The following is a 230686-nucleotide window of genomic DNA, read 5'->3' on the forward strand; positions in this document are numbered from 1 at the left end:
GTCCTTTCTCCTTCGAACCAATGGGCTGGACGGCGCGGGGCAACGCGCCCCGACCGGTTGCGGGAACAGACGTCAGGCCGGCTCATTGGCTTTCTGCCTGTTTGAGTTCCAGCACTTCTTTAGGCGTGACCATGTCGCCCTTGTTGTTGCCCCAGGCGTTGCGTTCATAGGTCACGACCGCCGCGATATCGACTTCCGACAACTGTTTGCCGAACGCCGCCATGGAGGTGCCGGGCTTGCCATGGAAGACGATGTTCAAGTGATCCTTGATTGGCCCGGTGGCGATTTTCGAGCCCTTGAGCGCCGGGAACATCGGCGGCAAGCCCTGGCCTTCGGCCTGGTGACATGCCACGCATGTGGTGTGGTAGACCTTGTCGCCACGCTCGACGAGTTCTTCGCGCGTCCACTCCTTGCTGGTCAACTCTTTAAGCTGCGCGGCTTCGGCCTTGCGTTCGCCCAGCCATTTCTCGTAGTCGGGTTTGCTCTTGACCTCTACCACGATCGGCATGAAGCCATGGTCCTTGCCACACAACTCGGCGCATTGGCCGCGATAGATGCCGGGCTTGTCGACGCGGGTCCAGGCTTCGTTGACGAACCCTGGAATAGCGTCGCGCTTGACCGCGAAGGCCGGCACCCACCAGGAGTGGATCACGTCGGCGGAGGTCACCAGAAAGCGCACCTTGGCATCGACCGGCAGCACCAGCGGCTTGTCGACTTCCAGCAGGTAGTGCTCGCCCTTGGTGCTCTGGTTGTTGATCTGTTCGGCGGGGGTCGCCAGGTTGCTGAAGAACTCGACGTCCTGGCCCAGGTATTTGTAGTGCCACTTCCATTGATAGCCGGTGACCTGGATGTCGATCTCCGACTCGCTGGAGTCGTACATCTTGATCAGCGTGGCTGTGGCAGGGATCGCCATCAGCACCAGGATCAGGAAGGGCACGATGGTCCAGAGGATTTCGACGCGGGTGTTTTCGTGGAAGTGCGCGGCATTCTGGCCGGTTGAGCGGCGGTGCATCATCATCGACCAGAACATGGCGCCGAAGACGATGATGCCGATGACCACACAGATCCAGAAAATGGTCATGTGAAGGTCGAACACTGCATTGCTGATCTGTGTCGCTCCAGGCGCCATATTCACAGTCCAGGCCGCTTGCGCCTGACTGAAAATCGACCACAACAGGAGGCCCATCCATACGTGTGGATGTCGCGTCATTGCGGGTTCCCCTTATCGTTCTTGTTATCCCGTAGGCGTAACGCCTGCGGCAAGGGATCGGCTTTTCAGACTGCTTAATTGACTCGCCGCGCCTTGCTGCACATGCAATCGGGTGTCATCAGCTAACTCCATTCCAACCCGAGTATAGACAGCACCTGCAACCTCGCAACGCGACGGCGTAAATCGTTTGAAACAGCCGGGGCTTGCGCTAGAGCCCATGAATGGAGAAGGATGCGTACTGAGTGATGGCAAACCGATATAACGGCGACGTATCAGGGAAGGGGCGGTTATGAAAAATAGGTCTTAGGAGTCAATGCGCGCCAGCTAAGTTATGTCATTCCTATTTCATTGCCTGTTGTTTTCCTGGAGTTGTCATGAACACCGCCGCATTGCGCGAGCAGATCCAAAAAGCCCTGCAACATGAGGCCGAGACCGGCCTGTTGAGCCGTCAGTTGACGGCGCAGTTACCAACGCTGCACCCCGCCATTCAGTTGCCGGATGCGAACGCCAATGACGTCCTGGCGAGATTTGTCGCCGCCTACATCAACGAAGTGCCTGACCTGCTGGATGCAGCCAATGTCGTTGCCAGGGAGGCGGGTATCGAGTCGCAAATCAAACCCGTACTGAAAATTGCCGAGCAGTACTTTCTCCAGCCACCGACCATCACGGCCGGGCATGTCGGGCTCAACAGCCTGCTCGACGAAGCCTATCTGGCGCACCGGTTCGTCGAAGAGGTGAACGACCTCTACATCAAGCATTTCGGCCAGCCGCTGATTCCGTTGGACATGACGGTCGCCAACCTGATCGCCCACCAATTGATCGGTGAGGCGTTTGCCAACCAGCTCGATGAAGTGGTGCATCACACGTTCGATGAGTTGCTCAACGACGAGACGTTTGCGTTGGAGTCGGTGGAAGCCTATCGCGAGAAGCTCAGCAGCCCGGAGACCGGCGCGGCCTGGAAGCGCTGGCCGTGCATGTCCCGTCGCTTGGGCGTGGGCCTGGAGCTGGATCAGCCGGCGGCTTGATCTATCGGGGACGCATAACTCCCCTGTCGGAGCGAGCTTGCTCGCGATTGCATTGGGTCAGCCACAGTGTAGTGGACTGACACGCCGCCATCGCGAGCAAGCTCGCTCCCACATTGAGTTTGTGGTCTTCAAGAATTATCTGCCCTACACCCAGCTCCTTTGGGAGTGAGCTGTCAGGCAGAGGCTGCGCCAACCCCCACCGTCGTGCGCAACCGCCCTTCCAACCGGCGCTTGAGCCCGCGGGATTCAATCAGCAGCTTCGAACCCTTGCTGGCGTTCGCCCGGCCCCATTCTTCGAGCAACTCCAGGCACGAGTGATCGATGTAGCTCAGATTATTGAGCGGCACATGCACCGTCGCGCCTTCGGGAATGGTACCCAGTACCTGGGTCAAGGCCGGAACCTTGAGGAAGGTTGCCGCACCCACCAATCGCAGTTCCATCTCGCCTTCCTGTGGCAGGTCGATCAGGCTGATTTTCAGGCGCGAAGCTTTCCAGGCCAGCTTCACCAGGGTCAGGCCGAAACCGACCAGTACACCGGTCAACAGGTCGGTGAAGATGATCGCCAGTGCCGTCGCGGCATAGGTGAACATGGGCATCCGCCCATAACGACCGAGGCTGCGGAACGCCTTGATGTCCACCAGCTTGAAACCGGTATAGACCAGCACACCCGCCAGGCTCGCCACCGGAATGCTTTGCAGCACGCTCGACAGCAACAGCACGAACAGCAGCAACCACAAGCCGTGGAAGATCGTCGACATCCGCGTGGTCGCGCCGGCCTGGACATTGGCCGAGCTGCGCACGATCACGCCGGTCATGGGCAAGGCGCCGAGCAGGCCGCAGAGCATGTTGCCGATACCTTGCGCCGACAATTCCCGGTCGAAATCCGCCCGTTCGCCGCTGTGCATGCGGTCCACGGCGGCCGCCGACAGCAGGGTTTCGGCGCTGGCGATGAAGGCGACCGCGAAGGCCGCGATCAGCAGCGTTGGATCGGCCAGGTTCAGCAGATCCGCCGGGCGCAGCCAGTCGATGGCTTCGGCCATGTTTTCCGGGACTTCTACGCGCTTGACCTGCAACGCCAGCAGCAGGCTCGCGACGGTTGCCAGGCCGACGCCCAGCAGCGCGCCAGGAATGAAGCGCAGGCTATGGGGCCGGAACTTTTCCCATAGCCACATCACCGCGATCGTCGAAAGGCCCAGCAAGCCGGCCTGCCAGCCGAACGACGGCAAGGCCTGGGCGACTGCCGCAGGGAATGCCGCCAGGTTGTCCAGGCCGGAAGGCTTGGGCGCTGCGTCGAGCATCACATGGACCTGGGACAACACGATCAGCACGCCGATACCGGCGAGCATGCCGTACACCACCGCAGGCGCGGTGACCCGGAACCAGCACCCGAGGCGAAAGCGTCCGGCCAACAGTTGCAGAAGGCCGGCCAACAACAGGATCGGCCCGAGCATGGCCACGCCATGCTGGCGCACCAGTTCGAAAACCAACACCGCCAACCCGGCGGCCGGACCGCTGACTTGCAGCTTGGAGCCCGCCAGAAAACCCACCACCAAACCACCGATGATCCCGGTAATCAGGCCCTTGGCCGGTGGCAGGCCTGATGCGATGGCAATGCCCATGCACAATGGCAGCGCCACGAGGAATACAACCACCGAAGCCAACAGCTCCCGTGGCAGAACAGCTTTTAATTGAGCAGCACGCATGGCGACTCTCCCGAAGTTTCTTCAGGCATGGCGAGGCCCTACCGCCTCAATAGCGGTAAGGCTGAACCATACAAGGATGATTAGGAGTGGTTTTAGAAGCGCGCTTTGGGCGTCGCCACCGGTATCGGATGGCTGCCATCGAGCGGCAGGAAACAGCCCCGGTCCGCGTCAAAGGCTTTGATCTCGCTGGTCTCGATGTTGTACACCCAGCCATGGATGAACAACTGGCCGCTGGCCATGCGAGAAGCCACCGAGGGGTGCGTTCGCAAATGCTGCAACTGCGCGATCACGTTCTCTTCGGTGAGGACAGGCATGGTCTGCTTCTCGTCACCGCACGGGCAGTTGTCATGGACCATGGTCTTGGCGACTTCGGCGTGGCGCAGCCAGGCCTTGACCGTCGGCATTTTTTCCAAGGTATCGGGGTTGAGCACGGCACGCATGGCGCCGCAATCGGAGTGGCCGCAGACGATGATGTGCTGCACGCCGAGGGCGAGCACGGCGTATTCGATGGCGGTGGAAACACCGCCGTTCATCTGGCCGTAAGGCGGAACGACGTTGCCGACGTTACGGGTCACGAACAGGTCGCCAGGAGAGCTATGGGTGATCAACTCGGGCACGATGCGCGAATCGGCGCAGGTGATGAACATCGCCCGGGGCTTCTGGGCGGTGGCGAGTTTCTTGAAGAGCTCTTCCTGCTGGGGAAAGATCTCGTGATGGAAATGCAAAAAGCCGTCAACAATGTGCTGCAGCGCTGCATCGGCGGTTTCCGCCTGGGGTTGGGCTGAAGCCGACGCAGCCAACGGCTGTTTATCCTTGTCACTCATGATTCATCCTCTTTGAGACGCCAGTGGCTGGTTAAAAAACATCCAGGTCGAAAGGCTCGACCCGTCAGTCACTCGATGAACAAGGTAGCGGCCGAAACTTAACTCAAACTGAATGGAAGGCTCTAAAACGCATATTACGAGGCGTAAACAAAGCGCCAGGGATGTTTGCGCCGCGCCATCTCCAAAGATCAATTTAAAGCGAACTGTATTTAAATCAATGACATCTGTCGCCCCGGCGGACAGAAGGCATCGCAATCAAGATCGTAACCGTCGCGTCGATCCATTCCCAATCGCTTAATCGTTTTAGCGAAACGCTGCGCCAGCAGATCGGCAAACGGGCCTTCGCCGCGCATCCGTACGCCAAACCGGCTGTCGTACAGCTCACCGCCGCGACTCTGGCGCACCAGGCTCAACACATGGGCGGCGCGCTGCGGGTAGTGCGCCTGCAACCACTCCTCGAACAGCGGCGCCACTTCCAGTGGCAGGCGCAACATGACATAGGCGGCGGTCTGCGCGCCGGCGGCATGGGCTTCGGCCAGCAGGCTTTCGATCTCGCTGTCGTTGATCATCGGAATCATTGGCGCACACAGCACCCCCACCTTGATACCCGCCTCGCGCATGACCCTTATGGCCCGAAGCCGTGCGCTGGGCGCGGCCGCGCGGGGTTCGAGAATGCGCTTGAGCTCATCGTCCAGCGTGGTGAGGCTGATCATCACGTGTACGAGGCGTTGCCGGGCCAGTTCGGTCAACAGGTCCAGGTCCCGCAGGATCAACGAGCCTTTGGTGACGATGGTCACCGGGTGCCGATGACGCAGCAACACCTCGAGAATCCGCCGGGTAATGCGTTGCTCGCGTTCGATCGGCTGGTAGGGGTCGGTGTTGGAACCCAGGGCGATCGGCGCGCACTGGTAGCCGCGCCGGGCCAATTGTTGCTCCAGCACGTCGGCGGCGTTGGTCTTGGCGATCAGCTTCGTTTCGAAATCGAGCCCGGGCGACATGTCCCAGTAGGCATGGCTGGGCCTGGCATAACAATAGATGCAACCGTGTTCGCAGCCTCGGTAGGGGTTGATCGAGCGATCGAAAGGGATGTCGGTGGAAGTGTTGCGGGTGATGATGGTCTTGGCGGTTTCGATGCGTACTTCGGTGCCCTGGGTCGGCGGTACTTCCTGGTACCAGCCATCATCCTCGGCCACCGAACGGCTTGGGGCGAAACGGTTATGCGGATTGGTGGCGGTGCCGCGGCCACGGGGCGGAAGAGGGACGGACATGGGCAATACTCCGAAAGCTGTATGTGCATACAGTATTCGTTGATTGCCATTGCGGCCAGTGCCATTGGGCGGGTTCTATGGATAAGCGAGTCGCCTCAGCGCAACCCATAGTCCAGCACAATCCCCACGAAAATCGCCAACCCGGCCCAATGGTTGTGCAAGAACGCCTTAAAGCAGCGCATCCGATCCTTGCTGCGGGTGTACCAGAACTCCCAGGCGAAACACGCGGCAGCGGCCACCAATCCCAGGTGAAACCAGCCACCGAGCTTGAATGTCGACCCGGCCAGCAACAGGCAAGCCAGGGCCAGGCCTTGCAGCGTGAGGATGATCACCCGGTCGGCATCGCCGAACAGGATCGCCGTGGATTTCACGCCAATTTTCAAATCATCGTCCCGGTCGGTCATGGCGTAATAGGTGTCGTAGCCCACCGTCCACAGCAGGTTAGCGATGTACAGCAACCAGGCGGCCGCCGGCAAATGGCCGGTTTCGGCGGTGAAGGCCATCGGCATGCCCCACGAAAACGCCGCGCCCAGCACCACTTGGGGGTAATAGGTATAGCGCTTCATGAACGGGTAGCTGAAGGCCAAAGCCAACCCGCCCAAGGACAACAGAATCGTCGGCGCATTGGTGCACAGCACCAGCAGGAAGCTCACGCTCATCAGCACCGCGAAGAACACCAGCGCTTCCCTGGAGCTGATCTTGCCGCTCACCAATGGACGCTGTTCGGTGCGCTTGACGTGGCCGTCCACCTTGCGGTCGGCCCAGTCGTTGATCACGCAGCCGCCGGCACGGGTCAGTACCACGCCGAGAATAAAAATCACGATGTTGGCCAGGGATGGCGAACCCTCACCGGCGATCCACAGCGCCCACAACGTCGGCCACAGCAGCAGATAAATACCGATGGGCTTGTCCATGCGCGTCAGTTGCACGAAGTCCCAGGCCCGCGGATTGAGGCGGTTCAAGGATTTGAGCAGTTGCACGTACATCAGCAATTCTCCGAATAGGCGCGAGCGACTGTCCACATGCTCGGCAGAAACACCTCCGCCACCAGTACGCTCAACGTGCCGCGATCAAAACGTGAACGACGGCCCCACAACGCGGTGACGCGGACCTCTGCCGGCAACCATTCGCTCGGGTAGTGGCAGACCTCGATCGCCCGACGCTGGAACGCCTGGTCACAAAACAGCAGCTCGCCCAACGAGCGGCTGCCCAGTTCGTCCATCCGCAAGCCGTCGCCCTGCAACGCGCTGCGCGCCGCCACGCTGCGGGCAAACACCCAAGGCTGGCCGTGGCCGCGCAGGTACACCTCGCGCACCCAGCCCTCGCTGCCCTCGGCCAGGTCCAGCGCGGCACACTCATCGGCGCGCAACGGCTGCCAGCCTTCGAACAGCGGCGTCACGCTGAAGTGATCGTCCGACAGGCCGGTCAGGCGCCGGGTCAGGGAGCCTTGGTCAAACAGCCAGTCCATGACGCACGCATCCGGGCGGGGCGACAGCAGGTGTTGGGGCAGCCATTGGAGTGTAGGAAATATCGAATTTGTAGGCGGCACAGGGGTCTTGAATGGCAGCAAATGAGGCCGCGAGCTTACCATGCCGGTCGGCGATTTTGGCCGAGCCAACCCGCCGTCGCGCCGATGCCGCTTGCATCTGTCGCGACCGATCAGTACAAAACGGCCCTGAGCCGGAAAATACCGGCCAAGCCTGACATCTTGAGGAAGTATTGGAATGAAGAAGTGGCAATGTATTGTCTGTGGCCTGATCTACAACGAAGCTGACGGTTGGCCTGACGATGGCATCGCGCCCGGCACTCGCTGGGAAGACGTACCGCAAGACTGGCTGTGCCCGGACTGCGGCGTCGGCAAAATGGATTTCGAAATGATCGAAATCAACTGATCGTTTCACCAAACGGAGAGCAACATGAGCGCACCTGTCGTCATCGTCGGCACTGGCCTGGCCGGTTACAACCTGGCCCGGGAATTTCGCAAGCTCGACAGCGAAACCCCGTTGCTGCTGATAACCGCGGACGACGGCCGCTCCTACTCCAAGCCGATGCTCTCCACGGGCTTCGGCAAGAACAAAGACGCCGATGGCCTGAGCATGGCCGAGCCAGGCGCGATGGCCGAGCAACTGAATGCCGAGGTACGCACCCACACGCGCATCAGCGGCATCGACCCGGGCCACAAGCGCCTGTGGATCGGCGAAGAAGCAGTGAGCTATCGCGACTTGGTGCTGGCCTGGGGCGCTGAAACCGTGCGCGTGCCGGTGCAAGGCGACGCGGCGGACCTGATCTTCCCCATCAACGACCTGGAAGACTACGCCCGCTTTCGCGCCGCCGCCGCTGGCAAGCGCCGGGTGCTGCTGCTAGGCGCCGGCCTGATCGGCTGCGAATTTGCCAACGACCTGATCCTGGGTGGCTATGAAGTAGAACTGGTCGCCCCATGCGAGCAAGTCATGCCGACGCTGCTGCACCCGGCGGCCGCCGCAGCGGTACAGGCCGGGTTGGAAAGCCTTGGCGCGCGGTTCCACCTCGGCCCGGTGCTCAATCGCCTGCAACGGGTGGCCGACGGTTTGGAAGCGCACCTATCGGACGGCCAAGTGATCGCCTGCGACCTGGTGGTCTCGGCCATCGGTCTGCGCCCGCGCATCGACCTGGCGGCCGCCGCCGGCCTGGTGGTCAATCGCGGCGTCGTGGTGGATCGTCATCTGAAGACTTCCCACGCCAATATCTACGCCTTGGGCGACTGCGCCGAAGTCGATGGCTTGAACCTGCTCTACGTGATGCCGCTGATGAGTTGCGCGCGCGCCCTGGCCCAAACCCTGGCCGGCAACCCCACCGCCGTAGGCTACGGCGCCATGCCGATCACGGTGAAAACCCCGGTGTGCCCATTGGTGGTTTCGCCACCACCACGGGGTAGCGAAGGCGTGTGGAGCGTCGAAGGGCAAGGCGCCGACATCAAGGCCCTGTGCCGCGACGCCCAAGGCAATCTGCTGGGCTACGCCCTGACCGGTGCGGCGGTGATGGAAAAACTGGCGTTGAACAAGCAGCTTCCAGCCCTGCTGGCGTAAATACTGGCCGTTCTGTCACAAATAACCTGCTTTTGAGGGCACAAACCCCCGCCGGCCACTGGCGCCGGTTGCGGCCCCGTGCCATCCTCACTCCCGTCTGCCGCAGAGTAGAGCCTGCGGCGCCTTAGGGGGTGTTCCGAAGAGAACAGCCCGGACATAACAACAAAAAAACCGTCAAAGGGGCTTCATTCATGCGTAAACCAGAACTCGCTGCCGCCATCGCGGAAAAAGCAGACCTCACCAAAGAACAAGCCAACCGCGTCCTCAACGCCGTCCTCGAAGAAATTACCGGCGCCCTGCACCGCAAGGACAGCGTCACTCTGGTCGGCTTCGGCACCTTCCTGCAGCGCCACCGCGGCGCCCGCACCGGCAAGAACCCACAAACCGGCGAGCCAGTGAAGATCAAGGCCAGCAACACCGTTGCGTTCAAGCCGGGCAAGTCTTTGAAGGACAGCGTTAACCCGTAATCGCGGCGAGTACCTCTGACGAGGGAAGGAAGCGGCAACAAAAAAGGCATACCGATGGTGATCGGTATGCCTTTTTTTTGTGGCTGGTGGATTGAAATCGTTCGTTAAGCCAACCCATGAATCCGTGGCGAGGGAGCTTGCTCCCGCTCGGCTGCGAAGCAGTCGTCGCTTTTGGAGCTGCCTCACGCTGGAGCGCAGCCCGGCCCAGCGGGAGCAAGCACCCTAGCCACAGCGATTGTGGTTTGGCGGCTATCGGGGATCGACGTTATCCAATGCACGGTTAGCCAGCAACGAACTCAGCTCGATCAATTGCTGGATGCCCAATAGGACATGGCGGTTGGACCCTTCCATATCGAAAGCCAGTTCATTGACCATCGCATCAGCTGAAGCGAGGGTTTCGCTGAGGTTGACCAGCAGGCATTCGTTGTCGATATCTTTTACGACGGTGAATAACTGGCCGGGTTGGATGGTTTCTTTAGGTCTTGGTGATTTGGGCTTTAGATGAAAATCCAATGCTCGCTTAGCGGCGTCGTCGAGTTTTTTGGCGTTAAGGCCGTCCAGATAAGGAGAGTTGGGATCTGCTTCTGGAGGGTTTGGAGTGATTTTGAACATAAGCTGGAATCCTTGAGTTAGGCCGCGACCTTTCCCTACTAAAAGAAGGGTGGCGGCTGTGCGCAGGTTAGTAGACCGGGGATTCCAGCATTGCCGGCGCGCCGAAGCGCCCTGCGCACAGTCACCATCAAGGACAGGAATTGAGATACCTGCTTGTTGAGGACTCATGCATCTTGCGGAAAAACCTCGGGCTACTAAACCCGACCACTGATGGGCAGTGGCAGGGAAAAGATAGAGCTCGGGAGCAAGGCGCACAAGCCGGCGAATTCTGGCGTAGTTGTAGGCAAAGGCGCAAGGCTGCGTAGCCGGATTGAGGCTCGTAGGTCTGCGATTAAACCTAGTGGCACTCCGTCGGGATTTGGCTAGGAAATCTGCTTCCGGGTGTCGACGATTGGATCAATTTTGAAACAAGTTAAGCCCCATTCGACCTATCAAAAATAAAAGTAGTACAAGAAAAAACTTTCTTATGAAACCACTCCCGTAGCGTAGCGCTAAAAAAACTCCAGTGAGCGATCCAGCGATATTGCACAGAGCAATAACGCCACCCACGGCCCACAAAACATTTCCAGACGGAACAAAAAATACTAGCGCTGCGGTAAAAGTAACCAAGTTGACCAGCTTTGCAGATGCAGATGCATTTAAAAAATCGAAGCCGAAATATTTAACAAATATGAAAAGCAATAGACTTCCGCTTCCAGGGCCAAAGACGCCGTCATAAAATCCGACCAAACCCCCGAACAACACTCCTAATAGAATCTCCCTGGTTCTGCAGTGTTTTCCGGTGTTTACTAGGCCGAGATTTTTTTCTTTGAAAATATATGCAGTCATCGCTATTAGAATAAAAAAAACAACAAACTCCATTATTTTCTTAGGTACTACAGATACCGAAGCCGCCCCTAAAAAGGCACATATAAATGCCGAGGCCATCGTCGGAAGCATGAGCCTCCATATAATTTTTATTCTTTTCAAATAGCTAAATACTGAGGAAAGGTTGCCCGCCAAAACCGCTACTTTATTAGTCCCGAAAATTGTGGCTAGACTTTGCTGAGGTAAAGCATGTAAAAGCGCGGGAAGCTGTACGAGGCCGCCACCACCCACTGCCGCATCTATCAACCCTCCGCAGAAAGCGAAAAAGCCCAGCACTATCAAAGCGAATTCATAATCCATTCGTACTACCCTTTCGGAGCTTCCTTTCATAAAACATCGTATTTGTTCGCTTAGTTTAAATGCCGGGGTGCATTTATAATTCGCCGATTAGCATGATGCTGGGCATAAGAAACCAATCGGCGCGCTCCTGGTTGGGGCATGTTTTTGTGTGGTCGAATATTATGTTCGGTGCTAAATCTTATAATTTGCAACTGAGGGGTTTACGGGGCTGAGGTTAAAGCGCGATGCATAGCTTCAAAAGATCGTCCTACTCGTTCGTTGTAATTGAGCATAATACCTTTCAATCGCCCAATTTTAAAATTTAGGCCTACTGTGCGTCCATACGACTGCGCAGCGGCCAAGGCATGCAAACCATGCTTATTCTCCACGTCGCCAGAATGTCCCATTATGTACGCTTTTGCGTTACGAAAATCCTTAGCGTTAGTGCTCAGCGAAGGATCAATGCTGAATAGCTTGTCCTCTATTTTCTGAGCAATGTAGTTATACTCCTGCCCATTCCAAAGTTCTGATGCGATGGATACCATCATTGCATCCATAATGGATTCTTCATGTTCGACTGAATTCAGCGCCGATTTGTGTTCGGCCACTCCAGTTGCATATAGAAACTTCGAAAAATCGTTACACTCTTCAACTTTATATTGGTTTTCAACCCATGTTTTTGCGCCAAAGGCTTTGGCCATGTAATCATACATACCATCATGTCCCTGATGGCCGAGCCCAAAATCATCTTTAGCGACTTCATGCATATGTGCCAAGACGTTGTGATAACCAGCTTGTTTCTCGATAGGAACCGATATCGCATCTGCTGATAATCGCATGATAATTTTGCCTGATACTAAGCTGGTGGTTCTGTGAGTTTCGTTCCACCCGTTAAAAAATTTCATAACTGAGGAATCGGCTGTGGTTTTGCATAGGAAAGCGTTAAAGGCATTTTCCGTATGGAATTGAGCTTCCTTTGTAATGGGGTGGAAAAGTACTTCAAGCATCGCGCCCTGCAGATCCGCTATGTCCGTAATCTGCGCCAGTATAGGTTCCCTTCTATGATCATCACATATAGCTCGTCCAGGTATTTTCAGGTTTTTTACATGCTTTGGCAGCGCCTCAATAAATATCTCACCAAAATCTCGCATGTACTTATGCTTATTTGCCTCAAAACGAATTTGCGATAATGCTGAGCTCATGGCAGTGTTTTTCTCCTTGAAAATTTACTAAATGATTCCTGATCTAAGCGTCCTGTATAAACCAGAATGTAAACATTAAACGACTTGCTCGTTCCCAACAACTGACTTATAGTGATTCTCTATTTCACTTTTAATGAGCATTAGCATGGAGCTTTCGCAGCTAATTATGTTCAAGGCTGTCGCCGATCAAGGTAGTATTATTCGCGCCTCCGAAGTGCTGCACTGTGTTCCGTCAAACATCACAAACCGAATAAAGCTTTTAGAAAAGGAGCTTGGGGTCTCGTTATTCATAAGGAAAGGTAGAGGACTAATCATTAGCCCTTCAGGGCGTTTATTTCTTGGCTATACTAATAAAATATTGTCGTTGTGTCAGGAAGCCCAGAGGGCTCTAAGCGCTGACTCAGAACCAACCGGAAGTTTAAAAATTGGTGCTATAGAGTCGTCCGCTACAGGTAGGCTTCCAAAATTGTTATCAAAATATCACTACACCTATCCTTCTGTGCAGATGCAATTTAGCACGGGGGAGTGGCCCAAACTATTAGATGATGTGGTTAATCATAAGCTGGATGGCGCAGTCATTGCTGTTACTCACCAGCATCCCGAGATTGATAGTATCGAAATTTATAAAGAGGAGCTTGTATTGATAGCTTCTCCAGCGACGGGGTTAATACATGAGCCAGCAAATTTGAACGGAATCAATATGTTTATGTGGCCAGAGGGGTGCCCTTATAGAAAGGCTTTGATAACGTGGTTGAATGCTCATGGTGTGTCTAGCTCCATAACCAGTATAGCCAGTTATGGAACCATTCTTGGTTGCGTGAGTTCGGGGGCTGGTGTTTCCTTAGTTTCGAGGGGGGTATTCGAGCAATTTAATCAGATCGGGAATATTCGAGGCTACGTTTTTGACGATTTACCCTCTGTACCTAATTTTTTTATTTGGAATAAGAATCTTGGGTTCCATAGTGCTAAGGACGCATTCGCGGCTTTATTAAGCGAAGAGCTGGGAGATTTATAGCTATTAACCAAAATTAATGGTCCGTTCGTTCGCAGTCAGGTTGGGGTGACGCCAGAGCCTTGAGCGCGTTTCGCGCTCTAGAGTCAACAACTGCCGAGTTTTTCCACGTCGCTAAAACGCCACTTAATACCGCCCTCACGCTTGAACAGCGCCCCAAATGATAAATGCCAAAGGGGACAGATTTATTTCTCCACATCCATTACACGCTGATAAGCCAGCGCACCCGGAACCCTTTCGACATGGCCGTGCTGCTCACCTTCAGAGTGTTGACTTCAGAGCGTTGCTGGTCGGCATTACGCACAACGCTGGCCTTTGATCCAGCGCGGCGAAACCTCAGCGCCGCGCAGTTGCGTGAGGTTTGGGCCGGTGGTTCGTTTTGGTGGTAGAGGGGCTGGTTGGTATTCCCGGGGAAGATGTATTGGCTGTTGGGCCGCGATCGCGAGCAGGCTCGCTTCCACCGGGGGGGCTTGGCTGGGTTGAGGTTTTGGGCGTGCTTGCGATCAGGGCGTGTTCGTTTGCCGTCAATTGGTTGAGGCCAGCGCCTTCAGCGCTGCCTTGCGCTCTACGGTTGGCAAGCGGCCGAGTTTTTCCACCGCGCTGTAAAACGCCAGCCAATCCTCGCCCTCACGCTTGAATAACGCCCCGAACGCCGGCACCCATTGGTCGTACAGGCCGAACGGCAATATTCGGGCGTTGTTCAGGGGCGCGTAGATCCAGGCGTCGTAGCGTTTGTCGCCGGCCCATTGGCTGTCGCGTAGGTGCGCGTAGTCGGCGCGCAGGCGTTCGAATTCCTCGGCTTTGCGTTGGCGCATCTGCTCGGTCGGTAGGGGTTGAGCGTAGAGGGTTTCCAGCCGTTGGCGGGTGTCGAGGATCAACTGGATGAACTGGTCGCGCTGGCGCAATCGGTTGCCGTTGTCCGGCGCCAGGCCGCGATGGGCGCGCCATTGGCGGGTGCCTTCCTGCTCGACGAAGGTGGCGAATGATTCGTTGAATTCCGTGTCGTCCTTCACGTAGACGCGTTGGTGCGCCAGTTCATGAAAGATCAGCGTCGCCAGGCGTTCGTCGCCCCAATGCAGCATCGAACTGAGGATCGGGTCGTCGAACCAGCCCAGCGTCGAGTAGGCCTCTACGCCGGCAATCGACACATCCATGCCTCGCAAACGCTGCAAAGCGGCCTCACCCCGGGCGGCGCCCTGGCTGTAATAGCCCCGATACGCCACGCAACCGGCGATGGGAAAACAGTGGGTGAGCGGGGCCAGGGAAAACTCCGGGGTGGCGAAGACGTTCCAGACGACAAAGGGGCGGCCGATGTCCGCGTACAGGCGATAGCTCTGGTTGTCGGGCAGGTGCAGGTGTGTGCTGGCGAATGCGCGGGCCTCACGGGCCTGAGCCAGATGGGTGCGCAATCCGGAATCACGGGTGGGGTCGGCAATGACCCGGTCGATGGGCTCGCGTGCTTGCAGCAGTCGCCATTGTCCGCTGGCGAGCTGGCCGTAATAACCGACGCTTGTACAACCGTTGAGTAACAAAAGCAGGAAGGCCGGAAACAAAATCCTGAAAACACGGTCGAGTAACCGATGGCGTGAACGCTGCCTGATCAATTTTGGAATCACCCTGGGAAGTCTGCCTCAAGACTATCTCGCCTGCCCGGAGCTTCGCTATGCGCGTGTTGATGCTGACAAGTGGCCTGTTGCTGCTGACCGGCTGTGCCGGTTTGCCCGATCCAGATCCCTCCCAGGCGTGGATTGACCTAGGTAACCATCGGGACACGGCGTTGCAAGCGTTGGAAGTCGATGACAAGGCATCCATCGACCGGCGTTATTTCGAGGTTCAACCGGGTAGCCATGAGCTGACGGTGCGTTATCAATTTGCCGTGGAGCCGGGCAACATCGGGCCAGATGCCGAGCCGCTGTGGCGCGATTGCCGGTTGAACGTAAAATTCAAGGATTTCAACGCGGGCCAGCGCTATCAGTTGCAAGCCGGCAGTATCGGGTTCCGGCCGTGGGCCAAGCTTTACGACCAACAGCGCAACGTGGTGGGCCAAGGCACGCCGGCAGGCTGCCAGCAAAGCTGATTGGCGCTATGCTCGGGGCCTGACTTCAGGAAATCATCATGCGCCTACCCACGTTGTTTTTGGCTCTTGCGACATTGAGCGGATGCGCGACGAGCCCATTGCCCGAGATGGACCCGAACATGGCCTGGGTCGACTTCGCCACCCCTATGCCGGGCGGCAAGCTGCTGATGGCTGAAAGCCTGGACGGCCAGCGGCTGCGGGACGGACGCTTTTTTCAGGTTTCACCCGGTAGCCACGAACTCAAGGTGCGCTTCGACTTCGAGGTGTTCGGCGCGGGCGGTGGGCTGGGCATGATGAACGACCCGAAGGAACGGCTGTGCTATCTGATCGTGCGCTACGACCATTTCGAGGCCGGCCAGCGTTATCGCCTGGAGGCTCGTAATCTGGCGTACTCCCCCAGTGCCCGGCTCTATAACGCCAAGCGTGAAATCGTTGCCGAGGATCGAAAGGCCAATTGTTTGATGTAGCGCTGCCTAGCGGTCGTTCTTCTGGTAGATGATTTTCTTGGTGCCGTTATCGCAACTGCCCACCACCATGTTCTGGTCGTGGACTTCGTCGTTGGTGACGATTTCCAAGGTGTATGAGGACACGTTTGCGGCCTGGATCTTGGCTTCGATCTCTGCTTTCAATTCTTCGCAGGGCTTGGGTGCCGCGAGGGCCGATGTGGTCAGTGCGCAACCGATGACTGCCAAGGCCAAACGTTTCATGCTCGAACTCCTCAATACAGCGCGCACGCCTGTGCGCTGAAACTGCAGACCTGCATTCGACCACAGTTGCCTTCGGGTAAATAGCGGGTAAACCATAGAAGACCGCGGCCTCGGGAGACCGCGACCTTCTCGGTTCGTCAATTCACCAGGGTCGCGTCCAGGGTGATGTCGGCGTTGAGCACCTTGGAAACCGGGCAACCTTCCTTGGCCTTGTTGCTCAGCTCTTCAAATTGCTGTTGGCTGGCGCCGGGAATCTTGGCTTTGAGAATCAGCTTGATCGCGGTGATCGCAAAGCCGCCGTCGACCTGGTCCAGGGTCACTTCGGCGTTGGTGTCGATGCTGTCGGCCTTGAGCCCAGCGTCGCCAAGGATCATCGAAAACGCCATGGAGAAGCAGCCCGCGTGGGCCGCGCCGATCAGTTCTTCAGGGTTGGTGCCCTTGCCGCCTTCAAAACGTGCCTTGAAACCATAGGGCGCTTCGCGCAACACGCCGGTTTCCGTGGAGATGGAGCCTATGCCAGTCTTCAGGTCACCTTCCCAGTGAGCCGATGCTTTCTTGACGATAGCCATGTGTGCCTCCTCATGATTCGGCGCGAGGGTTCGCGCCTGGGTATTTTTCAGTGCCAGGATTGTGAGGATAGACCGGCCGATAAAGTTCACCCGGTCGATTAGTCGACTAATTTAGTAGGAAAATTCTTCGCTACTATTGAAACTCGGGTATATGCCCACATTCATAGGACACACCTAGAGAAACGGCAGGCTTTCGCCTACAGAAAAGCTCGTACGCCGTTGGAGATGCCGGCCCATGAAACAGCTGTCCGAAGTTAAATTTTCAACCCTCGACCTTGTGCCCGTCCGCGCTGACGGCAATGCAGCCCAGTCCCTGCGCAATTCGCTGGATTTGGCGCAGCACGTGGAAAAGTTTGGCTACACCCGTTTCTGGGTGGCGGAACACCACAACATGGACGGCATCGCCAGCTCCGCGACGGCGGTGCTGCTGGGCTACCTGGCGGGGGGGACGTCGACCATCCGCGTCGGCTCGGGCGGGGTGATGCTGCCCAACCACGCACCGTTGGTGATCGCCGAACAGTTCGGCACCTTGGAAAGTCTGTTTCCGGGCCGGATCGACCTTGGGTTGGGACGCGCCCCCGGTTCCGACCAGATGACCGCGCGTGCACTACGCCGCGAACGCTCCGGCAGTGCTGATGATTTCCCTGATGACGTGGCCGAACTGATGCGCTATCTCGGCCCGCGTACCCCTGACCAACGCATCATCGCCATGCCCGGCACGGGAACGAATGTACCGGTGTGGCTGTTGGGTTCTAGCCTGTTCAGTGCGCAGTTGGCCGGGGAGCGCGGTTTGCCCTACGCGTTCGCCTCCCATTTCGCACCGCGGTTCATGCACGAGGCGATTCGTGTTTATCGCAATCACTTCCAACCGTCGGCCGTACTCGACAAGCCGTACGTGATGCTCGGGGTGCCTTTGGTGGCGGCTGACACGGACGAGCAGGCCGATTACCTGGCGACGTCGGTGTACCAGCGGATCCTGGCATTGATGCGCGGCCAGAGCCTGGTGCAGCGCCCGCCGGTGGAAACCATGAATGGTCTATGGCTGCCCCATGAGAAGGAAGCGGTGGGGGATTTCCTTGGCCTGGCCATGATTGGCGGTCCTCAGAAGATCCGCGCCAGGTTGGAGGTGTTGATCGAACAGACTCAGGCCGATGAGCTGATCTTCACCAGCGACCTCTATGAGCACGCCGACCGCCTGCACTCGTATGAACTGCTGGCACAGGTCATGAAAGGCTGAGTCGCGGCCAATAAAAAGCCGACGCGATGCGTCGGCTTTGATCTGAGCGCGTTATCAGCCGCGTATGTAGACGATTTCTTTCGAACCGCCCTCACAGGTGCCGACGACTTTTCCGTCACCCGCTGCACCTTTATCGACGATCTCCAGCGAATAACCCGACACGCCTTTGGTATCGAGCTTCGCTGCGATTTCGCTTTTCAACTCCTCGCATGGCTTGCCGGCCGCAAACGCAGTACCCGCAAGGCTCAGCAAACCCAGGGCCACCATCAACTTCTTCATCGCTCGCACTCCTCGGTCGGATCAGATAGGGAGGTTTCGTAAGACGTGATGCGCCCAATAGCGCATCGCCATTCCCTATGGCACTCCGCCAGCGTGCAAGTTCAAAGAACTCAGCTGTTGGCGATCCGGAACCCAACCTTGATGGTCACCTGGAAGTGCGCGGCCCGGCCATTTTCGATGTGGCCCCGGGTTTCCGTGACTTCGAACCATTCCAAGTGCTTGAGGCTCTTGCTGGCCTCGGCCAGGGCATTGTTGATGGCGTCTTCAATGCTGGTGGGAGACGAACCGACCAGCTCGACTTTTTTGTACGTGTGGTGATCACTCATAACGTTCTCCTTGGTTGTCTTAAACAGCCTAGCAGCGATTTTTCGCCTTACATGTGGCGCCGTTTACGCTTGGAAAGTTCAGATTTAGTGCACTTTCCCAAACGGTCGCAGTCCCAATCCACACACGCTACTCAACCACTGCAGGAGAGAGCCACCATGGCCAGCACTTCGTTACGCAAAGCCTCGTTGCAAAGCATGGAAGCGGAGATCGAGAGTCTGCTCAAGTCGTTGGAAAGCCTGAAGGACGACGCGTCGGACGAGTCGCGTAGGACGCTCAAGTCGCTTAAGGCAAATGCCGAAAGCGCACTGAAACATTCTCGGCATCTGCTCAGCGATGCGTATGAAGAGGTGAAGGTGAAAACCCGCGAAACCGGGATCGCCACGCGCGACTACGCTCAGGAACATCCATGGACCACCGCTGGCGTTGCCGTTGGCGCACTGGGTCTGTTGGCCGCTTACTTGTTGTGCAAGCGCGGTAACTAGTTCGATGGGTTCAGCTCATGCCTGAGCCACTGCGCCAATTGCCGGGCGCGCCCGTCTGCGGCGCGCTTGGGCAACCATAGCGCCAGTCGTGCGGGAGTTTCACCGAACCCCCATGGCGCGACCAGGCGACCAGCCCGCAGGTCCTCGGTCACCAGGGGCTCGGGGGCGATCGCCACGCCAAGCCCGGCCACGGCCGCCTCCAGCAAATAATACAAATGTTCGAAACCTTGCCCTAACTTCAATGCCTGGGGTTCCAGGGCATTTTGCCGTGCCCAAGTGGGCCAGGCCTGGGGGCGTGAGGTGGTGTGCAACAGCGGTTCGCTCAGCAGCGCAGTGGCGGATGCATTGCGCAAGCGGGCAAAGCCCGCGTAATGCGGGCTCATCACCGGCCCGATCCGCTCGCTGGCCAGTTCATACACCTGCATGTCTGCCGGCCAGGGTGGTTCGGCGAATACCAGTAGGGCGTCCAGCCCTGGGCGCCTCGGGTCGAGGTCGCCCTCACCTGCGGACAGGTGCAGGCGCAAATCAGGCAGATCGGCATTGAGCCTGCCCAGGCGGGGGATGAACCAACGCGCCAACAAGCTTCCCGAGCAGCCCAACACGAACGGGGCGTCCGCTGTGCTTTGGGTCAGCTCGGCGCAAACGGTGCGCAGGCGCTCGAACGCATCGGCGCTGGCGTCACGCAGGCGCAGTCCCGCATCTGTGAGTTTCAAGCCTCGCCCATCCTTGACGAACAGGCTGATCCCCAAGTGCTCTTCCAGCACTTTGAGTTGTCGACTAACCGCGCCGTGGGTGACGTGCAGCTGTTCCGCCGCCTGGCTTACGCTGTTCAGGCGGGCAGTGGCCTCGAAGGCACGCAGGGCGTTGAGCGGTGGCAGATCATGGCTCATGGTATTTGTGAGTTTTTCTGACAGGTTGTGGCGATCTTATCGGTTTTCAGAGCGATATGTCAGGGGTAGAGTGGGCTCATTGTTTTTCTACGCATTCGCCTGGAGCGCCCGATGACCCAGCCTACGACCCCTTTCAACCTGCGCAGCGGTCCCGATGCCAACGGCCTGTTTGGCGCGTTCGGCGGCCGTTATGTCGCGGAAACGCTGATGCCGCTGATCCTTGATCTGGCCCGTGAATACGAAACGGCAAAGGAAGATCCTGCGTTCATCGAGGAATTGGCCTACTTCCAACGGGACTATGTGGGTCGTCCAAGCCCGCTGTATTTCGCCGAGCGCCTGACGGAGTTCTGCGGCGGCGCGAAGATCTACCTCAAGCGTGAAGAACTGAATCACACGGGCGCGCACAAGATCAACAACTGCATCGGCCAGATCCTGCTGGCGCGGCGCATGGGCAAGAAACGCATTATCGCCGAGACCGGCGCCGGCATGCATGGGGTGGCCACTGCCACCGTGGCCGCTCGTTTTGGCCTGGACTGCGTAATCTATATGGGCACCACCGACATCGAGCGCCAGCAGGCTAACGTGTTTCGGATGAAGCTGCTTGGCGCCGAAGTCATCCCCGTGATCGCCGGTACCGGCACACTCAAGGATGCGATGAACGAGGCGCTGCGTGACTGGGTGACCAACGTCGACAGCACGTTTTACTTGATCGGCACTGTAGCCGGCCCGCACCCCTATCCAGAGATGGTCCGCGACTTCCAAGCCGTGATCGGCAAGGAAACCCGTGACCAGCTGCAAGCCCAGGAGGGTCGTCTGCCGGACAGCCTGGTGGCGTGCATCGGCGGTGGCTCCAATGCCATGGGCCTGTTCCACCCATTCCTCGATGACAAGAGCGTTGAAATCATTGGAGTCGAAGCGGCGGGCTACGGCATCGAGACCGGCAAGCATGCGGCGAGCCTGAACGGTGGGGTTCCAGGCGTGCTGCACGGTAATCGTACCTTCCTGTTGCAGGATGAGGACGGCCAGATCATCGACGCGCATTCGATCTCTGCTGGCCTCGACTACCCCGGCATTGGCCCTGAACACGCCTGGTTGCATGACATTGGCCGCGTCCAATACACCTCCGTCACCGATGCCGAAGCTTTGGAAGCGTTCCATAAATGCTGCCGCCTGGAAGGGATTATTCCTGCCTTGGAGAGTGCCCATGCCTTGGCTGAAGTGTTCAAGCGCGCGCCAAACCTGCCCAAGGATCACCTGATGGTGGTCAACCTGTCCGGCCGTGGCGATAAAGACATGCAAACCGTGATGCACCACATGGAACAGTCCCAGCAGGAGAAACACTGATGAGCCGCCTGCAAACCCGTTTTGCCGAACTCAAACAACAGAACCGTGCCGCCCTGGTGACGTTTGTCACGGCTGGCGATCCGGGCTACGACACGTCGCTGGCGATCCTCAAGGGCCTGCCTGCCGCCGGCGCCGATGTTATTGAGTTGGGCATGCCGTTCACCGATCCGATGGCCGACGGCCCGGCAATCCAATTGGCGAACATTCGTGCCTTGGGCGCCCAGCAGAACCTGGCGAAAACCCTGCAGATGGTTCGGGAGTTCCGCAAGGACAATACCGAGACGCCGCTGGTGCTGATGGGGTACTTCAACCCCATCCATCGTTATGGCGTGCAGCGTTTCATCGGCGAAGCGCTGGATAGCGGTGTCGATGGCCTGATCGTCGTGGACATGCCACCCGAGCACAACAGCGAACTGTGCGAGCCGGCCCAGGCTGCCGGCCTGGATTTCATCCGTCTGACGACGCCAACCACCGATGATGTGCGTTTGCCGACCGTGCTCAACGGCAGCTCGGGGTTCGTTTATTACGTGTCGGTCGCGGGTGTGACCGGTGCCGGTGCCGCGACGCTGGAGCATGTAGAAGAAGCGGTGGCGCGTCTGCGTCGGCATACCGATCTGCCGATCAGCATTGGCTTCGGTATTCGCACCCCGGAACAGGCGGCAGCCATCGCCCGGTTGGCCGACGGCGTAGTGGTCGGCTCCGCGCTGATCGACCATATCGCCAGCGCCGATACGTCGGAACAGGCGATTGATGGTGTGTTGAGCTTGTGCGCGGCCTTGGCTGATGGTGTACGTAAGGCGCGTCTTGGCTGATTTGGCTCGCGCCAATGAAAAAGGGGTTCGGAACTGGGTTCCGAACCCCTTTTTGTTATCGCTTCAAGGCTTGGCAGTCACGGCAACTCCAACCCACCTGCGGCTTTGTGCAGCTTGCGCAGATGTTCGCCGATCTCCTTCACATTGGCCTCGCTCGCGGCGATTTCAGCAGCGCGGCTCGGTTCAAGCAATGCCCTGACTTCCTTATCCAGGTCGCCGGTCAGCGTTTGAAGCTGTTTCTGGCGCAGGCTGCTTTCCGATTCCAATCGCTGCCATTCGCTGGGTTGTGGCAATCCGTAGCCGCTGCTGCCCAGCAGTTCGGCCGGACGGCTCAGGAAGCCGCTATTGGCGAGAATCTGTTGCAACGTCGCGTTGGCTCTCTCCATGCCACCGTTTTGAAGCTCACGCGCGCCAAGGTAGCGCTGTTTGACTTCATCCTGGGCGAGCAGCAATTGCCGACGGAAACTGGCCTGTTCCAGCAATAGCAATGCCGCGCTGGTGCGCAGGTCGGCCTGTTCAAACCAAACGCGGCGTTCTGCAGCGTCCAGCGCGAGCCAGTCTTCGACGGTTTGTTGCCGTATCGGCAGGCGTTTTTTCAGAACGTCGAACATGGCTTGGTAGCGTTCGCGGAATGAGTCGAAGCGGTAACCCAGGCGCAAGGCTTCCTTGGGATCATCCAGCACACTGGTGTCGGCCAAGCCACGGCCCTTGAGCACTTCCAGCAGACCGTTGGGCATGATGCTGTCCAGGCCTTTGAGCTGTTCGTTATTACTGCCGCTGCGCAGCAGCTTCAAGCTTTCTACCGCGCAATTATTGGAGAGGAAGTAATAGTTGCCGTCATAGCTCCAATGCATTTCGGCGGCGTGTTCGACCGTTTCTTCGATTTCGGTGCGCGACAGCTTGAGGGGCACCGACGCCAGGCTGCGCAGTTCGGTCTTGGTGTACTCGTCGATGACCTGGGCCAACGGCAGTACGAACAGACGCGACGGGTATTTGCCTACCAGGCCGTCCCAACTCGACAGCTGAACGTCGCCTACGAAGGCGCGGTACGAAAGCACCAGGTGTTGGTCCAGATCCAATCGGCAATCTGGCCCACGTGGACGGCCCGGTGCGCATATCACCAGGCGGAGCATGCTATGGCCCCAACGGCTGACCCAGTTCTGGTTGGCTTCAGCCAACAGGTAGTCGATGGCATAGACGCGTTCCGGATCGACCTTGCCCAGTGGTGTCTTGGCAAAATCATTGCCGGCATTGAGAAAGGCGAACGACGTGGAGCAGGTGTCCTTGGCGGCGGGCGCCCAGCCAAAGTGCTCACGGTAATAGCGATACAGCGCGGGACGTCGGCAGGCGTAGCTTGGATCGAGGAGGAAATACTCCATATTGACCGCGACGAACTCCTTGGGACTGCTCGTCTCATAGAGGTCCGGGCTGCGGGCAACCTGACGGTTGTGCTGCTCGCGTTCGCCGCGACGGCCCACATACTGCGGCCAGCCGGCGAGATCCAGCAGGCGAGGATCATCGCTGAGCGTGAAGCGCCGGTCGTTCTGGCCTCTGCACTCATCCGTCATGCCGATCAGCCCGGCGCTGCTGTTACGCCGAGTACAGCGTTGGATCAGCACACGTTCGGCATTTGGCCAAAGGCGCGAGCGGTCATAGATATGAGTCAGTTCGTGCAGCACGGTAGCGAGCATTTCGCGCCGCACGGTGCCGTGGGGGCGCAAGGTCTTTTGCTTGGCGGCGCTGCCATCGGTGAGGCTGTCCAGCAGGTTCCGGTTCAAGTCCAACTGCGACACCAATGAAGCCTGGCCGTAGGCGTTTGCGGGCATCCGATCGGTCCAGCCGACATCGATGCGCCGGTCCAGTCGCTCGATGAAGCGTGGCGGCAATGCCTGCATGGCTTCATCGAGCAGTGCCTGGCTGGCCTGTTGTTGTGCCGGGCTCAAGCCATCGCTATTGAGATGTAACTGGAGACCGGCCTGGGCTGTGCCGCTCAGAAGCAGCACAACCCCGGCAGTCAGCCAGGCGGCCAGCCGCCTCACAATGCGAGGATAGCTTCGGCGAGAACCTGGTCGCTGGCGTCGCGGGCTTCCGGTACGCGGGTACGCAATGTCTGGAAAGCCGCTTCGAGATGAGCGCCACGAATCTCGCCGTTGCTGGCGACGAAGCTGGCAGCGTCATCGTGAGCTTCGCGGACAATCTTTGAGTCACGAATGGATGTGGTGGTGTCAGAGGTGAAATCAATCGAACGCTGGGAGGCGCGAACGATGATGTTACTGGTGGCTACCAGGGTATGTGCCTGGGCCACATCGGCCAACACCAGCAGGCCAAGGGCGGCAGCAATCAGCGGGCTACGCATGGAACGACTCCGGAGAATTAAAGATAGTTATTGGACGAGAATTGCCTGTGCCAGTTCAAGGTCGCTGGCGTGAAGTTTCGGCTGGTTCCGGCGCAGGTAGTCCAGGGCCGACTCCAATTGCGGACCTCGGAATTGTCCTTCGCTGGCAATGAACGCGGCGGCGTCATCACGAGCGGCGACGACTCGTTTATTGTCGAAGGGTGCGGAGGTCACCAGGCTCGTGGCGTAGCCACTGGCGACCACTTGTTGAGTGGACACATCGAAGGCATGGGCCGGGACAGACCAGCAAAAAACTGTGAATAAACAGGCGCTGTAAAGTTTTGAGTAAAAACGCATGGGACTCGACGGTTGTTGGCGAGCTTGAAGGCTAGCGCAAACCTGCGGGCCAGGGCCAGCGCGGAAACATCGGAGCACCCTTGGGTGCCCAATGTTTCATGTTGCATCAGATTACCAGGATGGCCTGTGCAAGCTGCGCATCGGTGGCGTTGAGCTGCGGTGCCTGCTGGCGGATGTAATCCAATGCACTCTCCAGTTTCACACCGCGGATAGCGCCTTCGCTGGCCACGAAGCTGGCGGCGTCGTCACGTGCGGCTTGAACGATTTTATTGTCACGCAGTGATGAGGTTGCATCGGAGGTTACGTCGGACGTGGCCTTGAGGGCGCCGACAATGGAGTCGGTGGTGACGATGAAGCTGCTGGCGTTGGACTGGGCAGCTACGGCCAACAGCGCTACTGCGCTGAGCAGGCGAAGACGGGACATGATGGAGCTCCTTGTATATGAGGTGATACCGGTGCCTGTAGCTGGAAGGGGAGACACATGCTCGACTCGCTTCGCCACGGTTGCATCAATATTAGGACAGATCGCGTTTGCTTACAGCTTTGCAATGGTCCTTGGCTCGACCCAAGGCAAGATAATCGCCATCCAACCAACTGTACTGGTGCATGAATAGCTTTGGTATAACTGTTCTGTTTCCCGATCTCAGACCGGTTCAGGCTCGAAAACGAAAGACCCGTCGCGGTTTCCCACGACGGGTCTTGTTTATTCAATTCGGTGCTGGCGATGGACCCGATGGGTCAGGGCCAGCGACGCTGAATTAGCGCCAGAACGGCTTGCTCAGCTCTTCGTAGCGCTGTGCTTCGCTGATACCGGCATCTGCCAGCAGGCGCGAATCCAGACGGGCCAATTGATGGCGGCTGGCAATGCGGCGCTGCCACAGCATCAGGTTAGCGATAACGCGAAGAGGCATGGAAGCCTGGTTTTGTTCAGCTTTGTCTTCGAAAAACAGCTCGGAACTGAGTGTACGTTCCATGGTTGACATCCTTCCGCTTGTGGCGGGATTAGGTAGTGGTTTAACTGGTGCCCATGATCCTCCCGTTTGGCCAGTCCCTGTAGATACAGTTCATCTGTATTGTAAGAGACCAGTTAACTGTTAAAGCGCGGTGTACTGGTCAATCTTGAGGCAACTGTATCTATCGGCACTAAATTGGTGCGTTATTCAGTGTCTGGCTGTGTTTTGTGGGATATGACTGTAAGAAATCACCGGTACAGAAGTACAGTTTCTGCAAAGAACCTGCCGAGCCCTTTGGATTTATAAAACTGTTTTAGCCCTAACGGTGATCCAGCTGTATCAAACCGCAAGCATGCGTCCGGTTGCTTCCAGGTTCATGTGCCAGCTGAGTGCGTCCCGCAAAATATGCGGCGTATGTCCGCCCAAAGCGCTTGCCGCCTGGAAGTACTCGTTCAATGCCTGGCGATAGGATGGATGCACGCAGTTTTCGATGATCGCCCGCGCCCGTTCGCGTGGCGCCAAGCCCCGCAAGTCAGCCAGTCCAATCTCGGTCACCAGGATGTCGACATCATGCTCGGTATGGTCCACATGGCTGACCATCGGAACGACGCTGGAAATGGCGCCGCCCTTGGCAATGGATTTGGTCACGAAAATAGCCAAGTGTGCGTTCCTGGCAAAATCCCCCGAACCCCCAATGCCATTCATCATTCGCGTGCCGCATACGTGAGTCGAGTTGACGTTGCCATACAGGTCGAATTCCAGCGCCGTGTTGATGCCGATGATGCCCAGGCGTCGCACTACCTCCGGATGGTTGGAGATCTCCTGCGGGCGCAGCACCAGTTTGTCCTTGTATTTCGCCAGATTCCCAAAGACATCCGTGTTGCGCCGAGCGGACAACGTAATGGAGCTGCCAGAGGCGAAACTCAGCTTGCCGGCGTCGATGAGGTCGAATGTGGAGTCCTGCAATACCTCGGAATACATGGTCAGTTCTTCAAACGGAGAGTCGATCAATCCGCACATCACTGCGTTGGCAATGCTGCCGATGCCGGCCTGCAGAGGGCCAAGCTTGTTGGTCATGCGCCCGGCCGCGACTTCTTGCTTGAAAAAGCTGATCAGATGGTCGGCGATGGCCTGGGTGTCGTCGTCCGGCGGCAAGACCGTCGAAGGGGAATCTGATTGTTGGGAGATGACAATGGCGGCGATTTTGTCCGGTGGGATCGGGATGGCGGTGCTGCCGATACGGTCGTCAACCTTCACCAGGGGGATCGGCAGGCGAGTTGGACGATAGCTGGGGATGTAAATGTCGTGCAGGCCTTCCAAATCTGGATTATGGGCCAGGTTGATCTCGACGATCACTTGCTTGGCGAAGATCGCAAAGCTGGCGGAGTTACCTACCGACGTGGTCGGCACGATATGACCTTGCTCGGTGATCGCCACCGCTTCGATCACGGCAATATCTGGCAACGTGAGCTGGGCGTTACGCATCTGTTCGACGGTTTCCGAAAGATGCTGGTCGATGAACATCACCTCGCCTGCGTTGATGGCCTTGCGTAGGGTGCTGTCCACCTGGAAGGGCATGCGTCGTGCCAGTACGCCAGCTTCGGTGAGCTGCTAATCCAGATCGTTGCCCAGGCTTGCTCCGGTCATCAGGCTGATTTTCAACGGCGTGACCTTGGCGCGTTCGGCCAGTGCGTGCGGCACGGCCTTCGCTTCTCCGGCGCGGGTAAAGCCGCTCATGCCGACGGTCATTCCGTCTTCAACGAGCAAGGCTGCCTCGGCAGCGCTCATCACTTTATTCAACAACGAAGGCAGGCGGATGCGATCACGGTACATGAATGGTTTCTCGGGCTGGAAGCTGGATGCGCAGTCTAGAGAATTCGCGCCGAGCCCGACCCGCTACAAAAGTCGCATTTGAGGCCTCTATTACGGGCGTTTCAGGCAAAACATCATTACCGGATCGGTAACGCTTTGCCTTGATACAAATCAAAACGCCCCGACAAGTCGGGGCGTTTTGATAAACAGCTGACGCTTATTCCACTGCTTTGACCATGTCTTCGATGACCTTCTTGGCGTCGCCGAACACCATCATGGTCTTGTCGAGATAGAACAGCTCGTTGTCCAGGCCGGCATAACCGCTGGCCATCGAGCGCTTGTTGACGATGATGGTCTTGGCCTTGAACGCCTCAAGAATCGGCATGCCGGCAATCGGCGACTTCGGATCGTTCTTCGCCGCCGGGTTGACCACGTCGTTGGCGCCCAGCACCAACACCACGTCGGCCTGGCCGAACTCGGAGTTGATGTCTTCCATCTCGAATACCTGGTCGTAAGGCACTTCGGCCTCGGCCAGCAGGACGTTCATGTGGCCGGGCATACGACCGGCAACCGGGTGGATTGCGTATTTCACCGTCACGCCGTGGTGGGTCAGCTTCTCGGTCAGTTCTTTCAACGCGTGCTGCGCCCGGGCGACCGCCAAGCCGTAGCCTGGAACGATGATCACCGTATCGGCGTTGGTCAGCAGGAAAGTCGCGTCGTCAGCCGAGCCGGATTTCACTGGGCGGGCTTCTTTGGAGCCTGCCGGGCCAGCAGCATCTGCGGCGTTGCCGAAACCGCCGAGCAGTACGTTGAAGAACGAGCGGTTCATCGCCTTGCACATGATGTACGAGAGGATCGCGCCGCTCGAACCCACCAACGAGCCTGCAATAATCAGCATCGAGTTGTTCAGCGAGAAGCCGATGCCTGCTGCGGCCCAACCGGAATAGCTGTTGAGCATCGAGACCACCACCGGCATGTCCGCACCGCCGATCGGGATGATGATCAGCACGCCCAGGACAAACGCCAGGGCCAGCATCAAGGCGAATGCGCCGAGGTTGCCGGTGAACATGAAAGCCAGGCCCAGGCCCAGTGTGGCGAGGCCCAGGATCAGGTTGAGCTTGTGCTGACCGCCAAACTGCACCGGAGCGCCTTGGAACAGGCGGAACTTGTACTTGCCCGACAGCTTGCCGAAGGCGATCACCGAACCGGAGAACGTGATTGCGCCGATTGCCGCGCCAAGGAACAGCTCCAGACGGTTACCCGCCGGAATCGAATCCCCCAATTGCTTGACGATGCCCAGCGATTGCGGCTCGACGACAGCGGCGATGGCAATGAACACCGCCGCTAGGCCGATCATGCTGTGCATGAACGCCACCAGCTCCGGCATCTTGGTCATCTCGACACGCTTGGCCATGATCGAACCGGCGGTGCCGCCGATCAACAAGCCAACGATGACATAACCAATGCCGGCGGTCGCCAGCTCGGCTCCCAGTTTGTAGATAAGTCCGACGGTAGTAAGCACCGCCAATGCCATGCCGAGCATGCCGAACAGGTTGCCGCGACGGGAGGTGGTAGGGTGCGACAGGCCTTTGAGGGCTTGGATGAAGCAGATGGACGCAATCAGGTAGAGCGTCGTTACCAGGTTCATGCTCATTACTTGGGCGCCTCTTCTTTTACGGCTTTCGGGGCTTTTTTCTTGAACATCTCGAGCATGCGGCGCGTCACCAGGAAGCCACCGAACACGTTCACCGCAGCCAGGGCCACGGCGAGAGTACCCATGGTCTTGCCCAGAGGCGTTACGGTCAGGGCGGCGGCGAGCATCGCGCCGACGATCACGATGGCCGAAATGGCGTTGGTCACCGCCATCAGCGGCGTATGCAGCGCAGGCGTTACGTTCCAGACCACGTGGTAACCGACATAAATGGCCAGCACAAAGATGATCAGGTTGTAGATACCGGGGGAGATAAGCTCTTCCATTGTCTGAATCCCTGCTTAGGCGTTTTTGCGGATGACTTGGCCGTCGCGGCACATCAGGCACGCTGCGACGATGTCGTCTTCCAGGTTCACGTCGAACTGGCCTTCCTTGGTGAAGACCAGCTTCAGGAAGTCCAGCAGGTTACGGGCGTACAGCGCCGAGGCATCGGCCGCGACTTCGCCAGCCAGGTTGGTCGGGCCGACGATGGTGACGCCGTTCTCGACAACCACCTGGTCGGCCACGGTCAGCGGGCAATTGCCGCCCTGGGCTGCCGCGAGGTCGATGACCACCGAGCCGGGTTTCATTTGCGCGACGGTTTCGGCGCTTAGCAGCGTCGGTGCCTTGCGGCCCGGAATCAGTGCCGTGGTAATGACAATGTCAGCTTGTTTGGCGCGCTCGTGCACAGCCTGGGCCTGACGCTGCATCCAGCTGGCAGGCATGGGCCGGGCGTAACCTCCAACGCCGACGGCGCATTCACGCTCTTCGTCGGTTTCGTAAGGCACGTCGACGAACTTGGCGCCGAGGGATTCGATTTGTTCCTTTACCGCGGGCCGCACATCCGAAGCCTCGATCACAGCACCCAGGCGCTTGGCCGTGGCAATTGCCTGTAGCCCCGCCACACCGGCGCCAAGGATCAATACTCGCGCCGCTTTCACGGTGCCCGCCGCTGTCATCAGCATCGGCATGAAGCGTGGATAATGATGGGCGGCCAGCAGCACGGCCTTATACCCGGCAATGTTCGCTTGAGACGACAACACATCCAGGCTTTGGGCCCGGGACGTGCGTGGGGCGGCCTCAAGGGCGAATGCGGTAATGCCGCGCTCGGCCAGCTTGGTAATGGTCTCGTTATTGAACGGATTGAGCATGCCCACCAGAACGCTGCCGCTCTTGATCAGCCCCAGTTCGCTATCGCTGGGGGCGACCACCTTGAGGATCAGTTCGGCCCCGAACGCATCGCTGGCGCTGCCAATAGTTGCGCCCGCCGCTTCGTAAGCACTGTCGACCACGCTGGCCTTGATACCGGCGCCGCTTTGAACAGTAACCTTATGGCCTTGGCCGATGAGCTTCTTGATGGTTTCCGGGGTAGCAGCAACCCGTGTTTCACCCGTTTGGGTTTCGAGGGGAACACCAATGTGCACGTCAAATCTCCTGCGTGATCTTATTGAGTAAACCCAGGTACTTCGGATGGTGCGGCTGGGGCGGCCGATCAGCACGACCTCGCCTCTTCAGGCGGGGCGCGGCATTTTGCAGGCGAAAATTCTGCCCTTCAAGGGATTATGACGTGTGACGAAAAATTAACTACAAGTCACCCTGTGACCAAGTGTCGCAACCATCAGGTTCAATTGCCCGTGAAGCCTTGTTCTTAAAGGGATAGCCGGACAATCGTCTTACTTTTTACATTGCCAAGGTGAATACGTAGGCATGCGTTGGAAATGTGGCTCAAAGCCACGTATTTAGCCGGTTGTGGAACGATTGTACTTCGTCCATAACAGTTTGGTTTTATGCGACATAAACTTATATCTGTAGCGATCCTAATAAACTGACTACGTAGTCAACATCGCAATTTTGCATTGCTATTCAAGGAGATAGCCCTTGGCTTGGTTTACCAGCCAGTCGCGAAACGCCTGAAGCGAAGCAGATTTCACCTTTCGTTCGGGAATCATCAGGTAATACGCCTTGATGCTCGACAATGCATTGCGATTGGCGATTACCAAACGACCCTCCGCCAGTTCGCGCTGGATCAGAAAAGGCGGGATCAACGCGATTCCCATGTCATGCATGGCTGCTTGGGCCAACATCGAGAATAGTTCATAACGCGGGCCTGTCAGGTCCCGTGCAATGTTCAGCTCCTGCGAGCTGAACCATTGGCGCCATGCATAGGGGCGGGTGGTCTGCTGAAGCAGTGGCAATTGAGCAATAGCCTCCGGTGTCAGCGCCTTTCGGTTTCCCAGTAATGCCGGGCTGCATACCGGCATCGGGTTTTCGCCCATCAACTTGTGGGATTCGGTACCGGACCAATCGGCATCGCCGAAATAGATGGCGGCATCAAAATCGGTGTCGGCAAAGAGGAAAGGGCGTGTTCGGTTGGTCAGGTTGACCGTAACTTCGGGGTGCTGTTTTTGAAAATCCTTCAGCCGTGGCAACAACCATTGCGTACCGAATGTTGGCACTACCGCCAGCTCGATGACGTTCGCGCCGGTATGGCCCATGACTGACAGAGTGTCACGCTCGACCGCGTCCAGCTGCATGGCAATCCGACGACTGTAGGAAAGCCCTGCTTCGGTCAACTTTACGCCGCGCCTTGAACGTCGAAAGAGTTCCACGCTCAGAAACTCTTCCAGGCTGGCAACCTGTCGGCATATCGCGCCCTGTGTGAGCGAAAGCTCTTGCGCGGCCTTGGTAAAGCTTTCATGGCGGGCCGCGGCCTCGAAGCTGACCAGGGCGGCGGTGCTGGGAATCTTGCGGCGCATGTACGGAGATCTCACTCGTGAAGGGCGTAAACGGCCTTTTCGCCTTTTACGGAGTGAGAAATTAGCACAACAGCATGCGGAATCCTCGTTTGCTCTCGTAGGAAACCGCGCCTAGGATCAATCCACAAATTTTCATCTCATTGGCGAGGTTTCTCATGGCCGGTAAAGCGAGCTTCAACTGGATCGACCCACTGTTGTTGGATCAGCAGCTCACAGAAGAAGAGCGAATGATTCGTGACACCGCCGAACAATTTGCCCAGCAGAAGCTCGCGCCTCGAGTGCTGGAAGCGTTCCGTCATGAAAAGACCGACCCGGCGATTTTTCGTGAAATGGGCGAAGTGGGCCTGCTGGGGGCGACCATTCCCGAGCAATACGGTGGCAGCGGATTGAACTATGTCAGCTATGGCCTTATTGCCAGGGAAGTGGAGCGCGTCGATTCCGGCTATCGCTCGATGATGAGCGTGCAATCCTCGCTGGTCATGGTGCCCATCAATGAATTCGGGACCGAGGCGCAAAAACAGAAATATTTACCGAAGCTAGCTTCGGGCGAATGGATCGGCTGTTTCGGCCTGACTGAGCCAAACCACGGTTCCGACCCGGGCGCGATGATTACTCGCGCGCGGAAAGTGGAAGGCGGCTACAGCTTGACGGGTAGCAAGATGTGGATCACCAACAGCCCGATCGCTGACGTGTTTGTCGTCTGGGGCAAAGACGACGCTGGCGATATCCGCGGCTTCGTCCTGGAAAAAGGCTGGAAAGGCCTGAGTGCGCCGGCTATTCACGGCAAGGTCGGGCTGCGCGCGTCGATTACTGGCGAAATCGTCATGGACAATGTATTCGTTCCGGAGGAGAACATCTTTCCAGACGTCCGAGGCCTGAAGGGGCCGTTTACTTGCCTGAACTCGGCACGCTATGGCATCTCCTGGGGGGCGTTGGGGGCCGCTGAGTTTTGCTGGCACACCGCCCGCCAGTACACGCTTGATCGGCAACAGTTCGGACGCCCGTTGGCGGCAAATCAGTTGATCCAGAAGAAGCTGGCCGACATGCAGACGGAAATCACCCTCGCGCTGCAAGGCTGCTTGCGTTTGGGGCGCATGAAAGACGAGGGCTCGGCTGCGGTGGAGATTACCTCGATCATGAAGCGTAATTCTTGCGGTAAATCTCTGGATATCGCGCGCATGGCCCGTGACATGTTGGGCGGCAACGGTATATCCGACGAATTCGGCATTGCTCGTCACCTAGTGAACCTGGAAGTGGTGAATACCTACGAAGGCACCCATGATGTCCATGCGCTGATCCTGGGGCGCGCGCAAACCGGTATTCAGGCGTTCTATTAATAGGAGACCGGCGATGGGCGCGCTTTCGCATCTGAGGGTATTGGATTTATCAAGGGTCCTGGCCGGGCCTTGGGCTGGGCAGATCCTGGCGGACCTGGGCGCGGATGTCATCAAGGTCGAGCGCCCTGGCAATGGCGATGATACGCGTGCGTGGGGCCCGCCCTTCCTTAAGGACGCTTACGGCGAGAACACGACCGAGGCGGCTTATTACCTAGCGGCCAATCGCAACAAGCAATCGGTCACGATCGATTTTACTCGCCCCGAGGGCCAGAAGCTGATCCTAGAGCTAGCGGCGAAGTCCGACATTCTGATCGAAAACTTCAAGGTGGGTGGACTCGCTGCCTATGGCCTGGATTACGACTCGATAAAGGCTATCAATCCGCAGTTGATCTATTGTTCGATCACCGGTTTTGGCCAGACGGGGCCATATGCCAAGCGCGCCGGGTATGACTTCATGATCCAAGGGCTGGGAGGCTTGATGAGCCTTACCGGTCGACCGGAAGGGGAAGAGGGAGCTGGGCCGGTGAAAGTCGGTGTTGCATTGACGGATATTCTGACCGGCTTGTATTCGACCGCTGCCATCCTGGCGGCGTTGGCTCATCGCGACCATGCCGGCGGTGGGCAGCATATCGATATGGCTTTGCTGGATGTTCAGGTGGCATGCCTGGCCAACCAGGCAATGAATTACCTGACCACAGGCAGTGCGCCGAAGCGGTTGGGAAATGCGCATCCCAATATCGTGCCTTACCAAGATTTTCCCACAGCTGATGGTGACTTCATCCTTACGGTGGGTAACGACGGTCAATTTCGAAAATTCGCCGAGGTCGCCGGCCAACCGCAGTGGGCCGATGATCCCCGGTTCGCGACGAACAAGATGCGAGTGGCGAACCGGGCGGCACTGATCCCGTTGATTCGCCAGGCGACGGTATTCAAGACGACTTCCGAGTGGGTGGTTCAGTTGGAGCAAGCCGGAGTGCCGTGTGGCCCTATCAACGATTTGGCCCAGGTGTTTGCCGATCCTCAGGTGCAGGCTCGCGGGTTGGCGATCGAGTTGCCCCACCTGTTGGCCGGTACAGTGCCGCAAGTAGCCAGTCCTATTCGCTTGTCCGATACGCCGATTGAATATAGAAACGCGCCTCCCTTATTAGGCGAACATACGATGGAGGTGTTGCAGCGGGTACTGGGGCTGGATATTGCAGCGATAGCGACCTTGCGGGACTCCGGCGTCCTGTAGCCTCCCTTCTATATAGAAGGGCGCTTGCGGTCATTTGGGTATCTGATTGATAGAAAACAAAATAAAGGGTTGACGGCAAATTCTGGATGTCTATAATTCGCCCCACTTCCGGCGCAGTCGAAACGGAAAACTCCTTGAGTTTCAATGAGTTAACCAAGTTTCGGTAAGTGCTTCGCTTCAGTTCATCGAAGCACGGAAGGAGTGGGTAGGCCGGTTTGTTGGGCGCTATCGACGGTTCGATCTTCTCGGTCGAAAGCGGTAAAAAAGAGGTGTTGACAGCAGCGAGTAACGCTGTAGAATTCGCCTCCCGCTAACGAGAGATCGAAAGCGCAAGTGGTTGAAGTTGTTAAGGATTTCCAAGCGAAACTTTGAAAACTTCTTAAAATAACCGCTTGACAGATACACGGGGCGCTGTAGAATGCGCGCCTCGGTTGAGACGAAAGGCTCAACCCACCGCTCTTTAACAACTGAATCAAGCAATTCGTGTGGGTGCTTGTGGAGTCAGACTGCTAGTCAACAGATTATCAGCATCACAAGTTACTCCGCGAGAAATCAAAGATGTAACCAACGATTGCTGAGCCAAGTTTAGGGTTTTCTCAAAACCCAAAGATGTTTGAACTGAAGAGTTTGATCATGGCTCAGATTGAACGCTGGCGGCAGGCCTAACACATGCAAGTCGAGCGGCAGCACGGGTACTTGTACCTGGTGGCGAGCGGCGGACGGGTGAGTAATGCCTAGGAATCTGCCTGGTAGTGGGGGATAACGCTCGGAAACGGACGCTAATACCGCATACGTCCTACGGGAGAAAGCAGGGGACCTTCGGGCCTTGCGCTATCAGATGAGCCTAGGTCGGATTAGCTAGTTGGTGAGGTAATGGCTCACCAAGGCGACGATCCGTAACTGGTCTGAGAGGATGATCAGTCACACTGGAACTGAGACACGGTCCAGACTCCTACGGGAGGCAGCAGTGGGGAATATTGGACAATGGGCGAAAGCCTGATCCAGCCATGCCGCGTGTGTGAAGAAGGTCTTCGGATTGTAAAGCACTTTAAGTTGGGAGGAAGGGCATTAACCTAATACGTTAGTGTTTTGACGTTACCGACAGAATAAGCACCGGCTAACTCTGTGCCAGCAGCCGCGGTAATACAGAGGGTGCAAGCGTTAATCGGAATTACTGGGCGTAAAGCGCGCGTAGGTGGTTCGTTAAGTTGGATGTGAAATCCCCGGGCTCAACCTGGGAACTGCATTCAAAACTGTCGAGCTAGAGTATGGTAGAGGGTGGTGGAATTTCCTGTGTAGCGGTGAAATGCGTAGATATAGGAAGGAACACCAGTGGCGAAGGCGACCACCTGGACTGATACTGACACTGAGGTGCGAAAGCGTGGGGAGCAAACAGGATTAGATACCCTGGTAGTCCACGCCGTAAACGATGTCAACTAGCCGTTGGGAGCCTTGAGCTCTTAGTGGCGCAGCTAACGCATTAAGTTGACCGCCTGGGGAGTACGGCCGCAAGGTTAAAACTCAAATGAATTGACGGGGGCCCGCACAAGCGGTGGAGCATGTGGTTTAATTCGAAGCAACGCGAAGAACCTTACCAGGCCTTGACATCCAATGAACTTTCCAGAGATGGATTGGTGCCTTCGGGAGCATTGAGACAGGTGCTGCATGGCTGTCGTCAGCTCGTGTCGTGAGATGTTGGGTTAAGTCCCGTAACGAGCGCAACCCTTGTCCTTAGTTACCAGCACGTTATGGTGGGCACTCTAAGGAGACTGCCGGTGACAAACCGGAGGAAGGTGGGGATGACGTCAAGTCATCATGGCCCTTACGGCCTGGGCTACACACGTGCTACAATGGTCGGTACAGAGGGTTGCCAAGCCGCGAGGTGGAGCTAATCCCACAAAACCGATCGTAGTCCGGATCGCAGTCTGCAACTCGACTGCGTGAAGTCGGAATCGCTAGTAATCGCGAATCAGAATGTCGCGGTGAATACGTTCCCGGGCCTTGTACACACCGCCCGTCACACCATGGGAGTGGGTTGCACCAGAAGTAGCTAGTCTAACCTTCGGGGGGACGGTTACCACGGTGTGATTCATGACTGGGGTGAAGTCGTAACAAGGTAGCCGTAGGGGAACCTGCGGCTGGATCACCTCCTTAATCGACGACAGCAGCGGCTCCATGAGCTCCCACACGAATTGCTTGATTCATTGAAGAAGACGATAGAAGCAGCTTTAAGCTCCAAGCTGATAGCTCACAGCTAACAGTTACAAGCTCGAAATTGGGTCTGTAGCTCAGTTGGTTAGAGCGCACCCCTGATAAGGGTGAGGTCGGCAGTTCGAATCTGCCCAGACCCACCAATTTTGTTATGGGGCCATAGCTCAGCTGGGAGAGCGCCTGCCTTGCACGCAGGAGGTCAGCGGTTCGATCCCGCTTGGCTCCACCATAAACTGCTTCTGAAAGCTTAGAAATGAGCATTCCATCCGCGGGATGATGAATGTTGATTTCTAGTCTTTTGATTAGATCGTTCTTTAAAAATTTGGGTATGTGATAGAAAGATAGACTGAACGTTACTTTCACTGGTAACGGATCAGGCTAAGGTAAAATTTGTGAGTGGCTCTTAGAGCCAGATCGAATTTTCGGCGAATGTCGTCTTCACAGTATAACCAGATTGCTTGGGGTTATATGGTCAAGTGAAGAAGCGCATACGGTGGATGCCTTGGCAGTCAGAGGCGATGAAAGACGTGGTAGCCTGCGAAAAGCTTCGGGGAGTCGGCAAACAGACTGTGATCCGGAGATGTCTGAATGGGGGAACCCAGCCATCATAAGATGGTTATCTTGTACTGAATACATAGGTGCAAGAAGCGAACCAGGGGAACTGAAACATCTAAGTACCCTGAGGAAAAGAAATCAACCGAGATTCCCTTAGTAGTGGCGAGCGAACGGGGACTAGCCCTTAAGCTTCTTTGATTTTAGCGGAACGCTCTGGAAAGTGCGGCCATAGTGGGTGATAGCCCTGTACGCGAAAGGATCTTAGAAGTGAAATCGAGTAGGACGGAGCACGAGAAACTTTGTCTGAATATGGGGGGACCATCCTCCAAGGCTAAATACTACTGACTGACCGATAGTGAACTAGTACCGTGAGGGAAAGGCGAAAAGAACCCCGGAGAGGGGAGTGAAATAGATCCTGAAACCGTATGCGTACAAGCAGTGGGAGCCCACTTTGTTGGGTGACTGCGTACCTTTTGTATAATGGGTCAGCGACTTATTTTCAGTGGCGAGCTTAACCGAATAGGGGAGGCGTAGCGAAAGCGAGTCTTAATAGGGCGTCTAGTCGCTGGGAATAGACCCGAAACCGGGCGATCTATCCATGGGCAGGTTGAAGGTTAGGTAACACTGACTGGAGGACCGAACCGACTACCGTTGAAAAGTTAGCGGATGACCTGTGGATCGGAGTGAAAGGCTAATCAAGCTCGGAGATAGCTGGTTCTCCTCGAAAGCTATTTAGGTAGCGCCTCATGTATCACTGTAGGGGGTAGAGCACTGTTTCGGCTAGGGGGTCATCCCGACTTACCAAACCGATGCAAACTCCGAATACCTACAAGTGCCGAGCATGGGAGACACACGGCGGGTGCTAACGTCCGTCGTGAAAAGGGAAACAACCCAGACCGTCAGCTAAGGTCCCAAAGTTATGGTTAAGTGGGAAACGATGTGGGAAGGCTTAGACAGCTAGGAGGTTGGCTTAGAAGCAGCCACCCTTTAAAGAAAGCGTAATAGCTCACTAGTCGAGTCGGCCTGCGCGGAAGATGTAACGGGGCTCAAACCATACACCGAAGCTACGGGTATCACGTAAGTGATGCGGTAGAGGAGCGTTCTGTAAGCCTGTGAAGGTGAGTTGAGAAGCTTGCTGGAGGTATCAGAAGTGCGAATGCTGACATGAGTAACGACAATGGGTGTGAAAAACACCCACGCCGAAAGACCAAGGTTTCCTGCGCAACGTTAATCGACGCAGGGTTAGTCGGTCCCTAAGGCGAGGCTGAAAAGCGTAGTCGATGGAAAACAGGTTAATATTCCTGTACTTCTGGTTATTGCGATGGAGGGACGGAGAAGGCTAGGCCAGCTTGGCGTTGGTTGTCCAAGTTTAAGGTGGTAGGCTGAGATCTTAGGTAAATCCGGGATCTTAAGGCCGAGAGCTGATGACGAGTTACCCTTTGGGTGACGAAGTGGTTGATGCCATGCTTCCAAGAAAAGCTTCTAAGCTTCAGGTAACCAGGAACCGTACCCCAAACCGACACAGGTGGTTGGGTAGAGAATACCAAGGCGCTTGAGAGAACTCGGGTGAAGGAACTAGGCAAAATGGCACCGTAACTTCGGGAGAAGGTGCGCCGGTGAGGGTGAAGCACTTGCTGCGTAAGCCCACGCCGGTCGAAGATACCAGGCCGCTGCGACTGTTTATTAAAAACACAGCACTCTGCAAACACGAAAGTGGACGTATAGGGTGTGACGCCTGCCCGGTGCCGGAAGGTTAATTGATGGGGTTAGCTAACGCGAAGCTCTTGATCGAAGCCCCGGTAAACGGCGGCCGTAACTATAACGGTCCTAAGGTAGCGAAATTCCTTGTCGGGTAAGTTCCGACCTGCACGAATGGCGTAACGATGGCGGCGCTGTCTCCACCCGAGACTCAGTGAAATTGAAATCGCTGTGAAGATGCAGTGTATCCGCGGCTAGACGGAAAGACCCCGTGAACCTTTACTATAGCTTTGCACTGGACTTTGAATTTGCTTGTGTAGGATAGGTGGGAGGCTTTGAAGCGTGGACGCCAGTCTGCGTGGAGCCATCCTTGAAATACCACCCTGGCAACTTTGAGGTTCTAACTCAGGTCCGTTATCCGGATCGAGGACAGTGTATGGTGGGTAGTTTGACTGGGGCGGTCTCCTCCTAAAGAGTAACGGAGGAGTACGAAGGTGCGCTCAGACCGGTCGGAAATCGGTCGTAGAGTATAAAGGCAAAAGCGCGCTTGACTGCGAGACAGACACGTCGAGCAGGTACGAAAGTAGGTCTTAGTGATCCGGTGGTTCTGTATGGAAGGGCCATCGCTCAACGGATAAAAGGTACTCCGGGGATAACAGGCTGATACCGCCCAAGAGTTCATATCGACGGCGGTGTTTGGCACCTCGATGTCGGCTCATCACATCCTGGGGCTGAAGCCGGTCCCAAGGGTATGGCTGTTCGCCATTTAAAGTGGTACGCGAGCTGGGTTTAGAACGTCGTGAGACAGTTCGGTCCCTATCTGCCGTGGACGTTTGAGATTTGAGAGGGGCTGCTCCTAGTACGAGAGGACCGGAGTGGACGAACCTCTGGTGTTCCGGTTGTCACGCCAGTGGCATTGCCGGGTAGCTATGTTCGGAAAAGATAACCGCTGAAAGCATCTAAGCGGGAAACTTGCCTCAAGATGAGATCTCACTGGAGCCTTGAGCTCCCTGAAGGGCCGTCGAAGACTACGACGTTGATAGGCAGGGTGTGTAAGCGCTGTGAGGCGTTGAGCTAACCTGTACTAATTGCCCGTGAGGCTTGACCATATAACACCCAAGCAATTTGTAGACTCGAAAGAGGCCAGATTGCGGTGTTGTGAAGACGAAACGAACCGAAAGTTCGAGATACTCACAAGCAACACGCTATCACATACCCATTTGCTGGAACGTGACCGTAAGGCACGCGCTGGCTACCGAATTTCTTGACGACCATAGAGCATTGGAACCACCTGATCCCATCCCGAACTCAGAAGTGAAACGATGCATCGCCGATGGTAGTGTGGGGTTTCCCCATGTGAGAGTAGGTCATCGTCAAGATTAAATTCCGAAACCCCTATCTGCTGATGCAGGTAGGGGTTTTGTTTTAGTAGAAGTCTTCGATTTTAACCGACACGTTGTTCCTGAACGGGTTGGTCACAGAATTTCTTGACGACCATAGAGCATTGGAACCACCTGATCCCATCCCGAACTCAGCAGTGAAACGATGCATCGCCGATGGTAGTGTGGGGTTTCCCCATGTGAGAGTAGGTCATCGTCAAGATTGAATTCCCAAAACCCCTGTCTGCACCGTAGACGGGGGTTTTGTCGTTTCAGAGCCGGTAATCGGATCATCTCCCTAATTGCTGTCGCGCCCCGGCAAACCCCCAGTCCATTGCTATGCTTGGGTTGTTGGGCGTTTGCAACGAGAGCCCGCGATGTGACTGGTCATGGGGATTCGAATAATGAAAAACCCTTATGCTCCCGGCTTCTGGTGCGCTATTGCGGCGTTGGTACTGCTTTCGGCCACCTATTTCTATGGCGTCATGCTGACTCATCAGCTCGATAAAGCGCTGATTTTCCTTGATAGCGCGTCCGCGCTGATCGGTGTCATATCCATCGCAGTTGTCGCCTGGGCCTCGATGCAAGGCCAGCGCATCAAGAAAAAACAGCTCGAGCAAGGCAAGACCCTGGTGTTGATATGGGACACCAAGGTCGCGCTGCGTCGGGTCGAGACGGTGTTTGATCGCTATTTCTGGGGCAGCTATTGGCAGCCAGGTCGCACGTTCCAAGAGGTCATGGGAGAGCTCACGGGTACACCGTTGGAAAAAAGTCTCGAAGCCTTGAAAATCCAATGCGCGGCCTTGGACGAGCAGGTCGCGCAAGATGATTGGCACTGGCTCAACAACGCTCGTGAACTGTGCGATGTCGCCAATGCCATGGCTAGGGAACGTTACCAGTTGGATTTCTGTGATGGGCGTGCCGACTCGTCGAGTACGGCGGTGATCAATCGTGATTTCGAGGTACTGGTATACACCTGGACGGCACGGCTCAAGACATTTGATCACCAACTGGACGAGATCGAAGTCCAATATTCGTAGACCATTTCTCAAGAACACGCTTTTTCCCCTTTAAACATTGGGCTTGCTGGCGTGCCTGGTGCTAATCTCCTCCACCACTTTTGCCGCGTCGAGCCACAGCCCTTTGCGGGTCAAGGAAGACGGCGACTTTTTCAACCATGGAATACGATCGGGTCTCTCATGAATAAATCAGCAAGCGTACTTCTCGGAATCGTTGTGGTTATCGGCGCTATCAGTGCGGGCGGCGCCTGGTATACCGGGACGAAGCTTGAAGGAGTTTTGAATACAGCCATTGCCGACAGCAACAAGCAATTGCAAACGGCTTTGGCCGGGTCCAACGGTACCGCTTCGATCGAGCTGGTTTCCTTGGATCGTGGAACATTCAGCAGCACTGCGCATTACCGCCTCAAAGGTGAAGGCGAAATGTTTGGTGGCGAATCCGTTGAATTGCTGTTCGTTGATAACATCGAACACGGCCCGCTACCGGTTTCCCGGCTGATGACGCTCAAATGGTTGCCGGTCATGGCTACCAGCCACACCGAACTTGAGCGGACTCCGCTGACCGAAAAATGGTTTGTTGCCGCCAAGGATAAATCGCCGCTCAAAGGCGTTTTCAACCTCGGCTACGATCAGTCCACAAACGGTACATTCGAACTGCTCCCGCTGGATACCAAGCTGGACGAACAATCCCAGCTCATCTTTTCCGGCCTGAAAATCGACGTGGCAGCCAGCGCCCAAGCAGAGAAGATCAAGGCCGACGGTTATATGGACAGTTTCAAACTGAGCACCGTCGCCGAAGATCAAACACCGGTGCAAATCGAGCTTAGCGGTCTGACATTGGCCAGCAACCTGACCAAGAGCACCTACGGCTACTACATGGGTGATAACACCCTGCTGCTGAGTAACAGCAAGACCAGTTTCGGCGAACAGAAATCAGTGCTGGGCCTGAAGAATTTCGAAATGAAGAACAACAGCTCCGAAAAGGGTACCAGCGCTTCGGGGCGTGCCGACTACAAGATCGGTGAGTTGTCTTTCAACGATAAGGTCATTGGTTCGGCGCAGATGGCGGTAAGCCTGAAGAACCTGGATATTCCCGCAACCATGTCGCTGATGCAGGTCTACCAAGCCAAACTGCAGCCATACGAAAAAGCTGCTGCCGAGGCCGCTGAAGCGGGCGAGCCAGCGCCAGAGCTGAATTTGACCGAGGCCGAAGAGGCGCAGGTCAAGGCCGATCTGGAGAAACTCCTGGCGGGCGCCCCACAAGTGGCCCTGGAGAACCTCTCGTTTAATACGGCTAACGGTGAAAGCCGCGCGAGCCTGGTCGTAGACCTGGCCAAGCCACAATCGATGGATCTGCCGCCGGATGAACTAGGCCGTCAATTGCTCGCCCTGCTGGATTTCAAAGTGAAGGTGTCCAAGCCGATGCTTGTGGACCTGCTGACCGTGCAGGCGCAGATGGAAGGCCAGACAGACGCCAAACTGATCGCCGACCAGGCCACTGCCACCAGCGATATGTTCAGCGCCATGGCTGTGGGTACGGAGCTGGCGAAGCTGGAAGGCAACGACGTGGTCACCAACTTGCACTACGCCAACAATCAAGTGGATTTCAACGGACAGAAAATGACCGTTGAACAATTCTCGGCATTTGTGATGAGTAAGTTGGGCGGCGGCGTCGCCGTTCAGTAATACCCCTAAAAGCTCCCCTCCAAAAAACCGGCCCGTGCCCTGCGCACGAGCCGGTTTTTTTTTCTCTTTGAAAACTTCGGCGCTGAAATCTGCATGGATTCTGAAGAATTATGGCGTTCCGAAAAATCACCCTTCGCGCGATGCCAGACTTAGCCCGTTAGAGCTTGGCTGGGTTCCTTTGACCCGGCCTCCTGTTTGATGGGCAAGGGGGCACTGCGACCCGGCTGGCCATGTAAGGATGCTGACGAATGCCGCGTACTGTGGGTCCCTTTATTCGATTCGGTTTGCGCCCGTTGTTTCGCGTCGCGCTGTGCAGCCAGTTGTGCTTGCCGCTGGCGGCGTTTGCCGATGCCGCCTATGACCAAATGGTGCTTGATGCCCGTTCGGGCGATTACACGCCCGCACTGGCCGTGTTGCGCCAAGTTCCGGCGGGGCAGGCCAGTACCGCGCAAATCAGCGATCACTTGCAGATCGCCAGCTGGGCTGGTCTCGATGCCGAGGTGGTGAAGGTCTACGAAACCCAAGGCCGTTACCGCGAGTTACCGGTCCAGGCGCTGACCGCAGCGGCCCGCTCCTATCGCAACCTCCAGCGTTGGGATCCGGCGATTGAGCTGTATCGTCGAGCCCTGGCCATCGAACCACGAAATGCGGACCTGCAACTGGGCCTGGCCCTGACCCAGGCCGACGCCGGCAAACCCGACGAAGCCGTCAGCCGTGCCAAGGTCCTGGTTGCCGCCAAGCCCGAAGATCCGATGCGCCGGTTGGCGTTGGGCTATGCACTGACGCGCGCTGACAATCCCCACGAAGCCCTGTTCCAATACGATCAAGCCTTCATCCGTGCCGGTAGCAACAAGCCTGAAGTCGCGCGCGAATACATTCATGCGCTGCAGCGTGCCAGGTTGCCTGAACCGGCGTTGCGCCTGGCCCGTCTTCAGCCTGGGCTGATCGACCGCGGCGTGCAGCGCCGGCTTGAAGGCGATGTGGCGGCTGAACGGGTGCGTCTGGCGGATATGGCCAGCCGCAGCGAAAAGGAGCGCTTTGTCATCGCTGACCGCGCGTTGGCCGATTACGACAAACTGCTCGCCACCTGGACGCCAGTGGCCGAGGCCCATGAGGACGTGCTGCGGTGGCGAATCGACCGCATGGGAGCCCTCAACGCCCGCGCTCGCCGGGCAGAGGTGATCGCCGAATACCAGAAGCTGGTCGCTGAAGGTATCAGCATTCCGACTTATGCCTTGCGCTGGGTGGCCTCTTCTTATCTTGAGCAACGTGAGCCGGAAATAGCCGTCGAGCTGTACCGCCGTGTACTGACCGCGCCGGATGCCGACCCTGCGGACCGTTTCGAAGACAGCACCGCGCTCTACTACGCCTTGCTGGAAAGCGAAAAGTCCGAAGAGGCCCGCGCGCTGGCCGAAGATCTGGCTAAATCACAGCCGTCTCGGGTGGAGCTCAAGGGATTGCCAATCGGTAACCCCAACGACGAGTGGATGGATGCGCAGATGCTTGCCGCTCAAGCAGGCACTTATGGCGCTGACCTGCCCTCCGCCGAAACGCGTCTGGAAAGTCTCATCTACCAAGCCCCTGGCCACATCGGCCTGCGCCTGGCCCAGGCCGACCTGTATCAAGCCCGTGACTGGCCGCGGCGTTCAGAAAGCCTGCTCAAGGAAATCGAGACCACGACACCGCGCAATCGCGACCTGGAAGTCGCCCAGGCTCGCGCGGCGATGGACCTGCAGGAATGGCGGCAGATGGACGCGCTTACCGACGACGTGGTCGCCCGTTATCCGGAGAATGCCCACGTCAAACGCCTGCAACGTCAGCGTGAAGTTCATGACATGGCTGAATTGCGCATCGAAGCCTACACCGGCAAAAGCTACGGCGGTGGCAACGGCGATGCCGGCGCGGTGACCGGTAGCCGGGACTTTGGTATCGAAACGTTGCTCTACAGCCCGCCCATTGACGAAGACTGGCGGCTATTCGGCGGTGCCGGCTACGCCACTGGCGACTTTGAGGAAGGCACCGGCCATCATCGCTGGCAGCGCTTGGGCGTGGAGCGGCGTACCCGCGACATGACTCTGGAAGCGGAAGTCTCCAACCACTCGTACGGCTCCGGCGACAAGCAAGGCGCGCGCGTGGCCGTGGCCCGGGACATCAACGATCACTGGCAGTACGGCGGCAGCCTGGATTACCTCTCGGCCGAGACACCGTTGCGAGCTCTCAACAGCGGTATTCGCGCCAATGGCGGGAGCGGTTTCGTCCGCTGGCGCGCCAATGAAAGCCGCGAATGGCGGCTGGCTGTGAGCCCGTCCCATTTCAGCGACGGCAACAATCGCCTGGAGACCCTGCTGACCGGCCGCGAGGGCATCTACAGCGCTCCACGCCTGCAGGTGGAGCTGGGACTGGAAGTGGGTGCCAGCCGCAACAGCGGTTCCGAAGAAGTGCCGTACTTCAATCCGAAGTCGGACTTCAGCGTCATGCCGACCGTGAGCGCCAATCACGTGCTGTACCGCCGTTACGAAACCACTTGGAGCCAGCAATTCCAAGTCGGCGCCGGCACCTACAGCCAGCGCGACTACAACACCGGTGCCATGGGGTTGCTCGGCTACGGCCAACGCTTGCTCTGGAACGATGTGCTCGAAGCCGGGGCCGCGCTGAGCTGGCTCAACCGCCCTTACGACGGCGATCGTGAAAGCGATCTGCGCCTGCTTGTCGATCTCACCTACCGCTTCTAGAAGAGTTTGAAAATGCCCGTCATTTCGCGATTCATCCTTCTGCTGGGAGTCTTGCTGATCAGCGCTTGTGCCCAGCAAGCCCCGGCGTTCGCGCCACCTTCGCAACGGCCGGTCGCGGCGAACGATGCCCCGTGGCCGAAAAACCATGTGCTGGGTATTGCCTACCATGATGTCGAAGACCGCGACCCCGACCAGGGCCTGGTAGCCGTGCGCACTGAGCGCCTGATTGAACAGCTGGCCTGGCTGCGTGAAAACAATTACCAGGCGGTCACGGTCGACCAGATCATCGCTGCCCGCAACGGCGGACCGCAACTGCCGCCGCGTGCGGTGTTGCTGAGTTTCGACGATGGCTACTCAAGCTTCTATACGCGCGTCATGCCGATCTTGCGAGCCTACAACTGGCCGGCAATCCTGGCCCCGGTCGGCAGTTGGGTCGACACGCCGATGAACCAGAATGTGGATTTCGCCGGTGTGCCGCGCAAGCGTTCCGAGTTCCTCACGTGGGAGCAGATTCGCGAGATTTCGAAATCGGGCCTGGTGGAAATCGCGGCCCACACCGACGCCAACCACAAAGGCGTGCTCGCCAATCCCCAAGGAAACCAACAGCCGGCGGCAACTACCCGGCTCTATGATGCCGTGACCGGTCGCTATGAGAGCGAGGCCGATTTCCAGGCGCGTATGCGCAAAGACGTGGCGGCTATTTCAGACAAGATCCGCAAGGTGGTCGGCTACAGCCCGCGTGTCTGGGTGTGGCCTTACGGCGAGGCCGACGGCACCGCATTGCAAGTGATCGGCAGCCAGGGTTACCAGATGGCCCTGACCCTGGAAGATGGCCTCGACAGCCTCGATAACCTGATGAGTGGACCGCGCTTCCTGGTCGCATCCGATCCGGATGGTGCTCACTTCGCCGAAAGTATCGCGTCAGTGCAGACGATCGACCCGATGCGGGTGGTCCACGTCGACCTGGATTACGTCTACGATTCTGACCCCGTGCAGCAGGAGGCCAACGTCGGCAAACTGGTCCAGCGCATCTATGACCTGGGCGCCAACACGGTGTTCTTGCAAGCGTTCGCCGATCCAAAAGGCGATGGTCTGGTCCACTCGCTGTACTTTCCTAACCGCCACCTGCCGGTGCGCGCCGATCTGTTCGACCGCGTTGCATGGCAATTGCGCACCCGGGCCAACGTCAAGGTCTATGCGTGGATGCCGGTACTCAGTTTTGCCCTGGATTCGAAGTTGCCGCGCGTGCAGCGCTGGGATCCGGAGACCGGCAAGACGGGCGTCGCCCCAGACCAATATGTACGCCTGTCGCCGTTCGACCCGAACGTGCGAAAGATCATCGGCGAGATCTACGAGGACATGGCGCGGATGAGCTCGGTGGACGGCGTTCTTTATCATGACGATGCCGTGTTCTCCGACTTCGAGGACGCCGGCCCCGCCGCGATGAAAGTGTACGCCGCCCATGGCTTGCCGCAATCGATCGCTGCCCTGCGCGATGACCCTGCCGCCATGCAGCGTTGGACTCGCTTCAAGAGCCGCTACCTGATCGACTTCACCGCCGAGCTCACCGCCAAGGTCCGGGCGATACGTGGCCCGCAGGTGCGCACGGCGCGCAACATCTTTGCCGAACCGATGCTCAACCCGGAAAGCGAAGCCTGGTTCGCCCAGAACCTTGACGATTTCCTCGCCGCCTACGACTGGACGGCGCCGATGGCCATGCCCCTGATGGAAAAACAGACCCGCGAACAGTCGGGGCCCTGGCTGGAGCGATTGGTGGAAACCATCAAGGCTCGCCCCGGTGCACTCAAGCGCACGGTGTTCGAACTGCAAGCCCGTGATTGGCACAGCAAGCCAGTGGCAGACATCGAGGGCGAACAACTGGCCGACTGGATGGGGCGCCTCAAGCGCCAGGGCGTGACCAGTTTCGGCTACTACCCGGACAATTTCATCGAAGACCAGCCCGCCGTGAAAGCCGTGCGGCCGGCGCTCTCCAACAAGTGGAATCCTTGACATGCTTGACAGACTGCTCGCCGTCCTGGTGCTGGCGATCGTCCTTGGGGTGCCCCTGGGCCTGATCTTCCTGGTTACCGGGCAATTCCTGATGGACTTCGTGTTCTTCTACCCGCTGTTCATGTCCGGCCTATGGATCGCTGGAGGCCTGTATTTCTGGCTGCACTGGGAGCGTCACTGGCCGTGGAAGGACGACACGTTGCCGCCGCCCCTGGCCGGCGAGCCGCTGATCAGCATCCTGGTCCCGTGCTTCAACGAAGGCGACAACGTTGCCGACACGATTCACGCAGCGCTGGGCCAGCATTATCCGAACATTGAAGTCATCGCCATCAACGACGGCTCCAAGGACAACACCGCCGAGGTGCTCGATCGACTGGCCGTCGAAGACCCGCGCTTGCGCGTGCTGCACCTGGCGGAAAACCAGGGCAAGGCCGTGGCCCTGCGTATGGGCGCCATCGCCGCACGCAGTGAATACCTGGTGTGTATCGACGGCGACGCGCTGTTGGCGCCCAACACCTGCGCCTACTTGGTAGCGCCGATGCTTGACAACGCCCGCCTTGGCGCGGTGACCGGCAACCCGCGCATCCGCACCCGTTCGACGTTGGTGGGCCGGGTCCAGGTCGGCGAGTTTTCCTCGATCATCGGTTTGATCAAGCGCACCCAGCGGGTTTTCGGGCGGATCTTTACCGTGTCCGGCGTAATCGTCGCGTTCCGTCGCACGGCCCTGCACCGGGTCGGCTACTGGAGCCCGGACATGATCACCGAGGACATCGACATCAGCTGGAAGCTGCAACTGGACCACTGGAGCATTTTCTACGAGCCACGCGCCCTGTGCTGGATCCTCATGCCCGAAACCTTGCGGGGCCTGTGGCGGCAGCGGCTGCGTTGGGCCCAGGGTGGCGCCGAGGTGCTGTTCAAGAACATCCGCGGCATCTGGCAATACCGTCACCGCTACCTGTGGCCGCTGCTGTTCGAATACTGCCTGTCCACCGGTTGGGCGTTCACCTTCCTGCTGTCAGTGATCTTCTGGGGAGCCGGTAAATTCGTCGAGATGCCAGCCGCCATCGCCGTGGACCACTTGATGCCGCCGGCTTTCACCGGCCTGTTGCTGGCGGTGGTGTGCCTGATGCAATTCGCGGTGAGCATTCTGATCGACCGTCGCTACGAAAAGGGCCTGTGGCACATCATGTTCTGGGTGGTCTGGTACCCCCTGGTGTTCTGGCTGATCAGTTTGTTCACCACGCTGGTGAGTTTCCCCAAGGTGCTGTTCGGACAGCATCAGAAACGCGCGCGCTGGATCAGCCCGGATCGCGGGATCAAACCGTTCGATGACGAAGAAGAGGAAGTGATCCGATGAAAATTATCAGGACCCGCCAGCGGCCTTTTCTGGTGATCATCGACGTGCTCTTTACGGTACTGGCGTGGGTTGGACTGTTGTACCTGCTGGTGAACGGTCTGTGGCCGCTGTTTGACAGCCACGCGGGCCCGCGTCTGGGCGGTTCATTGTTCGACACCCTGGGGACGTTGCAGATCTACGGCTGGATCGCGTTGGTCAACGCAATCATCCTGATCAGCTGGGCGCGCTATCAACAGCGCAAGAGCCGTAGCTTCGCCCAGCGTAGGCTGCCAAGGCCCGCAGTGGACGACCAGGGGCTGAGTGCCAGTTTCAAATTGACTGGCGAACGTCTGGAAACGCTGCGCCAGCCAGGTTCGAAGATCATCCATAACAATCAGGACGGCGATATCAGCCACGTCGTGCCGCATTTCCACTTGTTGGGCCCGGACTTGCAACCGCCGCCCCTGGCGCCGCTGGAGCGACCGCAGATCATTCATCTGCCGGCGGATCATTCGGCGTAAGCGCAGCGGTGCTGCTTCATTGTGGGAGCAAGCTCGCTCCCACAGGCTTTGTGGCGTCTGCAAAGACAAGCTACATCGAAAAATCCCGGACCAGCCGCCAAGCTTCATCCACAGGCAGCGGTTGTTTCATGCGCTGGGCCAGTGCCGCCATCGCCCGGCCTTCATCGCAGGCCACGACCGCCACGACCAGGCCGTCCTTGCCGAGCAGCGCGATAAAGGGCGGATGCTCGGGCGTGCCCTTGAATTGCACTTCGTCCCATTCCTCGGCATGGCCCAGATAGTCGTAGCGTTTGCCGAAGTGATAGGTCCAGAAGAACGGCACGTCCAGGTAATGTTCTTCACCACCGAGCATGTTCGTCGCGGCGATGCGGGCCTGTTGCTGGGCCAGCCGCCAATGTTCGATGCGCTGGGGCTGGCCGTTGAGGGGGAAGGTCGCGATATCACCCACGGCCCAGACGCCGTCGGCCACGCGCATGCCGTCGTCGACAATCAACGATTGGTCTTTCTCCCGTGGCAGGTTGGCGAACGGCTCCGTGGCCGGGCGCACGCCGACGCCGACGATGACCAGGTCCGCCTCAAAGCGTTGGCCGTTATCCAGCACCACGGTGTGTACTTTGCCCGTACCCTCGATCCGCGCTGCTTCGCCGTCGGTGTGATACACCACGCCATTGGCCCGGTGCCGAGCCAGGATCGCCTTGCCGATACTGTCGCCGAACTGCGCCGCGAACGGCACTGGGTGACGAGCCAGGACGGTGACGCTGAGTTCGCGTTTGCGCAGGGAGGAGGCGACCTCCATCGCAATGAAACTGTCGCCGATGATCACGGCTCGTTGCCCCGGCTGCGCATGTTCGAGAATCCGCCGTGTATCGGCCAAGGAGCGCAGCATCAGGACTTGCGGCAAGTCGATACCGGGCAGATCCAGCGTCTTGGGTTCGCCGCCAGTGGCAATCAACAGGGCGTCGTAACCCAGTGATTGACCGTCGGCGAGGCGGATCCGACGCGCATTGACATCAAGGCCGGTCACTTGGCCGTGGCGCCGTTCGATGCGTTGTTGGCTGAAATAAGTTTCATCGCGCAGAGGCGGAGTTTCGTCCGCAGCCATGTCGCCAGCCAGTACATATTTGCTTAACACCGTCCGGTCGTAGCCGGCCTCGGCCTCGCGGTCGATCAGCTGGATCCGGCCGCCGAAACCCTTCTCGCGCAACGCCGCCGCGCATGCCGTGCCCGCCGCGCCGGCGCCGACGATGACAAACGTGCGCGGGTCATCGGCGGGGGGGACTTTTTCGGCCGGCAGTGGTTGGTCATCGACCCAGACTTCTTCGCCTCGCACCTCGACGTGGTAACGCTCCAGGCTGTCGAGGGCCGGCGGCTCGCACAGGGCGCCGTCTTCAGCGCGAAACGCCGCTTTGTGCCAGGGGCAGATCAGCCTTCCGTGGCATACGGCGCCCTTGGCCAAAGGCGCCCCGGCGTGCGGGCACTTGCCTTGGAACGCCCGCACTTGCCCTCCAGCCCGTAACAGCAGGATGGGCGCGTCGTTGAGGGTCACTTCGAGGCCGCGATCTTCTCGCACATCAGCGAGGCGGGCGACTTGATGCATGGGCATGGTCGTTCTCCGGCAGGCGTTTCCCGTTGGAGTCGAGGGATTGGAACGAGGTTCAGCGTAATTGTCACTGCAACCGGGGCGGCGCTGCGGCTATAGTTCGCAGGCCGTCGTTGGCCTGAACCGCATTCAAGGTGCCCGGTATGACCCGATTGACTTCCTTTTCCTCCTGGCTCGCGGCCGTCACCCTCGTGCTGTGCGCACAGGGAGTCCAGGCCGAAGAGCGTTTTACCCTGAGCATTCCCGGCGTGTCGGACGACCGCCTCTTCACCGCAGCGGCCGCCAGCGACGCCAACCAATGTGGCGGCAAGAATATTTCCCCGGCCCTGAGCTGGAATGCCGGCCCGCCTGGCACCCTCAGCTACGCCATCGTCATGCTCGACCCCGACGGCCAGCGTGGACAAGGCGTAGATCATTGGGTCCATTATGGAATCAAGGCCAGCACCCGACAGATTCCGACAGGCGCGGGCACCAAATCCACGCTTGAGGGCATGAGCGGCATCAACAGCAAAAACACCCACGGCTACATCGGACCGTGCCCGCCCGTGGGTGACAGCGCCCACCATTACCTGATCCAGATTTTCGCCCTGGACCTGCCGCCCGACGCCCTGCCTGCCGGCCTCACACGGGCCCAATTGATGGAAAAACTCAAGGGTCACGTCCTGCGCAACAGCAGCGTGGTGCGCCGCTATCACCGTTGACCGGGCCTCGGCTCCGGGCGAGCAAGCATGCACCCGCGGGGTTGCCCGGCAGCCCCAATCGTCACGTAAGTTGGCATCGTGCGCTAAAAACGAGCACTATCGAGCCCCTGTTCATTCATGCGGAGGATGGCGATGACGCAGAAAACCGACGGCATCGCCCGCCTCAAGAATTGCCCCACCAAGGGCGACGAAATACGCCGGGCCATCGCCCAGAGCCGCAAGGATTTCTTGCCAGCTGACGAGGCCGCGGACGCCGAGCCAGGCCAATCGTCGGTGCAGCCCGCGGACAAGGGGCCCGCTGCCTGAACCGTCGCCTTCTTCCAATTCTTTTTCAAACTTGCCTATGACTGCCACCACTCATTTGCCAGACGCCCGGTTCAACCGATCCGACTACAGGACCCTGGGCCTCGCCGCCCTTGGCGGTGCGCTGGAAATCTACGATTTCATCATTTTTGTCTTCTTCGCCCTGACCCTCAGCCAGCTGTTTTTCCCACCGGAAATGCCCGAGTGGCTGCGCTTGCTGCAAAGCTTCGGAATTTTCGCCACCGGCTATCTGGCACGGCCCTTGGGCGGGATTCTCATGGCGCACTTTGCCGATCGCCTGGGGCGCAAGCGGGTGTTCAGCCTGAGCATTGTCATGATGGCATTGCCCTGCCTGCTCATCGGCGTGATGCCGACGTACGCGCAAATCGGTTATTTCGCCCCGTTGCTGTTGCTGGCGCTGCGTATCCTGCAAGGCGCGGCGGTCGGCGGGGAAGTGCCCAGCGCCTGGGTCTTCGTCGCTGAACATGCGCCACTGAAACATCGAGGTTATGCCTTGGGCTTTCTCCAGGCGGGCCTGACCTTCGGCTATCTGCTTGGCGCCCTGACCGCCACGGCGCTGGCGCGGATTTATACCCCGGCGGAAATCCTTGACTACGCGTGGCGCCTGCCATTCCTGCTGGGCGGGGTATTCGGTGTGATTGGCGTCTGGCTGCGCCGCTGGCTGAGCGAAACGCCGATCTTCATGGCGCTGCAAGCCAATCGCGAAGGCGCGGCGGAATTGCCGCTGCGCACGGTCCTGCGCGACCATCGCCACGCCTTGCTGCCCGCCGCGATTCTCACCTGCGTGCTGACCTCTGCTGTGGTGGTATTTGTGGTCATCACCCCGACCGTGATGCAGAAGAGCTTCGGCCTGACCCCTGGCCACACTTTCGCCCTGAGCAGCCTCGGCATCGTTTTCCTGAACATCGGCTGCGTCCTGGCCGGCCTCATCGTCGACCGCATCGGCGCCTGGCGCACGGTGATGCTGTATAGCCTGCTGCTGCCCGTGGGCATCGCCGTGCTCTTCGCCAGCCTGATCAGCGGCAGCGCGTGGCTGGGCCTGGCCTACGCTATCGCCGGCTTGGGTTGCGGTGTAGTCGGCGCGGTGCCTTCGGTGATGGTGAGCCTGTTTCCGGCAAAAATCCGTGTATCTGGCATCTCGTTTACCTACAACATCGCCTACGCGCTGTGGGCGAGCATCACGCCGTTGGTGCTGATTGCTTTGGTGCCGTGGAGTCCTTGGGTGTGCGTGGGGTACTGCGTAGTGATGGGCGCGCTGGGCGTCGGCGCGGCGGCTTATTTTCCGAAACGGCACACGAAGTCTGTCCAGCCCTCGCTGGTGTGCGAATCGTGAGTTAGCGGACAGTGTGCCGACTCAACGGTGCTCGCTTAAACCATTGCGATGGCACGGATCTGCGCCGAGTAACGTCGGTGGTGGACTGAAGGAAACCGTCGTGGCGGTAACCTGAGGGAAAATCGCAAAGGCATCAGGGGCTAAGGAGGGGCTGCGAGCAGTCAGGAAATTATTTCCAAGCGATTAACCCGAACCACGCAGGCCTTACGTCTGACCTTGTGAACGAATCATCCATCCACGAGGTTCAGCCCATGTCCCGCCCACTGTCTTTTATGCGTCCTGCCGCCCAGGGTTTTGCTGTCACCATGCTGGTGACGTTGGCCGGTTGTGGGTTGTCTTCGTCTCACGAAGCGGCCAAGTCAGCCGAGCCGGTGGCCGTGGCGCCCAGTGTTGTACCGCAAGGCGAGATCGCCGAAGTGCGCCAGTCGACGGCCAAGCGCATGCTCATGAAACCGGCACCAATGCCTGCCCCAAGCGTGGCGAACGATGCCGTCGCCGCGGGTTACCGCGCCGAGTCGCGCGAGCAGTACGAAAAGCTGCCGGACAATCCCATCCATAGCGTTGCCGAAACGCCGGTCTCGACCTTCAGCGTGGATGTCGATACCGGCAGCTATGCCAATGTGCGACGTCTGCTCAACCAAGGCAGCCTGCCGCCCGAGGGCGCCGTGCGCTTGGAGGAGATGGTCAACTACTTCTCTTACCATTACGCCTTGCCCACCGATGGTTCGCCGTTTGGCGTGACTACCGAAGTCGCGCCGTCGCCATGGAATCCTCATACCCGTCTGTTGCGCATCGGCATCAAGGCGTCCGACCGCGCCGTGGCGGAGCTGGCCCCGGCCAATCTGGTGTTCCTGGTGGACGTGTCCGGTTCCATGGACCGTCGTGAAGGGCTGCCGCTGGTCAAAAGCACGTTGAAACTGCTGGTGGATCAATTGCGCGATCAGGACCGCGTATCGCTGGTGGTTTATGCCGGCGAATCCCGCGTGGTGCTCAAGCCCACTCCGGGCAGCGACAAAGTGAAGATCCGCAACGCCATCGATCAGCTGAACGCTGGCGGTTCAACCGCGGGGGCCTCGGGCATCGAACTGGCCTATCAAATGGCCCGGGAAAGCTTCATCGACAAGGGCATCAACCGCATCCTGCTGGCCACCGACGGTGACTTCAACGTCGGCATCAGTGATTTCGACAGCCTCAAGCAGATGGCGGTGGATCAGCGTAAAAGTGGCGTATCCCTGACAACGCTAGGCTTTGGTGTGGATAACTACAACGAACACCTGATGGAGCAATTGGCTGACGCCGGCGATGGTAACTACGCCTATATCGACAACTTGCTCGAAGCCCGCAAGGTCCTGGTGGATCAGCTCAGTTCGACGCTTGCGGTAGTGGCGCGGGACGTGAAGTTGCAGGTGGAGTTCAACCCGGCCCAGGTCAGCGAATATCGCTTGCTGGGTTATGAAAACCGCGCATTGAAACGTGAGGATTTCAACAATGACAAAGTCGACGCGGGCGAGATTGGCGCAGGGCACACGGTGACGGCGTTGTACGAAATTGTTCCGAAGGGGGAGAAGGGCTGGCTGGAGCCGCTGCGTTATGGCAACGCATCGAAGTCGGATGGCAAGGCCGGCGAACTGGCCATGTTACGTGTACGCTACAAACCGGCCGAGGGCGGCAACAGTCGCTTGATCGAGCATCCAATCGCCAGCGCGCAAAGCGAAAAACAACCCAGCGATGACCTGCGCTTCGCGGCGTCCGTGGCGGCCTTCGCCCAGCAACTCAAGGGCGATGGACGCTACACAGGCGCGATGAGCCTGAAGGACACCGCACAACTGGCGCGGTCGGCCCGTGGCGATGACCCGTTCGGGTTGCGCGCCGAGTTTGTGCAGTTGGTGGAGCTTGCGCAGAGCCTTGAACCTGCGGCCAGGCGCTGATCCCGAGCGCAACGGGGATCAAAAATGTGTGGGAGCGAGCTTGCTCCCACAGGGTTCCCTTGTTGTCTGCCAGGACTGTGTTGCAATGACCAGAAAGGAGTTCGTCACCGACATGCCCGCTGCGCTTGATTCACCCAGCGACGAATCGCTGCTGGCCCGCTACCGAGATGGCGACGGGGCTTGTTTCGAAGCCCTGTATGCCCGCCATCGCCAAGGGCTTTATCGGTTCCTCGTGTCCTTGAGCAACAAGGCCGAACTGGCCGAGGAAATCTTCCAGGACACCTGGCTCAGCCTGATTCGCAGCACGACCCAGCCACAAGGACGGGCGAGTTTTCGTACATGGCTGTTCCAGATTGCCCGCAACCGCTTGATTGACCACTGGCGCAAGCATGGCGTCCACAACCCGTTGCACGACAGTTATGACGAGCAACTGCATGTCCAGCCCGACGACACCGGCGGCCCCGAGCAACAACTGAGCCTGAGTCGCGACCAGGCGCGTCTCGACGCCGCGTTGCAGGCCTTGCCCGAGGATCAGCGGGAAATCTTCCTGCTGCGTCTGCATGGCGACCTGGAACTGCCGCAGATCGCCGCACTGACCGGCGCCCCACTGGAAACGGTGAAAAGCCGCTTGCGTTACGCCCAACAGAAATTGCACCGGCTGTTGGCCGAGGAGGTACCCGCATGATCGACCCCAAACACGCTCCGGATGCAGACGACAAAATATTGATCGAGCATTTGCGTCAGCACGCCAGCGGCGAACCGCCGGCCTCGCTAGACGCCTTTATCCTGGCCACCGCCCGACGCGAAGCTCCGGCGCCCGTGCCAAGCCTGTGGCAGCGCTGGTTGCAAGCTTGTCAGCGGCCACGTTGGCAGATGGCATTCGCCACGGTCGCCGGTGTGGCGCTGATGATCGGCCTGGCGCTGCGCTCACCCCTGCCTCACGATGAGTTGGCCGCACCCGCGTCGATCGAGTTTTCTGCCGACCAGCAAAAGTCAGCCGTCGCCGCCGCAGCACCGCCGGCCATGCCCGCCCCGGCCCCGATCGCCCGCATGGCGCCCCAGGGCGAGCTGGCCCGAGCCCCGGCCAGCCCTGTGCAATTGTTGGCGGAAAAGCCAGCGACGAAAATGAGCAAATCCGCACCCGCGGCACTGCCATCGCTGGAGCAGGGCTTGATGGAAATCCTGCAATTGCGGCAGGCAGGAGATAGCAAGGCCGCTGATGAAAAACTGCTGGCGCTGCACAAACGTTTTCCCAAGGAGGACTTGCCGGCGCGGTTGGAGGCTTTGCGTGAGCGTTGAGAAGATGCCAGCCCCCTCGCCACGGGCAGCAAAAACAAAAAACCCGCACGGGGCGGGTTTTTTGAAGCTCGTAGACTGTCCGGGACAGGTCTAGCTTTTGGTATGGCGCACCAGGCGGGATTCGAACCCACGACCCCTGCCTTCGGAGGGCAGTACTCTATCCAGCTGAGCTACTGGTGCAACGCGGGCGCCATGATACTCATAAGCATGGCGGGCGTCCATGCTGCTGATTTGCCGTTTGTTTCTGCCTCGCTCGGCGGCTGTTGGCTACGCTGATCAGAAAAAACAGGCAAATGCGGCTTTTTCGTTCTTTTTTTCGAACAGCCTATTGTCCTGCAACCCCATCGGCCCTAGGATTCGTTTGAGATTTCAAACGCTCTTGTCTGGGTGCTGAACCGCACGTCTATGCTTATGTGCGTTATTTCTGTGCTTCAGCCCGGTGGATGATTTCCCTGACGGCAGCCCCTAAGGCGCCTTTCTACAAATCTAATTCGCTCCGCGCGCGCGCGGTGCTGTTAAGGAAAGCCGACATGCAGCTTAAAGACACCCAGTTGTTCCGCCAGCAAGCCTTTATCGATGGCGCTTGGGTCGATGCGGACAATGGTCAGACGATCAAGGTCACCAACCCGGCTACGGGCGAAGTGCTGGGCACTGTGCCAAAGATGGGCGCTGCCGAAACCCGTCGTGCGATCGAAGCCGCCGACAAGGCGCTGCCGGCCTGGCGTGCGTTGACCGCCAAGGAGCGCGCCAACAAGCTGCGTCGCTGGTACGAATTGCTGATTGAAAACCAGGACGATCTCGGTCGCCTGATGACCCTTGAACAGGGTAAGCCGCTGGCCGAAGCCAAGGGCGAAATCGCTTACGCCGCCTCCTTTATCGAATGGTTCGCCGAAGAAGCCAAGCGCATCTACGGTGACGTGATTCCCGGCCACCAGCCCGACAAACGCCTGATCGTGATCAAGCAGCCGATCGGCGTGACCGCTGCCATTACTCCATGGAACTTCCCGGCTGCGATGATCACCCGCAAGGCCGGCCCGGCCCTGGCCGCCGGTTGCACCATGGTCATCAAGCCCGCTTCGCAAACCCCTTTCTCGGCCCTGGCCCTGGTTGAACTGGCGCACCGTGCCGGCATTCCGCAAGGCGTGCTGAGCGTGGTTACCGGCAGCGCAGGCGATATCGGCGGCGAGCTGACCAGCAACCCAATCGTGCGCAAGCTGTCTTTCACTGGCTCGACCGAGATCGGCCGCCAGTTGATGGCCGAATGTGCCAAGGACATCAAGAAGGTTTCCCTGGAACTGGGCGGCAACGCGCCATTCATCGTGTTTGACGACGCGGACCTGGATAAGGCTGTCGAGGGCGCGATCATTTCCAAATACCGTAACAACGGCCAGACCTGCGTCTGCGCCAACCGCCTGTACATCCAGGATTCGGTGTACGACGCGTTTGCCGAGAAACTCAAGGCAGCGGTTGCCAAGCTCAAGATCGGCAATGGCCTGGAAGACGGCACCACCACCGGCCCGTTGATCGACGAGAAAGCGGTCGCCAAGGTTCAGGAGCACATCGCCGATGCCGTTGGCAAAGGCGCGACCGTGCTGGCGGGCGGCAAGCAGATGGAAGGCAACTTCTTCGAGCCGACCATCCTGACCAACGTGCCGAAAACCGCCGCCGTGGCGAAGGAAGAAACCTTCGGCCCGCTGGCGCCGCTGTTCCGCTTCAAAGACGAAGCCGAAGTGATCGCGATGTCCAACGACACCGAGTTCGGCCTGGCCTCGTACTTCTATGCCCGCGATCTGGGCCGTGTGTTCCGTGTGGCCGAAGCCCTGGAATACGGAATGGTCGGCGTCAACACCGGGTTGATCTCCAATGAAGTCGCGCCGTTCGGCGGCATCAAAGCTTCGGGCCTGGGCCGTGAAGGCTCCAAGTACGGCATCGAGGACTACCTGGAAATCAAATACCTCTGCCTGGGTATCTGATCCCGCTTCAAGCGCGAAGGGCACGAGAGCGCTGCCCCTTTGCGCGTTTCACCCGTTCTGTTTCTTGTGGCCGGAACGCTGCGGCAGTCGATCATCGCATGCTGCCGCAGTTGTCTCCCCGCCATGTATTCCTTGAGACACGCCGCCCTGAGCTGCGAATGAGGACTGTAAATGAGCAAGACTAACGCTGACTTGATGGCCCGCCGTACCGCCGCTGTTCCCCGTGGCGTCGGCCAGATCCACCCGATCTTCGCCGAATCGGCAAAGAACGCTACCGTAACGGACGTTGAAGGTCGCGAATTCATCGACTTCGCCGGCGGCATCGCCGTGCTGAACACCGGCCACGTGCATCCGAAAATCATCGCCGCCGTGACCGAGCAGCTGAACAAGCTGACCCACACCTGTTTCCAGGTCCTGGCCTACGAGCCGTACGTGGAACTGTGCGAAAAAATCAACGCCAAGGTTCCTGGTGACTTCGCAAAGAAAACCTTGCTGGTCACCACTGGTTCCGAAGCGGTGGAAAATGCCGTGAAAATCGCCCGCGCCGCCACTGGCCGTGCCGGTGTGATCGCGTTCACCGGCGCTTACCACGGTCGTACCATGATGACCCTGGGCCTGACCGGTAAAGTCGTACCGTACTCGGCCGGCATGGGCCTGATGCCCGGCGGTATCTTCCGCGCGCTTTACCCGAACGAATTGCATGGTGTGAGCATCGACGACTCCATCGCCAGCATCGAGCGCATCTTCAAGAACGATGCCGAGCCACGCGACATTGCCGCCATCATCATCGAGCCGGTTCAGGGCGAGGGTGGTTTCTATGTGGCGCCGAAAGCGTTCATGAAGCGCCTGCGCGCCTTGTGCGACCAACACGGCATCCTGCTGATCGCTGACGAAGTGCAGACCGGTGCCGGCCGTACCGGAACTTTCTTCGCCATGGAGCAGATGGGCGTTGCCGCCGACCTGACTACCTTCGCCAAGTCCATCGCCGGCGGCTTCCCGTTGGCCGGTGTCTGTGGCAAGGCCGAATACATGGATGCCATTGCACCGGGCGGCCTGGGCGGCACCTACGCGGGTAGCCCGATTGCCTGTGCCGCCGCGCTGGCGGTGATGGAGGTGTTCGAAGAAGAACATCTGCTGGATCGCTGCAAGGCCGTTGGCGAGCGCTTGGTGACCGGCCTCAAGGCCATCCAGAAGAAATACCCGGTCATTGGCGAAGTGCGTGCCCTGGGCGCGATGATTGCCGTGGAGCTGTTCGAAAATGGCGACACCCACAAGCCGAACGCTGCGGCAGTGGCCCAGGTTGTGGCCAAGGCCCGGGACAAGGGCCTGATTCTGCTGTCCTGCGGCACCTACGGCAACGTCCTGCGGGTGCTGGTACCGCTGACCTCGCCGGACGAGCAGTTGGACAAAGGCCTGGCGATCATCGAAGAATGCTTCTCCGAGCTCTGATTTTTACGAGCTCTGATTTTCAAGAGCGCTGAGCTGTGCGCTGATCCACAAAAAACCCGCTTCGGCGGGTTTTTTCATACCCCGAGGAAGGGGGCTGGTGTTGTTGAGCTGTCTGGAACGGCCGCGATTGTCTAAGGTGCATGTATTGCAAGGGAGTGATACGGCATGACGGCTGTGGATTTACCCGCTGGACCGCGCGTATTGATTGCCGAGGCCGATCCAGCGTCTAGAGAATTGCTGGAGCAAGCGGTGTCAGAGGTGCGTTGCGACGCCCGGGTGCAGACCTGTGGCGAAGGAAAGCAGGCGCTGGAGCTGCTGGCCCAAGACCCATACGACTTGGTCATCGCCGACTGGGAACTGCCGGGCGTCGATGGCTTGAGCATCTTGCGCGGTTTGCGTCAGCAGCGCCGCTCCCCCGTGTTGCCATTCATCCTGGTGAGCCAGCGCAACGACAGCGCCAGCGTGCGGGAGGTATTGCCGCTGGCGCCGGCGGCGTACCTGACCAAACCCTTGAACCGGGAAAACCTGACCCAGCGCCTGCAAGGGCTGCTCTTGAGTGGTGAAGACACCTCCAATGCCGCGCCCATCCCAGGACCAGCGCTGACATTGGCGACTTTCCTGGAGCGTCGACGGGATCTGGCCGAAGGCGCGCCGTTGATGACCGATGTGCAAGTGGCGATCAAGCGTAGCCTCAATCCCGGTGGGCTGGATCTGAAACTGCTGGAAGATGAGATCCGCACCGACCCGCAGATCACCGCAGTGCTGATCGCCGCGGCCAACAGTGCTGCCCAGCACCAGGGCGGCGGCCCCGTACAGACCGTAGCCCAGGCGTTGCACCAGCTCGGTACCGGGCAAAGCATGAATCTGATTCTCGGCCTGACGCTCAAGCGCTGTGCCCGGCTGAGTGTCCCTTGCCTGGCGGACTATGCCGAACGGTATTGGGAATTGTCGCTGCACACCGCCGAGTACGCCCGGACCATGGCCCGCCTGCTCGACTTGGATCAGGAGCGCTGCTATTGCGCCGGCCTGTTGCATCGCTTGGGCGACTTGGCGCTGTTGCGCTGTCTGGAAGAGTGGAAGCAAGCCGGTGGTGAGCTGGATGAGCCCGAGGAGGTCGGGGATTCGCTCGAAGCGTTCGGCGCTGGCTTCGGCTCGGCACTGCGCGCCCGCTGGCGGCTGCCGCTGGAGCTGCGGGAATTGATCGCAGCGGTCTATGGCTTGGGTGGCGGGGTCTATTCCCGCGAGGCGCTGGTGATGAACATGGCCGCGCAACTGGCCCATCTGCCATCCCAGCAAGGCCTGGAAGAACTGGCTCGGGGCCGCACGGCGCGATTGTTGAAGATCGGGCTGCCGGAATTGATGCGGCTGCGCCGTCAGTAAAACCAGTGCTTAACCCTGTGGGAGCGAGGGGTGAAGTCTGATCAAACTGCGATGATGCGGTTCTTCCCCTGACGCTTGGCCTCGTACATGGCCGCGTCGGCGCGGGAGAACAGGCTGTCGAGGGTCTGGTCTTCGGCGGTGATACCGGTCAGGCCCTGGCTGACGGTGATGCCGAAGTTTTGCTCGCCACAGCGGAACGCCAGGCGTTGAATTTCCCGTTGCAGGCGTTCAGCGACCTGCAGCGCCATGTCCGGTGGGCAGCCTGGAAACACAGCGGCGAACTCTTCACCGCCGATCCGCCCGAACAAGTCACCGCGCCTGAGCACGCTGCGTCCGCTCTCTGCGATCTTCTGCAATACCGTATCGCCTTCTTGATGGCCGTAGGTATCGTTGATCAACTTGAAATCATCGATGTCGAGCAGCAGGAACGCCATGGGGGTGCCTTGCAACCGTGCCTGCTCAAATTCACGATGGGCGCATTCGAAGAAGTGGCGGCGGTTGCTGCTCTGGGTCAGTACGTCGGTGGTCGCCAGGCGCTGAAGTTCGCTTTCGAGCAGCTTTTTCTCGGTGATGTCTTCGGCAATGCCGACGACGATCACCGGTTGGCCCGGATCAGCCTGACGGTTGATGAAGCATTTGTCGCTGAGCCAACGAATCTGGCCATCGGCGGCGATGATCCGGTACTCGCGATCTTCGACGGCGCCTTTGACCAGCACTTCCGCCAGGCTGCGCTCGGCGTAGTCCAGGTCGTCCGGGTAGATGGCGTCGCGCCATTCGTTGTAGTCGGCCAGCACCAGGCCCGCAGGCCGGCCGAAAATCCGCTCGTAAGCCGGGCTGACGTACAGTACTTGCCGGGTTTCCCAATTGAATGCCCACAGCACCGCGTTGACGCTGACCAACAGCGAACTGAACAGCTGCTCCCGCTCGCTCAGGCGCGCAACTTCGCCCTGGGCGTGCATCAGCGCCATGAGTGTCTGGGCCGCTTCGGGCCAATGCGGCTGGGATGAATCCTGTAGGTTCTTATCGACCATCGGCACAAATCTCAAGGAACGTGCATTGCTATGGATTTGCACGCGCTCACTCCAAAGCCCGCCAGGATGGCGAAGTGCTCTTGAGATATGGGATTGCTGGCGAAGTTCCTTTTCAGGCGACGAAGGGCGGGGGGATGACGGCTCCCAACCTGTGGCGAGGGGATTTATCCCCGTTGGGCTGCGCAGCAGCCCTGAGACCAGTTGCCTCGGTGTGTCAGAAATAACTACATCGCTGTCTTGGGGCTGCTGCGCAACCCAGCGGGGATGAATCCCCTCGCCACAACAACCTCCCCGCCGCGCACATCGGTGTCAGGCCGTGGCAGGGCGCAGCGAATAGGTCTTGAGCTGGTCGGCGAAGTCGCGCAGGGACTGGATGCCACTGGCTTCCGCTTCGTGGACCCATTCCTTGATGGCGGCGAGCATGTCGTGGCCGTTGCTGCTGGTCTTGACCCAGATCTGCTGCAAGGCCAGGCGTTTTTCGTAGATCACCTTCAGCGCCTGGCTATGCTCCAGCATGTTCTGGATACGCACATGGTGGCGGTCATCCAACAGGCTGGTTTCCCGGGACAGCAGGCGTTTGGCCCGATGGAACTGATGGCGGACCGAGTGATCGACCTTTTCCAGTTCCTGCTTGACCAGCGGCGCGATGACCAGCCGGCGATACTGGGCCATGATCTGGAAACGGTTGTTGAGGATCGCCATGGCGGTGTCCATGTCCAGATGGCCCTTGCCTTCGACCCGGTGGGCAATCGGCGCGACCCGCTGAACCTTCGCCAGGCGCAGGAAGCTGAAGACCTTGATCCAGGCCCAGCCCAGGTCGAATTCCCATTTGCGCACCGACAGCTTGGCCGAGTTGGGGTAGGTGTGGTGGTTGTTGTGCAGTTCTTCGCCGCCGATGAGGATGCCCCATGGCACCAGGTTGGTCGCCGCGTCGCGGCACTCGAAGTTGCGATAGCCCACGGCATGGCCCAGGCCATTGACCACGCCAGCGGCCCAGACAGGAATCCACATCATCTGGATGGCCCAGATGGTGATGCCGATGGTGCCGAAAAGCAGCAGGTCGATGACGCCCATGATCGCTACGCCCAACAACGGGAAACGGCTATAGAGGTTGCGTTCGATCCAGTCGTCGGGGCAATTCTTGCCGTAGATGCGCAGGGTTTCCAGGTTTTGCGCCTCGGCGCGGTACAGCTCGGCGCCTTTGCGCAGCACCGTGGACAAGCCTTTGACGACCGGGCTGTGAGGGTCATCCTCGGTTTCGCATTTGGCGTGGTGCTTGCGGTGGATGGCCGTCCACTCGCGGGTGTTCTGCGCCGTGGTCAGCCACAGCCAGAAGCGGAAGAAATGTTTGAGACCGGCGTTCAGTTCCAGGGAACGGTGAGCCGAATAACGGTGCAGGTAGACCGTGACGCTGATGATCGTCACGTGGGTCATCAGCAGGGTGACTGCCACCAGCGACCAGGGCGACAAGCCAAGAAAACCTTCGTACCACATAGGCTGTAGGGCCCTCGATAAAAATAGAAACTGCCGTTGCATTATCACCAGCCCGAGGGAGAAAACCAGTCGGCCTTTCAGATAAGAGTGGCAGGATGTTTCTTACTTTATAATCCCCGCAAATTACAGGGACATGGACGGCCGCATGACCAACTCTCAACGCACCGCCATGCGCGGGGCATTGATTTACCTTCTGCTATCCGTTGCCTGGCTGCAGCTGGTTGGTTATTTACTGAGCAGTTTCTTCGATGATTCCGCCGACCGGCTTCGCTGGCAACTGATCAACGGTTATGCCTGGGCGCTGGTCAGCGCCGTGCTGATTTTCATGGCTCGGGTGCGCATCGCGCGTGGTTTGCTCAGGGGCGAGGGCACTGTCGATCGTGAGCGATTGCGCCAGGCCGCCGCTGTCTTCGATTGCACCCGCGAAGGGGTCCTGGTCACGGACCGTCAAGGCCTGATCGTGCATGTCAATCCAGCGTTCATGGCGATCACCGGTTACGCCCGCGACGAGGTGCTGGGCCGTCAACCCAACCTGTTCAAGTCCGGCCGGCATGGCCCGGCGTTCTACCGGGAAATGTTCGCTTCGCTGTCCAGCCGTGGCGAATGGAGCGGCGAAATCTGGAACCGCCGCAAAAGCGGAGAGATTTATCCGCAATGGCAGACCATCCGTGCCGTTGTCGATGACGAGGGCGAAGTCAGTCAATACGTGGCGGTGTTTTCCGACATCAGTGCAATCAAGGATTCGGAGCATGAGCTGGCGCACCTGGCCCATCACGACCCGCTGACCGGCCTGCCCAATCGCCTGCTTTTTTGCGACCGCACCGAGCAAACCGTGGCTTCGGCGCAGCTTCACAAGCGTGGGTGCGCGCTGCTGCTGTTGGATCTCGACCACTTCAAGAACATCAACGATAGCCTCGGCCATGCCGTGGGAGATGAATTACTCAAAAGCGTGGCCCAGCGCTTTCTCGGGTTGTTCGCGCCGGGCATCACCCTGGCCCGGCTAGGCGGCGATGAGTTCGCGGTGGTGGTGGAAAATTGTTCTCAGCCAGGGCAGGCGGCGGCCTTGGCCAGGCGCATCCTTGATGTATTGAAAGAGCCTTTGCAGCTCGGCGGACAGTCGCTGTTTATCAACGCCAGCATCGGTATCAGCCTGTTTCCCGGCGACGCTCTCAGCGCCGAGCAATTGCTGCGCAACGCCGATTCGGCACTGTTCAAGGCCAAGAGCAGTGGGCGCGATGGGTATGCCTTGTATACCGAAGAACTCACCACCCATGCCCAACAGCGGGTGGAGATCGGGTTCGAGCTGCGACGCGCGCTACAGCAAGACGAACTGCGTGTGCATTACCAACCGGTACACGACCTGGCGACCAGCCGTCTGGTCGGGGTCGAGGCCTTGGTACGCTGGGAGCATCCCACGCGTGGGCTGGTGTCGCCGGCCGAGTTCATTCCCATCGCCGAGCGTACGGGGCTGATCGCCCAGATCGATGCCTGGGTCATGAAGCAGGCCTGTCGCCAGATGGGAGAGTGGCAGCAGGCCGGGGTGGTGCTGTCGTTCGTGGCGGTCAATGTCTCCAGCCGCCTGTTCGCACGTCGCGAATTGTATGAGCAAGTCGCCCGCGTGCTGCACGAGACTGGCCTTGACCCGGCCCTGCTCGAATTGGAAGTCACCGAAAGCGCAGTCATGGAAGACCCGGAAGTCGCGCTGGAACAAATGCACCGTTTGCGCGAATTGGGCGTGCGCCTGGCCATCGATGACTTCGGCACGGGTTATTCATCGCTGCTGCGGCTCAAGCGTTTGCCGGTGCAGAAACTGAAGATCGACCAGGGGTTTGTCGCCGGGTTGCCCTGGGATGAAGATGACGCGGCGATCGTTCGCGTGATCATCGCCCTGGCTCACAGCATGGGCATGCAGGTGCATGCCGAGGGCATTGAACAACAGGAGCAAGCGGCGTTTCTGCTGGGCCAGGCGTGTGAGCTGGGGCAGGGATATTGGTTTGGCCGGCCGGTGGCTGCGTCGCAGTTGGATTGGGATCGGGCGCCGGTGATTGCCTGATCACCAGTGGCAGTGATGTTGACTGATACGCCGCCATCGCGAGCAGGCTCGCTCCCACATTGGATTGGCTTTGACCTTGAGATTCGTTTCGACACAGCACTCCAGTGGGAGCGAGCTTGCTCCGGGCGGCGATCCGACGATGGCGTCGGCTCAGCTTGCCTCGATGTCGGTCTATCCCTCAGCGGGCGCCGCCGCCTCCTTCGTCTCCAAATGATAAATCTCCGAGGGTTTGGCAGGGAAAAGACCCACGATCAGATCCATCGTAGGACGCCAAATTAGATTTGGTATTTTGGTTATATAAAAATTCTTAAATAGTCTTTTTAAGAATATCCCGCTTTATCTAGTATTGCTCCCACGCCGCAAGCAGTGCCGCCCACTGCCAGGCATTCATACAAGGAGCAGCAGCATGAGCGCATCCCTACGTAGCGTTGACGGCCAGGACGAAGCAACCATCTTGCGCGAGATCCAGAGCGCATTGCGTGACCTGCGCTTTGGCGCGGTGGAAATCACGGTGCACAACGCGCAGGTGGTCCAGATCGAGCGCAAGGAAAAATTCCGCCTGCAGCAACCGAGTCAGAAACCGAGTTAAAGGATCGCCGCCTACGGCAGCTCCGACCGGGGGGCTGTGGCGTGGGCGCTGTCGCAGGCGGCTGATCCTTGCTGCAAGCCATCCGATTCCAGAAGCCATAAAAACCAGAATTCCAGGAGCTTTCACCATGTCGTCGATTCGCCGTTATGCCTTGGCCGCCCTGGCCAGCGCTGTTTTTGCAGGTTCCGCGGTTGCCAAGGATTACGAGCTGCTCAACGTGTCCTACGACCCGACCCGCGAGTTGTATCAAGAGTACAACGCCGAATTCGCCAGTTTCTGGAAGAAAGCGCATCCGGATGACACGGTGAAGATCCAACAGTCCCACGGCGGCTCGGGCAAGCAAGGCCGGGCGGTGATCGATGGTCTGCGCGCCGACGTGGTGACCCTGGCCCTGGCCGGCGACATCGACGAAATCGCCAAGCTGGGCAAATCCCTGCCAGCGGACTGGCAAACACGCCTGCCAGATGCCAGCACGCCTTACACTTCGACCATCGTCTTCTTGGTGCGCAAGGGCAACCCCAAGGGCATCAAGGATTGGGGCGACCTGATCAAGGATGACGTGTCGGTCATCACACCGAACCCGAAAACCTCCGGCGGCGCTCGCTGGAACTTCCTCGCCGCTTGGGCCTATGGCTTGAAAGCCAACGGTGGCGACGAGGCCAAGGCCAAGGAATATGTGCAAGCGCTGTTCAAGCACGTGCCGATCCTGGACACCGGCGCCCGCGGTTCGACTATCACGTTCGTCAACAACGGCCAGGGCGATGTGTTGCTGGCTTGGGAAAACGAAGCCTTCCTGGCGCTGAAAGAAGACGGTGGCGCCGACAAGTTCGATATCGTCGTGCCGTCGCTGTCGATCCTCGCCGAACCGCCGGTGGCGGTTGTGGACAAGAATGCCGAGAAAAAAGGTAATGCCGAGATCGCCCAGGCGTACCTCAAGCACCTGTACAGCCCGGCCGGCCAGGAAATTGCCGCGAAGAACTACTATCGCCCGCGTGACAAGGACGTGGCCGCCAAGTATTCCCGCCAGTTCCCGAAGGTGGAGCTGGTGACCATCGATAAGGACTTCGGCGGCTGGAAAACTGCCCAGCCGAAATTCTTCAACGATGGCGGTGTGTTCGACCAGATCTATCAGGCGCAGTAAGCTGCAATAGAGCGTATTTCATGTGGGAGCGAGCTTGCTCGCGAAGGCGGTCGTACAGTCAATATCAATGTTGCCTGATACACCGCTTTCGCGAGCAAGCTCGCTCCCACAGGCTCCGCACCCTGTGAGTCTCAACCAAGGACCTTTATGTCGCGTCGCATATCCCCCGTCATACCCGGCTTCGGGCTGACGCTGGGCTACACCCTGGTGTACCTCAGTCTGATTGTGCTCATACCCCTGGCGGCGATGTTCGTGCATGCCGCCCAACTCACCTGGGATCAGTTCTGGGCGATTATCTCGGCGCCGCGGGTGCTGGCTGCCTTGAAGCTCAGCTTCGGCACCGCGCTGTGTGCCGCGATCATCAACGGCGTGATCGGCACGCTGCTGGCTTGGGTGCTGGTGCGCTACACCTTCCCCGGCCGCAAGGTCATCGATGCGATGATCGACCTGCCCTTCGCCCTGCCCACCGCCGTGGCCGGTATCGCGCTGACGGCGTTGTATGCGCCGACCGGCCTGGTTGGCCAGTTCGCCACCGACCTGGGTTTCAAGATCGCCTACACCCCGCTGGGCATTACCCTGGCGCTGACCTTCGTGACGCTGCCGTTCGTAGTGCGCACGGTGCAACCGGTGCTGGCCGACATTCCTCGTGAGGTCGAAGAGGCCGCTGCTTGCCTAGGGGCGAAACCCTGGCAGGTGTTCCGACACATCCTGATGCCCGCGCTGTTGCCGGCCTGGTTGACCGGGTTCGCCCTGGCTTTCGCCCGTGGCGTGGGCGAGTACGGCTCGGTGATTTTCATCGCCGGCAACATGCCGATGAAAACCGAGATCCTGCCGCTGCTGATCATGGTCAAGCTCGACCAATACGACTACACCGGCGCCACTTCCATCGGCGTGCTGATGCTGGTGGTTTCCTTCGTCCTGTTGCTGCTGATCAACTTGCTGCAGCGGCGCATCGAAACCCCATAAGGAGGCGCGAATCATGTCCCAATCGTCTATTTCCGCCGCTTCCACCAACGCCGCCCGTCGCGGCAGCGCGACGTCGCGGCGCGTGCTGATTGGCCTCGGCTGGCTGATCTTTGCGCTGTTTCTGCTGCTGCCGTTGTTCGTCGTCGTGTCCCAGGGCTTGAAGTCCGGCCTTGGGACGTTCTTCGCGGCAATCTTTGAGCCTGACGCCTTATCGGCGCTCAAACTCACGGTGTTCGCGGTGTTGATTTCGGTGCCGCTGAACCTGGTGTTCGGCGTGAGCGCCGCGTGGTGCGTGAGTAAATATTCATTCCGCGGCAAGAGCATGCTGGTGACGCTGATCGACCTGCCGTTCTCGGTGTCGCCAGTGATCGCGGGCCTGGTCTACGTGCTCATGTTCGGCGCCCAGGGGCTTTTCGGGCCGTGGCTGTCGGATCACGACATCCAGATCGTGTTTGCGCTGCCGGGCATCGTCCTGGCGACGATCTTCGTCACGGTGCCGTTCGTGGCCCGTGAGCTGATCCCGCTGATGCAGGAACAAGGCACCCAGGAAGAAGAGGCCGCGCGCCTGCTCGGCGCCAATGGCTGGCAGATGTTCTGGCATGTCACCGTGCCGAACATCAAGTGGGGCCTGATCTATGGCGTGGTGCTGTGTACCGCCCGGGCCATGGGCGAGTTCGGCGCGGTGTCGGTGGTGTCCGGGCACATTCGGGGGGTGACCAACACCCTGCCGCTGCACGTCGAGATCCTCTACAACGAATACAACCACGTGGCCGCGTTCGCCGTGGCGAGCCTGTTGCTGATCCTGGCGCTCTTCATCCTGCTGCTCAAGCAGTGGAGCGAAAACCGAATCAACCGCCTGCGCGCCAGCGCCGCGGAGGAATAAGTCATGTCGATCGAAGTCCGTAACGTCAGCAAGAATTTCAACGCCTTCCGGGCCCTGGACGACATCAGCCTGGACATCCAGAGCGGTGAGCTGGTGGCGCTGCTCGGGCCATCGGGTTGCGGCAAGACCACCTTGCTGCGGATCATTGCCGGCCTCGAGACGCCGGACCAGGGCAACATCGTCTTCCATGGCGAGGACGTGTCCGGCCACGATGTGCGCGATCGTAACGTCGGGTTCGTGTTCCAGCACTACGCCTTGTTCCGCCACATGACCGTGTTCGATAACGTCGCGTTCGGCCTGCGCATGAAGCCCAAGGGCCAGCGCCCGAGCGAAAGCCAGATCGCGACCAAGGTCCACGAATTGCTGAACATGGTGCAACTGGACTGGCTCGCCGACCGCTACCCCGAGCAGCTGTCCGGCGGCCAGCGCCAGCGTATCGCGTTGGCCCGCGCCCTGGCGGTGGAGCCCAAGGTATTGCTGCTGGACGAACCATTTGGCGCCCTCGACGCCAAGGTCCGCAAGGAACTGCGCCGCTGGCTGGCGCGGCTGCACGAGGACATCAACCTGACGTCGGTGTTCGTCACCCACGACCAGGAAGAAGCCATGGAAGTCGCCGATCGGATCGTGGTGATGAACAAGGGCGTGATCGAGCAGATCGGCTCGCCGGGCGACGTTTACGAAAACCCGGCCAGCGACTTCGTGTATCACTTCCTCGGGGATTCGAACCGCCTGCACTTGGGTGAGGACCGGCATGTGCTGTTCCGTCCTCACGAAGTCTCGCTGTCGCGCTCGGAACTGGAGGACCACCACGCCGCCGAGGTGCGCGACATTCGTCCACTGGGCGCCACCACGCGGGTGACCCTGAAAGTGGAAGGCCAGAGCGAGCTGATCGAGGCCGAAGTGGTGAAGGACCACGACAGCCTGGTGGGGTTGTCGAAGGGCGAAACGTTGTTCTTCAAGCCGAAGGTCTGGCAGAAAGTCTCCAACCTTTAAGATCAAAAACATCGCGAGCAAGCTCGCTCCCACAGGGATTTGTGTATGGCGCAGATCCAGTGTGGGAGCGAGCCTGCTCGCGATGGCGTACCCGCCTACGCCCCGATCCGAATCTGAATAACCCCGCTAGGCCTTGCTTCGATTGGTTCTACTTTTAACCTTCCCCTGACCCAAACCCTACCTAGACTCTGACATGCCAGGAGGCAAGTGAGAGTCCATGACGGACCGGTGTTGTTGTCTCCTGGCGCCCTGATGCCAAGGAGAAAAAGCATGAGAATGGAAGTCAGTCGGCACGGCCCTTTCGGTTGTGCCTTGTTAAGCGTTCTGTTGAGTCCTTCTGCCAGCGCCGCCCCCACGTTGTCTCCCCAGATACCTTTCGATGTCACGGTCACCGAACCGGTTTCACTCTCCAGCCTGCAAGCCAATTTCGATGATTTGTCATGGCAGACCTTCATCGCTCTGAATTGGCCGGCCCTGGACAATGGCAACCCCAATACCGGCGTCACCATCGGAAAACAAGACGGGGCAACGGTTTGGGAAAGTTGGAAAGAGAGCTACCAGATTTTTCGTGCGAAAGGGCAGGCACCACTGCCTTGGAATGCGCCGGCGACCCTGCCTGAAGCGTGTAAGTCACTCAAGTCCGGCCGCCTGTTACAACAAATGGGTAAGGTGCCCGACGTGCTGGATGAATTTATCCAGCCCTTCGAGAGCGGTCCGCTGGTGGATCAGAACGGCGTGTATACGCGCAATGAAATCGTGGTCAACCAATCGATGTTCGACGGGATCGTAAACAACGGCCTGTACAGCATCGAAGGCCAGCAGCAGTTCTTCGCCGCGAACCCGAACAACACCGTGGCATTCAGCTGTGGTTCTACCAAGAGCCAGGAAGTCGGCGCGGTGATGGTGAAGGCGTCGTGGAAAGTGCTCGGTCCCAGCGACAAACGACAGGATTTCCATACGGTCGATGCCCTGGTCTACACGCCGGGCAACAGCGACCCGGGTAAAGGGCCGATCGTGGAGGAATCGTGCGTGTCCGAGCCGGTCGGGTTGGTGGGGTTGCACATGGTCCACAAAACCGCCAATGCGGCCCAATGGGTCTGGTCGACTTTCGAGCACGTAAAAAACGTTCCTGAAAAAACCACGCCCGTCGGACAGCGCACGGGCCCTTATCTGTTCTATAACGCCGATAGCCAGAGCGCCATCAATCAGCCTCCGCCACGGCCGTGGAACCCGGCGGTCAAGGCGACGCCTTCGCAAATCGTGCGGGAAGTGCCACTGACCGAGGCGACGAAGACGCTCAACGCCTCCTATCAAGCGCTGTTGCGTACGGCCAATCCACAAAGTGTCTGGGCGAACTATCAGCTGATCAGCACCCAGTGGCCTTCAGACCCGCCGAAGGATTGCCAGGTATCGGCCGCCAACCCGCTGGGTAGCCCAGCGCCGTCGTTCCTGGCCAACGCCACGCTGGAAACCTATATCCAGGGCACCGTTCCCCAGGCGTCCTCCAGCTGCATGGCGTGTCACGGCAATGCGGCGACCCATGTCACCGAATCGCCGCGCACCAGTTTTGCGGACTTCACCTATTTGCTCGAACGCGCACAGTCCACCAGTGGGCAAGGAGCCAAGCAATGAGTACCAATCTGGACAATTTCGTAGGCCTGTCGTCGGCCCTGATCGGCATTTCGGCCGATCGTCTGGCGCCGCAGATCGACCCGGTCGGTCTGCCGCCGATCTTTCTCGATTACGTGACTGCGCGCATTTCTTCTGACGTGCTCAACGCGTTGCTGACTCAGTACGCCACCCTGGCGGCCGACCATGTACCGCCCGACCAGATTGCCGAGCAAATACTGAAATTCAATATGCAGCCGACGATACCTGACACCGTGCTGGCGGCGCGCTCGATCATGAAGCTGTGGTTGCTAGGCGTCTGGTATCAGCCGTTCGATAGGCTGCCTTTCAAGAAGGACGATTCGGCGGTGGTATCCGACCAGGCCTACATCCACAGCTGGGCCTGGAAGATTGCCCAGGCCCACCCGATGGGCTACAGCGAATCGTTTTTTGGCTACTGGAACAGCACGCCCCCAAGCCTTGAGGATTTGACCGGCGTGCCCGCCAACGGACAGCAAGGAGCGTCGTCATGAGTACTGAACAAGCAGAAGTGGTGATCGTTGGCGCAGGTCTGGCCGGCAGCATTATTGCCTATCAGTTGGGCATGGCGGGTATTGAGGTATTGGTACTTGAATCGGGGCCAGAGATACCGGTCAATCGCGCTCAGTATCTGGAGCGTTTCTATACCGCGACGCTGAAGACCCCAGAGTCACCCTACCCCCCGAGCACAACGCTGGACCCACACCTCACCGGGCCGGCCAAGCTGAACGCTCCGCGAGCAACCATTGCCGACCTGCTCAATGACAACTGGAACAAACCGGCGGTCAGCTACCTGGTACAAAAAGGCCCGCTGCCCTTCACAAGTACTTATGAACGGGTAGGTGGCGGCACGACATGGCATTGGGTGGGCACCTGTCTGCGCATGGTGCCGAACGATTTTCGTCTGAGGTCGAAATATGGCGTCGGGGTGGACTGGCCGATTGGCTATGACGATCTGCAAAGCGCCTACTGCCGGGCGGAAGCGGAAATCGGGGTGTCTGCCAACGTTGCCGACCAAGCCTATCTGGGCATGACCTTTCCTGAAGGTTATGCGTTCCCGATGCACAGCATTCCGTTATCCCTGGTCGATGGCAGCTTTGTCGCCGCCGTCACGGGGCAGACGTTCGATAATTTGCCGCTGGTGGTCAGCCCGACGCCGGCCGGGCGCAACTCTCAGCCTTATGCCGGGCGCCGGGTATGCGCCGGTAACACCAACTGCACGCCGATCTGTCCGATCCAGGCCAAGTACGACGCCACCGTGACCATGAACAAGGCCTTGGCCACTGGCAAGGTCCGAGTGCTTTATCGGACCGTGGCCAGCAAGGTAACCGTTGGTGATGATCACAACGTAAGCGGCGTCGAGTTCATGCAGTATCAGTTGGAAGACGGTCCCAAGACCGGAACCGGCGTGGCCGTTGCAAAGCGCTATGTGATCGCCGCCCATGCGATCGAAACACCGAAACTGTTGCTCAACTCCAAGACTGACGTTTGGTCCAATGGTGTCGCCAACAGCAGCGGGCAAGTAGGTCGCAGCCTGGCTGACCATCCCATTTATCTGGCCTGGGGGCTCATGCCCGAGGGCAAGGCGATCTTTCCTTATCGGGGACCGTTGTCGACGGCAGGCATCGAAAGCCTGCGCGACGGCGCCTTTCGCAGCGACCGCGCGGCGTGGCGCATCGAAATTGGTAACGAAGGGTGGAACTGGCCGGCCGGTGATCCCTACACAACGGTCGCCGACTTTATCGACGGGACGAATGTAGGGAAGACCAACCCGAGCAACAAACTGCTATCGGGAACGGCGCTGGTGCGCAAGCTCAACGACGTCTTCACCCGCCAGTTCCGGGTTGGCTTTTTGGTGGAGCAGGTGGAGAAAGATCCCGATCACTCCGAGAGTTATATCCAGCCCTCGACGGATAACCTCACGGATGGGCTCGGCATTGTTCGGCCGGAAATCCATTACGACCTCTCCGACTACACCAGGAAAGGTTTCCAGCAGGCGAAAATATTGGCGACGCACATCATTGAGGACCTGCTCGGTGGTACGGAACTGACGGACATCATCGGGCCTGGATGTTTCACTTACGATGGCGTGCCCTACAGCTTCCAGGGCGCCGGTCATTTGATGGGCACCTATCGCATGGGCGATGACCCCGCCAAGTCGGTCGTCGATAAACACCAGCGCAGTTGGGACCACAAGAACCTGTTCCTGGTGGGCGATGGCGTCTTCCCAAGTACCGGTACCTCGAACCCGAGTCTGACAATCGCCGCGCTGTCGTTCCAGGCCGGGGATACACTGGCCAATGACCTGCGGGCGGTGACGATGCAGGTTCAATCCAACAAGGCCTGGCAGGGCACCGGTGTGCAGCTCAACGCCCAGGTTCCGCGTGTGGTTCGCTATGTCAGCGGCCAGTGGTGCGCCAGCAAAGAGGGTGGGATGGTGGATGGAAACGGTGGCTCGCGGCACATCACCTATTCCAGCTATACGTTGCCCGGCGCGGCTGAAGGTGCGTTGATCGGCCGGGTGGGCGACGGCGGGACGCCGTTTCTGATTGGTGATCGGGCGCAGCTACCCGTGAATCAACAGGGGGAGCTGCAACTGTGCATCAACGATGACTTGACGAGACAGCATGGCGCCGGCCTGACCGACAATGTTGGCGCGCTGACGATTCGGGTCGAGTTCGGTTCGCTGTAACTTGAGCGGTGAAACCTAGTTCCTGTGGGAGCGAGCTCGCTCCCACAGTGACGGGTATTTCACACCGTCGAACGTTGGTTGCGCAGGGCCACCGGACCTGCGCGCTCCTCGATGGCCTGTTTCAGATCGTTTCTGAGTCCCAGCAAAAAACCCGCCTCGACCACCACAAACAACGGCCCGACGATCAACCCGGTCAGGTCATCGACGAACGCCGGTTTGCGCCCTTCGTAGTAATGACCGACGAACTGAATCACCCAGCCCACCACGAACATGCCCAGGCCGCTGCCTAGCCACACCGTTGTGCTTTGCGCGGCGAGTACCTGGCCCAGCCAGATGGCTAGGCCCAGCAGCACCGTCATCAACACACCCAGGCGCAACTCCAGGCGCAGATAGAACCAGGCACTCGCCATCGCCACCAGCAGCGCCGGGGAAACCAGGACCGCGCCAACCGGCCATCCGGGCCGGGACAACAGCACCGCGACGGCGATGAAGATCAGCGGAATCCCGATGAAATGACTGACGATGTTACGCGGGTCGCGGTGGTAGGCCGCGTATTGACTGAGGTGATCGACGAGGCTTTTCATTGTTGTTCCTCCTGAGGTGATGCCTGCATGATGAACAGGTTTCACCAGGCGCTCTGTCAGCTAGCCGACACTTGTCCCGGAGTTTGCATGAATACCCATCCCTGGCACTCGCATTTGATGGTCGGTCACTGGTACAGCCATCTGCCTGCTGAGTTACAGCATAGCCTGCTGGACATGTCGCGAGTGCGTCGCCTGGCGCCCGGCCAGCGGCTGTTCCAGCGCGGCGATGCACCGTGCGGCCTGTACGCGGTGCTCGAAGGCGCGGTGCGTATCGGCGCGGTCAGCGAGCAGGGCAAGGAAGCGCTGCTGAGCGTGGTGGAGGCGCCGCATTGGTTCGGTGAAATCTGCCTGTTCGATGGACAACCGCGGACCCATGATGCGGTGGGCGTCGGCCAATGCACATTGCTGCATTTGCCACAGGCTGCGCTGTTGGCTTTTCTTGAAGCACAACCCGTTTATTGGCGTCATCTTGCCTTGTTGATGAGCCACAAACTGCGCCTGACCTTCATCAACCTTGAACACCTGAGCCTGATGCCCGCCCCGGCCCGCGTGGCCCACCGCTTGCTGATGATCGCCGAAGGCTACGGCGAAATCGAACCGGCGCGCCGGGTCTTGCCACTGCCCCAGGAGCAACTGGCGATGATGCTTTCCCTGTCGCGCCAGACCACCAACCAGATCCTCAAGGATTTGCAGGGGCAGGGCATTGTTCACCTCAGTTATGGTGAGATCGAAATCCTCGACATCGAACGGTTGCGAGCCCTGACCACAATCTGAAACCGACCTGGACCCTGTGGGAGCGAGCTTGCTCGCGCAGACGTCAGGTCAGTCGACATCGATAGTGACTGATACACCGCCATCGCGAGCAAGCTCGCTCCCACAGGGGCTTGGTGTTGTCGCAGCTATTGCGGTCACACCGCTTCCCATGTGTGAGCGAGCTTGCTCGCGATAGGGCTCGCCCCGGCGCTGAAAATGTTCAGCGCAACCCATCCCGAAACTGGCCCGGCGTCATGCCTGTCCAGCGCTTGAACGCGCGGCTGAAGCTGCTGGTGTCGGCGAAACCCAGCAGATAGCTGACCTCGCTCAGCGAGCACTGCGGATCGCGCAGATGCAGCAGCGCCAGATTCTCCCGGCATTCATTGAGCAGCGCATCGAAGCGGCAGCCTTCGTCGGCCAGGTGTCGCTGCAGGCTGCGCAGGCTCAGATGCATGGTTTGGGCGATGCGTTCGGCGCTGGGTTCGCCTTCGGGCAACTGGGCTTCGATGGCGGCGCGGACCTTGCGTTCCCAAGTCAGCGGCTGAAGCTGGGCGAGGGTGCGCTTGAGCACGGTTTCGTTGTGTTCGGCCAGCTCCGGGTTCGCGTCGTCCAGGTGGCTGTCGAAATCCAGGAGGTTGAATTCCAGGCAATCCTGGCCGGCGTCGAAATGCACCGGTGCGCGAAAAACCTTGTGCCATGGGCTCGGGTCCAGCGGTTCCGGGCGGCGCAGGTAGACGGCCAGCGGTGCGTAGTCGCGACCCAGCCGGTTGCGGCAGGTGCGCACGTAGATCGCGGCAACCGCGTCGATGGCCTCGAAGGCGGGAGCGGGGCGTCCCGCCGGTACATCGAGGCTGAAGCGATAACGGTCATCGCCGCGGCTCAGCTGCAAGGTCAGCGCATCGCTGACCACCGGGTGATACCGCACGATGCGCTCGAACACTTCACGCAAGCTGCCGCTGGCTACCAGGGCGTAGCCCAGTGCATGGAACGTGGTGGGGCTGACGAAGCGCGACACCCGCAAGCCGATCGCCGGATCGCCGCTGGCCTGCACCGCCAGCGTCCACAGGCGCGTGGTGGCCGAGAGCGGGTAGCGGGCGTTCGGGTCGTCCATCAACACGGGGTCCAGGCCCGCCTTCACGCACAGGGCTTGGCTGTCCAGGCCCAGTGCATCGAGCTGTTTGCGCAGGGCGCGGGTCCAGCTGGCGAGGGAAGTGGGTTCGGTCATGACAATTGGCGCTTGCGGTCAACAGGTTGGCGTTTACGGCTACCACCCGATGGGACGACGCCCGGCAGGATGAGCACATCGTTAACAGAGGATGTAAGCCATGCACGGCACTTGCGCAAGCCCCGAGCGATTGAATGCACAACAGCGAGCCGCCCACATTCGCCAGGTTGTCCTGGCCCGAGGTGAGGAATTGCGTCGGCGCTACCCGATCCTGCAGCACCAGGACGCGCTGGGCGCAGGCATCCTGGCGTTCGCCCTGGCCGGGATGATCGGCTCGGCGCTGCTCTACATCAACGGTCACCTGGCCGGTTGGGCTTGCCTGCTGCTCAACGCGTTTTTCGCCTCGCTGACCCACGAGTTGGAACATGACCTGATCCACAGCATGTACTTCCGCAAGCAACGCGTTCCCCATAACGTGATGATGGGTCTGGTGTGGCTGGCGCGGCCCAGCACCATCAACCCATGGATCCGCCGTCATCTGCACCTCAACCATCACAAAGTATCCGGCAGCGAAGCGGACCTGGAAGAGCGGGCGATTACCAACGGTGAGCCGTGGGGATTGGCGCGTTTGCTGATGGTGGGTGACAACGTGATGTCGGCGTTCATCCGCCTCCTGCGAGCCAAGACCTGGGCGCACAAGCGCAGCATCCTCAAGCGTACGCTGAAGGTGTACTTCCCACTGGCACTGCTGCATTGGGGCGCCTGGTACGTGTTCCTTGGTTTTCATGGGGCCAACGCTGTGGCCGGACTACTGGGCGCTTCCATCGACTGGTCGGCCAATACCCTGGCGACGATGCACATCATCGACATCGCCGCCGTGGTGATCATCGGCCCGAATGTGCTGCGCACCTTTTGCCTGCACTTCATCAGTTCGAACATGCATTACTACGGCGACATCGAGCCGGGCAATGTCATCCAGCAGACCCAAGTGTTGAACCCCTGGTGGCTGTGGCCGTTGCAGGCGTTCTGCTTCAACTTCGGCAGCAGCCATGGCATTCATCATTTCGTGGTGAAGGAGCCGTTCTACATCCGGCAGATGACGGTGCCGGTGGCTCATGAGGTGATGCGGGAGATGGGCGTGCGGTTCAACGATTTCGGCACGTTCGGGCGGGCGAATCGGTTTGCCGGTGAGGAAGGCGTTGTGAGGGAAGAGGCGAAGGCCGTTCAGGCCTGATCGCTCCTTTCATGAGCGACGATAAACCCGTGGCGAGGGAGCTTGCTCCCGCTGGGCTGCGTAGCAGCCCCCAAAAACCAGGGCCGCTACGCGACCCAGCGCGAGCTTGCTCCCTCGCCACGGGGAATGAGTCAAAACAGGGAAAAAGTCAGAACTGATAACTCACAGTAGCCGCCACATTGCGCTCTTCGCCCATGTAGCAGAAGTTCAGGCTGGCGCACGAGGCGACGTAGGTTTCGTTGGTCAGGTTGTTCGCGTTCAGGCGCACGTCCACGCCCTTCAAGCCGACCTTGCCCAGGTCATACCCCACCGACGCATCGAACAACGTGTAGGACGGCACCTTCATGGTGTTCTCCGCATCGACCCAACTGTAGCCGACATAACGCACGCCGCCGCCCAGTCGCAAGCCATCGAGCGTGCCGCTGTCGAACTTGTAGTCCGCCCACACCGAGGCCATGTGGCGCGGGGCCTGGGTCGGTGAGTTGCCTTTGTTTTCGATGATGTTGGTCGGGGTGCTCAGAGTGCTGACCATCGACTTCGAATATTCGATGTCGGTGAAGGTGTAGCTGCCCAGCACTTTGAACTGCTCGGTCAACTGTACGTGCGCTTCCAGTTCCAGCCCTTGGGAACGAACGGCGCCGACGGCGCGATAGAAATTTTCCTGGGGCAGCTTGGTCGCGAGGTTTTCCTGATCGATGCGGAACAGCGAGGCGGTGTACAAATCATCGGTGCCTGGCGGTTGGTACTTCAAGCCCAGTTCCCACTGCTTGCCGTCGGTGGGCGCCAGTGGATTGCCAGCGCTGTCGGCGTAGGAGTTGGGGTTGAACGACTCCGAGTAGCTGATGTACGGGGCCAGGCCGTTGTCGAACAGGTACAGCGCTCCGACGCGGCCGGTGAGCTTGGTGCGCTTGTCATTGATCTCGGTGCCTTCAGGGCGACCAGCTTCGGCGATGCGGTTTTCATCCGAAGTTTCGACCCAGTCCTGGCGCAGGCCCAGGGAGAAGCGCCACTTGTCCATTTCGATCAGGTCTTGCAGATAGACACCGGTCTGCTCCAGGCGTCGCACGTAGCTGGTCGCGCTGACGTTGGTGATCGCCGAGTTTCCGTAGACCGGGTCGAAGGCGTTGATCGGGGCGAGGCTGCCGCTGGTCCAGTCGACCACGGTCTTGCGCCGCTGGTAGTCCGCGCCCATCAGCACGGTGTGCTTGGTCGCGCCGGTGAAAAATTCGGCCTGCAGCATGTTATCGACGATGAACGAATGCAGCTTTTCATCGGCGCCGGTGTAGTAACGGTTCAACTCGTTGCTGGTGGGGCTGGTCCAGCCGAAGGCATAGACCTGATTGTTGGTGACGTCGGAGTCCAGGTAGCGGAAGTTTTGCCGGGCGGTGAAGACATCGTTGAAACGGTGTTCGAATTGATAACCGAACGACTGCTGATCACGTTCGTAAACGTCGACGCCGGGCTCGCCTTCGAAGAAATTTTCCGAGATCCGCCGACCGTTGCGCGGGTGCAGTGCGCCGTCGGCCGGTACGCCGCCATGGTAGCCGCCGTCGGGTTCGTGCTGCAGGTAGGCTTGCAGGGTCAGCGAGGTGTCCTCGGTGAAGTCGATGCTGACGGTGGGCGCCAGGGTGAAGCGCTTTTCTTTGTTGTGATCGAACTGGGTATCGGAGGTGTCCGCCAGGCCGATCAGGCGATAGGCGATGCGTTTTTCATCGTCCACCGGCCCGCTGAAGTCGAAGCCCACGCCGCGCTGGCCCTGGGTGCCGACGGTGGCCTGGACCTGGTGGTAGGCCTCATAAAGCGGTTTTTTGCTGGTGAGCGCCACCAGGCCGCCCGGAGAACTGCGGCCATACAGCACCGACGACGGGCCCTTGAGGATGTCGACGCGCTCGAGAAAGTACGGGTCGACCTGCATGGAACTGTAGGTGCCGCTGTCGCCCATGGACTTGAGGCCGTCGAGGTAGATGTTATCCACCGAGCCGTCGTTGAAGCCGCGCATGGCCACGTAATCGTAGCGATGGGTCGCACCGTAGGGGTTGGTCAGCACGCCGGGGGTGTAGCGCATCGCCTGGGATACGGTCTGCGCGCCCTGGTCGTCCATTTGCTCGCGCGTCACCACCGATACGCTTTGTGAAGTCTCTCGCAGGGCGGTACTGGTCTTGGTCGCGACTTGGCTGTGGGTGGCGTTGTAGCCCGCCATGCTGCCCAAGGCGTTACCCAGGGCGAAGCCCTTGACGTCAGTGGTCGGCAGTGCCAGTGCACTGTCCCCGGCCTGGGCCTGCAATACGTAGCCGCTGCCTTCCTGGCCGACCGCAATCAGCCCCGAACCGCTGAGCAACTGGTCCAAGGCCTGGTCCGCCGAGTAGTCACCTTTGAGCCCAGGCGACTGGCGGCCAGCGGTTTGCTCGGGGGTGCTCGCCAGGGTAATCCCGGCCTGGCGCGCGAACTGATTCAGCACCTCGTTCAACGGGCCTGCCGCGATGTTGTAGCTCTGACGGCTGGCCGTGACGCCGTCCTGCGCGGCGACAGCGAGCATCGGCACGGCGCTGACGCCCAGTGCGGTGCTCAGCAGTGCGGCGTGGACGGTTTGGCGCAAAGGGCTGGTTTGCGAGGAACAGCCGAAGGAGGTCTTGAGGGTTACGCGCTCAGTCATTTTGGGTTTCCGTTGGAGTCGCTGAAGGCAGATAAGCGTTGCTTACTGTCCTAGCCGGACGCCTACGCAAAACCCGCCAAAAAAATCAGGCCGCACGTTCCACCGTGACCCACCAGCGGGTTCGATAATGCAGCTGCACGGGCAGCGTGCGGGGGAGCACGGCCAGCATTTTGTCGATGTCATCCAGGCGGAAGACTCCGGACAAGCGCAGGTCCGCGGCCGAGGCGGCGCATCTCAGACAGCCCCGGCGGTAGCGGCCGACCTCGTTGAGGAAGTCTTCCAGGCGCATGTTGCGCGTCACGATCAAGCCGTCCGCCCAGGCGCCGGCGTCCATGTCCAGGGGCGGCGCCAGGGTCGCTGTCGATGAACTGACGAGGTAGCTTTGCCCTGCCTCCACGTGGATCGGCGCGCCCTCGCTGTTGCGATGTGAGCGAATGGCGACCCGGCCGCTGGTGACGCTCAGACGCGTGCAGCCGCTGTCCTGGCGCACGACGAAGCGCCCTTCCAGTCCTTCGAACAGACCCTCTCGGCTTTTCACCAGCAGCGGGCGTCCTGGGTCTCGGCCACAGGTGACCATGATTTCGCCGCGGGTCAACGTGATCAGACGCTGGCTGGCGGTATAGTCGAGGTCGGCGGCGCTGCGGGTGTTGAGTTCAAGTCGTGTACCGTCCGGCAATTGGAAACCGCGTCGTTCGCCCGTGGCAGTGGCGAAGTCGGCACGCCACGGCTGCCAGCCTAGGTCCTTGCCCAGCCATGCGGCGGCGCCCACCACGGCGACGCCGGACAACAATTTCAGGGCCTGGCGTCGACCGAGGCGCTGGGCGCTGGCCTCCAGGGTGTCGAGGGCAATATGAGCACTGGGCACGGCGCGCAGGTTGGAGGTGAGTTCGCTGTGCAGCGATTGCACCCGTTGCCAAGCCAATTCGTGATCGTGATGGGCGATGCGCCAGGCGTCGCACTGTTGGCGAAGGATCGGATTGGCGGCATGGTTGCGCAGGCGCAGCAGCCAATGGATCGCTTGCTTGACCACCAGTTGCGAAGGACCTCGACCGCGCGAGGGCGGGTCGATCGGCTCAATCTTCATAGCGCAGCACGTAGCAGTGGTACAGCGCATCGGCGACGTACCGCTCCACCGACCGAAGCGAGATGCCCATTTGCTCGGCGATCTGCTTGTGGGTCATGCCGTCACACTGTGCAAGCAGGAACGCCCTGCGTACTTTCGGCTTGAGGCCGTCGAGCATGCGGGAAATGCCCTCCAGCAGTTCGAGGATCAGGGCTTGGGCTTCGGCACTTGGGATCTGGGCCTGCGGCAGATGCGCGATGGTTTCGAGGTAGGCGCGTTCTATTTCTTCCCGGCGCCAGTGATCGATCACCAAGCCCTGCGCGATGGTGCGCAGGAAGGCGCGCGGTGCCGTGAGTTCCAGGCGTTCGGTGCGTTGCAGCAGGCGCACGAAGGTGTCCTGGGCCAGGTCAGCCGCATCGGCGGCGTTGCCCAGTCGGTGGCGCAGCCATGTGTGGAGCCAGCCGTGATGGCTGCAATAAAGCGCCTGTACTGCTAACTGGGGGGAGGACATGAGCGCAATAGCCTGATATCACAAATGATAATAGGTCGCATTGTCATAAGCGTTCATCAAATTTGCAACCACCGTTCGACGCAGGCTGTGTGATGTTGGCAATCATCTCGTCGGACAATTGAACAAGGGCCTAATCTTTTCCACGGGTTGGCCGACAGAAGGGTATGCGTGCACCAAAATGGAGCGGATCCAATCTCCAGCTCTTGCGGCTACATGGAACTGCCAACCGGAATGCACCCCCATCCCCTGCATAAGAAGTCCCTCCATGAATCTTAAGTTCAGCCACAAAATCCTCTTGGCCGCCTCTGGTGTGGTGGTGTTGGCTTTTGCCCTGTTCACGCTCTACAACGATTACCTGCAACGCAATACCATCGGTCGCAGCCTGGAATCCTCCATCGAGCAATCCGGTGACCTGACGGCCAGCAGCATCCAGAACTGGATGAGCGGGCGGGTGCTGGTGTTGGAAAACCTGGCTCAGAACATCGCACACCAAGGGGCGAGCGCCGATTTGCCTGGGCTCGTGGACCAGCCGGCGTTGACCTCGAACTTCCAGTTCACCTACGTGGGCCAGAACACCGGCGTGTTCACTCAACGACCTGACGCGAAGATGCCCGACGGTTACGACCCGCGTCAGCGCCCTTGGTACAAACAGGCCGTGGCCGCCGATAAAACCATGCTGACCCCACCCTACGCGGCGGCAGTGGGCGGCCTGGTGGTGACCATTGCCCTGCCGGTCAAGCACAACGGTGAATTGTTGGGCGTGGTGGGTGGTGACCTGAGCCTGGAAACCCTCGTGAAAATCATCAACTCCGTGGACTTTGGCGGGATCGGTCATGCGTTTTTGGTCAGTGGCGACGGCCAGGTCATCGTCAGCCCGGACAAAGACCATGTAATGAAAAACCTCAAGGACATCTACCCCGGCACCCCTGTGCGTATCGGCAAGGGCATCCAGGAAGTTGAGCTGAACGGGGAGGACCGCATCCTTTCGTTCACCCCGGTGGCAGGTTTGCCGGGCGCCGAGTGGTATATCGGCCTGTCGATCGACAAGGCCAAGGCCTACGCACCGCTGAGCCATTTCCGTACGTCTGCGTTGATTGCGATGTTCATTGCAGTGGCTGCGATTGCGTTGCTGCTGAGTCTGCTCATCCAGGTGTTGATGCGCCCGCTCACCACCATGGGCCGCGCCATGCAGGACATCGCCCAGGGTGAAGGCGACCTGACCCGGCGCCTCGTGGTGCAGGGCAAGGACGAATTCGCGGTATTGGGAGGGTCGTTCAACCAGTTCGTGGAACGTATCCACGCGTCGATCGCCGAAGTGTCTTCCGCCACGCGTCAGGTGCATGACCTGTCGCAACGGGTGATGACATCTTCCAACGCCTCCCTGGTTGGATCGGATGAGCAGAGCGCGCGCACCAATAGCGTGGCCGCCGCGATCAATCAGTTGGGCGCCGCGACCCAGGAAATCGCCCGTAACGCCGCCGATGCCTCGCAACACGCCAGTGGCGCCAGCGAGCAAGCGGACGATGGTCGTCAGGTGGTGGAAAAAACCATCCAGGCCATGACCGAGCTGTCACAGAAAATCAGCCTGTCGTGCACCCAGATCGAAACCCTGAACGCCAGCACCGACAACATCGGGCACATCCTGGACGTGATCAAGGGCATCTCCCAGCAAACCAACTTGCTAGCCTTGAACGCCGCCATCGAAGCGGCCCGTGCCGGTGAAGCCGGACGTGGTTTTGCGGTGGTGGCCGATGAAGTGCGCAACCTGGCGCACCGCACCCAGGAGTCGGCTGAAGAGATTCACAAGATGATCACCTCGCTGCAAGTCGGCTCCCGTGAAGCGGTGACCACGATGAACGCGAGCCAGGCTTCCAGCGAGGAGAGCGTGGAAGTGGCGAACCAGGCCGGCTTGCGCTTGGTCAGCGTGACCCAGCGCATCGGCGAAATCGACGGCATGAACCAATCCGTGGCCGCCGCGACCGAGCAACAGACAGCCGTGGTGGAGACCCTCAACATGGACGTCACGCACATCAATACGTTGAACCAGCAAAGCGTCGCCAACCTCAACGAAACCCTGAAGGATTGCGATGCCTTGTCGCAGCAGGCCAATCGATTGAAGCAACTGGTGGACAGCTTCAAGATCTGACGGACCCGATCCCCCGTGGCGAGGGAGCTTGCTCCCGCTGGCCTGCGCAGCAGGCCCCTGCAAGCCTGCAGGCGGACCGCGTTGGCTGGCTTTACGCCTGCTGCGCAGCCGAGCGGGAGCAAGCTCCCTCGCCACGGGTGTGGGTTGTCTGGGCTGATGCCATCGCGAGCAGGCTCGCTCCCACAGGGTTTTTTGGTCAGGCGAACATCTTCACCACATTTCCCATCGCCTCATCGGCGAACCCTTGCAGGAAATCCCTGAACCCTTCCCGTGTGTGCACCTCGGTGTGGTCGGCGATGATGGTCCAGGTGGCGCGGCAGCGGCTGTCTCCCAGGGGCTCGACGCGCATCGCCGCCCAGAGGTTGTCGATGCCGAGGGTGTTGTAGATCAGCGTCCAGGTCATGTGCATGGCCTGGTCATCGCGGCTGTTGAGTTGCTCCACCACCAGGTTTTGTCCGTCGCGGAAGAATTTCTTGCGCAGCGAACGCACGCCGTCGCCAGTCATTTCGATGTATTCAAGGGCTGGAATAAAGCGGTTGAACCCGCCGAAGTCGCCCACCACTTCCCAGACGCGCGCGGCGTCGGCGGGCACTTGCACCGAGGTTTCGACATGGCAGGCTTGAGGGTTCTTGATCAGGGTGTCGGGTTGAAAAGCACTCATGGTCTTGCTCCTTGCGTGGTGTTGGGTTGCTTCAGATGAAATCGATGGCCTTGAGGTAATCAGCACCGCGGCGCAGCAGGGCCGGGGACTTTTCCGGGTAACGGGTGCCCATCTGCCTCACGCCGGACCGGGCGTTGTCATGGCGGATCAGGGAGATGTCGCCGATGTCCTCTTCGAAGCCGTTGAGGTAGAAACCCAGCACGCCGAACAGCGCGTTGTCGGTATCGACCCGCGCCAGCTGCTGTTGCCAGTCCGCGACACTGACCAGCGCGAATTCCCGGCCACTGTCGCGGAACGACGCCACATAGGCGTCCCAGCTCAAGGGTTCGGGGTTGTGCAGGTTGAACACGGCCTGGTTGGGTTGGTAACGGCTGGCGTGGAAGGCGATGAAACGGGCCAGGAAGTCCACCGGCATCAGGTCGAAATTGAGCGACAGATCCGGCACCTGGCCGAGCTGGATCGATCCCTTGAGCATCAGCATCAAGCGGTTCTTGTGGGGCTGGCAGACCCCGGTCTGGCTGTTGAAGCTGATGTTGCCGGGACGGAACAGATTGACCCGGACGCCAAGGTCCCGGGCCCGTTGCAGAATCCGCTCGCCGACCCATTTGGACAGGTTGTAGCCATTCTTGATGTAGATCGGCGGTGTCCTTGCTGCTGGCTGCTCCAGCACCTGCCCATTAGCGTCCAGGGTGCTGGAGGCCGACAGCGTCGAGACGAAGTTGAAGATTTTCTTGCTGCGCCCTTCGCACAGCCGCAGGCATTCGAAGATGGGCTCGACGTTGTCCCGCGCCAGGGACTCGTAGTCGAGCACGTGATTGACATGGGCGGCGTTGTGCACCAACGCGCCGAACGTGCTGTCGATCCGCTGGTAGGTGTCGTCCGGCAAGCCCAGTTGTGGCTGGGTGATGTCGGCGGCGTAGACGCTGACACGGCTCAGGTCCAGATGCTCCAGGCGATTTTCCCGCAGGGCCTGGGCGAACCGCTGGGCCGCGCTTTGCCCGCCGGATTCACGCACCAGGCACGCCACTTCCGTGGCCCCCCACGCCAGCAACGCTTCGACGATATGCACGCCGAGAAAACTGTTGGCGCCGGTCACGACCACTTTATGCACATCACCGCTCTGGCTGATGGGCAGTGGAGCGAGGTTGAGTTCGGCTTCGGCGTCGATGAAAGCCTGGGGGCTCAGCGAGGGTGCATCGCTCTGGTCGGGGGCATCGAGCAACTTCGCCAAGGTGATCAGCGTCGGTGCTTCAATGAAGCGGTTGATCGACAGGCTGCGACCGAACGTCTGCCTGAGACTCAACAGCAGCTGCGAAAGCAGGATCGAATGCCCGCCAAGGTTGAAAAAACTCTCGTCGGTGGCGATGTCCTCGGCTGGCAACTGCAGCAGCTCGGCCCATAGCTGTCGGAGCTGGGTTTGCAATGCATTTTGTGGCTGGCGCCCTTGAGCTCCTGCCTGGACCGATCCCGCCGACGCCAGCAATGCCCGGCGATCGACCTTGCCGTTGCTGGTGTAAGGCAGGCTGGGCAGCTCTACATAGGCCGCCGGGTGCATGTAGCTCGGCAGCGAATCCTGCACATGCTGGCGCAAGGCGTTGAGGGCCGCGCCGGGTCGATCGTCCACGGGGTTCGCCAGGAACGCCAGGATCCGCCGGCGCTCGTCGACCCCCACCGCCACCTGGCGAAACACTTGGCTGTCGCGCAGGCAATGCTCGATCTCCTCGGGCTCGACCCGAAAGCCGCGGATCTTGACCTGGTTGTCGCGGCGGCCGCACAGCTCGATCCCGTCGTCGGTCCACTGGCCGATATCCCCCGTGCGATAGACCCGCAGCGCTTGCTCGTTGGGCAGCGTCAGGTCGAGATAACGGCTGCTGGTCAGCACTGGATCGTTCAGGTACCCCAGGCCGACTCCAGGCCCTGCGATGTACAGCTCGCCGGGTGTGCCCTGGGGCACCGGTTGCAAATGTTCGTCGAGGATGAGCACGCGGGCATTGCCGATGGGTATACCGAGGTTGCGGTTGTTATCGCCCACGGCGAATTGCCGCGTGGTGGCCAATACCGTGGTTTCCGTCGGGCCGTAGATATTGTGAAACCGGCACTGCGGCGCCAGTCGCTCGATCACGTACGGCTCGCAGACGTCCCCGCCAGTGATCAGGTGCACCAGCCCCAATGACGCCTCCAGCGGCATGACGCTCAACAGCGCGGGCGGCAGGAAGGCATGGCTGACGCGCTGTTCACGCATCAACGACTCCAGTCGCTGCGGGTCGCGGCGCTGATCCTCGCTGGGCACCACCAGCACTCCGCCTTGGATGAAGGTCGGCAAGATGTCCAGCAACGATGCGTCGAAGTTGATGGTGGAAAACTGCAACGCTCGGCTGTCGCGCCGCAGCTCGACATGATCTGCGTACCAGGCGCAGAAATGGCTGAGGTTGCGGTGGCTGAGCAGGACCCCCTTGGGCTGGCCGGTGGTGCCGGAGGTGTAGATCGCCACGGCTGGTTCGTCGGCATTCACCACGCGGCGAATCGTCGAGGCCGGGAAGCCAGGCTTGGACGAAGATAGCCGATGGACATTCAGCATCGGCGTCGGGCTATCGCCCAGGTCGCTGTCGCCATCGTGCAACAAGAGATCGGCCTTGGCGTTGTCGAGGATGAACCGCCGGCGTTGCGCCGGGTGTTGCGGGTCCAGCGGCAGGTACACCGCCCCGCACCCCAGCACCGCAAGAATTGCAGCATACAGCTGCGCGGATTTGGGCAGGCACACGGCGATCACCCGTGGATGATCGGTTGCTCTTCCCAGGCTTGCCGTTATGGCCTCCTGCAACCGCAACACCCAATTGCGCAAGGTCCTGTAGTCGATGAGCTGACCCTCGACCCACAGGGCAGGCTGCGATGCGTCGTCGAGCATGCGCTGCTCGATGCTGTGCATGACAGGCATTTTTGCAGCCGCCAGCAGCCAAGGTACGGCGGGCCGGTTAAGGCAGTGTTTGAAGGCCAGCGGCTCCAACGCATCGAGCCCGTGCTCGGGTTGGTCGATGGGCTCGTGCGGGGCCGTCGGCCACTGATCGAAACCGTGCTCATCGCGTGACAGATGACTGACCAGCCGTGCGCCGTGCTCGACGATTGCCGTTATTGCCTGCTGGCGCAGCGACTGGCCGTTGCCGTCGCTCGGCGTGGTGATCACTTCGTGGACCAGCAGTCGCTGCGCTGCGTCACGGAAAAACACCACCGGCCGCGGCAATGCCTGGCCGGGCGCTTCCTGGAATGCCACGCGCAGCCGGAGCTCAACACCAGCCTCGATGGTCCCTGGCGCCGTACCATCGTCGATCAACAGGTCGATCGCGCGGTCGCCGGCCGGTGATTGTGGACCCACGACGGCGTGGCCGTGTCGTTCAAGTTCCCGGGCCAGTTCGGCCAGGGCCTGGCTGTGGCCAGACATTGCGATTTCGAGGCGTCTCATCGGAAGGTCCTCATGGGGTCAGGTAGTCGGCCAGGGCATCGCGCACGCAGGCTGACGCCAGCATCGAGCTGCCGCGGAAGAACCGCGTGATGTTGCCCACCAACGGGTGAAAACGGTTGATGGGATAAGCCAGCGCCCGGGCGTCTTCGCGCAGCGACTGGCGTGCCGATTCGTCGATCGGCAAGTGGTTGATCAGCTCGAAATCGAACGCCTGCTGCAGGTCGCTCGCCAGGTAATCGGCGATGAAACCGGGCATCAGCCGCGCAATCATCTCGCGGTCCTCTTCGGGCGCGGCGCGCCAGTAAATCTGTACCAGCCGCGTCCAGAAACCGGAGTGGCGTCCCTCATCCTGCAGGTGATCGGCCATGAGCCCCTTGATCGAGGCCTTGACCGAGTCGTCCCGGGCAAAGGCTGCCACTTCGTTGGTCACGGTGTTTTCGGCGATGGCGATGCAGACCAACTCCACGGCGCTGAGCAGATGCTCCGGTGTTCGCGCCAGCGTGGCCGGAATGGCACGGCTGAGCTCGATCTGCTGGGGCAACGGGATCGGTGCGATGCCGGTCATGTCGATGGTTTGCTGCATGAAGTCCATCGCCACCAGCGCGTGGTAGTCCTCGTCCACCACCACGGTCATCGCGTCATAGCGACAGGCGAACGGAAACTCGATGCCAAAGCGGTTCTTGGCGATGCGCCGGGCGGTGTGATCCACCAGCTCGGTCTCGAAAATCACCACGTCGTTGATGAACTTGTAGAGACTCTGCACCAGGACAAAATCACGCAATTGCGGGCAATGGGTCAGGAAGGTCTGGCTGTGCACCATGGGTTGGCGGCTCATGGGAAAGATCAGCTTGTCGTCATCCTCGACCCGGCGCCGTGGCCGGGTACGGATCGTCGCCCGGCTTTCCCAGGCGTCGGCGAATGATTGGTATTGAATGGCGTTCATGGCGTCACCTGCGCAACCGGCTGGGTCATGCTCAGGCGCAGGCCATCCCACAAGGCTGTGCGGCTGTGGACGGCAGCGAGGGCAGCGGCGAGGACCTCGCGCTCGCGCTGCGGGTCGCCATCGATCAGCCGCGCCAGCAATTTTTCCGCCGCCGGGCCGTGGTCTTCGGAGTCCACCTCGATATGGCGTTGCAGGTAATAACGAAACGTCGGTGCCTGATCCAGGCCGATACCCCAGGCGTCCAGCATCCGCTGGAACATCTGCGGGATGACGCTTTCGCGCCCATGCACGAACGCGGCGGCCACGCTGTGGGCCGGGGCGTGCAGGGCGGTGTGCAGGGTCTGGCGCACGAAGCGCGCGGCGGCCGGTTCTACCTCGACGCTGTCCAGCGCGGTTTCGGGGCTGACGCCTTCTTGCTGCAGGGCGATGAATTGTTCAATCGCCTGGGTGTCCGCGCCTACCTCGCGCATGGCGTCCAGATACAGTTCGAAATGGCTGCAATAACCGGCACCAGGACGGTCGTCGGATTCTTCTCCCAGAACGATTTCGTTGATCAGACGCGCGGCATGGGGGTCGGCGGGTGGCAGCCACGGCAGTTGGATGCAGGTCAGTTCCCTTTGCAGCCGCTTGGTCAGGGACATGAAGTCCCACACGGCGAAAACGTGGCTTTCCATAAAACGGCGCAACAGGTCGATTGATGTTATTTCGGAAAAAACCGGGTGTTCACCAAGTTCGTGTTTTTTCAGAGATAGTTGTTCTTTGGTTGGCTGCATTGGAACGTCCTCATCAATATTGTTTGTCCGGAAAGTTGCTCGCCTGTTTTTGTCGGGGCGAGCGAGTGCGCGAACCGGAATCCATGTTCACTTGGAACTTTTAACTGATACCTGCTTGTGGCTGTGTGGCTTGCTACAGGCGCATCTCATGGTGCCTGTGGGCGTCGAAAGCAACTCGACGAGTAAAAAATTAGTACAAGTTTCAAACGCTTCGCAAGTTATTTTTTTAATATTTAAAGTGGCGTTTTTATTGGGCGCGAAGAGGGTGGTTAAAACTTTGTTTATAAGTTTTATTGGCGCGAAGTTGCTCCTTCCGATTTATAGCGATCAGAATCGAATGGTTCGAGTGAATGCCTCACTCGGAGCACTTCAGGGACAAAGGAAAGTAAGAAGTTGATGTTTTATGGGCGGGAACCCGGTCGGACCTCCAGGTCATCCCCGCCAGTTGGGCGGCGCTCCTTGCGTGATGGCTTCGATTCGCCTGGCTATTGCCGGACGCTGACTTCTTCAGGTCTGTTTTCGAACCGATAAACGCAAGAGTGAGCCCAAATCGACGGCAGTTCCATTGAACTGATGCAGCGACGCATCGCGGCCACGGTCAAGCCGCGCTCTGCTGGCAATCTCGGGTGTAGGAAGGATGTGTAAGAAAGTGCTACGCCGGCCAGGTGGCCGGCGCTGGGGATGGGGCTGCGGTCCGGCTATTGCTTCAGGTACAGGCGCATGGTGGCCGAGGCTTTCTCGAGGTGCTCTTCAAGCAGATGAACCGCTTGGTCGATGTCTTTGGCTACCGCCGCGGCGAGTATCGCGCGATGGTCACACTGGGTGAGCTCACCCAAACCCATGGTCGAAAGGTGAAAGCGCAGGAAACGTTCTTCTTCATTGAGCTCATGTTCGATCAGGTCCAACAGCTTGGCGTTGGGCGCCTTATGGTAAAGCGACATGTGGAATAGACGGTTGAGCTTGGCGATCTGCGCATAATCAACTTGGCCTTCCAATTGCTCGATGTATTCGGCGGCCATGGCCAGGTCATTGTCGTCTAGCAGGGGAATGGACAAGCGCAGGGCGAAGGCTTCGAGGACCGACCGCAAGGCGTAGGTTTCGACTGCATTGCTGGTAATCAGCGGGGCTACCACCGCGCCCTTGTGCTGGACCACGTTGAGCAATGACTGCGCTTCGAGCTGGCGCAACGCTTCGCGTACCGGCATGCGGCTGACACCGAACAGGTCTGCCAATTCCTGCTGGCGCAACGCTGTGCCGCTTGGCAGTCGCCCGTCGAGAATGGCTTCGCGCAAAGCGCTTTCAATGATTGCGCGGGCCTGGGCAGCGGGGATGGGCCCGTTGACCTGAATAGTGCTGAGTGGTTTGGGCTTCTGTGTCACGACAACACCTGACTGTAGTCACAATGATTGGATCCAAGGCAACATTAGTTACAGAATGCCAAGCCGTCAAAATCTCGCGGCCTCGGTTCCTGAACTAAAGTTTAGACTGCTTGCGGTGATTGCAACCTGCCATTGTTTTTTGCCGGTCCAGGCTGCACCATCCAACGAATTTTTCCAACGGCCCTTTTCGGACGTATTTCCCTTGGCTGCACCTTCCCCGGTCCTCAGGTCCTTGCGCTGGCTGTGTTCGGCATTTTTGCTGGCAGGCCTGATGCTGGGCGGCCTGCGAGCCGACTGGGACTTTGCGCAGATAAGCCGGCGGGCGCAAGCGTTATATGGACCGCTGGGCGACGGGCAGCAGCGGATCGACGCGTGGCAGCAGTTGCTGGCAACCCAGAAGCAGATTCCTGAGCTTGCACAGCTCAAGGTGGTGAACCTGTTCTTCAACAAACAGGTGCGCTACGTGGAAGACCTCGATTTGTGGCATGAGACCGATTATTGGGAAACCCCGATCCAGGCCCTGTGGAAGGGCGCGGGCGATTGCGAGGACTACGCCATCGCCAAGTATTTCAGCCTGCGCCATCTAGGGGTTTCCAGTGACAAGCTGCGCATCACCTACGTCAAGGCGTTGCGGCAGAACCGCGCGCACATGGTGCTGACGTATTACGCCACCCCCGATGCCATGCCGCTGGTACTCGATAGCCTGATCGACGGCATCCAGCCGGCCAGCCAGCGAACCGACTTGCTGCCGGTCTACTCTTTCAATGCCGAAGGGCTGTGGCTGTCAGGCAAGGGCAACAAGAAAGTGGGCGACACCAAGCGCCTGTCCCGGTGGCAGGATGTGTTGAAGAAAATGCAGGCCGAAGGTTTCCCGGTCGAGACGACTAACTAGGAGCACGCGCTCAGATGTCTTTGTTCAAACAGCTGTTGATCGCTATCTGTCTGTTCCTGGTGGTTGCCTTCAGCGGCAGCTTCATGGTCAGCCTGGAGAGTTCGCGGACCCAGTACGTCAATCAGCTGCGTTCCCATGCCCAGGACGCGGCCACGGCGCTGGCGCTGTCGTTGACGCCGAACATCGACGACCCGGCGATGGTCGAGCTGATGGTCAGTTCGATCTTCGACAGCGGCTACTACGCCAGCATCCGCGTGGTCGACGTGACAAACGACAAGACCCTGGCCGAGCGCACCGGCACCCCGGATGCCGGCAATGTACCGCAGTGGTTTATCAAGCTCATCGGCCTTGAGCCGGCCGGCGGCGATGCGATTGTCAGCCGCGGTTGGGAACAGGCGGCGCGGGTCGAAGTGGTCAGCCACCCGATGTTCGCCCTCGCCAAGCTGTGGCAGAGCGCGCTGGGCAGTCTGGGCTGGTTGTTGCTGTGCGGCGCCGTGAGCGCGGTGCTGGGAGCCTTGCTGCTGCGTCGCCAGCTCAAGCCGCTGGACTACATGGTTCACCAGTCCCACGCCATCGCCCGACGTGAGTTTTTGAGCCTGCCGGAGCTGCCGCGCACACCTGAATTGCGGCGTGTGGTCCAGGCGATGAACCAGATGGTCGAGAAGCTCAAGGCGCTGTTCCAGGAACAGGCCGAGCGCAGTGAAAAACTGCGGGTGGAGTCCTATCAGGACAACCTCACGGGGCTGGCCAATCGACGGTATTTCGAGATGCAGTTGCATGCGCGGGTGAGCAACCCGGAACAGGCCAGTTCCGGTTATCTGTTGTTGTTGCGGGTCAAGGACCTCGCCGGTCTGAACCAGCGGCTGGGCGGGCAGCGCACCGATCAGTTGCTCAAAGCCGTGGGCGAGCAGTTGTCGCGTGAGTGCGCTCGCTACCCGGAAACCCATAATCTGGTGACGCGGATACGCGGTGGGGAGTTCGCGGTGCTGGCACCCGGGCTGGTGCGCGAGGAGGCGCTGCAGCTGGCGCAGAATCTGGAAGGCGCGCTGGCGAGTTTGCACGCCACCGGCGCGACCGACGTGGCATCGGTGGCGTCCATCGGGCTCGCTCCGTTCGTTCATGGCGACTCGCCGCAGGCAGTGCTCCAGCTTGGCGACCAGGCACTGGCCCAGGCCGAAAGCCAGGGCGAACCCGGCTGGGCCTGCCTGGAGCATAGCGCGTCCGCCAGCGTGGGCGATGATCACCACGCCTGGCACCAACTGCTCGATCAGGCCTTGGGCAATCAACGCTTCGAACTGTACTTCCAGCCGGTGGTAGCGGCTCAGGACACCCAGGTCGTGCTGCACTACAAAGTGCTGTCGCGGCTGCTTGACGACCAAGGCCAGACCATCCCCGCCGGACGCTTCCTGCCTTGGCTGGAGCGCTTCGGCTGGACCGCGCGCCTGGACCGCTTGATGCTCGAACAGGTGCTCAAGCAGATGGCCGGGCACGAACAATCCCTGGCGCTCAACCTGTCTTCCGCGACCCTGGCCGATCCTCAGGCGTTGAACAAGGTCTTTGAAATCCTGCGGGCTCACTCCAGCCTTGGGCCGCGCCTGACCTTGGAGATTGGTGAAGAGCAACTGCCCGAGCAAGCGGTGTTGGAGCAGTTGACCCGGCAGTTGCGCGAGCTTGGTTTTTCCTTGAGCCTGCAGCGCTTTGGTGGGCGGTTCAGCATGATTGGCAACCTGTCGCGGCTGGGGTTGGCCTATCTGAAGATTGACGGTAGCTACATTCGTGCGATCGACCAGGAAAGTGACAAGCGTTTGTTCATCGAGGCCATCCAGCGTGCTGCTCACAGTATCGACCTGCCGTTGATTGCTGAGCGGGTGGAGACGGAAGGGGAGTTGGCGGTGATTCGTGAGATGGGGTTGTTTGGGGTTCAGGGGCAGTTGGTGGGTGAGCCTAAGCGTTGGGGGTGAGGATTGCTTGGTGAGGCGGGATATGCCCTTGTGAATGCGTACATATCCATTTCTTCGGTAACGGCTACTTAGGGTTCCGCCCTTACGGCGGCTTACTTTTTTTCAGACGCCAAAAAAAGTAAGCAAAAAAGGCTTGGCCCCACCACTCGGTGCCTCGCCTAGGCTCGGCATGCCCTCACTCCGGCATTGCTCCGTGGGCCCGCCGCGAAGGGCCATCCATGGCCCAACGCGGCTATCCCGGCATCCATGCCGGGATACCCACTACGCAATGCCTGCGTTCGGCCATCGTGGTTAACGGGGCCTGGCAGATCAAAAGCAAAAGCAAAAGCAAAGCAAAGCAAAGCAAAGCAAAGCAAAGCAAAGCAAAGCAAAGCAAAGCAAAGCGAAAGCGAGGCGGCGGTATGGCCGACCTGGGTCTCCTGGTCGTACTCCAATTGTGGGAGCGAGCCTGCTCGCGAAGGCGGAGGGTCAGTTTCCGCTGATGTTGAATGTGCTGGCGTCATCGCGAGCAAGCTCGCTCCCACAGGTTTTTGGGTTGTGTGTAAGGTTGTGAACACCTGCAAACCCATGTGGGAACGAGCCTGATCGCGATAGCGGAGGTTCATCTAAATAAGTGCCGAGATGCTCCTGCTCCTGCTCCTGCTCCTGCTCCTGCTCCTGCTTTGGATCTTGATCTTGATCTTGATCTTGATCTGGAAGGCCCCGTTAACCACGATGGCCGAACGCAGGCCTTGCGCAGTGGGTACCTCGGCATGGATGCCGAGGTAGCCGCGCTGGGCCATGGATGGCCCTTCGCGGCGGCCCACGGAGCAATGCCGGAGTGAGGGCACACCGAGCCTAGGCGAGGTGCCGAGTGGTGGGGCGGAGCGTTTTTGGTTACTTTTTTGGCGTCTGAAAAAAGTAACCCGCTGTAAGAGCGGAACCGCCAGCAGCCGTTACCGCAGCAACGGATATGCCCCCTCAATTAACGTCCTAGGAGATTTCCTTCGAGTTGAAGCGAACTCGGTGAATTTGTCCGGCGGCTGTCTCGTGGCTAGTCTGAGTTTGTCATCGAAAAAACGGTGACACTGGCGGCAAGCCGGTTAAAAGACGACGCGCAAGCGCTTTATGGCGGTTGTGGGTCGCGCCGGAGGAGCGGGCGATGGATCGGCTGAAGTGCAAGAGCCAGCCTGACAGCCTCGTAATAAACCGAAGACCGCTATCGCGAGCAGGCTCGCTCCCACACTGGATCTGTGTCGAGCCGGAATATAAAGGGTCAACACTGATCTACCGTGGGAGCGAGCCTGCTCGCGATAGCGTCAGCCCAGACACCAAAAAATTCGTGGCGAGGGAGCTTGCTCCCGCTCGGCTGCGCAGCAGTCGTAAAACCTGCCAACACGGTTTCGCATATAGACGGGCTGGGGCATGCTTCGCAGGCCAGCGGGAGCAAGCGCCCTCGCCACAGGTTCGGTGTGCTGCAGGCAATGGCGCCAGCCTTGGTGGCAGGCTAGATCAACCCCTTCTCATCGTCATCGATCAACCGACTCAACCCACCCAGCGCTTCACGGGCCTGGTTGCGGTCCATCAGCTTGGCCTGGGCAGCTGGTGGCAGGTCGGTGACGCGGATGACGCCTTTGCTGGTCAGCACCTGGATCAAGTCATCGAGTACCCGGATCATCTCCAGGTCGCTTTGCTTGAGTTGCTTGAGGCTGTTTTCTACCGCCTGGTTGGCGAACCAGTCCTGGATCTCATGGTTGTCGGCCGGCAAGGTCTCGGTGGCCTCGGCGTAAGCGGTGGCTTCCACGCGCACCAGCAGGCCTTGTGCATCGCGTTGCACATAAAACATCGGGCATCCCTCATGTATGAAGCGGCGTCATGCTGGGCAGCATAGGCCAACTGGGGGGAGTATGAACACTTATCCCATGGCGAGGGAGCCAGCTCCCTCGCCACAGGATGTGTGTCAGCCTCAGCTGTTGTTGTGATCGATCTTGATGGTCGGATCACTGCCGGCGATCAGCGAGTTCAGGTTGATGTTCGACCAGTTGTTGCCTTCCAGCTTGATCGTCACGTCTGGCGTCGCCGCCGCACCGTTGGCCGCGTTGAACTGGCCGGTGGTGCTGACTTGCAAGGAGGACACGCCATCGACCGTGCTGATTTTCAGGAAGTGGTCGATGGTGCTGCCGGTTTCGCCCTGCAACAGGTCCCGCAGGTCGATCCGGTCACCGTCGCCGGCCTTGAAGTCCTTGATCACGTCATTGCCGGTGTCGCCGGCTTTCCAGACAAACGTGTCGCCGCCCAGGCCACCGATCAGGGTGTCGTTGCCCGTGCCGCCAATCAGGGTATCGGCACCGCTGCCGCCGAGCAGGATGTCATTGCCCTTACCACCGTCCAGCAAGTCCTTGCCGCCCTGACCGAAGATGATGTCGTTGCCGGCACCGCCCAGCAGGGTGTCGTTGCCGTCATGTGCGCCGGACACATCGAACGCGGTGTAGTGTTCGGTGATGTACTGGTGCACGTTGCTGGTGGTGACCTTGCTGACGTCCGCGCCGCTTTGTTGGGCGACAAACGATTGGATGGCCTGGTAACCCTCGCCGGCGATGCCGTTGAAACTCACCAGGTCGCCGAACAGGATGTCGTTGCCGTCCGCGCCGTTGACCGTATCGGCTCCCGGCATCGTCGCTTCGGTGTGGCCGATGATCGAGTTGGCCAGGTCCTTGGGGTCGATGTTGGTTTGCGGCTTGCCGTCCGAGTCGTAGGGCTTGAGGTCGTTCAGCGTCACGCTGTTGTTCAGGCCGATGGCTTCAACGTTGCTCAAGCCTTTGAGCAGGGTGAAGCTGGCCGTTGAGCTGACTGCTGCCGAGGCGTCGCCCCACCAGCCGCCGTCCAGTTTGGAGAACTCGAACGTGCCGTTGCCCTCGGCATGCACCGTGCCGACGTAGTCTTCATTCCAATTCTTGCCGTTCTTGATCGACAGGAACATGTCCCCATTTTCGTCGATGATGAATTTGTGTGTGCTGTCGATCGTCTGGGTGTAGTACTTGCCAACGGTGTAGTTGGCCGCGCTCAGGACGTCGTCGAGCTTGACGGTGCCGTACAACACTGGGTTCGTCTCTTCGCCGGACTGGTAGCGCGTTGGCTCACCGTCGGTGATGAAGTACGTCAGGTTCTTCGCACCGGTATTACTCAGGGCTTGGGTGCTGTTGAAGAAGTTTGCGGTGGTCTTGAACACATCTTCATAGTTGGTATTGCCGCCGGACACCATCGAGTCGAGTACGCTCTTGAGCAGTGTCAGCGCGTTCGGGTCGTTGAGGTTGACCGCAACGTTTTTGTTGACCTGATTATCGAAGTCCGCCAGGAAAATATTTACCGTCCCGGAGTTGCTGCCCATGCTCTGCTTGAGCGTGTTGAACACCTGGGTCAGCGAGTTCTTCGCGGCGGTAACGGAAGACGAGCTCATGCTGCCGGAGCTGTCGACCATGAACGCGATGTTGTAGTTGACGCCCGGCACCACGGTCAGGCCGCCGATGTCGGCGACCACGATGTCGTTGCCGTCGGTGCCGGTGACGTTGTCACTGCCGGAAGTGGCTGTCGCAGCGTTGTAGACCGCCGGATGCACCGTCACCGGGATTTGTGCCGTGGTCGTCGCCGACCCGCCGAGGGTTTCGGTGGAGGTCGACGTCACTGTCAGGTTGATCTGGCCGTTGAAATAGGTCGGCGGCGTCAGGTTGAGGCTGCCAAGGTTCCAGCCGGTAACCGAGGCTTCGCCGTTGGCTCCCACGGTTGCGGTGTGACCCGCGCCGTCACTCAGGACGCTGCCTTCAGGCATGCCGCCGATCTTCACGCTCAAGCTTTCGGAACCGTCGGTGTCGGTCAGGGCGGTGGTGATCTTCGACAGGTTCACGCTGCCGCCTTCGGCGCCTTCGTTGAGCTTGAAGCCGTCGTAGTAGCCTTCGCCATTGGTGCCGTGCAGGTCGGAAACGGACACGCCAGCGTTCGTCAGGTCGGCGACGCCGGTATAGAGCGGTATGCCGGCGCTGCTCAGGTCCACGGGCGTGCTGCCGTTGACCGACAGGTTCACGTCATAGCTGCCCGGGCCGGTCTGGTTGTGGTGGTAGATGTCCAGGGTGTAGTAGCCGCTGGTGGTCGGGGTGAACGAACCATTGAGCTTGCCACCGGCGCCCCAGGTAATGCCCGCCACGTCCTTGCCACCAATGGTCACCAGCAGGCTGTCATCGCCGGTGCCGCTGAAGGTATAGATCTTGCCGGCTTCCAGGAAAATCAGCCCCGAGGTCTTCGACGCGGTGCCCGGATTGACGTTGCCGTCGTTCTGCACGTTGCTCACGTTGGTGCTGCTGTTCGGCGTGCCGGCGGCATCGATCACTGACTTGAGCGTGCCCGACGGCGCGCCGTTGCCATCGGTGCCCAGGCCCGACAGCCCGGTCCAGACTTCCTTGATCAGGCCGGTGGAGGTCACGTTGTTGCCGGCTACGTTGAGGGTCGGCGCGTCGGCGGTTGGCGTGATGTCGATCTTCACGGTGCCGGTGTTGCCCAGGGCCTGGCCGTCGGTTGGCTGGAATTTGATCTGCGCGTAGTCAGCCTGCTTGTTGCCCACGCCGCTGCCGCCATAACCATTGGCACCGGATTCGTTGGCATCCGGGGTGAAGCGCAACTTGCCGGCGTCGATGTCGGCCTTGGTGAAGGTCTGGTTGTTGGCAACGTTCTTCCAGGTCGCGCCATCTAGGTACTGCAACTTGCCATCGCCTGGCAACCCGGTGATTTTCACGCCCTGGCTGGCGGCGGAGCTGTCCACGTCGCTGACGCCGAAGGTCGACCAGCCGAGGACCAGCGAAGTGTCCTCGGTACCGGTCACCGAACCACCGGCGGCCACCGGTGCATCGTTGACGCCGACCACGTTTACCGTGGTAGTGGCGGTGTTGGAGTAGCTTGCGCCGTCGGTCACCGTCACGGTGATGACGCGCGGTACGCTGCTCGGGTCTTCGCTGTTGTTGATGAAGCTGATGTTCTTGATCTGCTGCATATAATCGGCCAGCGTCGCATTGCCCGTCAGCGTCAGGACGACCTTGCCGTCGGTGCTGTTGGCGTTGATGCTGATGCCGTTGACGCTATTGCCCAGGTTCAGATGATCGCCAGGCTGACGGTTGGTCAGCACAATGGTGGCGCCGGTCAGCATGGTGCTGTCCGGATCGGTGATCTTCAGGTCGGTATCGCCAATCGACACGCCTGGGCCGGTGGTGCCTTCGGTGAAGGTCACCTGGTAATCGGCACCGGTCTTGCCACTGGAGTTGTTGGCATCCAGGTCGAGCACCGGCGCCGCATCGTTGTCGATGATCGAGGTGCTGACACTGCCGTTGGTCCCGCTGACCGCCAGATGCTCGAAGTTACCGCCGGTGGCGGAGTCGATCTTGACCACGAAGTTTTCCGTGCCTTCGGTGATCTTGTCGTCCAGGGTTGCCACGTTGAAGTTGGCGCTGGTGGCATTGGCCGGGATCTTCACGGTGTAAACGCCCGTGAAGTCCGAGCCGTCGGCGGCAGTGCCGCTGTAGACGATCTTCACCGTCACCTCGGTTTGCGCCGGGTTCGTCAGGCTGACGGTATAGGTAGCCGCCTGGCCTTCGGTGACCGATGAGCTGCCGGTGATGCTGACAGTGGTGTTGTCGACGGTGTCGCCTACAGCAGTCGATGCGCCAGTCTTATCAACGACGATGGCTTCCAGATTGCCACCGGATGCAGATTTGATCGACTCGGTAATGGACGGCGCACCGGTATAGACATCGTTACCGACCGCGACATTGAGCACGCCAGAGCTTGCGCCGGCTGCGATGGTGATTGTCTTACCGCTTTCGAGCGTGACCGTTACAGGACCATTTTGCGCGGTAACGGGCTTGCCATCGGCACCGGTCAGGGTAGCGGTGTAAGTGATCGTGCCGTTTTCGTTCACGGTTGGGTTAGCGGTCAGCGTCACGGTGGTGGTGTCGTTGACGTCGCTGACCACGGTGCTGACTGGCGTGGTGTTAGGCGCAATGGCTTCCAGGTTGCCGCCGGATGCCGAGGCAATCGATTCAGTAACCGTCGTTGGGCCTTGGTAGACGTCGTTGCCCACTGCCACATCCAACACACCCGAGCTTGCGCCGGCTGCGATGGTGATGGTTTTACCACTGTCCAAGGTCACGGTAACCGGACCATTTTGCGCAGTGACCGGCTTGCCATCGGCACCCGTCAGCGTGGCGGTATAAGTGATCGTGCCGTTTTCGTTCACGGTCGGGTTAGCGGTCAACGTCACAGCGGTCGTGTCGTTGACGTCGCTGACGATAGTGCTGACCGGAGCGGTGTTAGGTGCGATGGCTTCCAGGTTGCCGCCGGATGCCGAGGCAATCGATTCAGTAACCGTCGTTGGACCTTGGTAGACGTCGTTGCCCACTGCCACATCCAATACGCCCGAGCTTGCGCCCGCTGCGATGGTGATCATCTTACCGCTTTCGAGCGTGACCGTTACAGGACCGTTCTGGGCAGTGACGGGTTTGCCATCGGCACCCGTCAGCGTGGCGGTATAAGTGATCGTGCCGTTTTCGTTCACGGTCGGATTCGCGGTCAGCGTCACGGTGGTCGTGTCGTTGACGTCGCTGACCACAGTGCTGACTGGCGTGGTGTTCGGTGCGATGGCTTCGAGGTTGCCGCCGGATGCCGAGGCAATCGATTCAGTAACCGTCGTAGGGCCTTGATAAACGTCGTTGCCGACCGCCACATCCAACACACCCGAGCTTGCACCGGCTGCGATGGTGATGGTCTTGCCGCTTTCGAGCGTGACCGTTACAGGACCATTTTGCGCGGTAACGGGCTTGCCATCGGCACCGGTCAAGGTCGCGGTGTAGGTGATCGTGCCGTTTTCGTTCACGGTTGGGTTGGCGGTCAGCGTCACGGTAGTGGTGTCGTTGACATCGCTGACGATAGTGCTGACCGGAGCGGTGTTCGGTGCGATGGCTTCGAGGTTGCCACCGGATGCCGAGGCAATCGATTCGGTAACCGTCGTTGGACCTTGGTAGACGTCGTTGCCAACCGCTACATCCAACACACCCGAGCTTGCACCGGCTGCGATGGTGATGGTTTTACCACTGTCCAAGGTCACGGTAACCGGACCATTCTGCGCAGTGACCGGCTTTCCATCGGCACCGGTCAGGGTAGCGGTGTAGGTGATCGTGCCGTTTTCGTTCACGGTCGGGTTAGCGGTCAGCGTCACGGTGGTCGTGTCGTTAACGTCGCTGACCACGGTGCTGACTGGCGTCGTGTTCGGCGCGATGGCTTCGAGGTTGCCACCTGTTGCATCTTTGATCGACTCGGTGACAGTGGTAGGGCCCTGGTACACGTCGTTGCCGACCGCTACATCCAATACGCCCGAGCTTGCGCCCGCTGCGATGGTGATCGTCTTACCGCTTTCGAGCGTGACCGTTACAGGACCATTTTGCGCGGTAACGGGCTTGCCATCGGCACCCGTCAGCGTGGCGGTATAAGTGATCGTGCCGTTTTCGTTCACGGTCGGATTCGCGGTCAGCGTCACGGTAGTGGTGTCGTTGACATCGCTGACCACAGTGCTCACTGGCGTCGTGTTAGGCGCGATGGCTTCGAGGTTGCCACCGGTTGCATCTTTGATCGACTCGGTGACAGTGGTAGGGCCTTGGTAGACGTCGTTGCTAACCGCTACATCCAACACACCCGAGCTTGCACCGGCTGCGATGGTGATGGTTTTACCGCTGTCCAAGGTCACGGTAACTGGACCATTCTGGGCAGTGACCGGTTTGCCATCGGCACCGGTCAGCGTGGCGGTGTAAGTGATCGTGCCGTTTTCGTTCACGGTCGGATTCGCGGTCAGCGTCACGGTGGTCGTGTCGTTGACGTCGCTGACCACAGTGCTGACTGGCGTGGTGTTCGGTGCGATGGCTTCGAGGTTGCCGCCGGATGCCGAGGCAATCGATTCAGTAACCGTCGTAGGGCCTTGGTAGACGTCGTTGCCTACCGCCACATCCAACACACCCGAGCTTGCACCGGCTGCGATGGTGATGGTTTTACCACTGTCCAAGGTCACGGTAACTGGACCATTCTGGGCAGTGACCGGTTTGCCATCGGCACCGGTCAGCGTGGCGGTGTAAGTGATCGTGCCGTTTTCGTTCACGGTCGGATTTGCGGTCAGCGTCACAGTGGTCGTGTCGTTAACGTCGCTGACCACAGTGCTGACTGGCGTAGTGTTAGGTGCGATGGCTTCCAGGTTGCCGCCGGATGCGTCTTTGATCGACTCGGTGACGGTGGTTGGACCTTGGTAGACGTCGTTGCCGACCGCTACATCCAACACACCCGAGCTTGCGCCGGCTGCGATGGTGATTGTCTTACCACTGTCCAAGGTCACGGTAACCGGACCATTTTGCGCAGTGACCGGCTTGCCATCGGCACCGGTCAGGGTGGCGGTGTAAGTGATCGTGCCGTTTTCATTCACGGTCGGGTTAGCGGTCAGCGTCACGGTGGTCGTGTCGTTAACGTCGCTGACCACGGTGCTGACTGGCGTCGTGTTCGGCGCGATGGCTTCGAGGTTGCCGCCGGATGCGTCTTTGATCGACTCGGTGACGGTGGTTGGACCTTGGTAGACGTCGTTGCCGACCGCCACATCCAACACGCCTGAGCTTGCACCGGCTGCGATGGTGATGGTCTTGCCGCTTTCGAGCGTGACCGTTACAGGACCATTTTGCGCGGTAACGGGCTTGCCATCGGCACCGGTCAGGGTAGCGGTGTAGGTGATCGTGCCGTTTTCGTTCACGGTCGGGTTAGCGGTCAGCGTCACGGTGGTCGTGTCGTTAACGTCGCTGACCACGGTGCTCACTGGAGTCGTGTTCGGCGCGATGGCTTCGAGATTGCCGCCGGATGCGTCTTTGATCGACTCGGTGACAGTGGTAGGGCCTTGGTACACGTCGTTGCCGACCGCTACATCCAACACACCCGAGCTCGCGCCGGCTGCGATGGTGATGGTCTTACCGCTGTCCAGGGTCACGGTAACCGGACCATTTTGCGCGGTAACGGGCTTGCCATCGGCACCGGTCAAGGTGGCGGTATAAGTGATCGTGCCGTTTTCGTTCACGGTCGGATTCGCGGTCAGCGTCACGGTGGTCGTGTCGTTGACGTCGCTGACGATAGTGCTGACCGGAGCGGTGTTCGGCGCGATGGCTTCGAGGTTGCCACCGGATGCCGAGGCAATCGATTCAGTAACCGTCGTAGGGCCTTGGTACACGTCGTTGCCAACCGCTACATCCAACACACCCGAGCTTGCGCCCGCTGCGATGGTGATGGTTTTACCGCTTTCCAGCGTCACGGTAACCGGACCGTTCTGAGCAGTGACGGGTTTGCCATCGGCACCCGTCAGCGTGGCGGTGTAAGTGATCGTGCCGTTTTCGTTCACGGTCGGATTCGCGGTCAGCGTCACGGTGGTCGTGTCGTTGACGTCGCTGACCACAGTGCTGACTGGCGTGGTGTTCGGTGCGATGGCTTCGAGGTTGCCACCGGATGCGTCTTTGATCGACTCGGTGACGGTGGTTGGACCTTGGTACACGTCGTTGCCGACCGCTACATCCAACACACCCGAGCTTGCGCCCGCTGCGATGGTGATGGTCTTACCGCTGTCCAAGGTCACGGTGACCGGACCGTTCTGCGCAGTGACCGGTTTGCCATCGGCACCGGTCAGGGTGGCGGTGTAGGTGATCGTGCCGTTTTCGTTCACGGTCGGGTTAGCCGTCAGCGTCACGGTAGTCGTGTCGTTGACGTCGCTGACCACAGTGCTGACTGGCGTCGTGTTAGGCGCGATGGCTTCGAGGTTGCCGCCGGATGCCGAGGCAATCGATTCAGTAACCGTCGTTGGACCTTGGTAGACGTCGTTGCCCACTGCCACATCCAACACACCCGAGCTTGCGCCCGCTGCGATGGTGATCGTCTTACCGCTTTCGAGCGTGACCGTTACAGGACCGTTCTGCGCAGTGACTGGCTTGCCATCGGCGCCGGTAAGGGTGGCGGTGTAGGTGATCGTGCCGTTTTCGTTCACGGTCGGGTTAGCGGTCAGCGTCACGGTGGTGGTGTCGTTGACATCGCTGACCACAGTGCTGACTGGCGTGGTGTTCGGTGCGATAGCTTCGAGGTTGCCACCGGATGCGTCTTTGATCGACTCGGTGACGGTGGTTGGACCTTGGTACACGTCGTTGCCGACCGCTACATCCAACACACCCGAGCTTGCGCCCGCTGCGATGGTGATGGTCTTACCGCTGTCCAAGGTCACGGTGACCGGACCGTTCTGCGCAGTGACCGGTTTGCCATCGGCACCGGTCAGGGTGGCGGTGTAGGTGATCGTGCCGTTTTCGTTCACGGTCGGGTTAGCCGTCAGCGTCACAGTGGTTGTGTCGTTGACATCGCTGACCACGGTGCTCACTGGCGTCGTGTTAGGCGCGATGGCTTCGAGGTTGCCGCCGGATGCGTCTTTGATCGACTCGGTGACGGTGGTTGGGCCTTGGTAGACGTCGTTGCCGACCGCCACGTCCAACACGCCCGAACTTGCACCGGCTGCGATGGTAATCGTCTTGCCGCTTTCGAGCGTGACCGTTACAGGACCATTCTGGGCAGTGACGGGCTTGCCATCGGCACCGGTTAGGGTGGCGGTGTAAGTGATCGTGCCGTTTTCGTTCACGGTTGGGTTCGCGGTCAACGTCACGGTCGTCGTGTCGTTAACATCGCTGACCACAGTACTGACTGGCGTGGTGTTCGGTGCGATGGCTTCGAGGTTGCCGCCGGATGCCGAGGCAATCGATTCAGTAACCGTCGTAGGGCCTTGATAAACGTCGTTGCCGACCGCCACATCCAACACACCCGAGCTTGCACCGGCTGCGATGGTGATGGTTTTACCGCTTTCCAGCGTCACGGTAACCGGACCGTTCTGAGCAGTGACGGGTTTGCCATCGGCACCCGTCAGCGTGGCGGTATAAGTGATCGTGCCGTTTTCGTTCACGGTTGGGTTAGCGGTCAGCGTCACAGTGGTGGTGTCGTTGACGTCGCTGACCACGGTGCTGACTGGCGTGGTGTTAGGCGCAATGGCTTCCAGGTTGCCGCCGGATGCCGAGGCAATCGATTCAGTAACCGTCGTAGGGCCTTGGTAGACGTCGTTGCCGACCGCTACATCCAAGACACCCGAGCTCGCTCCGGCTGCGATAGTGATGGTTTTACCACTGTCCAAGGTCACGGTAACCGGACCATTTTGCGCAGTGACCGGCTTGCCATCGGCACCCGTCAGCGTGGCGGTGTAGGTGATCGTGCCGTTTTCATTCACGGTTGGGTTGGCGGTCAGCGTCACGGTGGTCGTGTCGTTAACGTCGCTGACGATAGTGCTGACCGGAGCGGTGTTCGGCGCGATGGCTTCGAGGTTGCCGCCGGATGCCGAGGCAATCGATTCAGTAACCGTCGTTGGGCCTTGGTAGACGTCGTTGCCCACTGCCACATCCAATACGCCCGAGCTTGCGCCCGCTGCGATGGTGATCGTCTTACCGCTTTCGAGCGTGACCGTTACAGGACCATTTTGCGCGGTAACGGGCTTGCCATCGGCACCGGTCAGGGTCGCGGTATAAGTGATCGTGCCGTTTTCATTCACGGTCGGGTTAGCGGTCAGCGTCACGGTGGTCGTGTCGTTAACGTCGCTGACCACGGTGCTCACTGGAGTCGTGTTCGGCGCGATGGCTTCGAGATTGCCGCCGGATGCGTCTTTGATCGACTCGGTGACAGTGGTAGGGCCTTGGTACACGTCGTTGCCGACCGCTACATCCAACACACCCGAGCTCGCGCCGGCTGCGATGGTGATGGTCTTGCCGCTGTCCAAGGTCACGGTGACCGGACCGTTCTGCGCAGTGACGGGCTTGCCATCGGCGCCCGTCAAGGTGGCGGTGTAGGTGATCGTGCCGTTTTCATTCACGGTTGGGTTAGCGGTCAGCGTCACGGTAGTGGTGTCGTTGACATCGCTGACCACGGTGCTGACTGGCGTCGTGTTAGGCGCGATGGCTTCCAGGTTGCCGCCGGATGCGTCTTTGATCGACTCGGTGACGGTGGTTGGGCCTTGGTAGACGTCGTTGCCCACTGCCACATCCAACACACCCGAGCTCGCGCCGGCTGCAATAGTGATGGTTTTACCACTGTCCAAGGTCACGGTAACCGGACCATTCTGGGCAGTGATCGGCTTTCCATCGGCACCCGTCAAGGTAGCGGTGTAAGTGATCGTGCCGTTTTCATTCACGGTTGGGTTGGCGGTCAGCGTCACGGTGGTGGTGTCAAGCGAATCAGTGATCGTCGTGACCGCAGGCGCCGTATTCGGAACCAGGTTCTCGAAGTTACCCCCAGTTGCGCCAGTAATGGTGGTGCTGACAGTACTGCCATTGTTGTAGACATCGTTCGGCGGGGTATCGACAGCGACGGTGCCGGTGGTCTGGCCGGCGGCAATGGTGATGACCGAGCCGTTGCTCAAGGTCACGGTCACTGGCGTCTGGGCCGGATTGGTCAGCGTGGCGGTGTAAGTGATCTGACCGCCTTCGGTAACGGTGTCGCCTGCGCTCAGGGTGACGGTGGTGGTGTCGACGGTGTCGGTGATCTGGGTAACGGCGGGCGTGGTGGGTACGGTCACGGCGATGCCGCTGCCGCCGGTGGTGCCGGTGACAGTCACGCTGATCTGGCTTGGGTCGTTATAGACCGTGTCGTTCGGCGCGAGCGGCACATTGACGCTGCCGGTCAGTTGTCCGGCTGGAATGACGATGACTGCACCGTTGGACAAGGTCACGGTCAGGTTGGTCAGCGGCGCCTGGGTGACGGTCGCGGTGTAGACCAGCACGCCGCCGGCCTCGGTCAGGGTCGGCGTGGCGCTCAGCGTCATGGTCGCATTGAGCACGGCGTTGGCGGTCGTATCGGCAGTGGTGTCACCACCCAGGATGTTGTCATCGGTGGCGGCAGCCGCGGCGAGTCCTTCCGTGGGAAAACCGATTGTCGGATCGACGCTGCCAGCCGTGGCATCCAGTACGACGAAGCTGTGGCCACCACCGGCCGCACCGCCCGTGCCAGCAGCGGTTGGGCCGGCAGCGGTGGCTTCCAGGGCGGTCGTCGGGTCGACGCCCGCGGCGATGGCTTGTTGCAGTTCGTCTACCGAGGGCGCGGCTTGGGCGGCGGCCTGTTCCAGATCAGTGGAGGAGTCCGCAGCATTGGCGCTCCATTGGGTGTCCCGGCCCAGGTCCAGCGAGCGGCCATCGGCCAGCTCCAATGTGACGGCACCGGCAGGGCCGGTGTCCAACTGGTCGCCCACGTTAAGGCGGTCGCCTTCAATGAGTACGCGCCGAATACCCTCGGGGGATACGGCGAAAACCTGACCAACAATGCTTTTGACGACGGCAATAACACTGCTCATTGAAGACTCTCCGGGTACCACGTTCAGTAGACTTCCATGGACCCGACAGCCTCGTTGGCCGTAGCGGTCTGGACGTACATGCTCACTAAGGGATAATGTTTTGACGCTTTAAATTTGACGGTTTATTGGCGGCAACTGCGGAAGGTTTTTGTTGCTGCCAAACTATTGACCTTCTGCCGGCCATCCTAAACAATCGCTTCTGTAATGTCACATTGATATTTAAGCGGCGACCTGTTCTTTCAGTGCGTGTTCCAACCCCTGTTTTGAACTTTCCGACATACGGTCATTCCGGTTGCCATCATCCGATGCAGCGCCACGTTTCGCTGTGATTCAAGACAAGCGTTTTCGGGATTTAACCAACCATGCGTTCGCATCTGCTCAAGGCTTTACCTTTCGCCCTCGCCGCCAGTTTCGTACAAGCACAAACCTTGCCGCAGGCCATGCAACAAGCATTGGATGTTCATCCGGAAATCCAGGCGGGCGTGAACAGTCGCCTGGCGGCGGATTATCAGCTCAAGGCTGCCAAGGGCGGCTACCTGCCTAGAGTGGACCTCGCAGCCGGGTACGGCCGTGAAGGCACCGACAGCGTGACCACCCGTTCGGGCACCAATAATCATTGGGAAACCTTGAACCGCAGTGAGTCGAGCCTGCGCCTGTCGCAAATGGTTTTTGACGGTTTTGCGACGTCCAGCGAAGTGGGGCGTCAACAAGCCAACGTCAATGCCCGTGCCTATTCCTTGCTCGACGCCTCTGAGCGCACTGGCTTGACCGTGGCCCAGGTGTACCTGGACGTGCTGACCCGTCGCGAATTCGTGCGCCTGGCCGAGGAAAACCTCAAAAGCCACGAACGCATCTTCGATCAGATCAAGCTGCGCACCTCCCGTGGCGTAGGCAGCGGCGCCGACCTGGACCAGGCCGAAGCGCGCATGGCCCAGGCCCGCAATAACCTCATCACCGAACAGACCAATCTGGCCGACGCCGAGACCAATTACCTCAGCGCCGTCGGCCAACTGCCGGATCAATTGGAGCGTCCCGCCGACTTTATGGCGCTGCTGCCGGCCAACCTCACCGAAGCCCGCGCCCAGATGCTAGACAACAGCCCGGTGCTGCGTTCGGCCGAAGCGGATATCGCCGCTGCCGAGCAGCAGTACGCGGCCGCCAAGTCGAGCTTCTATCCGCGCTTCGACGCAGAGCTGGGTCGCACCGCCGACAATGACCTGGACGGCCAGAACGGCCACAACAATGAATGGCAAGCCATGCTGCGCATGCGCTTCAACCTGTACGCCGGTGGCAGTAACAAGGCCGACCTGGAATCCAAGTCCTACCTGTCCAACCAGGCGCTGGATATCCGCAACAACGCGCTGCGCCAGTTGAACGAAGAATTGGGCCTGGCCTGGAACGCGTTGAACAACGCCAACGCCCAAGTGCCGATCGCCCAGCAATACGTCGACCGCAGCGCCAACGTGCGCACGGCCTATCAGAAGCAGTTCAGCCTCGGCGAGCGTACCTTGCTCGACTTGCTCGACAGCGAAAACGAGTTGTTTAGCGCTTCCCGTCGCCTGGCGGAAATCAAGAACGTGCAGCTGTTCACCCAGTACCGGATCAAGGCAACCATGGGCCAGTTGCTGAAAAGCCAGGGTGTGGTCGCGCCGTTGGCATCGGTTGTGCAGAACGACGTGAAACCCAAGGTCCAGTTACCTGGGATGAATTGAGTCCTCCCACCCGTTTTTATCAGTCAGAGTGCCGAGCGTGGAATCAGAAGTCAGTCCAGTCGAACTAGTTCATGACCCGCGCACGCTGCACGACGACCCATTGTTGGATGGTTTGCTGGCGCTTTGCATGCTGCATCAGAAGCCTGCCAGCGCGGCGATGCTCACCACCGGCCTGCCGTTGCCCAAGCAACGGCTGAGCGTCGAATTATTGTCGCGTGCGGCGGCCCGTGCCGGTCTGCAAGGCCGGGTGCTGCAGCGCAAGCTTGAACAAATCCCCGCCATTGCAATGCCCGCCCTGTTGCTGCTTAAGGAAGGCCGCAGCGCCGTGCTGCTGGGCTGGGCCGGGGACGGCCAGGCGCGCTTGCTGCTCAGCGAAAGCGAAGGCGGCGAAGTCACGGTGAGCCATGAGCTGCTTGCCGACGACTACAGCGGCAAAGTTTTTTTCGCCCAACCGCAGCATAAATTTGACGTCAACCACGGCACGCTCATTCCCCGCGCGCGATCCTGGTTTCGCGACACGCTCAAGCGTTCCCGCTGGCTGTACGCCGACGCCATCGCCGCCAGCCTGTTGATCAACATCATCGCCATGGCCGCTCCGCTGTTCGTGATGAACGTCTACGATCGCGTGGTGCCGAACCAGGCCGAGTCGACGCTGTGGGTACTCGCCGTCGGGATCACCGGCGCCTATGTGTTCGACCTGATCCTGAAAATGCTGCGCAGCTTGTGCCTGGATTTGGCGGGCAAGAAAACCGACTTGATCATTTCGGCGACGCTGTTCGAGCGCATCGTCGGCATGGCCATGAAATACCGCCCTGCGCGGGTGGGCAGCTTTGCCCAGAATATTCATGAGTTCCAGAGCCTGCGGGATTTCCTTGCCTCGCTGACCCTCACCAGCCTGATCGACCTGCCGTTCACCCTGCTGATCTTCATGGTCATCGCGATCCTCGGTGGGCATCTGGTGTGGATTCCGGTGCTGGCGTTCCCGATTGCCTTGCTGATCGGTTATGCGTTGCAAAAGCCTCTGGTCGCGACCATGGAGCGCACCATGGCCTTGGGCGCCGAGCGTCAATCCAGCCTGATCGAAACCCTCGCCGGCCTGGATGCGGTGAAGGTCAACAACGCCGAGAGTGAGCGGCAATATCAGTGGGAACAAACCATCGGCACCCTGGGCCGTCTCGAACTGCGGGTGAAAATGCTGTCCGGCCTGGCGATGAACATCACCTTGCTGATCCAGCAACTGGCCGGGGTGATCATGATCGTCTTCGGTGTCTACCAGATCATCGCCGGCAACCTGAGCATGGGCGGGTTGATAGCTTGCTACATGCTCAGCGGTCGTGCCCTGAGCCCATTGGCGTCGCTGTCGGGCTTGTTGACCCGTTACCAGCAGGCGCGGGTGACCATGACGTCTGTCGATCAAATGATGGAGCTGCCCCAGGAACGCAATTTCGAAGAGCGTCCGCTTAGCCGCAAGGTCTTGCAGGGTGCAGTTGAATGCCGGCAGTTGAATTTCACCTACCCGAACCAGCAGAACCCCGCGTTGAAGAACATCAACCTGGTGATCAAACCGGGCGAAAAGATCGGCATCATCGGCCGCAGTGGCTCGGGCAAAAGCTCGCTCGCCAAGTTGCTGGTGGGTCTGTACCAGCCTGACGACGGCGCGTTGCTGGTGGACGGCGTGGACATTCGCCAGATCGACGTCAGCGAGCTGCGTTACAACATTGGCTATGTGCCCCAGGACATCCAGTTGTTGGCCGGCACCCTGCGCGACAACCTGACCTCCGGCGCCCGTTACGTCGAAGACGAATTGGTGCTCCAGGCTGCGGAACTGGCAGGCGTACACGAGTTCGCACGCCTGCATCCGCAAGGCTACGAGCTGCAAGTGGGCGAGCGGGGGCAGAACCTGTCCGGCGGCCAGCGCCAGAACGTCGCCCTGGCTCGCGCGTTGCTACTCAATCCGCCCATCCTGTTGCTGGACGAACCTACCAGCGCCATGGACAACACCGGCGAAGAACGCTTGAAGCAGCGCTTGGCCGCCGTGGTGGAAAACAAGACGGTGCTGTTGGTGACGCACCGGGCGTCGTTGCTGTCGCTGGTGGATCGCCTGTTGGTGGTCGACCGAGGGCAGATCCTCGCCGACGGTCCCAAGGCCGCCGTGATGGAAGCGTTGAAAAAGGGGCAGATCAGTGTTGCTTAAATCAGGTTTGAAGGGCGCTGTGGGCCGCTATTTCAAGGGTTCCGACTCGCTGCATGGCCAACCGCTGCCCGAGGTCAACAAGGCACTGATCGAGGACGCCCCGCGAGTGGTGCGCCTGACGATCTGGGGCATCATCGGCTTCTTTGTGTTCTTGGTGCTGTGGGCCAACTTCGCTGAGATCGACGAAGTGACCAAGGGCGACGGCAAGGCAATCCCATCGTCCAAGATCCAGAAGATCCAGAACCTGGAAGGTGGCATCGTCGCTGAGCTGTTCATCAAGGAAGGGCAGATCGTCGAGGCTGGCGCGCCGCTGATTCGCCTGGACGACACGCGGTTTGTCTCCAATGTCGGGGAAACCGAGGCCGATCGCCTGTCGATGCTGCTGCGGGTCGAGCGCCTGAGCGCCGAGGTTGAAGATAGACCGCTGAATTTTCCGGCCGATGTGCTCGAGGCCGTACCGGGCCAGGCCGCCAGCGAAGAGTCGTTGTACATCAGCCGTCGCCAGCAACTGCACGATGAGATCGGTGGCTTGCAGGAGCAGTTGATCCAGCGCCAGCAGGAGCTGCGCGAGTTCGTGTCCAAGCAGGCGCAGTACCGCTCCGGCCTGGCGCTGCAACGCCAGGAAATCAACATGTCCGAGCCGCTGGTGGCCCAAGGCGCGGTGTCGCCGGTGGAGGTGCTGCGGCTCAAGCGCGCCGAAGTCGAGACCCGCGGGCAACTGGACGCCACGACGCTGGCGATTCCTCGCGCCGAGTCGGCCATCAAGGAAGTGCAGCGCAAGATCGACGAGACCCGCGGTAAATTCCGCAGCGAAGCCTTGACCCAACTCAACGAAGCGCGCACCGACCTGAACAAGGCCCAGGCCACCGGCAAGGCCCTGGAAGACCGCGTGAGCCGGACTCTGGTGACGTCGCCGGTGCGCGGCATCGTCAACAAAATGCTGGTGAACACCATCGGTGGCGTGATCCAGCCGGGTAGCGACCTGGTGGAGATCGTGCCGCTGGACGACACCATCCTGGTGGAGGCGAAAATCCGTCCCCAGGACATCGCCTTCCTGCACCCCGGCCAGGACGCCACGGTGAAATTCACGGCTTACGACTACACCATCTATGGCGGGCTGAAAGCCAAGCTGGAACAGATCGGCGCCGACACCATCACCGATGAAGACAAGAAAAGCACTTACTACATCATCAAGCTGCGCACCGAGCGTAGCCACCTGGGCACGCCTGAAAAGCCGTTGCTGATCATCCCGGGGATGGTGGCGTCAGTGGACATCATCACCGGCAAGAAAACCGTGCTCAGCTACCTGCTCAAGCCGATCGTCAAAGCCCGGGCCGAGGCTTTGCACGAGCGGTAAATTAATCGAGCTGTGACTCGGTGCTTTTGTGGCGAGGGAGCTTGCTCCCGCTGGGTCGCGCAGCGGCCCCATGAAAAGCGACGAGCGCCGCGCACTCAAGCGGGAGCAAGCTCCCTCGCCAAGGGCGTCGTTTCCAGACCGTCGGTTCGGCCATATGATTATGCGTTTTTAATATTTAAACTAACGCTCTTATATCTTTAGAGTCATCCCCCTGCGTACCTGCCGACCAATCGGCGCGCCGCACGACACAAACCAACACGGTAACGCCGTGAGTTTTGATCGATTGCGCGCCATTGAAGCGCGCCGTGCGTGGGAGTGATGTATGTCAGCCGTCTCTTTTTCTCCAGATTCAAATGCCGCGAACATCGCGCCGCAGTCGTTCGAGATCCGTCCATTCCCCGATGCCGTAGGCGCCGAGATTATCGGCCTGGACCTGTCCCGGCCCATCGACGACCAGGATTTCTCTCGCATCCACCGCGCCCACCTCGACTATCACGTGGTGGTGTTCCGCGACCAACGCATCACCCCCGAACAGCACATCGCCTTCAGCCGTCGTTTTGGCGTGCTGCAGATCCATGTGCTCAAGCAGTTCCTGCTGGCCGGGCATCCGGAAATCCTCATCGTTTCCAACATCATCGAAAACGGCCAATCCGTCGGCCTTGGGGACGCCGGCAAGTTCTGGCATTCGGACCTTTCCTATAAGCAATTGCCCAGCCTCGGCTCGATGCTCCATGCCCAGGAGCTGCCGAGCGAAGGCGGCGATACGCTATTCGCTGACATGCACAAGGCCTGGGACGGTTTGCCCGAAACGCTGCGGAAGGCGGTCGAGGGCCGTTCGGCGGCGCATTCCTACACGGCGCGCTACAGCGAGACCAAATTCGAAGGCAACTGGCGCCCGACGTTGACGCCAGAGCAACTGGCCCAGGTGGCCGAAGTGGTGCATCCAATCGTCCGCACCCACCCGGAAACCGGGCGTAAAGCGTTGTTCGTCAGCGAGGGCTTCACCACCCGCATCGTTGGTTTTCCAGAGGATGAAAGCACCGCAATCCTGACGCAGCTGTATGCCCACAGCGTGCTGCCCCAGAACATCTATCGCCATCAATGGCAGCCCCACGACCTGGTGTTCTGGGACAACCGCTCGCTGATCCACTTGGCAGCCGGTTGCCCGAGCCATCTGCGTCGCAAGCTGTACCGCACCACCATCCAGGGCGACGCCCCTTTCTGATCGGCTGCGCAGCGCGCAAATTGCCCGGAGAATCACCATGTCCAAACGCCTTGTTTTTGCACCGTTGGCCGCAGCTATCGGCCTGGGGCTCAGCCTGCTCGCCGGCAGCCTGATCGCGCCGGCCAGCGCCCACGCCGAAGGCGAGATTCGCATCGCCGAGCAGTTCGGCATCGTTTACTTGTTGTTGAACGTGGTTCGCGACCAGCAACTGATCGAGAAACACGGTAAGGAGGAGGGCATCGATATCAAGGTCGACTGGACCCAACTATCGGGCGGTGCGGCGGTCAACGATGCGTTGTTGTCGGGCTCCATCGACATTGCCGGGGCCGGTGTCGGGCCGTTGTTGACGGTCTGGGACCGCACCCGTGGCAAGCAGAACGTCAAGGCCGTGGCATCCTTGGGCAATTTCCCCTATTACCTGCTGAGCAACAACCCGACCGTCAAGACCATCGCTGACTTCACCGAGAAGGACCGCATCGCGGTGCCGGCGGTGGGCGTGTCGGTGCAATCGCGGTTCTTGCAACTGGCCGCCGCCAAGCAGTGGGGCGACAAGGATTTCAATCGTCTCGACAAGTACACCCTGGCCGTCCCGCACCCGGACGCCACGGCCGCGCTGATTGCCGGCGGCACCGAGTTGACCGGGCACTTTTCCAACCCGCCGTTCCAGGATCAGGCCCTGCAAAACCCCAACGTCCACGTCGTACTCAATTCCTATGACGTGCTCGGGCCGAACTCGCCCACCGTACTGTTCGCCACCGAAAAATTCCGTGATGAAAACCCGAAGACGTACAAGGCGTTCATCGAGGCCCTGACCGAGGCCGCCGAGTTTGCCCAGAATGACAAAGGCGCGGCGGCGGACACTTACCTGCGGGTGACAAAGGCCAAGATTGACCGCGCGACCTTGCTCAAGATCATCGAAAACCCCCAGATCGAATTCACCGTCACGCCGAAGAACACTTACCCATTGGCTGAGTTCCTCTACCACGTCGGTGCGATCAAGAACAAACCGGCCTCCTGGGAAGATTATTTCTTCCAGGACGCAAAACCGTTACAGGGGAGCTGATCGTCATGAACGCGCCATTGCAAGGCCACGCGGCCAGCAACGCCACCCGCACCGACACCGCGTTGCTGGCGGTGGACAACGTCAGCCTGGAATACCGCACCCCGCAGCGTGTGGTGCGGGCTACCCATCAAGTCAGTTTCGAAGTCGATCCGGCGGACCGTTTTGTACTGCTCGGCCCGTCCGGGTGCGGCAAGTCCACGCTGCTCAAGGCCATCGGCGGTTTCATCGCGCCGAGTGAAGGCGAGATCCGATTGCAAGGCCAAACCGTCAACGCGCCGGGTCCGGACCGGATCGTCGTGTTCCAGGAGTTCGACCAACTGCCGCCCTGGAAAAGTGTCAAGCAGAACGTGATGTTCGCGCTGCTGGCTTCGGGCACGCTCAAGCGTCGCGAAGCCGAAGAGCGGGCGCTGCACTATCTCGACAAAGTGGGGCTGGCGGCGTTTGCCGATGCCTACCCCCACACCTTGTCGGGGGGCATGAAGGCCCGTGTCGCGATTGCCCGGGCGCTGGCGATGCAGCCGAAAATCCTGTTGATGGACGAGCCCTTCGCCGCACTCGATGCCCTGACCCGGCGCAAAATGCAGGAAGAATTGTTGCTGCTCTGGGAGGAGGTGCGTTTCACCCTGCTGTTCGTCACTCACTCCATCGAGGAGGCGCTGGTGGTGGGCAATCGTATTCTGCTGTTGTCGCCGCACCCGGGACGGGTCCGGGCGGAAATCCACAGCCATCAATACGATCTGCACAGCCTTGGCGGCGTGGGTTTCCAGCACACGGCACGGCGGATTCATTCGTTGCTGTTCGAGCAAGGCCAGTCGCCGGACGTCGAGCGTGAGCTGGGGTTTGCCGATATCCGTATCGCGTATTGAGGAAAGGGTTTGATGAGCCAGTTATTGCCAGTGCGCGAAGAATACGAAGTCGATCTGCAACCGCTGACCCACGTGCCGCTGGAGCGGGAGTTGCCCTTGGGCCAGCGCCTGTGGCAACAGGGTTGGCTGCGCAAAAGCCTGATCCTGATAGCGCTGGCGGTGCTGTGGGAGGGCGTGGCGCGTTACCAGAACAACGATTTGCTGCTGCCGAGCTTCCTGCAAACCGCCAACGCGTTGTACGACGGTTTGCTCAGCGGCGAGCTGCTGGGCAAGGTGTGGATTTCCCTGGTGGTGCTGCTCAAGGGGTATTTGCTGGGCATCGTCCTGGCGTTTGGCCTGACCACCCTGGCGGTGTCGACGCAGTTGGGCCGCGACCTGCTTAGCACGTTGACGTCGATGTTCAATCCACTGCCAGCTATCGCCCTGTTGCCGCTGGCGCTGTTGTGGTTCGGCCTGGGACAGAACAGCCTGATTTTCGTGCTGGTGCATTCAGTGCTGTGGGCGCTGGCGTTGAATATGTATGCGGGGTTTCTGGGCGTGTCCGAAACGCTGCGCATGGCCGGGCGCAACTATGGGCTCAAGGGCCTGCGCTTTGTGCTGTTCATCCTCATCCCGGCCGCGTTGCCGTCGATCCTCGCCGGACTGAAGATCGGCTGGGCCTTCGCCTGGCGCACCCTTATCGCTGCCGAACTGGTGTTCGGCGCCACTAGCGGCAAGGGCGGTTTGGGCTGGTACATCTTCCAGAACCGCAACGAGCTGTACACCGACAAGGTGTTTGCCGGTTTGGCGGTGGTGATCCTGATCGGGCTGCTCGTCGAGAACCTGGTGTTCGACAGTCTGGAGCGGGTGACGGTGAAGCGTTGGGGGATGCAGCGTTGAACCGTTCTGAAGTCATACTCCGAACCCGTGGCGACGGAGCTCGCTCCCGCTCGGCTGCGCAGCAGTCGCAAAACCGGGCCATGCGGTTTGCCTGAAGGAATGTTGGGGGCCTGCTTCGCAGGCCAGCGGGAGCAAGCTCCCTCGCCAGGGGTTTGGGGTTGTCTGGGCTGACGTCATCGCGAGCAGGCTCGCTCCCACAGTTGATCGGGTGTTGTTCTCGATATGGGGTTCGCCACAAAACCCCTGTGGAAAGGGTGCTGGTTCGGTGACCGACGACTGTCGCAGCCGTTCTTCGGCGATGCCGTGGAAGAAGCCCTGCGCTTGCCCTTCAACCTGGTGTTCCGCCGCCAGACACCCTTGGACGTCCTGGGCCAATGGCAGCGACAGAGCCCCGGCCTGGCGCCCAGCGCATTCATCTTCCATGCCTCCCGATGCGGCTCGACACTGATCAGCCAGATGCTCGCCCAACTGGATGACCACATCGTCATCTCGGAGCCGCCGCCCCTGGATGCGCTGCTGCGCAGTGATTTGCCGCCTGCCGGACGGCGCGTGGCGCTCAAGGGCTTGGTGTCGGCCTATGGGCAGCGCCGTCGAGGTGGGGAGCAACGGCTGGTGATCAAGCTCGACGCCTGGAACATCGGCGAATTGGCGCTGTTGCGCGAATGTTTTCCCGATACGCCTCGGCTGTTCCTGTACCGCGATCCGCTGGAAATTGCCGTCTCCCATCTGCGCCGCCCTGGCATGCACATGGTGCCGGGGTTGATCGGGGCGAGCGTGCTCGACGATGAATTACCCTTCGTCAGCCAGGAAGATTTCATCTCGCGTCGGGTGGGCCGTTTGTTGGCGACAGGTCTGGAGCACTGCCAGGCGTTTGCCGCAATGGCGGTGGACTACACCGAACTGCCCGAGGCGATGACGGGAAGGCTGGCGGCGTTTTTCGGGCTTGATGATGAGCAACGCAGGCGAGTGTTCGCAAAAGTGGGGCAGCATGCCAAGCAGCCGGCGCAGGCGTTCACTGGCGACAGCGAGGACAAGCGCCGGGAGGCTTCGGCGCTGTTGCATGAGCGGGTCAGGTGTTACGCGCAGGCACCCTATGAAGCGTTGAGATCGTTGTAGTCCAGGCGATCCCGCTTCTGCGGTGAAGGTGCTTGCCACAAAGGGTTCAGCGTTCGCTTCAAAGGACTAGACTGCGAGAGTCCCCCAGCCGATCCTTTCATGCTCAGGAGTTTCGCATGGAAACCCCGATCCATAACCTTCCCGCGCTGTTCAAACAACTCGGCCTGCCCGACGACGCCGTCAGCATTGATCAATTCATCGCCAGCCACTCGCCGCTCAAGCCCGAATTGCATCTTGCCGACGCATTCTTCTGGAACGAGAGCCAGCGGCAATTGCTGCGTGATGAAATTCTCGAAGATGCCGATTGGGCGGTGGTGGTGGATCAGCTCGACGTGCTGCTGCGCAAGGGCCGAAGTGGTTGAGGCTTATGCTGCAATACTTGTGCTAGCGAGCTATCAATCAGTGCCGATGCCAGACACAACAGATCGCGAGCAAGCGCGCTTCCCCATGGGCTGATCACTTATTCTATTTAAGCCTTAATAAATAGCTTCTTATTCCTTAAGCAATGCAGCTCTCCTCCTTATACTCGTCCGCAAACAGATACGCGGGAGAGCCCCATGCGCAACGAATCGATTCGCTACCTGATCGTGCCGGGCTGGCAAGGATCGCCAGACAATCATTGGCAAACCCACTGGCAGGCCAGCCTGCCCAATAGCACCCGGGTCGAACAGGCTGACTGGTTGACGCCACGCCGAGAAGATTGGGTCGCCGCGCTGGCAGAAGCCATCGCCGCTGACAGCACGCCGGTGATTCTCATCGCGCACAGCCTGGGTTGCATCACGGTTGCCCATTGGGCTGCTACAGCTCCGGTGCAGCTGTTACGACAGGTGCGCGCCGCGTTGCTCGTGGCACCGGCGGATGTGGAGCGGCCGGCCTGCGCCCCGGCGTTGCGCAATTTCGCGCCGATCCCGACGAACCTGCTGCCATTCCCCAGCCAAGTGGTCAGTTCCGACAACGACGCGGCAGTCAGTGCCCCGCGCGCGCTGGAGCTTGCACGCAACTGGGGGGCCGAGGCCGGGATTCTGGCGGGGGCCGGGCATATCAACGTGAAGTCCGGACATCAGCGTTGGGAGCAGGGTTTCGCTTATCTCTACCGCCTGCAAACGCGCATGGAGCATCACGCCCTGCGTCGTGCCTGAATTTTTAGTGCCCTCCGTCTCCCGGCGGTTTGGGCGGGAGCCTGCCATGACCTTGCACGAAACCTTTGGCCAGCCATTGCTGACCTTTCCCGACTCGGAAAAAAGCCCGCTGAGCATCCGCGCCAAGGCGCTGGTTTTCGTCGACCCACGTTCGCGGCAGTTACGCCAGGAGCTGGAGCGATTGGCACCGCGCTCGGTCTCGGTGTTGATCCGCGGCGAAACCGGCACCGGCAAGGAGCTGTTGGCCAGGCACATCCATCGCGAAAGCAATCGGGGCGGGTTGTTTGTCTCAGTCAATTGCGGCGCCATCAGCCCTACTTACGCCGATGCCGAGTTGTTTGGCTACGCCGCTGGCAGCCATAGCGGTTCAGCCAGCAGCCGGGCGGGGTGGTTCGGCTCGGCCAACGGCGGCACGCTTTACCTGGACGAGATTGGCGACTTGCCGTTGCCGATCCAGATCAAATTGCTGGCGGCCCTGGAGAACCATGAGGTCACGCGCGTTGGCGCTCACCAGCCCAGTCCGGTGGACGTACGCCTGGTCGCGGCCACCAGTATCGATCTGGCGCAAGCGGTGTCGGCTGGAAAATTCCATGATCGGCTCTACCACTACCTTTGCGAGGGTCAGCTTGAGCTGCCGGCCTTGCGCGAAAGAGTGGGCGACATCCTGTCCCTGGCCGAATACTTCTTGGGCATCTACAGCCAGCGGCTTGGTTTGACGGTGCCGCTGATCAGTGAAGCGGCGCAGCATGCCCTTGAGGGGCACAGCTGGCCGGGTAATACCCGTGAGTTGGAAAACGTCATTCACTTTGCATTGCTGGTGAGCACGGGGGACGAGATTTTGCCGGAGCATTTGAACCTGCCGTCCCGGCCAACGGCCCTGGGACTGATCGACCGCCAGGCGGCGCAGGTTATCGCCCAGGGCTCGGAAACCGAACGCCTGGCCCTCAAAGCGTTGCTCGTTCAATTGAGCCAAACGCTCTAGACCGGACCCGTTCAACGGCGGCGAAGGTGCTCGCTCCCTCGTCACAAAAATCTGCGGTTTTCCTTTATGAGTAAAATGAATATGAACTTGAATAAAAGATATTGTTAAGGCATAAAAATTATCGGTATCTTGCGCATCACGCCAGCGATAGCACTTCGCTGGCACTTTACTTATGGCCGTCGTCCATGACGCCTGTGATTTTCGATAAGGACACCGCATGAAAAAGGTTCTGTTGTTCACCGCATTGGCGGCAGCCCTCACCTCGGGCCTGGTCCAGGCCGCAGAGAAGCTGGTCGTCGCAGCCACCCCGGTACCCCACGCCGAAATCCTTGAGCTGATCAAGCCAGCCCTCGCCAAAGAAGGCGTGGACCTGGTGATCAAGGTTTTTACCGACTACGTTCAACCCAACGTACAGGTTGACCAAAAGCGCCTGGACGCCAACTACTTCCAGACCCTGCCGTACCTCAAGAGCTTCAACGAAGGCAAAGGCACTGATCTGGTAACCGTAATCGGCGTGCACGTCGAACCGTTTGGCGGCTACTCGAAAAAGGTCAAGAGCCTGGCTGAGCTGAAGGACGGCGCAACCATCGCCATCCCTAACGAAGGCAGCAACAGCGGCCGGGCCCTGATCCTGCTGCAGAAGGCTGGCCTGATCAAACTCAAGGATCCGAAAAACGCCTTGGCGACGCCGAAAGACATCGCCGAGAACCCGAAGAACTTCAAGTTCAAGGAATTGGAATCGGCCATGTTGCCGCGCGTGCTGGATCAGGTTGACCTGGACATGATCAACACCAACTACGCCTTGGAAGCAGGCCTGAACCCGGCCAAGGACGCCTTGGTGATCGAAGGTTCGGATTCGCCTTACGTGAACTTCCTGGTCGCCCGTCCGGACAACAAGGACAGCGACGCCATCCAGAAACTGGCCAAGGCCCTGACCAGCCCGGAAGTGAAGGCGTTCATCGAGAAGAAGTACAGCGGCGCGGTACTGCCGGCGTTCTGATTCACGCGATAAAAAGTTTCAAGCGCCGATGGCTGGTACAGCGTCGGCGTTTTTTATGCTCGAAAGATTGCTTGGGGTCAGGGACAGGATTACCTGTGGCGAGGGAGCTTGCTCCCGCTCGGCTGCGCAGCAGTCGCAAAACCCGCTAATGCGATCTGCATGAAGGACGGCTGGGGGCCTGCTACGCCGGCCAGCGGGAGCAAGCTCCCTCGCCACAAGATCAAAGGCGAAAATCAGGCCACCCTGGTCTTCAACGCCCGGCGCAACGCCACCAATAATTTGACTATTTCCTGCGGTTCCAGTCGCTGCGGCACTTTCACGTCAGCCATTTTTTTTCTTCCTTGTAATGGTGAGGGGATGTCGAAAGGATCCTCCCTGCGGCGCAAGGAAAATAGTCGTCTTTGTCCTTTCCGGCAAATCCGAAGATAGTTTTTTGTGTGATATTAATATGCTTTAACGGTATTTAAATTCTACTTCTTATACCTATAAAGTCAGTGCCTGCGAGCAGTCATCCGCTGCCCATGGACCGCATCACCGCCGCTTACCCAGTGGCGTCCAGGATCTTCAATGAACTTCGATTACGCTTTTATCCTCAGCACCCTCCCGGCGTTTCTCAAGGCTGTGGGCGTGACGCTGCAGGTCGGTCTTATCGCCATCGTAACGTCGCTGCTGGTGGCGCTGGTCAACGCGACGATCCTGGTGCTGCGCACGCCTTATCTGCAACGCCTGGTGGGGTTGTATGTGGAACTGGCCCGCAACACACCGCTGCTTATCCAGCTCTTCTTCGTCTATTTCGCCTTGCCGGTGCTGGGCATCAAGATCTCGGGGTTTGCGGCGGCGATCATCACCATGACCTTCCTGGGCGGCGCCTACCTCACGGAAGTGCTGCGGGCCGGCGTGGATGCTGTGCCCCAGGCGCAACTGGAGTCCGGTCGCTCCATCGGGCTGTCCCACGGGCAATTGCTGCGCTACGTGATCCTGCCGCAGGCCGGAATCCTCAGCCTGCCGTCACTGTTCGCCAATTTCATTTTCCTGCTGAAGGAGACCACCGTGGTCTCGGCCGTGGCGGTGCCGGAGATTCTCTACACCACCAAAAGCTACATCGCGCTCTACTACAAGACCTACGAAATGCTCGCCGTGCTGACGCTGATCTGCGTGCTGCTGTTTTTGCCGCTGTCGCTGTTGCTCAGCCGTCTGGAAAGGAGGCTCCAGCATGGCCAGTTCGGGTCTTGAGTTGCTGTGGGTGTCGTTGCCGCAACTGGGCGAGGGCGCCGTCCAAACCTTGTCGATTTCCTTTCTGGGAATCGCCTTCAGCACTGTTGGCGGCGTGCTTTATGGCGTGTTGCGGACATTGGGCGTGAAGTGGCTGGACGCCGTCCTGCGGGTCTATCTGGAGCTGTTTCGGGCGATTCCGGTGCTGGTCTGGTTGTACCTGCTGTTTTTCGGTCTGCCGATTCTTTTCGGCCTGAGCATTCCAAGCTTCTGGTGTGCCGTCCTGGTGTTGTCGTCGTGGGGCGCCAGTGAGGTCGGCGAAGTGGTGCGCGGCGCCTTGCATTCGCTGCCGCGGGGCCAACGGGAGGCGGGCTTGTCGATTGGGCTGAACGGGCCGCAACTCTACGGCCATGTGCTGCTGCCACAAGCGCTCAGGCGCATGACGCCGCCGACCATCAACGTCTACACCCGCATCATCAAGACCAGCTCCCTGGCCGTGCTGATCGGCGTGGTGGACGTGATCAAGGTCGGCCAGCAGATCATCGAGCGTACCTACGAATCCGTGCTGATTTACGGCGCGCTGTTCCTGTTTTTCTTTTTCATCTGCTACCCGCTCTCGGCCGCCTCGCGCGTGTTGGAGCGGCGCTGGACGCAAGCATGAGCGCATTGATCGAGTTCAAGGGTTTCAACAAGTTTTTCGGCGAACAGCAGGTGCTCGACGGCATCGACCTGCACGTGAAGACTGGCGAAGTGATCGTCATCCTCGGCCCCAGCGGTTGCGGCAAAAGTACCTTGCTGCGTTGCCTTAACGGCCTGGAAGTGGCCCACGGTGGCAGCCTGGCATTTGCCGGACGCGAGCTGCTGGACAAAGGCACCGATTGGCGCGAAGTGCGGCAACAGATCGGCATGGTGTTCCAGAGCTACCACTTGTTCCCGCACATGAGCGTGCTCGACAACGTGCTGCTCGGCCCGGTCAAGGTGCAAAAACGCGACCGCCGCGAAGCGCGCGCCCAGGCCGAAGCCCTGCTGGCGCGGGTGGGCCTGCTGGACAAGCGCGATGCCTTCCCGCGCCAGCTCTCTGGCGGCCAGCAGCAACGCATCGCCATCGTGCGTTCGCTGTGCATGAACCCCAAGGTCATGTTGTTCGATGAAGTCACCGCCGCCCTCGATCCGGAAATGGTCAAGGAGGTGCTGGACGTCATCCAGGGCCTGGCTCGCGAAGGCATGACCCTACTGATCGTCACCCACGAAATGGCGTTCGCCCGTGCCGTGGCTGACCGCATTGTGTTCATGGATGCCGGGCGCATCCTTGAACAAAACCCTCCCGAGATTTTCTTTACGAACCCGCAAACCGCACGAGCGCAGCAGTTCCTGGAGAAGTTCTCCTACGTCGCCGCACTACCCAACACGACTCAAACAAAGGAACTGGAACTGTCATGAAAACTGCCAAGTCTTCTCTGCTGCTATTGCCATTGCTCGCTGTTGCGCTGCTGGCCGGCTGCAATAAAACCGAAGAACCGCCGAAGCCGAACACCGCCAGCCAGAGCAGCGCGCCAGCCGGCTACCTGGAAAAAATCAAGGCGCGGGACAAGCTGATCGTCGGCGTCTTTACGGACAAGCCGCCGTTTGGTTTTGTCGACGAGGCGGGGCGGTATGTAGGCTTCGATACCGACATCGGTCGTCGATTTGCCAAGGACCTGCTTGGCGATGAAAACAAGGTCGAGTTTGTGGCGGTCGAGCCGGCGAGCCGGATTCCGTTCCTGCAAAGTGACAAGGTCGACCTGATCCTGGCGAACATGACCGTGACCCCGGAGCGCAAGGAAGCGGTGGAGTTCACCAATCCGAATCTGAAGGTCGCGGTACAGGCGCTGGTGCCGCAGGCCAGCACGGTGAAAAGCCTTGATGACCTGGCGACCCGCACCACCATTGTCACGACCGGTACGACGGCGGATATCTGGCTGACCAAGAATCACCCGGATTGGAAACTGCTCAAGTTCGAGAAAAATTCCGAGTCCTTGCAAGCATTGGCCAACGGCCGTGGCGATGCCTATGCCCAGGACAATCTGGTGCTGTTCAGTTGGGCCAAGCAGAACCCCGGCTATCGGGTGCTTGAGCAGACACTGGGCGCCGAAGCGCCGATCGCACCGGCGGTGAAGAAGGGCAATGTCGAGCTGCGTGATTGGGTCAATGCCGAGTTGGCGAAGCTGGGGGAAGAGAAATACCTGCTCAAGCTGTACGACCAATATGTGCGCAAGGAACTGAGCGATGACACCAAGCCTGAGAGCGTGATTGTCGAGGGGGGTAAGTGGCAGGGGTGATTCTCTGATTGTTGAGGTGACCTTCCGATAGCCATCGCGAGCAAGCTCGCTCCCACAATGGATTTTCATATGCTCACAGTTCTGTGTTCACTGAAGGTTTACTGTGGGAGCGAGCCTGCTCGCGAAGGCGGTCTATCTGGCGCCGACTAGTCCGGCCAATGCCACGCCGGCTCATCCAGCGCGCGCTGCCCGGCAATCCCGGTCTGCCCAAAATCTTTATCCAGCACGATGCAATTGCAGTCCTCATCCTGTTCCAGCGCGGCAATCAGGCGCGAGGCGTGGGATACGACCCAGACCTGGCAACTGGCCGAAGCGCGGATGATCAAGCGCGCCAGGGCCGGCAACAGGTCGGGGTGCAGGCTGGTTTCCGGTTCGTTGAGCACCATCAGCGACGGCGGTCGCGGTGTGAGCAGCGCGGCCACGAGCAGCAGGTAGCGAAGGGTCCCGTCCGACAGTTCGGCGGCGGTCAGCGGCCGTAGCAGGCCGTGTTGCTGGAACGCAATGGCGAAACGTCCGCCTTGCAGCTTGTCGATGTGCAGATGGGCACCGGGGAACGCATCGCCGATGGCCCCATGCAACGCGTCGACGTCACCGATTTCAAAAATGGTCTGGAGGGCTGCGGCCAAATCGCGCCCATCGTGATGCAACACCGGTGTGCGTGTGCCCAGTTGCGGTTGGCGCACCGGGGCGTCGGCGTCGCTGCGAAAGTGATCATAGAAGCGCCAGCGGCGGATGAATTCACGCATTTGCAGCACTTCCGGCGAAGCATGCAGGCTGCCGACCTGGTCGAACAGGCTATCGAAGGTCGGGGTGTGCTGGGACAGGACATCCCACGAACGGCCTTCGCGGGCACGGACCATCGGCCCGTTGCGGTCCACCAGCAGGCTGGCCGGTCGGAACACGGGGCCGGCCCAGATGCACTCGCGCTTGATTTCCGGGTCCAGTGAAAACGCCGATTGACTGGGCGCTGGCAGGCCGAGCGCGATCGAATAGCTGAAGTCTTCACCGGCGAATCCCAGGCGCAGGCGCTTGGTGCCCTGACGCACGACCGCCTGCACTGGCACTTCGCCGTTGCGCATGCGCCGGCTGATTTCTTCGGGGCCGGCCCAGAAGGTCGAATCCAGCCCGCCTTCACGGGCCAAGGCATTTACCACTCCGCCCTGTGCCGTCTCCGCCAACAGTCGCAAGGCCCTGTACAGATTGGATTTGCCGCTGCCGTTAGGGCCGGTGATCAAGTTCAACCGACCCAACGGGATGACCAATTTATTGATGGATCGGTAGTTGGCCACCGCCAATGTCTTGAGCATGCATATTTCCTTTGCGTGGTCGCAATCAAGTCTGCCCGATTGCCGTGCATTCGGTGAACCCTGTTCTAAGCTCAGAGTCGTATCGTCACTGGTACGTCGGTACAACGCAAAGGAGTCTGCATGACTGGTCCCGGAATCAAATTGATTGTTGGCTTGGGCGTGTGTGCGTTGTTGACGGGGTGCGGTGATAAGAAACCCGAGGAAAAAGCCTTGCCACGGGTGTTCATACAGCAAGCCACGCCCAGCGAATACGCGGCCTCCGTGACGCTGACCGGCGATGTCCAGGCCCGCGTTCAGGCCGACCTCTCGTTTCGCGTGAGCGGCAAGATCATCGAGCGCAAGGTTGACGTCGGTGACCGGGTCTCGGCCCGGCAAGTGTTGGCCCGGCTCGATCCTCGCGACTTGCAGACCAACGTCGACTCCGCCGAAGCCCAGGTGGCCGCCGAACAGGCGCGGGTCAAGCAGAGCGCCGCCGCCTTCGTGCGCCAGCAAAAGCTCTTGCCCAAAGGCTATACCAGCCAGAGTGAATACGACGCGGCCCAGGCTCAACTGCGCAGTAGCCAGAGCGCGATGACGGCGGCCCAGGCACAACTGGCCAATGCTCGCGAACAGCTGAGCTACACCGCGCTGATCGCCGAGGCGCCTGGCATCATCACGGCACGCCAGGCGGAAGTCGGCCAGGTGGTCCAGGCCACCGAGCCGATCTTCAGCCTGGCCAGGGACGGTGAACGTGACGCAGTGTTCAACATCTATGAATCTCTGCTGCGCGAACCGCCGTCGGACCCGGCTATCACCATTAGTCTGCTGGACAACCCTGCTATCAAGACCACCGGTACGGTGCGTGAGATCACCCCGGCGGTGTCCGCCGAGACCGGCACCGTGCAGGTCAAGGTCACGCTTCATGACTTGCCTGAAGGCATGCGCCTGGGATCCGTGGTCAGCGCCACGGCCAAGTCCGCCGGAAAGACGGCCGTGGAACTGCCCTGGTCGGCACTGACCAAGAACCTCAGCGAGCCCGCCGTGTGGCTGGTGGACGACGAAGGCAAGGCGCAATTGCATACGGTCACGGTCGGTCGTTACTTGACCGGCAAGGTCATCATCAGCGACGGGCTCAAGGGCGGCGAGAAGGTCATCATTGCTGGCGGGCAGCTGCTCCATCCTGGCGTGCGCGTTGAGGTCGCCGAAAACAATTACGCCAAAGCCCCGACAGGAGCCCAGCCATGAAGCGCTTATGGATGGTCTTGGCCGGCCTGCTGCTGGCCGCCTGTTCGAAGGAAGAGGCGCCGCCGGAGCCGGTGCGACCGGTGTTGTCAATCGAAGTCCGGGCTTTGGACCAACAGGCGCTGGGACGTTTCGCGGGGAATATCCAGGCGCGTTACGAGACCAACGTGGGGTTCCGGGTGCCGGGCCGCATTGCCAGCCGCAACGTCGATGTCGGCGCCGAGGTGAAGAAGGGCGACCTGCTCGCGACACTCGATCCCACTGATCAGCAGAACCAATTGCGCGCTGCCCAAGGCGATCTCGCGCGGATCCAGGCGCAGTACATCAATGCCCAGGCCAACGCTCGCCGGCAGCAACAATTATTCGACCGAGGGGTCGGTGCCCAGGCGCAACTGGACATCGCCCAGACGGACCTGAAAACCACCGCGGCGTCCCTGGAGCAGGCCCGGGCCTCGGTGGAGCAAGCCCGCGATCAGCTCAACTACAGCGAGCTGCATACCGACCATGACGCTGTTGTCACGGCCTGGAATGCCGAGGCGGGGCAAGTGGTGACCGCCGGCCAGCAAGTAGTGACCCTGGCCCGGCCCGACGTGAAGGAAGCGGTGATCGACCTGCCTGCCGGGCTGGCCGAGCGCCTGCCCGAGGACGTGGTGTTCGAAGTCGCCGCGCAACTGGACCCGGCGACCCGCACCACGGCCATCGTGCGCGAAATCGAGCCCCAGGCCCAGAGCGCCACCCGCACCCGTCGCGCGCGCCTGACGCTGACCGATACTCCACCGGGATTTCGCCTGGGCACGGCGATCAGCGTGACCCTGAGCTCGGCCATCGAGCCACGCATCGAACTGCCTCTCAGCGCCTTGCAAGAGGTTGATGGCAAGTCGCGAATCTGGCTGATCAACCCGCAGGACCAGACGGTTTCGCCACGGGACGTGCAGGTGCTGGAACGGTCGGACGGCTCGGTGTTGGTGGCCAACGGCATCAAGCCCGGCGACCGCGTGGTCAGCGCTGGCGTGAACAGTCTCCAGCCGGGGCAAAAAGTGAAACTCGACGAGGAAGCACGATGAAAGGGCCTTTCAACTTATCGGAATGGGCCCTGCGGCATCAGTCGTTCGTGTGGTACCTGATGTTCGTCGCGTTGCTGATGGGCGTGTTTTCGTACCTGAATCTGGGCCGCGAAGAGGACCCCTCGTTCACCATCAAGACCATGGTCATCCAGACGCGCTGGCCTGGCGCGACCCAGGAAGAAACCCTCAAGCAGGTCACGGACCGCATCGAGAAAAAACTCGAAGAGCTCGACTCCCTCGATTATGTGAAGAGCTACACCCGACCCGGGGAATCGACGGTATTCGTCTATCTGCGCGATACCACTGGCGCCGAAGAGATTCCCGAGATCTGGTACCAGGTCCGCAAGAAGATCAACGACATTCGCGGCGATTTCCCGGAAGGCCTCCAAGGGCCGGGATTCAATGACGAGTTCGGTGACGTCTATGGCTCGGTGTACGCCTTCACCGGCGACGGCTTGTCGATGCGTCAGTTGCGTGACTACGTGGAGCAAGTACGTGCCGAGATCCGCGAGGTGCCTGGCCTGGGCAAGGTGGAAATGGTCGGCGAGCAGGACGAAGTGCTGTACCTGAATTTCTCCACCCGCAAACTCGCGGCGCTGGGAATCGACCAGCGCCAAGTGGTGCAGAGCCTGCAATCGCAGAACGCGGTGACCCCGGCCGGTGTGATCGACGCCGGGCCAGAGCGGATTTCCGTGCGCACCTCGGGCCAGTTCCAGTCGGAAAAGGACCTGGCCAACGTCAACCTGCGACTCAACGACCGCTTTTATCGACTGGCCGACATCGCCGATATCCGCCGTGGCTACGTCGACCCCGCCACACCGATGTTCCGCTTCAACGGCACGCCGGCCATTGGCTTGGCCATCGCCATGAAGAAGGGCGGCAACATCCAGGAATTCGGCAAGGCCCTGCATGCACGCATGAACGAACTGACCGCCGACCTTCCGGTGGGCGTCGGCGTGCACACGGTGTCGGACCAGGCCGAAGTGGTGGAGGAGGCCGTCGGCGGCTTCACCAGCGCGTTGTTCGAGGCGGTGATCATCGTGCTCGTCGTCAGTTTCATCAGCCTCGGCATCCGGGCGGGGCTGGTGGTGGCCTGCTCGATCCCGCTGGTGTTGGCGATGGTTTTTGTCTTCATGGAATACAGCGGCATCACCATGCAGCGGATCTCCCTCGGCGCGCTGATCATCGCCCTGGGCCTGCTGGTGGACGATGCAATGATCACCGTGGAGATGATGGTCACCCGCTTGGAGAAAGGCGACACCAAGGACCAGGCCGCCACCTTTGCCTATACCTCGACCGCCTTCCCCATGCTCACCGGGACCCTGGTCACCGTGGCCGGTTTCGTGCCCATCGGCCTGAACGCCAGTTCGGCGGGCGAATACACCTTCACCCTGTTCGCCGTGATTGCCGTGGCGATGCTGGTGTCATGGATCGTCGCGGTGCTGTTTGCGCCGGTGATCGGCGTGCACATCCTGAGTACCAACATCAAACCCCACAGCGCCGAGCCGGGGCGCATTGGTCGGGCCTTCAACGGTGGCCTGTTGTGGGCGATGCGCAATCGCTGGTGGGCCATTGGCATCACGGTGTTGCTGTTTGCGTTGGCGGTGTTCTGCATGCGCTTCGTGCAGAACCAGTTCTTCCCGTCCTCGGACCGCCCAGAGATCCTGGTGGACCTCAACCTGCCGCAGAACGCCTCGATGGACGAGACGCGCAAGGCGGTCGATCGCCTGGAAGCGACCCTCAAGGATGACCCGGACATCGCGCGCTGGAGTACTTACATCGGCGAAGGCGCGATTCGTTTCTATCTGCCGCTGGACCAACAGCTTCAAAATCCGTACTACGCGCAACTGGTGATCGTCAGCAAGGGCCTGGAGTCGCGCGCGGCCCTGACCGAACGTCTGCAGAAACGCCTGCGGGAGGATTTCGTCGGCATTGGCAGCTACGTGCAGGCCCTGGAAATGGGCCCGCCGGTGGGCCGTCCGATCCAGTATCGCGTCAGCGGCAAGGACATCGACCAGGTGCGCAAGCACGCCATCGAGCTGGCCACCGAGCTGGACAAGAACTCCCACATCGGCGAAATCATCTACGACTGGAACGAGCCAGGCAAAGTGCTGCGCATCGACATCGCCCAAGACAAGGCGCGGCAACTGGGCTTGTCTTCGGACGATGTCGCCCGGCTGATGAACAGCATCGTCAGCGGCTCGCCGGTGACCCAGGTCAACGACGATATCTACCTGATCGACGTGGTAGGGCGCGCCGAAGACGCCGAGCGCGGCTCGCCGGAAACCCTGCAGAACCTGCAGATCGTTACCCCGAGCGGCACGTCAATTCCATTGCTGGCCTTCGCCACGGTGCGTTACGAGCTGGAGCAGCCGCTGGTATGGCGTCGCGACCGCAAGCCCACCATCACCATCAAGGCCGCCGTGCGCGATGAAATCCAGCCCACGGACCTGGTGCGGCAACTGCAACCGGACATCGACAAATTCGCCGCCAAATTGCCAGTGGGCTACAAGATCGCCACCGGCGGTACGGTGGAAGAAAGCAGCAAGGCCCAAGGGCCAATCGCCAGCGTTGTGCCGCTGATGCTGTTCTTGATGGCGACGTTCCTCATGATCCAGCTGCACAGCGTGCAGAAGCTGTTTCTGGTGGCGAGCGTCGCGCCGTTGGGCCTGATTGGCGTGGTGCTGGCGCTGGTGCCGACGGGCACGCCCATGGGCTTCGTGGCGATCCTCGGCATCCTCGCGCTGATCGGCATCATCATCCGTAACTCGGTGATCCTGGTGACCCAGATCGATGAGTATGAGCGTGACGGCTACGAGCCGTGGGACGCCGTGGTGGAAGCCACCGAGCATCGGCGTCGGCCGATCCTGCTGACAGCTGCCGCGGCGAGCCTGGGGATGATCCCGATTGCCCGGGAAGTGTTCTGGGGGCCGATGGCCTACGCGATGATCGGCGGCATCATCGTCGCCACGCTGCTGACGCTGCTGTTCCTGCCGGCGTTGTACGTGGCTTGGTACAAGATCCGCGAGCCGAAGCGTGATTGAGGCGCGTCCATGTCGGACGCGGATATCTCAGCCGACACAAAGCGAAACTGTGGGAGCGAGCTTGCTCGCGATAGCGGCGTATCAGTCAACATCATGCAAACTGACCCGACGCTTTCGCGAGCAAGCTCGCTCCCACAGGGGCTTTGTTGTCCATGGCGTCTGTGATTAGTGAAGACCCCTGTGGATGCTTACTTGCGCAACAACCGCAACCCATTGAACACCACCAGCAGACTCACCCCCATGTCGGCAAACACCGCCATCCACATGGTGGCTAACCCGGCGAAGGTGACGCCGAGAAAGATCGCCTTGATGACCAGCGCCAGGATGATGTTCTGCTTCAGGATACTGGACGTCTGCCGCGACAGCCGGATGAATGCCGGAATCTTGCGCAGGTCATCGTCCATCAAGGCCACGTCGGCGGTCTCGATGGCCGTGTCGGTGCCGGCCGCCGCCATGGCGAAACCGATTTCCGAGCGGGCAAGCGCCGGGGCGTCGTTGATGCCGTCGCCGACCATGCCGACGCGGTGGCCTTGGGCGTAAAGACTTTCGATGGCGTGTAGCTTGTCCTCTGGCAGCAGGTCGCCTCGGGCCTGATCTATGCCCACCTGCCTAGCGATCGCTTCGGCGGTGTGGGCATTGTCGCCGGTCAGCATCACCGTCTTGATACCCAGGTCATGCAGTTGCCGGATGGCTTCGCGGCTGGAATCCTTGACGGTGTCCGCGACGGCAAACAGCGCCAAGGGTTTTGTGCTGTCGAGCAGCAGCACCACGGACTTGCCTTGTTTTTCCAGGGCGAAGAGCTTCTCTTCAAGCTCAGGGGAGCAGTGGCCAAGGTCTTCCACCAGGCGATGATTGCCCAGGTGATAGGTCTGGCCACCAATGTCGCCGCGGACGCCGCGGCCAGGGAGCGCCGCAAAGTTATCCACAGTCTGCTGCGGCTGGTTTTTATCCACAGCCGCCTCGGCAATCGCCTGGGATACCGGATGGTCTGAGCGCGCCGCGAGGCTGGCGGCCAGGGCCGGGACCGCCGTCTCCAGAGCCGGGTCCAGCAGCACGTAATCGGTCTGTACCGGTTTGCCATGGGTAATCGTGCCGGTCTTGTCCAAAGCCAGATAATCGAGTTTGTGGCCACCCTCAAGGTAAACGCCGCCCTTGACCAATATGCCTTTGCGCGCCGCAGCCGCCAGGCCGCTGACGATGGTCACCGGGGTGGAAATCACCAGCGCACAAGGACAGGCCACCACCAGCAGGACCAGTGCGCGGTAGATCCAGTCGAACCAGCTCGCGTCCATGAACAGCGGTGGGATGACCGCCATGGCCAGGGCCAGGGCAAACACCGCCGGGGTGTAGATTTTCGAGAATTGATCAACGAAACGCTGGGTCGGCGCCCGGGAACCCTGGGCTTGCTCCACGGCGTGAATGATCCGCGCCAGGGTGGACTGGTCGGCGACGGCGGTCACGGTGTATTCCAGCTCGCCGGCCTGGTTGATCGTGCCGGCGAACACTTTGTCGCCCACGGTTTTTTCCACCGGCAGGCTTTCACCGGTAATGGGTGCCTGATCGATGGTCGAGCGTCCAGCGACCACGTCACCGTCCAGCCCAACCCGCTCGCCAGGACGAACCCGCACCCTTGCGCCGAGGGCGATGGTTTTTACGTCCTCTACCTGCCACGTGCCGTCGGCCTGTTGCACCGTGGCTTGCTCCGGCGTCATTTGCATCAGGCCGCTGATGGCGTTGCGCGCCCGGTCGAGGGATTTCGCCTCGATCAGCTCGGCCACGGTAAACAGGAACATCACCATCGCCGCTTCCGGCCATTGGCCGATGAGCACGGCGCCGGTCACGGCAATGCTCATCAAGGCGTTGATGTTCAAGTTGAGGTTTTTCAGGGCAATCCAGCCCTTCTTGTAGGTGTCGAGGCCGCCGCTGAGAATCGACACCAGCGCGACCAGGGCAACCACCCAATCAGGCGCGGCACTGGTGAAATGGATCACCTCGGCAGCCAGTGCCGTGACGCCGGACAACGCCAGCGGCCACCAGGGCTTGGCTGGGGCGGGTGGGGTGTGGGTGGGGTTATCCTGGCCGTCGGCCAACGCCTCGGCTTGCATTCCGAGGGACTCGATCGCTTTGATGATCGGGGTGTCGTTGGGCAAGTCGTGGGTCACGCCCAATACTCGGTTGATCAGGTTGAATTCCAGCTGTTGCACACCTTCGAGCTTGCCGAGTTTGTTCTGGATCAGCGTTTGCTCGGTGGGGCAATCCATGGCTTGGATGCGAAAGCTGCTCAGCCGCGCACCGTCCGTCGGTGTTTTGCCGAGGTTGACCACCGACGGTGCTGCTTTTGCAGCACAGCAGGAATGCCCGTGGCCGTGGCCGTGGTCGGGGTTATGAAGGTGAAGGGAATCGCTCATCGGGGACGTCCATGAAAAGTACCTGTTGCGCAGTAAAGACCCTGTAGCCACTATAGGGTCAAGCACCTATTTCGGAGGCTGCATCATGAAAATCGGAGAACTGGCGAAAATCACCGGCTGCCAGGTGGAAACCATCCGCTACTACGAACGTGAGGGCCTGTTGCCGGAGCCGGCCCGCAGCGACGGCAATTACCGCGTCTACACCCAGGCCCATGCCGAGCGGCTGACGTTCATCCGCAACTGCCGCACCTTGGACATGACCCTGGAAGAAATCCGCAGCCTCCTGGCCCTGCGCGACAGCCCCCAGGACCAGTGCGAAAGCGTCAATGCACTGATCGACGAGCACATCCATCACGTCAAGGCCCGCATCGATGGCCTGATGGCGTTGCAGGCACAACTGATCGACCTGCGCCATCGCTGTGGCGAAGGGCCGGATCTGGACCAATGTGGGATTTTGCAGCGGCTGGAAGTCAGTGGCGCGGTGGCGCCGGATGTGGAGCATTCCCATGTAGGCAGGAGCCATGGGCATTGAGCGGCAAGGAAAACCAATGTGGGAGCGAGCCTGCTGGCGATAGCGGTGGATCAGTTACATAAATATTGAATGTGAGGACGCTATCGCGAGCAGGCTCGCTCCACAGGGAAGGGTGCTTTTTTTAGACCGCCATCGGCGCGGTCATCGGCGCATGGTGCTGGTAGCCTTCCAGGGAAAAATCGCTTGGCTCCACCTGTTCCAGCCACTCCGGCTGGTACACGCCGGTCTTGGCAAATTCCGGCACGCGCTCGGAAATCACCAGCTTGGGCATCGGGAACGGCTCGCGGGTGAGCTGTTCGTTGAGCATGTCCAGGTGGTTTTCATAGACGTGGGCATCGCCGATGAAATAGGTGAACCAGCGCGGCATGTAGCCAGTCAGGCGACCGATCAGGCTCAGCAGCGCGGCGCCCTCGGTGAGGTTGAATGGCGTGCCCAGGCCCAGGTCGTTGGAGCGGATGTAGAGGGTCAGGGAGATTTCCTTCGTCTCGACATTCGGGTGGAACTGGTAGAGCAAATGGCACGGCGGCAATGCCATTTCATCGAGCTGGGCGCAGTTCCAGCCGTGGAACAGGATGCGCCGGCTGCCCGGGTCCTTGATGATGGTGTCGACGCACTGGCGAACCTGGTCGATGGCTTTGTACAGCACCACGTAGGCTTGGCCGTTTTCTTCGCCCTCGGCGATCTGGCGGTAACCCTGGACGAGCGTCTGCTCGATGGCCGCCGGGTTGCTCAGGGGGATCTGTTTGTACGCCGGCCATTTGCGCCATTGCACGCCGTAGATCTCGCCCAGGTCGTCTTCGCCCTGGCGGAATGGGTTGGCCAGCCATTGGGCGTTTTCGTTGGCGTTCTGGTCCCAGACCTTGCAGCCCAGGGCGCGGAACTCGGCGGCGTTGTTCACGCCACGGAGGAAACCGCACATCTCGCCGATGGCCGACTTGAAGGCCATCTTGCGGGTGGTGATGGCGGGAAAGCCTTCCTTCAGGTCATAGCGCAGCATGGCGCCGGGGAAGCTGATGGTGTTCACGCCGGTGCGGTTGGCTTGCTTGGTGCCGTTCTTGATGACGTGGGCCACCAGATCGAGATATTGCTTCATGGATTACCTGTGTCCTTGAACCCGAGGCCGTGCCCCGGGGTTCGAATTTTTAAACCTTGGCCACTGCAGCCGGCGCGCGACGATAGGCCAGCCAGATCAGCGCCAGACCGCCAATGATCATCGGCAGGCACAGCACCTGGCCCATGGTCAGCCAGTTCCACGCCAGATAGCCGAGCTGGGCGTCCGGGACGCGGACGAACTCGACGATGAAGCGAAAGATGCCATAGAACAGCGCGAACATGCCCGATACCGCCATGGTTGGTCGCGGCTTGCGCGAAAACAGCCAGAGAATCAGGAAGAGTGCCACGCCTTCGAGGGCGAATTGATAGAGCTGCGACGGGTGGCGCGGCAACTGCGACGGGTCACTGAACGGTGGGAAGACCATCGCCCACGGTACGTCGGTCGGCTTGCCCCACAGCTCGGCATTGATGAAGTTGCCGATGCGCCCGGCCCCCAGACCGATCGGCACCATCGGCGCGACGAAGTCCATCAGCTCGAAAAACGATTTGTTGTTGCGCTTGCCAAACCACAGCGCCGCCAGCATCACGCCGATGAACCCACCGTGGAATGACATGCCGCCCTTCCAGACTTCGAATATCAACGTCGGGTTGGCCAGATAGGCGCTCAGGTCGTAGAACAGGACGTAGCCCAGGCGTCCGCCGACGATCACCCCCATGGACAACCAGAACACCAGGTCGGAGAGCTTTTCCTTGTTCCAGGTCGGGTCGAAGCGGTTGAGCCGCCGCGACGCCAGCAGCCAGGCGCCACCGATACCGATCAGGTACATCAGGCCGTACCAGTGGATTTTCAGTGGACCGATGGCCAGGGCCACCGGATCGATCTGCGGGTAAGGCAGCATGGGCATTCCTCATGAACGTCAAAAATTCCCGGGCGACGCTGCCACCTCGGGATTAAGCCAGGATTGTGTCAGAGCAGGAAACTCAAGCCCACGCTGAACAGCAAGGCGGCGAACAGCCGCTTGAGCAAGCGCGGCGACAAACGGTGGGCCAATCTCGCGCCGACGCGAGCGAAGACCATGCTCGTCAGGGCGATGCCCAGCAGCGCCGGCAAATACACAAAACCGAGACTATGGGGTGGCAACAGTGGATCCTGCCACCCCAGAATCATGAAACTTAACGCACTGACCAGGGCGATGGGCAATCCACAGGCCGAAGAAGTCGCCACCGCTTGTTGCATCGGTACGCTGCGCCAGGTCAGGAACGGTACGGTCAGCGAACCGCCACCGATGCCAAAAATCGCCGAGGCCCAGCCGACCACCGTACCGGCCAGGGACAAGCCAACCTTGCCCGGTACCGTGCGGCTGGCCTTTGGCTTGAAATCCAAGGCCAGTTGCGCGGCGACGAGCATGGCGAACACACCAATGATCTTTTGCAGGTGCGGACCGGAAATCGCTTCGGCGGTGATCGCGCCGAAACCGGCACCGATCAGGATCCCGACGGTCATCCAGGTAAAGATCTGCCAGCGTACGGCCCCTTTTCGATGATGCTCGCGCACGGCATTCACCGAAGTGAAGATGATCGACGCCAGGGAAGTGCCCACGGCCAGGTGCGTCAACACCTGCGGATCGAACCCCTGCAGGGTAAAACTGAACACCAACACCGGGACGATGATCATGCCGCCCCCCACGCCGAACAGCCCGGCCAGCACTCCGGCACAGGCGCCGAGCAGCAGATAGAGCACAAATTCCACCAGCGTTGCCTCGACCATCGCAAATAAGAGCGCATGGTAACGGATCGAGGGGCCTGGGCTCCACTGAAGGCGATGGATGCGTCAGTGCTGTATGGGTAGAGTGGTGGGGATGCGACGAATAGCCTTTGTGGCGAGGGAGCTTGCTCCCGCTGATGGGCGACGCCCACCCAACGAGGTTTTTAGGGCTACTTCGTAGCCCAGCGGGAGCAAGCTCCCTCGCCACAAAAGCGGTGTTGTTCAGCTTCATTCTTAACAGGACCACCTGATGTGCCTGATCGTATTTGCCTGGCGTCCCGGCCACGCCCAGCCGCTGATCGTCGCGGCCAACCGCGACGAGTTCTACGCGCGACCGACCTTGCCCCTGGCCCAGTGGCCCGAGGCGCCCCATGTCCATGCCGGTCGTGACCTGGAGGCTGGCGGCACCTGGCTTGGCGTAGGTGCCGGTGCTCGCTTCGCGGCCCTGACCAACATCCGCGACCCCGGTCAGCTACCAGCATTCAAGTCTCGCGGCGAGCTGGTGGCGCGGTTCCTGATCGGGGATCTGTCGATCGCTGATTATCTAAGCGACGTGGTGCCGCGTGCCGGCGAGTACGGCGGCTTCAACCTGCTGCTTGGCGACGGCACGCAGCTGTGGCACTACAACGCACGCGATGCCCGACCTCAGCCGTTGGCTGAAGGGGTCTATGGCTTGTCGAACGCTGGGCTGAACACGCCTTGGCCCAAGTTGCTCAAGGCCCGGGCTGCGTTGAGTGAGGTATTGCATGACCCGCACCCCCAGGCCTTGCTGGCGCTGTTGAGCGATCCGCAACCGGCCCCAGTGGCCGAGTTGCCGGACACTGGTGTGGGGCTGGCGACGGAAATGCTGCTGTCGAGTGTCTTCATCGCCAGCCCGGCCTACGGGACGCGGGCGAGCACGGCGCTGATCGTCCATGCCGATGGAACGCGGCAGATGGTCGAGCGCAGTTTCGGGCCCCATGGGGGGCATTTGGGGGAGGTGGAGCTGATCGTTTGAATGCAGCAAGGAACCCGTGGCGAGGGAGCTTGCTCCCGCTGGTGGGCGAAGCCCGCCCAATAAAAGCGGGGGCTACTTCGTAGCCCAGCGGGAGCAAGCTCCCTCGCCACAGGTGCTCTTGCTCAGAGCGTCTTGCTCGAAGCCGGATTGATCATCCGCGCCAACCCAAGGTTCTTCAGCGCCAACTGCAAGGAGCTGTGGATCACCTGCGGATTGTCGATGGTCATCAGCTCCGCCAGCAGTTCCTGGGCCTTGCTGAGGTTGATCTGGCGCAGCATCCACTTCACTTTCGGCAGGTTGGTGGCGTTCATCGACAGGCTGTCGAAGCCCATCGCCATCAGCAGCACCGCCGCCGCCGGGTCGCCGGCCATTTCGCCGCAGATGCTCACCGGCTTGCCTTCTGCATGGGCATCACGGACCACTGTCTGCAGGGCCTGCAGCACCGCCGGGTGCAGGTAGTCGTACAGGTCGGCCACCCGAGGGTTGTTGCGGTCCACGGCCAGCAAATACTGGGTCAGGTCGTTGGAGCCTACCGACAGGAAGTCCACCTGCCGCGCCAGTTCCTTGGTCTGGTACACCGCCGCCGGAATTTCGATCATTACCCCGACGGGTGGCATCGGCACGTCGGTGCCTTCATCGCGCACTTCGCCCCAGGCCCGGTGAATCAGGTGCAGCGCTTCTTCCAGCTCATGGGTGCCGGAAATCATCGGCAACAGGATGCGCAGGTTGTTCAGGCCTTCGCTGGCCTTGAGCATCGCGCGCGCCTGGACCAGGAAGATTTCCGGGTGGTCGAGCGTCACGCGAATGCCGCGCCAGCCGAGGAAGGGGTTGTCTTCCTTGATCGGGAAATAGGACAGGGATTTGTCGCCGCCAATGTCCAGGCTGCGCATGGTCACCGGCTGCGGATGGAACGCCGACAGTTGCTCGCGGTAGATCGCCAGCTGTTCCTTTTCGCTGGGGAAGCGCTGGTTGATCATGAACGGCACTTCGGTGCGATACAGGCCCACGCCCTCGGCGCCACGTTTCTGCGCCCGGGCGACATCGGCCAGCAGGCCGGTATTGACCCACAGCGGCATGCGGTGGCCGTCGAGCGTCACGCACGGCAGGTCCTTCAGCGCATCGAGTCCCAGGGACAGTTGCTTTTCTTCTTCCACCACGTCGGCGAACTGCTTGCGCAGCACGTCGCTGGGGTTGGTGTAGACCTCGCCGTGGTAGCCGTCGACGATCATCTGGATGCCGTCGACTTTGGAGTACGGCAGGTCCACCACGCCCATGACCGTCGGGATGCCCATCGCCCGGGCCAGGATCGCCACGTGGGAGTTGCCCGAACCGAGCACCGAGACCAGGCCCGCCAGCTTGCCCTCCGGCACTTCGCCGAGCATCGCCGGGGTCAACTCCTCGCTCACCAGGATGGTGTTGTCGGGATAGACCAGGGTCTGCTGGCGCTCTTGCTGCAAATAAGCCAGCAACCGCCGACCGAGGTCCTTGACGTCGGAGGCGCGCTCGCGCAGGTAGGCGTCGTCCATCAACTCGAAACGATTGACGTGGTCGGTCACCACCTGGCGCAACGCGCCCTGGGCCCATTGGCCGGTCTTGATGACCGTGGTGACTTCGCTGCCCAGGGACGCATCGTCAAGCATCATCAGGTAAACGTCGAACAGCGCGCGCTCTTCGGGGCGCAACTGCGTCGCCAGCTTGGCCGAAAGGGCACGCATGTCGGCCCGCACGCCTTCGATGGCGGTCTTGAACAAACCGAGCTCGGCGTCGATGTCGGCGATGGCCTTGTCAGGCACCACATCGAGGTCGGCGGGCGGCAACATGACCACTGCGGTGCCCACCGCCGCGCCCGGGGAACCTGGCACGCCGACGAACTTGGCTTCCTGGATGCCCTTGCCCTGGCGGCCAAGGCCGCTGATCGAACCGGTGGCCTCGGCATGGGCGATAACCCCGGCCAGTTGCGCGCTCATGGTGACGAGGAAGGCTTCTTCACCCTCATCGAACTGGCGGCGCTCTTTCTGCTGGATGACCAACACGCCGACGACGCGGCGGTGGTGAATGATCGGCGCGCCGAGGAAAGACGCATAGCGCTCTTCACCCGTTTCCGCGAAGTAGCGGTAGCGCGGGTGGTCCGCGGCGTTTTCAAGGTTCAGGGGTTCTTCCCGCGTGCCGACCAGGCCGACCAAGCCTTCATTGGGCGCCATGCTGACCTTGCCGATGGAGCGCTTGTTCAAGCCCTCGGTGGCCATGAGCACAAAACGGTTGGTCTCGGGGTCAAGCAGGTAGACCGAGCAGACTTGGCTGCCCATGGCCTCTTTGACGCGCAATACAATAATGCCCAACGCCGCCTTGAGATCCTTGGCGGCGTTAACTTCCTGGACGATCTTGCGCAGCGTATTGAGCATGGCTCGGGGTCGAACTCCGTCGTCAGTCGCGCGTCAGCAGGCGCGGGGCAAGCTCTTTGAGAGCGCGTCGATACACCTCGCGCTTGAATGTCACCACCTGGCCCAACGGATACCAATAACTGACCCAGCGCCAGCCATCGAACTCCGGTTTACCGGTCAAATCCATCCGCACCCGCTGCTCATTGGAGATCAGGCGCAGGAGAAACCATTTCTGCTTCTGGCCGATGCACAGCGGTTGGCTGTGCGTCCTGACCAGGCGTTGCGGCAAACGATAGCGCAACCAGCCTCGGGTGCAGGCGAGTATTTCGACATCTTCGCGCTCCAGCCCGACTTCTTCATTCAACTCACGGTACAAAGCTTCTTCCGGCGTCTCCTGGGGGTTGATCCCACCCTGGGGAAACTGCCAGGCGTCTTGATTGATACGGCGTGCCCATAGCACCTGCCCAGCATCATTCGTAAGAATGATCCCCACATTGGGACGGAAACCATCGGGATCGATCACGGCAACAACCTCGCAAACGCATGTCGCCGCATTGTTCCACAAAGGTTGTGAAAGCAGCAACGAGACTGCCGAGCTTATGTGCACTCTTGTGAAAAGTACGTATTCTGGGCGCCTTTCTTCAGATATTTCAGCGAGTAACTGCAATGCGGCTGGCTTTATTCGACTTGGACAACACGCTGCTGGGCGGTGACAGCGATCACGCCTGGGGCGATTACCTGTGCGAACGCGGCTTCCTCGATGCCGTGAGCTACAAGGCACGCAACGATGAGTTCTACCAGGACTACCTGGCGGGTAAGCTCGACAACGCCGCGTACCTGAATTTTTGCCTGGAAATCCTGGGTCGTACCGAGATGGAAGTGCTGGCACAGTGGCACCTCGATTACATGCGCGACTGCATCGAACCTATCGTATTGCCCCAAGCGATCGCGCTGTTGAAGAAACACCGTGACGCCGGCGACAAACTGGTGATCATCACCGCCACCAATCGCTTCGTCACCGCGCCGATCGCCGAGCGACTCGGGGTAGAAACCCTGATCGCCACCGAATGCGAGATGATCGATGGCCGTTACAGTGGCCGCAGCACCGACATTCCCTGCTTTCGCGAGGGCAAGGTGACCCGGTTGAACCGTTGGCTGGAAGAGACTGGGTATTGCCTCGACGATAGCTACTTTTATAGCGATTCGATGAACGACCTGCCGTTGCTGGAAGCGGTGACGCATCCGGTGGCGGTCGACCCGGACCCGAACCTTCGGGCCGAGGCCCAGAAGCGTGGTTGGCCGGTCATCAGTCTGCGCGACTGAATCTCACTGCCGCCCGCCGGGCAAACACCTGCGGGCCGCTTACGCGGGCTTGGCTACCATCAGGTAGAAAATCGCCATGAATGCCAGGAACGCCGGCCAGCCCAGCGCAAACCACCAGCGCATGTAGGTGGCGGCCTTGATTGGCATGGGTGTGCCGTCCCGCAAGGCTTGCTCGGCCATCTTGTGTACGCGGATCTGCAACCAGACCACTGGCAGCCAGCAGGCGCCCGCCAGGCAATAAAGGCCGATGCTCCACACCAACCAGCTCTGTTGCAATTGCCAGCCGGCGATGTGCATCAGGGCCAGTCCGCTCAGTGGCTGAAATACGGCGGTGGTGGCGGTGAATGCCCAATCGGCGAAAACCAGATGCTTGAAGGTGACGGCGATGACTTCAACCTTGCCGCTGCGCCAGGCCCGGAGCGCGTAGTAGGCAGACCCCGCGCCCAGGCCGAACAGGATGGTGGAAGACAGGATGTGCAGGGTTTTCAACAGCAGGTAGATGCTCATCGGCGGGGCTCAGTCCAAAGCAACCATAACGTCGCGACTACCAATACCAGATTCTTGGCGACAGCCGCAAAAGGGTCGAACCAATAGTGCGGCAGGATAAAGCTGATGCACAGCGTATAGCCGAGCATCAGACCCAACTGCAGCCGCAATGCCTGTTGGCGCCAGCGTTTGAACAGCATGCCCACGCCCAGCGCGCCATCAAGCAGCGCGCCGCTGACGACCGCAAGCTTGGCCCAGGCGCCGTACACGCCGGCTTCGGCCATGATGCGCAGGCCCCAGTCGAAGCCTGGGCCGAGGCATACCACGGCGGTTCCCAGCCAGATGAGTGCGAGCACCGCCAGCATCAACGGGCGGATCGCCCGAAGGCTGCTCTGGGCGACGGCGGGCCATCCCTGCAAGCGGGTCTGTACGGGGGCGGCGTGATATCCGCAGATTGATGCGAGCACCTCGGGGTCGGCCAGGTTGTCCCGTTGTGCCAGGGCCACGCTTTGCCGGTTCAACGCTCGCCAGCCGAACCGGTCCCCCATCCGGCTGCCCACTTCGGTCAACAGCGCAGGCGCCTTGATGTAGCGTGCCGGCGCCCAGCCCTGCGCGGCTCGCAAATGATCGATGAGCCGGGCCAGCGTCATCGGCTCGGGTCCCACCAGCGGCACCACCACCGACTCGGTTGGCCATTGCCGCAGCAGGGCGAGCACCGCGCCCGTCAGGTCATCGATGTGCACGGGTTGGATGCGCGCCGTCAGATCCAGCAAGGGAATCAGTGGCCACGGTGAAAGGCCCTCCATCCAGCCACTGCTCGCGCCGCCTGGCCCCACCACCAACGAAGGCCGCAGCACAACCGATGGGATGTGGAGGCTGGACAGATATTCGTCAGCCCGTCCCTTGCTTGCCAGGAACGGCACGTCGGATTGAGCGCTCGCGCCCAGTGCGGAAATCTGCAAGATGCGAACGCCACGGCGTGCGGCCTGCTCGAACAACGCGCACGCGCCACGATCCTGGACCAGACTCAGCGCCTGGGCATCCACGCTGAGCAAGCCGGCCGCGTTGATCAGCAAATCAACGTCCGTAGGGAGGACGAAATGTGCCGGGTCGGCCGACAATACGCCGAGATCCAGCTGCCGCCATTCAACCCCAGGCGAACTCGGCGGCCCGGGTTCACGACGGGTCGCGATGATCGAGTGGCCGGCGCCGTGCAGCGCCCTCAGCAGGTGGCGTCCAATAAAGCCGCTGCCTCCCACCAGTAGGATTTTCATGACGTTCCTTGTCGGTTAGATCGGTTTGGCACCCATCAATGCGGCGATGGACAGGAAGCCGACGCCACCGATGATCGCCAATGCCAGGGTAAACCTGCCGCCGCCACCGTTGCCCATGCGCAGGCGGTTGAGCCGTGCCAGCAGCCAGAAAACGCAAAGCGCCGCCACGGTGTAGATCACGCTGGAACCCAGCAGCCAGGTTTGCCCCAGCGGCCAGCCCACCAGATGAACCAGCCACCAGCCGGTAAACGGCATGCTCAGCATGCAGACCAGCATCGTGCCCCACGCCAGCAGCCAAGGGCGCCGCAGCGTGCAGCTTGGTGCCTCGCTGCGTTTGCGCCAGGCCACAACGGCTAGGCTTGCAGCGCAAGCCAGAAGCAAGACCGTGGCCGCGACGTGCAGGATTTTCAAGGTCAGCAGAGTTTCCATGGGGTTTCCTTAGGCTGGTGTCCTTCAGCGTAGCCCTTCAGCCGAGAAACAGCTGATAGGCCGGGTTATCGCTTTCATCCCAGTACGGATAGCCGATTTCCTCTAGGGCGGCCGGCACCAGGTGGCGCTCATCGTGAGGCACTTGCAGCCCGGCGACCACGCGGCCATCCGCCGCGCCATGGTTGCGGTAGTGGAACATCGAGATGTTCCAGCGCCCGCCCAGTTTATTGAGGAAGTTGAACAGCGCCCCCGGGCGTTCCGGGAATTCGAAACGCAGGACCACCTCGTCGATGACGTGAGCGGCATGGCCGCCGACCATGTGGCGAATGTGCAACTTGGCCAGTTCATTGTCGGTCAGGTCCAGCACCGGGAAGCCTTGCTCGGTCAGGCTGGCAATCAGCTTGCTGCGCGGGTCGTTTTCCGGATGCGTCTGCACGCCTACGAAGATGTGCGCTTCGCTGCCGGTGTTGTAGCGGTAGTTGAATTCGGTGATCTGGCGTTTGCCGATGGCCTCGCAGAACGCCTTGAAGCTGCCCGGCTTCTCGGGGATGGTCACGGCGATGATCGCCTCGCGGCCTTCGCCCAGTTCGGCGCGCTCGGCCACGTGGCGCAGGCGGTCGAAGTTGACGTTGGCGCCGGAATCGATGGCCACCAGCGTCTGGCCGCTGATGCTGCGTGTCTCGACATACTTCTTGATGCCGGCAACACCCAAGGCGCCGGCAGGTTCGGTGATCGAGCGGGTATCGTCGTAGATATCCTTGATCGCTGCGCAGATCTCGTCGGTACTGACGGTGATGACTTCATCCACGTAGTGCTTGCAGATATCGAAGGTGTGCTGGCCGATCTGTGCCACCGCCACGCCATCGGCGAACAGGCCCACGGTTGGCAGGACCACGCGTTCGCCAGCAGCCATGGCCGCTTGCAGGCAGTTCGAATCGTCCGGTTCGACGCCGATGATCTTGATCTCGGGGCGCAGGTATTTCACGTAGGCCGCGATGCCTGCGATCAGCCCGCCACCGCCCACCGGGACGAATATCGCGTCCAGGCGCCCCGGGTGCTGGCGCAGGATTTCCATCGCCACGGTGCCCTGCCCGGCAATGGTGTGAGGATCGTCATAGGGATGAATGTAGACGTAGCCTTTTTCGTCGACCAGTTTCAACGAATAGGCCAGGGCCTCGGGGAACGAATCGCCATGCAACACCACTTTGCCGCCCCGGGAGCGCACGCCCTCGACTTTGATTTCCGGCGTGGTCTTGGGCATGACGATGGTGGCCTTGACCCCCAACACCTTGGCGGCCAGCGCCAGGCCCTGGGCATGGTTGCCCGCCGAGGCCGTGACCACGCCACGGGCGCGCTCTTCGTCGGTGAGCTGGGTCAGCTTGTTGTAGGCCCCGCGAATCTTGAACGAGAACACCGGCTGCAAGTCTTCACGCTTGAGCCAGACCTCGTTGCCCAGCCGTTCGGAGAGCTGGCGGGCGGTCTGCAGCGGGGTTTCTACGGCAACGTCGTAAACGCGCGAGGTGAGGATCTTTTTGACGTACTGTTCAAGCATCGGAAAGCATCACTGAGCGGGTTGGGCAGGGCCAAGGAGTCTAACCCGGCTTTTGGCCGGGCGACCACACGAATTAAGGCACTTTGAGCGCAGGAACCCCCGTGGCGAGGGAGCTTGCTCCCGTTGGGTCGCGCAGCGGCCCCAGAAAAAGCGATGAGCGCTTCGCACTCAAGCGCGAGCTTGCTCCCTCGGCACGGTTTCTACGCCTATAATGCCGGCCTTTCGTTCTCTCTCGGCACCTTCGGAGCCCGCATGACCCAGGATCAACTCAAACAGGCCGTGGCCCAGGCCGCTGTCGACCTCATCCTCCCGAAACTGGATGACAAGAGCATCGTCGGGGTCGGCACCGGCTCTACCGCCAATTGCTTCATCGACGCCTTGGCGCAGCACAAAGGCGCGTTCGACGGCGCGGTCGCCAGCTCCGAAGCCACCGCCGCGCGCCTCAAGGGCCACGGGATCCCAGTGTACGAGCTCAACACCGTGAGCGACCTGGAGTTCTACATCGACGGCGCCGACGAAAGCGACGCGCACTTGAACCTGATCAAGGGCGGCGGTGCGGCCCTGACTCGCGAGAAGATCGTTGCGGCCGTCGCCAAGACGTTCATCTGCATCGCCGATGCCAGCAAACTGGTCCCGGTGCTCGGCGCGTTCCCGCTGCCGGTGGAAGTCATCCCGATGGCCCGCAGCCACGTTGCCCGGCAATTGGTGAAGCTGGGCGGCGATCCGGTGTATCGCGAAGGCGTGCTGACCGATAACGGCAACATCATCCTTGACGTGCATAACCTGCAGATCACCAATCCGGTTGAACTGGAAAGCCAGATCAACGCCATCGTTGGCGTAGTCACCAACGGCTTGTTCGCCGCTCGCCCGGCGGATGTGCTGTTGTTGGGGACTGCTGATGGCGTGAAGACCCTGCGGGCGGAATAATCCGGGCTGATTCAACACCAAACCCTGTGGGTGCGAGCTGGGTCAGGAGTGGTTCAAGGCTGCGGCTTCTTGAACACATAGAACAGATTCGGCTCGCTCACCACATACAGATTGCCATCGTCATCCATGGCCAAGCCTTCCGGTTGGGGAATGGTTTTCTCCAGTCCGTGGCGGCCCTTGCTCAACGACAGCGTGCTTAACGGCCGACCATCGATATCCAACTCGATAATCAACCGCGACTCATCGGACAGCGCCAGCAGATGGCCGCTGCGTTCGTCGTATTGCAGGCTGGAGAGATCGCGCACGAACAGTCCTGCATCGCGCTTGGGGTTGTTGATTACGTGGACAGCGTAGGATTTTTCCGGATTGTGGTGGGGAAATCCGTGTACTTCATAAATCAGCATCGGGTCGCGTTCCTTGGCGACGAACAGCCGCTTGCCGATGGAGTCATAGGCCAGCCCTTCGAAACCCTTGTTGCCGCTCATGTGCACGCCGAGTGTCATTTGCTCGGCATCGGCCGCGTCCAGGAAGCGGGTGTCTTCTTCCAGGTGGATCTTGATCAGGCGCTGCTGACGTTCGTCGGTAATGACGTAGATGTTCTCGCTGATGAATTCCACCGCTTCCGGGTCGCCAAAGCCGACCAGGGCGATGCGTCGCAGAATCTTGCCTTCCAGTGACAGCTCGATCAGCTCGGCATTCTTGTTGGTGACGGTGAAGAGGCTTTTGCGGATCGGATCGAACGTCAGCGCGGAAACGTCGTCGTCCAGGCCTTCGATGACTTGAGCTTGTACCGTGACCTGGTATTGGTCCAGGGCAATGGCCTGCTCGCCAAGGGTGTGCCAGAGCGTATTGAAATTGAACCAGGCGCGCTCGAACAGACGCAGGTATTGCCCGGCTGCGATTAATCCAATCAGGGTAATCGACAGCAACAGTAGGATCAGGGGTCTTGGACGGGCAAGTCGGCGCATCGGGAGTGGGCTCGGATAAGAACAGGTGGTTGGAAATACCACGACTGTCTGAACTGAAGCTTAATGGCCGTCTGCCACGCCCTACAACGAAGGAAGAATTTCCCTACAGAGTTTTCGCAATCAGCGTTGTTTTTCGAAACGATAGAACAGGTTCGGCTCGCTGACCATATATAGGTTGCCCGCTTCATCGACGGTGACGCCTTCGGCGCGGGGAACCGTATCTTTCAGTCCGTTGAAGCCTCCCAACAGCGTCATGAAGCTGACCTGTTCGCCTTCTGCATCCAGTTCCAGCAATAGATGGGAGTCGGCTGACAGCAACAGCATATGTCCCGTACGAGGATCGATCGCCAGGGCGGACAGGTTGCGCAGGTCCAGTTCATCGCTGACATGGATCTGCTTGTCGCCCTTGAGCAATTGGCTGCCGTCACTTTTCCATGTGAACAAGGCTGGCGGGCGCTCTTCGCCCAGCACCAGTTGTTGATTGCGCGGATCCCAGACGATCGCCTCGAACCCTTTGTTCTGGTTCTGTGACGCGCCAAGGTCGTATTGGGGAAAGTCCTTGCTGTTCAGCGTTTGGGTATTGGCATCGACCTGGACGATCGACAGGGTGTGGTTTCGCTCATCGGTAATGGCCAGCAGGCCATTTTCCATATAGGTCACGCCTTCGGGATTGTTCCAGCCCACCAATGGCATCTTGCGCAGCACGTCGCCTTGCAGGGTCAGCTCCGCCAGGAACGGATTCTTGCCCATGACCGCGAACAGCGTCTTGGTCTGCGGGTTGTAGGTGACGTCGGAAGCCTCGTCCTTTTCCATGCCAGGCAGGGGCTTGGCGTCGATCACGGCGCGATAGTCGGGCAACCAGATGCTTTCCTGGCGTTGGGCCGGGCTTTCGAAGCGTTCCGATACCCAGAGCCGGCCCCGGTCATCCCAATGCATCGCGAACGCCAGGCCATAGGCAGCGATTGCGGCCAGCAGCAGCCAGGCATACCAGGGCAAGCCGAAGCGAGCACGGCGGACGGAGGTGGGCAGGGTTTGGGTCTTGGCCATCGGGGATGCGTTCCAGGAATTCGCGCGAGGGATCGGCAGGCTCAGATGCCGCAATCCCCGGAATTATCCGGATGGCATGTGAAAAAAACGGTAAATGCTGGACAAGGCTGCTCAAGAACCCTGTGGGAGCGAGCTTGCTCGCGATAGCGGACGGTCAGCCAACCTAACTGTTGGATGTGATGACCTCATCGCGAGCAAGCATGCTCCCACAGGAAATTGGAGGCGTGGCCGTTAGCGAACGCTGCTTTCGAAGCGGCTCGCCCCAGGCAGTTCCAGCACCAGTTCATCGCCAATGTTCAGCGGCCCGACGCCCGCCGGGGTGCCCGTGAGAATGACGTCTCCGGCCTGAAGCGAGAAGCAGCCGGCCATGTACTGGATCATCGGCACGATGGGGTTGAGCATCAGGCTGCTGTTGCCGTCCTGGCGGACTTCGCCGTTGATGGTCAGGCGAACGGGAATATCGGTCAGGTCGGCAAACGTGGCGTTCGAGACAAAGGGAGCGATCACTGCCGCGCCGTCGAAGGACTTGGCGACTTCCCATGGCAACCCCTTGGCCTTTAGTTCGGCCTGCTTGTCCCGCAGGGTCAGGTCCAGGGCCGGGGCGAAGCCGGAAATGGCGTCCAGTACTTCTTCAACGCTGGGCTTGGTGGACAGTGGCTTGCCGATCAGCACGGCGATTTCCGCTTCGTAGTGCACCGAGCCGCGGTCGGCGGGAATGCTGAAGCCGCCTTCCAACGGCACCACGCAGCTGCCTGGCTTGATGAACAGCAGCGGTTCGGTGGGCACCGGGTTATCCAGTTCCTTGGCGTGTTCGGCATAGTTGCGGCCGATGCACACTACTTTGCCCACCGGGAAATGAATACGCGTACCGTCGACATACTGGTGCTGATAGCTCATTACCGACTCCTGCCTTGAGATTTCATCAAGTGTTGTTATAGATCAAACCGCGAAAATCTTGCCTGGGTTCATGATGCCGTTCGGGTCGAACACCGACTTCACGGCTTTCATGTATTCGATTTCAACCGCAGAGCGACTGTACGTGAGGTAGTCGCGTTTGGTCATGCCCACGCCGTGTTCGGCGGAGATTGAACCGTTGTACTTCTCGACGGTTTCAAAGACCCATTTGTTCACCGTCGCGCATTTAGCGAAGAACTCATCCTTGCTCAGGTTTTCCGGCTTGAGGATGTTCAGGTGCAGGTTGCCGTCGCCGATGTGGCCGAACCAGACTATTTCAAAGTCTGGGTAGTGTTCGCCGACAATCGCGTCGATTTCGCGCAAGAAGCCCGGGACTTTGGAGACGGTTACCGAAATATCGTTTTTGTACGGCGTCCAGTGGGAAATGGTCTCGGAGATGTACTCGCGCAGCTTCCACAGGTTTTGCAGTTGGGTTTCGCTCTGGCTCATTACGCCGTCCAGTACCCAGCCTTGTTCGACGCAGTGCTCGAAAGTCTCCAGGGCGTGGTTGGCGACTTCTTCGGTGGTGGCTTCGAATTCCAACAGGGCGTAGAAAGGGCAGTCGGTTTCGAACGGGGCCGGGACGTCGCCACGGTCGAGGACCTTGGCCAGGGCCTTGTCGGAGAAAAATTCAAAGGCGGTCAGGTCCAGCTTGCCTTGGAATGCGTGCAGTACCGGCATGATCGAGTCGAAGTCCGGCGTGCCGAGCACCATGGCGGTGAGGTTTTTCGGCGCGCGGTCCAGGCGCATGGTGGCTTCGACCACGAAACCAAGGGTGCCCTCGGCGCCGATGAACAGCTGCCGCAAGTCATAGCCGGTGGCGTTCTTGATCAGGTCCTTGTTCAGTTCCAGCACGTCGCCCTTGCCCGTCACGACCTTCATGCCCGCCACCCAGTTGCGGGTCATGCCGTAGCGAATGACCTTGATCCCGCCAGCATTGGTGCCGATATTGCCGCCAATCTGGCTCGAACCTGCCGAAGCGAAGTCCACCGGATAGTAGAGCCCATGTTCTTCAGCCTTGTTCTGCAACTGTTCGGTGACCACGCCCGGCTGGCATACGGCGGTGCGGTCGGTCAGGTTCACATCGAGGATCTGGTTCATGTAGTCGAATGACACGACCACCTCGCCATTCGCCGCGACGGCGGCGGCGGAGAGGCCGGTACGCCCGCCCGATGGCACCAACGCGACTTTGTGCGCGTTGGCCCAGCGCACAATGGCCTGGACTTGTTCGGTGGTCTTTGGAAACACAATGGCGATCGGTGCGGGCGCGTAATGCTTGGTCCAATCCTTGCCGTAAGCATTCAGGGAGTCGGCATCGGTCAAAACTTTGCCAGGCTCAACCAGGGTCTTCAGCTCATCTATCACGGCAGGATTGGTCATCGACAGAACTCTCGAACAATTCATGGTCATCCTGAGAACGCTTCACGTCGCAGGAATGGGTGTTTGCGGGGGGCATATGCTAGCATACCGACCCCGCAGCGTAGTGCCCAACGGCTGTTCTGCGGCGACGGCTGTCATGCCGGTCGGGCCAGCATGCGCTGTCCGATTCCCTGCCATTTTTCTCCGGGACACAGGTTTACGCAGATGAGCAAGACTTCTCTCGATAAGAGCAAGATCAAGTTCCTTCTTCTCGAAGGCGTCCACCAATCGGCTGTCGACGTCCTCAAGTCGGCGGGCTACACCAGCATCGAGTACATCACCAGTTCTCTGCCGGAAGCCCAGCTCAAGGAAAAGATCGCCGATGCTCACTTCATCGGTATTCGCTCCCGTACGCAACTGACTGAAGAGATCTTCGACCACGCCAAGAAACTGGTGGCGGTCGGCTGCTTCTGCATCGGCACCAACCAGGTGGACCTCAACGCGGCTCGCGAACGCGGTATCGCGGTGTTCAATGCGCCGTATTCCAACACCCGTTCCGTTGCCGAACTGGTGCTGGCCGAGGCGATCCTGCTGTTGCGCGGCATCCCCGAGAAGAACGCTTCCTGCCACCGTGGCGGCTGGATCAAGAGCGCGGCCAATTCCTTCGAGATCCGCGGCAAGAAGCTGGGTATCGTCGGCTACGGCTCGATCGGTACTCAATTGTCGGTACTGGCTGAAGGCCTTGGCATGCAGGTGTTTTTCTACGACACCGTGACCAAGCTGCCGTTGGGCAACGCGACCCAGGTCAACGACTTGCACGAATTGCTGGGCATGTCCGACATCGTCACCCTGCACGTGCCGGAAACCCCGGCCACCCAGTGGATGATCGGTGAAAAGGAAATCCGCGCCATCAAGAAAGGCGGGATCCTGATCAACGCCGCTCGCGGCACCGTGGTCAAGCTCGACGCACTGGCCGAAGCGATCAAGGACAAGCACCTGATCGGCGCGGCGATCGATGTGTTCCCGGTGGAGCCTCGCTCCAACGATGACATCTTCGAAAGCCCGCTGCGTGGCCTGGACAACGTGATCCTGACCCCGCACATCGGCGGTTCCACCGCTGAAGCCCAGGCCAACATCGGTCTGGAAGTGGCTGAAAAACTGGTCAAGTACAGCGACAACGGTACCTCGGTATCGTCGGTGAACTTCCCGGAAGTGGCTTTGCCGGCCCACCCTGGCAAGCACCGCCTGCTGCACATCCACGAAAACATTCCGGGTGTGATGAGCGAGATCAACAAAGTCTTCGCGGAAAACGGCATCAACATTTCCGGTCAGTTCCTGCAGACCAACGAGAAAGTCGGCTACGTCGTGATCGACGTCGATGCCGAATACTCGGACCTGGCCCAAGAGAAGTTGCAGCACATCAACGGCACCATTCGTTGCCGCGTGCTGTTCTAAGCGGGCCTGGCTTGCAATGAAAACGGGAGCTCCGAAGGGGCTCCCGTTTTTTCTGTCCGACACAATGGAACCCTGTGGGAGCGAGCCTGCTAGCAAAAGCTGTCTGTCAGGCGCATTTACGTTGACTGATATGCCGCCTTCGCGAGCAGGCTCGCTCTCACAGTGGATACTGCATTTATCTTCTAAGTGCTGTGTTACTCGACGTTCACCGTGATCTTTTCGGACATGATCGACGGGTCGAACGGCATATGGCCGCTGTCGCCCAGGATCAATTGCAAGGTGTGTTTGCCCGGCGCCAGTTTGATCGTGGCTTCGGTTTGCGCCTTGCCAAAATGCATGTGGTGGGGGTCGGTCGGAATCGGCGTGCCCTCGGCAGGCAGATCATCGACATCGATCAGCAGGTGGTGATGGCCGGTGTTCTTGGTCACGTCGCCCGCCGGGGCAAGTGCAATATTCTTGACGCCGAACTTGACCTTGAACTCTTGGCTGACGGTGGCACCGTCTTCAGGAGAAACGATGAATACTTCTGCACCTTTGGGCGCCGGGGTTGCCGCTGTCGCCAGCATCGAAGTTCCGAGCAACAAACCGGCCAACGCCGCACGTGACATAAAACTTTTCATTTTTTACTCCAGTTTTCCCATAAATCCGTCGGGTCATGACAACTTCATGACTAATCGTTGTCGAAGCCTGCAACAACCATAGCAAAGCGAGCCTGAAACGAGCGTCGCTTGTATAAATACTAGGAGTGACCATGCGTTTCCTGCCTGGCCTGATCTGCCTGCTACCTCTGTTGAGCCCTCTGGCCCATGCGGAACTGATCGACGACGTCAACGACCGTGGCGAGTTGCGAATCGCCCTCGAGGCCAACACCGCGCCGTTCAATTTCAAGGAGGACGGCAAGCTCACCGGTTTCGAAGTAGAGCTGGGCGAAATGCTCGCGGGCGAGCTCGATGTACGCCCTGATTTTGTCGTCACCGATGCGGCGGATCTGTTGTCCGGCGTGGAAAGCGGCAAGTACGACGTCGCCATCAACCACATAGCAATGACCCCGGAGTTGGCGGAACGTTTCGATACCAGCGCTACTTATAGCCAACCGGATGCGCAATTGCTGGCAAGCAAGGATGAGGCGCAACGTCCTCTGGTCCTGGCGCAGTCTTTCCAGCCGGAAGAGAAAAAAAGCCCGGCGCCGAGCCTGGTGATTCCGTTCCAGAAGGGCAATCCTGCGTTCAAGGCGAGCCTGGACAACGCCTTGGGGCGGATCAAGGACGATGGACGGCTGGAGCGGTTGTCGCAGAAGTGGTTGCTCAAGCAAGGGTGAATTTGTGGTCAAACGCAATCGTTGTGGCGAGGGAGCTTGCTCCCGCTCGGCGGCGCAGCCGTCGTAGCGCGGTTGACGCGGTCTGTCGGGAAACCAGATTGACCGGGTTGGGGCCGCTTCGCGGCCCAGCGGGAGCAAGCTCCCTCGCCACAAGAGCTAGGCACAACCTCGTTACAGAGCCGCTTTCAAATCTTGCGCCATACGCTCGCCAACCAAGGCTGCTGCTCTCGCGGCAGCCCCGCCGGCCGGTAGTAATGCTCCAGCTCCACAAAACCCGCCTGCGTGAGCGACACGCGCCAGGCCGCGAGGTCGTGATACGCGCCAAAGCGTTGGCCGTTCCAGCCTTCCTGGTTTTCGCCCCGGGGGTTTGAGCTGAACAGCACGCCGCCGGGCTTGAGCGTGGCGTGTAATTGCTTGAGCACGCGCGGCAGCTCCTGCACAGGGATGTGGAACAGGACGGCGTTGGCGAAGATCCCGTCGAAACGCTCCGCCGGCAGATCGAGTTGCAGGAAATCCTGTTGCCACACCTCGCATCCGCTGTCCTGGCGGGCCATGCGCGCGAATTCGCTCGAACCGTCGAGGCCCACCGCGACATGGCCCATGGCCGTGAAGGTGCGAAGATCACGCCCAGGGCCGCAGCCGAAATCGAGGATATGGAACGGCGCCTGGCCTTGGATGTGTCGCAGCAGGGCGTCGATGTTCTGGCTGACGTCATGATCGCGGGTGCCTTCGCGAAAACTCTCCGCCACGGCGTTGTAATGGCCAAGGGTCGTGGCGGTGATGGACTGCAGATCGTCGGCGGTGTGTTTCATGGTCGCTGGCTTTGGATGGGGAGTGTTTGACGACTATACCGCAAGCTCGCTCCCACAATGTTTCGCCTCTCAGCGCTTGTTCAGCCCCCGCGCCAACCGATCCCCGCCCAATTGAATCATCGCCACCAATGCCACCAGCAACACGATCACCGTGAGCATGATCTGGCTGTCGAAACGCTGGTAACCGTAGCGGTAGGCAATGTCGCCCAGGCCTCCGGCACCGATCGCCCCGGCCATGGCCGATGAGTTGATCATGGTCACCAGCGTGATGGTAAAGCCGCCGACGATGCCGGGCAGCGCTTCGGGTAGCAGCACATGCCAGACGATGTGCCAGCGCCGGCAACCCATGGCCTGGGCCGCTTCGATCAGGCCATGGTCAACTTCCCGCAAGCTGACTTCGGCGATACGCGCAAAAAACGGCGTGGCGGCAATCGTCAGCGGCACCACCGCGGCCCATACGCCATAGGTGGTGCCGACAATCAATCGGGTGAACGGAATCAGCGCCACCATGAGAATCAGGAAGGGGATCGAGCGGAACAAATTCACAAACCCGCCCAGGGCCTTGTTCAAGGCGGGCGCCTCATAGATGCCGCCCTTGCCGCTTGTGACCAGTATCACCGCCAGCGGAATGCCCGCCAGCAACGCGATCAGCGACGACACGCCAACCATGAGGAACGTGTCGATGAAGCCCTGCAGCAATCGGTCAAACCACATAACCCAACACCTCCACCCGTTGTGCCCAGTTGCCCGCACGTTGACGCAGTTCATCAGCGCCCCATGACGACCCGCTCACCGCCAGCAGCAACTGCCCCAGCCCGTGGCCTTGAATTCTTTCCAGGCCGCCGTGCAGCAGCCGTACCCGTCCACCCAGGGCACTGAACAGGGCCGCGAGGTCTGGTTCGTCGCCGCTGTGCCCCGTGAATTGCAGGCGCAGTACAGTGGCTGCGTCCGCGGAGGTCGGGTGGGGTTGCAAGCGGCTTTGCAGTTCCTCGGGCAGTGCGTGCTGCAACGGCGCCAGGAGCGTGCGGCTGACGGCATGCTGCGGGTTGCCGAAGACTTCCCAGACCGGCCCTTGTTCGACGATCCGTCCTTGTTCGAGCACCACCACCCGGTCGCAGACTTCGCGGATGACCGCCATTTCATGGGTAATCAGCACGATGGTCAGGCCCAGCCGCTGGTTGATCTCACGCAGCAAACCGAGGATCGATTGAGTCGTTTCCGGATCGAGCGCCGAGGTGGCCTCGTCGCACAACAGGATCTGCGGGTCATGGACCAGCGCCCGGGCAATCCCGACACGCTGCTTCTGACCGCCCGAGAGCTGCGCCGGATAGGCGCCGTGCTTACCTTGCAGGCCGACCAGTTCCAACAATTCGCGAACCTTGTGCAGACGTTGTTCCTTGGGCACGCCGGCAACCTTGAGCGGCAGCTCGACGTTCTGCCACACCGTCTTGGCCGACATCAGGTTGAAGTGCTGGAAGATCATGCCGATGCGCCGGCGCAGCTCCACGAGACGATCTTCATCGAACTCGCCGATGTCCACCTGATCGATCAGCACCCGTCCGCTGGTGGGTTGTTCGAGGCGGTTGATGGTGCGGATCAGCGAGGACTTGCCCGCGCCACTGCGGCCGATGATGCCAAAGACCTCGCCGCGCTGGATCGCCAGGTCGATGCCTTGCAGCGCGGGCACCGGGCCCTGGGTGCCAGGGTAGGTTTTGCCGAGGCCGATGAAGCGCACATGGGCACGGTTCAGTTCTGGATGCAGCTCGGTCTGGTCGGCGACGTGGGGCGCTGGGGCTTCATGACGGAGTCGAGCGTTGACGGCACTCATGATCAGCCTTCCCAGCCGGCTTGGTAGAGCTTGCCATGGGCCTTGTCCAGGGCCGCGCGCACGGCAGGTGAGTGTTGGTAAATGTCGACGAACTTGATCAGCCTTGGATCGTTCTCGCTCTTGGGCTGGATCACGAACTGGATGACATATTCCTTGTGGTCGAGGCCGTCGAAGAGCAAGGCAGACGTCGCGTCGAAGGTGTTCGCGAGGCGAATGTAGGCTGGATAACCTTGTACCAGATCCGCGTCTTCATAGGCACGCACCAACTGCACGGCTTCGACTTGCAGTATCTTGAGCTTCTTTGGGTTGGCGATGATGTCCTCTTCGGTGGCCTTGTAGCCGACGCCCGGCTTGAGCTGGATCAGTCCGGCCTTGGCCAGCAATTGCAAACCGCGTCCGCTGTTGATCGGATCGTTGGCAATGGCGACGCTGGCGCCTTCGGGCAGCTCGTCGAAGCTTTTGTATTTCTTCGAATAGAGGCCTACGTTGTTGATGATTCCCGGTGCGAACGGCACCAGGTCGAAACCGGCGGCGGCCTTGGCGTTCTCCAGGAACGGTATGTGCTGGAAATAATTCACGTCGATGTCGCCCGAAGCGAGGCTGACGTTAGGCGCAATCCAGTCGCTGAATTCCACCAGTTCGACTTTCAGGCCTTGTTTGCCGGCCTCTTCGACGGCGGCCTCCAAGGGAATGGCGAACGCAGCGGTGGTGCCGATTTTCAACGGGGCGTCGGCGGCGAACAATGCCGAGCTGAACAGGCCGAGAGCCAGGGCCAGGGTTCTGACTGGCAGAGTGAGGAAGTGCTTGGTCATGTCGGATATTCCAGTCATCGATTAATTGAGTGATGCGCCTTTGTGGCGAGGGAGCTTGCTCCCGCTGGGCTACGAAGTAGCCACAAACTCTTTGGGCGGGCTTCGCCCATCAGCGGGAGCAAGCCCCCTCGCCACAGGATCAGTGCCGGTAGGTTGAGCCGGTATGTTGTTCGGGCAAATGAGCCCCCCCGTGAAACAGCTTTTCCCGCAACGTGCCATCGTCGTATTCGGTCTTGTACGACCCGCGTCGCTGCAGCTCGGGAATCACCAGGTCGATGAAGTCCAGGTAACTTTGCGGCGTGACGATGCGGGTCAGGTTGAAGCCGTCGAGGCCGGTTTCGGCGATCCAGGATTCCAGCTCATCGGCGACCTGTTCGGGCGAGCCGACCACCGTGATGTAGCGACCGCCCAAGGCGTGTTGCTCCAGCAATCTGCGTCGGGTCCAGTCGTTGTTTTGCAGGGTCTTGGTGGCGGACTGGATGGCGTTGCTCTTCACGTACTGGATCGGTTCGTCCAGTTCGTACTCGGCAAAATCAATGCCCGTCGAGGCGGAGAAATGCGCCACTCCGGCCTCGGCGCTGGCGTAGCCCAGGTACTCGGCATGCTTGGTCCAGGCCGCCGCTTCGGTTTCGCCGACGATCACGTTCAGGCCCATGAACACTTTGATGTCTTCGGCATGGCGCCCAGCCGCGAGGGCGCTGGCGCGGACCTTGTCCACCTGGACCTTGGTCGCCGGTTTGTTCTGGCCACTGATGAACACGCACTCCGCATGGCGCCCAGCGAACAGCAGGCCCCGCTCGGAGCTGCCCGCCTGGAACAGTACCGGCGTGCGCTGTGGCGAGGGCTCGCAGAGGTGATAACCCTCGATCTGATAGAACTCCCCCTGATGCTGGACCTTGTGCACCTTCTCTGGCCGGGCATAAATCCGCTGCTCGCGATCGTTGATGACCGCGTCGTCTTCCCAACTGCCTTCCCATAGCTTGTAGAGCACTTGCAGGTACTCGTCGGCCTGGTCGTAGCGCCGGTCGTGCTCGACCTGCGCGGTAAGGCCCATGGCCTTGGCGGCGCTGTCCAGGTAGCCGGTGACGATGTTCCAGCCAACCCGTCCGCGGCTCAGGTGGTCCAGCGTGCTCATGCGCCGGGCGAACAGGTACGGCGGTTCGTAGGTCAAGTTGGCGGTGAGGCCAAAGCCGAGGTTTTTCGTCACTGCGGCCATTGCCGATACCAGCAGCAACGGGTCGTTGACCGGCAGTTGAATCGATTCTTTCAGCGTGACGTCCACGGACTGCTGGTAAACGTCATAGACCCCGACGATATCGGCAATGAACAACCCGTCGAACAAACCTCGCTCCAGCAACTGGGCCAGCCCGGTCCAGTATTCAATGGTGTTGAACTGGGTAGAGGTGTCCTCTGGATGGGTCCACAGACCGTGGTTGATGTGCCCGATGCAGTTCATGTTGAACGCGTTGAGGAGGATTTTTTTCTTGCCGGCCGCCATCAGATTGTCCCCCGCAGCGGCGGTTTTTCATCGTTGAGGTAGAAGTTGCCGACCGCGTGATACTTCCAGCGCACCGGGTCGTGCAGGGTGTGCACTCGGGCGTTGCGCCAGTGGCGGTCGAGGCCATGTTCGGCCAGGGTCGCCTGGCTGCCGGCCAGTTCGAACAGCGTGCTGCCGGCGGCGAGGGAAATTTCAGTGCTGAGGGCCCGGGCTTCGGCCACGGCGATCGAGGCCGCCGCCACCGTTTCTGCGTTCGTGTCGGCCTGGGCGCGGTCAAGAAGTTCACCGGCGCGTTCCAGCAAGGCTTCGGCGGCATGCAGGCGAATGCTCAGGTGGCCGAAGCTTTTAAGAGTATGCGGGTCCTGGGTGGCGACGTCGCTGGTGGCGTCGATCCACGGACGGGTTTTGCTGCGGACAAAATGCAGGGCGTCTTCATAGGCGGCGCGGGCGATGCCGGCGTCGATGGCGGCGTGGAGGATCTGCGCCAACGGGCCTACCGGCGTTGGGCGTTCGAAGGCGCTCTGGAAGGGCACGATGTCTTCGGCATCGACAAGGACATCCTCGAACACCACCGAGCCGCTGCCGGTGGTGCGCTGGCCGAAACCGCTCCAGTCGTCGATCACCGTCAGGCCCTTGCTGCTGCGCGGGACGAACGCCAACTGTTGCACGCCGTTTTCATCCACCACGGAGGTGGGGATGCGCTGGGCATAGATCGCCCCGGTGGCGTAGAACTTGCGGCCATTGATGCGATAGGCCTCGCCGTCGCGACGCAGTTGGGTGATGCGGTCATGGGCCGTCCTCGTCCCGAGCTCCGCCAGGGCGTTGCCAAACCGCTGGCCGGCCAGCACCTCGGCGTACAGCCGTTGCTTCTGGGCCTCGCTGCCGTTAACCCGCAGCACTTCCAATGCATAGAAATGATTTTGCGGAATCTGGCCGAGCGAACCATCGGCCTGTGAGATCAGCGCGATGACCTTGGCCAGCGTGACGTTGGATACGCCCGCACCGCCGTAGGCCTTGGGCACGCTGATGCCCCAAAGGCCCGCGCGAGTGAACGCTTCCAGCTCCGCAAGAGGCAGACGCCGTTCGCGGTCGCGCAGGGCACTGTCGCGTTTGAAGTCATCAGCCAGGTCGCTGGCGACAATCAAGGCTTGTTCATCGCTGGTGATCACCGCGACGTGTTGGGAAAACGTCATGTGCTGCTCCAGAGTCGGGGTCGTCAAATCCAGGAGTGCCGGGCAGGCAAGGTGCCGTTCAGGCGGTAATCGCCGACCGCGTGGTATTTCCAGCGCACGGGGTCGTGCAGGGTGTGGACCCGTGCGTTGCGCCAGTGGCGATCAAGGTTGAATTCAGCGAGGGTGGCGCGGCTGCCGGCCAGCTCGAACAGTTTCTCGCTGGCGTGCAGGGCGATTTCGGTGGTCAGGACCTTGGCTTCGGCGACGGCTATCGAGGCGCGGGCGGCGGACTGTTCGGTGATCGGCGCGGCATTGACCTGGTCAAGCACCTGCCCGGCCTTGCGCAGCAAAGCCTCGGCGGCGTGCAGTTCGATCTTCAGCTTGCCGACATCGGCGATGACATACAGATCGTCACTGGCCCGCTCGACGTTGGCGTCGATCCAGGGGCGCGAGCGTTTGCGCACGAAGTCGATGGCATCGTCGATGGCGCCGCGGGCGATGCCCAGGTCAATAGCGGCCTGGATCAGTTGCGAAAATGCTCCTTGCACGTTGGGCGTGTCGTTGATGCGCCAGTTGTCCAGTACCAGCTCGGCGTCGACCCGCACATCGTTCAGCAGCACCGTGCCACTGGCCGTGGTGCGCTGGCCGAAGCCCGACCAGTCATCAACGATCCGCAGGCCCGGTGTGCCGCGCCGCACGAACGCCAATACCTGACGACCCTCCTCATTCAAGGCCTTGACGGCGACCCAATGGGCGAACAGCGCACCGGTGGAATAGAACTTCTGCCCGTTGATGACATAGCCGTCACCGTCGGCCGTGATCCGTGCCTTGAGTTCCAAGGTGTTGCGGGTGCCGCGCTCCGGTCCGGCATTGCCGATGCGCCAGCCTTCCAGCACGCTTTGGAGAAGCAATCTCTTCTGCCGCTCGGTGCCCGTGGCAAGAATCAGCTGGAGCACGCCGAACTGGTTTTGGGGAATCTGACCAAGGGCCGGATCGGCAGCGCAAATGATTGCAAACACCTCGGCGATCGTGACGCAGGAGACTTGCGGGCCACCGTAATCGCGGGGCACGGCAATGCTGCCGAGCCCGCTGCGGGTGAATTGCTCGATTTCCGACCAGGGCAGCTTGCGTTGCTGGTCGCGACGCGCAGCTTGCTGGCGCGCCAATTGCGCCAGTTCATGGGCAGCTTTGATTGCTTCGGCATCGGTGCGCAGCACCTGCGCCGGCAGCAGTGATGGGGCGATGTCCAGGTCGCTCTGGACCTTCGGCTGGGCCAGATCGGACATCACAGCCACTCCGTGGCTGCACGCAGTGCCTTGGCGCCCTGCATTGGGGTGATTGTATTCCGTACCATACCCACCTCACATCTCAAGAAAACGCCGCGATGAAGCGGCGACCAAAATCAAGAATGTCCGGTGGTCCGGTTTATATACCCTAAACGCGTAAATATTATTTTTGAACTAACTTTTAGGAATAACCATAGGCTGGATGTGATACCGCCGTGGCCTGCCCAGATACGACCACGGAAGAGAAACGTCACGGCGCCCGGCGTCGCGGTTCAGCGGCCACGAGCAGGTCTGTCGGCGGATTCTTCAGATACGGGTTGGCGCAACCGATCTTCAACGTACGCGGCGGAGCCCAGCGGGAATTGTTGCCCACCCGGTCGATGATGCAATAGGTCACTTCCAGACGCAGGTCCTCGCCCGCTTCCATGATGACTTCCGGCGGAACCCAGACGTGGACCGGTTGGCCTACTTCACAAGGCTTGATCCTTGGCAGGTCCATGCGCACGTCGCCCCAACGCACGGTAATCGCATCGTCGGCGGCCATGTTCAGGTAGGGCTCGATCGTCACCGGCACGCCACGTCTGATCTGGTTCGGGTTCACGCCTTGGCGGCGGATGGTTTCCGGGATCCGCACCGGCGCCAGGCTCTGGTTTTCATCACCGGTCAAGGCCGACGGTTGGCCACCGGGGCAGTCCAGCTTGACCTGAACCTGTCGCGCCGCGGACAGCGCCGGCCCGCGTCCGATTTGCATGACGCGGTAGTGGACGCGGGAGGTCCCGTTGACGATGAAACTCTCCGGTACCCGCAGGCAAATGCTTGCGCGCAGGTCCGATTCTGTAAGCAGGCGGGAGCCGACGTAGCAGTTGTCCCAGAATAATTCGACCAGATCCCCCGGATCCATTCCGGGATAGGGCGCTACAACGACCTCCAGATGCGCGGCGCTGGTGATATTGATGCCGCTGCTGGCCAAGGTGGGCGCGGGCAACTCAGGGGTATGCGACGTACATGTCATGGGTGTTCTCCTTGATGTCTAAACGCACTACGTTCCGGAAATATCGAAGACGTGAATAATTGCCGCGTTACTTGGTGTTAGGATGCTCGTTGATTTTTATTGAAGATAAGTAAAGCGCTTCGCCTGTTTGCGTCTAGATAAAGGTTGGAGAGTTTCAGTGTCAATAGAAGCGCTTGCGCAAAAGTTGATAATGTCAGGCTTCAGAAATGTCCTACGCATTGCTGTTAAGAATACGTTGTTCTGGTCGTACTTTTCCTCGGGCGTTGGGGTTCGAGGCTTTGCAGGGTGCGGATAGGCTGATCTCAGTCGAGGCGCGACTGAATAACTTTCTAACTTGGCTGGATAAGTAAAGGCGGGAAGTTCACGTTTTGCTTTGGATGAGGGATGTTGCAAGTTGTCTTACTTCCATCCTTGGAGGTAACGACCTTGTGCTGCTTTAGTGCGTGCCGTGTCCGGCTGAGAGGAACTTGCTGAGGAACTGTCGGGTACGCTCTTCTTTCGGTGCTTCAAACAATGCCTTGGCTTCGCCTTGTTCAACGATCACGCCTTTGTCGAAGAACACCACGCGGTTTGCCACATCCCGGGCGAAGCCCATCTCGTGGGTCACGATGACCATGGTGCGTTTTTCTTCGGCCAAGCCACGAATGGTTGCCAATACTTCACCCACCAGTTCCGGGTCGAGGGCCGAGGTGGGCTCGTCGAAGAGGATCACCGCCGGTTCCATCGCCAGCGCCCGGGCGATTGCCACGCGCTGTTGCTGGCCACCGGACAGGCGCCTTGGATAGGCGTTTTCCTTGCCGGCCAAGCCGACTTTTGCCAACAGTTTGCGACCCAGCGCTTCGGCGTCGGCACGGGGCGTCTTTTTCACCACGATCGGGCCTTCGGTGACGTTCTCCAGCGCGGTGCGGTGGGGGAACAGATTGAAGTTCTGGAACACGAAACCGACCTGCTGGCGCAAACGACGCACCAGGCCCTGCTGCTGGTTCAAAGGGCGACTGCCATCGATCTCGATGTCGCCGACCTTGATCCGACCGCTGCTGGGCTCTTCGAGGAAATTCAGGCAGCGCAGGAAGGTCGTCTTGCCCGAACCGCTGGGGCCGATGATCGCAACCACTTCGCCTTCTTCGATCTTCAAGTCGATGCCGTTGAGCACCACCTGGCCCTTGAACTGCTTTGTCAGTTTTTCCACGACAATCATGGGTCAGGACTCCTGGTCGTGCCGATTGACCCGAGCTTCCAATACGTTCTGCAAGTGCGAAAGCACGGTGGCGAGAACCCAGTAGATCAGCGCGGCGGCAAGATACATGGTGAAGATTTCGAAGGTACGGGCGGTGATCAATTGCGCCTGACGGAACAGCTCCGGCACCTGGATAGTCGCCGCCAGCGCGGTGTCCTTGACCAGGGAGATGAAGCTGTTGCCCAGCGGTGGCAGGGCCGTACGCGCGGCTTGCGGCAAAATGGCCCGACGCAGAGTCTGGGCACGGGTCATCCCGATGCTCGCCGCCGCTTCCCACTGGCCCCGCTCGATGGAGCTGATGGCGGCCCGCAGGATCTCACAGGCATAGGCCGCCATGTTCAGCGAGAAACCGATCAGCGCCGCTGGAAGCGGGTCCAGCTCGACCCCCAGCTGCGGCAACCCGTAGTAGATCAGGAATAACTGCACGAGCAACGGCGTGCCGCGAAAGAACGACACGTAGGCGCGGGCTGTCCAGTTGACCGCTGTGAGACGAGACAGGCGCATCAGCGCCAGGCCGAACCCCAGCAACAAGCCGAAGAACATCCCGCCCAGGCTGAGGATGACGGTGTAATACGCGCCCTTGAGCAGGAAGGGCGCGGAGTCCAACGCGAGTTGAAGAGCTGCTTCCATTATTGGGTGACGTCAGCGTTGAAATATTTTTCCGACAGTTTTTTCAGCGTGCCGTCGGCGCGCAGTTTTTCTATGGCTTTGTTCACGGCGGCCAACAACTCAGGCTCGCCTTTGCGCAGGGCGATACCGGCCTCCTGGCGAGAGAAGGCTTTGCCGGCGGCGGTCGTGTCCTTGGCTTTCTTGGCGTATTCCAGCGCGGCGAGGCGGTCGATCAGGATGGCGTCGATGCGGCCAACGCGCAGGTCCTGGAACTTGCTCGGGTCATCTTCGTAAGTGCGTACATCGGCGGTAGGCACGTTGGCCTTGACCCACTGTTCGTAGTTGGTGCCCAAGCCAACGCCGACTTTTTTACCGCCCAGGTCAGCGGCTTCCTTGATGTTCAGCTCGCCAGCTTTCTTGGTCAGGACCAGCGCTTGAATGCCGGAAACAGTGTACGGCTCCGAGAAGTCGTATTTCTTCTTGCGTTCTTCAGAAATGGTCACCTGATTGACCACAGCGTCCAGGCGCTTGGATTCCAGTGCCGCGAGGATGCCTGCCCATGGGGTGGTCTGCAGCTTGACCTTCACACCCAGCTCCTTGGCCAGGGCTTCGGAAAATTCCACTTCGAAACCGTTCAGCTTGCCGTCGGCGTCAACGAAGCTGAACGGTGGGTACGTGCCTTCCAGGCCGATCTTGATTTCACCAGCGTCCTTGATGTTTTGCAGTTGCTCACCGGCAACCGCTTGCCCCAGCAGGCCGGCGCCCAGTACCAGGCCCAGCGAACCCACCAGCAGGTTGCGACGTAATGCGGAAAAATTCATGACAAGCCCCTGTGTTTTCTTAGAAGACATCGTTTGGATGGAAAGGCGTCGCCGCGCTCCGAAAAGATTGCCACATCCTGCCTTAAAGCAGCCAAGACGTCTCGCGGCAAATGCGCCTGCGGCGAGACTATAGGGTGGCTTTTATAGGTTGGAAAATAATATTAAATCCTCCCTATATAACCACATGGATTGTTCTCTGGACCTCAAAACGCCGCGTTGTAGGCAAACAATGCCGGCGCACCACCGGTGTGAAGGAAGATGATCGGGCCCTCGTCGAAGCGGTCGCGACCAATGCCGTCGAGCAGGCCCGCCATGGCCTTGCCGGTGTAGACCGGGTCGAGCAAAAGCCCTTCCTGGCTCGCCAGTAGCTTGACCGCCGCCAGCGTGCCGGCGCTGGGTTCGCCGTAGCGGGGAGCAAAGTATTCATCCCACAGGTTCACTTTGAAGGCTTGCGGGACGGCGACATCCAACAGCTGCGCCGTGCGTTCGGCCAGGCCCTGGACCTTGGGGAATTGATCTTCTTCGCTACGGGAAACCGTCACGCCAATGACCGGAAGCGCGGGCAGGCTTTCGCTCAAGGCCAGCGCCAGGCCGCTGTGGGTTCCGGCACTGCCCGAGGCCAGCACGACGGCGGCGAAATCGATACCGGTGTCCTTGATCTGTTCGGCCAGCTCCAGCCCAGCACGGACATATCCCAGTGCGCCGAGGGCGTTCGAACCACCGATCGGCACCAGGTAGGGTTTTTTCCCGTTGCTGCGCAGGCGGCCAGCGAGGGCCTGCAATTGATCGTCGGCGTTATCCAGGTTATCCACCAATTCGACTTTCGCGTCGAACAGGTCAAGCAGCAGTCGATTGCCGTTACCCAGGTAATTGCTGTCGTCGGTGCCGATGGGGTTTTCCAGCAGCGCCACGCAACCCAGGCCCAGCCTGGCGGCCAAGGCAGCCGTCTGGCGGACATGGTTGGACTGGATCGCGCCCGCGGTGATGAGGGTATCGGCACCTTGGGCCAACGCGTCGGCGCCCAGGTATTCAAGTTTGCGCAGCTTGTTGCCGCCCAGTGCCAAGGGCGTCAGGTCGTCGCGCTTGATGTAGACCTCGCGGCCGAGCCATTGGGAGAGGCGTTCAAGTTTTTCCAGCGGTGTCGGATGACCGAGCAGGTCGAGACGATGAAAGCGGGACAGCTGTTCTTTGATCATGAGTCCGTACTGGTTGTAGGCGATGTTGGACTATAGGCATGTGGATATTCGGGCGGCAACCAGCAATCTTCGACCCGGCGTGAATGGAGATGAAGAAGGGTTTGTAAGCTTCCACAGGGTTCGAGGCAACACTGAACGAATGCGCGCCAGGCAACGTCATACCCAGCCATAGGCTAGTGTATGAAACGTGCCATTTAGCCCGGCGATTAGTCTCTAGTTCCCTATTCATGTTTAACTTGAACGTTCATTCAAGTTAAACCATTGGTTTGCTGCCCGCTCACAACAGGAGGCTTGCCTTTGCCGAGTCCGTTTGTACACATCGCTGCTTCGCTTCGCGAGGTGCTCTGTCGATGAGCACTTCGTCCCTCCCACCCAGCGGCCTGGTCCGCATGAATCCGCCAGTGTTTTATTTCTCGGCGACCTTCATCCTGCTGTTCGGCCTGGTTGTCATCACGCTGCCCAAGCAGGCCGGCGCGTGGCTTCTGGCGGCCCAGAACTGGGCGGCCAACACGGTCGGTTGGTATTACTTGCTGGCGATGACCCTGTATCTGATTTTCGTGGTAGTCACTGCATTGTCCGGCTACGGCAAGATCAAGCTCGGAGCCGACCACGACGAACCCGAGTTCAGTTACCTGTCCTGGGCCGGCATGTTGTTCGCCGCCGGGATCAGCATCACGTTGTTCTTCTTTTGCGTTTCGGAGCCGCTGACCCATCTGGTCCAGCCCCCCCAAGGGGAGGCCGGCACCGCCGATGCGGCGCGCCAGGCCATGCAGATCCTATTCCTGCACTGGGGCTTGCACGGCTGGGGCGTCTTTGCATTCGTCGGCATGGCCCTGGCGTACTTCGCCTACCGGCACAATTTGCCGTTGGCCTTGCGGTCGGCGTTGTACCCGCTGATCGGCAAGCGCATCAATGGCCCGATCGGTTATGCAGTGGACGGCTTCGGCATCATTGCGACCGTGTTCGGCCTGGGCGCGGACATGGGGTTTGGAGTGCTGCACCTCAATTCCGGGCTGGATTACCTGTTCGGCATCGCTCACACGCAGTGGATCCAGGTTGGCCTGATCGTACTGATGATGGGGGCGGCAATCATCGTCGCCGTGGCGGGTGTCGACAAAGGCGTGCGGGTCATGTCCGACATCAACATGCTGCTGGCCTGCGCACTGTTGTTGTTTGTGCTGTTCGCCGGCCCGACACAGCACCTGCTCAACACGCTGATCCAGAACCTGGGGGACTACCTCGGCGCGCTGCCGATGAAAAGTTTCGACCTGTACGCCTACAACAAGCCCAGTGACTGGCTGGGCGGCTGGACCGTTTTCTACTGGGCGTGGTGGATCGCCTGGTCGCCGTTCGTGGGGCTGTTTATCGCACGGATTTCCCGTGGCCGTACGATCCGCGAATTCGTGTTTGGCGTGCTTTTGATTCCACTGGGTTTCACCCTGGCGTGGATGTCGATCTTCGGCAACAGTGCCCTCGACCAGGTACTGAACCATGGCATGAGTGCCTTGGGCATGTCCGCCCTGGAAAACCCGTCGATGAGCCTTTACCTGCTGCTGGAAACCTATCCGTGGAGCAAGACGGTGATCGCGGTCACGGTGTTTATCAGCTTCGTGTTTTTTGTCACGTCCGCCGATTCAGGCACCGTGGTGCTTTCGACATTGTCTGCCAAGGGTGGCAGCCCCGATGAAGACGGGCCGAAATGGCTGCGTGTGTTCTGGGGGGCGATGACCGCCCTGGTGACCAGTGCCTTGCTGTTTTCCGGGAGTATCGATGCGCTCAAGTCAGCGGTGGTGCTGACGTCGTTGCCGTTCTCCATGATTCTTTTGCTGATGATGTGGGGGCTGCACAAGGCGTTCTATCTCGAATCCCAGAAGCAGATTGCGCAATTGCATTCCCTCGCGCCGGTGGCGGGGTCTCGCCGGGGCACGGGCGGCTGGCGCCAGCGTCTGAGCCAGGCGGTGCATTTCCCTTCCCGGGACGAGGTGTACCGTTTCCTGGACACCACGGTGCGCCCTGCCATTGAAGAAGTGAAAGCGGTGTTCGCTGAAAAAGGCCTGGCGGTGATGACCCAGCCAGACCCGGCCAACGACAGCGTCAGCCTAGAGATCGGCCACGGCGAGCAGCATCCGTTCATCTACCAGGTGCAGATGCGCGGCTACTTCACGCCGTCCTTCGCCCGGGGCGGCATGGGCTCCAAGCAGATCAACAACCGGCGTTACTACCGAGCCGAGGTGCACCTGAGCGAAGGCAGCCAGGATTACGACCTGGTGGGCTACTCCAAGGAGCAGGTCATCAACGACATCCTCGATCAGTACGAACGCCATATGCAGTTCTTGCATCTGGTGCGCTGAGCTAAGCCCAAGGACGGCGTCAACGAGCTTAGGGTCTGGCACCACCGGCCCCAACGCGAGCAGGCTCGCTCCCACAGGTCAAGGATTCCCTTGTGGGAGCGAGGTTGCTCCGGGCGGCGATCCGACGAAAGCGGTTTGACTTGGGGTTCAGATCGCAGCCTCAGACCAGCCCACCATTGGCCCGCAGGATCTGCCCGTTCACCCAGCCGGCAGCCGGGCTGGCCAGGAAAGACACGATGCTGGCAATGTCTTCCGGCTGGCCGAGGCGCTCCAAGGGCGGCATCTTCGCGTAGTGCTGCACCTGCTCTTCGCTTTTTCCGTGCATGAACAGCTCGGTGGCGACCGGCCCCGGGGCCACGGCATTGACCGTGATCTGGCGGCCGCGCAGTTCCTTGGCAAACACCTGGGTCAGCGACTCCACCGCGGCCTTGCTGGCTATGTACACCGAATAGCCAGGCAGGTTCAGGCCCACGGTGCTGCTGGAAAAATTCACGATTCGGCCGCCGTCGTTCAGCCGGGTCGCGGCTTCGCGCAAGGTGTTGAACGTGCCCCGGGTATTGATTGCAAACGTGCGGTCGAACAGCTCATCGCTGTGCTGTGCCAAGGGCATGACCTGGAGGATGCCTGCGTTGTTGATCAACACATCGACCTTGCCCAGCTGTGCTTCGACTTCATCGAACATCCGGCTGACATCGGCGGCAACCGACACGTCGGCCTTCACCGCTATGGCCTGGTGACCGGCCTGGCGCAACTGCACGACCAGCCTGGAGGCTTCGGTGGCACTGCTGGCGAAGTTGACGGCGACGGCGAAACCGTCAGTGGCCAGTTGCTTGGCAATCTCTGCACCGATGCCGCGCGAGGCGCCGGTGACAATGGCAACTTTGAAGTTTGGAACAGTCATGGCAAGAATCCCCTGAGATGTCGTGGTAGGTTGAAGCCAGATTCACATGTTTACTCTTGGCGATAAATGCAAGAAAGTTGCCTTGACTGTTCAATATCTCTCAACAATCAGGGCGCAGGATTCCGATGGATCAGGTCAAGGCCATGCGGGTATTTGTCCGCATCTACGAGCGCAGCAGTTTCACCCTGGCCGCTGAAGATTTGAGCATGCCCCGGGCGACGCTGACCCACACGCTCAATCAGTTCGAGGCCTGGTTGGGGGTGCGTTTGCTGGAGCGCAGCACCCGCAAGGTACGCCCGACCCTTGATGGCGAAGCCTATTACCCGCGATGCGTGCAGTTGCTGGCCGAGCTGGAGGAAGCCGAACTGGCGTTTCGCGGCGTGGCGCCCAAAGGCAAGCTGAGGGTGGACCTGCACGGAACCCAGGCGCGATATTTCGTGATCCCGGCGCTGCCGCAATTCATGGCTCGCTACCCCGAAATAGAATTGTTCATCAGCGAGGCGGATCGTTTCGTCGACCTGATTGCCGAAGGCGTTGATTGCGTCGTGCGTTCCGGCACGTTGGCGGATTCGTCATTGATTGGCCGGCGCGTCGCCAATCTTCGGCAGATCACTTGCGCCAGTCCTGCTTACCTTCGCCGGCACGGTGAGCCGAAAAGCCTCGCGGATCTGAAACATCACAAAGCGGTGAATTACGTCTCGCGCAGTACCGGCAAGCTGTATCCGTTCGAGTTCATGGTCGAGGGCGAACTCAAGGAAGTGCCGATCGGGGGCACGTTGTCAGTGTCCGGCGCGGAAATCTACGCCGCGTCGGCCATCGCCGGGATGGGCCTGATCCAATGCCCGCATTACCGGATGGAGGAGCCGATCCGGCAGGGTCTGATCCAGGAAGTCCTCGCCGCGACTCCACCACCTTCCATGCCAGTGTCGGTGCTCTATCCGCACAACCGACACATGTCGTCACGGGTGCGAGTGTTCGTGGATTGGGTGGCCCAGGTGTTTGCGCAGGCGCGTTAAGGCTAGGCTATCGAGCCCTGTGGGCGCGAGCTTGCTCGCGATGAGGCCATACCTGTCGATGATTTGTTGGCAGATCCACCGCTATCGTCGGATCGCCGCTCGGAGCAAGCTCGCTCCACACCTGCCATGCGAACTTTCGGCCTGACCGATGCGTCTGTGAAATGTTAGCTTCTGCCACTCGCCGTTCGCACAGAGAGCCTTTTCGATGACCTACACCGCTGCGCAAAACCGCTACGAGTCCATTCCCTATCGCCGCGTCGGGCGCAGCGGGCTGGTGCTTCCGGCCCTGTCACTCGGCTTGTGGCACAACTTCGGCGACAGTACGCCGATCGATACTCAGCGAGCCTTGCTGCGCACGGCATTCGACCTGGGCATCAACCATTTCGACCTCGCCAACAACTACGGCCCGCCCTATGGCAGCGCCGAAATCAATTTCGGTCGGCTGTTGCGTGAAGATTTCAAGCAGTACCGCGATGAACTGATCATCTCCAGCAAGGCCGGCTGGGACATGTGGCCCGGCCCTTATGGACAGGGCGGCGGTTCGCGCAAATACGTGCTCGCCAGCCTCGACCAGAGCCTGCAACGCTTGGGCGTGGATTACGTGGACATTTTCTACTCCCACCGTTTCGATCCCGACACGCCACTGGAGGAAACAGCCAGCGCCCTCGCCACGGCCGTGCAACAGGGCAAGGCTTTGTACATAGGCATCTCTTCGTATTCGGGCGTGAAGACCCGGGAAATGGCCGCGCTGCTCAAGGAATGGAAAGTCCCGCTGCTGATCCACCAGCCGGCCTACAACCTGCTCAATCGCTGGGTGGAAAAAGACCTGCTGGACGCTACCGAGGAGCTCGGCACTGGCGTCATCGCTTTCACGCCGCTGGCCCAGGGACTGCTGACCGACAAGTATCTCAAGGGCATTCCGGCCGATGCGCGGGTGAATCGCCCGGGCGGTGGCTCGTTGCAAGCGTCGCATCTGTCGGATGAAAATATCGCCCACGTTCGCGCCCTCAACGAAATCGCCCAGCGTCGCGGCCAAAGCCTGGCTCAAATGGCCCTGGCCTGGACGCTGCGCGATCCACGTGTCACCTCGGCCCTGATCGGCGCGAGCCGGCCGGAGCAGATCGTCGAGAACGTCGGGGCGTTGCAGAACCTCAACTTCAGCGCCGAAGAACTGGCCGAGATCGACCGGTTTGCCCAGGAGGGTGGGATTAACCTGTGGGAGAAGCCTTCGACAGCGGAGTAACACCGAACACCCCTGTGGCGAGGGAGCTTGCTCCCGCTGGGCCGCGAAGCGGCCCCAAACCCATTCAACGCTGCGTATCAGGAAAAGCAGTGGGACAGGTTTTGCGACTGCTGCGCAGTCGAGCGGGAGCAAGCTCCCTCGCCACGGGGATATGCGTTACCCCGGAAAACCATTCGGGCAAGGCATTCACCTGAAAAACGGCACATCCCCCAACACCGTCGCCCGGTGCATCACGCGCCGGGCGGGACGGTAGTCGTCCACGGCGAAATGCTGGGTCACGCGGTTATCCCAGAACGCCACGTCGTTGACCTGCCAGCGCCAACGAACGGTGAACTCCGGTCGGGTGGCGTGGGCGAACAGCAGTTTCAGGATCGCCTCGCTTTCGGTTTCCGATAGCTCGTTGATTCGGGTGGTAAAGCCTTCGTTGACGAACAGCGAGCGGCGGCCGCTCACTGGATGAGTACGTATTACTGGATGGGACAACGGCGGGTTCTTGCGCCGTGCTTCCTCCCAGCGCACCAGGTCTTCAGGCGAGTTGCCGAAGCGCTCCAGCGGAAATGAACGGGTGAAATCGTGGGTCGCTGTCAGACCTTCCAGCAAACTTTTCAACGGCGCCGACAACGCTTCGTAGGCTGCAATGCCGCTGGCCCATAACGTGTCGCCGCCAAACGCCGGCAGCAGCTTGGCGCTGAGCACCGCGCCCAGGGCGGGTGTCGGCAAGAAGGTCACGTCGGTGTGCCACACCGCGTTATCGCGAACGTCGGTGACGGCGGTGTCGAGCACCAGCACTTCAGGCTGCTCCGGTATGTTGGGGTAGATCGGATGGATGTGCAGGTCACCGAAATACGCCGCGAAACGTGCCTGTTGCGGTGGTTCGATCGGCTGGTCGCGGAAAAACAGTACCTGATGTTCCAGCAATGCCTGCTCGACGAAATCCCGGTCTTGCGGACTCAGCGGTTGGCTGATGTCGATCCCGTTGATCTGCGCGCCGATGGCAATGCTTAAAGGGGTAGTGGTCGGGCGGCTCATTTTGATTCTCTCGGATGGGCGCCGAATGGTCGGCGTGGTCATTGCGTATCAGTGAGCCTGGCCGTGCCATGGCACCAGTTTGCGTTGCAGGGCGCGCAGGCCCATCTCCATGGCGAAGGCGATCACTGCGATCACCAGGATTCCCAGAACCACGACATCGGTGACCAGGAATTGCGCCGCCGACTGCACCATGAATCCCAGGCCACTGGTGGCTGCGATCAGTTCAGCGGCGACCAGCGTCGACCAACCCACGCCCAGGCCGATGCGAATGCCGGTAAGAATGTCGGGCAAGGCGCTGGGTACGATCACATGACGAATCAATTGCGTCCGCGAGGCGCCCAGGGACTGCGCGGCGCGCAATCTGGCCGGGTCGACGGTGCGCACGCCGGTGGCCGTAGCGATGGCGGTCGGGGCGAAGATCGCCAGGTAGATCAGCAGGACTTTCGACAGCTCGCCGATGCCGCACCAGATCACGATCAGCGGCAAGTAAGCCAGGGGAGGGATCGGCCGATAGAATTCGATCAGCGGATCGAGCACGCCACGGGCAATACGATTGGCGCCGATGGCGATGCCCACCGGCACCGCTGTCAGCACCGCGAACAACAGGCCCAGGCCAATCCGGCCGAGGCTTGCGCCCAGGTGTTGCCAGAGTGTCGAGTCCATGTAGCCGCTGGTTGCCAGCAGCCAACCCTTCTGCAGCACGGCGGAGGGCGGCGGCAGGAACAGCGGTTCGATCAGCCCGGTGGCGGTGATCGCCCACCAGAGAAACAGCAACACCACCAATGTCAGGCCGCTGATCCAGCGTGTGCTCAGCCTGCGTCGAGCGGGTGCGGCCGCGTGCGAATTCACGGCATCGCCGGCCACGGCTGGAATTTCATAGCTGCTCATGCGCGCTCCTGTTGTCGAGTGGCGCTGCGTTGGGAAAACACTCTGGCGAGCACGTGCTCGCGGGTCTCGATGAAGCGTGGATCGGACTTGATCGACCGGGCCGATTCGCCAGCGCCGTAGCGGTGGCCGAAATCCAGGCTCAGCCGCTCGACGATCCGCCCGGGATCGGGCGCCAGCAAAATCAGGTCGGTCGCCAGGAACACGGCTTCTTCGATGTCGTGGGTAATCAGGAACACCGGTTTGGCGGTGCGCTGCCAGACCTGCAGCAGCAGTTCCTGCATCTGCTCGCGGGTGAAGGCGTCCAGGGCTCCGAACGGTTCGTCCATCAACATTACCCGTGGATCGGCCGCCAGCGCGCGGGCCAGGCCGACGCGTTGCTTCTGACCGCCAGACAGCTGCCAGACGCGACGCTTTTCGAACCCGGCCAGGTCCACCAAGGCAAGCATTTCCCGGGCGCGAGCCTCGCGTTTTTCTCTCGCGACCCCGGCCAGTTCCAGGCCAAACCCGACGTTTGCCAGCACGTCCTGCCAAGGCAGCAACGCATCGTCCTGGAACACCACGCCACGTTCGGCGCCCGGGCCTGACACTGGCACGCCGTCCAAGGTGATTTGCCCGGCGCTGGGCTCGACGAACCCGGCAATCAGGTTCAGCAACGACGTCTTGCCACTGCCGGATGGCCCGAGGGCGACCAGCAACTGCTGTGGACCCAGGGTCAACGAAATATCCGCCAGTACCGGTTTCGTGGCGCCGGGGTACTGTGCGCTGATGCGCTCCAGCTGTAGCAAGGCCATTTCGGTGTCTCCTTTTTGATCAGCGAGTGATGTACTTGGCGCTGACGTACGGTGCGTAATCCGGCAGTACGGCTTCGACCTTGCCTTGCTCCTTGAGGAACGCGGCGGTGTTGGTTATCGCCTGGGTGGTTGGGGCGCCGAGGCTCAGCACCTGGTCTGCGGCCAGGGGGAATACGTTGCCTTGCAACAACAGCGGGATATCGCTGGCCTTGGCCCCGGATAGCTTCACCAGCTTGTCGATGTTGGACGCATCGGCCAGCCAGGCTAGTGGGTCCTTGCGGTATTGGGCATAGGCATCCAGGGTGACTTTTGCGAAAGCCGTGACGATTTCAGGGTGCTGCTGGGCGAAGTCCTTGCGCACGATCCATGCGTCGAAGGTCGGTGCGCCAAATTGCGCCAGTTCCGCAGAGGTAATCAGCACCTTGCCGTTTTCCTTGGCCACGCCCAGGGCTGGGTCCCAGACGTAGGTGGCGTCGATGTCGCCGCGTTTCCACGCCGCGATGATGGCCGGTGGGGCGAGGTTGAGCACGGTGACTTTCGATGGGTCGATATTCCAGTGTTTCAGCGCGGCGAGCAGGCTGTAATGGCCGGTGGAAACAAACGGCACGGCGATCTTCTTGCCGATCAGGTCTTGCGGGGTCTTGATGCCGGAGCCGTCACGGGCCACCAAGGCTTCGGCGGCGCCGATCTGCGTCGCGATGAGGAATGTTTCTACTGGCACCTTACGAGTGATCGCGGCGGTCAGCGGGCTGGAGCCGAGGTAGCCGATCTGCACATCGCCCGAGGCGATGGCGGCGATGATATCGGCGCCGTTGTCGAACTTGCGCCAGGCGATCTTGGCCTGGGTGGCTTTTTCATACGCGCCATCGGCTTGGGCGACTTTCGCCGGGTCCACGGTGGTCTGGTAGGCGACGGTCAGGTCGGTTGCCTGTGCGAAAAAACTCGCCGCGGCCAGGGAGGCGGCTGCGAGAAGGCGAAGGGGGAAACTCAAAGACATGGTAAAGCTCCTCAACCAGCCGCCGGAGAGTCGGCGTTGGAGGAGACTAAATGATCTAAGAACTATAAAATAAATAACTTTTTCGCATTAGCTTATCTGCGAAAAAGTCTATCGAGAAGCCACGAAACCCCTGTGGCAAGGAAGCAAGCTCCCTCGCCACAGAATGTTCTTGCCAGCGGCGAATCAGTTACTGATCGCTAGAATGCTCGCCTGGTACGACCCCACGAACACGTCGAAATCACCCACTTCGTTCTGCTCCAACTCGGTTTGCTGGACCAGGGATCGCCGAGCATTTTCCTCGAAGGCAATTATTTCATCGGCCGACAGTGGCTCTGCGCGGAAAAACTCGGCGTGGGCCTTGCTCTGGCGCAGGGAGAACTGGGCGAAGCTTTCCTTGTGTTCGGCCATGGCCGCCAGTACCCGGGCGGATGGCGTGAGGAATGGGTCGCGGACTTTTGCCAGTTGGGCGTCCAGCGCCTGGCGGTGGTCATCACCACCTTGGCTTTGGTCGAGCAGTGCCGCCAGCGGGGCGATCTTGTCCAGCAATTCCAGGGCCCAGGCTTGCATGTCCACCGATTCACCCTGGCGCTGCAATTGCAGGCCTGGCTTGCGGCCTTCCTTGACCACCGTCAGGAAGTTGCTGGTGGCGTTGCTGCACTCGTTGTTTTCCAATTGCGGGCTGTCGTCGAGGCCGCAATACAAGAGGAACGCATCGAGGAACCGCGATTCGGTCAGGTCGATGCCCATCGGCAAGAACGGGTTGATGTCCAGGCAACGTACTTCGACGTACTGGATGCCACGGGCCATCAGCGCCTGGATCGGTCGCTCCCCGGTGTAGGTCACGCGCTTGGGGCGGATGTTGGAGTAGTACTCGTTTTCGATCTGCAGGATGTTGGTGTTGAGCTGCACCCATTCGCCGTTCTGGTGAGTGCCAATCTCGACATACGGCGCATACGGCGTTGCCACAGCCTTGCGCAGGCTATCGGTGTAGCTTGCCAGGTCGTTGTAGCAAGGCGTCAGGCCGGCCTGGGCGTTGCTCTGGTAACCCAGGTCGCTCATGCGCAGGCTGGTGGCATAGGGCAGGTACAAGGTGTCCGGGTCCAATTGTTCCAGCTGATGCGGTCGGCCACGCAGGAAACCGGCGTCGAGGGCCGGCGAGGCGCCGAACAGGTACATCAATAGCCAGCTGTAGCGCCGGAAATTGCGGATCAGGGCGATATAGGCCGACGACTGGAAATCCCGGTCGCTCAGATCGCTGGCTTCGTCCTGGCGCAGCAGGGGCCAGAGCTTTTCCGGCAGGGAAAAGTTGTAGTGGATCCCGGCGATGCATTGCATGGTCTTGCCGTAACGCAGGGCCAGACCCTTGCGATAGACATACTTGAGCCGACCGATGTTCGAGGTGCCGTAATAGGCGATCGGAATCTCCTCCTCAGCCGGCAGCGGACACGGCATCGAAGGGCTCCACAGGTATTCGTCGCCGAGCTTGCTGTAGACAAACCGGTGGATCCTGTCGAGGCTGCGCAGGGTATCAGCCGGGTTGGCCAGGGCCGGCGTGATGAATTCCAGCAGCGACTCGGAATAGTCGGTGGTGATCTGTTCGTTGGTCAGCGCCGAGCCCAGGGCTTGCGGGTGCGGCGTCTGCGCCAGGCGCCCGTTGTCGGTGACACGCAGGCATTCACGTTCGATACCGTGCAGGCACTGCTCGAGCAGGGAGAGGTTGGCGCGCTCGCCGAGCAGGGCCAGGCGGCGGTTTAAAAGGTCGCTCAAGTTGAATTCCTTCACGCGTCAGTCGCCCCAATATGGGGGTGGGCAAGACGGTCTACAAGGGTGAAGTTAAAACTGGCGTTTTCGCCTGGTTTACATACGGTCAAAGAAGATCGCCGCCGTCCCTCGTGGGAGCGAGCTTGCTCGCGATAGCGGTATATCAGTCAACTAAATGTGACAGGTCCATCGCCATCGCGAGCAAGCTCGCTCCCACAGGAAAGCCCGACACCGCATTCGTGGCGTCGAAATTAACTCAAATCGATGACCAGGAGCTATAGGACAGCGAACGTGCCTTGCGCTTTTGCGACCAGCTTGTCGCCTTGCATCACATCGGCCTCGACCACCAATGTGCGCCGGCCCGGGTGGATGACCCGGGCGGTGCACAACACCTCGCCGTCGGACACGGCGCGGATGTAGTTGATCTTGCATTCGATGGTCGCAGACTGCTGGTCGAAGCCATGGACACTGGAGCAGGCCAGGCCCATGGCGATGTCCACCAGGCTGAACAGCGCGCCACCGTGCAGCTTGCCGCCGCGATTACGCAATTCGGGGGCCAGGTCCAGGGTGACTTGCGCCACCCCGTCCCCAAGGCTGTGCAAACGGCAGCCGAGCAGCTTGAAAAACGCGCTCTCCACCAACCCGGCTGGCGCGTCCATCAGCGTTTCTTCAATTGCTTGGCGTTGGCGAACAGCGAGGCCATGGCGTTGTTCGCCGGGGCCGCCGTGGCGGTTTCCTTGCGGGGCGCGGTGTTCTGCGACTGGCGTGGGGCGGCGCCTGGGCGAGCACCGCGGGCACCGTCGACCTTCTCACCCGGCGTGTCACTCATGCGCATCGACAGGCCAACGCGTTTGCGCGGGATATCGACTTCCATGACCTTCACTTTCACCACGTCGCCGGCCTTCACGGCTTCGCGCGGGTCCTTGATGAATTTTTCCGACAGTGCCGAGATGTGTACCAGGCCGTCCTGGTGCACGCCGATATCAACGAACGCGCCGAAGTTGGTCACGTTGGTGACCACGCCTTCGAGGATCATGCCCGGTTGCAAGTCCTTGAGGTCTTCGACGCCTTCCTGGAATTCGGCGGTCTTGAACTCCGGACGCGGGTCGCGGCCCGGCTTCTCCAGCTCTTGCAGAATGTCGGTCACGGTGGGCAGGCCGAAGGTTTCGTCGGTGAATTTCTTCGGGTCCAGGCGCTTGAGGAACGCGGCGTCGCCGATCAGCGAGCGGATGTCGCGGTCGGTCTGGGCGGCGATGCGTTGCACCAGCGGATACGCTTCCGGGTGGACCGCCGAGGAGTCGAGCGGGTTGTCGCCGTTCATGACGCGCAGGAAGCCGGCGGCTTGTTCGAAGGTTTTTTCACCCAGGCGCGGGACTTTCTTCAACGCGGCGCGGGTCTTGAACGCGCCATGTTCGTCACGGTGGGTGACAATGTTCTGCGCGAGTGTCGCGTTCAGGCCGGAAATCCGCGCCAGCAGTGCCACCGAAGCGGTGTTCACGTCCACACCCACGGCGTTCACGCAATCCTCCACCACGGCGTCCAGGCCACGGGCCAGTTTCAGTTGGGACACGTCGTGCTGGTATTGACCGACACCGATGGATTTCGGATCGATCTTCACCAGTTCCGCCAGTGGGTCCTGCAGGCGACGGGCGATCGACACCGCGCCACGGATCGACACGTCCAGGTCCGGGAATTCCTTCGAAGCCAGTTCCGACGCCGAATAAACAGAAGCACCGGCTTCGGAGACCATGACCTTGGTCATTTTCATGGCCGGGTATTTCTTGATCAGTTCCGCTGCCAGCTTGTCGGTCTCGCGGCTGGCGGTGCCGTTGCCGATAGCGATCAGGTCCACCGAATGCTTGGCGCACAGGGCGGCGAGCACCGCGAGGGTCTGGTCCCATTTGTTGTGCGGCACGTGCGGGTAGACCGTGGCGTGGTCCAGCAACTTACCGGTTGAATCGACGACCGCTACCTTGCAACCGGTGCGCAGGCCCGGGTCCAGGCCCAGAGTGGCGCGGGGGCCGGCCGGCGCGGCCAACAGCAGGTCGTGCAGGTTGTGGGCGAATACGTTGATCGCCTCGGTCTCGGCGTTATCGCGCAACTCACCGAGCAAGTCGGTTTCCAGGTGGGTATAGAGCTTGACCTTCCAGGTCCAGCGCACCACCTCGGCCAGCCATGTGTCGGCGGCGCGGTTCTGGTTCTGGATGCCGAATTGCTGGGCGATCATGCCTTCGCACGGGTGCATGGTGCCGGGCAGTTCTTCGCCGACCTTCAGCGCGGAGCTGAGAATGCCTTCGTTGCGGCCACGGAAAATCGCCAGGGCACGGTGGGACGGCATGCTCTTGAGCGGTTCGTCGTGCTCGAAGTAGTCGCGGAACTTGGCGCCTTCCTCCTCTTTGCCGGCGATGACGCGGGCGCTGAGGGTCGCCTCCTGCTTGAGGAAGTTACGCAGCTTTTCCAGCAGGTTGGCGTCTTCAGCGAAACGCTCCATGAGGATGTACTTGGCGCCTTCCAGCGCGGCCTTTACGTCCGCCACGCCTTTTTCCGCATCGATAAAACGCGCGGCTTCGGTTTCCGGGACGAGGGTCGGGTCGTTGAACAGGCCGTCGGCCAGCTCGCCGAGGCCGGCTTCCAGGGCGATCTGGCCCTTGGTGCGGCGCTTTTGCTTGTAGGGCAGGTACAAGTCTTCGAGGCGGGTCTTGGTGTCGGCCAGCTTGATGTCGCGTTCGAGTTGCGGGGTCAGCTTGCCCTGCTCCTGGATGCTCGCCAGGATGCTGATGCGCCGTTCGTCGAGTTCACGCAGGTAGCGCAGGCGCTCTTCCAGATGACGCAATTGAGTGTCATCGAGGCTGCCTGTCACTTCTTTCCGGTAACGGGCGATGAAAGGGACCGTGGAGCCTTCATCGAGTAGCGCGACGGCCGCTTCGACCTGTTGTGGGCGGACGCCGAGTTCCTCGGCGATGCGGCTGTTGATGCTGTCCATAAAACCACCTGACAAATTGTGAAATCAGGCTCGCCACCGCAGAAGCCGGGCTCGGCGAGACTGGTTGAGCGGCCTGGCGTGCGCCGCTGCCTGGGTCAAAAGGCTGCCTGTTGACCCGTGAAATCAAAAAAATGCTGCCTGGCCAGGGGGAAAAAGTGTTTCGCCGGTGTAACGATCCGGCCCTGTCCTGGCACAAAGGCCGCGCATTATAACCAGCGTTCCACCGTTAGGGTGCGTCGCGCCCGTGGGCTTGATCAGCGGATTGCTGGAGATAGGCGAAAAATCTGCTAACAATGCACACGGTACGCACAACGGCAGCTAGGCCATAATGCGCGCCGAGATCAAAGGAGCTTCCTATGAGCAGCACCGCACAAACTGCTGAAGGCGAAAAAATTCTGATTGTTGACGACGATCCAGGGCTGAGCAGCCTGCTGGAGCGCTTTTTCGTCAGCAAGGGTTACCGAGCCCGCACTGTACCGAACACGGAGCAAATGGACCGTCTGTTGGCCCGTGAGGTTTTCAACCTCGTCGTCCTCGACCTGATGCTGCCCGGTGAAGACGGCTTGACCGCCTGTCGTCGCCTGCGCGGCGCGAACAACCAGATCCCGATCATCATGCTGACCGCCAAGGGCGACGAGCTGAGCCGTATCAAGGGCCTTGAACTGGGCGCCGACGATTACCTGGCCAAGCCGTTCAATCCGGACGAGCTGATGGCGCGGGTCAAGGCGGTCTTGCGTCGCCAGTCGGCGCCGGTGCCGGGCGCGCCGGGCAGCGAAGACGAAAGCGTCACCTTCGGCGACTATGAACTGTCGCTGGCCACCCGCGAGCTCAAGCGCGGCGACGAGGTACACATGCTCACCACCGGTGAGTTCGCGGTCCTCAAGGCTTTGGTGATGAACGCTCGCCAGCCGCTGACCCGAGACAAGCTGATGAATTTGGCCCGTGGCCGGGAATGGGATGCGCTGGAGCGTTCCATCGACGTGCAGATTTCCCGCTTGCGCCGGATGATCGAGCCCGATCCATCCAAGCCGCGTTATATCCAGACCGTCTGGGGCGTAGGCTACGTATTCGTGCCGGATGGCGCCGCCAGCAAGTGATCGGCGATTTGTAGGAGCGGGAAGCCTGGTTGATTGAAGTCTTTTCCAGGCGACTCGCGGTCCGTCATTGTGCGAGCATCGCTCGCTCCTGCAAGTGTGTAGCGGCTATTCATGAAAACCCCCGTTTGGTTCCCCCAGAGTTTCTTTTCCCGCACCCTCTGGCTGGTGCTCATCGTCGTGCTTTTTTCCAAGGCGCTGACGTTGGTCTACCTGCTGATGAACGAAGACGTGCTGGTGGACCGCCAATACAGTCACGGCGTTGCCTTGACATTGCGGGCCTACTGGGCGGCCGACGAAACCAATCGAGCAAAGATTGCCGAGGCGGCAACATTGATCCGGGTGGTCGGAGCCGGCGTGCCGGAAGGCGAGCAGCACTGGCCATACAGCGAGATCTATCAGCGGCAGATGCAGGCCGAGTTGGGCGCCGACACCGAGGTGCGATTGCGCATGCACTCGCCGCCGGCATTGTGGGTGCGCGCTCCAAGCCTTGGGGATGGTTGGCTGAAGGTTCCGCTGTACCCCCATCCATTGCGGGGCCAGAAGATCTGGAACGTGCTGGGCTGGTTCCTGGCGATCGGCCTGCTTTCGACGGCTTCGGCGTGGATCTTCGTCAGCCAGCTCAACCAACCGCTCAAACGCCTCGTGTACGCCGCCCGGCAATTGGGCCAGGGGCGTAGTGTACGGTTGCCGATCAGCGATACGCCCAGCGAGATGACCGAGGTGTACCGCGCCTTCAACCAGATGGCCGAGGATGTCGAGCAGGCCGGACGCGAGCGTGAGCTGATGCTTGCAGGGGTCTCCCATGACTTGCGCACGCCCCTGACCCGGTTGCGGTTATCGCTGGAGTTGATGGGCGAGCACACCGACCTGACTGATGAAATGGTCCGCGATATCGAAGACATGGACGCGATTCTTGACCAGTTCCTGGCATTCATTCGCGACGGTCGTGATGAGTCGGTGGAAGAAGTCGATCTCAGCGACCTGGTTCGGGAGGTGGCTGCACCCTATAACCAGAACGAAGAGAAGGTCCACCTGCGCCTGGAGCCGATCCAGCCGTTCCCGCTACGTCGCGTATCGATGAAGCGCCTGCTGAACAACCTGATCGGCAACGCCCTGAACCATGCAGGCACAGGTGTGGAAGTGGCCGCCTACGTTTCGGGCGATACCAGCGCGCCCTACGTCGTGCTGAGCGTCATGGACCGAGGCGCCGGCATCGATCCGTCGGAATTGGAGGCCATTTTCAATCCGTTCACACGAGGCGATCGCGCCCGGGGGGGAAAGGGCACGGGACTGGGCCTGGCGATCGTCAAGCGCATCGCCTCGATGCACGGCGGCAACGTCGAGCTGCGCAATCGCGTGGGCGGCGGACTGGAAGCGCGGGTGCGGCTGCCGTTGGGCTTGATGTTGCCTCGGGATGCGGTGTAGCGGAATCGCTCGGAAGGCGCAAAACCTGTGGGAGCGAGCTTGCTCGCGATGCGGTGGCTCAGCCAAATTTATGTTGGCTGACACACCGTCATCGCGAGCAAGCTCGCTCCCACAGTAATTTATAAATGGATTACCCCTTGCCCTTGGTCCGGGTCATGTTCGGCCCGCCGTTTTTCTCCAGGTGCTCGATGATGATCCCTGCCACGTTCTTGCTGGTGGTGGTCTCGATGCCTTCCAGGCCTGGCGAGGAGTTGACTTCCATCACCAGCGGCCCGTGATTGGAGCGCAGGATGTCCACGCCAGCCACCGCCAGCCCCATGACCTTGGCTGCACGCAGGGCGGTCATACGCTCTTCCGGCGTGATCTTGATCAGGCTTGCGCTGCCGCCGCGATGCAGGTTGGAGCGAAACTCCCCTGGCTTGGCCTGGCGCTTCATCGACGCGATTACTTTGTCGCCGACCACGAAGCAACGAATGTCCGCGCCCCCGGCTTCCTTGATGTATTCCTGGACCATGATGTTCTGCTTCAGGCCCATGAATGCTTCGATCACCGACTCCGCCGCCGTTGCGGTTTCGCACAGCACCACGCCAATGCCCTGGGTGCCCTCCAATACCTTGATAACCAGAGGCGCGCCATTGACCATGGCGATCAGGTCGGGAATGTCATCTGGAGAGTGGGCGAAGCCGGTCACGGGCAAGCCGATGCCACGCCGAGACAGCAATTGCAGCGAGCGCAGCTTGTCTCGCGAGCGGGCAATCGCAACGGACTCATTGAGGGGATACACCCCCATCATTTCGAACTGGCGCAATACCGCGCAACCGTAGAAGGTCACCGACGCGCCGATACGCGGGATCACCGCATCGAAGCCTTCCAGCGGCTTGCCGCGGTAATGGATTTGCGGCTTGTGGCTGGCAATGTTCATGTAGGCGCGCAGGGTATCGATCACCACCATTTCATGGCCACGCTCGGTCCCGGCCTCGACCAGGCGGCGGGTGGAATACAGACGCGGGTTTCGCGACAGCACAGCGATCTTCATGCAACACCTGTGGCAGAGGTAGTGGATACCGGGAATGCCGGCTTGTCTTGAACGTATTTGATGCCTGGATTGACCACCAACTGGCCGTCGATCAAGGCCTTGGAACCCAGCAACAGGCGATAACGCATGGATTTGCGGCAGGCGAGGGTGAATTCGACCCGCCAGAACCGATCGCCCAACGCCAGCGTGGTGCTGATCACATAGCGGACCTGGGCGTGGCCGTTGGAGCTCTTGATGGTCTTGCGCGCCACCAAGGGTGCTTCGCAGCGGCGATGGCGCAGTTGCACGACGGTGCCGAGGTGCGCGGTGAAGCGCACCCATTTTTCGCCGTCACGCTCGAATGGCTCGATGTCGGTGGCGTGCAGGCTCGAGGTGCTGGCGCCGGTGTCGATTTTTGCCCGTAGCCCGGCGACTCCCAGATCAGGGAGCGCCACCCACTCGCGCAGACCGACAACGGTCAGATGGTCGAAAGTCTTCAATAAAAACAACCTGAAATTGGCGCATCGGATTGCGGGCCCCGCGAATCGCGGTATTCACGCAGAATAATCACAAAATGACGACAGTTATCTACGTACTTGTTTGCATGTGTAACCGATGCCGACGCATGCCATGCGGACAGGCGGTTCGGCGGGCATTCTATCCGTCGGGACGGATTCGTGCGCCCGACAAAAACGGTAGTACAGTTCCAGCCATAGGTTAGAAAGAGGAATCCAAGTGGCACAAAAAAGCGAAGAGGATGACAAGGTCCGTCTCGATAAATGGTTGTGGGCGGCACGATTCTATAAAACCCGTGCCTTGGCCAAGGCTGCCATTGAAAGCGGCAAGGTCCATCACCGGGGCGAACGATGCAAGCCTGGCAAAGAGCCACGTATCGGTGATGAATACGTCATTCGAACAGGCTTCGACGAAAAAACGGTGGTCGTCGAAGCGTTGTCCATCGTGCGTCGCGGCGCGCCGCAGGCTCAAACGCTATACCGCGAGACCGAAGCCAGCGTCGCCAAGCGCGAAGCGGCAGCCGCCCAACGCAAGGCCGGTGCCCTGGGTGTGAGCACCGATGGCAAGCCCAGCAAGAAACAACGGCGAGACCTGTTCAAGTTCCATGGGAGCAACAGCGAGTAAAGCATCGGCCACACCTGTAGCCCGTGGCGAGGGAGCTTGCTCCCGCTGGGCCGGTCCGACGCCTCGGGCGTAGCGGCCCCAGAATCTTGCGGTCGCTACGCAACCGAGCGGGAGCAAGCTCCCTCGCCACAACAGCGCTGCACATGCGGATAGATGTTCAGTCTTCCCACAAAGCAAAATCATGGCTTGCTTGGAACCCATCCTGAATGCCCATAAAATGCCAGCCATCCATTGCCATCACCTCAGAACCAGACTCCTATGACTGATTTACCGGATACCGACTACACCCAACGTTTCATCTTCGATGACAGCGACGCCCGTGGCGAGCTGGTAGCGTTGGAGCGTAGCTACGCCGAAGTCCTCGCCAAGCACCCCTATCCGGAGCCGGTCGCGCAGTTGCTCGGCGAGTTGATGGCCGCCGCGGCGCTGCTGGTGGGTACCTTGAAATTCGATGGCTTGTTGATTCTCCAGGCCCGTTCCGAAGGCCCGGTGCCATTGTTGATGATCGAGTGTTCGAGCGAGCGTGAGATCCGAGGCCTGGCCCGTTATCACGCCGAGCAGATCGCCCCCGACGCGACACTCTCCGACCTGATGCCCAATGGTGTTTTGGCCCTGACGGTCGACCCGAGCCATGGCAAGCGCTACCAAGGCATTGTCGATCTCGACGGCGCAACGCTGGCCGAGTGCTTCACCAACTACTTCGTCATGTCCCAGCAGACCAACACACGCTTCTGGCTGTACGCCGACGGGCGGCGTGCCCGCGGCCTGCTGTTGCAGCAATTGCCGGCCGACCGCATTCGTGATTCGGAAGAACGTGATGCCAGCTGGCAACACGTCACCGCTCTCGCCAGCACCTTGAGCGCCGATGAGCTGCTGGGCCTGGACAACGAAACCATCCTGCATCGCCTCTACCACGAAGAACAGGTTCGCCTGTTCGAAGGCCAGCCGTTACGCTTCAAATGCAGTTGCTCCCGTGAACGTTCCGGCAATGCGTTGGTCAGTCTGGGTCTGGAAGATGCGCAGCAATTGGTGATCGAGCATGGCGGCGCCATCGAAATCGATTGCCAGTTTTGCAATGAGCGCTACCTGTTCGATGCCGCGGACATCGCCCAATTGTTCGCCGGTGCGGGTGTCGACACACCGTCAGATACTCGTCACTAAATCGGTTCAGCGCAGGTAAATCTCCTGGCAAACGCCGGATTTACGCCGTACTGACGGGAGGGCCCTACTCTTTTTGGGCTTTTCTGGCATAATCCGGCCCACTTTTTTCGGGTAGTAGTGCGCGACTTCCTACTACAAAACGTTTGGAGCACTCGGCCACGGGCCGACGGGGAATCTCATGACGCAAGCCAATAACGCCGTGTACACCGATCTGAGTGTCGATGATCTGGTTAAAGAAGCCCTGAATCGCGGTGAAGGCGAGCTTGCCGATACTGGCGCGCTGGTTGTACGTACCGGTCATCGTACCGGTCGTTCGCCAGTGGACCGTTTCATTGTGGAAGAGCCAACCACCCAGCACGCCATTGCCTGGGGCCCGATCAACCGCAAGTTCCCGGCTGACAAGTTCGATGCCTTGTGGAACCGCGTCGCAGCCTACCTGGGCGAGCGCGAGCGTTTTGTCTCCCACGTGCATGTAGGTTCCGATCCTGCGCACTACCTGCCGGTCAAGATGACCACCGAGACTGCCTGGCACAACCTGTTCGGCCGCTGCCTGTTCATCAACCCCGAGCAATACAACGCCGGCGGCAAGGACGAATGGCAGATCCTCAACGCGCCGAACTTCGTCTGCGAGCCTGAGCGCGACGGCACCAACTCCGACGGTACCGTGATCATCAACTTCGTGGCCAAGAAAGTGCTGATTGCAGGCATGCGCTATGCCGGCGAGATGAAGAAAGCCCTGTTCTCCGTGCAGAACTTCCTGCTGCCGGCCGCCGACGTGCTGCCGATGCACTGCGCCGCGAACATGGGCGAAGAAGGCGACGTGACCCTGTTCTTCGGCCTGTCGGGCACTGGCAAGACCACCCTGTCCGCCGATGAAAGCCGCTACCTGATCGGTGACGACGAGCACGGTTGGGGCGTGGGCGTGGTCTTCAACATCGAAGGCGGTTGCTATGCCAAGTGCATCGACCTGTCTGAGAAGAACGAGCCGGTCATCTGGAAAGCCATCCAGCACGGTGCCGTACTGGAAAACGTGGTCCTGGATCCGGTCACCAAGAAAGCCGACTATGCCGACGACAGCCTGACCCAGAACAGCCGCGCCGCCTACCCGCGTGAGCTGATCGAAAAACGCGCACCAAAAAACCTCGGTGGCGAGCCAAACGCCGTGATCTTCCTGACCTGCGACCTGACCGGCGTACTGCCACCTGTGTCGATCCTCAGCGAAGAACAAGCCGCCTACCACTTCCTGTCCGGCTACACCGCACTGGTGGGCTCGACCGAAATGGGTTCGGGCAGCGGCATCAAGTCGACTTTCTCCACCTGCTTCGGCGCGCCGTTCTTCCCGCGTCCAGCCGGTGAATACGCTGAGCTGCTGATCAAGCGCATCCGTGGTTTCGGCTCCAAGGTCTACCTGGTCAACACCGGCTGGACCGGCGGCGGCTACGGCGTCGGCAAGCGCTTCAACATCCCGACCACCCGTGCGGTGATCGCAGCGATCCAGAGCGGCGCGCTGATCGGTGCTGAAACCGAACACCTGGACATCATCAACCTGGACGTGCCGCTGGCCGTCCCAGGCGTCGAGACTGGCCTGTTGAACCCACGCAATACCTGGGCCGACAAGGCCGCCTACGACGAAGCGGCCAAGGCATTGGCCGGTCTGTTCATCGAAAACTTCAAGAAGTTCGAAGTGAGCGATGCGATCAAGGCGGCAGGTCCACAGCTGTAAGGCTTGCCGATACATGAGAAAGCCGCCCTTTAAGGGCGGCTTTTTTGTGGGTGACTATTTTTCTTCCCGCGCCTGTTTATCCCTGGAAAGTAGAGGGCGAAATCGTATCCCAACAAAAAGAAAAGTCTCACGTCGGTCTCGGAACCGTCTGGTGATCAATTCCTTGCTTACTCGGTAAGGTTCGCCGCGCCGCTTGTATTGAGCCGGCGCTGACCGAGCAAGGACGAAGCATGGCGAAAGGTAAAAGCGATATCCCTCAGGTCTGGGAGTACCGCGGTGGCGAAAGGCGCTACAGAGTCCTGCGGGACATGACCCCGGGCGAGCTGGCAAAAAGAGACGCCGATTTTAAAGCCCATGAGGACATGCTCGTTCGGCAAGAGGAATACATGAGCCAGCGGCTGGGCCAGACAAGCCAGAGGGATGCACCGAGCATCAAGGGCTGTGTGTTCGCCAAATCCTGCGAACTGCCCGATGCAATCATCGACTATCACAATCCAACCGGTTACATCCCGACGGAACTGCTGAGCGCCTATGGTGCGTTCAAATTGTTGGGCGGTCGGGAGGTTGACGCGTCAGGCTGCGTACCGCTGAAGACCATCAGCGGAGCGTTACCGGCGAGTTTTGGCACGCTCGCACTGGGTGGGACCGCTTTGGCCTCCCTTGGCGCTGGCGCGACGGTCACGGCACCCGTGGCGGCCGGCGCGCTGGTGGGGTTGGTGGGGCTGCTGATGCCTTCGAACCTGGGCGATGGTTCGCTGTACACCGAAGAGCAACTAAGGTCCCTTGAAAAAGCGCGCAGCCGGGTTCGCCTACATGTCGAAACCCAGGCCGACGGGACGCTGAAAGGGTATGGCTACAACACCCAGTCAAGACGCGACTGGGAGATGATCCCGGTGGTGACATTCCAGGCGCATGGCGAGCAGCAAGTGGCAGATTTTGGCGATGGGGTCGAGTTGATCTGGACGCCGGCGGTGGACCCTTGCGCGACGTTGGGCATCCCAGCTTTGGAGGCTGCGCCACAGGCGCCGCGTATCTGGATCTTCCCGCCGACACCCATGGCGGACAGCATTATCGTCAATCCGATTTATCCACCGGAATACAAGGATTTCATTCTTGTGTTTCCGGTGGGCTCTGGGGTTTCGCCGTTATATATAGTTTTGAGTGTTCGGCGCAAAGGGTTGCCGGAGGCAGGGCATGATTACCATCGGGCACCAAAGACAGAGGAGATTACTGGATTTGCTGACTTGAAGATCGCCAAACAAAAGACCCCTCGTCAAGGTGGGGGCGGTTTTCGCGAACGGTGGACCGATTCCAAAAAAAGAACTATTTATGAGTGGGATTTCATGCACGGTGAGTTGGAGGCATACCGTGCTAGTGATGGAAGCCATCTAGGTTCGTTTGACTATTTAACGGGCGAGCAACTAGATCGTCCGAAACCGAATCGTAATATTAAAAAATATTTGTGAGAAAAAAATGGGTCTAAAGCTAAAACTAAGTTGGTATGACAAAGAAACCGAGCTAGGCGAAGGGCGCGAATATTCACAGGATTTTGGCGACGATTCACGGGTGCTTGTTGAGCTGGGGGTGCCTGTAGAAAACAACATTAACGTGGGTGGATTTAATGTTGATGACAAATGGGCTGAGATATTACAGCCCCATTTTGAACATGTTCTAAATCTAACGCTGTATGACTATCAAGTCTCTTTTGATTATCGAGATGAGTGGTGAGCGTAAGGTAACGAGGCCGCGGGAACTACAATTGGCATTTCCACTCCAGAAAGCATTGGTGGCACTTCGGGCAGCCTCATGCACGCGCCTAGCAAGAGGCTTGTGATCAGGACGGTAGGTAACGTCAGTTTCTTCAACATGATTTTCTCCTTGGTTAATGTGCAAAGGGCATCCTGCCTTATGCTGGTCTGATCTGCTGATTCATGGATCGACGGCGCACCTTAACGCGTCAAATGACTGGAGACGAGACATCAAAACGCCTGGATTTGTATCGCTTCGTGGCAAAGCGGTAACACTCCCGAGCGGTATCATCCGGTGCGTGGAGAACACGGGCGAGTTCAATCACATCACAGGCGAGCAGACCAACAACTGCGAGCTCCATCCATCCGCTGAATGCCCTCCATCACACGAATAAATTTCAAAAAATGTCGATGGCTGACTAAGGTGAAGCAGTCTTTGGATCGCCAACAAGAGAGCAAACATGAGCCAGACATCCTTCGATATCCAGCGCGCCGCCGTGGTCGGCGCAGGCACCATGGGGCGGGGCATCGTGATGTGCCTGGCCAACGCTGGCGTTACGGTGCAGTGGGTCGATAACAATCCACAAATGCTGGAGCAGGCGCTGGCCACGGTGGCCGAGACCTACGCCCATAACGTACGCCAGGGCCGACTCGAACAAAGCGAAGCCGACGCCAGGATCGCCCGTATTGCGCGGGCGCAGGACTACGCGGCGATCCGCAACGTGGACCTGGTCATTGAAGCGGTCTACGAGAACCTCGAACTCAAGCAGAAGATATTTCGCGAGCTGGACGGCATGCTCAAGCCCGAGGCGATCCTGGCAAGTAACACCTCGGCGCTGGATATCGATGCCATTGCCGCCGCCACGCGTCGGCCAACGCAAGTGCTGGGCCTGCACTTCTTCAGCCCGGCGCACATCATGAAGTTGTTGGAGATCGTGCGCGGCGCACAAACGGCCAAGGCTGTGCTGGACGCTGCCCTGGCGCTGGGCAAGCGCATGGGCAAGGTGAGCGTGGTGTCGGGCAATTGTCACGGCTTCATCGGCAACCGAATGCTTCATCCCTATGTGCTGGAGGCGCGAAAGATGTTGTTGGAGGGTGCGTTCCCCCATCAGGTGGATGCGGCGCTGCAGGGCTTTGGTTTCGCCATGGGGCCGTTTCGCATGTACGACGTGGTCGGTATCGATCTGGAGTGGCGCGCGCGGGAGCTGGCGGGCCAAGGGCAGGATGCCCCCGAGGTGCAGGTGGACAACCGCTTGTGCGAGTTGGGTCGGTTCGGCCAGAAAAGTGGCAACGGTTATTACCACTATGAGCCGGGCAGCCGGCAGGCTGAACACGATGTAGAAGTCGATGCGCTGGTGCAGCGGGTCAGCGAGGACCTGGGTTTCCAGCGGCGTGACATCGACGCCGATGAGATCCTCGAACGCTGCTTGCTGGCGCTGGTCAACGAAGGTGCGAAGATTCTCCAGGAAGGCATTGCCGAGTCGTCCCACGATATCGACCTGGTGTATCTCAACGGCTATGGCTTCCCGGCTGACAAGGGCGGCCCGATGGCCTGGGCTGATCAGCAAGGCCTTGCGGACATCCATGCACGCTTGGTGGACCTTGAGACGAAGCAGGGGGATCAATGGAAGCCTGCTCGCCTGATCGGAGAGTTGGCGGCGCAAGGCAAGGGTTTCTCGCAGCGATAACCGACAGCCTGTCTTCCCCACAACACTGCACAACCAAGGACAAGAGATGCCCCAGCGCACCGAGTACTTTCATTTCCAGCCGGTGACTACGCGCTGGCACGACAACGATGTGTACGGTCACGTCAATAACGTCACCTACTACAGCTTTTTCGATACGGCGGTGAATACCTACCTGATCGAGGCCGGTGGACTGGATATCCATGACGGCGAAGTAGTGGGTTTCGTGGTGAGTTCAGCCTGCGACTATTTTGCATCGATCGCATTTCCGGACCGGATCGAGATCGGCCTGCGGGTCGCCAAGCTGGGCAACAGTTCGGTGCAATACGAGCTGGCGGTGTTCAAGGAGAACGAGCAGGAGGCCTGCGCGGCGGGGCGCTTCGTGCATGTGTTCGTGGACCGGATGTCGAATCAGCCAGTGCCGATCCCGGGTCGGCTACGCGAGGCATTGGAACGATTGGTACCCTGAAACGAAAAATCGCAGCCTCCGGTCAGTCTCCCGAAGGCTGCGATCATCTAACGGTACGGGTCAAACCGGCCGTCAATCGTCGTGATAGCGATGCTTGTGCTTGTGCTTGCGATGTCCGTAGGCATGACCGCGGCCCCGGTGGCCATCGCGGTAGTAGCGGCGATCGCTACGGCGACCTTCGTAACGGTCGTCATCGTCGTCCTTGCCCATGTAGTTACCCAGTGCGCCACCGGCGCCACCGCCCGCTGCGGCACCGATCAGGCTGCCCGTGGAGCCGCCCACGCTGCGGCCGACCACGTTACCGCCGGCTGCACCCAGTGCGCCGCCGATTGCCGCTTCGCCGCGGCTATGTTTGTCTGCGCCGACTGCGCTACCGCCCGCGCCGCCCAGGGCCGCGCCGATAGTGGAGCCGGTGTTGCCGCCCAGGGACTGGCCGACGACCGAACCCAAAACCCCGCCCAATGCGCCGCCTACACCTGCTTCGGCGGTACCGCCGGCAGACGCGACGCCACTGACCAGGCCAAGGGACAACAAGAGAATGGAGGAGAACTTCATAGAGGAGCCTCAAAGGGATGACGGCGCGATCCTGAGGCTGGCTTCGCTTGGTTACAATCGAAATCCGACGAGTAACACGACTTGTGCACAATTCGCTAAGTTACTGTTTTCATAGCGGAACTTAAGTAGATTTTGCCGGTCTTTAGCTACTTCAGACAGGCCGTTTTCACTGGAAAACGGCCTTTTTCATGGGCGTCTGAAAGTGCCCGGCAAGGCCAGTACAACGCCAGGATTGACTCAGGCCGATTTGGCCATGATCAGCCCGTTCTCGCTCGCCGCTTCCAGACGGATCGCCACGAACTTCGAGGTCGGGGTGTGGCTGCCGTCACCGGTACTTTCCAAGGGTACCAGCGGGTTCACTTCCGGGTAGTAGGCGGCGGCCTGTCCGGCCGGGATGTCGAAGGCCAGCAAGGTAAACCCTTTGACCCGCCGCTCGCGTCCGTCGTCCCACAGGGAAACGATGTCGGCCTTTTGCCCGGGTTTGAAGCCCAGTCGGATGATGTCCGCTTCGTTGACGAACAGTACGTCACGCTGGCCTTTCACACCGCGATAGCGATCATCGAGGCCGTAGATGGTGGTGTTGTACTGGTCGTGGGAGCGCATGGATTGCAGGATCAGGTCCGGCAATTGCCCTGTGGCTCGGGTCCGCTCGTGGAGCAGGTCGGTCGGCAACCGGTTGGGCTTGAAGTTGGCGCGGCCCGACGGTGTGTTCCAGCGACGGGCACCGGCACTGTTGCCCAGATAGAAGCCACCGGGATTCTTGAGTTTCTGGTTGAAGTCCTTGAAGCCGGGGATGGTCTCGGCGATCAGGTCGCGGATGCGGCTGTAATCGGCCACGAGCCAGTTCCAATCCACCGGACGGCTGCCCAGCGTGGCGGCAGCGATGCCGGCGATGATCCACGGCTCCGAACGCATCTGGTTCGACAACGGCTGCAATTGGCCATTGGAGGCGTGGACCATGCTGAACGAGTCTTCCACGGTCACGGCCTGGGAGCCTTCGGCTTGCAGGTCGATGTCGGTGCGACCGAGGCACGGCAGGATCAACGCATCTTTCCCGTGGGCCAGATGACTGCGGTTGAGCTTGGTGCTGATCTGTACGGTCAGGTCACAATTGCGCAGGGCCTGGAAGGTGCGGTGGCTATCGGGAGTAGCCTGGGCGAAATTGCCGCCCAAGGCGATAAATACCTTGGCCCGGCCCTCGGCCATGGCGTGGATCGCCTCGACTACGTTATGGCCGTTTTCACGCGGCACCTTGAACTGGAAACGCCGCTCCAGCGCGTCGAGGAACGCAACGGGCGGACGCTCGTTGATGCCCATGGTCCGGTCGCCCTGCACATTACTGTGCCCTCGCACCGGGCAAAGCCCCGCGCCTGGCTTGCCGATGTTGCCACGCAGCATCATCAGGTTGGCGATTTCCTGGATGGTCGCGACGGAATGGCGGTGCTGGGTAATGCCCATCGCCCAGCACATGATCACGTTGCTGGCTTTGGCGTACATGCGCGCGGCCTGCTCGATCTCGGCCAGGGTCAGGCCTGATTGTTCGGCGATTTGTTCCCATGGGGTGTCATCGACGACCGCCAGGTATTCCAGGACATCGACGCTGTGTTCGTTGAGGAACCCATGGTCGAATACTGCGGGGCCGCCGCTGTTCTGTGCTTCACGCTCCCATTGCAGCAGGAACTTCGCCATGCCGCGCAGCACGGCCATGTCTCCGCCCAGGGCTGGACGGAAATACGCGGTATTGGTGGGTTTATCACCGTTGGTTAGCATTTCCAGCGGGTGTTGCGGATGCTGGAAGCGCTCCAGGCCACGCTCTTTCAGCGGGTTGATGCATACGACCTGGGCGCCGCGCTTCACGGCTTCGCGCAGCGGTTCGAGCATCCGTGGGTGGTTGGTGCCGGGGTTCTGGCCCCAGACGAAGATCGCGTCGGCATGCTCGAAGTCGTCAAATGTCACCGTGCCTTTGCCAACACCCACACTCTGGGACAGGGCTACACCGCTGGCCTCATGGCACATGTTCGAACAATCGGGGAAATTGTTGGTGCCGTACGCGCGCACAAACAATTGATACAGATAGGCTGCCTCGTTGCTGGCCCGGCCCGAGGTGTAGAACTCGGCCTCGTTCGGGTTGGACAGTCCCTGCAGATGCTTGCCGATCAACGCAAATGCCGCATCCCAGCTGATGGGCTTGTAGCGGTCGGTTTGCGCGTCGTATTGCATCGGCTCCGTCAGGCGCCCCTGGTATTCAAGCCAGTAGTCACTCTGCTCGAGCAATGACGTGACGCTGTGCTTGGCAAAAAAAGCGGCGTCGACACGACGTTTGGTCGCTTCCCAGTTCACCGCCTTGGCGCCGTTCTCACAGAACTTCACCATGCCGCTTTCCGGCGAATCACCCCAGGCGCAGCCAGGGCAATCGAAGCCGCCGTTCTGGTTGGTCTTGAGCATCATGCGGATGTTTTTCAGCGCGTTATCGCTGGTCAGCCAGGCCTGGGCAACGCTGATCAGCGCGCCCCAACCACCGGCTGGGCCCTTGTAGGGTTTGTAGCGCGGTGCGGGTTTCTGGTTGGCTTGTTGATAATTGCTCACGCTTGTTTCTCCATCGCAGGGCTATAGACCCGCGGCGCACTTTTTTGCGGCAGGTGGATGAGGTTGAGGTTGTGTTGGCGGGCCCATTGCACGGCAAGGCCCGTGGGCGACGACAGGCTGACCAACGTCTGGATGCCGGCGCGCAGTACTTTCTGGATCAATTCGAGACTGCAACGGCTGGTGACGATTGCCACGCCACCAGCCACCGGGATTTGCTGACGGATCAACGCGCCGATCAATTTATCGAGAGCGTTGTGCCGGCCAATGTCTTCGCGGCCCATCAGCAACTCGCCGTTGGCGTTCATGAACAATGCCGCATGGACGGCGCCACAGTGCTGGCCCAGGGGCTGGAACTGGCTGATGCGTTGACGCAGGCCATCGAGCCATTGCGCTGGTGGCAAGGGTGCCCCGGGCAGCGACTTGAGGTCGGGCAGCGCCTGTTCCACGGCTTCCACGCCACAGAGTCCGCAGCCACTGGTGCCGGCCATTTGGCGACGTTGCTCCTTGAGATTCCAGAAGGCGCGATTGGCGATGGTGACCTGGGCATATTGGGCCGAACCGGCGCCGCTCAGTTGCAAGTCGTAAATGTCCGCTGGATCCTCGATGATGCCGCTGCCCAGGCTGAACCCGACGATAAAATCCTCGAGATCGGTTGGCGTGACCAGCATCACCGCTTGGCTGATGCCGTTATAGGCAATGGCCAACGCCACTTCCTCGGCCAGCGCGGCGCTGGCCGATTCGAAGTGCTCCAGGTTGCAGTAGCGATAGCTCTGGCTGGCGGCTGGCGTGGAAGGTTCCACGTCAGGCACTGGACAGGCCTGAGGCTTGTCGTTCATGGGCATCACTGAAAGTAGGAATAGTGCTAAGACTAAATGCGGCAATCTGCCACGTCTAATCGCTATTACTGATCTTTCAATAGATGACGTCGATCAAGGAAAGGTTATTGATTTCTGGTAAAGGGCGAAACAAGCCTCCGCCAACGCCGAGCGCGGAGCCCCGCGCCGCATGATCAGCCCAAGCGGAACAAGGGTTTGGGCGTTTTCGATGGGCTGGATGCGCAAGTCCTCGGTCATGACGTTCAGTCCGCTGTCCAATGGGACCACCGCGCAGCACAATCCGCCATGCACCGCTTGCAGCAATTGATGCACGGCGTCGGTTTGCAGCAACGGTTGAGGTGCAAGGCCTCGGCTATGAAACGCGTGATCGATGGATTGGCGAAAATGCATGCCGCTGGTGAGCATGCCCAGGGGCAGTTCAACCAGTGATTCCCATCTCAGCGGTTCTTCGCCAAAAAAGAAAAACCGCTGGTCGTACAGCAGGCCCATGCGGGTGTGGCTGAAGGGCAAGGATTCGAAGCGCTCGTTATCCAGGCGTTCCATGTAGGAAATGCCCAGGTCGATGCGGTTGTTCGCCAATTGTTCGAGGATGCGCTCCGAACTCAAAGACGATAATTCGAAGCGCAGGCTCGGGTGCTCGGTGTGCAGGCGTTGCATCATCGACAGCGGGTCGAAATCCGACAGCGGCACCACGCCCAGGCGCAGCGTACCCACCAGGTTGCCACGGCAGGCCGCCGCTTCGGCCTGAAGCCCGTCATAGGCCGCCAGCACTGTGCGTGCCCAAGCCAGCACCCGTTCGCCTGGCGCGGTAAAACCCTCGAAACGCTGGCCGCGGTTGACCAACGGAAGGCCCAGCTCTTCTTCCAGGCTGCGCAAACGCATCGACAGGGTGGGTTGGGTGATGTGACAACGGGCGGCAGCCTGGCCGAAGTGGCGGGTTTCGTCGAGCGCGATGAGAAATTTCAGCTGCTTGATGTCCATCTTCACTCCTTGGCGCGGGAAGATTGGGATTCTAGCGCTTTGGGCGTGTTGGGGTCATTGGTCGGTTGGAAGGCGGGCTCGGTGGGCTTGGTCTAGGCTTTGTGTCTGGACATTCAATTCCAAGGAGCAAGCGCCATGAGTCTTTTTAGTTTTGTGAAGGAGGCGGGTGAGAAACTTATCGATCTCCTGACCCCCGGTAATGCCAATGCCGGTGAGCAATTGAAGGAGCACATCAGTAAAGTCGGGCTGGGCAACCCCAATATCCAAGCGACCGTTGAAGGTGACAAAGTCATCGTGACCGGTGAAGTCTCGAGCCAGGAGGAAAAAGAAAAGGTCCTGCTGGCTGTGGGCAATATCCAAGGTGTCGGCAGTGTTGACGATCAGATCACCGTGACTGGGCCGGTAGCGCAGGCCGCACGTTTCGTAACCGTGAAGAAGGGTGACACGCTCAGCGCCATATCCAAGGCCGAGTACGGTGACGCCAACAAGTACAACAAGATCTTTGAAGCCAACAAGCCGATGCTTTCGCACCCAGACAAAATCTATCCGGGGCAGGTGCTGCGTATTCCGGAATAGACTGCCGCATTTGCGGCGCCTTCATCGCGAGCAGGCTCGCCCCCACAGAGGCTTTGGTTCGCGGCGAAACCATTGTGGGAGCGAGCTTGCTCGCGATGAAGGCAGCGCGGTTCAAAGCCCGGCAATCAAATCCCGATAATCCCCGACCGCTTCGAATTCCCCGGTATCCTTCGGCCCCTTGCGGCTGTCCGGTTCGCTGACCGCCAGCAGATGCGCGATGCCAAAATCACGGGCGCTGCGCAAGACTGGCAAGGTATCGTCAATGAACAGGCTGCGAGCGGGGTCGAAGTCCAGGTCGGCTTGCAAGGCATCCCAGAACTGCGGGTTCTCCTTGGGGAAACCGTAATCGTGAGAGCTGATCAAACGCTCGAAATACGGGGCGAGCTCGATACGCTCCAGCTTCAGCGACAGCGAGTCTCGATGGGCGTTAGTGATCATCACGACGCGTTTGCCGGCCCTTTGGATCGCTGCCAGGAACGTATCGGCATCGGGGCGCAGGGCGATCAGGTGGGCGGTTTCCAGTTTCAATTCGCGCACCGGCAGCTTCAGCTCCGCGCTCCAGAAGTCCAGGCAGTACCACTGCAACTGGCCGGCGTTGCGCTCGAACAGCGGTTGCAGCTCCATCTCGGCCATCGCGCGGCTGACGCCATGCAGTTCGGCGTAGCGCTGAGGCAGGTGTTCCAGCCAGAAATGGTTGTCGTAATGCAGGTCCAGCAGGGTGCCGTCCATGTCCAGCAGGACCGTGTCGATCGCGTGCCAAGGCAACGAGGCCATAAAAACTTCTCCAGCGGTAATCGGATATCCGACACAAACAATCAGAATAGGCCGGGTATAGTAGCCCGCTATCGCCCAGGGAGCCGTTTATGCGCCAGAAACCCACCATACTCGACCGACGGATCGTCGCCACCAGCCGCCTGTTTTGCGTGGAAGAAATGAAGCTGCGTTTTTCCAATGGTGTGGAGCGCACTTACGAGCGTTTGGCGGCCAAGAGCCCTGGCTACGGCGCGGTGATGATTGTTGCGATGCTCGACGCCGACCATGCCGTGCTGGTGGAAGAGTATTGTGGCGGTACCGACGCTTATGAGTGGTCATTGCCCAAGGGTTTGGTCGAGCCGGGCGAAGACGTGCTGGCGGCGGCCGAGCGCGAGCTCAAGGAAGAGGCCGGTTTTGGCGCGCGTCAGCTGGAACACCTGACGGAGCTGTCGTTGTCGCCTGGCTACATGAGCCAGAAGATCCAAGTGGTGCTGGCGACCGACCTGTATGAAGAGCGGCTGGAGGGCGACGAACCCGAGCCGATGCGAGTGGACAAGATCAACCTGGGCGAGCTCTCGGCCCTTGCACAAAATCCCCAATTCACCGAGGGACGGGCGCTGGCGGCGTTGTATCTGGCTCGCGACCTGCTGACCCAGCGTGGAGCCTACCTGCCATGATTTTTCCTCACCCGCTGATGGTCCCGGTGATCGAACTGGCGCTTCGGGCCGGCGCGGCAATCCTGCCGTTCTGGCGCGCCGATGTAGAAGTTGCGCACAAGGCGGATGAATCGCCTGTAACCGCCGCGGACATGGCCGCCCACGATGTCATCGTCGCTGGATTGACCGCGCTGGCGCCGGATATTCCGATCCTCTCCGAGGAGGACGCCGATATCGCGCAAAGCGTCCGCGCTACCTGGAAACGCTGGTGGCTGGTGGACCCGCTGGATGGCACCAAGGAATTCATCTCGGGCAGTGAAGAGTTCACCGTCAACATCGCCTTGGTCGAAGAGGGGCGGGTGGTGTTCGGCGTGGTCTCGATGCCCACCAATGGCCGTTTCTACGTCGGTGGCGTGGGGCTGGGGGCCTGGCGTGGCGAGAAAGGCGTCGAGCCTTCGCCGATCACGGTGCGTAACGCGCTGGCGCCTGGAGACGCTTTTACCGTGGTCGCCAGCCGGCGCCACACCAGTGCGGAGCAGGAGCGCCTATTGGCCGGCTTGAGTGAGAGCCTCGGCGCCTTGCAACTGACCAACATCGGCAGTTCGCTGAAATTCTGCCTGTTGGCTGAAGGCGCCGCCGATTGTTACCCCCGTTTGGCGCCAACGTCTCAGTGGGACACCGCCGCCGCCCAGGGCGTACTCGAAGGAGCGGGCGGCGAGGTGCTGGACCTGAGCGGCGAACCGTTCCGCTATCCACCGCGCGAGTCGCTGTTGAATGCTTCGTTCCTGGCGCTGCCGGCGAAAGCGGCGTGGCGTGGGAAGCTGTTGGAGCTTGCCCGCTCTTGAACCAAGGCTGATTTCTGGCCGAATGCTTTTGTGAGAGCAAGCCCCTCGCCACGTGAATTAACGATGATCAGCGGTGCAAAACGTATTGCCCTTCGAATTGCACCGCCACATTCTCGCTGTCGACGTTCAACACCCGCGTTTGTAATGCCAGCCGCGCCCGCCCGTAGCGCTTATAAGTCGCCACGAAACGTTTCCAGGTCTTTTCATCGGGCGCGTCGCAAATGACGGTTGCGTCTCGGGTCACGGGCAGCGGATAGCTGATCTGCCCTTCCTGGATCACGATGTGTCCGTCTTCGACTCCCTCCTCGCGCAAGGCCAGGTGCAACCAGCCCCAGCCACCCAGCACCGCGCCGCAATACAGGCTCCCCCCGAACATGGTGCTCTTGTGGTTGACGTTGGCCTCGAGCGGCAGGAACAGACGCAGCTGGCGGGCCTGCCATTGGAGCACCTTCAGGCCCATGTCCCGGGTCAATGGGATGTCCCGGTGCAGGATCGTTTCCAGATAATGGCTGTCGCGGTTCATGCGGGCCCTCTTCTAACGGTGGGTGGCAGGACTCAATCGGAATCGTCGGCCTGGCCTGGGCTATTGTCGCCGAAGGCCAGTCCATGCTTGCGCAGCTTGTCGTGCAGGGTTTTGCGTGGAATGCCCAACGCTTCGGCAAGGCTGCGCACTGAACTGTGAGGCCGTGCCAGCTCGGCGGCTATGAGGGTTTTTTCGAAGTTCTCAACCTGCTCGCTCAAACCGCCGCTGACGGTTTGCACCGGGGCGCCTGGCTGGCCTTCCGGCGTGCTGCTATCCAGGGCCAGCTCCAGGCCCAGGGCGAAACGCTCGGCGGCGTTCTGCAATTCGCGTACGTTGCCCGGCCAGTCATGGCGCAACAACAGCGCCCGGTGGGCCGGTAGCAGTTCGTGGGGCGGCAGGCCATGACGGGCGCTGGCCTCATCGGCAAAATGCTGGAACAGCATCAGCACGTCCTCACCGCGCTCGCGCAACGGCGGTATGCGCAGCGGCGCGACATTCAGCCGGTAATACAAGTCGGCGCGAAAGCGGCCTTGATCGGCGGCCTGGCGCAGGTCTTCCTTGGTGGCGGCGACGATACGGATGTCCAGGGGGATCTGCTGATTGCCACCCAGTCGTTCCACCACCCGCTCTTGCAGCAGGCGAAGCAATTTGACCTGCACGTCCAGGCTCATGCTTTCGATTTCATCGAGAAACAACGTGCCGCCATTGGCGAATTCGAATTTGCCGATACGGCGCTTCTGCGCGCCGGTGAAGGCGCCGGGTTCGTGGCCGAACAGTTCGCTTTCAACCACCGACTCGGCCAAAGCGCCGGCGTTGATCGCCACGAACGGCCCGTTGCGTCGACTCGAGAGATCGTGCAGCGCGCGGGCGACCACTTCCTTGCCGGCGCCGGTTTCACCCAGGATCAACACGTCGGCGCGCGTCGCTGCCAAGGCACCGATCTGCTCGCGCAGGCGCAACATGGGCGACGATTGTCCTACCAGCCGGGCGCTGAGTTCATGGCGATCGCTGAGGGCCAGGCGCAGGCTGCGGTTATCCAGGACCAGGCGCCGCAAAGCCAGGGCCCGACGCACACTGTCGAGCAGATGATCGCTGGCAAAGGGTTTTTCGAGAAAGTCGTAGGCCCCGGCGCGCATTGCCTGCACGGCCAGCGGTACATCGCCATGGCCGGTAATCAGCAGCACTGGCAGGTCCGGGTCCTGGGCGTGCAGTTGGCCCAGCAGTTCCAGGCCGTCCATGCCGGGCATGCGGATATCGCTGACCACCACGCCTGGCCAATCCCTCGGCAGTTGCCCGGCCAGGCCGTTGGCCTCGCCCAGTGGCAGGATTTTCAGCCCAGCCAGGTCGAGGGTCTGGCTCAGGGCCTGACGCAGGTGGGGATCGTCGTCGATCAGCACCACCTCAATCTGGTTTTCGATGGTCATACACTACGGTCCTCGGACGGTTGCAGGCTCACCCCGGGCGCACCCGCCCGCAGCTTCAGGGTAATCAGGGCGCCGCCTTCCTTGTGGTTGGCGAACAACAATTCGCCGCCGAAGGCGCGCATCAGGGTGTCGCAGATTGCCAGCCCCAGGCCAAGGCCCTGGGTGCGAGTCTTGGTGGTGTAGAACGGCTCACCGGCGCGGCCGAGGGCTTCCATGCAGAAACCCGGGCCGTTATCGCGGATGTACAGGTTGACGCCGGTTTCGGTCGCCTGGGCACTGAGCCAGAGTCTACGCGGCGGACCTTTTTCAGTCAGGGCATCCAGGGCATTGGCCAGCAGGTTGCCCAGCACCTGGCGCAGGCGTGTTTCACCGGCCTCGACCCACAAGGTGGCGGCGGGCAGGTCACGGATCAACTCCACTTCCATGCTGCGCCGACGTTTGGCGAGCAAGGCAAGGGCATCGTCCAGCGCCGGTTGCAGCGCGACGCTTTCCGGGGCGTGGCGGTCGCGGCGCGCGAAGGCGCGCAGGTGAGCGATGATCGACGCCATGCGCCCGGTCAGTTCGTTGATCAGCTTGAGGTTGCCACGGGCGTCGTCGGTGCGTTGGTGATCGAGCAGTATTTCTGCGTTTTCGGCATAACTTCTGATCGCCGCCAACGGTTGGTTGAGTTCATGGCTGATGCTGGCCGACATGGTGCCGAGCGCCGACAACTTGCCGGCCTGCACCAAATCATCCTGGGCACGGACCAGTTCCTGCTGGGCGTGCTCGCGTTCCAGCACCTCTTGCTTGAGACGACGGTTGAGGCCCTCCAGGTCGCTGGTGCGTTCCGCGACGCGGCCCTCCAATTCATGACGGGCCTTGGCCTCGAAGGCGATTCTTTCCAGGTAGTGGCGCCTGCGCTGCATCATCAACCCGAGCAACAGCATCAAGACCAGCAATGCCGCGCCGCCGATGACGACCACCGTGCGCACCGGGCGGTCAATCAGGGTGCGCGGGGCCAGGATGCTCACATTCCAGCCGGTTTCTTCGATGGCCTGGGTCTGGGTCAGCCAGGCATTGGGGTCCAGGTTGAGCGGCTTGGGGTCACGGGTAGGGTAGGGTTGTATCGCGCTGATCGCCTTGCTTTCCGGATCGCTCAGGGGCCGCGTCGAGCGGAAACGCCATTCCTGGCGCGAGGTGAGAATGACCACGCCGTTGTGGTCGGTCACCAAGAGCTGTTCAGGCGTTTTGCCCCATAGGCTTTCGGTGTGGTCCAGGTCCACCTTGACCACCAATACGCCGATGACTTTTTCGCGATCATGCACGGCGGCAGCGAAGAAATAACCGCGTTTGCCCGATGTGGTGCCCAGGCCGAAAAAACGTCCCAGGCGCCCGGCCATGGCCTCGATGTAATAAGGGCGAAAGGCGAAATTGCGACCGACGAAGCTGTCGTGCTTATCCCAGTTAGACGCCGCCAGGGTCTTGCCCGTGGCGTCCATCAGGTACATGACCTCGGCGCCGGTCTGGGCGCTGATGTTTTTCAATAACCGGTTGGCATTGCCCTGGGTGACGCCATCGTCCGGCGTCGACAAGGCCGCGCGCAGGGCCGGAAGCTCGCCGAGTATCTGGGGCAGTACTTCGTAGCGGTGCAACGTCCCCAGCAGGTTGGCGACGTAGAGGTCGAGTGTCTGTCTGTTCTGCCCGGCCAGTTCGCTGCGGTAGTAACGCTCGGCCAGATGCTCAAGCGGCCACAGCAACGGTGCCAGGCACAGCGCGAGCAACGCCAGGCTGCGCCAACGAGGTCTGCGGGGGAGGGTGGAGGTCATGGAAGTCTGCGCCTGGGGTTACAGGCGCATTATGCCTAGGCTTGCCCGGCAAGGCACTGCTGCAACGCGCTTCGCCAGTCTGGTTGGCTCACGCCCCACTCCCTGGCCAGCCGGGTGCAGTCCAGGCGCGAGTTCAACGGACGCGGCGCCGGGGTCGGGTATTCGCTCGATGCGATGGCTTCAAGCACGGCGCAGGATTTGTGCTGCTCGACCAGGTGTTCACCGATGGCTTGGGCGAATCCGAACCAGGATGTCTGGCCCTGGGCTGTCAGGTGATAGGTGCCCCAGGCGCCGCGTTGCCCAGCTTGCCAGCGCTCGATCAGCTTCGCGGTGCTCTCGGCGATTGTCCCCGCCCAGGTCGGTGCGCCGATCTGGTCCGAGACGACGCGCAGATGGGGCTTTTCCTGCAGCAGGCGCTGCATGGTCAACAGGAAATTGCGTCCCGCGTTGGAATACACCCAACTGGTGCGCAGGATCAGATGCTCTCCGCCCGCCTGGCGGATGGCCTCTTCGCCCGCCAGCTTGCTGCGACCGTAGACACTCAGCGGGTTGGGCGCGTCGTCCTCGGTGTAGGGGGTGTGCTTGCGACCGTCGAAGACATAATCGGTGGAGTAGTGGATCAGCGGCACGCCCAGTTCGAGCGCCGCCTGGGCGAGCACGCCCGGTGCGATGGCATTGATGGCGAAGGCCCGCTGCGCCTCGCTCTCGGCCTGGTCGACCGCCGTATGGGCGGCGGCGTTGATGATCAGGTCGGGCCGCGCCGCCTCGATAGGCGCGCGCAGGTGATCGGGTCGGGCCATGTCGAGCTGGCTGCTGCCCAGCACCGTCAGTTCGCCGATGCCGGCCAGGCGCTTTTGAAGGGCTTGGGAGACCTGGCCGTTCCGGCCGATGATCAAGATGCGCGAGGAAGTACTCATGGGAACAGATCGGCCTCATGCAGGGCCTTGCCGGCCTGGTCCTTGGGCGACAGGATCGGTGCGCCTGGCAACTCCCAGTCAATCGCCAGGTCGGGGTCGTCCCAGCGAATGCAGCGCTCGGCTGACGGGGCGTAGTAATCGGTGGTCTTGTAGAGAAAGTCCGCCGAGTCGCTCAGTACGACAAAACCGTGGGCAAATCCAGGGGGAATCCACAGCTGCCGATGGTTCTGTCCCGACAGGCGTACGCTGGCCCACTGGCCGAATGTCGGCGAGCTGCGGCGAATGTCCACCGCAACGTCGAGTACCTCGCCGGCGGTGACGCGCACGAGTTTTCCCTGGGTTTGTTCGATCTGATAATGCAGGCCGCGCAGCACGCCCTTGGCCGAGCGCGAATGGTTGTCCTGGACGAACTGCACCGTGCGCCCCGTGGCTTCGGTGAATGCCTGGGCATTGAAACTTTCATAGAAGAAGCCGCGATCATCGCCGAAGACCTTCGGCTCGAGGATCAAGACTTCCGGCAGTCGCGAGGCGATGACATTCAACGTGTTTCTCCGGCAATCTTGAACAGGTATTGGCCGTAGCCGGTCTTGCCGAAGTAACTGGCGCGCTCCAATACGTGCTCGCGGCTGACCCAGCCCTGTTGATAGGCGATTTCTTCCAGGCATGCGACCTTCAGGCCTTGGCGATGCTCAATGGTCTGAACGTATTGCGAGGCTTCCAGCAGGCTGTCATGGGTGCCGGTGTCCAGCCAGGCAAAGCCGCGGCCAAAGCGCTCGACATGCAAGTCCCCTCGTTGCAGATAGGCATTGTTGACGTCGGTAATCTCCAGTTCGCCTCGTTTGGACGGCTTGATGGCTTTGGCGATCTGTATGACGTCGTTGTCGTAGAAATACAGGCCGGTCACCGCATAGCTGGACTTGGGGGCGGCGGGTTTTTCTTCGATGGAGACGGCGCGTCCTTCGGGATCGAAGTCGATCACGCCGAAACGCTCGGGATCCTTGACCCAATAACCGAACACCGTCGCACCGCGTGGGCGGTTGACGGCGGTCTGCAATTGTTCGCCGAAATGTTGGCCATGAAAAATGTTGTCACCCAGGATCAGGCAGACCGGATCATTGCCGATGAACTGCTCGCCAATCAGGAAAGCCTGGGCCAGACCGTCGGGGGTCGGCTGCTCGGCGTAGCTGAAATGAACGCCGAACTGGGCGCCATCGCCCAGCAGATTTCGATATTGGGGCAGGTCCTGCGGGGTGGAGATGATCAGGATTTCCTTGATGCCGGCGAGCATCAGTACCGAGATCGGGTAATAGATCATCGGCTTGTCGTAGACCGGCAACAACTGCTTGGAAACCCCGAGGGTGATCGGATGCAGCCGCGTGCCGGAACCGCCGGCCAGAACAATGCCTTTCATCATGCAATCGTATCCTTGTTTTCGAGCGAGCCAAGGCGCTCGCCTTGATAGCTGCCATCCTGCACGCGCCGGCACCACAGCAGGTTCTCCAGATACCACTGCACGGTCTTGCGCAGCCCGGTCTCGAAGGTTTCCCGAGGGGTCCAGCCCAGCTCCCGTTCGATCTTGCCGGCGTCAATAGCGTAGCGCAGGTCATGCCCGGGACGATCCTTGACGAAGGTAATCAGGTCCGCATAGCGCTCGACGCCCTCGGGTTTATGGGGCGCGAGTTCTTCGAGCAGCGCACAGATGTTGCGCACGACATCGATGTTCTTCTGCTCATTATGGCCACCAATGTTGTAAGTCTCGCCGACTACACCTTCCGTCACGACTTTGAGCAGCGCCCGGGCGTGGTCTTCGACGTAGAGCCAGTCGCGCACTTGCTGGCCGTCGCCATAGACAGGCAACGGCTTGCCCGCCAGCGCATTGAGGATGACCAGCGGGATCAGCTTCTCGGGGAAGTGGAACGGCCCGTAGTTGTTCGAGCAGTTGGTCAGCAGCACGGGCAAGCCGTAGGTGCGCTGCCAGGCCCGGACCAGGTGATCGGACGCTGCCTTGCTGGCTGAGTAAGGCGAGCTGGGGGCGTAGGCGGTGGTTTCGGTGAACAGGTCATCGACGCCGTGCAGGTCGCCATACACTTCGTCGGTGGAAATATGGTGGAAACGAAACGCCCGTTTTTGCGGTTCGGCCAGGGCCTGCCAATAGGCACGGGTTGCTTCGAGCAAGCTATAGGTGCCGACGATGTTGGTCTGGATGAAGTCCGCCGGACCGTCGATGGAGCGGTCCACATGGGATTCGGCGGCCAGGTGCATGATTGCGTCAGGTTTGAACCGCGCCAGCACCGCGCTGATCGTTGCTTGATCGGCGATGTCCGCCTGCACGAATTCGTAGCGGCTGTCGTGATCAATGCTGCTCAGCGACTCCAGGTTGCCAGCGTAGGTCAGCTTGTCGAGGTTCAGGACCTGGTGCTCGGTATCAAGAATCAAATGCCGTATGAGAGCCGAGCCGATGAAGCCGGCACCGCCGGTGATGAGAATGCGCATCCGGTTAAGCCTTTTTTCGATAAGACGATACAGCGATGGAGCATAGCTTGTCGGCATGACGAAGAGCGTGCAAGCGAATCTCCCTTGGGAACGGGCCAAGGGAAGCAGGCTCACTACTTAATAAGAAGTGGGGGTTGCTAATCCTCCGACTCAATGGCGAGATAAGCATCCAAAACAAAACCACTCAGGGGTCGTTGTATGCCGCTCGCTACGTTGGTTCACCGTGCCAGTTTGCCAAGCCCACAGATCAGCGCCGAACAGGCGTTGGTGCTGCTGCGCTCGAATTACGGACTCAGCGGTGACCTGCGACCCCTCGGCAGCCATCAGGATCTCAATTACCGCGTCGACAGCGACCGCGGGCGGTTCGTATTGAAGATTTGCCACGGCAACTATGCCGTCCAGGAGCTCCAGGCCCAGCATGCCGCGCTCAAGGCGCTGGCCGGGCATGGCGCGGTAAAGGTGCCTGCGGTCATGGCGGCCAGCAATGGCGAGGACCTGTTGACGCTTGAGGTCGACGGGCAAACCGTTCACGTGCGGTTGCTGGAGTACATCGAGGGCCAGTCCCTGACCCAGCTCAAGCATCTTTCCCGCGACCTGGTGACAGGGCTGGGGCGCGTGTGTGCCGAGATGGACGTGGCCCTCGCTGCGTTCGATCATCCCGGCCTGGATCGCACATTGCAGTGGGACGCGCGTCATGCGCCGGCCTTGATCGATCATTTGCTGCCCGTCATCAAGGATGAACAACGACGCCGATTGATCGCCGAGGCGGCGCAACAGGCCGAACGGCGTTTGCAACCACTCAAGGAAAGCCTGCCGGTGCAAGCGATCCACATGGACATCACCGATGACAACGTGGTCTGGCAGCGGGACGCCCTGCGCCAATGGCAACTGCAAGGCGTCATCGATTTCGGTGACCTGATCCGCACCTGGCGTATCACCGATCTGTCGGTAACCTGCGCGGCCCTGCTGCATCACGCCGATGGGGACCCGTTTTTCATCCTGCCGGCGATCCGCGCCTACCACCGCGTCAATCCGTTGCAACGCGAAGAACTCATGGCGCTTTGGCCGTTGATTGTCGCCCGCGCCGCGGTGCTGGTGCTCAGCGGTGAGCAACAAGTGGCTATCGATCCGGGCAATGAATACTCCCGTGACAATCTTCAACATGAATGGGAGATCTTCGATGTTGCCCATTCAGTGCCGCTCGAGTTGATGGAGGCGGCGATTCTCACCGCCGCCGGCCACAGCCTGCCGCCTTTCGCCAACGAGGGTTTCGCGCCGTTGTTGCCGAGTTTGGTCGGGCGAGATTTCGCCCTGATCGACCTCGGCGTCCTGAGCCCGCATTTCGAGGCCGGCAATTGGGAGCAGGCGGGAATCGACCAGCGCCTGCTGAGCGAAGCGGCTGCGGTGCATGGATTGGCGGCCAGCCGCTACGGGCAATATCGGCTTTCACGCACCCGTCCGGACAGTGCCGTCGAGCCCGATACCTTTCCATTGCACGTGGAATTGCATGTGCCCCACGGTACGCCGTTGGCGTCGCCCTTCGCCGGGGTTGTGCACAAGGATGCCAATGGCTTGCTGCGGCTCGACGGCCCGCAACTGAGCTTGCATGTGTGGGGCGTGTCTTCGTCGCTGCGTTCCGGGGCCTCGTTGACCAAAGGCCAGGCACTTGGCGAAGTGGCTGGCCCTTTGCGGGTCCAACTGTGCCGAGGTGAACATCTGGCGCCGCCGCTGTTCTGTGCGCCGTCGAGGGCGCCGGCTTGGCAGGCGCTTTGCCCCTCGCCCGCGGCGTTGCTGGGGCTGGCTTGCGATGCTGAGCCGGAAATCGACCCCGAGGCGCTCCTGGCCCGTCGCGATGCGAGTTTCGCCCGGTCGCAAAAACACTACTACGTCGACCCGCCACGCATCGAGCGCGGCTGGCGCAATCACCTGATCGACATGCAGGGCCGCTCCTATCTGGACATGCTCAACAACGTCGCGGTGTTGGGGCACGGCCATCCGCGCATGGCGGCGGTTGCGGCCCGGCAGTGGTCGCTGCTCAATACCAACTCGCGCTTTCACTATGCGGCGATCGCCGAGTTTTCCGAGCGCCTGCTGGCGCTGGCACCGCCGAACATGGACCGGGTGTTTCTGGTCAACAGCGGCACCGAGGCCAATGACCTGGCGATCCGCCTGGCCTGGGCCTACAGCGGCGGGCGCGACATGCTCAGCGTGCTGGAGGCCTATCACGGATGGTCGGTGGCGGCGGACGCGGTCTCGACGTCCATCGCCGACAACCCCCAGGCCCTCAGCAGCCGTCCAGACTGGGTGCACCCGGTGACAGCGCCGAACACTTATCGTGGTGAATTCCGCGGGGTCGACAGTGCGCCAGACTACGTGCGCAGCGTCGAGCACAACCTGGCGAAAATCGCCGAGCAGAAACGCCAGCTCGCCGGTTTCATTTGCGAGCCTGTGTATGGAAACGCCGGCGGCATCGCATTGCCGCCAGGCTACCTGAAGCAGGTGTATGCCATGGTGCGCGAGCGTGGCGGTGTCTGCATCGCCGACGAGGTGCAGGTTGGCTACGGGCGCATGGGCGAGTTTTTCTGGGGCTTCGAAGAGCAAGGCGTGGTGCCGGATATCATCACCATGGCCAAGGGCATGGGCAACGGCCAGCCACTGGGGGCAGTGATCACCCGCCGGGAGATCGCTGAGGCGCTGGAAGCCGAGGGGTATTTCTTCTCTTCCGCAGGCGGCAGTCCGGTCAGTTGCCAGATCGGCATGGCCGTGCTGGATGTCATGGAAGAAGAAAAGCTGTGGGAAAACGCCAGGGTGGTCGGAGGACATTTCAAGGCCCGCCTGGAGGCGTTGATCGACCGGTATCCGCTGGTCGGAGCGGTGCATGGTTCGGGGTTTTACCTGGGAGTGGAATTGATCCGCAACCGCGACACCCTCGAACCGGCCACTGAAGAAACAACGGCGCTGTGCGATCGTTTGCGCGAGCTGGGTATCTTCATGCAGCCGACCGGTGATTACCTCAACATCCTCAAGATCAAGCCGCCGATGGTCACCACGCGTCAAAGCGTGGATTTCTTCGTCGATATGCTGGCGAAGGTGTTGGAGGAGGGGTTGTAGCCAATCTGAAACGCCACGCTGTTCCCCTGTGGGAGCGAGCTTGCTCGCGATGACGGTTCCAGGCCGATAATTGTTTGACTGGTCTACCGCTATCGCGAGCAAGCTCGCTCCCACAAGTTTTTCCGACGGTTATTTATCGATTTTTGTCGGCTCTGGAAGCATAGTTTCAGGGAAAATTGGCCTGATTCTATTCTAAAGTCGATTTTTATCGGCTATAAAGGCGGCTCTGTCCATCGCCCAGGAGATGATTCATGAGCCGTATCGTTACCGTAGCCGCTACTCAAATGGCCTGTTCCTGGGATCTTGAAGCCAATATCGAGACCGCCGAAAAGCTCGTTCGCCAGGCCGCTGCCCAAGGCGCGCAGGTTATCCTCCTCCAGGAACTGTTCGAGACGCCCTACTTCTGCCAGAAGCCGAACCCGGATTACCTGCAGTTGGCAACGCCGGTCGATGAGAACATCGCCATCAAGCACTTCCAGAAACTTGCCGAGGAGCTGCAGGTCGTGTTGCCTATCAGTTTTTTTGAACTGGCCGGCCGGGCGCGCTTCAACAGTATTGCCATCATTGATGCCGATGGACGGAACCTGGGCGTCTACCGCAAGAGCCATATCCCGGACGGTCCTGGCTATCATGAAAAGTATTATTTCAATCCTGGCGACACCGGTTTCAAAGTATGGGATACCCGCTACGCAAAGATTGGCGTAGGCATTTGCTGGGATCAGTGGTTCCCGGAATGCGCCCGCAGCATGGCGCTGCAAGGCGCGGAGATCCTGCTGTATCCGACCGCTATCGGCAGCGAGCCGCACGACAAGACCATCTCGTCGCGCGATCACTGGCAACGCGTGCAACAGGGTCATGCGGGCGCCAACCTTATGCCGCTGATGGCCAGCAATCGCATCGGCAACGAAGAGCAGGATGGCTACGACATCACGTTCTACGGCTCGTCGTTCATTGCTGATCAGTTTGGCGAGAAGGTCCAGGAATTGGACGAAACCGAAGAAGGCGTGCTGGTGCATAGCTTCGACCTTGACGAGCTGGAACACATTCGCAGTGCCTGGGGCACTTTCCGTGATCGACGGCCGAACCTGTACGGCGCGATCAAAACCCTCGACGGCTCACTGGAGTCCTGATTGATGACAACTTTGCACAGCACTCCGCGCGCGGACGGTTTCCACATGCCCGCCGAATGGGCGACTCAGACTCAGGTCTGGATGATCTGGCCCGAGCGCCCGGACAACTGGCGCCTGGGCGGCAAGCCGGCGCAGGCTGCCCATGTCGCGGTCGCCAAGGCCATCGCCCGTTTCGAGCCGGTGACCGTTGCGGTGTCCGCTGCTCAGTATGAAAACGCCCGGGCGCGCCTCGATGTGCCGAATATTCGTTTGGTGGAAATGTCCAGCGATGACGCCTGGGTCCGGGATACCGGCCCGACGTTCGTCGTCAATGACAACGGCGAAGTTCGCGGCGTCGATTGGGATTTCAACGCCTGGGGCGGGTTCGACGGTGGGCTGTACTCGCCGTGGAATCGCGATTCACAAGTGGCCGGCAAGATTCTCGAAATCGAGCGCAGCCCGCGCTATCGCACCGAAGGTTTTGTACTCGAAGGCGGTTCGATCCACGTCGATGGCGAAGGCACGTTGATCACCACCGAAGAATGCCTGCTCAACCGCAATCGCAACCCGCACATGAGCCGCGACGACATCGAGGCAGTGCTCAGCGCCCAGTTGGCGGTAGACAAGATCATCTGGCTGCCGGACGGCCTGTTCAATGATGAAACCGATGGCCACGTGGATAACTTTTGCTGCTACGTGCGCCCTGGTGAAGTGCTGCTCGCCTGGACCGACGATCCGCAGGACCCCAATCATGCCCGCTGCCATGGGGCGATGGAGGTGCTGCGAAACAGCACCGACGCCAAGGGGCGCCCGTTCACAGTGCATAAAATGCCGATCCCTGGGCCGTTGTACGCCACCGAGGAAGAATGCTCGGGCGTTGACGCGGTGGAAGGATCCCAGGAGCGCAATCCGACTGTGCGCCTGGCCGGTTCCTACGTGAACTTCCTGATCGTCAACGGCGGCATCATTGCCCCGAGTTTCGATGACCCGCTGGACGGTCCGGCCAAGGACCTGCTGCAAAGCCTGTTTCCGGAGCATGAAGTGGTCATGGTACCGGGTCGGGAACTGTTACTGGGAGGCGGAAACATCCATTGCCTTACCCAACAGCAGCCGGCGCCGCGCATAAAATGAGTGGCGATGTAACAGCCGGGTGACACTCATCGCAGCGGCTCTATGCCGGTGTTTTTGGATCCATCCCGGCAAGCCCGCGTCCTGATTGGGGCGCGGGCTTTTTTGTGTCTGGCGGGCTACCAGCGCGACGACATTGGCATAGCTCTTGTATCGTTATTTCGGCAGTTCTGGGGCAGTGGAGCTGCGTTGTTTTGTCATAAACCTCGGATAGATTGGCCGCTCATCAACCAGGAGGGCGCTGGAATGAACATGATTAGCGAGCGCACATGCCATCCTTTGGCTGTAAATGGTGAGTCGCTTCAAGCCGTGGCGCAGTGGTTGAAATCCAACGGAACGCGTCAGATCAGGGAACCTGATCCGCGCCGGATGATCATGGAACGCTACCCCGCTGGCCTGTTCAGCGAGGCTGAGCTGGAAGCGTTGTGGGATGTGATGCAAGGATAGAATTCAACGGATTGATAAAAAGCGCTGACCGCGAGGGCAGCGCTTTTTTTATGAGCGACTGTTTACCCGCTCATGTAAACGGCTTGCTCACCATGGTGGCGTCTCTACCAACCCGACATTCCCTAGGACCGCATGCTTACTTGAATCCGTTTCCGGAAATTTTTTGCCTGATTTCAGAAGATTCACGAAATTGACACAGGCTTCCGGGCGCGACTAGGATTCGCCCACGCCTGTGGCTAACAGCCATGACTCTTAAATAATAAAAAGGCCCGACACGATGATTCGTGGGCGGGCCTTTTTATTATTTCCAGGAGCAAGAGTCCGAATAAAGAGCGCTAAAGCGCCATTCCGGTTGCCGGTTGCAGTGCGAATCAACCCGTACAAGGAAAATAATCATGTTGAACAAGCGCTTTACTTTGATAGCACTGGGGATATTGAGCAGCACACAAGCCATGGCCAACGACCAGGCTGAATCCAAGGGGTTCGTTGAAGACAGCAGCCTGAAAGTGCTGTTGCGCAACGCCTACATCAGTCGCGACTACAAGGACGGCAACCGGGACAAGGCCGAATGGGGCCAAGCGGCCATCGGTACGTTCTCGTCCGGCTTCACCCAAGGCACCGTGGGCGTAGGCGTGGACGCCTTCGGCCTGTACGCACTGCGCCTGGACGGCGGCAAGGGGCGCACCGGTGCGCAAGGCATCGACTTTTTCAAGAAGGGTGACAGTGGCAACGCCGCCGACGACCTGTCCAAGTTCGGTGCCGCGGTGAAGTTCCGGGTTTCCAACACGGTGCTGGCCTACGGTGACCAGATGCCGGCCCTGCCGGTGTTGAACTATGACAACTCGCGCCTGCTGCCGGAAAGCTACACCGGCACGCTGATCACCTCCAAGGAAATCAAAGGCCTTGAACTGAACGCAGGCCGCTTCACTGCCGAGTCGCGCAAGAGCGCCGAAGGTCGTGACAGTGGTGGTCTGAAGTCGATCAACGTGTTGGGCGGCAGCTATCAGTTCACCGAGCAGTTCAAGGCTTCGCTCTACGCCTCGGATGTCGAAGACGTCTTGAAGAAGCAATACGTGAATGCCAACTACGTGTTCCCATTGGCCAAGGATCAGTCCTTGACGCTGGACTTCAACGGTTATCGCACCAAGCTGGACAACAGCTACGTTCGCGAAAACAACGTCACCGGGGACGACAATAAGATCTGGAGCCTGGCGGCGACCTTCGCCACCGGCCCGCACAGCTTCACGCTCGCCCATCAGCGCAGCACCGGCGACAGCAACCTCGGCTACGCCTACGGTGGCTACCAGCGTGACCAGAACCGTGTCGGTGATGGCGGCAATACCATCTACCTGGCCAACTCGTACTGGTCGGACTTCAACGCCGAAGACGAGCGCAGCTGGCAATTGGGCTATGGCCTGGATTTCACCACCTTCGGTGTACCGGGCCTGACTTATAACGTGGCCTATGTGCGTGGCGATAACATCACCACCTCCACCAGCGAAGGCGGTACCGAGCGCGAGATCTTCAACCAGTTCAAGTACGTGGTCCAGGGCGGACCGGCCAAAGACTTGAGCGTGCGGTTGCGCAGCTCGTTCCTGCGCGTGTCGCAGAAGTCCAGTGAGTACAACGTCAGCGGTAATGAACTGCGGGTGTTCGTGGATTATCCGATCAATGTCTTTTGATCGTTGACTGCATCGCCCGCGTTTGATGAAAAACCCGATCTTTGGATCGGGTTTTTCTAAGTGCCTACCTTTATTCCAAGACCGTTTTCTGTTCAAGGCGCAGGACATCAAGCAGGGTTTGCTGTGGATTGGCTTCAGCGCCCATGAGCTTTGAAAAATAGCTCACCTTGCGCTTGAGAACACTCCTGGGCCATGCGCAATGGATATCAGGATGTTCTTCTTCGAGCCACTGCATCAGATTGTCGATCGGCGCAGACTGGTCCTGCTCGGCTAAAGCATCGAGTAACCCTTGCGGTACTTCCCACCATGGCCAATCCTGGACCATCGGCACCTTCCTCGGGCTTGCTTCCAGCGGTTTGCCATTGATCAAATACCGTTCGAACACCGGTAGCAAGGCTTGGGCGTCGTCTCCCAGGCCTTCAAGGATCGGATAGATGAAACGTCCATCCCAAAACCGGAAAAACACCTCGCGACCTTTCGGCATTTTCACTTGCGTCAGGCTGCGCAGATGCCCCAGCACCTCCTCCGGTTCACAACGGGAGACAGCAAGCCAGCCCCAATCGAGGGCGTCGGTTTCGGTAATCCATGGCAGGAACGTTGAGTCGGGGGCGAGTTTCGTGACGTAGGGCATTACCGCATGCCAGGTGGAATAGGGCGTTTCGCTCCAGATAGGCAGGAGCGGATGGCTAGGTCCGCTCAGGCGATAGGTCCCCAGGGCGTCCGTATCGCTCGCCGCGCTAATGATCAGGTAAAGGTGTTCGTTTTCCCGCAGGGGCTGTTGGGCCAGCCAGGCGATGGGGTCGAGGGTCTTGAACGCCAGGGTCGTCATCCGGCTCTCCTTGCCAAGGGTATGGGGCCGGGCTTCACCCGGGGATGAGGCGCAGCAATCAAGGATCAAGCCAGGTTCGGCGAGTGCCGCGTGGTTCGGTGTTTACGACGGATTTTCAATGGCTTGGAGGAGCGGAAGTCGAGAATGACGAGCAAAAGATGCCTGATTGATTGCGCACTGTTGTGCCATGACTTGCGCACCCTCGTGGCGTCGAAAGCTGTGGGCGGTCTTTCCCCGGAATGAGGGTTCTGCGATGCAATTTTCCCAACGTAAAGTCGTACTAATGAAACTTTTTGCACCGTTTCAAACATCGCTTGAAATGCTTCAAATACTTTTTCATGGACGCAAATCCTGCACCTAATAGATTAGTCCGCTCAATGTAGTGGAGACCTATGAAAAATGATCGTTTTGAACAGGGAAGTGGGCGAAGCGCTAAGACGTGACAAATACGTCAACGTCCGCGGTGGAGACTTCAATCTCTACGGTCATTTCGGCGATTTTGTCCGGCTGACCAAAAGCTGGGAAAATATGGAGCCCGACAGCTATTACGGCCAGACCGAGTCAGGCATGCGTTTTCGCCGCTACAGCGATTTCGAATACAACCCCACGACTCGTGAACTCAAGCAGCTCGAACACCGAGCCTATGTCCAGTCCAAGGCCAACAACAGCTACGTGGGCGGATTGGAGCGGCACTTCCAGGATTTCTCCAATGAAGTGATCAATTCTCCGGTGATGCGCAGCCTGATCGACACAGACTTCGACGTGTACAAAAACGTCCTGCCCCAGGAATTGCATGACGAAATCTGGCAATGCCAGATCCATCAGATCCGCATCGAGATCAAGCCGGGCAAGCAATTGGAAATCACCCCGGAAGGCATCCATTGCGACGGCTATCCGTTCAGCGGCGTCCATTTCTGGGGCCGAAATAACGTGTCCGGTGCAGAAAGCCGTCTCTACAGCCCTCAGGAAGAACAACTGGCGGCAACCACTTACGAGGATATCCTCGATACGACATTCTTCCTCGATCGGGACATGCGCCATTATGTGACCCCGGCGCGCAATATCCACAGCCATGAAATGGCGTTCAGGCAGATTCTGGCGATCTCCTTCTCGCGGCCCGGGACCGCTTTTGACATTGTTCGCTGAGCAGCTCGAACCGATGGACGATTCGGTGCAGCAAGTCCTGTTGCGCCGAGCCATGGTCAGGGACGCGGAGCGACTGGAGCAGTTTTTCCGGGGTTTTGCCGAGGTGTCATTCTGCGAGTGGCAGGATGCGCGGTTCCTGCGCGGTGTGTTGTTGCAGGACACCACCACCGCCTACATGGCATTCGATGCGATGGGTGAAGTCGTCGGCGCGGTCATCGGCGGCATGCTGGGCACTCGAGGCACTATCAATCACCTGGCGGTCAGCCCGAGGCATCGTACCCAAGGCCTGGGCCAGCGTCTGGTGGAAGCGGCATCGGCGGATATGAAACGCGTGGGTGTACTGCGCATGTTTCTGTTCGTCGACGATGCCAACCTGGCTGGCAAGCGCTTCTGGGCCGCCCAGGGGTTCTGCGAGCCTCAGGGTGAAATCACTTTCGAGAGGGATTTATGAACAAGACTTCCAGCCAGCCGCTGGTGGTCGAACCACAAGCCTCGCGAACCTTCGCTGAAGCCAGTCCGGTAGTTGCGGGTTATTTCACGGTTTCGTTTGTGTTCGGCCTGATGGCGGTGAATGCTGGGCTGCCATTGTGGCTGCCAGTTGCGATGTGCCTGTTCGTCTACGCAGGCGCCTCGCAGTTCGCTGCGCTGGCGCTGATTTCCAGCGGTGCGTCGTTGACCACGATCGTGCTCACCACGTTCCTGATCAATGCGCGCCACATGCTCATGTCCGTCTATATGGCCAAGGCATTACGGGCGTTGGGGCTCAGTCGGTTCGAGCGCTGGTGCTACGCGGCGGGGCTTACGGACGAGTCGTTCGCCTTCCACAGCGTCAAGCTGGGTAGCGGGGCCCCGGTCAGCTTGCGCTACCTGATTGGCTTCAACCTTTTTTGCCATGCGTCCTGGGTATTGGGCGGCTTGTTGGGGGCCATCTGCGCGCAATATGCAGCGCACCTGATCAAATATCAGCTCGATTACGCCCTGACAGCCATGATGCTCTACGTCCTGGTTTCGCTGTGCAATACGCGCAACAAACTGATTGCGGCTCTGGCGGCGGTCGTCTGCATGGGCGTGCTCAGCCTGGCGGGCAATTCACCGTTCAACGTATTCATCGCCACGTTTGTTGGCTGCGGGGTGGGCGTATGCCTGACCAAACGTTCCTGATCCTTGTCGTTGTGTTGATGATGGCCGTGACCTTCCTGCCGCGGGCATTGCCATTGCAAGTCAATACGGAAAACTGGCCACCCTTCGTCGCCCGCGCGCTGGAATACCTGCCGGTAGCGATTGTCGCCGCCATCAGCCTGACTCCGTTGTTGATCAAGGATCAACAGATACAAATCGACCGCCCTGAGTTCTATGCTGCGATTCCGACACTGCTATGTGCGTATTTCAGCCGCAACCTGTTTCTCAGTGTGGCGGTGGGCACGGCGTCGTATATCGCGCTCGGTTCGTTCCTGTAGCGTCAGGTCTACCACATCGTGCAGCGCCTGGTCGCAAAGCTCGGGATTGTTAACCGCCAGGCGCACTTCCAGGAAGTCTTCGAAATCCGGGAAGATGGCCAAGCCGTTGCGCATCGCCGCGTCCCTGGAGACAAGCCCCAGGCCGTCGAGCTGGGTGATCAGCGACAAGGTCAGCGTTTCGCTGCAGGAATACACCATCCTCTGGCTGGGTCCGTATTCGCCGAGACCCGCGTCGAGAAAACGCAAGAAGCTGTGGGAATACGGGCATTCCTGCGCAGGGCGCACCTGGAATTTGTCGACGAGCAAGCCAAGGGAGTCATCGTGGTTACCGCAATGGGCCCCGACCACCTGCACTTGCACATCCGGCATCGGGATACTGGTGAAACCGCTTTGTTGGCCGATCAGGATCGCCAGGTCGAAATGCTCGTTCTTCAGCTTGCTCAGGTTCTCCATCGACTCGGCATAACTGAACTCCAGCTGGTATTCAGGAAAAACCGCGATCAGGCGATCGATCATGCGTCGATTGAAATCGGGCGTAAGCGTCGTGTTGAGCGCCACTTTAAGGCTCCGTTGCCTGGGGGCCTTGAGCGCCGCGACCTTTTCTTCGAGTTGCCGAGTGGCCGCCAAAACCTGATCCATGAAAGGCGTCAACTCAGAGCCTTGGGTCGTCAATGTCAGGCCTTTGTTCGAGCGACGAAACAACCGGAACCCGAACTGTTCCTCAACCTTGTTCAATTGCGCCGCCAATGCCTGCACCGTAAGGCACGACTGTTCCGCGGCGGCCGACAACGAGCCGGTCTGCATGATGCGCATGAGATTGCGTAAGGTTCTGCTATCCATGAGGTAATGCCCTCTGCTTAAGTGGGCTCGCTATTGTTGGGCACCTGGCCGGGTCTGGCGGTGCGATGCTGGCTATCATCAAGCACCTTGTCACGCTTGTCGCGGTTTTGTGGCGAAAAGCGCTGGCAGGCGATGATTGGAGCTTATGCGCGATTCTGGATTTTTGCTGGGGCGGCGTGTAGGCCAATTCAATTAACCCGGAATACGGGACGCATCGTGTAGAGAAGCTGACTTTATTACAGTCGATGTTGTACGTTTTTGAATTAAAATTTAATTTTTGTACGCATATGTACTAATCTTCAGATATCAACCTGTAGCAAAGGAGCCAGACCTCATGGCGACCTCTTCGATTACCTTGAGTACCCAGCAACAATTGGACTCCCCGGATGCGGGTCGAGTCGCTTTGAAGTTTTTCTTCAATCTGATGGAGTTGTGGGGCTGCAGCGTCGAGCAGCAGCGCACCTTGTTGGGAAAAGTAGGAAACACGACCTTTTACAAGTACAAGCAGTTACCCGAAAACGTCAGGCTGCCGCGAGACACCCTTGAGCGCATCTCATACCTGATGGGTATCCATAAAGCCCTGAGCATCATTTTCAGCAACAGCCGCGACCGTGTGTATCAATGGGTCAGCAGCCCCAATGCTGCCGCGCCGTTCAACGGTCAGTCAGCGCTGTCGTACATGTTGGCCGGGCGGGTGGTGGATATTGCCGATGTGCGGCGGTACCTCGACGGAGTACGTGGTTGATGGCGCCGCCTCTGGCGGAACCGCAATGGAAACGGGCCTATCGGATCGTCAATAGCAGTTTCCCGCCGATCACCCTGTTTGAAGATGTGCTCGATCCGCAAGACCTCGCCACCGCCTATGCGTTAGAAGCTTTGACCAATGATCGGCTCATGGAAGAAGCCGGCGTGCTCTCCAGGGTTCGTCCTGAAGATCGCGTTTCGGGTCCTGGTTCGTCACCCGTGATGGCGGCATTTACCCATATCGGCAAAAGCAGCCGTTTCAGCGATGGCACGTTTGGCGTCTATTACGCTGCCAGCAGCCAGGAAGCGGCCATTGCCGAGACGTGTTACCACCAGGCTCGGTTCTTGGGGGCGACCAACGAGCCGGACCTGGAATTGACCATGCGTACCTATGTCAACCAGGTCGTCAGACCCCTGCACGACATCCGCCACGATTATCCGCATCTGCACAATCCAGACCCCACGGCCTATGGCCCGTCCCAGGTATTTGCCCGGGAGTTGCGCGCAACCTTGTCCTGGGGGCTTTTGTATAACAGCGTCCGCCTGCCTGGTCACGAATGCATCGCCGCGTTCCGGCCGCCGGCGGTGTCGATTCCGGTGCAGGGCAAGCATATTCGTTATGTCTGGAGCGCCCAGAAACGGGAAATATCGTTTGTGTTTGAGGTAAATCAGGTGTGATAGATCATATCTTGAACTGCTGCACCGAAGCCTGCATCGAGCCTGCGGCATCGTTCAAATGATCTGCCGTTTTCGTCAAATCGTGGATCGAGCGGGTGTTTTCCCTAGACTGCTCGGCGATCGACTCCACCCGTTGGGCCATCTCATCGCTGGCTTTTGATTGCTCGGCGATGGTCTGGGAAATTTCCTCCACCACTTCGGCGGCATGCCGGGCGCCTGTGCGGATTTCACTGATAGAAACCCCGGCCTGCTGCGCCAGGTTCACGCCTTCGTCCACTCGACTGACACAGGCCTGCATGTTCGCCACCGCATCTCGTGCGCTTGATTGGATGCGCTCGATCATCGCGGTGATTTCCTGGGTGGATTGCGTCGTGCGCGCCGCCAGGTTGCGTACCTCGTCGGCCACCACCGCAAAGCCGCGGCCCGCCTCGCCGGCGCGAGCGGCCTCGATGGCTGCGTTGAGGGCCAGCAGATTGGTCTGTTCGGCGATGCTCTTGATCACCTGGATAATGGAATGGATGTCCTCGGACGATGCATCCAGCGCGGTGATTTTGCTGGACGACTGGGCGACCACTTCGGCGATCCGATTCATCCCTTCCACCACGCCAAGGATCACCTGCCCACCGCTGCTCGCCAGTTGTTCTGACTGCGCCGAAATGGTCCGCGCACTGTCGGCGTGCTGATGGATCTGGCTTATGTTCGCCATCATTTGCTCCATGCTCGCCGCCATGCTGGTGGCGCTCTGGGCCTGCTGGTCGGCGCTGGAGACAATCTGCCGCGCCGTATCGCCCAGATTCCGTGACGTGCCATGCAACTCATCGCTCTGACCGCGAATGGTGGCGATCATCTGCCGCAGATTGATTTGCATCTGTTCGATCACACCCTGCAGCTGACCGAGTTCATCCTGGCTTTGTGTTCCCATCGAACGCTGCAGATCGCCTTGGGAAATCGCCTGGGTATTGAGGATGATCTTGTTCAGTGGGGTGAGCACGGCCCGGAGCAGGCTCCAGGACAACAGCGCCAGGGCGACACAGGTCGCCAGCAAAGTCACGAACAGCCAGCGCTCCGAGGTCTGGATACTCTTGTCCTGATGTTCGCGGGATGATTGCGCCTGGTTTTCGATCAGTTCGCTGACCGCCTCGTTGCGTTCTTCCAATGCTGAGAATGCGCCGTCGAATTCTGCCCGCAGCGCGTGGGCATCCAGGGCGCCGCCCAGCGCCTTGCCGATGATCTGCTTGGCTTTATCGATGTATGTTTCGACTTGCGGTTTGAGTTCGCCAATTGCCCTGGAGACATCCCCTGGCAACTTCGCCTCGGCATTCTCGGCGATAACCTTGCGCATCCGCTGCGTATGCTCATCGAACCCCTCCAGCACCTCCTTCGCGCCCTTTGCATCCCCTGGCGTCACCAACAGAGCGGCCAACACATCGGCACGAATGGCGTCGTGCATCATGTCCGCCTCCATGTGCTTGCGCATGGCCGAAATACTGGTCTCGTTCTGCACCAGGGCCTCGGTCATGGAGTGATAGCCCCACAATCCGATCCCGCCGAGCAGCAACGCAAAGGAAAGACTGACCAACCCCGAGCCTATGACTTTGGTGCGGATCTTCATCGCTAACTGCTCCTGGAGCGAGATGTCTGGGCAAGTGTAGTCAAGCGCCAGCAGAGTCTTGGGACGGCTCATACCTGAAGCTATCGGCGGGAGAAATGATTGGATGAGCCGGTGGTGAGAGAGCTTGCTCCCGTTGGGCTGCGAAGCCGTCCTTCTTTCCCGCAGTGAGCCGGAAGCAGACATTTCAGGAAAAGGTCAGGGCGCCCTTCGCGACGATCTCGTCCCATGGCGTAGGGGTAGGAAACAGTTCGTTCAGAAAACCCACGAACGCCTTGACGTTCGGGCTTCCCCGACGGCTCTCCGGCCACAAAGCGGTAATGGAGGAACGGTCGACGGCAAATTGTGGAAACAATGGCGTCAGTTCTCCCCGGGCGACATAGGGTGCGGCAACATAAGTGGGTGAGATGCCGATGCCACCGCCAGCGGCGAGCACCGCAGCCACCGCATCGCTGGCGCACGCTGTCTCCAGGCCCGATCGATACGCCTATCTTCAGCAAAGCCTTGGGTGAGGGGCGCGATGCGTACGTTCGCGCATGGGAGCAGGTGCTGCCGCTGCATCGCGTGGGCACTGCCGCTGAAGCAGGCGCGGCTACGGTTTTCCTGATGACTAACACGTTCATGAACGGCGCCACGCTGAACATCGATGGCGGTGCGCGGTTGGTCTGACCCAAACCCGTGGCGAGGGAGATTGCTCCCGCTGGGCTGCAAGTAGCCCCTTTTATCCGCTCAAGCCAATGCTGCCCCATCCAGCGAGCAGCATTGGCCCGCTCCCCTTAAACCGGATGACTCCCCGGCGCCTCCAGCACCTTCACCACGTCATCAATGACGGCCTTGCTCATATCCTGCAAATAATACGAAGCCCAGGCATACCGATCCGTGCCGCGAATCATCGCCGCTTCCTCGGCGAGGACTTTGGCGACGTGGAGCAGGTCGGAAGCGTGGGATAGGGCTTCGTCAATGGGGATGCCGTTGTTGACGCGGAATAGCGGGCGGTCGGAGTGGTAGGAGAAGGGGGTTAGGCCTGGGGTTTTGAGGTCTTTGGGATGGGTCATTGCGCACCTCCGTTCGCCAATTGGCGGCGGGTGGCTGGCAAAGTGATAAAGCGAGACTGCAGCAGATCCTCGTTTTGTATGTGCGGATCTGCCGAAAACATCCCGTAGTTTTAGCGCATAAAAAAAACCGCACGATTTGAGCATGCTGACCAGGTCAACCTAGGCTTGGCGGGTATTTGGCAGCCATTTTAGGTTGCTGGAAAAGGTCGCCAACGTCCCGATAAAAGTATTTGTAACCCTGGATTGGAGATGAATGAGTTCTGGGGCTTGCCGGACTCAAGCTTTTCCTTCACTGTAAAGACTAACGTCATTACAGCGAGGACTATCTCATGGCTTCCATCAACGTTCGTATCGACGACGACCTCAAGGCGCGTGCATACCGCGAGCTGGAAAAGCTCGGCGTCACCCCTTCTGAGCTGATGCGCCAAGCTCTGCAATACGTAGCGGAGCGCGGCCAGTTGCCGTTCAAGCCCGTCCTGATGACCGAGGACGATGAAGCCCTGATCGCAACGGTGCGCGAGCGACTCGCAGCCCCGCAGCGGGTTAAGGTTTCGCTAGATGACCTATAACCTCGAATTCGATGCACGGGCGCTAAAGGAATGGCAAAAGCTAGGGAATACCGTCCGTGAGCAGCTCAAAAAGAAGCTCACGACGATCCTGGCCAATCCGCGCATCGAAGCAAACCGACTGCATGCCTTTCCTGATTGCTACAAGATTAAGCTGCGGAGCAGCGGTTATCGGCTGGTTTATCAGGTGATTGATCATGAGGTCGTGGTGTTTGTCGTGGCCGTCGAGAAACGTGAACGAGATCAGGTTTATCGGAAAGCGGCTGAGCGATTAGGTGGTTGAGTTGTCGGTGAGTTGTTGGCCTCATCGCGAGCAAGCTTGCTCCCACAGAGTTTTCAGGAATGGACACCCAGAAACAACAAAGCCCCCGCATTTCTGCGAGGGCTTCGTTTTGTATGGTGCCGGCACCAGACGAACGGTAGCTTTCGACGAGGCTAGGTTTTCTGTGGATCTGGAAGTCGGTGGAAAGTTTGGCGTACCCCAACTAGTAACTATAAATAAATCAGCTAGTTATGGCTTTCAGAGGAGTCGAATCGGAAAATTTTAAGGCATCAGCACGTTGTCGACCGATACGTAAATCATCCTGAGCAGCATACGGATGGTCAACCTTTAGAGTTTGAACGTTACCGACTATTTCCCGTCGGTAATTAGGCATGAGTGGGGCAATAGCTACCTGTTGATTCCGCCATAGAAATTAAAGGCGATTCGCCTTTTGAAACGAGGCGGCGCAAGGCTCGGAGTGGTCTGCGAAGACTAAACACCGTGCTATGGGTCAAAGCGTCCTTAACTCAGCTACATTCGAGCTACAGATTGATCAAAACAGGAGATGGGTATGCCCTCCATGGAAGTAGCGTTGGTTGATGGGGTGCGAAAAGAGCCGGCGCCGGGACTGAAAGGGGAATGCCAAATATGCGGAAAGCCGGCTCAAGCGAAATGCGGCCCTATCATTTCTTGGCACTGGGCTCACGCGGGACGCCGGCACTGCGATTCTTGGATGGAGAATGAAGGGCCATGGCATCGAGCATGGAAAGCACTGTTTCCATTTGAGTTGGCAAGAGGTGGTTGCTCACGACCACGCAGGTGAGAAACATATCGCTGACGTGAAGCGCCCCGACGGCACAGTAATTGAGCTTCATAACTCACCGATGAGCATCGAAGAAATGTTCAGTCGAGAGCAGTTCTATGGGGAGAAAATGATTTGGATTGTGAACGGAGAAAAATTCAAGGAGTACATTCAGATAGGTGATGCTTTACCACCCCCCGATCATCCCGCGATACAAGACTTTGAGTTGGCTTTACCGATCTACTCCCAATGGAACAAATGGCGCCAGCCCCCCTGTTTCGATGGCAGCGGTCTTATGTACTTTCGTCGTAGCGATCTTGCAGCCAATGCTGAGAGAGGAGCTTTACATCTTGGGTATCCAGCTCGTGAACTAGGCGACCTGATGAGCGGCACTTACGAAGGGCACCACTGCTGGGCCTGGAAGAATGCGCGCGAAGTCTGGTTGAGCGCTCGCCACACTGTGATATTCGATTTCGGGACGGAGCAAATGTGGGCGATTACTCGGTATGGAGCAGATGGACGCTTGAGTCTCCAGCGAACATCTCGAACTGGCCTGATACGGTCGCTTCTGTCAGGAGCAGCACCAGCTATCGGAGGCCACTGATAGATCCCAGATCTCGGAAATTACGCACTGTGGAGATGCCAATACACTTTCGCGGACGCCGAAGGTGATGGGCTGCCCCTATGCCCCATGCGTGTGCCACTTTGAGCTCGCTTTGACGAAAGCCAGGGCCAAATGTTTGACAGGCACCAGACAGATTTACTGGGCTAGTAGCTTTCCCTACACGCTGATAGCCTTGATCTACGAAGGCTGGCGCTGATTTTCGTAGGTTGAGCAGCCCGCAGTCATTAAGCGTCAGCAATGGCTTCCACCATCCGGGAACAACCCTTGGCTCAAAATCAAATGTCCTGCCAAAAATCAGCGCGGCAGTCCTTGTCTACATATACCAAAGCAGTGATTGGGAAAACAATGGCTTTCTGCCATGCTGTGGCGTGGGTGAAGCCCTACGTCCGTACAACTCGATGCGGATGATTCGGTTCTGGGCCAAGCGTTAAGTGCTGGACCTGAGCTTAACAATGTTCAGAAAGGGAAGAAAAAATATGGCCGGAAAACAAATAAAATCAAATGAGCAGAAACGACAGACTCGAGAATTGTCATTTCAAGTAGCATGCCTGAATATTGTACTGCAACCTCACTCCAAGCAAAAATATGTCAACCTTTTTGAGACTATATACTCATCCAAGCTTGACTCAAAAGTTAGAGGTGATGACGCCCTAATGCTTGGGTCTTTCTATAAAAGCGAGAGCTCTAAGGAAGCTTACGTAGGAGAGTTTTATAAATTCCTGAAGCTCGATGAAGCAGAAGACTGGTTCAATACATTAAGCATGGATTCCGCCTCAAAAAAAGATGTTAAGGGAATAATTATACCAAGCCATCTGAAGCCACATTTTAAAAAAATCCCATACGTGTTTTTTCCTGATCAACACAAGCTGTTTTTCATTACTCAAAAAGCCAAGTTAAGCCTCTCTCCAAATATGATCATGAGATTTTTTGAAAACATCTCTGAGCGAGGTGATTTGGCCGACTTTGGCGAATTAAAAGTTACTGTTGAGCCAAAGCTGGGCTCAACGAAGAACCTTTTTTCCCTTCCTCGAATCTCACATCTTGAGCTTGAAATATATAAGCCCAACCCTGATGACCACAAAAATCTTGATGGGGACGTGTTGGATAGGCTCAAGAGAATGAACGCAAAAAAAGAAGTACTCCAATATTTTGAGGCCGGGTCGGAAGGGCTGAAGCCTGACCAACAATTGAAGGCCCTGGCAAAAGTCGCCGCCTCGAATGGAGAGGTCAATATCAAAGGACGCAACCAGCAGGGGGAAGTTGTCTTCTTGTCTTCTAAGGACTTCCCCATGAAAGTTCAGACCAGCTATAATTCTGAAATTCAATCTGAACAAAATGCTTTAGTCGAAAAAGCCGAAGAAATTCGCAGGGAAATGTAAATGTTCAAAGAGTTGATAGACTCATATAAAGGAACAATTGAATTATGGGCTGAGTTCTGGAGCCTGTACGGTGGTATTCGTTCTCTTGTGGTGTCTATTTACTTTGGCGGCGCGATTATTATAACCATGCTTAGCTTCGGGCTTTGGACAAAGCCAGGATGGTGGGACATAGTCATAGGAGCTATCCCCACATTACTTGGCTTTACTCTCGCTGGTCTGGCTGTTTTCATGAGCATGGATTCAGGCTTTAGCAAAATTATCGCCGGAGGTAGCAAACCGAAAAGCCCTTCACCGTTTCTCTCGCTTATATCTTCGTTTGTACATTTTATTCTGGTGCAAACGATTGCTCTTTTTTATGCTTTGATTTCAAAATCGCTTAGCTTTACTCTGCCAAACATGCCTGAATGGTATTATCGAATCATGTCGTTCATGACGCCTGTCGCAGGCGCTATCGGATTTTTAATATTCATATATGCCATCATGCTTGTGGTGGCGGCTACATTTTCCATATTTAGAAGTAGCAAATGGTTTGAAGCGTACATTGATCAACTAAACACGGAAACCGATAGCAACAAGGGGCCATGAGGTATTTCGGCATGAAGCACAAGTTCGCCGTCAACTCGAATCAGCCTTTTCGACCTGAACCTTGTAGTTTGACTCGCGTCCTGACAGCAGGTCGGATCAGGCATCGTTTAACTGTGATCCCCGCTCGCTTTTAGCCTGGCTGTGTGCAAGCACCGCCTGTTCCTGAGTCAACGCCAAACTATAAATTAAGGCGCAGCACGCGTTGGCCGGCTGTGGATTTTCACCTAACGATTGAGTTTCCATGGTTTTCCTAACCGGTCAGTAATTAGATGCATGGTCAGCAGATAGTAGTAGCGAGTCGATTTAGCGCGATGGTTCAGGTGCTGATTCAGAATCCAGACAAAATACTTTCTCTGCCAGGTCCATGGATTGTCTCGTTGCCAGCGCTCAGCAATTGCTGTTTGGATAGCCTTTGCCGGACGCAGGTGGCGTTGGCGCGTGGAATGCGACCCGGTCAGAACGCCCGCCAAGAACAGCTCCATATCGAATGGCTTGCTCATTTCCGACCGCCAATATAAGCCGACACCACGTCGACACGGCTGTGTCCCAACTCATAGCTGATTTGCACTCGGGCCTGCTGGTCGAGGCGCCGGTCGATTTGGTAGCAACTACCACCATTGATGGGCGCTAGATGATGGGTGATTTGCTCATAGCGGTCGCATGCATAGGCCGCCCGCAACTCATGAAAGCCTTTGAGGTTGTTCTTGTGAAGAATGTCCCGTGTGGGGCGGACGATTCCTTGTTGAAAATCCAGGTAGCTTTCGTTCTGTGCAAGCAGGTTGCGGCTACCGTCAGGCGAGACTTGAAGGGCGAATTCGAGAAAAAGGGGACGGATTTATTTTCAGATAAAACCCGGAAATTGCGCGCAGAATTGCTAGGTTTGGACACAATATTTCTCTCCATCGGTAATGCGTCAGCCTCGCCAACACACTCAAGGAGCCCACGTAATGGACCTACACAACGAATTCGAAAACAGCAAATTCTTCCACCAGTCCCGCATCGATCGGCGTGCCGCCGATGCCCTGGTCGGGCTGGCCGCTGGCATCACGGCGGACGGCGTCGTGAACACCCACGAAGCGATCTTTTTAAAGCAGTGGTTGGAAAACAACCTCGCTCATTTGAATGACCCGGTGATCAATTTGTTGTACTCGCGTTTGGCGTCCATGCTTCAGGACGATGCCCTGGACCCGGATGAGTCTCTTGAGCTGCTTAACATCCTGAGTAGTTTCTCTGGCGTGGGCATTGATAGACCCCAGGTCGGCGGTGCAGCTGCCTTCGCTCCGACAGACCTTCCGTTCAACTCGCCCGTCCCTGACTTGGTGTGGGACGGCCGTACATTTGTATTCACAGGCGTCATGGCCTACGGGCCGCGCAAAAATTGTCAGGCTCTGGTCGAGGAGCGTGGCGGTTTGATTGGGGGCGGGGTGAGTAAGAAGGTGCATTATCTGGTGGTCGGCAGCGTGGGTAATGAGCAGTGGCGCCACAGTACCTACGGAACGAAGATCATGATGGCAGTGGAGCTGCGGGAAGCGGTTGCTTCGATTGCCATTGTGGGTGAGGATCACTGGCAGAAGATGTTGTTTGGTTGAGCTGGCCTGGGGACGGCTGCTCGTGTCTTGGACGAGAAGATCGTCGGTGGGTTGATGGTCTCATCGCGAGCAAGCTCGCTCCCACAGGTTTTCTCAGGGAGCGGAGGCAGGAGAGCACACCAGAAACAACAAAGCCCCCGCATTTCTGCGAGGGCTTTGTTTTGTATGGTGCCGGCACCAGGAGTCGAACCCGGGACCTACTGATTACAAGTCAGTTGCTCTACCAACTGAGCTATACCGGCGTGTGGGCGACGATTATAGCGATTGGGAGGCTTCTGTAAACCCCTGAATTCTGACTATTTTTAGACGAGCTGCAGTTCTGGTGGATGTGGCGCCGCTGGGCGGGGCGCGAGGGGCCTGGTAGCGTGCGGTTGCCTGACTCGAATCGAGGCAAGCCAAAGCACTTGATGCCTGAGCGCAAAAGACGCCAGACCCAACCTTTATGCTGGTTTGCTCAAACGCTTATGCACAATCGAAAGGACGCTGCGAAAGATATCTTTCTGTTTTGTGACCGCTTTCCCGTTTGCTCGCAAGCTGCTGTTTTCATGGTTTTTTATCCATGTGAACAAAAAATGACCAGCTGAGATTCAGCCCGGAAATCGCGGTTTTCTTGGATCCTGGTTTAATTCATCAACAGAGTTATCCACAGGCTGTTTCGCCTCATTAACGTTCTGCCAGCAACAGCAGGTTGCGCGGTGTCAGAGGTGTCTCGCAGAAGGTGCCAAGGCGGACGTTGTAGCCTTTTTGAGTAAGGAAAAGTGCCCGGTCCAAGACCAGCCAAAGCTCCAGGGGGCGGCGGAAAAGGCCTCGCATCAATTCCAGGTTACGCACCTCGGCCAAACGTTGGTGGCCGGCTGCTTCCAGGGCGACCCAATCAGGCGTGCCGATTGTGGATAAGTCTTTCAGGGCAGCCAGGTCGGTGCAGTACTGGGCGAAGGATTTTTCCAGCCAGACGCTGGGCAACGAGGGAGTAGGCAGGTAGTCGTCGCCCCCTCTGATTTGACGTTGCAGCAGGTCGAAACCCAGGCGCCAGGCCATGGATTGGTCCCGTTGTCTTCTTACGCGGGCGCCTGCGGTGACGGTCTCGGTCTGCGGCAGGCTGAGATCGTCGAGCGACAGTTGTAGGGCAGAGCCTTTTGCGGCGTCGGACAGCGGCTGATATTCCGAGGTGCTGATGCGGTTGTAGCAGCACGGCGCGATAGCCAATTGTGCGCAGCCAGCGGCGCTGGCCAGACGCATCAGGCGCACATGCAAGTCGCCGCAAGCGTGCAGAGCCACCGGGGTGTGTCTGGGGCGCAGCGCCTGGTTTGCGTCTGCCGCCAATACGTCTTGTTGCGAGTGCGTGGCGGGCAGGTGATGGCGTTGGCTCAGCAACTGGCCGCTGGCGACCAAGGCGGGGTCGTGTTCCAGGCAGGTCAGTTGTTGTCCATCCTGCAACAGGCGCCGGCCAAGGTGGCCTTTACCGGCGCACCAATCG

At 59.9% G+C, this 230686-nt stretch carries 196 protein-coding genes, 4 tRNA genes, 4 rRNA genes and 3 pseudogenes (1 of these 207 only partly in view); 106 read left to right on the forward strand and 101 right to left on the reverse strand.

All coding sequences use genetic code 11. The features are described 5' to 3' along the window. Positions 1–82: 82 nt before the first annotated feature. Entirely contained in the window at positions 83–1210 is a 1128-nt protein-coding gene (coxB, locus tag J3P76_RS00545) for a cytochrome c oxidase subunit II (RefSeq protein ID WP_434608602.1), read from the reverse strand. Between the two features lie 374 nt (positions 1211–1584). On the opposite strand from coxB, the gene J3P76_RS00550 reads away from it, so the two are divergent. Further along, positions 1585–2235, forward strand: coding sequence for a hypothetical protein (locus tag J3P76_RS00550; RefSeq protein WP_434608600.1), 651 nt, complete (start codon positions 1585–1587; stop codon positions 2233–2235). 173 nt (positions 2236–2408) lie between these two features. Here the strand turns inward: J3P76_RS00550 and J3P76_RS00555 are convergent, their stop codons facing one another. The 5 genes from J3P76_RS00555 to J3P76_RS00575 form a co-directional block, all read right to left on the reverse strand. Continuing rightward, complete coding sequence (locus J3P76_RS00555) at positions 2409–3938, reverse strand: SulP family inorganic anion transporter (protein ID WP_420765977.1); 1530 nt, start codon at positions 3936–3938, stop codon at positions 2409–2411. Between the two features lie 92 nt (positions 3939–4030). Beyond that, positions 4031–4762 (reverse strand): carbonic anhydrase, encoded by a 732-nt coding sequence (locus J3P76_RS00560; RefSeq protein WP_420765976.1) that lies wholly within the window; start codon positions 4760–4762, stop codon positions 4031–4033. A 209-nt stretch (positions 4763–4971) separates the two neighbouring features. Beyond that, entirely contained in the window at positions 4972–6030 is a 1059-nt protein-coding gene (locus J3P76_RS00565) for a PA0069 family radical SAM protein (protein ID WP_434608597.1), read from the reverse strand. Between the two features lie 95 nt (positions 6031–6125). Further along, positions 6126–7016, reverse strand: a complete 891-nt coding sequence (gene ubiA, locus J3P76_RS00570; protein WP_434561390.1) for a 4-hydroxybenzoate octaprenyltransferase — start codon at positions 7014–7016, stop codon at positions 6126–6128. Continuing rightward, complete coding sequence (locus J3P76_RS00575) at positions 7016–7579, reverse strand: chorismate--pyruvate lyase family protein (RefSeq protein WP_434701397.1); 564 nt, start codon at positions 7577–7579, stop codon at positions 7016–7018. Before J3P76_RS00575 ends, ubiA begins: the two co-directional genes overlap by 1 nt. Before the next feature lie 175 nt (positions 7580–7754). Here J3P76_RS00575 and J3P76_RS00580 point away from each other — a divergent pair, with 175 nt between their 5' ends. The 3 genes from J3P76_RS00580 (at position 7755) to J3P76_RS00590 (ending at position 9562) form a co-directional block, all read left to right on the forward strand. After that, on the forward strand, positions 7755–7922 hold the full coding sequence (locus J3P76_RS00580) for a rubredoxin (RefSeq protein WP_420765972.1): 168 nt from the start codon (positions 7755–7757) through the stop codon (positions 7920–7922). Positions 7923–7946: 24 nt separating this feature from the next. After that, the gene (locus J3P76_RS00585) at positions 7947–9095 is read left to right on the forward strand and encodes an NAD(P)/FAD-dependent oxidoreductase (RefSeq protein WP_434561386.1); all 1149 of its coding nucleotides are present in this window, start codon (positions 7947–7949) and stop codon (positions 9093–9095) included. A 191-nt stretch (positions 9096–9286) separates the two neighbouring features. Further along, positions 9287–9562, forward strand: a complete 276-nt coding sequence (locus J3P76_RS00590; RefSeq protein ID WP_003213368.1) for an HU family DNA-binding protein — start codon at positions 9287–9289, stop codon at positions 9560–9562. A 249-nt stretch (positions 9563–9811) separates the two neighbouring features. Here J3P76_RS00590 and J3P76_RS00595 read toward each other — a convergent pair whose 3' ends face one another. From J3P76_RS00595 to J3P76_RS00605, 3 genes are all read right to left on the reverse strand, one after another. Then, positions 9812–10174: a DUF6124 family protein gene (locus J3P76_RS00595; protein WP_434561384.1), complete on the reverse strand. Its 363-nt coding sequence runs from the start codon at positions 10172–10174 to the stop codon at positions 9812–9814. A gap of 396 nt (positions 10175–10570) precedes the next feature. After that, positions 10571–11341: a sulfite exporter TauE/SafE family protein gene (locus J3P76_RS00600; protein WP_434649409.1), complete on the reverse strand. Its 771-nt coding sequence runs from the start codon at positions 11339–11341 to the stop codon at positions 10571–10573. 200 nt (positions 11342–11541) lie between these two features. Continuing rightward, on the reverse strand, positions 11542–12522 hold the full coding sequence (locus tag J3P76_RS00605; RefSeq protein WP_434701398.1) for a hypothetical protein: 981 nt from the start codon (positions 12520–12522) through the stop codon (positions 11542–11544). Positions 12523–12667: 145 nt separating this feature from the next. Between J3P76_RS00605 and J3P76_RS00610 the strand changes: the two genes are divergently transcribed. Beyond that, a complete protein-coding gene (locus J3P76_RS00610; RefSeq protein WP_434701399.1) occupies positions 12668–13537 on the forward strand; it encodes a LysR family transcriptional regulator in 870 nt (289 codons plus the stop codon). A 521-nt stretch (positions 13538–14058) separates the two neighbouring features. Here J3P76_RS00610 and J3P76_RS00615 read toward each other — a convergent pair. Next, on the reverse strand, positions 14059–15138 hold the full coding sequence (locus tag J3P76_RS00615) for an aminopeptidase (RefSeq protein ID WP_420765949.1): 1080 nt from the start codon (positions 15136–15138) through the stop codon (positions 14059–14061). Positions 15139–15197: 59 nt separating this feature from the next. On the opposite strand from J3P76_RS00615, the gene J3P76_RS00620 reads away from it, so the two are divergent. Together J3P76_RS00620 and J3P76_RS00625 are read left to right on the forward strand one after the other, a co-directional pair. Next, positions 15198–15611 carry a hypothetical protein gene (locus J3P76_RS00620; RefSeq protein ID WP_420765948.1) on the forward strand — a complete coding sequence of 138 codons (414 nt, stop codon included), beginning with the start codon at positions 15198–15200 and terminating at the stop codon, positions 15609–15611. Positions 15612–15649: 38 nt separating this feature from the next. After that, entirely contained in the window at positions 15650–16078 is a 429-nt protein-coding gene (locus J3P76_RS00625) for a hypothetical protein (RefSeq protein WP_434701400.1), read from the forward strand. Between the two features lie 6 nt (positions 16079–16084). Here J3P76_RS00625 and J3P76_RS00630 read toward each other — a convergent pair whose 3' ends face one another. Beyond that, on the reverse strand, positions 16085–16318 hold the full coding sequence (locus J3P76_RS00630) for a DUF1161 domain-containing protein (RefSeq protein ID WP_420765946.1): 234 nt from the start codon (positions 16316–16318) through the stop codon (positions 16085–16087). A gap of 137 nt (positions 16319–16455) precedes the next feature. Next, complete coding sequence (locus J3P76_RS00635) at positions 16456–16887, reverse strand: OsmC family protein (protein ID WP_434561374.1); 432 nt, start codon at positions 16885–16887, stop codon at positions 16456–16458. Between the two features lie 235 nt (positions 16888–17122). On the opposite strand from J3P76_RS00635, the gene J3P76_RS00640 reads away from it, so the two are divergent. Then, positions 17123–18124 carry an LLM class flavin-dependent oxidoreductase gene (locus J3P76_RS00640; RefSeq protein ID WP_434608541.1) on the forward strand — a complete coding sequence of 334 codons (1002 nt, stop codon included), beginning with the start codon at positions 17123–17125 and terminating at the stop codon, positions 18122–18124. A 54-nt stretch (positions 18125–18178) separates the two neighbouring features. Here the strand turns inward: J3P76_RS00640 and J3P76_RS00645 are convergent, their stop codons facing one another. Beyond that, positions 18179–18403, reverse strand: coding sequence for a DUF1161 domain-containing protein (locus tag J3P76_RS00645; RefSeq protein ID WP_434608539.1), 225 nt, complete (start codon positions 18401–18403; stop codon positions 18179–18181). Between the two features lie 110 nt (positions 18404–18513). Then, complete coding sequence (locus J3P76_RS00650; RefSeq protein WP_003177209.1) at positions 18514–18729, reverse strand: dodecin; 216 nt, start codon at positions 18727–18729, stop codon at positions 18514–18516. A 156-nt stretch (positions 18730–18885) separates the two neighbouring features. Between J3P76_RS00650 and J3P76_RS00655 the strand changes: the two genes are divergently transcribed. Next, entirely contained in the window at positions 18886–19212 is a 327-nt protein-coding gene (locus tag J3P76_RS00655) for a DUF883 family protein (protein ID WP_420765942.1), read from the forward strand. Here J3P76_RS00655 and J3P76_RS00660 read toward each other — a convergent pair. Then, positions 19209–20102: a LysR family transcriptional regulator gene (locus J3P76_RS00660; RefSeq protein ID WP_434608537.1), complete on the reverse strand. Its 894-nt coding sequence runs from the start codon at positions 20100–20102 to the stop codon at positions 19209–19211. The two genes, J3P76_RS00655 and J3P76_RS00660, sit on opposite strands and share 4 nt — an antisense overlap. A 111-nt stretch (positions 20103–20213) precedes the next feature. Between J3P76_RS00660 and trpB the strand changes: the two genes are divergently transcribed. Both trpB and trpA read left to right on the forward strand, forming a co-directional pair. After that, positions 20214–21446 carry a tryptophan synthase subunit beta gene (gene trpB / locus J3P76_RS00665; protein ID WP_434561366.1) on the forward strand — a complete coding sequence of 411 codons (1233 nt, stop codon included), beginning with the start codon at positions 20214–20216 and terminating at the stop codon, positions 21444–21446. Then, positions 21446–22258, forward strand: a complete 813-nt coding sequence (trpA, locus tag J3P76_RS00670) for a tryptophan synthase subunit alpha (protein ID WP_434561364.1) — start codon at positions 21446–21448, stop codon at positions 22256–22258. Before trpB ends, trpA begins: the two co-directional genes overlap by 1 nt. Before the next feature lie 77 nt (positions 22259–22335). Here the strand turns inward: trpA and J3P76_RS00675 are convergent, their stop codons facing one another. From J3P76_RS00675 to J3P76_RS00720, 10 genes and pseudogenes are all read right to left on the reverse strand, one after another. Beyond that, positions 22336–24297, reverse strand: a complete 1962-nt coding sequence (locus J3P76_RS00675) for a DUF4105 domain-containing protein (RefSeq protein WP_420765938.1) — start codon at positions 24295–24297, stop codon at positions 22336–22338. Continuing rightward, complete coding sequence (locus J3P76_RS00680) at positions 24294–24614, reverse strand: DUF2388 domain-containing protein (protein ID WP_420765937.1); 321 nt, start codon at positions 24612–24614, stop codon at positions 24294–24296. Before J3P76_RS00680 ends, J3P76_RS00675 begins: the two co-directional genes overlap by 4 nt. Positions 24615–24641: 27 nt before the next feature. Further along, the gene (locus J3P76_RS00685; protein ID WP_434608533.1) at positions 24642–24950 is read right to left on the reverse strand and encodes a DUF2388 domain-containing protein; all 309 of its coding nucleotides are present in this window, start codon (positions 24948–24950) and stop codon (positions 24642–24644) included. A 106-nt stretch (positions 24951–25056) separates the two neighbouring features. Continuing rightward, positions 25057–25374: a DUF2388 domain-containing protein gene (locus J3P76_RS00690; RefSeq protein ID WP_420765935.1), complete on the reverse strand. Its 318-nt coding sequence runs from the start codon at positions 25372–25374 to the stop codon at positions 25057–25059. Positions 25375–25708: 334 nt separating this feature from the next. Next, positions 25709–25924 carry a DUF1127 domain-containing protein gene (locus J3P76_RS00695; protein ID WP_434608531.1) on the reverse strand — a complete coding sequence of 72 codons (216 nt, stop codon included), beginning with the start codon at positions 25922–25924 and terminating at the stop codon, positions 25709–25711. Between the two features lie 318 nt (positions 25925–26242). After that, positions 26243–27736 (reverse strand): annotated as a pseudogene (locus tag J3P76_RS00700) (acetyl-CoA hydrolase/transferase family protein). A gap of 196 nt (positions 27737–27932) precedes the next feature. Next, positions 27933–29369: an NAD(P)(+) transhydrogenase (Re/Si-specific) subunit beta gene (locus tag J3P76_RS00705; protein WP_434561362.1), complete on the reverse strand. Its 1437-nt coding sequence runs from the start codon at positions 29367–29369 to the stop codon at positions 27933–27935. Continuing rightward, positions 29369–29692 (reverse strand): NAD(P) transhydrogenase subunit alpha, encoded by a 324-nt coding sequence (locus J3P76_RS00710; protein ID WP_003187010.1) that lies wholly within the window; start codon positions 29690–29692, stop codon positions 29369–29371. The genes J3P76_RS00705 and J3P76_RS00710 overlap by 1 nt, the downstream gene beginning before the upstream one ends. Before the next feature lie 15 nt (positions 29693–29707). Beyond that, positions 29708–30829: a Re/Si-specific NAD(P)(+) transhydrogenase subunit alpha gene (locus tag J3P76_RS00715; protein WP_434561360.1), complete on the reverse strand. Its 1122-nt coding sequence runs from the start codon at positions 30827–30829 to the stop codon at positions 29708–29710. 435 nt (positions 30830–31264) lie between these two features. Then, positions 31265–32161 carry a LysR family transcriptional regulator gene (locus J3P76_RS00720; RefSeq protein ID WP_420765931.1) on the reverse strand — a complete coding sequence of 299 codons (897 nt, stop codon included), beginning with the start codon at positions 32159–32161 and terminating at the stop codon, positions 31265–31267. A gap of 155 nt (positions 32162–32316) precedes the next feature. On the opposite strand from J3P76_RS00720, the gene J3P76_RS00725 reads away from it, so the two are divergent. The 14 genes from J3P76_RS00725 to pgaD all read left to right on the forward strand — a co-directional run bounded on the left by J3P76_RS00725 (position 32317) and on the right by pgaD (position 49879). Next, positions 32317–33498: an acyl-CoA dehydrogenase gene (locus J3P76_RS00725; protein WP_039593369.1), complete on the forward strand. Its 1182-nt coding sequence runs from the start codon at positions 32317–32319 to the stop codon at positions 33496–33498. A gap of 13 nt (positions 33499–33511) precedes the next feature. Continuing rightward, positions 33512–34732 carry a CaiB/BaiF CoA transferase family protein gene (locus J3P76_RS00730; protein WP_434608523.1) on the forward strand — a complete coding sequence of 407 codons (1221 nt, stop codon included), beginning with the start codon at positions 33512–33514 and terminating at the stop codon, positions 34730–34732. Positions 34733–35347: 615 nt separating this feature from the next. Further along, positions 35348–36886 (forward strand): 16S ribosomal RNA (locus tag J3P76_RS00735). 123 nt (positions 36887–37009) lie between these two features. Further along, positions 37010–37086, forward strand: a tRNA-Ile gene (locus tag J3P76_RS00740). A 10-nt stretch (positions 37087–37096) separates the two neighbouring features. Further along, positions 37097–37172 (forward strand) — tRNA-Ala (locus J3P76_RS00745). 241 nt (positions 37173–37413) lie between these two features. Beyond that, positions 37414–40305 (forward strand): 23S ribosomal RNA (locus J3P76_RS00750). Between the two features lie 154 nt (positions 40306–40459). Continuing rightward, positions 40460–40575: ribosomal RNA gene (gene rrf / locus J3P76_RS00755) — 5S ribosomal RNA — on the forward strand. 107 nt (positions 40576–40682) lie between these two features. Next, positions 40683–40798, forward strand: a 5S ribosomal RNA gene (rrf, locus tag J3P76_RS00760). Together the 16S, 23S and 5S rRNA genes with 2 tRNA genes alongside form the textbook arrangement of a ribosomal RNA operon. A 181-nt stretch (positions 40799–40979) precedes the next feature. Continuing rightward, complete coding sequence (locus J3P76_RS00765; RefSeq protein ID WP_420767737.1) at positions 40980–41615, forward strand: NADH:ubiquinone oxidoreductase subunit N; 636 nt, start codon at positions 40980–40982, stop codon at positions 41613–41615. 159 nt (positions 41616–41774) lie between these two features. Beyond that, a complete protein-coding gene (locus tag J3P76_RS00770) occupies positions 41775–43280 on the forward strand; it encodes a YdgA family protein (RefSeq protein ID WP_434611688.1) in 1506 nt (501 codons plus the stop codon). A 248-nt stretch (positions 43281–43528) separates the two neighbouring features. Next, positions 43529–46012 (forward strand): poly-beta-1,6 N-acetyl-D-glucosamine export porin PgaA, encoded by a 2484-nt coding sequence (pgaA, locus tag J3P76_RS00775; RefSeq protein ID WP_434608521.1) that lies wholly within the window; start codon positions 43529–43531, stop codon positions 46010–46012. A 12-nt stretch (positions 46013–46024) separates the two neighbouring features. Further along, a complete protein-coding gene (gene pgaB / locus J3P76_RS00780; RefSeq protein WP_434561350.1) occupies positions 46025–48022 on the forward strand; it encodes a poly-beta-1,6-N-acetyl-D-glucosamine N-deacetylase PgaB in 1998 nt (665 codons plus the stop codon). 1 nt (position 48023) lies between these two features. Beyond that, entirely contained in the window at positions 48024–49379 is a 1356-nt protein-coding gene (gene pgaC, locus J3P76_RS00785) for a poly-beta-1,6-N-acetyl-D-glucosamine synthase (protein ID WP_420767740.1), read from the forward strand. Beyond that, positions 49376–49879 (forward strand): poly-beta-1,6-N-acetyl-D-glucosamine biosynthesis protein PgaD, encoded by a 504-nt coding sequence (pgaD, locus tag J3P76_RS00790; protein WP_420767741.1) that lies wholly within the window; start codon positions 49376–49378, stop codon positions 49877–49879. The genes pgaC and pgaD overlap by 4 nt, the downstream gene beginning before the upstream one ends. Before the next feature lie 70 nt (positions 49880–49949). Here the strand turns inward: pgaD and J3P76_RS00795 are convergent, their stop codons facing one another. Then, positions 49950–51482 carry an FAD-dependent oxidoreductase gene (locus J3P76_RS00795; protein WP_434701401.1) on the reverse strand — a complete coding sequence of 511 codons (1533 nt, stop codon included), beginning with the start codon at positions 51480–51482 and terminating at the stop codon, positions 49950–49952. A gap of 140 nt (positions 51483–51622) precedes the next feature. On the opposite strand from J3P76_RS00795, the gene J3P76_RS00800 reads away from it, so the two are divergent. From J3P76_RS00800 to J3P76_RS00825, 6 genes are all read left to right on the forward strand, one after another. Further along, on the forward strand, positions 51623–52180 hold the full coding sequence (locus J3P76_RS00800) for a YbhB/YbcL family Raf kinase inhibitor-like protein (RefSeq protein WP_420767743.1): 558 nt from the start codon (positions 51623–51625) through the stop codon (positions 52178–52180). A 132-nt stretch (positions 52181–52312) separates the two neighbouring features. Continuing rightward, positions 52313–52486, forward strand: a complete 174-nt coding sequence (locus J3P76_RS00805; protein WP_420767744.1) for a hypothetical protein — start codon at positions 52313–52315, stop codon at positions 52484–52486. A 37-nt stretch (positions 52487–52523) separates the two neighbouring features. Beyond that, positions 52524–53837 (forward strand): MFS transporter, encoded by a 1314-nt coding sequence (locus tag J3P76_RS00810; protein WP_434701402.1) that lies wholly within the window; start codon positions 52524–52526, stop codon positions 53835–53837. Between the two features lie 251 nt (positions 53838–54088). Further along, positions 54089–55765 (forward strand): vWA domain-containing protein, encoded by a 1677-nt coding sequence (locus J3P76_RS00815; protein ID WP_434608514.1) that lies wholly within the window; start codon positions 54089–54091, stop codon positions 55763–55765. A 112-nt stretch (positions 55766–55877) separates the two neighbouring features. Beyond that, a complete protein-coding gene (locus J3P76_RS00820) occupies positions 55878–56450 on the forward strand; it encodes an RNA polymerase sigma factor (RefSeq protein WP_434611686.1) in 573 nt (190 codons plus the stop codon). Next, positions 56447–57064: a hypothetical protein gene (locus J3P76_RS00825; protein WP_434675671.1), complete on the forward strand. Its 618-nt coding sequence runs from the start codon at positions 56447–56449 to the stop codon at positions 57062–57064. The genes J3P76_RS00820 and J3P76_RS00825 overlap by 4 nt, the downstream gene beginning before the upstream one ends. A 103-nt stretch (positions 57065–57167) precedes the next feature. Here the strand turns inward: J3P76_RS00825 and J3P76_RS00830 are convergent. Next, positions 57168–57244, reverse strand: a tRNA-Arg gene (locus J3P76_RS00830). A 350-nt stretch (positions 57245–57594) separates the two neighbouring features. Here J3P76_RS00830 and gabD point away from each other — a divergent pair. From gabD to J3P76_RS00845, 3 genes are all read left to right on the forward strand, one after another. Beyond that, complete coding sequence (gene gabD, locus J3P76_RS00835; protein ID WP_420767748.1) at positions 57595–59037, forward strand: NADP-dependent succinate-semialdehyde dehydrogenase; 1443 nt, start codon at positions 57595–57597, stop codon at positions 59035–59037. A 171-nt stretch (positions 59038–59208) separates the two neighbouring features. Further along, entirely contained in the window at positions 59209–60486 is a 1278-nt protein-coding gene (gene gabT, locus J3P76_RS00840) for a 4-aminobutyrate--2-oxoglutarate transaminase (protein WP_434675689.1), read from the forward strand. Between the two features lie 165 nt (positions 60487–60651). Continuing rightward, positions 60652–61866: an HDOD domain-containing protein gene (locus J3P76_RS00845; RefSeq protein WP_434649374.1), complete on the forward strand. Its 1215-nt coding sequence runs from the start codon at positions 60652–60654 to the stop codon at positions 61864–61866. A 41-nt stretch (positions 61867–61907) separates the two neighbouring features. Here the strand turns inward: J3P76_RS00845 and J3P76_RS00850 are convergent, their stop codons facing one another. Both J3P76_RS00850 and desA read right to left on the reverse strand, forming a co-directional pair. After that, positions 61908–62897: a GGDEF domain-containing protein gene (locus J3P76_RS00850; protein WP_420767751.1), complete on the reverse strand. Its 990-nt coding sequence runs from the start codon at positions 62895–62897 to the stop codon at positions 61908–61910. Positions 62898–63206: 309 nt separating this feature from the next. Next, complete coding sequence (gene desA / locus J3P76_RS00855; protein ID WP_434608469.1) at positions 63207–64391, reverse strand: delta-9 fatty acid desaturase DesA; 1185 nt, start codon at positions 64389–64391, stop codon at positions 63207–63209. 145 nt (positions 64392–64536) lie between these two features. Between desA and dibA the strand changes: the two genes are divergently transcribed. The 9 genes from dibA to J3P76_RS00900 all read left to right on the forward strand — a co-directional run bounded on the left by dibA (position 64537) and on the right by J3P76_RS00900 (position 75355). Further along, entirely contained in the window at positions 64537–66444 is a 1908-nt protein-coding gene (dibA, locus tag J3P76_RS00860; protein WP_434675690.1) for a phosphodiesterase DibA, read from the forward strand. A 406-nt stretch (positions 66445–66850) separates the two neighbouring features. Then, positions 66851–67033 carry a sulfur starvation response protein OscA gene (oscA, locus tag J3P76_RS00865; RefSeq protein WP_030138496.1) on the forward strand — a complete coding sequence of 61 codons (183 nt, stop codon included), beginning with the start codon at positions 66851–66853 and terminating at the stop codon, positions 67031–67033. A 127-nt stretch (positions 67034–67160) separates the two neighbouring features. Further along, complete coding sequence (locus tag J3P76_RS00870; protein ID WP_434561330.1) at positions 67161–68174, forward strand: sulfate ABC transporter substrate-binding protein; 1014 nt, start codon at positions 67161–67163, stop codon at positions 68172–68174. Positions 68175–68321: 147 nt separating this feature from the next. Further along, positions 68322–69140, forward strand: a complete 819-nt coding sequence (gene cysT / locus J3P76_RS00875; protein ID WP_434608463.1) for a sulfate ABC transporter permease subunit CysT — start codon at positions 68322–68324, stop codon at positions 69138–69140. A 13-nt stretch (positions 69141–69153) separates the two neighbouring features. Then, the gene (gene cysW, locus J3P76_RS00880) at positions 69154–70023 is read left to right on the forward strand and encodes a sulfate ABC transporter permease subunit CysW (protein ID WP_434675691.1); all 870 of its coding nucleotides are present in this window, start codon (positions 69154–69156) and stop codon (positions 70021–70023) included. Between the two features lie 3 nt (positions 70024–70026). After that, positions 70027–71016, forward strand: coding sequence for a sulfate/molybdate ABC transporter ATP-binding protein (locus tag J3P76_RS00885; protein WP_434675692.1), 990 nt, complete (start codon positions 70027–70029; stop codon positions 71014–71016). A gap of 270 nt (positions 71017–71286) precedes the next feature. After that, entirely contained in the window at positions 71287–72648 is a 1362-nt protein-coding gene (locus J3P76_RS00890; RefSeq protein ID WP_434561326.1) for a cytochrome C, read from the forward strand. Then, positions 72645–73157: a sorbitol dehydrogenase gene (locus J3P76_RS00895; protein ID WP_434608459.1), complete on the forward strand. Its 513-nt coding sequence runs from the start codon at positions 72645–72647 to the stop codon at positions 73155–73157. Before J3P76_RS00890 ends, J3P76_RS00895 begins: the two co-directional genes overlap by 4 nt. Continuing rightward, complete coding sequence (locus J3P76_RS00900) at positions 73154–75355, forward strand: GMC family oxidoreductase (RefSeq protein WP_434675693.1); 2202 nt, start codon at positions 73154–73156, stop codon at positions 75353–75355. The genes J3P76_RS00895 and J3P76_RS00900 overlap by 4 nt, the downstream gene beginning before the upstream one ends. A gap of 59 nt (positions 75356–75414) precedes the next feature. On the opposite strand, the gene J3P76_RS00905 is transcribed toward J3P76_RS00900, so the two are convergent. Then, a complete protein-coding gene (locus J3P76_RS00905; RefSeq protein ID WP_434561320.1) occupies positions 75415–75939 on the reverse strand; it encodes a DUF962 domain-containing protein in 525 nt (174 codons plus the stop codon). A gap of 87 nt (positions 75940–76026) precedes the next feature. Between J3P76_RS00905 and J3P76_RS00910 the strand changes: the two genes are divergently transcribed. Further along, positions 76027–76713 carry a Crp/Fnr family transcriptional regulator gene (locus J3P76_RS00910; RefSeq protein ID WP_434675694.1) on the forward strand — a complete coding sequence of 229 codons (687 nt, stop codon included), beginning with the start codon at positions 76027–76029 and terminating at the stop codon, positions 76711–76713. 199 nt (positions 76714–76912) lie between these two features. On the opposite strand, the gene J3P76_RS00915 is transcribed toward J3P76_RS00910, so the two are convergent. After that, positions 76913–77917, reverse strand: coding sequence for an AraC family transcriptional regulator (locus tag J3P76_RS00915; RefSeq protein ID WP_434701404.1), 1005 nt, complete (start codon positions 77915–77917; stop codon positions 76913–76915). Positions 77918–78017: 100 nt separating this feature from the next. Between J3P76_RS00915 and J3P76_RS00920 the strand changes: the two genes are divergently transcribed. Then, positions 78018–79091 (forward strand): fatty acid desaturase, encoded by a 1074-nt coding sequence (locus tag J3P76_RS00920; RefSeq protein ID WP_420767766.1) that lies wholly within the window; start codon positions 78018–78020, stop codon positions 79089–79091. A gap of 148 nt (positions 79092–79239) precedes the next feature. On the opposite strand, the gene J3P76_RS00925 is transcribed toward J3P76_RS00920, so the two are convergent. The 3 genes from J3P76_RS00925 to J3P76_RS00935 all read right to left on the reverse strand — a co-directional run bounded on the left by J3P76_RS00925 (position 79240) and on the right by J3P76_RS00935 (position 83318). Then, a complete protein-coding gene (locus J3P76_RS00925; protein WP_434701406.1) occupies positions 79240–81744 on the reverse strand; it encodes a TonB-dependent siderophore receptor in 2505 nt (834 codons plus the stop codon). Between the two features lie 85 nt (positions 81745–81829). Beyond that, complete coding sequence (locus J3P76_RS00930; protein ID WP_434675696.1) at positions 81830–82828, reverse strand: FecR domain-containing protein; 999 nt, start codon at positions 82826–82828, stop codon at positions 81830–81832. After that, positions 82818–83318: a sigma-70 family RNA polymerase sigma factor gene (locus tag J3P76_RS00935; RefSeq protein WP_420767769.1), complete on the reverse strand. Its 501-nt coding sequence runs from the start codon at positions 83316–83318 to the stop codon at positions 82818–82820. Before J3P76_RS00935 ends, J3P76_RS00930 begins: the two co-directional genes overlap by 11 nt. 265 nt (positions 83319–83583) lie before the next feature. Here J3P76_RS00935 and J3P76_RS00940 point away from each other — a divergent pair, with 265 nt between their 5' ends. Then, on the forward strand, positions 83584–85464 hold the full coding sequence (locus J3P76_RS00940) for a methyl-accepting chemotaxis protein (RefSeq protein ID WP_434608447.1): 1881 nt from the start codon (positions 83584–83586) through the stop codon (positions 85462–85464). 196 nt (positions 85465–85660) lie between these two features. Here J3P76_RS00940 and J3P76_RS00945 read toward each other — a convergent pair whose 3' ends face one another. From J3P76_RS00945 to J3P76_RS00965, 5 genes are all read right to left on the reverse strand, one after another. Beyond that, positions 85661–86125, reverse strand: coding sequence for an SRPBCC family protein (locus J3P76_RS00945; RefSeq protein WP_434608445.1), 465 nt, complete (start codon positions 86123–86125; stop codon positions 85661–85663). Positions 86126–86156: 31 nt separating this feature from the next. Then, complete coding sequence (locus J3P76_RS00950; protein ID WP_434608443.1) at positions 86157–89582, reverse strand: amino acid adenylation domain-containing protein; 3426 nt, start codon at positions 89580–89582, stop codon at positions 86157–86159. A gap of 10 nt (positions 89583–89592) precedes the next feature. After that, positions 89593–90525 (reverse strand): diiron oxygenase, encoded by a 933-nt coding sequence (locus tag J3P76_RS00955; RefSeq protein ID WP_434608441.1) that lies wholly within the window; start codon positions 90523–90525, stop codon positions 89593–89595. After that, entirely contained in the window at positions 90522–91298 is a 777-nt protein-coding gene (locus J3P76_RS00960; protein ID WP_434608439.1) for a DUF3050 domain-containing protein, read from the reverse strand. Before J3P76_RS00960 ends, J3P76_RS00955 begins: the two co-directional genes overlap by 4 nt. Positions 91299–91996: 698 nt before the next feature. Next, complete coding sequence (locus tag J3P76_RS00965) at positions 91997–92677, reverse strand: GntR family transcriptional regulator (protein WP_434561302.1); 681 nt, start codon at positions 92675–92677, stop codon at positions 91997–91999. A 271-nt stretch (positions 92678–92948) separates the two neighbouring features. Here J3P76_RS00965 and lapG point away from each other — a divergent pair, with 271 nt between their 5' ends. After that, on the forward strand, positions 92949–93569 hold the full coding sequence (lapG, locus tag J3P76_RS00970; RefSeq protein ID WP_434611685.1) for a cysteine protease LapG: 621 nt from the start codon (positions 92949–92951) through the stop codon (positions 93567–93569). Between the two features lie 14 nt (positions 93570–93583). Continuing rightward, complete coding sequence (gene lapD, locus J3P76_RS00975) at positions 93584–95530, forward strand: cyclic di-GMP receptor LapD (protein WP_434561300.1); 1947 nt, start codon at positions 93584–93586, stop codon at positions 95528–95530. Positions 95531–96213: 683 nt separating this feature from the next. Here the strand turns inward: lapD and J3P76_RS00980 are convergent. From J3P76_RS00980 to J3P76_RS00990, 3 genes and pseudogenes are all read right to left on the reverse strand, one after another. Further along, a pseudogene (locus J3P76_RS00980) lies at positions 96214–96312 on the reverse strand (nucleoid-structuring protein H-NS); the annotation flags it as partial. A 704-nt stretch (positions 96313–97016) separates the two neighbouring features. Further along, positions 97017–97355 (reverse strand): hypothetical protein, encoded by a 339-nt coding sequence (locus J3P76_RS00985; RefSeq protein WP_014335964.1) that lies wholly within the window; start codon positions 97353–97355, stop codon positions 97017–97019. A 120-nt stretch (positions 97356–97475) separates the two neighbouring features. Continuing rightward, entirely contained in the window at positions 97476–108983 is an 11508-nt protein-coding gene (locus J3P76_RS00990) for a retention module-containing protein (protein WP_434701408.1), read from the reverse strand. 362 nt (positions 108984–109345) lie between these two features. Here J3P76_RS00990 and J3P76_RS00995 point away from each other — a divergent pair, with 362 nt between their 5' ends. From J3P76_RS00995 to J3P76_RS01070, 16 genes are all read left to right on the forward strand, one after another. After that, positions 109346–110695 carry a TolC family outer membrane protein gene (locus J3P76_RS00995; RefSeq protein ID WP_420766500.1) on the forward strand — a complete coding sequence of 450 codons (1350 nt, stop codon included), beginning with the start codon at positions 109346–109348 and terminating at the stop codon, positions 110693–110695. Positions 110696–110732: 37 nt separating this feature from the next. After that, positions 110733–112889, forward strand: a complete 2157-nt coding sequence (locus tag J3P76_RS01000; RefSeq protein ID WP_434608434.1) for a type I secretion system permease/ATPase — start codon at positions 110733–110735, stop codon at positions 112887–112889. Next, positions 112879–114246 carry an HlyD family type I secretion periplasmic adaptor subunit gene (locus tag J3P76_RS01005; RefSeq protein WP_434561294.1) on the forward strand — a complete coding sequence of 456 codons (1368 nt, stop codon included), beginning with the start codon at positions 112879–112881 and terminating at the stop codon, positions 114244–114246. Before J3P76_RS01000 ends, J3P76_RS01005 begins: the two co-directional genes overlap by 11 nt. A gap of 322 nt (positions 114247–114568) precedes the next feature. After that, positions 114569–115471 (forward strand): TauD/TfdA dioxygenase family protein, encoded by a 903-nt coding sequence (locus J3P76_RS01010; RefSeq protein WP_434701409.1) that lies wholly within the window; start codon positions 114569–114571, stop codon positions 115469–115471. Between the two features lie 37 nt (positions 115472–115508). Next, on the forward strand, positions 115509–116534 hold the full coding sequence (locus tag J3P76_RS01015; RefSeq protein WP_434608432.1) for an ABC transporter substrate-binding protein: 1026 nt from the start codon (positions 115509–115511) through the stop codon (positions 116532–116534). Positions 116535–116539: 5 nt separating this feature from the next. After that, positions 116540–117400 carry an ABC transporter ATP-binding protein gene (locus J3P76_RS01020; protein WP_434608430.1) on the forward strand — a complete coding sequence of 287 codons (861 nt, stop codon included), beginning with the start codon at positions 116540–116542 and terminating at the stop codon, positions 117398–117400. 12 nt (positions 117401–117412) lie between these two features. Further along, a complete protein-coding gene (locus tag J3P76_RS01025; protein WP_434608428.1) occupies positions 117413–118279 on the forward strand; it encodes an ABC transporter permease in 867 nt (288 codons plus the stop codon). Positions 118280–118501: 222 nt separating this feature from the next. Continuing rightward, a complete protein-coding gene (locus tag J3P76_RS01030; protein ID WP_434628095.1) occupies positions 118502–119395 on the forward strand; it encodes a sulfotransferase family protein in 894 nt (297 codons plus the stop codon). 116 nt (positions 119396–119511) lie between these two features. Beyond that, positions 119512–119757 (forward strand): DUF2789 domain-containing protein, encoded by a 246-nt coding sequence (locus tag J3P76_RS01035; protein WP_420766483.1) that lies wholly within the window; start codon positions 119512–119514, stop codon positions 119755–119757. Between the two features lie 195 nt (positions 119758–119952). Beyond that, on the forward strand, positions 119953–120534 hold the full coding sequence (locus J3P76_RS01040; protein WP_420766482.1) for an alpha/beta hydrolase: 582 nt from the start codon (positions 119953–119955) through the stop codon (positions 120532–120534). Positions 120535–120580: 46 nt separating this feature from the next. Next, complete coding sequence (locus J3P76_RS01045; RefSeq protein WP_434608422.1) at positions 120581–121516, forward strand: sigma 54-interacting transcriptional regulator; 936 nt, start codon at positions 120581–120583, stop codon at positions 121514–121516. A gap of 217 nt (positions 121517–121733) precedes the next feature. Further along, the gene (locus J3P76_RS01050; protein WP_434608420.1) at positions 121734–122516 is read left to right on the forward strand and encodes a MetQ/NlpA family ABC transporter substrate-binding protein; all 783 of its coding nucleotides are present in this window, start codon (positions 121734–121736) and stop codon (positions 122514–122516) included. Positions 122517–123083: 567 nt separating this feature from the next. Beyond that, positions 123084–123749, forward strand: coding sequence for an amino acid ABC transporter permease (locus tag J3P76_RS01055; RefSeq protein ID WP_420766479.1), 666 nt, complete (start codon positions 123084–123086; stop codon positions 123747–123749). Further along, positions 123730–124389 carry an amino acid ABC transporter permease gene (locus tag J3P76_RS01060; protein ID WP_434608416.1) on the forward strand — a complete coding sequence of 220 codons (660 nt, stop codon included), beginning with the start codon at positions 123730–123732 and terminating at the stop codon, positions 124387–124389. The genes J3P76_RS01055 and J3P76_RS01060 overlap by 20 nt, the downstream gene beginning before the upstream one ends. Continuing rightward, entirely contained in the window at positions 124386–125168 is a 783-nt protein-coding gene (locus J3P76_RS01065) for an amino acid ABC transporter ATP-binding protein (protein ID WP_420766477.1), read from the forward strand. Before J3P76_RS01060 ends, J3P76_RS01065 begins: the two co-directional genes overlap by 4 nt. Continuing rightward, positions 125165–126046: a transporter substrate-binding domain-containing protein gene (locus J3P76_RS01070; protein WP_420766476.1), complete on the forward strand. Its 882-nt coding sequence runs from the start codon at positions 125165–125167 to the stop codon at positions 126044–126046. Before J3P76_RS01065 ends, J3P76_RS01070 begins: the two co-directional genes overlap by 4 nt. A 146-nt stretch (positions 126047–126192) precedes the next feature. Here J3P76_RS01070 and J3P76_RS01075 read toward each other — a convergent pair whose 3' ends face one another. After that, positions 126193–127353, reverse strand: coding sequence for an AAA family ATPase (locus J3P76_RS01075; protein WP_434628088.1), 1161 nt, complete (start codon positions 127351–127353; stop codon positions 126193–126195). A gap of 120 nt (positions 127354–127473) precedes the next feature. Here J3P76_RS01075 and J3P76_RS01080 point away from each other — a divergent pair, with 120 nt between their 5' ends. Genes J3P76_RS01080 through J3P76_RS01090 form a run of 3 tightly spaced genes read left to right on the forward strand, consistent with a single transcriptional unit; the run spans position 127474 to position 132682 of the window. Continuing rightward, entirely contained in the window at positions 127474–128577 is a 1104-nt protein-coding gene (locus J3P76_RS01080) for an efflux RND transporter periplasmic adaptor subunit (protein WP_434608411.1), read from the forward strand. Continuing rightward, the gene (locus J3P76_RS01085; protein ID WP_434608409.1) at positions 128574–129638 is read left to right on the forward strand and encodes an efflux RND transporter periplasmic adaptor subunit; all 1065 of its coding nucleotides are present in this window, start codon (positions 128574–128576) and stop codon (positions 129636–129638) included. The genes J3P76_RS01080 and J3P76_RS01085 overlap by 4 nt, the downstream gene beginning before the upstream one ends. Continuing rightward, positions 129635–132682 (forward strand): efflux RND transporter permease subunit, encoded by a 3048-nt coding sequence (locus J3P76_RS01090; protein WP_434561262.1) that lies wholly within the window; start codon positions 129635–129637, stop codon positions 132680–132682. Before J3P76_RS01085 ends, J3P76_RS01090 begins: the two co-directional genes overlap by 4 nt. A 188-nt stretch (positions 132683–132870) precedes the next feature. On the opposite strand, the gene J3P76_RS01095 is transcribed toward J3P76_RS01090, so the two are convergent. Further along, complete coding sequence (locus J3P76_RS01095) at positions 132871–135090, reverse strand: heavy metal translocating P-type ATPase (RefSeq protein ID WP_434701410.1); 2220 nt, start codon at positions 135088–135090, stop codon at positions 132871–132873. An 85-nt stretch (positions 135091–135175) separates the two neighbouring features. Here J3P76_RS01095 and cadR point away from each other — a divergent pair, with 85 nt between their 5' ends. Beyond that, positions 135176–135622 carry a Cd(II)/Pb(II)-responsive transcriptional regulator gene (gene cadR, locus J3P76_RS01100; protein ID WP_434701411.1) on the forward strand — a complete coding sequence of 149 codons (447 nt, stop codon included), beginning with the start codon at positions 135176–135178 and terminating at the stop codon, positions 135620–135622. Positions 135623–135743: 121 nt separating this feature from the next. On the opposite strand, the gene J3P76_RS01105 is transcribed toward cadR, so the two are convergent. From J3P76_RS01105 to J3P76_RS01115, 3 genes are all read right to left on the reverse strand, one after another. Further along, entirely contained in the window at positions 135744–136715 is a 972-nt protein-coding gene (locus J3P76_RS01105; RefSeq protein ID WP_434675719.1) for a thymidylate synthase, read from the reverse strand. 49 nt (positions 136716–136764) lie between these two features. Continuing rightward, positions 136765–137574, reverse strand: coding sequence for a prolipoprotein diacylglyceryl transferase (gene lgt, locus J3P76_RS01110; protein ID WP_434561254.1), 810 nt, complete (start codon positions 137572–137574; stop codon positions 136765–136767). Between the two features lie 68 nt (positions 137575–137642). Further along, complete coding sequence (locus tag J3P76_RS01115; protein ID WP_420766509.1) at positions 137643–138425, reverse strand: sulfite exporter TauE/SafE family protein; 783 nt, start codon at positions 138423–138425, stop codon at positions 137643–137645. A 265-nt stretch (positions 138426–138690) separates the two neighbouring features. On the opposite strand from J3P76_RS01115, the gene J3P76_RS01120 reads away from it, so the two are divergent. After that, positions 138691–139437, forward strand: a complete 747-nt coding sequence (locus tag J3P76_RS01120; protein ID WP_434701413.1) for an NRDE family protein — start codon at positions 138691–138693, stop codon at positions 139435–139437. Between the two features lie 122 nt (positions 139438–139559). Here the strand turns inward: J3P76_RS01120 and ptsP are convergent, their stop codons facing one another. Beyond that, a complete protein-coding gene (gene ptsP, locus J3P76_RS01125; RefSeq protein ID WP_420766466.1) occupies positions 139560–141839 on the reverse strand; it encodes a phosphoenolpyruvate--protein phosphotransferase in 2280 nt (759 codons plus the stop codon). Between the two features lie 22 nt (positions 141840–141861). Next, positions 141862–142341, reverse strand: coding sequence for an RNA pyrophosphohydrolase (locus J3P76_RS01130; protein ID WP_003186867.1), 480 nt, complete (start codon positions 142339–142341; stop codon positions 141862–141864). A gap of 143 nt (positions 142342–142484) precedes the next feature. Here J3P76_RS01130 and J3P76_RS01135 point away from each other — a divergent pair, with 143 nt between their 5' ends. Further along, positions 142485–143141 carry an HAD family hydrolase gene (locus J3P76_RS01135; RefSeq protein WP_420766465.1) on the forward strand — a complete coding sequence of 219 codons (657 nt, stop codon included), beginning with the start codon at positions 142485–142487 and terminating at the stop codon, positions 143139–143141. A gap of 39 nt (positions 143142–143180) precedes the next feature. On the opposite strand, the gene J3P76_RS01140 is transcribed toward J3P76_RS01135, so the two are convergent. The 4 genes from J3P76_RS01140 to ilvA are packed head-to-tail and all read right to left on the reverse strand — an operon-like array spanning position 143181 to position 146882. After that, positions 143181–143648, reverse strand: coding sequence for a DUF2269 family protein (locus J3P76_RS01140; RefSeq protein ID WP_420766464.1), 468 nt, complete (start codon positions 143646–143648; stop codon positions 143181–143183). Beyond that, positions 143645–144901 (reverse strand): SDR family oxidoreductase, encoded by a 1257-nt coding sequence (locus tag J3P76_RS01145; protein ID WP_434701414.1) that lies wholly within the window; start codon positions 144899–144901, stop codon positions 143645–143647. Before J3P76_RS01145 ends, J3P76_RS01140 begins: the two co-directional genes overlap by 4 nt. Before the next feature lie 15 nt (positions 144902–144916). Then, positions 144917–145330, reverse strand: a complete 414-nt coding sequence (locus tag J3P76_RS01150; RefSeq protein ID WP_420766462.1) for a DUF2269 family protein — start codon at positions 145328–145330, stop codon at positions 144917–144919. A gap of 37 nt (positions 145331–145367) precedes the next feature. Continuing rightward, positions 145368–146882, reverse strand: coding sequence for a threonine ammonia-lyase, biosynthetic (ilvA, locus tag J3P76_RS01155; protein WP_420766461.1), 1515 nt, complete (start codon positions 146880–146882; stop codon positions 145368–145370). 252 nt (positions 146883–147134) lie between these two features. Here ilvA and rpiA point away from each other — a divergent pair, with 252 nt between their 5' ends. Continuing rightward, positions 147135–147809 (forward strand): ribose-5-phosphate isomerase RpiA, encoded by a 675-nt coding sequence (gene rpiA / locus J3P76_RS01160; protein ID WP_181290264.1) that lies wholly within the window; start codon positions 147135–147137, stop codon positions 147807–147809. A 53-nt stretch (positions 147810–147862) separates the two neighbouring features. Here the strand turns inward: rpiA and J3P76_RS01165 are convergent, their stop codons facing one another. The 4 genes from J3P76_RS01165 to J3P76_RS01180 form a co-directional block, all read right to left on the reverse strand. Beyond that, the gene (locus J3P76_RS01165; protein ID WP_434701415.1) at positions 147863–148777 is read right to left on the reverse strand and encodes an SdiA-regulated domain-containing protein; all 915 of its coding nucleotides are present in this window, start codon (positions 148775–148777) and stop codon (positions 147863–147865) included. Between the two features lie 120 nt (positions 148778–148897). Further along, positions 148898–149824, reverse strand: coding sequence for an SdiA-regulated domain-containing protein (locus J3P76_RS01170; RefSeq protein WP_434701416.1), 927 nt, complete (start codon positions 149822–149824; stop codon positions 148898–148900). Between the two features lie 231 nt (positions 149825–150055). Then, a complete protein-coding gene (locus J3P76_RS01175; RefSeq protein ID WP_420766458.1) occupies positions 150056–150721 on the reverse strand; it encodes a fumarylacetoacetate hydrolase family protein in 666 nt (221 codons plus the stop codon). 42 nt (positions 150722–150763) lie between these two features. Next, the gene (locus J3P76_RS01180; protein WP_434701417.1) at positions 150764–152158 is read right to left on the reverse strand and encodes an FAD-binding oxidoreductase; all 1395 of its coding nucleotides are present in this window, start codon (positions 152156–152158) and stop codon (positions 150764–150766) included. A gap of 204 nt (positions 152159–152362) precedes the next feature. Here J3P76_RS01180 and serA point away from each other — a divergent pair, with 204 nt between their 5' ends. Continuing rightward, a complete protein-coding gene (gene serA / locus J3P76_RS01185) occupies positions 152363–153592 on the forward strand; it encodes a phosphoglycerate dehydrogenase (RefSeq protein WP_039592617.1) in 1230 nt (409 codons plus the stop codon). Between the two features lie 194 nt (positions 153593–153786). Here serA and J3P76_RS01190 read toward each other — a convergent pair whose 3' ends face one another. Continuing rightward, positions 153787–154212, reverse strand: coding sequence for a DUF4399 domain-containing protein (locus tag J3P76_RS01190; protein WP_434701419.1), 426 nt, complete (start codon positions 154210–154212; stop codon positions 153787–153789). Positions 154213–154343: 131 nt separating this feature from the next. Between J3P76_RS01190 and J3P76_RS01195 the strand changes: the two genes are divergently transcribed. Beyond that, a complete protein-coding gene (locus J3P76_RS01195) occupies positions 154344–154910 on the forward strand; it encodes a transporter substrate-binding domain-containing protein (RefSeq protein ID WP_434701420.1) in 567 nt (188 codons plus the stop codon). Between the two features lie 185 nt (positions 154911–155095). Here the strand turns inward: J3P76_RS01195 and J3P76_RS01200 are convergent, their stop codons facing one another. From J3P76_RS01200 to J3P76_RS01255, 12 genes are all read right to left on the reverse strand, one after another. After that, on the reverse strand, positions 155096–155722 hold the full coding sequence (locus tag J3P76_RS01200) for a class I SAM-dependent methyltransferase (RefSeq protein WP_434561240.1): 627 nt from the start codon (positions 155720–155722) through the stop codon (positions 155096–155098). Positions 155723–155791: 69 nt separating this feature from the next. Next, positions 155792–156436: a methionine ABC transporter permease gene (locus J3P76_RS01205; RefSeq protein WP_434561238.1), complete on the reverse strand. Its 645-nt coding sequence runs from the start codon at positions 156434–156436 to the stop codon at positions 155792–155794. Then, entirely contained in the window at positions 156426–157550 is a 1125-nt protein-coding gene (locus J3P76_RS01210) for a methionine ABC transporter ATP-binding protein (protein WP_434628075.1), read from the reverse strand. The genes J3P76_RS01205 and J3P76_RS01210 overlap by 11 nt, the downstream gene beginning before the upstream one ends. Positions 157551–157552: 2 nt before the next feature. Next, on the reverse strand, positions 157553–158362 hold the full coding sequence (locus tag J3P76_RS01215) for a MetQ/NlpA family ABC transporter substrate-binding protein (RefSeq protein WP_434701421.1): 810 nt from the start codon (positions 158360–158362) through the stop codon (positions 157553–157555). A 139-nt stretch (positions 158363–158501) separates the two neighbouring features. Further along, positions 158502–159860 carry an LLM class flavin-dependent oxidoreductase gene (locus J3P76_RS01220; protein ID WP_434628072.1) on the reverse strand — a complete coding sequence of 453 codons (1359 nt, stop codon included), beginning with the start codon at positions 159858–159860 and terminating at the stop codon, positions 158502–158504. Beyond that, positions 159860–161053, reverse strand: coding sequence for an SfnB family sulfur acquisition oxidoreductase (locus J3P76_RS01225; protein WP_434608381.1), 1194 nt, complete (start codon positions 161051–161053; stop codon positions 159860–159862). Before J3P76_RS01225 ends, J3P76_RS01220 begins: the two co-directional genes overlap by 1 nt. Before the next feature lie 23 nt (positions 161054–161076). Continuing rightward, positions 161077–162318, reverse strand: coding sequence for an SfnB family sulfur acquisition oxidoreductase (locus tag J3P76_RS01230; protein WP_434675726.1), 1242 nt, complete (start codon positions 162316–162318; stop codon positions 161077–161079). Between the two features lie 250 nt (positions 162319–162568). Then, positions 162569–163330: a hypothetical protein gene (locus J3P76_RS01235; protein WP_434608377.1), complete on the reverse strand. Its 762-nt coding sequence runs from the start codon at positions 163328–163330 to the stop codon at positions 162569–162571. A 436-nt stretch (positions 163331–163766) separates the two neighbouring features. Next, positions 163767–164528, reverse strand: coding sequence for an L-cystine ABC transporter ATP-binding protein TcyN (tcyN, locus tag J3P76_RS01240; protein ID WP_420766446.1), 762 nt, complete (start codon positions 164526–164528; stop codon positions 163767–163769). 3 nt (positions 164529–164531) lie between these two features. Further along, positions 164532–165197, reverse strand: coding sequence for a cystine ABC transporter permease (gene tcyL / locus J3P76_RS01245; protein ID WP_434701423.1), 666 nt, complete (start codon positions 165195–165197; stop codon positions 164532–164534). Next, positions 165197–165997: a cystine ABC transporter substrate-binding protein gene (tcyJ, locus tag J3P76_RS01250; RefSeq protein WP_434701424.1), complete on the reverse strand. Its 801-nt coding sequence runs from the start codon at positions 165995–165997 to the stop codon at positions 165197–165199. The genes tcyL and tcyJ overlap by 1 nt, the downstream gene beginning before the upstream one ends. Before the next feature lie 203 nt (positions 165998–166200). Next, positions 166201–167193 (reverse strand): D-cysteine desulfhydrase, encoded by a 993-nt coding sequence (locus J3P76_RS01255; RefSeq protein ID WP_434608372.1) that lies wholly within the window; start codon positions 167191–167193, stop codon positions 166201–166203. A 389-nt stretch (positions 167194–167582) separates the two neighbouring features. Here J3P76_RS01255 and betT point away from each other — a divergent pair, with 389 nt between their 5' ends. Further along, positions 167583–169544, forward strand: coding sequence for a choline transporter BetT (gene betT, locus J3P76_RS01260; protein ID WP_434611683.1), 1962 nt, complete (start codon positions 167583–167585; stop codon positions 169542–169544). 160 nt (positions 169545–169704) lie between these two features. On the opposite strand, the gene J3P76_RS01265 is transcribed toward betT, so the two are convergent. Next, a complete protein-coding gene (locus J3P76_RS01265; RefSeq protein ID WP_434701425.1) occupies positions 169705–170445 on the reverse strand; it encodes an SDR family oxidoreductase in 741 nt (246 codons plus the stop codon). Positions 170446–170570: 125 nt separating this feature from the next. Between J3P76_RS01265 and J3P76_RS01270 the strand changes: the two genes are divergently transcribed. Together J3P76_RS01270 and mgrA are read left to right on the forward strand one after the other, a co-directional pair. Beyond that, positions 170571–171461 (forward strand): LysR family transcriptional regulator, encoded by an 891-nt coding sequence (locus J3P76_RS01270; RefSeq protein WP_434608370.1) that lies wholly within the window; start codon positions 170571–170573, stop codon positions 171459–171461. 205 nt (positions 171462–171666) lie between these two features. After that, positions 171667–172704, forward strand: a complete 1038-nt coding sequence (gene mgrA, locus J3P76_RS01275; RefSeq protein ID WP_434561220.1) for an L-glyceraldehyde 3-phosphate reductase — start codon at positions 171667–171669, stop codon at positions 172702–172704. 186 nt (positions 172705–172890) lie between these two features. Here the strand turns inward: mgrA and tauD are convergent, their stop codons facing one another. The 7 genes from tauD to J3P76_RS01310 form a co-directional block, all read right to left on the reverse strand. Further along, entirely contained in the window at positions 172891–173733 is an 843-nt protein-coding gene (tauD, locus tag J3P76_RS01280) for a taurine dioxygenase (RefSeq protein ID WP_434701426.1), read from the reverse strand. A 48-nt stretch (positions 173734–173781) separates the two neighbouring features. Further along, complete coding sequence (tauC, locus tag J3P76_RS01285) at positions 173782–174621, reverse strand: taurine ABC transporter permease TauC (RefSeq protein WP_434701427.1); 840 nt, start codon at positions 174619–174621, stop codon at positions 173782–173784. Continuing rightward, the gene (tauB, locus tag J3P76_RS01290) at positions 174618–175412 is read right to left on the reverse strand and encodes a taurine ABC transporter ATP-binding subunit (protein ID WP_434701428.1); all 795 of its coding nucleotides are present in this window, start codon (positions 175410–175412) and stop codon (positions 174618–174620) included. The genes tauC and tauB overlap by 4 nt, the downstream gene beginning before the upstream one ends. A 19-nt stretch (positions 175413–175431) precedes the next feature. Beyond that, positions 175432–176409: a taurine ABC transporter substrate-binding protein gene (tauA, locus tag J3P76_RS01295; RefSeq protein WP_434701429.1), complete on the reverse strand. Its 978-nt coding sequence runs from the start codon at positions 176407–176409 to the stop codon at positions 175432–175434. Between the two features lie 183 nt (positions 176410–176592). Further along, positions 176593–178176 (reverse strand): glutamate--cysteine ligase, encoded by a 1584-nt coding sequence (gene gshA / locus J3P76_RS01300; RefSeq protein WP_434675733.1) that lies wholly within the window; start codon positions 178174–178176, stop codon positions 176593–176595. Positions 178177–178445: 269 nt separating this feature from the next. Next, the gene (locus J3P76_RS01305) at positions 178446–178829 is read right to left on the reverse strand and encodes a PaaI family thioesterase (protein ID WP_420766434.1); all 384 of its coding nucleotides are present in this window, start codon (positions 178827–178829) and stop codon (positions 178446–178448) included. Then, positions 178829–181153, reverse strand: a complete 2325-nt coding sequence (locus J3P76_RS01310) for a Tex family protein (RefSeq protein ID WP_434701431.1) — start codon at positions 181151–181153, stop codon at positions 178829–178831. The genes J3P76_RS01305 and J3P76_RS01310 overlap by 1 nt, the downstream gene beginning before the upstream one ends. Positions 181154–181509: 356 nt before the next feature. Here J3P76_RS01310 and ompR point away from each other — a divergent pair, with 356 nt between their 5' ends. Next, positions 181510–182250: an osmolarity response regulator transcription factor OmpR gene (gene ompR / locus J3P76_RS01315; protein WP_003196691.1), complete on the forward strand. Its 741-nt coding sequence runs from the start codon at positions 181510–181512 to the stop codon at positions 182248–182250. A gap of 111 nt (positions 182251–182361) precedes the next feature. Next, positions 182362–183675 carry an ATP-binding protein gene (locus J3P76_RS01320; protein ID WP_039592640.1) on the forward strand — a complete coding sequence of 438 codons (1314 nt, stop codon included), beginning with the start codon at positions 182362–182364 and terminating at the stop codon, positions 183673–183675. 130 nt (positions 183676–183805) lie between these two features. On the opposite strand, the gene rimK is transcribed toward J3P76_RS01320, so the two are convergent. Both rimK and J3P76_RS01330 read right to left on the reverse strand, forming a co-directional pair. Further along, positions 183806–184711, reverse strand: coding sequence for a 30S ribosomal protein S6--L-glutamate ligase (rimK, locus tag J3P76_RS01325; RefSeq protein ID WP_215003541.1), 906 nt, complete (start codon positions 184709–184711; stop codon positions 183806–183808). Further along, positions 184708–185130, reverse strand: coding sequence for an ATP-dependent zinc protease family protein (locus J3P76_RS01330; protein WP_230633425.1), 423 nt, complete (start codon positions 185128–185130; stop codon positions 184708–184710). Before J3P76_RS01330 ends, rimK begins: the two co-directional genes overlap by 4 nt. A gap of 295 nt (positions 185131–185425) precedes the next feature. Here J3P76_RS01330 and J3P76_RS01335 point away from each other — a divergent pair, with 295 nt between their 5' ends. The 7 genes from J3P76_RS01335 (at position 185426) to J3P76_RS01365 (ending at position 192616) form a co-directional block, all read left to right on the forward strand. Beyond that, entirely contained in the window at positions 185426–185830 is a 405-nt protein-coding gene (locus J3P76_RS01335; protein ID WP_420766432.1) for an RNA-binding S4 domain-containing protein, read from the forward strand. 258 nt (positions 185831–186088) lie between these two features. Next, the gene (hslO, locus tag J3P76_RS01340) at positions 186089–186991 is read left to right on the forward strand and encodes an Hsp33 family molecular chaperone HslO (RefSeq protein WP_420766431.1); all 903 of its coding nucleotides are present in this window, start codon (positions 186089–186091) and stop codon (positions 186989–186991) included. Positions 186992–187169: 178 nt separating this feature from the next. Further along, positions 187170–188714 carry a phosphoenolpyruvate carboxykinase gene (locus J3P76_RS01345; RefSeq protein WP_434701432.1) on the forward strand — a complete coding sequence of 515 codons (1545 nt, stop codon included), beginning with the start codon at positions 187170–187172 and terminating at the stop codon, positions 188712–188714. Between the two features lie 230 nt (positions 188715–188944). Beyond that, positions 188945–190180 (forward strand): colicin E3/pyocin S6 family cytotoxin, encoded by a 1236-nt coding sequence (locus tag J3P76_RS01350; RefSeq protein ID WP_434701433.1) that lies wholly within the window; start codon positions 188945–188947, stop codon positions 190178–190180. A 7-nt stretch (positions 190181–190187) separates the two neighbouring features. Then, positions 190188–190442, forward strand: coding sequence for a colicin E3-like toxin immunity protein (locus J3P76_RS01355; RefSeq protein WP_434651194.1), 255 nt, complete (start codon positions 190188–190190; stop codon positions 190440–190442). Positions 190443–190923: 481 nt separating this feature from the next. Then, complete coding sequence (locus J3P76_RS01360) at positions 190924–192150, forward strand: 3-hydroxyacyl-CoA dehydrogenase NAD-binding domain-containing protein (RefSeq protein ID WP_434608355.1); 1227 nt, start codon at positions 190924–190926, stop codon at positions 192148–192150. 46 nt (positions 192151–192196) lie between these two features. After that, positions 192197–192616, forward strand: a complete 420-nt coding sequence (locus J3P76_RS01365) for an acyl-CoA thioesterase (RefSeq protein ID WP_434701434.1) — start codon at positions 192197–192199, stop codon at positions 192614–192616. A 72-nt stretch (positions 192617–192688) separates the two neighbouring features. Here the strand turns inward: J3P76_RS01365 and J3P76_RS01370 are convergent, their stop codons facing one another. From J3P76_RS01370 to J3P76_RS01385, 4 genes are all read right to left on the reverse strand, one after another. Then, a complete protein-coding gene (locus tag J3P76_RS01370; protein WP_420766425.1) occupies positions 192689–193171 on the reverse strand; it encodes a glycine zipper domain-containing protein in 483 nt (160 codons plus the stop codon). A gap of 237 nt (positions 193172–193408) precedes the next feature. After that, positions 193409–195757, reverse strand: a complete 2349-nt coding sequence (locus tag J3P76_RS01375) for an FdhF/YdeP family oxidoreductase (protein WP_434561194.1) — start codon at positions 195755–195757, stop codon at positions 193409–193411. Beyond that, complete coding sequence (fdhD, locus tag J3P76_RS01380) at positions 195754–196593, reverse strand: formate dehydrogenase accessory sulfurtransferase FdhD (RefSeq protein WP_420766423.1); 840 nt, start codon at positions 196591–196593, stop codon at positions 195754–195756. Before fdhD ends, J3P76_RS01375 begins: the two co-directional genes overlap by 4 nt. Before the next feature lie 93 nt (positions 196594–196686). After that, positions 196687–197574, reverse strand: coding sequence for a LysR family transcriptional regulator (locus tag J3P76_RS01385; RefSeq protein ID WP_420766422.1), 888 nt, complete (start codon positions 197572–197574; stop codon positions 196687–196689). 135 nt (positions 197575–197709) lie between these two features. Between J3P76_RS01385 and lysM the strand changes: the two genes are divergently transcribed. After that, the gene (gene lysM / locus J3P76_RS01390; protein WP_434608346.1) at positions 197710–198150 is read left to right on the forward strand and encodes a peptidoglycan-binding protein LysM; all 441 of its coding nucleotides are present in this window, start codon (positions 197710–197712) and stop codon (positions 198148–198150) included. A gap of 111 nt (positions 198151–198261) precedes the next feature. Here the strand turns inward: lysM and yrfG are convergent, their stop codons facing one another. Further along, positions 198262–198924: a GMP/IMP nucleotidase gene (gene yrfG / locus J3P76_RS01395; RefSeq protein ID WP_434649255.1), complete on the reverse strand. Its 663-nt coding sequence runs from the start codon at positions 198922–198924 to the stop codon at positions 198262–198264. Positions 198925–199013: 89 nt separating this feature from the next. Here yrfG and nudE point away from each other — a divergent pair, with 89 nt between their 5' ends. Then, the gene (gene nudE, locus J3P76_RS01400; RefSeq protein ID WP_434561188.1) at positions 199014–199580 is read left to right on the forward strand and encodes an ADP compounds hydrolase NudE; all 567 of its coding nucleotides are present in this window, start codon (positions 199014–199016) and stop codon (positions 199578–199580) included. Beyond that, positions 199577–200404, forward strand: a complete 828-nt coding sequence (gene cysQ / locus J3P76_RS01405; protein WP_434701435.1) for a 3'(2'),5'-bisphosphate nucleotidase CysQ — start codon at positions 199577–199579, stop codon at positions 200402–200404. The genes nudE and cysQ overlap by 4 nt, the downstream gene beginning before the upstream one ends. 67 nt (positions 200405–200471) lie before the next feature. Here the strand turns inward: cysQ and J3P76_RS01410 are convergent, their stop codons facing one another. The 7 genes from J3P76_RS01410 to rfbB are packed head-to-tail and all read right to left on the reverse strand — an operon-like array spanning position 200472 to position 207566. After that, complete coding sequence (locus tag J3P76_RS01410) at positions 200472–200927, reverse strand: thioesterase domain-containing protein (RefSeq protein WP_434561184.1); 456 nt, start codon at positions 200925–200927, stop codon at positions 200472–200474. A gap of 32 nt (positions 200928–200959) precedes the next feature. Then, complete coding sequence (locus J3P76_RS01415; protein WP_434608340.1) at positions 200960–202351, reverse strand: sigma-54-dependent transcriptional regulator; 1392 nt, start codon at positions 202349–202351, stop codon at positions 200960–200962. After that, entirely contained in the window at positions 202348–204156 is a 1809-nt protein-coding gene (locus tag J3P76_RS01420; RefSeq protein ID WP_420766415.1) for a sensor histidine kinase, read from the reverse strand. The genes J3P76_RS01415 and J3P76_RS01420 overlap by 4 nt, the downstream gene beginning before the upstream one ends. A gap of 35 nt (positions 204157–204191) precedes the next feature. Then, complete coding sequence (gene rfbD, locus J3P76_RS01425) at positions 204192–205073, reverse strand: dTDP-4-dehydrorhamnose reductase (protein ID WP_434649259.1); 882 nt, start codon at positions 205071–205073, stop codon at positions 204192–204194. Then, positions 205070–205615 carry a dTDP-4-dehydrorhamnose 3,5-epimerase gene (gene rfbC / locus J3P76_RS01430; RefSeq protein WP_434649260.1) on the reverse strand — a complete coding sequence of 182 codons (546 nt, stop codon included), beginning with the start codon at positions 205613–205615 and terminating at the stop codon, positions 205070–205072. The genes rfbD and rfbC overlap by 4 nt, the downstream gene beginning before the upstream one ends. Beyond that, positions 205612–206487, reverse strand: a complete 876-nt coding sequence (gene rfbA, locus J3P76_RS01435; protein ID WP_420766412.1) for a glucose-1-phosphate thymidylyltransferase RfbA — start codon at positions 206485–206487, stop codon at positions 205612–205614. The genes rfbC and rfbA overlap by 4 nt, the downstream gene beginning before the upstream one ends. Next, positions 206484–207566, reverse strand: a complete 1083-nt coding sequence (gene rfbB, locus J3P76_RS01440) for a dTDP-glucose 4,6-dehydratase (RefSeq protein WP_434701436.1) — start codon at positions 207564–207566, stop codon at positions 206484–206486. Before rfbB ends, rfbA begins: the two co-directional genes overlap by 4 nt. A gap of 198 nt (positions 207567–207764) precedes the next feature. Between rfbB and J3P76_RS01445 the strand changes: the two genes are divergently transcribed. The 5 genes from J3P76_RS01445 (at position 207765) to J3P76_RS01465 (ending at position 215043) form a co-directional block, all read left to right on the forward strand. Continuing rightward, complete coding sequence (locus J3P76_RS01445) at positions 207765–210677, forward strand: aminotransferase (RefSeq protein ID WP_434701437.1); 2913 nt, start codon at positions 207765–207767, stop codon at positions 210675–210677. 251 nt (positions 210678–210928) lie between these two features. Then, positions 210929–211807, forward strand: coding sequence for an N-carbamoylputrescine amidase (gene aguB / locus J3P76_RS01450; protein WP_434701438.1), 879 nt, complete (start codon positions 210929–210931; stop codon positions 211805–211807). A gap of 3 nt (positions 211808–211810) precedes the next feature. Then, a complete protein-coding gene (aguA, locus tag J3P76_RS01455; protein WP_434701439.1) occupies positions 211811–212917 on the forward strand; it encodes an agmatine deiminase in 1107 nt (368 codons plus the stop codon). A gap of 243 nt (positions 212918–213160) precedes the next feature. Further along, positions 213161–213361 (forward strand): hypothetical protein, encoded by a 201-nt coding sequence (locus tag J3P76_RS01460; protein WP_420766407.1) that lies wholly within the window; start codon positions 213161–213163, stop codon positions 213359–213361. 395 nt (positions 213362–213756) lie between these two features. Then, a complete protein-coding gene (locus J3P76_RS01465) occupies positions 213757–215043 on the forward strand; it encodes an OprD family porin (protein WP_434561172.1) in 1287 nt (428 codons plus the stop codon). A gap of 70 nt (positions 215044–215113) precedes the next feature. Here the strand turns inward: J3P76_RS01465 and J3P76_RS01470 are convergent, their stop codons facing one another. Continuing rightward, entirely contained in the window at positions 215114–215872 is a 759-nt protein-coding gene (locus J3P76_RS01470) for a DUF4123 domain-containing protein (RefSeq protein ID WP_434701440.1), read from the reverse strand. A gap of 399 nt (positions 215873–216271) precedes the next feature. Here J3P76_RS01470 and J3P76_RS01475 point away from each other — a divergent pair, with 399 nt between their 5' ends. From J3P76_RS01475 to J3P76_RS01490, 4 genes are read left to right on the forward strand one after another with little or no spacing between them, the layout of a single operon-like run. Beyond that, a complete protein-coding gene (locus J3P76_RS01475; RefSeq protein WP_434701441.1) occupies positions 216272–217018 on the forward strand; it encodes a 2OG-Fe dioxygenase family protein in 747 nt (248 codons plus the stop codon). A gap of 13 nt (positions 217019–217031) precedes the next feature. Continuing rightward, positions 217032–217469, forward strand: coding sequence for a GNAT family N-acetyltransferase (locus J3P76_RS01480; RefSeq protein ID WP_434702015.1), 438 nt, complete (start codon positions 217032–217034; stop codon positions 217467–217469). Beyond that, complete coding sequence (locus tag J3P76_RS01485; RefSeq protein ID WP_434608323.1) at positions 217466–218179, forward strand: AzlC family ABC transporter permease; 714 nt, start codon at positions 217466–217468, stop codon at positions 218177–218179. Before J3P76_RS01480 ends, J3P76_RS01485 begins: the two co-directional genes overlap by 4 nt. Then, on the forward strand, positions 218158–218475 hold the full coding sequence (locus tag J3P76_RS01490) for an AzlD domain-containing protein (RefSeq protein ID WP_039592671.1): 318 nt from the start codon (positions 218158–218160) through the stop codon (positions 218473–218475). Before J3P76_RS01485 ends, J3P76_RS01490 begins: the two co-directional genes overlap by 22 nt. Here J3P76_RS01490 and J3P76_RS01495 read toward each other — a convergent pair. Then, positions 218392–219315 (reverse strand): LysR family transcriptional regulator, encoded by a 924-nt coding sequence (locus J3P76_RS01495; protein WP_434675742.1) that lies wholly within the window; start codon positions 219313–219315, stop codon positions 218392–218394. The two genes, J3P76_RS01490 and J3P76_RS01495, sit on opposite strands and share 84 nt — an antisense overlap. A gap of 334 nt (positions 219316–219649) precedes the next feature. Here J3P76_RS01495 and J3P76_RS01500 point away from each other — a divergent pair, with 334 nt between their 5' ends. Together J3P76_RS01500 and J3P76_RS01505 are read left to right on the forward strand one after the other, a co-directional pair. Further along, the gene (locus J3P76_RS01500) at positions 219650–220060 is read left to right on the forward strand and encodes an MbcA/ParS/Xre antitoxin family protein (protein ID WP_434561166.1); all 411 of its coding nucleotides are present in this window, start codon (positions 219650–219652) and stop codon (positions 220058–220060) included. After that, positions 220060–220737: an RES family NAD+ phosphorylase gene (locus J3P76_RS01505; RefSeq protein ID WP_420766400.1), complete on the forward strand. Its 678-nt coding sequence runs from the start codon at positions 220060–220062 to the stop codon at positions 220735–220737. Before J3P76_RS01500 ends, J3P76_RS01505 begins: the two co-directional genes overlap by 1 nt. Positions 220738–220741: 4 nt before the next feature. Here the strand turns inward: J3P76_RS01505 and J3P76_RS01510 are convergent, their stop codons facing one another. Both J3P76_RS01510 and J3P76_RS01515 read right to left on the reverse strand, forming a co-directional pair. Next, entirely contained in the window at positions 220742–222349 is a 1608-nt protein-coding gene (locus tag J3P76_RS01510) for a methyl-accepting chemotaxis protein (protein ID WP_434608319.1), read from the reverse strand. 184 nt (positions 222350–222533) lie between these two features. Then, positions 222534–222782 (reverse strand): LysR substrate-binding domain-containing protein, encoded by a 249-nt coding sequence (locus J3P76_RS01515; RefSeq protein WP_434608317.1) that lies wholly within the window; start codon positions 222780–222782, stop codon positions 222534–222536. Here J3P76_RS01515 and J3P76_RS01520 point away from each other — a divergent pair. Further along, positions 222701–223015: an SDR family oxidoreductase gene (locus J3P76_RS01520; RefSeq protein WP_434561160.1), complete on the forward strand. Its 315-nt coding sequence runs from the start codon at positions 222701–222703 to the stop codon at positions 223013–223015. The genes J3P76_RS01515 and J3P76_RS01520 overlap by 82 nt on opposite strands. Positions 223016–223122: 107 nt before the next feature. Here J3P76_RS01520 and J3P76_RS01525 read toward each other — a convergent pair whose 3' ends face one another. Further along, positions 223123–223401 (reverse strand): DUF3077 domain-containing protein, encoded by a 279-nt coding sequence (locus J3P76_RS01525; protein WP_434608314.1) that lies wholly within the window; start codon positions 223399–223401, stop codon positions 223123–223125. Between the two features lie 329 nt (positions 223402–223730). Here J3P76_RS01525 and J3P76_RS01530 point away from each other — a divergent pair, with 329 nt between their 5' ends. The 5 genes from J3P76_RS01530 (at position 223731) to J3P76_RS01550 (ending at position 227620) form a co-directional block, all read left to right on the forward strand. Beyond that, entirely contained in the window at positions 223731–223970 is a 240-nt protein-coding gene (locus J3P76_RS01530) for a type II toxin-antitoxin system RelB/DinJ family antitoxin (protein ID WP_027911784.1), read from the forward strand. Next, the gene (locus J3P76_RS01535; protein ID WP_434561156.1) at positions 223960–224250 is read left to right on the forward strand and encodes a type II toxin-antitoxin system RelE family toxin; all 291 of its coding nucleotides are present in this window, start codon (positions 223960–223962) and stop codon (positions 224248–224250) included. Before J3P76_RS01530 ends, J3P76_RS01535 begins: the two co-directional genes overlap by 11 nt. Positions 224251–224969: 719 nt before the next feature. Beyond that, positions 224970–225635 (forward strand): hypothetical protein, encoded by a 666-nt coding sequence (locus tag J3P76_RS01540; protein ID WP_434608312.1) that lies wholly within the window; start codon positions 224970–224972, stop codon positions 225633–225635. A gap of 497 nt (positions 225636–226132) precedes the next feature. Further along, positions 226133–227035 carry a DUF4747 family protein gene (locus tag J3P76_RS01545; RefSeq protein ID WP_434608310.1) on the forward strand — a complete coding sequence of 301 codons (903 nt, stop codon included), beginning with the start codon at positions 226133–226135 and terminating at the stop codon, positions 227033–227035. Next, positions 227036–227620: a hypothetical protein gene (locus J3P76_RS01550; RefSeq protein ID WP_223534666.1), complete on the forward strand. Its 585-nt coding sequence runs from the start codon at positions 227036–227038 to the stop codon at positions 227618–227620. A gap of 224 nt (positions 227621–227844) precedes the next feature. Here the strand turns inward: J3P76_RS01550 and J3P76_RS01555 are convergent, their stop codons facing one another. Together J3P76_RS01555 and J3P76_RS01560 are read right to left on the reverse strand one after the other, a co-directional pair. Next, entirely contained in the window at positions 227845–228120 is a 276-nt protein-coding gene (locus J3P76_RS01555; RefSeq protein ID WP_434608307.1) for a hypothetical protein, read from the reverse strand. Next, positions 228117–228440, reverse strand: a pseudogene (locus J3P76_RS01560) (integrase domain-containing protein); the annotation flags it as partial. The pseudogene J3P76_RS01560 and the gene J3P76_RS01555, both read right to left, overlap by 4 nt. A gap of 127 nt (positions 228441–228567) precedes the next feature. On the opposite strand from J3P76_RS01560, the gene J3P76_RS01565 reads away from it, so the two are divergent. Next, positions 228568–229209: a BRCT domain-containing protein gene (locus J3P76_RS01565; protein ID WP_434701442.1), complete on the forward strand. Its 642-nt coding sequence runs from the start codon at positions 228568–228570 to the stop codon at positions 229207–229209. A 166-nt stretch (positions 229210–229375) separates the two neighbouring features. On the opposite strand, the gene J3P76_RS01570 is transcribed toward J3P76_RS01565, so the two are convergent. Both J3P76_RS01570 and J3P76_RS01575 read right to left on the reverse strand, forming a co-directional pair. Beyond that, positions 229376–229451: transfer RNA gene (locus J3P76_RS01570), tRNA-Thr, on the reverse strand. A gap of 421 nt (positions 229452–229872) precedes the next feature. Next, positions 229873–230686, reverse strand: the 3' portion of a protein-coding gene (locus J3P76_RS01575; RefSeq protein ID WP_434608304.1) for a methyltransferase. 416 nt of this gene lie beyond the right edge of the window; only the last 814 of its 1230 coding nucleotides appear in the window; its start codon lies beyond the right edge, outside the window — the gene reads right to left on this strand; it ends in the stop codon at positions 229873–229875.

It is taken from the genome of Pseudomonas sp. D1-36 (genome assembly GCF_051132205.1).
Taxonomy (GTDB): domain Bacteria; phylum Pseudomonadota; class Gammaproteobacteria; order Pseudomonadales; family Pseudomonadaceae; genus Aquipseudomonas.

Coding starts and splice junctions, on each gene's coding strand:
- coxB (WP_434608602.1), bottom strand. CDS start 1,210: ATGACGCGACATCCACACGTATGGATGGGCCTCCTGTTGTGGTCGATT.
- J3P76_RS00550 (WP_434608600.1), top strand. CDS start 1,585: ATGAACACCGCCGCATTGCGCGAGCAGATCCAAAAAGCCCTGCAACAT.
- J3P76_RS00555 (WP_420765977.1), bottom strand. CDS start 3,938: ATGCGTGCTGCTCAATTAAAAGCTGTTCTGCCACGGGAGCTGTTGGCT.
- J3P76_RS00560 (WP_420765976.1), bottom strand. CDS start 4,762: ATGAGTGACAAGGATAAACAGCCGTTGGCTGCGTCGGCTTCAGCCCAA.
- J3P76_RS00565 (WP_434608597.1), bottom strand. CDS start 6,030: ATGTCCGTCCCTCTTCCGCCCCGTGGCCGCGGCACCGCCACCAATCCG.
- ubiA (WP_434561390.1), bottom strand. CDS start 7,016: ATGTACGTGCAACTGCTCAAATCCTTGAACCGCCTCAATCCGCGGGCC.
- J3P76_RS00580 (WP_420765972.1), top strand. CDS start 7,755: ATGAAGAAGTGGCAATGTATTGTCTGTGGCCTGATCTACAACGAAGCT.
- J3P76_RS00585 (WP_434561386.1), top strand. CDS start 7,947: ATGAGCGCACCTGTCGTCATCGTCGGCACTGGCCTGGCCGGTTACAAC.
- J3P76_RS00590 (WP_003213368.1), top strand. CDS start 9,287: ATGCGTAAACCAGAACTCGCTGCCGCCATCGCGGAAAAAGCAGACCTC.
- J3P76_RS00595 (WP_434561384.1), bottom strand. CDS start 10,174: ATGTTCAAAATCACTCCAAACCCTCCAGAAGCAGATCCCAACTCTCCT.
- J3P76_RS00600 (WP_434649409.1), bottom strand. CDS start 11,341: ATGGATTATGAATTCGCTTTGATAGTGCTGGGCTTTTTCGCTTTCTGC.
- J3P76_RS00605 (WP_434701398.1), bottom strand. CDS start 12,522: ATGAGCTCAGCATTATCGCAAATTCGTTTTGAGGCAAATAAGCATAAG.
- J3P76_RS00610 (WP_434701399.1), top strand. CDS start 12,668: ATGGAGCTTTCGCAGCTAATTATGTTCAAGGCTGTCGCCGATCAAGGT.
- J3P76_RS00620 (WP_420765948.1), top strand. CDS start 15,198: ATGCGCGTGTTGATGCTGACAAGTGGCCTGTTGCTGCTGACCGGCTGT.
- J3P76_RS00625 (WP_434701400.1), top strand. CDS start 15,650: ATGCGCCTACCCACGTTGTTTTTGGCTCTTGCGACATTGAGCGGATGC.
- J3P76_RS00630 (WP_420765946.1), bottom strand. CDS start 16,318: ATGAAACGTTTGGCCTTGGCAGTCATCGGTTGCGCACTGACCACATCG.
- J3P76_RS00635 (WP_434561374.1), bottom strand. CDS start 16,887: ATGGCTATCGTCAAGAAAGCATCGGCTCACTGGGAAGGTGACCTGAAG.
- J3P76_RS00640 (WP_434608541.1), top strand. CDS start 17,123: ATGAAACAGCTGTCCGAAGTTAAATTTTCAACCCTCGACCTTGTGCCC.
- J3P76_RS00645 (WP_434608539.1), bottom strand. CDS start 18,403: ATGAAGAAGTTGATGGTGGCCCTGGGTTTGCTGAGCCTTGCGGGTACT.
- J3P76_RS00650 (WP_003177209.1), bottom strand. CDS start 18,729: ATGAGTGATCACCACACGTACAAAAAAGTCGAGCTGGTCGGTTCGTCT.
- J3P76_RS00655 (WP_420765942.1), top strand. CDS start 18,886: ATGGCCAGCACTTCGTTACGCAAAGCCTCGTTGCAAAGCATGGAAGCG.
- J3P76_RS00660 (WP_434608537.1), bottom strand. CDS start 20,102: ATGAGCCATGATCTGCCACCGCTCAACGCCCTGCGTGCCTTCGAGGCC.
- trpB (WP_434561366.1), top strand. CDS start 20,214: ATGACCCAGCCTACGACCCCTTTCAACCTGCGCAGCGGTCCCGATGCC.
- trpA (WP_434561364.1), top strand. CDS start 21,446: ATGAGCCGCCTGCAAACCCGTTTTGCCGAACTCAAACAACAGAACCGT.
- J3P76_RS00680 (WP_420765937.1), bottom strand. CDS start 24,614: ATGCGTAGCCCGCTGATTGCTGCCGCCCTTGGCCTGCTGGTGTTGGCC.
- J3P76_RS00685 (WP_434608533.1), bottom strand. CDS start 24,950: ATGCGTTTTTACTCAAAACTTTACAGCGCCTGTTTATTCACAGTTTTT.
- J3P76_RS00690 (WP_420765935.1), bottom strand. CDS start 25,374: ATGTCCCGTCTTCGCCTGCTCAGCGCAGTAGCGCTGTTGGCCGTAGCT.
- J3P76_RS00695 (WP_434608531.1), bottom strand. CDS start 25,924: ATGGAACGTACACTCAGTTCCGAGCTGTTTTTCGAAGACAAAGCTGAA.
- J3P76_RS00705 (WP_434561362.1), bottom strand. CDS start 29,369: ATGAGCATGAACCTGGTAACGACGCTCTACCTGATTGCGTCCATCTGC.
- J3P76_RS00710 (WP_003187010.1), bottom strand. CDS start 29,692: ATGGAAGAGCTTATCTCCCCCGGTATCTACAACCTGATCATCTTTGTG.
- J3P76_RS00720 (WP_420765931.1), bottom strand. CDS start 32,161: ATGCGCCGCAAGATTCCCAGCACCGCCGCCCTGGTCAGCTTCGAGGCC.
- J3P76_RS00725 (WP_039593369.1), top strand. CDS start 32,317: ATGGCCGGTAAAGCGAGCTTCAACTGGATCGACCCACTGTTGTTGGAT.
- J3P76_RS00730 (WP_434608523.1), top strand. CDS start 33,512: ATGGGCGCGCTTTCGCATCTGAGGGTATTGGATTTATCAAGGGTCCTG.
- J3P76_RS00765 (WP_420767737.1), top strand. CDS start 40,980: ATGAAAAACCCTTATGCTCCCGGCTTCTGGTGCGCTATTGCGGCGTTG.
- J3P76_RS00770 (WP_434611688.1), top strand. CDS start 41,775: ATGAATAAATCAGCAAGCGTACTTCTCGGAATCGTTGTGGTTATCGGC.
- pgaA (WP_434608521.1), top strand. CDS start 43,529: ATGCCGCGTACTGTGGGTCCCTTTATTCGATTCGGTTTGCGCCCGTTG.
- pgaB (WP_434561350.1), top strand. CDS start 46,025: ATGCCCGTCATTTCGCGATTCATCCTTCTGCTGGGAGTCTTGCTGATC.
- pgaC (WP_420767740.1), top strand. CDS start 48,024: ATGCTTGACAGACTGCTCGCCGTCCTGGTGCTGGCGATCGTCCTTGGG.
- pgaD (WP_420767741.1), top strand. CDS start 49,376: ATGAAAATTATCAGGACCCGCCAGCGGCCTTTTCTGGTGATCATCGAC.
- J3P76_RS00795 (WP_434701401.1), bottom strand. CDS start 51,482: ATGCCCATGCATCAAGTCGCCCGCCTCGCTGATGTGCGAGAAGATCGC.
- J3P76_RS00800 (WP_420767743.1), top strand. CDS start 51,623: ATGACCCGATTGACTTCCTTTTCCTCCTGGCTCGCGGCCGTCACCCTC.
- J3P76_RS00805 (WP_420767744.1), top strand. CDS start 52,313: ATGACGCAGAAAACCGACGGCATCGCCCGCCTCAAGAATTGCCCCACC.
- J3P76_RS00810 (WP_434701402.1), top strand. CDS start 52,524: ATGACTGCCACCACTCATTTGCCAGACGCCCGGTTCAACCGATCCGAC.
- J3P76_RS00815 (WP_434608514.1), top strand. CDS start 54,089: ATGTCCCGCCCACTGTCTTTTATGCGTCCTGCCGCCCAGGGTTTTGCT.
- J3P76_RS00820 (WP_434611686.1), top strand. CDS start 55,878: ATGCCCGCTGCGCTTGATTCACCCAGCGACGAATCGCTGCTGGCCCGC.
- J3P76_RS00825 (WP_434675671.1), top strand. CDS start 56,447: ATGATCGACCCCAAACACGCTCCGGATGCAGACGACAAAATATTGATC.
- gabD (WP_420767748.1), top strand. CDS start 57,595: ATGCAGCTTAAAGACACCCAGTTGTTCCGCCAGCAAGCCTTTATCGAT.
- gabT (WP_434675689.1), top strand. CDS start 59,209: ATGAGCAAGACTAACGCTGACTTGATGGCCCGCCGTACCGCCGCTGTT.
- J3P76_RS00845 (WP_434649374.1), top strand. CDS start 60,652: ATGACGGCTGTGGATTTACCCGCTGGACCGCGCGTATTGATTGCCGAG.
- J3P76_RS00850 (WP_420767751.1), bottom strand. CDS start 62,897: ATGGTCGATAAGAACCTACAGGATTCATCCCAGCCGCATTGGCCCGAA.
- desA (WP_434608469.1), bottom strand. CDS start 64,391: ATGTGGTACGAAGGTTTTCTTGGCTTGTCGCCCTGGTCGCTGGTGGCA.
- dibA (WP_434675690.1), top strand. CDS start 64,537: ATGACCAACTCTCAACGCACCGCCATGCGCGGGGCATTGATTTACCTT.
- oscA (WP_030138496.1), top strand. CDS start 66,851: ATGAGCGCATCCCTACGTAGCGTTGACGGCCAGGACGAAGCAACCATC.
- J3P76_RS00870 (WP_434561330.1), top strand. CDS start 67,161: ATGTCGTCGATTCGCCGTTATGCCTTGGCCGCCCTGGCCAGCGCTGTT.
- cysT (WP_434608463.1), top strand. CDS start 68,322: ATGTCGCGTCGCATATCCCCCGTCATACCCGGCTTCGGGCTGACGCTG.
- cysW (WP_434675691.1), top strand. CDS start 69,154: ATGTCCCAATCGTCTATTTCCGCCGCTTCCACCAACGCCGCCCGTCGC.
- J3P76_RS00885 (WP_434675692.1), top strand. CDS start 70,027: ATGTCGATCGAAGTCCGTAACGTCAGCAAGAATTTCAACGCCTTCCGG.
- J3P76_RS00890 (WP_434561326.1), top strand. CDS start 71,287: ATGAGAATGGAAGTCAGTCGGCACGGCCCTTTCGGTTGTGCCTTGTTA.
- J3P76_RS00895 (WP_434608459.1), top strand. CDS start 72,645: ATGAGTACCAATCTGGACAATTTCGTAGGCCTGTCGTCGGCCCTGATC.
- J3P76_RS00900 (WP_434675693.1), top strand. CDS start 73,154: ATGAGTACTGAACAAGCAGAAGTGGTGATCGTTGGCGCAGGTCTGGCC.
- J3P76_RS00905 (WP_434561320.1), bottom strand. CDS start 75,939: ATGAAAAGCCTCGTCGATCACCTCAGTCAATACGCGGCCTACCACCGC.
- J3P76_RS00910 (WP_434675694.1), top strand. CDS start 76,027: ATGAATACCCATCCCTGGCACTCGCATTTGATGGTCGGTCACTGGTAC.
- J3P76_RS00915 (WP_434701404.1), bottom strand. CDS start 77,917: ATGACCGAACCCACTTCCCTCGCCAGCTGGACCCGCGCCCTGCGCAAA.
- J3P76_RS00920 (WP_420767766.1), top strand. CDS start 78,018: ATGCACGGCACTTGCGCAAGCCCCGAGCGATTGAATGCACAACAGCGA.
- J3P76_RS00925 (WP_434701406.1), bottom strand. CDS start 81,744: ATGACTGAGCGCGTAACCCTCAAGACCTCCTTCGGCTGTTCCTCGCAA.
- J3P76_RS00930 (WP_434675696.1), bottom strand. CDS start 82,828: ATGAAGATTGAGCCGATCGACCCGCCCTCGCGCGGTCGAGGTCCTTCG.
- J3P76_RS00935 (WP_420767769.1), bottom strand. CDS start 83,318: ATGTCCTCCCCCCAGTTAGCAGTACAGGCGCTTTATTGCAGCCATCAC.
- J3P76_RS00940 (WP_434608447.1), top strand. CDS start 83,584: ATGAATCTTAAGTTCAGCCACAAAATCCTCTTGGCCGCCTCTGGTGTG.
- J3P76_RS00945 (WP_434608445.1), bottom strand. CDS start 86,125: ATGAGTGCTTTTCAACCCGACACCCTGATCAAGAACCCTCAAGCCTGC.
- J3P76_RS00950 (WP_434608443.1), bottom strand. CDS start 89,582: ATGAGACGCCTCGAAATCGCAATGTCTGGCCACAGCCAGGCCCTGGCC.
- J3P76_RS00955 (WP_434608441.1), bottom strand. CDS start 90,525: ATGAACGCCATTCAATACCAATCATTCGCCGACGCCTGGGAAAGCCGG.
- J3P76_RS00960 (WP_434608439.1), bottom strand. CDS start 91,298: ATGCAGCCAACCAAAGAACAACTATCTCTGAAAAAACACGAACTTGGT.
- lapG (WP_434611685.1), top strand. CDS start 92,949: ATGCTGGGCGGCCTGCGAGCCGACTGGGACTTTGCGCAGATAAGCCGG.
- lapD (WP_434561300.1), top strand. CDS start 93,584: ATGTCTTTGTTCAAACAGCTGTTGATCGCTATCTGTCTGTTCCTGGTG.
- J3P76_RS00985 (WP_014335964.1), bottom strand. CDS start 97,355: ATGTTTTATGTGCAACGCGATGCACAAGGCCTGCTGGTGCGCGTGGAA.
- J3P76_RS00990 (WP_434701408.1), bottom strand. CDS start 108,983: ATGAGCAGTGTTATTGCCGTCGTCAAAAGCATTGTTGGTCAGGTTTTC.
- J3P76_RS00995 (WP_420766500.1), top strand. CDS start 109,346: ATGCGTTCGCATCTGCTCAAGGCTTTACCTTTCGCCCTCGCCGCCAGT.
- J3P76_RS01010 (WP_434701409.1), top strand. CDS start 114,569: ATGTCAGCCGTCTCTTTTTCTCCAGATTCAAATGCCGCGAACATCGCG.
- J3P76_RS01015 (WP_434608432.1), top strand. CDS start 115,509: ATGTCCAAACGCCTTGTTTTTGCACCGTTGGCCGCAGCTATCGGCCTG.
- J3P76_RS01020 (WP_434608430.1), top strand. CDS start 116,540: ATGAACGCGCCATTGCAAGGCCACGCGGCCAGCAACGCCACCCGCACC.
- J3P76_RS01025 (WP_434608428.1), top strand. CDS start 117,413: ATGAGCCAGTTATTGCCAGTGCGCGAAGAATACGAAGTCGATCTGCAA.
- J3P76_RS01030 (WP_434628095.1), top strand. CDS start 118,502: ATGGGGTTCGCCACAAAACCCCTGTGGAAAGGGTGCTGGTTCGGTGAC.
- J3P76_RS01035 (WP_420766483.1), top strand. CDS start 119,512: ATGGAAACCCCGATCCATAACCTTCCCGCGCTGTTCAAACAACTCGGC.
- J3P76_RS01040 (WP_420766482.1), top strand. CDS start 119,953: ATGCGCAACGAATCGATTCGCTACCTGATCGTGCCGGGCTGGCAAGGA.
- J3P76_RS01045 (WP_434608422.1), top strand. CDS start 120,581: ATGACCTTGCACGAAACCTTTGGCCAGCCATTGCTGACCTTTCCCGAC.
- J3P76_RS01050 (WP_434608420.1), top strand. CDS start 121,734: ATGAAAAAGGTTCTGTTGTTCACCGCATTGGCGGCAGCCCTCACCTCG.
- J3P76_RS01055 (WP_420766479.1), top strand. CDS start 123,084: ATGAACTTCGATTACGCTTTTATCCTCAGCACCCTCCCGGCGTTTCTC.
- J3P76_RS01060 (WP_434608416.1), top strand. CDS start 123,730: ATGGCCAGTTCGGGTCTTGAGTTGCTGTGGGTGTCGTTGCCGCAACTG.
- J3P76_RS01065 (WP_420766477.1), top strand. CDS start 124,386: ATGAGCGCATTGATCGAGTTCAAGGGTTTCAACAAGTTTTTCGGCGAA.
- J3P76_RS01070 (WP_420766476.1), top strand. CDS start 125,165: ATGAAAACTGCCAAGTCTTCTCTGCTGCTATTGCCATTGCTCGCTGTT.
- J3P76_RS01075 (WP_434628088.1), bottom strand. CDS start 127,353: ATGCTCAAGACATTGGCGGTGGCCAACTACCGATCCATCAATAAATTG.
- J3P76_RS01080 (WP_434608411.1), top strand. CDS start 127,474: ATGACTGGTCCCGGAATCAAATTGATTGTTGGCTTGGGCGTGTGTGCG.
- J3P76_RS01085 (WP_434608409.1), top strand. CDS start 128,574: ATGAAGCGCTTATGGATGGTCTTGGCCGGCCTGCTGCTGGCCGCCTGT.
- J3P76_RS01090 (WP_434561262.1), top strand. CDS start 129,635: ATGAAAGGGCCTTTCAACTTATCGGAATGGGCCCTGCGGCATCAGTCG.
- J3P76_RS01095 (WP_434701410.1), bottom strand. CDS start 135,090: ATGAGCGATTCCCTTCACCTTCATAACCCCGACCACGGCCACGGCCAC.
- cadR (WP_434701411.1), top strand. CDS start 135,176: ATGAAAATCGGAGAACTGGCGAAAATCACCGGCTGCCAGGTGGAAACC.
- J3P76_RS01105 (WP_434675719.1), bottom strand. CDS start 136,715: ATGAAGCAATATCTCGATCTGGTGGCCCACGTCATCAAGAACGGCACC.
- lgt (WP_434561254.1), bottom strand. CDS start 137,574: ATGCTGCCTTACCCGCAGATCGATCCGGTGGCCCTGGCCATCGGTCCA.
- J3P76_RS01120 (WP_434701413.1), top strand. CDS start 138,691: ATGTGCCTGATCGTATTTGCCTGGCGTCCCGGCCACGCCCAGCCGCTG.
- ptsP (WP_420766466.1), bottom strand. CDS start 141,839: ATGCTCAATACGCTGCGCAAGATCGTCCAGGAAGTTAACGCCGCCAAG.
- J3P76_RS01135 (WP_420766465.1), top strand. CDS start 142,485: ATGCGGCTGGCTTTATTCGACTTGGACAACACGCTGCTGGGCGGTGAC.
- J3P76_RS01140 (WP_420766464.1), bottom strand. CDS start 143,648: ATGAGCATCTACCTGCTGTTGAAAACCCTGCACATCCTGTCTTCCACC.
- J3P76_RS01145 (WP_434701414.1), bottom strand. CDS start 144,901: ATGAAAATCCTACTGGTGGGAGGCAGCGGCTTTATTGGACGCCACCTG.
- J3P76_RS01150 (WP_420766462.1), bottom strand. CDS start 145,330: ATGGAAACTCTGCTGACCTTGAAAATCCTGCACGTCGCGGCCACGGTC.
- ilvA (WP_420766461.1), bottom strand. CDS start 146,882: ATGCTTGAACAGTACGTCAAAAAGATCCTCACCTCGCGCGTTTACGAC.
- rpiA (WP_181290264.1), top strand. CDS start 147,135: ATGACCCAGGATCAACTCAAACAGGCCGTGGCCCAGGCCGCTGTCGAC.
- J3P76_RS01165 (WP_434701415.1), bottom strand. CDS start 148,777: ATGCGCCGACTTGCCCGTCCAAGACCCCTGATCCTACTGTTGCTGTCG.
- J3P76_RS01170 (WP_434701416.1), bottom strand. CDS start 149,824: ATGGCCAAGACCCAAACCCTGCCCACCTCCGTCCGCCGTGCTCGCTTC.
- J3P76_RS01175 (WP_420766458.1), bottom strand. CDS start 150,721: ATGAGCTATCAGCACCAGTATGTCGACGGTACGCGTATTCATTTCCCG.
- J3P76_RS01180 (WP_434701417.1), bottom strand. CDS start 152,158: ATGACCAATCCTGCCGTGATAGATGAGCTGAAGACCCTGGTTGAGCCT.
- serA (WP_039592617.1), top strand. CDS start 152,363: ATGAGCAAGACTTCTCTCGATAAGAGCAAGATCAAGTTCCTTCTTCTC.
- J3P76_RS01190 (WP_434701419.1), bottom strand. CDS start 154,212: ATGAAAAGTTTTATGTCACGTGCGGCGTTGGCCGGTTTGTTGCTCGGA.
- J3P76_RS01195 (WP_434701420.1), top strand. CDS start 154,344: ATGCGTTTCCTGCCTGGCCTGATCTGCCTGCTACCTCTGTTGAGCCCT.
- J3P76_RS01200 (WP_434561240.1), bottom strand. CDS start 155,722: ATGAAACACACCGCCGACGATCTGCAGTCCATCACCGCCACGACCCTT.
- J3P76_RS01205 (WP_434561238.1), bottom strand. CDS start 156,436: ATGTGGTTTGACCGATTGCTGCAGGGCTTCATCGACACGTTCCTCATG.
- J3P76_RS01210 (WP_434628075.1), bottom strand. CDS start 157,550: ATGAGTGCCGTCAACGCTCGACTCCGTCATGAAGCCCCAGCGCCCCAC.
- J3P76_RS01215 (WP_434701421.1), bottom strand. CDS start 158,362: ATGACCAAGCACTTCCTCACTCTGCCAGTCAGAACCCTGGCCCTGGCT.
- J3P76_RS01220 (WP_434628072.1), bottom strand. CDS start 159,860: ATGGCGGCCGGCAAGAAAAAAATCCTCCTCAACGCGTTCAACATGAAC.
- J3P76_RS01225 (WP_434608381.1), bottom strand. CDS start 161,053: ATGACGTTTTCCCAACACGTCGCGGTGATCACCAGCGATGAACAAGCC.
- J3P76_RS01230 (WP_434675726.1), bottom strand. CDS start 162,318: ATGTCCGATCTGGCCCAGCCGAAGGTCCAGAGCGACCTGGACATCGCC.
- J3P76_RS01235 (WP_434608377.1), bottom strand. CDS start 163,330: ATGACATGTACGTCGCATACCCCTGAGTTGCCCGCGCCCACCTTGGCC.
- tcyN (WP_420766446.1), bottom strand. CDS start 164,528: ATGATTGTCGTGGAAAAACTGACAAAGCAGTTCAAGGGCCAGGTGGTG.
- tcyL (WP_434701423.1), bottom strand. CDS start 165,197: ATGGAAGCAGCTCTTCAACTCGCGTTGGACTCCGCGCCCTTCCTGCTC.
- tcyJ (WP_434701424.1), bottom strand. CDS start 165,997: ATGAATTTTTCCGCATTACGTCGCAACCTGCTGGTGGGTTCGCTGGGC.
- J3P76_RS01255 (WP_434608372.1), bottom strand. CDS start 167,193: ATGATCAAAGAACAGCTGTCCCGCTTTCATCGTCTCGACCTGCTCGGT.
- betT (WP_434611683.1), top strand. CDS start 167,583: ATGAATCCGCCAGTGTTTTATTTCTCGGCGACCTTCATCCTGCTGTTC.
- J3P76_RS01265 (WP_434701425.1), bottom strand. CDS start 170,445: ATGACTGTTCCAAACTTCAAAGTTGCCATTGTCACCGGCGCCTCGCGC.
- J3P76_RS01270 (WP_434608370.1), top strand. CDS start 170,571: ATGGATCAGGTCAAGGCCATGCGGGTATTTGTCCGCATCTACGAGCGC.
- mgrA (WP_434561220.1), top strand. CDS start 171,667: ATGACCTACACCGCTGCGCAAAACCGCTACGAGTCCATTCCCTATCGC.
- tauD (WP_434701426.1), bottom strand. CDS start 173,733: ATGAGCCGCCCGACCACTACCCCTTTAAGCATTGCCATCGGCGCGCAG.
- tauC (WP_434701427.1), bottom strand. CDS start 174,621: ATGAGCAGCTATGAAATTCCAGCCGTGGCCGGCGATGCCGTGAATTCG.
- tauB (WP_434701428.1), bottom strand. CDS start 175,412: ATGGCCTTGCTACAGCTGGAGCGCATCAGCGCACAGTACCCCGGCGCC.
- tauA (WP_434701429.1), bottom strand. CDS start 176,409: ATGTCTTTGAGTTTCCCCCTTCGCCTTCTCGCAGCCGCCTCCCTGGCC.
- J3P76_RS01305 (WP_420766434.1), bottom strand. CDS start 178,829: ATGGACGCGCCAGCCGGGTTGGTGGAGAGCGCGTTTTTCAAGCTGCTC.
- J3P76_RS01310 (WP_434701431.1), bottom strand. CDS start 181,153: ATGGACAGCATCAACAGCCGCATCGCCGAGGAACTCGGCGTCCGCCCA.
- ompR (WP_003196691.1), top strand. CDS start 181,510: ATGAGCAGCACCGCACAAACTGCTGAAGGCGAAAAAATTCTGATTGTT.
- J3P76_RS01320 (WP_039592640.1), top strand. CDS start 182,362: ATGAAAACCCCCGTTTGGTTCCCCCAGAGTTTCTTTTCCCGCACCCTC.
- rimK (WP_215003541.1), bottom strand. CDS start 184,711: ATGAAGATCGCTGTGCTGTCGCGAAACCCGCGTCTGTATTCCACCCGC.
- hslO (WP_420766431.1), top strand. CDS start 186,089: ATGACTGATTTACCGGATACCGACTACACCCAACGTTTCATCTTCGAT.
- J3P76_RS01345 (WP_434701432.1), top strand. CDS start 187,170: ATGACGCAAGCCAATAACGCCGTGTACACCGATCTGAGTGTCGATGAT.
- J3P76_RS01350 (WP_434701433.1), top strand. CDS start 188,945: ATGGCGAAAGGTAAAAGCGATATCCCTCAGGTCTGGGAGTACCGCGGT.
- J3P76_RS01355 (WP_434651194.1), top strand. CDS start 190,188: ATGGGTCTAAAGCTAAAACTAAGTTGGTATGACAAAGAAACCGAGCTA.
- J3P76_RS01360 (WP_434608355.1), top strand. CDS start 190,924: ATGAGCCAGACATCCTTCGATATCCAGCGCGCCGCCGTGGTCGGCGCA.
- J3P76_RS01365 (WP_434701434.1), top strand. CDS start 192,197: ATGCCCCAGCGCACCGAGTACTTTCATTTCCAGCCGGTGACTACGCGC.
- J3P76_RS01370 (WP_420766425.1), bottom strand. CDS start 193,171: ATGAAGTTCTCCTCCATTCTCTTGTTGTCCCTTGGCCTGGTCAGTGGC.
- fdhD (WP_420766423.1), bottom strand. CDS start 196,593: ATGAACGACAAGCCTCAGGCCTGTCCAGTGCCTGACGTGGAACCTTCC.
- J3P76_RS01385 (WP_420766422.1), bottom strand. CDS start 197,574: ATGGACATCAAGCAGCTGAAATTTCTCATCGCGCTCGACGAAACCCGC.
- lysM (WP_434608346.1), top strand. CDS start 197,710: ATGAGTCTTTTTAGTTTTGTGAAGGAGGCGGGTGAGAAACTTATCGAT.
- yrfG (WP_434649255.1), bottom strand. CDS start 198,924: ATGGCCTCGTTGCCTTGGCACGCGATCGACACGGTCCTGCTGGACATG.
- nudE (WP_434561188.1), top strand. CDS start 199,014: ATGCGCCAGAAACCCACCATACTCGACCGACGGATCGTCGCCACCAGC.
- cysQ (WP_434701435.1), top strand. CDS start 199,577: ATGATTTTTCCTCACCCGCTGATGGTCCCGGTGATCGAACTGGCGCTT.
- J3P76_RS01410 (WP_434561184.1), bottom strand. CDS start 200,927: ATGAACCGCGACAGCCATTATCTGGAAACGATCCTGCACCGGGACATC.
- J3P76_RS01415 (WP_434608340.1), bottom strand. CDS start 202,351: ATGACCATCGAAAACCAGATTGAGGTGGTGCTGATCGACGACGATCCC.
- J3P76_RS01420 (WP_420766415.1), bottom strand. CDS start 204,156: ATGACCTCCACCCTCCCCCGCAGACCTCGTTGGCGCAGCCTGGCGTTG.
- rfbD (WP_434649259.1), bottom strand. CDS start 205,073: ATGAGTACTTCCTCGCGCATCTTGATCATCGGCCGGAACGGCCAGGTC.
- rfbA (WP_420766412.1), bottom strand. CDS start 206,487: ATGATGAAAGGCATTGTTCTGGCCGGCGGTTCCGGCACGCGGCTGCAT.
- rfbB (WP_434701436.1), bottom strand. CDS start 207,566: ATGCGCATTCTCATCACCGGCGGTGCCGGCTTCATCGGCTCGGCTCTC.
- J3P76_RS01445 (WP_434701437.1), top strand. CDS start 207,765: ATGCCGCTCGCTACGTTGGTTCACCGTGCCAGTTTGCCAAGCCCACAG.
- aguB (WP_434701438.1), top strand. CDS start 210,929: ATGAGCCGTATCGTTACCGTAGCCGCTACTCAAATGGCCTGTTCCTGG.
- aguA (WP_434701439.1), top strand. CDS start 211,811: ATGACAACTTTGCACAGCACTCCGCGCGCGGACGGTTTCCACATGCCC.
- J3P76_RS01460 (WP_420766407.1), top strand. CDS start 213,161: ATGAACATGATTAGCGAGCGCACATGCCATCCTTTGGCTGTAAATGGT.
- J3P76_RS01465 (WP_434561172.1), top strand. CDS start 213,757: ATGTTGAACAAGCGCTTTACTTTGATAGCACTGGGGATATTGAGCAGC.
- J3P76_RS01470 (WP_434701440.1), bottom strand. CDS start 215,872: ATGACGACCCTGGCGTTCAAGACCCTCGACCCCATCGCCTGGCTGGCC.
- J3P76_RS01475 (WP_434701441.1), top strand. CDS start 216,272: ATGATCGTTTTGAACAGGGAAGTGGGCGAAGCGCTAAGACGTGACAAA.
- J3P76_RS01480 (WP_434702015.1), top strand. CDS start 217,032: ATGGACGATTCGGTGCAGCAAGTCCTGTTGCGCCGAGCCATGGTCAGG.
- J3P76_RS01485 (WP_434608323.1), top strand. CDS start 217,466: ATGAACAAGACTTCCAGCCAGCCGCTGGTGGTCGAACCACAAGCCTCG.
- J3P76_RS01490 (WP_039592671.1), top strand. CDS start 218,158: ATGCCTGACCAAACGTTCCTGATCCTTGTCGTTGTGTTGATGATGGCC.
- J3P76_RS01495 (WP_434675742.1), bottom strand. CDS start 219,315: ATGGATAGCAGAACCTTACGCAATCTCATGCGCATCATGCAGACCGGC.
- J3P76_RS01500 (WP_434561166.1), top strand. CDS start 219,650: ATGGCGACCTCTTCGATTACCTTGAGTACCCAGCAACAATTGGACTCC.
- J3P76_RS01505 (WP_420766400.1), top strand. CDS start 220,060: ATGGCGCCGCCTCTGGCGGAACCGCAATGGAAACGGGCCTATCGGATC.
- J3P76_RS01510 (WP_434608319.1), bottom strand. CDS start 222,349: ATGAAGATCCGCACCAAAGTCATAGGCTCGGGGTTGGTCAGTCTTTCC.
- J3P76_RS01520 (WP_434561160.1), top strand. CDS start 222,701: ATGGCGTCAGTTCTCCCCGGGCGACATAGGGTGCGGCAACATAAGTGG.
- J3P76_RS01525 (WP_434608314.1), bottom strand. CDS start 223,401: ATGACCCATCCCAAAGACCTCAAAACCCCAGGCCTAACCCCCTTCTCC.
- J3P76_RS01530 (WP_027911784.1), top strand. CDS start 223,731: ATGGCTTCCATCAACGTTCGTATCGACGACGACCTCAAGGCGCGTGCA.
- J3P76_RS01535 (WP_434561156.1), top strand. CDS start 223,960: ATGACCTATAACCTCGAATTCGATGCACGGGCGCTAAAGGAATGGCAA.
- J3P76_RS01540 (WP_434608312.1), top strand. CDS start 224,970: ATGAAGGGCCATGGCATCGAGCATGGAAAGCACTGTTTCCATTTGAGT.
- J3P76_RS01545 (WP_434608310.1), top strand. CDS start 226,133: ATGGCCGGAAAACAAATAAAATCAAATGAGCAGAAACGACAGACTCGA.
- J3P76_RS01550 (WP_223534666.1), top strand. CDS start 227,036: ATGTTCAAAGAGTTGATAGACTCATATAAAGGAACAATTGAATTATGG.
- J3P76_RS01555 (WP_434608307.1), bottom strand. CDS start 228,120: ATGAGCAAGCCATTCGATATGGAGCTGTTCTTGGCGGGCGTTCTGACC.
- J3P76_RS01565 (WP_434701442.1), top strand. CDS start 228,568: ATGGACCTACACAACGAATTCGAAAACAGCAAATTCTTCCACCAGTCC.